General features: G+C 66.1%; 229 protein-coding genes and 1 pseudogene. 127 read left to right on the top strand and 103 right to left on the bottom strand.

What is annotated here, in order from left to right; translation table 11 throughout:
- Window positions 1-49: 49 nt before the first annotated feature.
- Entirely contained in the window at window positions 50-616 is a 567-nt protein-coding gene (locus A5724_RS16435) for a dihydrofolate reductase family protein (protein ID WP_067803787.1), read from the top strand.
- Window positions 617-663: 47 nt separating this feature from the next.
- Here A5724_RS16435 and A5724_RS16430 read toward each other — a convergent pair whose 3' ends face one another.
- Window positions 664-1,065, bottom strand: coding sequence for a MerR family transcriptional regulator (locus A5724_RS16430; RefSeq protein WP_067803784.1), 402 nt, complete (start codon window positions 1,063-1,065; stop codon window positions 664-666).
- 59 nt (window positions 1,066-1,124) lie between these two features.
- Between A5724_RS16430 and A5724_RS16425 the strand changes: the two genes are divergently transcribed.
- On the top strand, window positions 1,125-1,625 hold the full coding sequence (locus tag A5724_RS16425) for a PPOX class F420-dependent oxidoreductase (RefSeq protein WP_067803781.1): 501 nt from the start codon (window positions 1,125-1,127) through the stop codon (window positions 1,623-1,625).
- 39 nt (window positions 1,626-1,664) lie between these two features.
- Here A5724_RS16425 and A5724_RS16420 read toward each other — a convergent pair whose 3' ends face one another.
- Window positions 1,665-2,069 (bottom strand): hypothetical protein, encoded by a 405-nt coding sequence (locus A5724_RS16420; RefSeq protein ID WP_067803778.1) that lies wholly within the window; start codon window positions 2,067-2,069, stop codon window positions 1,665-1,667.
- A gap of 135 nt (window positions 2,070-2,204) precedes the next feature.
- Here A5724_RS16420 and A5724_RS16415 point away from each other — a divergent pair, with 135 nt between their 5' ends.
- From A5724_RS16415 to A5724_RS16270, 30 genes and pseudogenes are all read left to right on the top strand, one after another.
- Window positions 2,205-2,522: a hypothetical protein gene (locus tag A5724_RS16415; RefSeq protein WP_082965067.1), complete on the top strand. Its 318-nt coding sequence runs from the start codon at window positions 2,205-2,207 to the stop codon at window positions 2,520-2,522.
- Between the two features lie 1,970 nt (window positions 2,523-4,492).
- Window positions 4,493-5,185, top strand: coding sequence for a response regulator transcription factor (locus tag A5724_RS16405; protein WP_197518683.1), 693 nt, complete (start codon window positions 4,493-4,495; stop codon window positions 5,183-5,185).
- 269 nt (window positions 5,186-5,454) lie between these two features.
- Complete coding sequence (locus A5724_RS16400; protein ID WP_156752311.1) at window positions 5,455-5,823, top strand: hypothetical protein; 369 nt, start codon at window positions 5,455-5,457, stop codon at window positions 5,821-5,823.
- The gene (locus tag A5724_RS16395) at window positions 5,820-6,428 is read left to right on the top strand and encodes a DUF4255 domain-containing protein (RefSeq protein WP_067803765.1); all 609 of its coding nucleotides are present in this window, start codon (window positions 5,820-5,822) and stop codon (window positions 6,426-6,428) included. Before A5724_RS16400 ends, A5724_RS16395 begins: the two co-directional genes overlap by 4 nt.
- Window positions 6,425-7,576 carry a hypothetical protein gene (locus A5724_RS16390; RefSeq protein ID WP_067803762.1) on the top strand — a complete coding sequence of 384 codons (1,152 nt, stop codon included), beginning with the start codon at window positions 6,425-6,427 and terminating at the stop codon, window positions 7,574-7,576. The genes A5724_RS16395 and A5724_RS16390 overlap by 4 nt, the downstream gene beginning before the upstream one ends.
- 24 nt (window positions 7,577-7,600) lie before the next feature.
- Entirely contained in the window at window positions 7,601-10,945 is a 3,345-nt protein-coding gene (locus A5724_RS16385) for a phage tail sheath subtilisin-like domain-containing protein (protein ID WP_067803760.1), read from the top strand.
- Window positions 10,946-10,960: 15 nt separating this feature from the next.
- Window positions 10,961-11,401: a phage tail protein gene (locus A5724_RS16380; protein ID WP_067803756.1), complete on the top strand. Its 441-nt coding sequence runs from the start codon at window positions 10,961-10,963 to the stop codon at window positions 11,399-11,401.
- 1 nt (window position 11,402) lies between these two features.
- Window positions 11,403-13,385 (top strand): phage tail sheath subtilisin-like domain-containing protein, encoded by a 1,983-nt coding sequence (locus A5724_RS16375; protein ID WP_067803753.1) that lies wholly within the window; start codon window positions 11,403-11,405, stop codon window positions 13,383-13,385.
- A 2-nt stretch (window positions 13,386-13,387) separates the two neighbouring features.
- On the top strand, window positions 13,388-13,945 hold the full coding sequence (locus A5724_RS16370) for a phage tail protein (protein ID WP_067803750.1): 558 nt from the start codon (window positions 13,388-13,390) through the stop codon (window positions 13,943-13,945).
- The gene (locus tag A5724_RS16365) at window positions 13,945-14,160 is read left to right on the top strand and encodes a hypothetical protein (RefSeq protein ID WP_067803747.1); all 216 of its coding nucleotides are present in this window, start codon (window positions 13,945-13,947) and stop codon (window positions 14,158-14,160) included. Before A5724_RS16370 ends, A5724_RS16365 begins: the two co-directional genes overlap by 1 nt.
- On the top strand, window positions 14,148-14,843 hold the full coding sequence (locus tag A5724_RS16360; RefSeq protein ID WP_067803743.1) for a LysM peptidoglycan-binding domain-containing protein: 696 nt from the start codon (window positions 14,148-14,150) through the stop codon (window positions 14,841-14,843). Before A5724_RS16365 ends, A5724_RS16360 begins: the two co-directional genes overlap by 13 nt.
- Window positions 14,844-14,852: 9 nt before the next feature.
- A complete protein-coding gene (locus A5724_RS16355; RefSeq protein WP_067803741.1) occupies window positions 14,853-16,052 on the top strand; it encodes a phage late control D family protein in 1,200 nt (399 codons plus the stop codon).
- The gene (locus A5724_RS16350; protein ID WP_067803738.1) at window positions 16,052-16,861 is read left to right on the top strand and encodes a phage baseplate assembly protein V; all 810 of its coding nucleotides are present in this window, start codon (window positions 16,052-16,054) and stop codon (window positions 16,859-16,861) included. The genes A5724_RS16355 and A5724_RS16350 overlap by 1 nt, the downstream gene beginning before the upstream one ends.
- A 7-nt stretch (window positions 16,862-16,868) precedes the next feature.
- Window positions 16,869-17,615 carry a hypothetical protein gene (locus tag A5724_RS16345; RefSeq protein WP_067803736.1) on the top strand — a complete coding sequence of 249 codons (747 nt, stop codon included), beginning with the start codon at window positions 16,869-16,871 and terminating at the stop codon, window positions 17,613-17,615.
- Between the two features lie 11 nt (window positions 17,616-17,626).
- On the top strand, window positions 17,627-18,022 hold the full coding sequence (locus A5724_RS16340; RefSeq protein ID WP_067803733.1) for a GPW/gp25 family protein: 396 nt from the start codon (window positions 17,627-17,629) through the stop codon (window positions 18,020-18,022).
- Between the two features lie 3 nt (window positions 18,023-18,025).
- Window positions 18,026-19,996: a putative baseplate assembly protein gene (locus A5724_RS16335; protein WP_067803730.1), complete on the top strand. Its 1,971-nt coding sequence runs from the start codon at window positions 18,026-18,028 to the stop codon at window positions 19,994-19,996.
- Window positions 19,993-22,050: a phage tail protein gene (locus A5724_RS16330; protein WP_067803727.1), complete on the top strand. Its 2,058-nt coding sequence runs from the start codon at window positions 19,993-19,995 to the stop codon at window positions 22,048-22,050. The genes A5724_RS16335 and A5724_RS16330 overlap by 4 nt, the downstream gene beginning before the upstream one ends.
- Window positions 22,047-24,455, top strand: a complete 2,409-nt coding sequence (locus A5724_RS16325; RefSeq protein ID WP_067803725.1) for a hypothetical protein — start codon at window positions 22,047-22,049, stop codon at window positions 24,453-24,455. Before A5724_RS16330 ends, A5724_RS16325 begins: the two co-directional genes overlap by 4 nt.
- Window positions 24,456-24,468: 13 nt before the next feature.
- The gene (locus A5724_RS16320; protein WP_067803722.1) at window positions 24,469-26,274 is read left to right on the top strand and encodes a hypothetical protein; all 1,806 of its coding nucleotides are present in this window, start codon (window positions 24,469-24,471) and stop codon (window positions 26,272-26,274) included.
- Entirely contained in the window at window positions 26,271-28,223 is a 1,953-nt protein-coding gene (locus A5724_RS16315) for a hypothetical protein (RefSeq protein ID WP_067803719.1), read from the top strand. The genes A5724_RS16320 and A5724_RS16315 overlap by 4 nt, the downstream gene beginning before the upstream one ends.
- An 11-nt stretch (window positions 28,224-28,234) precedes the next feature.
- Complete coding sequence (locus A5724_RS16310) at window positions 28,235-28,438, top strand: hypothetical protein (protein WP_067803716.1); 204 nt, start codon at window positions 28,235-28,237, stop codon at window positions 28,436-28,438.
- Entirely contained in the window at window positions 28,435-29,919 is a 1,485-nt protein-coding gene (locus tag A5724_RS34225; protein WP_067803713.1) for a hypothetical protein, read from the top strand. The genes A5724_RS16310 and A5724_RS34225 overlap by 4 nt, the downstream gene beginning before the upstream one ends.
- The gene (locus A5724_RS16300; RefSeq protein ID WP_067803710.1) at window positions 29,895-31,910 is read left to right on the top strand and encodes an ATP-binding protein; all 2,016 of its coding nucleotides are present in this window, start codon (window positions 29,895-29,897) and stop codon (window positions 31,908-31,910) included. Before A5724_RS34225 ends, A5724_RS16300 begins: the two co-directional genes overlap by 25 nt.
- 29 nt (window positions 31,911-31,939) lie before the next feature.
- Window positions 31,940-34,489 (top strand): DUF4157 domain-containing protein, encoded by a 2,550-nt coding sequence (locus A5724_RS16295; RefSeq protein ID WP_197518682.1) that lies wholly within the window; start codon window positions 31,940-31,942, stop codon window positions 34,487-34,489.
- 1,468 nt (window positions 34,490-35,957) lie between these two features.
- Window positions 35,958-37,715 carry a DUF4157 domain-containing protein gene (locus tag A5724_RS16290; RefSeq protein ID WP_197518681.1) on the top strand — a complete coding sequence of 586 codons (1,758 nt, stop codon included), beginning with the start codon at window positions 35,958-35,960 and terminating at the stop codon, window positions 37,713-37,715.
- Window positions 37,716-38,891: 1,176 nt separating this feature from the next.
- Window positions 38,892-40,649 carry a phosphatase PAP2 family protein gene (locus tag A5724_RS16285; RefSeq protein ID WP_197518680.1) on the top strand — a complete coding sequence of 586 codons (1,758 nt, stop codon included), beginning with the start codon at window positions 38,892-38,894 and terminating at the stop codon, window positions 40,647-40,649.
- 24 nt (window positions 40,650-40,673) lie between these two features.
- Window positions 40,674-40,988 (top strand): zinc-binding dehydrogenase, encoded by a 315-nt coding sequence (locus A5724_RS16280; RefSeq protein ID WP_067803700.1) that lies wholly within the window; start codon window positions 40,674-40,676, stop codon window positions 40,986-40,988.
- A 670-nt stretch (window positions 40,989-41,658) separates the two neighbouring features.
- On the top strand, window positions 41,659-42,648 hold the full coding sequence (locus A5724_RS16275; RefSeq protein ID WP_067803697.1) for a TIGR03557 family F420-dependent LLM class oxidoreductase: 990 nt from the start codon (window positions 41,659-41,661) through the stop codon (window positions 42,646-42,648).
- A 461-nt stretch (window positions 42,649-43,109) separates the two neighbouring features.
- Window positions 43,110-43,316: pseudogene (locus tag A5724_RS33145) on the top strand (cutinase family protein); the annotation flags it as partial.
- A gap of 246 nt (window positions 43,317-43,562) precedes the next feature.
- Window positions 43,563-44,795 (top strand): copper resistance D family protein, encoded by a 1,233-nt coding sequence (locus tag A5724_RS16270; RefSeq protein ID WP_067803694.1) that lies wholly within the window; start codon window positions 43,563-43,565, stop codon window positions 44,793-44,795.
- Window positions 44,796-45,115: 320 nt separating this feature from the next.
- On the opposite strand, the gene A5724_RS16265 is transcribed toward A5724_RS16270, so the two are convergent.
- From A5724_RS16265 to A5724_RS16245, 4 genes are all read right to left on the bottom strand, one after another.
- Complete coding sequence (locus tag A5724_RS16265; protein WP_067803691.1) at window positions 45,116-45,808, bottom strand: hypothetical protein; 693 nt, start codon at window positions 45,806-45,808, stop codon at window positions 45,116-45,118.
- A 1,018-nt stretch (window positions 45,809-46,826) separates the two neighbouring features.
- Window positions 46,827-47,345 (bottom strand): DoxX family protein, encoded by a 519-nt coding sequence (locus A5724_RS16260; protein WP_197518679.1) that lies wholly within the window; start codon window positions 47,343-47,345, stop codon window positions 46,827-46,829.
- A gap of 142 nt (window positions 47,346-47,487) precedes the next feature.
- A complete protein-coding gene (locus tag A5724_RS16255) occupies window positions 47,488-47,910 on the bottom strand; it encodes a DUF417 family protein (protein WP_082965059.1) in 423 nt (140 codons plus the stop codon).
- 677 nt (window positions 47,911-48,587) lie between these two features.
- Window positions 48,588-49,052, bottom strand: a complete 465-nt coding sequence (locus A5724_RS16245; protein WP_232004860.1) for a PAS domain-containing protein — start codon at window positions 49,050-49,052, stop codon at window positions 48,588-48,590.
- Window positions 49,053-49,196: 144 nt separating this feature from the next.
- Between A5724_RS16245 and A5724_RS16240 the strand changes: the two genes are divergently transcribed.
- Both A5724_RS16240 and A5724_RS16235 read left to right on the top strand, forming a co-directional pair.
- The gene (locus A5724_RS16240; protein ID WP_067803674.1) at window positions 49,197-50,114 is read left to right on the top strand and encodes a LysR family transcriptional regulator; all 918 of its coding nucleotides are present in this window, start codon (window positions 49,197-49,199) and stop codon (window positions 50,112-50,114) included.
- Between the two features lie 150 nt (window positions 50,115-50,264).
- On the top strand, window positions 50,265-50,909 hold the full coding sequence (locus A5724_RS16235) for a LysE family translocator (RefSeq protein WP_067803896.1): 645 nt from the start codon (window positions 50,265-50,267) through the stop codon (window positions 50,907-50,909).
- 433 nt (window positions 50,910-51,342) lie between these two features.
- Here A5724_RS16235 and A5724_RS16230 read toward each other — a convergent pair whose 3' ends face one another.
- Window positions 51,343-52,182 carry an arylamine N-acetyltransferase gene (locus tag A5724_RS16230; protein ID WP_067803671.1) on the bottom strand — a complete coding sequence of 280 codons (840 nt, stop codon included), beginning with the start codon at window positions 52,180-52,182 and terminating at the stop codon, window positions 51,343-51,345.
- Between the two features lie 518 nt (window positions 52,183-52,700).
- Between A5724_RS16230 and A5724_RS16225 the strand changes: the two genes are divergently transcribed.
- Together A5724_RS16225 and A5724_RS16220 are read left to right on the top strand one after the other, a co-directional pair.
- Window positions 52,701-53,192 (top strand): pyridoxamine 5'-phosphate oxidase family protein, encoded by a 492-nt coding sequence (locus A5724_RS16225; RefSeq protein WP_067803669.1) that lies wholly within the window; start codon window positions 52,701-52,703, stop codon window positions 53,190-53,192.
- 422 nt (window positions 53,193-53,614) lie between these two features.
- Window positions 53,615-55,300 (top strand): GMC family oxidoreductase, encoded by a 1,686-nt coding sequence (locus A5724_RS16220; RefSeq protein WP_197518686.1) that lies wholly within the window; start codon window positions 53,615-53,617, stop codon window positions 55,298-55,300.
- 118 nt (window positions 55,301-55,418) lie between these two features.
- On the opposite strand, the gene A5724_RS33135 is transcribed toward A5724_RS16220, so the two are convergent.
- Entirely contained in the window at window positions 55,419-55,712 is a 294-nt protein-coding gene (locus A5724_RS33135) for a hypothetical protein (protein WP_082965058.1), read from the bottom strand.
- A gap of 202 nt (window positions 55,713-55,914) precedes the next feature.
- On the opposite strand from A5724_RS33135, the gene A5724_RS16215 reads away from it, so the two are divergent.
- From A5724_RS16215 to A5724_RS16180, 8 genes are read left to right on the top strand one after another with little or no spacing between them, the layout of a single operon-like run.
- Window positions 55,915-56,733 carry a DeoR/GlpR family DNA-binding transcription regulator gene (locus tag A5724_RS16215; RefSeq protein WP_067803663.1) on the top strand — a complete coding sequence of 273 codons (819 nt, stop codon included), beginning with the start codon at window positions 55,915-55,917 and terminating at the stop codon, window positions 56,731-56,733.
- Window positions 56,730-58,244: an FGGY-family carbohydrate kinase gene (locus A5724_RS16210; protein ID WP_067803659.1), complete on the top strand. Its 1,515-nt coding sequence runs from the start codon at window positions 56,730-56,732 to the stop codon at window positions 58,242-58,244. Before A5724_RS16215 ends, A5724_RS16210 begins: the two co-directional genes overlap by 4 nt.
- Window positions 58,241-59,560 (top strand): ABC transporter substrate-binding protein, encoded by a 1,320-nt coding sequence (locus A5724_RS16205; protein WP_067803656.1) that lies wholly within the window; start codon window positions 58,241-58,243, stop codon window positions 59,558-59,560. Before A5724_RS16210 ends, A5724_RS16205 begins: the two co-directional genes overlap by 4 nt.
- A 54-nt stretch (window positions 59,561-59,614) precedes the next feature.
- Window positions 59,615-60,466: a carbohydrate ABC transporter permease gene (locus A5724_RS16200; RefSeq protein WP_067803652.1), complete on the top strand. Its 852-nt coding sequence runs from the start codon at window positions 59,615-59,617 to the stop codon at window positions 60,464-60,466.
- Window positions 60,463-61,278 carry a carbohydrate ABC transporter permease gene (locus A5724_RS16195; RefSeq protein WP_067803648.1) on the top strand — a complete coding sequence of 272 codons (816 nt, stop codon included), beginning with the start codon at window positions 60,463-60,465 and terminating at the stop codon, window positions 61,276-61,278. The genes A5724_RS16200 and A5724_RS16195 overlap by 4 nt, the downstream gene beginning before the upstream one ends.
- Before the next feature lie 20 nt (window positions 61,279-61,298).
- Complete coding sequence (locus A5724_RS16190; RefSeq protein WP_067803645.1) at window positions 61,299-62,396, top strand: ABC transporter ATP-binding protein; 1,098 nt, start codon at window positions 61,299-61,301, stop codon at window positions 62,394-62,396.
- Window positions 62,393-63,166 carry an SDR family NAD(P)-dependent oxidoreductase gene (locus tag A5724_RS16185; RefSeq protein WP_067803642.1) on the top strand — a complete coding sequence of 258 codons (774 nt, stop codon included), beginning with the start codon at window positions 62,393-62,395 and terminating at the stop codon, window positions 63,164-63,166. The genes A5724_RS16190 and A5724_RS16185 overlap by 4 nt, the downstream gene beginning before the upstream one ends.
- 46 nt (window positions 63,167-63,212) lie before the next feature.
- Window positions 63,213-64,034 (top strand): BtpA/SgcQ family protein, encoded by an 822-nt coding sequence (locus A5724_RS16180; protein WP_082965057.1) that lies wholly within the window; start codon window positions 63,213-63,215, stop codon window positions 64,032-64,034.
- A gap of 6 nt (window positions 64,035-64,040) precedes the next feature.
- Here the strand turns inward: A5724_RS16180 and A5724_RS16175 are convergent, their stop codons facing one another.
- Window positions 64,041-64,886 carry a pyridoxamine 5'-phosphate oxidase family protein gene (locus tag A5724_RS16175; RefSeq protein ID WP_067803639.1) on the bottom strand — a complete coding sequence of 282 codons (846 nt, stop codon included), beginning with the start codon at window positions 64,884-64,886 and terminating at the stop codon, window positions 64,041-64,043.
- Complete coding sequence (locus A5724_RS16170) at window positions 64,886-65,356, bottom strand: VOC family protein (protein WP_067803635.1); 471 nt, start codon at window positions 65,354-65,356, stop codon at window positions 64,886-64,888. Before A5724_RS16170 ends, A5724_RS16175 begins: the two co-directional genes overlap by 1 nt.
- A 301-nt stretch (window positions 65,357-65,657) precedes the next feature.
- Between A5724_RS16170 and A5724_RS16165 the strand changes: the two genes are divergently transcribed.
- The gene (locus tag A5724_RS16165; protein ID WP_067803633.1) at window positions 65,658-65,864 is read left to right on the top strand and encodes a hypothetical protein; all 207 of its coding nucleotides are present in this window, start codon (window positions 65,658-65,660) and stop codon (window positions 65,862-65,864) included.
- 56 nt (window positions 65,865-65,920) lie between these two features.
- Here the strand turns inward: A5724_RS16165 and mgrA are convergent, their stop codons facing one another.
- The 7 genes from mgrA to A5724_RS16130 all read right to left on the bottom strand — a co-directional run bounded on the left by mgrA (window position 65,921) and on the right by A5724_RS16130 (window position 73,454).
- The gene (gene mgrA, locus A5724_RS16160; protein ID WP_067803630.1) at window positions 65,921-66,991 is read right to left on the bottom strand and encodes an L-glyceraldehyde 3-phosphate reductase; all 1,071 of its coding nucleotides are present in this window, start codon (window positions 66,989-66,991) and stop codon (window positions 65,921-65,923) included.
- A 60-nt stretch (window positions 66,992-67,051) separates the two neighbouring features.
- On the bottom strand, window positions 67,052-67,672 hold the full coding sequence (locus A5724_RS16155) for a DAK2 domain-containing protein (protein WP_067803627.1): 621 nt from the start codon (window positions 67,670-67,672) through the stop codon (window positions 67,052-67,054).
- A gap of 3 nt (window positions 67,673-67,675) precedes the next feature.
- The gene (locus tag A5724_RS16150) at window positions 67,676-68,677 is read right to left on the bottom strand and encodes a dihydroxyacetone kinase subunit DhaK (RefSeq protein ID WP_067803623.1); all 1,002 of its coding nucleotides are present in this window, start codon (window positions 68,675-68,677) and stop codon (window positions 67,676-67,678) included.
- A 29-nt stretch (window positions 68,678-68,706) separates the two neighbouring features.
- Window positions 68,707-69,771, bottom strand: coding sequence for an ABC transporter permease (locus A5724_RS16145; RefSeq protein ID WP_197518678.1), 1,065 nt, complete (start codon window positions 69,769-69,771; stop codon window positions 68,707-68,709).
- Complete coding sequence (locus A5724_RS16140) at window positions 69,768-70,826, bottom strand: ABC transporter permease (protein WP_197518677.1); 1,059 nt, start codon at window positions 70,824-70,826, stop codon at window positions 69,768-69,770. Before A5724_RS16140 ends, A5724_RS16145 begins: the two co-directional genes overlap by 4 nt.
- Window positions 70,823-72,337, bottom strand: a complete 1,515-nt coding sequence (locus A5724_RS16135; RefSeq protein WP_067803620.1) for a sugar ABC transporter ATP-binding protein — start codon at window positions 72,335-72,337, stop codon at window positions 70,823-70,825. The genes A5724_RS16140 and A5724_RS16135 overlap by 4 nt, the downstream gene beginning before the upstream one ends.
- Before the next feature lie 67 nt (window positions 72,338-72,404).
- Window positions 72,405-73,454: an autoinducer 2 ABC transporter substrate-binding protein gene (locus A5724_RS16130; RefSeq protein ID WP_067803617.1), complete on the bottom strand. Its 1,050-nt coding sequence runs from the start codon at window positions 73,452-73,454 to the stop codon at window positions 72,405-72,407.
- A gap of 185 nt (window positions 73,455-73,639) precedes the next feature.
- Between A5724_RS16130 and A5724_RS16125 the strand changes: the two genes are divergently transcribed.
- The 4 genes from A5724_RS16125 (at window position 73,640) to A5724_RS16115 (ending at window position 76,221) form a co-directional block, all read left to right on the top strand.
- Window positions 73,640-74,380, top strand: coding sequence for a DeoR/GlpR family DNA-binding transcription regulator (locus tag A5724_RS16125; RefSeq protein WP_082965056.1), 741 nt, complete (start codon window positions 73,640-73,642; stop codon window positions 74,378-74,380).
- A gap of 76 nt (window positions 74,381-74,456) precedes the next feature.
- The gene (locus tag A5724_RS16120) at window positions 74,457-75,023 is read left to right on the top strand and encodes an HD domain-containing protein (protein ID WP_067803612.1); all 567 of its coding nucleotides are present in this window, start codon (window positions 74,457-74,459) and stop codon (window positions 75,021-75,023) included.
- A 65-nt stretch (window positions 75,024-75,088) separates the two neighbouring features.
- Window positions 75,089-75,352: a hypothetical protein gene (locus A5724_RS35170; RefSeq protein WP_197518676.1), complete on the top strand. Its 264-nt coding sequence runs from the start codon at window positions 75,089-75,091 to the stop codon at window positions 75,350-75,352.
- Between the two features lie 2 nt (window positions 75,353-75,354).
- Window positions 75,355-76,221 carry an alpha/beta fold hydrolase gene (locus tag A5724_RS16115; protein WP_197518675.1) on the top strand — a complete coding sequence of 289 codons (867 nt, stop codon included), beginning with the start codon at window positions 75,355-75,357 and terminating at the stop codon, window positions 76,219-76,221.
- Between the two features lie 221 nt (window positions 76,222-76,442).
- On the opposite strand, the gene A5724_RS16110 is transcribed toward A5724_RS16115, so the two are convergent.
- Both A5724_RS16110 and A5724_RS16105 read right to left on the bottom strand, forming a co-directional pair.
- Complete coding sequence (locus tag A5724_RS16110; RefSeq protein WP_067803609.1) at window positions 76,443-76,751, bottom strand: hypothetical protein; 309 nt, start codon at window positions 76,749-76,751, stop codon at window positions 76,443-76,445.
- 40 nt (window positions 76,752-76,791) lie between these two features.
- On the bottom strand, window positions 76,792-77,538 hold the full coding sequence (locus A5724_RS16105) for an alpha/beta hydrolase (RefSeq protein ID WP_067803606.1): 747 nt from the start codon (window positions 77,536-77,538) through the stop codon (window positions 76,792-76,794).
- Between the two features lie 252 nt (window positions 77,539-77,790).
- Here A5724_RS16105 and A5724_RS16100 point away from each other — a divergent pair, with 252 nt between their 5' ends.
- Window positions 77,791-78,399: a class I SAM-dependent methyltransferase gene (locus A5724_RS16100; protein WP_156752310.1), complete on the top strand. Its 609-nt coding sequence runs from the start codon at window positions 77,791-77,793 to the stop codon at window positions 78,397-78,399.
- 14 nt (window positions 78,400-78,413) lie between these two features.
- Window positions 78,414-79,058, top strand: coding sequence for an FKBP-type peptidyl-prolyl cis-trans isomerase (locus A5724_RS16095; RefSeq protein ID WP_082965054.1), 645 nt, complete (start codon window positions 78,414-78,416; stop codon window positions 79,056-79,058).
- A 1-nt stretch (window position 79,059) separates the two neighbouring features.
- Here A5724_RS16095 and A5724_RS16090 read toward each other — a convergent pair whose 3' ends face one another.
- The 3 genes from A5724_RS16090 to A5724_RS16080 all read right to left on the bottom strand — a co-directional run bounded on the left by A5724_RS16090 (window position 79,060) and on the right by A5724_RS16080 (window position 81,080).
- Window positions 79,060-79,332 carry a hypothetical protein gene (locus tag A5724_RS16090; protein WP_067803598.1) on the bottom strand — a complete coding sequence of 91 codons (273 nt, stop codon included), beginning with the start codon at window positions 79,330-79,332 and terminating at the stop codon, window positions 79,060-79,062.
- Window positions 79,333-79,433: 101 nt separating this feature from the next.
- Complete coding sequence (locus A5724_RS16085; protein WP_067803595.1) at window positions 79,434-80,423, bottom strand: amidohydrolase family protein; 990 nt, start codon at window positions 80,421-80,423, stop codon at window positions 79,434-79,436.
- A gap of 54 nt (window positions 80,424-80,477) precedes the next feature.
- Complete coding sequence (locus A5724_RS16080) at window positions 80,478-81,080, bottom strand: hypothetical protein (RefSeq protein WP_067803592.1); 603 nt, start codon at window positions 81,078-81,080, stop codon at window positions 80,478-80,480.
- Window positions 81,081-81,250: 170 nt separating this feature from the next.
- Here A5724_RS16080 and A5724_RS16075 point away from each other — a divergent pair, with 170 nt between their 5' ends.
- The 3 genes from A5724_RS16075 (at window position 81,251) to A5724_RS33810 (ending at window position 82,639) form a co-directional block, all read left to right on the top strand.
- On the top strand, window positions 81,251-81,595 hold the full coding sequence (locus A5724_RS16075) for a hypothetical protein (protein WP_156752309.1): 345 nt from the start codon (window positions 81,251-81,253) through the stop codon (window positions 81,593-81,595).
- Complete coding sequence (locus A5724_RS16070) at window positions 81,592-82,248, top strand: maleylpyruvate isomerase N-terminal domain-containing protein (protein ID WP_067803878.1); 657 nt, start codon at window positions 81,592-81,594, stop codon at window positions 82,246-82,248. The genes A5724_RS16075 and A5724_RS16070 overlap by 4 nt, the downstream gene beginning before the upstream one ends.
- Window positions 82,249-82,348: 100 nt before the next feature.
- Window positions 82,349-82,639, top strand: a complete 291-nt coding sequence (locus tag A5724_RS33810) for a hypothetical protein (RefSeq protein WP_156752308.1) — start codon at window positions 82,349-82,351, stop codon at window positions 82,637-82,639.
- Window positions 82,640-82,646: 7 nt separating this feature from the next.
- On the opposite strand, the gene A5724_RS16065 is transcribed toward A5724_RS33810, so the two are convergent.
- Window positions 82,647-83,396: a CDP-diacylglycerol diphosphatase gene (locus A5724_RS16065; protein ID WP_067803585.1), complete on the bottom strand. Its 750-nt coding sequence runs from the start codon at window positions 83,394-83,396 to the stop codon at window positions 82,647-82,649.
- 67 nt (window positions 83,397-83,463) lie between these two features.
- On the opposite strand from A5724_RS16065, the gene proS reads away from it, so the two are divergent.
- The 3 genes from proS to A5724_RS16050 are packed head-to-tail and all read left to right on the top strand — an operon-like array spanning window position 83,464 to window position 86,767.
- Window positions 83,464-84,870: a proline--tRNA ligase gene (proS, locus tag A5724_RS16060; RefSeq protein WP_067803581.1), complete on the top strand. Its 1,407-nt coding sequence runs from the start codon at window positions 83,464-83,466 to the stop codon at window positions 84,868-84,870.
- A gap of 44 nt (window positions 84,871-84,914) precedes the next feature.
- Window positions 84,915-86,498 carry a methyltransferase regulatory domain-containing protein gene (locus A5724_RS16055; protein ID WP_232004864.1) on the top strand — a complete coding sequence of 528 codons (1,584 nt, stop codon included), beginning with the start codon at window positions 84,915-84,917 and terminating at the stop codon, window positions 86,496-86,498.
- 35 nt (window positions 86,499-86,533) lie between these two features.
- Complete coding sequence (locus A5724_RS16050) at window positions 86,534-86,767, top strand: DUF6480 family protein (protein ID WP_067803575.1); 234 nt, start codon at window positions 86,534-86,536, stop codon at window positions 86,765-86,767.
- Window positions 86,768-86,780: 13 nt separating this feature from the next.
- On the opposite strand, the gene ripD is transcribed toward A5724_RS16050, so the two are convergent.
- Complete coding sequence (ripD, locus tag A5724_RS16045; protein WP_067803572.1) at window positions 86,781-87,401, bottom strand: NlpC/P60 family peptidoglycan-binding protein RipD; 621 nt, start codon at window positions 87,399-87,401, stop codon at window positions 86,781-86,783.
- Between the two features lie 233 nt (window positions 87,402-87,634).
- Between ripD and A5724_RS16040 the strand changes: the two genes are divergently transcribed.
- Window positions 87,635-88,384, top strand: coding sequence for a DinB family protein (locus A5724_RS16040; RefSeq protein WP_067803569.1), 750 nt, complete (start codon window positions 87,635-87,637; stop codon window positions 88,382-88,384).
- Window positions 88,385-88,389: 5 nt separating this feature from the next.
- On the opposite strand, the gene A5724_RS16035 is transcribed toward A5724_RS16040, so the two are convergent.
- On the bottom strand, window positions 88,390-89,709 hold the full coding sequence (locus A5724_RS16035) for a sensor histidine kinase KdpD (protein ID WP_067803566.1): 1,320 nt from the start codon (window positions 89,707-89,709) through the stop codon (window positions 88,390-88,392).
- Between the two features lie 141 nt (window positions 89,710-89,850).
- On the opposite strand from A5724_RS16035, the gene aceA reads away from it, so the two are divergent.
- Window positions 89,851-92,151: an isocitrate lyase ICL2 gene (gene aceA, locus A5724_RS16030; RefSeq protein WP_067803563.1), complete on the top strand. Its 2,301-nt coding sequence runs from the start codon at window positions 89,851-89,853 to the stop codon at window positions 92,149-92,151.
- Between the two features lie 2 nt (window positions 92,152-92,153).
- Here the strand turns inward: aceA and A5724_RS16025 are convergent, their stop codons facing one another.
- The 4 genes from A5724_RS16025 to A5724_RS16010 all read right to left on the bottom strand — a co-directional run bounded on the left by A5724_RS16025 (window position 92,154) and on the right by A5724_RS16010 (window position 97,636).
- Window positions 92,154-92,501: a hypothetical protein gene (locus A5724_RS16025; protein ID WP_082965050.1), complete on the bottom strand. Its 348-nt coding sequence runs from the start codon at window positions 92,499-92,501 to the stop codon at window positions 92,154-92,156.
- Window positions 92,502-92,524: 23 nt separating this feature from the next.
- Window positions 92,525-95,125: a hypothetical protein gene (locus A5724_RS35025; RefSeq protein ID WP_067803560.1), complete on the bottom strand. Its 2,601-nt coding sequence runs from the start codon at window positions 95,123-95,125 to the stop codon at window positions 92,525-92,527.
- Between the two features lie 43 nt (window positions 95,126-95,168).
- Window positions 95,169-96,149, bottom strand: a complete 981-nt coding sequence (locus A5724_RS16015) for a peptidoglycan-binding protein (protein WP_232004858.1) — start codon at window positions 96,147-96,149, stop codon at window positions 95,169-95,171.
- Between the two features lie 128 nt (window positions 96,150-96,277).
- Entirely contained in the window at window positions 96,278-97,636 is a 1,359-nt protein-coding gene (locus A5724_RS16010) for an aldehyde dehydrogenase (RefSeq protein ID WP_197518674.1), read from the bottom strand.
- Window positions 97,637-97,698: 62 nt separating this feature from the next.
- Here A5724_RS16010 and A5724_RS16005 point away from each other — a divergent pair, with 62 nt between their 5' ends.
- Window positions 97,699-98,445: a glutamine amidotransferase gene (locus tag A5724_RS16005; RefSeq protein ID WP_067803554.1), complete on the top strand. Its 747-nt coding sequence runs from the start codon at window positions 97,699-97,701 to the stop codon at window positions 98,443-98,445.
- Here the strand turns inward: A5724_RS16005 and A5724_RS16000 are convergent.
- The gene (locus tag A5724_RS16000) at window positions 98,427-99,002 is read right to left on the bottom strand and encodes a TetR family transcriptional regulator (RefSeq protein WP_067803551.1); all 576 of its coding nucleotides are present in this window, start codon (window positions 99,000-99,002) and stop codon (window positions 98,427-98,429) included. The genes A5724_RS16005 and A5724_RS16000 overlap by 19 nt on opposite strands.
- A gap of 79 nt (window positions 99,003-99,081) precedes the next feature.
- On the opposite strand from A5724_RS16000, the gene A5724_RS15995 reads away from it, so the two are divergent.
- Window positions 99,082-99,963, top strand: coding sequence for an SDR family oxidoreductase (locus A5724_RS15995; protein ID WP_067803548.1), 882 nt, complete (start codon window positions 99,082-99,084; stop codon window positions 99,961-99,963).
- Window positions 99,964-100,004: 41 nt separating this feature from the next.
- Here A5724_RS15995 and A5724_RS15990 read toward each other — a convergent pair whose 3' ends face one another.
- Genes A5724_RS15990 through A5724_RS15965 form a run of 6 tightly spaced genes read right to left on the bottom strand, consistent with a single transcriptional unit; the run spans window position 100,005 to window position 105,871 of the window.
- On the bottom strand, window positions 100,005-100,337 hold the full coding sequence (locus tag A5724_RS15990) for a ferredoxin family protein (protein ID WP_067803545.1): 333 nt from the start codon (window positions 100,335-100,337) through the stop codon (window positions 100,005-100,007).
- The gene (locus tag A5724_RS15985; protein ID WP_067803539.1) at window positions 100,334-101,905 is read right to left on the bottom strand and encodes an FAD-binding protein; all 1,572 of its coding nucleotides are present in this window, start codon (window positions 101,903-101,905) and stop codon (window positions 100,334-100,336) included. The genes A5724_RS15990 and A5724_RS15985 overlap by 4 nt, the downstream gene beginning before the upstream one ends.
- Window positions 101,898-103,229 carry an LLM class flavin-dependent oxidoreductase gene (locus A5724_RS15980; RefSeq protein WP_067803537.1) on the bottom strand — a complete coding sequence of 444 codons (1,332 nt, stop codon included), beginning with the start codon at window positions 103,227-103,229 and terminating at the stop codon, window positions 101,898-101,900. Before A5724_RS15980 ends, A5724_RS15985 begins: the two co-directional genes overlap by 8 nt.
- Window positions 103,226-104,272 carry an ABC transporter substrate-binding protein gene (locus tag A5724_RS15975; protein WP_067803533.1) on the bottom strand — a complete coding sequence of 349 codons (1,047 nt, stop codon included), beginning with the start codon at window positions 104,270-104,272 and terminating at the stop codon, window positions 103,226-103,228. Before A5724_RS15975 ends, A5724_RS15980 begins: the two co-directional genes overlap by 4 nt.
- A gap of 19 nt (window positions 104,273-104,291) precedes the next feature.
- Window positions 104,292-105,011, bottom strand: a complete 720-nt coding sequence (locus A5724_RS15970) for an ABC transporter ATP-binding protein (protein ID WP_067803531.1) — start codon at window positions 105,009-105,011, stop codon at window positions 104,292-104,294.
- Window positions 105,008-105,871 carry an ABC transporter permease gene (locus A5724_RS15965; protein WP_067803528.1) on the bottom strand — a complete coding sequence of 288 codons (864 nt, stop codon included), beginning with the start codon at window positions 105,869-105,871 and terminating at the stop codon, window positions 105,008-105,010. The genes A5724_RS15970 and A5724_RS15965 overlap by 4 nt, the downstream gene beginning before the upstream one ends.
- A gap of 225 nt (window positions 105,872-106,096) precedes the next feature.
- Here A5724_RS15965 and A5724_RS15960 point away from each other — a divergent pair, with 225 nt between their 5' ends.
- Together A5724_RS15960 and katG are read left to right on the top strand one after the other, a co-directional pair.
- Complete coding sequence (locus A5724_RS15960) at window positions 106,097-106,552, top strand: Fur family transcriptional regulator (protein ID WP_067803525.1); 456 nt, start codon at window positions 106,097-106,099, stop codon at window positions 106,550-106,552.
- Window positions 106,553-106,588: 36 nt separating this feature from the next.
- Entirely contained in the window at window positions 106,589-108,829 is a 2,241-nt protein-coding gene (katG, locus tag A5724_RS15955; RefSeq protein ID WP_067803522.1) for a catalase/peroxidase HPI, read from the top strand.
- A 51-nt stretch (window positions 108,830-108,880) separates the two neighbouring features.
- Here the strand turns inward: katG and A5724_RS15950 are convergent, their stop codons facing one another.
- From A5724_RS15950 to A5724_RS15940, 3 genes are all read right to left on the bottom strand, one after another.
- A complete protein-coding gene (locus A5724_RS15950) occupies window positions 108,881-109,573 on the bottom strand; it encodes a GDSL lipase (protein ID WP_067803517.1) in 693 nt (230 codons plus the stop codon).
- 106 nt (window positions 109,574-109,679) lie between these two features.
- On the bottom strand, window positions 109,680-110,924 hold the full coding sequence (locus A5724_RS15945; RefSeq protein WP_082965049.1) for an acyltransferase: 1,245 nt from the start codon (window positions 110,922-110,924) through the stop codon (window positions 109,680-109,682).
- A gap of 143 nt (window positions 110,925-111,067) precedes the next feature.
- Window positions 111,068-111,622 (bottom strand): hypothetical protein, encoded by a 555-nt coding sequence (locus A5724_RS15940; RefSeq protein ID WP_156752306.1) that lies wholly within the window; start codon window positions 111,620-111,622, stop codon window positions 111,068-111,070.
- Between the two features lie 147 nt (window positions 111,623-111,769).
- Here A5724_RS15940 and A5724_RS15935 point away from each other — a divergent pair, with 147 nt between their 5' ends.
- The 5 genes from A5724_RS15935 to A5724_RS15915 all read left to right on the top strand — a co-directional run bounded on the left by A5724_RS15935 (window position 111,770) and on the right by A5724_RS15915 (window position 116,482).
- Window positions 111,770-113,056: a GTP cyclohydrolase II gene (locus tag A5724_RS15935; RefSeq protein ID WP_067803511.1), complete on the top strand. Its 1,287-nt coding sequence runs from the start codon at window positions 111,770-111,772 to the stop codon at window positions 113,054-113,056.
- Window positions 113,053-114,234, top strand: a complete 1,182-nt coding sequence (locus A5724_RS15930) for a DUF1688 family protein (protein WP_067803505.1) — start codon at window positions 113,053-113,055, stop codon at window positions 114,232-114,234. Before A5724_RS15935 ends, A5724_RS15930 begins: the two co-directional genes overlap by 4 nt.
- 4 nt (window positions 114,235-114,238) lie before the next feature.
- Window positions 114,239-114,868: a uracil phosphoribosyltransferase gene (gene upp, locus A5724_RS15925; protein WP_067803503.1), complete on the top strand. Its 630-nt coding sequence runs from the start codon at window positions 114,239-114,241 to the stop codon at window positions 114,866-114,868.
- A gap of 268 nt (window positions 114,869-115,136) precedes the next feature.
- Window positions 115,137-115,814, top strand: coding sequence for a S9 family peptidase (locus A5724_RS15920; protein WP_067803500.1), 678 nt, complete (start codon window positions 115,137-115,139; stop codon window positions 115,812-115,814).
- Window positions 115,815-115,831: 17 nt separating this feature from the next.
- Window positions 115,832-116,482, top strand: a complete 651-nt coding sequence (locus A5724_RS15915; RefSeq protein ID WP_067803497.1) for an MBL fold metallo-hydrolase — start codon at window positions 115,832-115,834, stop codon at window positions 116,480-116,482.
- Window position 116,483: 1 nt separating this feature from the next.
- Here A5724_RS15915 and A5724_RS15910 read toward each other — a convergent pair whose 3' ends face one another.
- From A5724_RS15910 to A5724_RS15885, 6 genes are all read right to left on the bottom strand, one after another.
- Window positions 116,484-117,149 carry a nitroreductase gene (locus A5724_RS15910; protein ID WP_067803870.1) on the bottom strand — a complete coding sequence of 222 codons (666 nt, stop codon included), beginning with the start codon at window positions 117,147-117,149 and terminating at the stop codon, window positions 116,484-116,486.
- Window positions 117,150-117,219: 70 nt separating this feature from the next.
- Complete coding sequence (locus A5724_RS15905; protein ID WP_197518673.1) at window positions 117,220-117,669, bottom strand: MarR family winged helix-turn-helix transcriptional regulator; 450 nt, start codon at window positions 117,667-117,669, stop codon at window positions 117,220-117,222.
- 98 nt (window positions 117,670-117,767) lie between these two features.
- Window positions 117,768-118,535 carry a DUF899 domain-containing protein gene (locus A5724_RS15900; protein ID WP_067803491.1) on the bottom strand — a complete coding sequence of 256 codons (768 nt, stop codon included), beginning with the start codon at window positions 118,533-118,535 and terminating at the stop codon, window positions 117,768-117,770.
- A 2-nt stretch (window positions 118,536-118,537) separates the two neighbouring features.
- Complete coding sequence (locus A5724_RS15895) at window positions 118,538-119,314, bottom strand: metalloregulator ArsR/SmtB family transcription factor (RefSeq protein ID WP_067803867.1); 777 nt, start codon at window positions 119,312-119,314, stop codon at window positions 118,538-118,540.
- A 69-nt stretch (window positions 119,315-119,383) separates the two neighbouring features.
- Window positions 119,384-127,693 carry a BTAD domain-containing putative transcriptional regulator gene (locus tag A5724_RS15890; protein ID WP_067803488.1) on the bottom strand — a complete coding sequence of 2,770 codons (8,310 nt, stop codon included), beginning with the start codon at window positions 127,691-127,693 and terminating at the stop codon, window positions 119,384-119,386.
- Between the two features lie 41 nt (window positions 127,694-127,734).
- On the bottom strand, window positions 127,735-127,944 hold the full coding sequence (locus tag A5724_RS15885) for a hypothetical protein (protein ID WP_067803485.1): 210 nt from the start codon (window positions 127,942-127,944) through the stop codon (window positions 127,735-127,737).
- Window positions 127,945-127,960: 16 nt separating this feature from the next.
- Here A5724_RS15885 and A5724_RS15880 point away from each other — a divergent pair, with 16 nt between their 5' ends.
- The 3 genes from A5724_RS15880 to yaaA all read left to right on the top strand — a co-directional run bounded on the left by A5724_RS15880 (window position 127,961) and on the right by yaaA (window position 131,070).
- Window positions 127,961-129,097: an alkaline phosphatase family protein gene (locus A5724_RS15880; protein ID WP_067803864.1), complete on the top strand. Its 1,137-nt coding sequence runs from the start codon at window positions 127,961-127,963 to the stop codon at window positions 129,095-129,097.
- 528 nt (window positions 129,098-129,625) lie between these two features.
- Window positions 129,626-130,297 carry a glycoside hydrolase gene (locus A5724_RS34615; RefSeq protein ID WP_067803482.1) on the top strand — a complete coding sequence of 224 codons (672 nt, stop codon included), beginning with the start codon at window positions 129,626-129,628 and terminating at the stop codon, window positions 130,295-130,297.
- Between the two features lie 26 nt (window positions 130,298-130,323).
- On the top strand, window positions 130,324-131,070 hold the full coding sequence (gene yaaA / locus A5724_RS15870) for a peroxide stress protein YaaA (protein ID WP_067803479.1): 747 nt from the start codon (window positions 130,324-130,326) through the stop codon (window positions 131,068-131,070).
- On the opposite strand, the gene A5724_RS15865 is transcribed toward yaaA, so the two are convergent.
- Window positions 131,057-131,350, bottom strand: a complete 294-nt coding sequence (locus A5724_RS15865; RefSeq protein ID WP_067803477.1) for a DUF1330 domain-containing protein — start codon at window positions 131,348-131,350, stop codon at window positions 131,057-131,059. The two genes, yaaA and A5724_RS15865, sit on opposite strands and share 14 nt — an antisense overlap.
- A 320-nt stretch (window positions 131,351-131,670) precedes the next feature.
- Here A5724_RS15865 and A5724_RS15860 point away from each other — a divergent pair, with 320 nt between their 5' ends.
- Window positions 131,671-132,063 (top strand): hypothetical protein, encoded by a 393-nt coding sequence (locus A5724_RS15860; RefSeq protein ID WP_067803474.1) that lies wholly within the window; start codon window positions 131,671-131,673, stop codon window positions 132,061-132,063.
- Here the strand turns inward: A5724_RS15860 and A5724_RS15855 are convergent.
- Entirely contained in the window at window positions 132,060-132,575 is a 516-nt protein-coding gene (locus tag A5724_RS15855; RefSeq protein WP_067803861.1) for a hypothetical protein, read from the bottom strand. The genes A5724_RS15860 and A5724_RS15855 overlap by 4 nt on opposite strands.
- A gap of 103 nt (window positions 132,576-132,678) precedes the next feature.
- Between A5724_RS15855 and A5724_RS15850 the strand changes: the two genes are divergently transcribed.
- Complete coding sequence (locus A5724_RS15850) at window positions 132,679-133,575, top strand: oxygenase MpaB family protein (protein ID WP_067803472.1); 897 nt, start codon at window positions 132,679-132,681, stop codon at window positions 133,573-133,575.
- On the opposite strand, the gene A5724_RS15845 is transcribed toward A5724_RS15850, so the two are convergent.
- Entirely contained in the window at window positions 133,533-135,164 is a 1,632-nt protein-coding gene (locus tag A5724_RS15845) for a fatty acid--CoA ligase (protein WP_067803858.1), read from the bottom strand. The two genes, A5724_RS15850 and A5724_RS15845, sit on opposite strands and share 43 nt — an antisense overlap.
- A gap of 59 nt (window positions 135,165-135,223) precedes the next feature.
- Between A5724_RS15845 and A5724_RS15840 the strand changes: the two genes are divergently transcribed.
- The 5 genes from A5724_RS15840 to A5724_RS15820 all read left to right on the top strand — a co-directional run bounded on the left by A5724_RS15840 (window position 135,224) and on the right by A5724_RS15820 (window position 139,187).
- The gene (locus A5724_RS15840) at window positions 135,224-135,592 is read left to right on the top strand and encodes a hypothetical protein (protein ID WP_067803470.1); all 369 of its coding nucleotides are present in this window, start codon (window positions 135,224-135,226) and stop codon (window positions 135,590-135,592) included.
- Window positions 135,593-135,647: 55 nt separating this feature from the next.
- Complete coding sequence (locus A5724_RS15835) at window positions 135,648-135,890, top strand: hypothetical protein (protein ID WP_369830640.1); 243 nt, start codon at window positions 135,648-135,650, stop codon at window positions 135,888-135,890.
- An 81-nt stretch (window positions 135,891-135,971) separates the two neighbouring features.
- Window positions 135,972-137,399 (top strand): amidase, encoded by a 1,428-nt coding sequence (locus A5724_RS15830; RefSeq protein ID WP_067803467.1) that lies wholly within the window; start codon window positions 135,972-135,974, stop codon window positions 137,397-137,399.
- A 9-nt stretch (window positions 137,400-137,408) separates the two neighbouring features.
- Window positions 137,409-138,257 (top strand): hypothetical protein, encoded by an 849-nt coding sequence (locus tag A5724_RS15825; protein ID WP_067803465.1) that lies wholly within the window; start codon window positions 137,409-137,411, stop codon window positions 138,255-138,257.
- 15 nt (window positions 138,258-138,272) lie between these two features.
- Complete coding sequence (locus tag A5724_RS15820; protein ID WP_067803462.1) at window positions 138,273-139,187, top strand: alpha/beta fold hydrolase; 915 nt, start codon at window positions 138,273-138,275, stop codon at window positions 139,185-139,187.
- Here A5724_RS15820 and A5724_RS15815 read toward each other — a convergent pair.
- From A5724_RS15815 to A5724_RS15780, 8 genes are all read right to left on the bottom strand, one after another.
- Window positions 139,122-140,093: an acyltransferase domain-containing protein gene (locus A5724_RS15815; RefSeq protein WP_067803459.1), complete on the bottom strand. Its 972-nt coding sequence runs from the start codon at window positions 140,091-140,093 to the stop codon at window positions 139,122-139,124. The two genes, A5724_RS15820 and A5724_RS15815, sit on opposite strands and share 66 nt — an antisense overlap.
- Window positions 140,090-140,698: a malonate decarboxylase holo-ACP synthase gene (locus tag A5724_RS15810; protein WP_067803853.1), complete on the bottom strand. Its 609-nt coding sequence runs from the start codon at window positions 140,696-140,698 to the stop codon at window positions 140,090-140,092. Before A5724_RS15810 ends, A5724_RS15815 begins: the two co-directional genes overlap by 4 nt.
- Window positions 140,695-142,392 carry a biotin-independent malonate decarboxylase subunit beta gene (gene mdcD / locus A5724_RS15805; protein ID WP_067803456.1) on the bottom strand — a complete coding sequence of 566 codons (1,698 nt, stop codon included), beginning with the start codon at window positions 142,390-142,392 and terminating at the stop codon, window positions 140,695-140,697. The genes A5724_RS15810 and mdcD overlap by 4 nt, the downstream gene beginning before the upstream one ends.
- On the bottom strand, window positions 142,389-142,682 hold the full coding sequence (gene mdcC / locus A5724_RS15800; RefSeq protein ID WP_067803453.1) for a malonate decarboxylase acyl carrier protein: 294 nt from the start codon (window positions 142,680-142,682) through the stop codon (window positions 142,389-142,391). Before mdcC ends, mdcD begins: the two co-directional genes overlap by 4 nt.
- A gap of 5 nt (window positions 142,683-142,687) precedes the next feature.
- A complete protein-coding gene (locus A5724_RS15795) occupies window positions 142,688-143,518 on the bottom strand; it encodes a triphosphoribosyl-dephospho-CoA synthase (protein ID WP_067803450.1) in 831 nt (276 codons plus the stop codon).
- A gap of 2 nt (window positions 143,519-143,520) precedes the next feature.
- The gene (gene mdcA / locus A5724_RS15790; RefSeq protein ID WP_067803447.1) at window positions 143,521-145,164 is read right to left on the bottom strand and encodes a malonate decarboxylase subunit alpha; all 1,644 of its coding nucleotides are present in this window, start codon (window positions 145,162-145,164) and stop codon (window positions 143,521-143,523) included.
- Window positions 145,161-145,940: an alpha/beta fold hydrolase gene (locus A5724_RS15785; RefSeq protein ID WP_067803444.1), complete on the bottom strand. Its 780-nt coding sequence runs from the start codon at window positions 145,938-145,940 to the stop codon at window positions 145,161-145,163. The genes mdcA and A5724_RS15785 overlap by 4 nt, the downstream gene beginning before the upstream one ends.
- Window positions 145,941-146,027: 87 nt before the next feature.
- On the bottom strand, window positions 146,028-147,212 hold the full coding sequence (locus A5724_RS15780; protein WP_067803851.1) for an enhanced intracellular survival protein Eis: 1,185 nt from the start codon (window positions 147,210-147,212) through the stop codon (window positions 146,028-146,030).
- Between the two features lie 153 nt (window positions 147,213-147,365).
- Between A5724_RS15780 and A5724_RS15775 the strand changes: the two genes are divergently transcribed.
- Window positions 147,366-147,740: an amino acid-binding protein gene (locus tag A5724_RS15775; protein WP_067803441.1), complete on the top strand. Its 375-nt coding sequence runs from the start codon at window positions 147,366-147,368 to the stop codon at window positions 147,738-147,740.
- Here the strand turns inward: A5724_RS15775 and A5724_RS15770 are convergent, their stop codons facing one another.
- Entirely contained in the window at window positions 147,741-147,965 is a 225-nt protein-coding gene (locus A5724_RS15770) for a hypothetical protein (RefSeq protein ID WP_067803438.1), read from the bottom strand.
- A gap of 18 nt (window positions 147,966-147,983) precedes the next feature.
- Here A5724_RS15770 and A5724_RS15765 point away from each other — a divergent pair, with 18 nt between their 5' ends.
- Window positions 147,984-148,478 (top strand): macro domain-containing protein, encoded by a 495-nt coding sequence (locus A5724_RS15765; RefSeq protein ID WP_067803435.1) that lies wholly within the window; start codon window positions 147,984-147,986, stop codon window positions 148,476-148,478.
- Complete coding sequence (locus tag A5724_RS15760) at window positions 148,475-149,572, top strand: glutamate--cysteine ligase (RefSeq protein WP_067803432.1); 1,098 nt, start codon at window positions 148,475-148,477, stop codon at window positions 149,570-149,572. Before A5724_RS15765 ends, A5724_RS15760 begins: the two co-directional genes overlap by 4 nt.
- Here A5724_RS15760 and A5724_RS15755 read toward each other — a convergent pair.
- Entirely contained in the window at window positions 149,550-150,260 is a 711-nt protein-coding gene (locus A5724_RS15755; protein WP_067803429.1) for a 2OG-Fe dioxygenase family protein, read from the bottom strand. The two genes, A5724_RS15760 and A5724_RS15755, sit on opposite strands and share 23 nt — an antisense overlap.
- 32 nt (window positions 150,261-150,292) lie before the next feature.
- The gene (locus A5724_RS15750; protein ID WP_067803848.1) at window positions 150,293-151,555 is read right to left on the bottom strand and encodes a competence/damage-inducible protein A; all 1,263 of its coding nucleotides are present in this window, start codon (window positions 151,553-151,555) and stop codon (window positions 150,293-150,295) included.
- A 39-nt stretch (window positions 151,556-151,594) separates the two neighbouring features.
- Between A5724_RS15750 and A5724_RS15745 the strand changes: the two genes are divergently transcribed.
- The gene (locus tag A5724_RS15745; RefSeq protein ID WP_067803426.1) at window positions 151,595-151,981 is read left to right on the top strand and encodes a PaaI family thioesterase; all 387 of its coding nucleotides are present in this window, start codon (window positions 151,595-151,597) and stop codon (window positions 151,979-151,981) included.
- A gap of 81 nt (window positions 151,982-152,062) precedes the next feature.
- Here the strand turns inward: A5724_RS15745 and A5724_RS15740 are convergent, their stop codons facing one another.
- Together A5724_RS15740 and A5724_RS15735 are read right to left on the bottom strand one after the other, a co-directional pair.
- Window positions 152,063-154,777 carry a sugar-binding domain-containing protein gene (locus A5724_RS15740; protein ID WP_067803845.1) on the bottom strand — a complete coding sequence of 905 codons (2,715 nt, stop codon included), beginning with the start codon at window positions 154,775-154,777 and terminating at the stop codon, window positions 152,063-152,065.
- A gap of 175 nt (window positions 154,778-154,952) precedes the next feature.
- Window positions 154,953-155,687, bottom strand: coding sequence for a glucose 1-dehydrogenase (locus A5724_RS15735; RefSeq protein WP_067803424.1), 735 nt, complete (start codon window positions 155,685-155,687; stop codon window positions 154,953-154,955).
- A gap of 74 nt (window positions 155,688-155,761) precedes the next feature.
- Here A5724_RS15735 and A5724_RS15730 point away from each other — a divergent pair, with 74 nt between their 5' ends.
- The 7 genes from A5724_RS15730 (at window position 155,762) to A5724_RS15700 (ending at window position 162,657) form a co-directional block, all read left to right on the top strand.
- Window positions 155,762-156,835, top strand: coding sequence for a diacylglycerol kinase (locus tag A5724_RS15730; RefSeq protein ID WP_067803421.1), 1,074 nt, complete (start codon window positions 155,762-155,764; stop codon window positions 156,833-156,835).
- A 15-nt stretch (window positions 156,836-156,850) separates the two neighbouring features.
- The gene (locus A5724_RS15725) at window positions 156,851-157,618 is read left to right on the top strand and encodes an HAD family phosphatase (RefSeq protein ID WP_067803418.1); all 768 of its coding nucleotides are present in this window, start codon (window positions 156,851-156,853) and stop codon (window positions 157,616-157,618) included.
- A gap of 165 nt (window positions 157,619-157,783) precedes the next feature.
- Window positions 157,784-158,047 carry a hypothetical protein gene (locus A5724_RS15720; RefSeq protein ID WP_067803415.1) on the top strand — a complete coding sequence of 88 codons (264 nt, stop codon included), beginning with the start codon at window positions 157,784-157,786 and terminating at the stop codon, window positions 158,045-158,047.
- Window positions 158,048-158,118: 71 nt separating this feature from the next.
- Window positions 158,119-159,252 carry a nitronate monooxygenase gene (locus A5724_RS15715; RefSeq protein WP_067803412.1) on the top strand — a complete coding sequence of 378 codons (1,134 nt, stop codon included), beginning with the start codon at window positions 158,119-158,121 and terminating at the stop codon, window positions 159,250-159,252.
- A gap of 15 nt (window positions 159,253-159,267) precedes the next feature.
- On the top strand, window positions 159,268-159,711 hold the full coding sequence (locus A5724_RS15710; protein WP_156752303.1) for a hypothetical protein: 444 nt from the start codon (window positions 159,268-159,270) through the stop codon (window positions 159,709-159,711).
- Window positions 159,712-159,827: 116 nt separating this feature from the next.
- Window positions 159,828-160,421: a TetR/AcrR family transcriptional regulator gene (locus tag A5724_RS15705; RefSeq protein ID WP_067803409.1), complete on the top strand. Its 594-nt coding sequence runs from the start codon at window positions 159,828-159,830 to the stop codon at window positions 160,419-160,421.
- The gene (locus A5724_RS15700) at window positions 160,411-162,657 is read left to right on the top strand and encodes a molybdopterin-dependent oxidoreductase (protein ID WP_067803406.1); all 2,247 of its coding nucleotides are present in this window, start codon (window positions 160,411-160,413) and stop codon (window positions 162,655-162,657) included. The genes A5724_RS15705 and A5724_RS15700 overlap by 11 nt, the downstream gene beginning before the upstream one ends.
- Here the strand turns inward: A5724_RS15700 and A5724_RS15695 are convergent.
- Window positions 162,654-163,202, bottom strand: a complete 549-nt coding sequence (locus A5724_RS15695; protein ID WP_067803403.1) for a TetR/AcrR family transcriptional regulator — start codon at window positions 163,200-163,202, stop codon at window positions 162,654-162,656. The genes A5724_RS15700 and A5724_RS15695 overlap by 4 nt on opposite strands.
- Before the next feature lie 57 nt (window positions 163,203-163,259).
- On the opposite strand from A5724_RS15695, the gene A5724_RS15690 reads away from it, so the two are divergent.
- Together A5724_RS15690 and A5724_RS15685 are read left to right on the top strand one after the other, a co-directional pair.
- Window positions 163,260-163,853: a DUF2867 domain-containing protein gene (locus tag A5724_RS15690; protein WP_067803400.1), complete on the top strand. Its 594-nt coding sequence runs from the start codon at window positions 163,260-163,262 to the stop codon at window positions 163,851-163,853.
- The gene (locus A5724_RS15685; RefSeq protein WP_067803397.1) at window positions 163,850-164,314 is read left to right on the top strand and encodes a DUF2867 domain-containing protein; all 465 of its coding nucleotides are present in this window, start codon (window positions 163,850-163,852) and stop codon (window positions 164,312-164,314) included. The genes A5724_RS15690 and A5724_RS15685 overlap by 4 nt, the downstream gene beginning before the upstream one ends.
- A 1-nt stretch (window position 164,315) precedes the next feature.
- On the opposite strand, the gene A5724_RS15680 is transcribed toward A5724_RS15685, so the two are convergent.
- Complete coding sequence (locus A5724_RS15680) at window positions 164,316-164,843, bottom strand: hypothetical protein (protein WP_369830639.1); 528 nt, start codon at window positions 164,841-164,843, stop codon at window positions 164,316-164,318.
- 223 nt (window positions 164,844-165,066) lie between these two features.
- Between A5724_RS15680 and A5724_RS15675 the strand changes: the two genes are divergently transcribed.
- Window positions 165,067-166,317 carry a cytochrome P450 gene (locus A5724_RS15675; protein ID WP_067803393.1) on the top strand — a complete coding sequence of 417 codons (1,251 nt, stop codon included), beginning with the start codon at window positions 165,067-165,069 and terminating at the stop codon, window positions 166,315-166,317.
- Here the strand turns inward: A5724_RS15675 and A5724_RS15670 are convergent.
- Window positions 166,268-166,600 (bottom strand): hypothetical protein, encoded by a 333-nt coding sequence (locus tag A5724_RS15670; RefSeq protein WP_067803390.1) that lies wholly within the window; start codon window positions 166,598-166,600, stop codon window positions 166,268-166,270. The two genes, A5724_RS15675 and A5724_RS15670, sit on opposite strands and share 50 nt — an antisense overlap.
- A 124-nt stretch (window positions 166,601-166,724) precedes the next feature.
- Here A5724_RS15670 and A5724_RS15665 point away from each other — a divergent pair, with 124 nt between their 5' ends.
- On the top strand, window positions 166,725-167,462 hold the full coding sequence (locus A5724_RS15665) for a helix-turn-helix domain-containing protein (RefSeq protein WP_156752314.1): 738 nt from the start codon (window positions 166,725-166,727) through the stop codon (window positions 167,460-167,462).
- A 14-nt stretch (window positions 167,463-167,476) separates the two neighbouring features.
- Window positions 167,477-167,893 (top strand): lipoprotein LpqH, encoded by a 417-nt coding sequence (locus A5724_RS15660; RefSeq protein WP_067803387.1) that lies wholly within the window; start codon window positions 167,477-167,479, stop codon window positions 167,891-167,893.
- Here A5724_RS15660 and A5724_RS15655 read toward each other — a convergent pair.
- Window positions 167,871-168,428: a PadR family transcriptional regulator gene (locus A5724_RS15655; RefSeq protein ID WP_067803384.1), complete on the bottom strand. Its 558-nt coding sequence runs from the start codon at window positions 168,426-168,428 to the stop codon at window positions 167,871-167,873. The two genes, A5724_RS15660 and A5724_RS15655, sit on opposite strands and share 23 nt — an antisense overlap.
- Before the next feature lie 70 nt (window positions 168,429-168,498).
- Here A5724_RS15655 and A5724_RS15650 point away from each other — a divergent pair, with 70 nt between their 5' ends.
- The 3 genes from A5724_RS15650 (at window position 168,499) to A5724_RS15640 (ending at window position 170,396) form a co-directional block, all read left to right on the top strand.
- Entirely contained in the window at window positions 168,499-168,873 is a 375-nt protein-coding gene (locus tag A5724_RS15650) for a nuclear transport factor 2 family protein (RefSeq protein WP_067803381.1), read from the top strand.
- 132 nt (window positions 168,874-169,005) lie between these two features.
- Window positions 169,006-169,728, top strand: a complete 723-nt coding sequence (locus A5724_RS15645) for a FadR/GntR family transcriptional regulator (RefSeq protein WP_067803379.1) — start codon at window positions 169,006-169,008, stop codon at window positions 169,726-169,728.
- Window positions 169,725-170,396: a sterol desaturase family protein gene (locus A5724_RS15640; protein ID WP_067803376.1), complete on the top strand. Its 672-nt coding sequence runs from the start codon at window positions 169,725-169,727 to the stop codon at window positions 170,394-170,396. The genes A5724_RS15645 and A5724_RS15640 overlap by 4 nt, the downstream gene beginning before the upstream one ends.
- A 2-nt stretch (window positions 170,397-170,398) precedes the next feature.
- Here A5724_RS15640 and A5724_RS15635 read toward each other — a convergent pair whose 3' ends face one another.
- The 3 genes from A5724_RS15635 to A5724_RS15625 form a co-directional block, all read right to left on the bottom strand.
- Window positions 170,399-171,142, bottom strand: a complete 744-nt coding sequence (locus A5724_RS15635; RefSeq protein WP_067803833.1) for a L,D-transpeptidase family protein — start codon at window positions 171,140-171,142, stop codon at window positions 170,399-170,401.
- A 103-nt stretch (window positions 171,143-171,245) separates the two neighbouring features.
- Window positions 171,246-171,830: a Pr6Pr family membrane protein gene (locus tag A5724_RS15630; protein ID WP_232004857.1), complete on the bottom strand. Its 585-nt coding sequence runs from the start codon at window positions 171,828-171,830 to the stop codon at window positions 171,246-171,248.
- A 23-nt stretch (window positions 171,831-171,853) separates the two neighbouring features.
- Window positions 171,854-173,158, bottom strand: a complete 1,305-nt coding sequence (locus tag A5724_RS15625; RefSeq protein ID WP_067803373.1) for a hypothetical protein — start codon at window positions 173,156-173,158, stop codon at window positions 171,854-171,856.
- Between the two features lie 211 nt (window positions 173,159-173,369).
- On the opposite strand from A5724_RS15625, the gene A5724_RS15620 reads away from it, so the two are divergent.
- Together A5724_RS15620 and A5724_RS15615 are read left to right on the top strand one after the other, a co-directional pair.
- Window positions 173,370-174,836: a peptide MFS transporter gene (locus A5724_RS15620; protein ID WP_067803370.1), complete on the top strand. Its 1,467-nt coding sequence runs from the start codon at window positions 173,370-173,372 to the stop codon at window positions 174,834-174,836.
- A gap of 91 nt (window positions 174,837-174,927) precedes the next feature.
- Entirely contained in the window at window positions 174,928-175,173 is a 246-nt protein-coding gene (locus tag A5724_RS15615; protein WP_067803367.1) for a hypothetical protein, read from the top strand.
- A gap of 1 nt (window position 175,174) precedes the next feature.
- Here the strand turns inward: A5724_RS15615 and A5724_RS15610 are convergent, their stop codons facing one another.
- Complete coding sequence (locus tag A5724_RS15610) at window positions 175,175-176,122, bottom strand: threonine/serine dehydratase (protein ID WP_067803364.1); 948 nt, start codon at window positions 176,120-176,122, stop codon at window positions 175,175-175,177.
- 25 nt (window positions 176,123-176,147) lie between these two features.
- Window positions 176,148-177,029, bottom strand: a complete 882-nt coding sequence (locus A5724_RS15605; RefSeq protein WP_067803361.1) for a hypothetical protein — start codon at window positions 177,027-177,029, stop codon at window positions 176,148-176,150.
- A gap of 71 nt (window positions 177,030-177,100) precedes the next feature.
- Between A5724_RS15605 and A5724_RS15600 the strand changes: the two genes are divergently transcribed.
- The 5 genes from A5724_RS15600 to A5724_RS15580 are packed head-to-tail and all read left to right on the top strand — an operon-like array spanning window position 177,101 to window position 180,511.
- Window positions 177,101-177,517 (top strand): thioesterase family protein, encoded by a 417-nt coding sequence (locus A5724_RS15600; protein ID WP_067803359.1) that lies wholly within the window; start codon window positions 177,101-177,103, stop codon window positions 177,515-177,517.
- Between the two features lie 16 nt (window positions 177,518-177,533).
- Entirely contained in the window at window positions 177,534-178,565 is a 1,032-nt protein-coding gene (gene speB, locus A5724_RS15595) for an agmatinase (protein ID WP_369830638.1), read from the top strand.
- 35 nt (window positions 178,566-178,600) lie between these two features.
- Window positions 178,601-179,584 carry a nitronate monooxygenase family protein gene (locus A5724_RS15590; protein WP_067803356.1) on the top strand — a complete coding sequence of 328 codons (984 nt, stop codon included), beginning with the start codon at window positions 178,601-178,603 and terminating at the stop codon, window positions 179,582-179,584.
- 11 nt (window positions 179,585-179,595) lie between these two features.
- Complete coding sequence (locus A5724_RS15585; protein ID WP_067803826.1) at window positions 179,596-179,973, top strand: thiol-disulfide oxidoreductase DCC family protein; 378 nt, start codon at window positions 179,596-179,598, stop codon at window positions 179,971-179,973.
- Window positions 179,963-180,511: a GNAT family N-acetyltransferase gene (locus A5724_RS15580; RefSeq protein WP_197518672.1), complete on the top strand. Its 549-nt coding sequence runs from the start codon at window positions 179,963-179,965 to the stop codon at window positions 180,509-180,511. The genes A5724_RS15585 and A5724_RS15580 overlap by 11 nt, the downstream gene beginning before the upstream one ends.
- Here A5724_RS15580 and A5724_RS15575 read toward each other — a convergent pair.
- The gene (locus A5724_RS15575; protein WP_082965047.1) at window positions 180,499-181,044 is read right to left on the bottom strand and encodes a hypothetical protein; all 546 of its coding nucleotides are present in this window, start codon (window positions 181,042-181,044) and stop codon (window positions 180,499-180,501) included. The two genes, A5724_RS15580 and A5724_RS15575, sit on opposite strands and share 13 nt — an antisense overlap.
- Window positions 181,045-181,050: 6 nt before the next feature.
- Window positions 181,051-181,674, bottom strand: a complete 624-nt coding sequence (locus tag A5724_RS15570) for a TetR/AcrR family transcriptional regulator (protein WP_067803353.1) — start codon at window positions 181,672-181,674, stop codon at window positions 181,051-181,053.
- A 60-nt stretch (window positions 181,675-181,734) separates the two neighbouring features.
- Here A5724_RS15570 and A5724_RS15565 point away from each other — a divergent pair, with 60 nt between their 5' ends.
- Complete coding sequence (locus A5724_RS15565; RefSeq protein WP_067803350.1) at window positions 181,735-182,574, top strand: alpha/beta fold hydrolase; 840 nt, start codon at window positions 181,735-181,737, stop codon at window positions 182,572-182,574.
- On the opposite strand, the gene A5724_RS15560 is transcribed toward A5724_RS15565, so the two are convergent.
- The gene (locus A5724_RS15560; protein WP_067803347.1) at window positions 182,575-183,459 is read right to left on the bottom strand and encodes a cyclopropane mycolic acid synthase family methyltransferase; all 885 of its coding nucleotides are present in this window, start codon (window positions 183,457-183,459) and stop codon (window positions 182,575-182,577) included.
- Window positions 183,460-183,623: 164 nt separating this feature from the next.
- On the opposite strand from A5724_RS15560, the gene A5724_RS15555 reads away from it, so the two are divergent.
- Complete coding sequence (locus A5724_RS15555; RefSeq protein WP_156752301.1) at window positions 183,624-184,541, top strand: helix-turn-helix domain-containing GNAT family N-acetyltransferase; 918 nt, start codon at window positions 183,624-183,626, stop codon at window positions 184,539-184,541.
- A gap of 4 nt (window positions 184,542-184,545) precedes the next feature.
- Here the strand turns inward: A5724_RS15555 and A5724_RS15550 are convergent, their stop codons facing one another.
- Entirely contained in the window at window positions 184,546-185,520 is a 975-nt protein-coding gene (locus tag A5724_RS15550) for an esterase family protein (protein ID WP_067803341.1), read from the bottom strand.
- A gap of 108 nt (window positions 185,521-185,628) precedes the next feature.
- On the opposite strand from A5724_RS15550, the gene A5724_RS15545 reads away from it, so the two are divergent.
- On the top strand, window positions 185,629-185,853 hold the full coding sequence (locus tag A5724_RS15545; protein ID WP_067803338.1) for a DUF1918 domain-containing protein: 225 nt from the start codon (window positions 185,629-185,631) through the stop codon (window positions 185,851-185,853).
- 31 nt (window positions 185,854-185,884) lie between these two features.
- Window positions 185,885-186,040, top strand: coding sequence for a hypothetical protein (locus A5724_RS34210; protein WP_197518671.1), 156 nt, complete (start codon window positions 185,885-185,887; stop codon window positions 186,038-186,040).
- 4 nt (window positions 186,041-186,044) lie between these two features.
- Here the strand turns inward: A5724_RS34210 and A5724_RS33805 are convergent, their stop codons facing one another.
- Window positions 186,045-186,242 carry a hypothetical protein gene (locus tag A5724_RS33805; protein ID WP_156752300.1) on the bottom strand — a complete coding sequence of 66 codons (198 nt, stop codon included), beginning with the start codon at window positions 186,240-186,242 and terminating at the stop codon, window positions 186,045-186,047.
- 126 nt (window positions 186,243-186,368) lie between these two features.
- On the opposite strand from A5724_RS33805, the gene A5724_RS15540 reads away from it, so the two are divergent.
- Window positions 186,369-186,947 carry a chorismate mutase gene (locus tag A5724_RS15540; protein ID WP_082965046.1) on the top strand — a complete coding sequence of 193 codons (579 nt, stop codon included), beginning with the start codon at window positions 186,369-186,371 and terminating at the stop codon, window positions 186,945-186,947.
- Between the two features lie 5 nt (window positions 186,948-186,952).
- Here the strand turns inward: A5724_RS15540 and A5724_RS15535 are convergent, their stop codons facing one another.
- Complete coding sequence (locus A5724_RS15535) at window positions 186,953-187,240, bottom strand: putative quinol monooxygenase (RefSeq protein WP_067803334.1); 288 nt, start codon at window positions 187,238-187,240, stop codon at window positions 186,953-186,955.
- A 35-nt stretch (window positions 187,241-187,275) separates the two neighbouring features.
- On the opposite strand from A5724_RS15535, the gene A5724_RS15530 reads away from it, so the two are divergent.
- The gene (locus tag A5724_RS15530) at window positions 187,276-187,590 is read left to right on the top strand and encodes a hypothetical protein (protein ID WP_067803331.1); all 315 of its coding nucleotides are present in this window, start codon (window positions 187,276-187,278) and stop codon (window positions 187,588-187,590) included.
- On the opposite strand, the gene A5724_RS15525 is transcribed toward A5724_RS15530, so the two are convergent.
- The 3 genes from A5724_RS15525 to A5724_RS15515 all read right to left on the bottom strand — a co-directional run bounded on the left by A5724_RS15525 (window position 187,532) and on the right by A5724_RS15515 (window position 189,890).
- Window positions 187,532-188,407: a cytochrome c biogenesis CcdA family protein gene (locus tag A5724_RS15525; RefSeq protein ID WP_067803328.1), complete on the bottom strand. Its 876-nt coding sequence runs from the start codon at window positions 188,405-188,407 to the stop codon at window positions 187,532-187,534. The two genes, A5724_RS15530 and A5724_RS15525, sit on opposite strands and share 59 nt — an antisense overlap.
- Window positions 188,408-188,414: 7 nt before the next feature.
- Window positions 188,415-188,915: a protein disulfide oxidoreductase gene (locus tag A5724_RS15520; protein ID WP_067803325.1), complete on the bottom strand. Its 501-nt coding sequence runs from the start codon at window positions 188,913-188,915 to the stop codon at window positions 188,415-188,417.
- A 93-nt stretch (window positions 188,916-189,008) separates the two neighbouring features.
- On the bottom strand, window positions 189,009-189,890 hold the full coding sequence (locus A5724_RS15515; protein WP_067803322.1) for a TIGR03854 family LLM class F420-dependent oxidoreductase: 882 nt from the start codon (window positions 189,888-189,890) through the stop codon (window positions 189,009-189,011).
- A 68-nt stretch (window positions 189,891-189,958) separates the two neighbouring features.
- Here A5724_RS15515 and A5724_RS15510 point away from each other — a divergent pair, with 68 nt between their 5' ends.
- From A5724_RS15510 to A5724_RS15500, 3 genes are read left to right on the top strand one after another with little or no spacing between them, the layout of a single operon-like run.
- On the top strand, window positions 189,959-190,372 hold the full coding sequence (locus A5724_RS15510; protein WP_067803319.1) for a DUF6188 family protein: 414 nt from the start codon (window positions 189,959-189,961) through the stop codon (window positions 190,370-190,372).
- Between the two features lie 26 nt (window positions 190,373-190,398).
- The gene (locus A5724_RS15505) at window positions 190,399-191,574 is read left to right on the top strand and encodes a serine hydrolase (protein ID WP_067803316.1); all 1,176 of its coding nucleotides are present in this window, start codon (window positions 190,399-190,401) and stop codon (window positions 191,572-191,574) included.
- Window positions 191,575-191,597: 23 nt separating this feature from the next.
- Window positions 191,598-192,062 (top strand): SRPBCC family protein, encoded by a 465-nt coding sequence (locus A5724_RS15500; protein ID WP_067803811.1) that lies wholly within the window; start codon window positions 191,598-191,600, stop codon window positions 192,060-192,062.
- A 6-nt stretch (window positions 192,063-192,068) separates the two neighbouring features.
- Here A5724_RS15500 and A5724_RS15495 read toward each other — a convergent pair whose 3' ends face one another.
- A complete protein-coding gene (locus tag A5724_RS15495; RefSeq protein WP_067803313.1) occupies window positions 192,069-192,533 on the bottom strand; it encodes a hypothetical protein in 465 nt (154 codons plus the stop codon).
- Window positions 192,534-192,945: 412 nt separating this feature from the next.
- Here A5724_RS15495 and A5724_RS15485 point away from each other — a divergent pair, with 412 nt between their 5' ends.
- Window positions 192,946-193,449 carry a nuclear transport factor 2 family protein gene (locus A5724_RS15485; RefSeq protein ID WP_067803307.1) on the top strand — a complete coding sequence of 168 codons (504 nt, stop codon included), beginning with the start codon at window positions 192,946-192,948 and terminating at the stop codon, window positions 193,447-193,449.
- Between the two features lie 78 nt (window positions 193,450-193,527).
- On the opposite strand, the gene A5724_RS15480 is transcribed toward A5724_RS15485, so the two are convergent.
- Entirely contained in the window at window positions 193,528-195,441 is a 1,914-nt protein-coding gene (locus tag A5724_RS15480) for an NAD(P)/FAD-dependent oxidoreductase (protein WP_067803303.1), read from the bottom strand.
- A gap of 87 nt (window positions 195,442-195,528) precedes the next feature.
- Between A5724_RS15480 and A5724_RS15475 the strand changes: the two genes are divergently transcribed.
- Entirely contained in the window at window positions 195,529-196,812 is a 1,284-nt protein-coding gene (locus A5724_RS15475) for a cytochrome P450 (RefSeq protein ID WP_067803808.1), read from the top strand.
- Here the strand turns inward: A5724_RS15475 and A5724_RS15470 are convergent.
- On the bottom strand, window positions 196,775-198,100 hold the full coding sequence (locus A5724_RS15470) for an NAD(P)/FAD-dependent oxidoreductase (protein ID WP_067803300.1): 1,326 nt from the start codon (window positions 198,098-198,100) through the stop codon (window positions 196,775-196,777). The genes A5724_RS15475 and A5724_RS15470 overlap by 38 nt on opposite strands.
- A 55-nt stretch (window positions 198,101-198,155) precedes the next feature.
- On the opposite strand from A5724_RS15470, the gene A5724_RS15465 reads away from it, so the two are divergent.
- Together A5724_RS15465 and A5724_RS15460 are read left to right on the top strand one after the other, a co-directional pair.
- Window positions 198,156-198,800: a TetR/AcrR family transcriptional regulator gene (locus A5724_RS15465; protein ID WP_067803297.1), complete on the top strand. Its 645-nt coding sequence runs from the start codon at window positions 198,156-198,158 to the stop codon at window positions 198,798-198,800.
- A gap of 10 nt (window positions 198,801-198,810) precedes the next feature.
- Complete coding sequence (locus A5724_RS15460) at window positions 198,811-199,908, top strand: hypothetical protein (protein WP_067803294.1); 1,098 nt, start codon at window positions 198,811-198,813, stop codon at window positions 199,906-199,908.
- A gap of 2 nt (window positions 199,909-199,910) precedes the next feature.
- Here A5724_RS15460 and A5724_RS15455 read toward each other — a convergent pair whose 3' ends face one another.
- Both A5724_RS15455 and A5724_RS15450 read right to left on the bottom strand, forming a co-directional pair.
- Window positions 199,911-200,588: an HAD family hydrolase gene (locus A5724_RS15455; RefSeq protein ID WP_067803291.1), complete on the bottom strand. Its 678-nt coding sequence runs from the start codon at window positions 200,586-200,588 to the stop codon at window positions 199,911-199,913.
- On the bottom strand, window positions 200,585-200,998 hold the full coding sequence (locus A5724_RS15450; protein ID WP_067803289.1) for a hypothetical protein: 414 nt from the start codon (window positions 200,996-200,998) through the stop codon (window positions 200,585-200,587). The genes A5724_RS15455 and A5724_RS15450 overlap by 4 nt, the downstream gene beginning before the upstream one ends.
- Before the next feature lie 94 nt (window positions 200,999-201,092).
- Between A5724_RS15450 and A5724_RS35165 the strand changes: the two genes are divergently transcribed.
- The gene (locus A5724_RS35165) at window positions 201,093-201,440 is read left to right on the top strand and encodes a ClpX C4-type zinc finger protein (RefSeq protein WP_067803287.1); all 348 of its coding nucleotides are present in this window, start codon (window positions 201,093-201,095) and stop codon (window positions 201,438-201,440) included.
- On the opposite strand, the gene A5724_RS15440 is transcribed toward A5724_RS35165, so the two are convergent.
- From A5724_RS15440 to A5724_RS15420, 5 genes are all read right to left on the bottom strand, one after another.
- Window positions 201,433-201,801, bottom strand: coding sequence for a cupredoxin domain-containing protein (locus tag A5724_RS15440; RefSeq protein WP_067803284.1), 369 nt, complete (start codon window positions 201,799-201,801; stop codon window positions 201,433-201,435). The genes A5724_RS35165 and A5724_RS15440 overlap by 8 nt on opposite strands.
- 80 nt (window positions 201,802-201,881) lie before the next feature.
- Window positions 201,882-203,111: an acyl-CoA dehydrogenase family protein gene (locus tag A5724_RS15435; protein ID WP_067803281.1), complete on the bottom strand. Its 1,230-nt coding sequence runs from the start codon at window positions 203,109-203,111 to the stop codon at window positions 201,882-201,884.
- Window positions 203,112-203,121: 10 nt separating this feature from the next.
- On the bottom strand, window positions 203,122-204,138 hold the full coding sequence (locus A5724_RS15430) for an LLM class flavin-dependent oxidoreductase (RefSeq protein ID WP_067803279.1): 1,017 nt from the start codon (window positions 204,136-204,138) through the stop codon (window positions 203,122-203,124).
- Window positions 204,135-205,460, bottom strand: a complete 1,326-nt coding sequence (locus A5724_RS15425) for a glutamine synthetase family protein (RefSeq protein ID WP_067803277.1) — start codon at window positions 205,458-205,460, stop codon at window positions 204,135-204,137. Before A5724_RS15425 ends, A5724_RS15430 begins: the two co-directional genes overlap by 4 nt.
- Window positions 205,457-206,890 (bottom strand): APC family permease, encoded by a 1,434-nt coding sequence (locus A5724_RS15420; protein ID WP_067803274.1) that lies wholly within the window; start codon window positions 206,888-206,890, stop codon window positions 205,457-205,459. The genes A5724_RS15425 and A5724_RS15420 overlap by 4 nt, the downstream gene beginning before the upstream one ends.
- A 132-nt stretch (window positions 206,891-207,022) precedes the next feature.
- Here A5724_RS15420 and A5724_RS15415 point away from each other — a divergent pair, with 132 nt between their 5' ends.
- Together A5724_RS15415 and A5724_RS15410 are read left to right on the top strand one after the other, a co-directional pair.
- Window positions 207,023-207,805 (top strand): MetQ/NlpA family ABC transporter substrate-binding protein, encoded by a 783-nt coding sequence (locus tag A5724_RS15415; RefSeq protein ID WP_067803272.1) that lies wholly within the window; start codon window positions 207,023-207,025, stop codon window positions 207,803-207,805.
- Between the two features lie 60 nt (window positions 207,806-207,865).
- On the top strand, window positions 207,866-208,390 hold the full coding sequence (locus A5724_RS15410) for a winged helix-turn-helix domain-containing protein (RefSeq protein WP_232004856.1): 525 nt from the start codon (window positions 207,866-207,868) through the stop codon (window positions 208,388-208,390).
- 4 nt (window positions 208,391-208,394) lie between these two features.
- On the opposite strand, the gene A5724_RS15405 is transcribed toward A5724_RS15410, so the two are convergent.
- From A5724_RS15405 to A5724_RS15390, 4 genes are all read right to left on the bottom strand, one after another.
- On the bottom strand, window positions 208,395-208,790 hold the full coding sequence (locus tag A5724_RS15405; RefSeq protein WP_067803805.1) for a hypothetical protein: 396 nt from the start codon (window positions 208,788-208,790) through the stop codon (window positions 208,395-208,397).
- A gap of 14 nt (window positions 208,791-208,804) precedes the next feature.
- Window positions 208,805-209,476, bottom strand: a complete 672-nt coding sequence (locus tag A5724_RS15400) for a YoaK family protein (protein WP_067803263.1) — start codon at window positions 209,474-209,476, stop codon at window positions 208,805-208,807.
- An 18-nt stretch (window positions 209,477-209,494) separates the two neighbouring features.
- Complete coding sequence (locus A5724_RS15395) at window positions 209,495-210,601, bottom strand: glycosyltransferase (protein ID WP_067803261.1); 1,107 nt, start codon at window positions 210,599-210,601, stop codon at window positions 209,495-209,497.
- A gap of 166 nt (window positions 210,602-210,767) precedes the next feature.
- Window positions 210,768-211,679 (bottom strand): dienelactone hydrolase family protein, encoded by a 912-nt coding sequence (locus A5724_RS15390; protein WP_067803259.1) that lies wholly within the window; start codon window positions 211,677-211,679, stop codon window positions 210,768-210,770.
- Window positions 211,680-211,697: 18 nt separating this feature from the next.
- Between A5724_RS15390 and A5724_RS15385 the strand changes: the two genes are divergently transcribed.
- From A5724_RS15385 to A5724_RS15375, 3 genes are all read left to right on the top strand, one after another.
- On the top strand, window positions 211,698-212,621 hold the full coding sequence (locus A5724_RS15385; protein WP_067803256.1) for an SDR family oxidoreductase: 924 nt from the start codon (window positions 211,698-211,700) through the stop codon (window positions 212,619-212,621).
- An 88-nt stretch (window positions 212,622-212,709) separates the two neighbouring features.
- The gene (locus A5724_RS15380) at window positions 212,710-214,494 is read left to right on the top strand and encodes an amidohydrolase family protein (RefSeq protein ID WP_082965044.1); all 1,785 of its coding nucleotides are present in this window, start codon (window positions 212,710-212,712) and stop codon (window positions 214,492-214,494) included.
- On the top strand, window positions 214,484-214,927 hold the full coding sequence (locus A5724_RS15375) for a nuclear transport factor 2 family protein (RefSeq protein WP_067803245.1): 444 nt from the start codon (window positions 214,484-214,486) through the stop codon (window positions 214,925-214,927). Before A5724_RS15380 ends, A5724_RS15375 begins: the two co-directional genes overlap by 11 nt.
- Window positions 214,928-215,030: 103 nt before the next feature.
- Here the strand turns inward: A5724_RS15375 and A5724_RS15370 are convergent, their stop codons facing one another.
- The 4 genes from A5724_RS15370 to bfr all read right to left on the bottom strand — a co-directional run bounded on the left by A5724_RS15370 (window position 215,031) and on the right by bfr (window position 218,678).
- Window positions 215,031-216,140 carry an amidohydrolase family protein gene (locus A5724_RS15370; RefSeq protein ID WP_067803242.1) on the bottom strand — a complete coding sequence of 370 codons (1,110 nt, stop codon included), beginning with the start codon at window positions 216,138-216,140 and terminating at the stop codon, window positions 215,031-215,033.
- Window position 216,141: 1 nt separating this feature from the next.
- The gene (locus A5724_RS15365) at window positions 216,142-217,503 is read right to left on the bottom strand and encodes a glutamine synthetase family protein (protein WP_067803238.1); all 1,362 of its coding nucleotides are present in this window, start codon (window positions 217,501-217,503) and stop codon (window positions 216,142-216,144) included.
- A 21-nt stretch (window positions 217,504-217,524) separates the two neighbouring features.
- Window positions 217,525-218,007 (bottom strand): carboxymuconolactone decarboxylase family protein, encoded by a 483-nt coding sequence (locus A5724_RS15360; protein WP_067803235.1) that lies wholly within the window; start codon window positions 218,005-218,007, stop codon window positions 217,525-217,527.
- Between the two features lie 185 nt (window positions 218,008-218,192).
- Window positions 218,193-218,678 (bottom strand): bacterioferritin, encoded by a 486-nt coding sequence (gene bfr, locus A5724_RS15355; RefSeq protein ID WP_067803232.1) that lies wholly within the window; start codon window positions 218,676-218,678, stop codon window positions 218,193-218,195.
- 242 nt (window positions 218,679-218,920) lie between these two features.
- Between bfr and A5724_RS15350 the strand changes: the two genes are divergently transcribed.
- Window positions 218,921-219,553: a fatty-acid--CoA ligase gene (locus tag A5724_RS15350; RefSeq protein WP_067803229.1), complete on the top strand. Its 633-nt coding sequence runs from the start codon at window positions 218,921-218,923 to the stop codon at window positions 219,551-219,553.
- 5 nt (window positions 219,554-219,558) lie between these two features.
- Window positions 219,559-219,750 carry a bacterioferritin-associated ferredoxin gene (locus tag A5724_RS15345; RefSeq protein WP_067803226.1) on the top strand — a complete coding sequence of 64 codons (192 nt, stop codon included), beginning with the start codon at window positions 219,559-219,561 and terminating at the stop codon, window positions 219,748-219,750.
- Here the strand turns inward: A5724_RS15345 and A5724_RS15340 are convergent.
- The 6 genes from A5724_RS15340 to A5724_RS15315 are packed head-to-tail and all read right to left on the bottom strand — an operon-like array spanning window position 219,747 to window position 223,590.
- Window positions 219,747-220,502 carry an enoyl-CoA hydratase/isomerase family protein gene (locus A5724_RS15340; RefSeq protein WP_067803223.1) on the bottom strand — a complete coding sequence of 252 codons (756 nt, stop codon included), beginning with the start codon at window positions 220,500-220,502 and terminating at the stop codon, window positions 219,747-219,749. The genes A5724_RS15345 and A5724_RS15340 overlap by 4 nt on opposite strands.
- 16 nt (window positions 220,503-220,518) lie before the next feature.
- Complete coding sequence (locus tag A5724_RS15335) at window positions 220,519-220,962, bottom strand: TIGR03618 family F420-dependent PPOX class oxidoreductase (RefSeq protein ID WP_067803220.1); 444 nt, start codon at window positions 220,960-220,962, stop codon at window positions 220,519-220,521.
- A complete protein-coding gene (locus tag A5724_RS15330) occupies window positions 220,949-221,671 on the bottom strand; it encodes an EthD domain-containing protein (RefSeq protein ID WP_067803217.1) in 723 nt (240 codons plus the stop codon). The genes A5724_RS15335 and A5724_RS15330 overlap by 14 nt, the downstream gene beginning before the upstream one ends.
- Before the next feature lie 9 nt (window positions 221,672-221,680).
- Window positions 221,681-222,022 carry a thiocyanate hydrolase gene (locus A5724_RS15325; RefSeq protein ID WP_067803211.1) on the bottom strand — a complete coding sequence of 114 codons (342 nt, stop codon included), beginning with the start codon at window positions 222,020-222,022 and terminating at the stop codon, window positions 221,681-221,683.
- Window positions 222,019-222,732 (bottom strand): thiocyanate hydrolase subunit gamma, encoded by a 714-nt coding sequence (gene scnC, locus A5724_RS15320; RefSeq protein WP_067803209.1) that lies wholly within the window; start codon window positions 222,730-222,732, stop codon window positions 222,019-222,021. Before scnC ends, A5724_RS15325 begins: the two co-directional genes overlap by 4 nt.
- Before the next feature lie 21 nt (window positions 222,733-222,753).
- Window positions 222,754-223,590, bottom strand: a complete 837-nt coding sequence (locus A5724_RS15315) for an SH3-like domain-containing protein (RefSeq protein ID WP_067803207.1) — start codon at window positions 223,588-223,590, stop codon at window positions 222,754-222,756.
- 318 nt (window positions 223,591-223,908) lie between these two features.
- On the opposite strand from A5724_RS15315, the gene A5724_RS15310 reads away from it, so the two are divergent.
- Together A5724_RS15310 and A5724_RS15305 are read left to right on the top strand one after the other, a co-directional pair.
- Window positions 223,909-225,906, top strand: coding sequence for an FUSC family protein (locus A5724_RS15310; RefSeq protein WP_067803203.1), 1,998 nt, complete (start codon window positions 223,909-223,911; stop codon window positions 225,904-225,906).
- 105 nt (window positions 225,907-226,011) lie between these two features.
- Window positions 226,012-226,547, top strand: a 536-nt coding sequence (locus A5724_RS15305) for a DUF222 domain-containing protein (protein WP_156752298.1), incomplete at its 3' end; no start/stop codon positions are given.

Genomic DNA, 226,547 nt, shown 5'->3' with positions numbered 1-226,547 from the left:
CGGGCGTGGCGCCGCGATGAGAATTGCCTTGCGGTGCAGTCTGAATGGCATGGGCAAGCTCATCTATGGCTTCAACGTGTCTTTGGACGGGTACATCGCCGACGCGCAGGGCAACATCGACTGGTCAGAGCCGAGCGAAGAACTGCACCAGTACTGGAACGACTTCGAGCGGGAGACCGCCCTGTCGCTCTACGGCCGGCGGCTCTACGAACTGATGTCCGCGTACTGGCCGACCGCCGACCAGGCGCAGGACGCCACCCCGTTGATCGTCGACTTCGCGCGCATCTGGCGCGACATGCCCAAGGTCGTGTTCTCGCGCACGTTGGAGTCCGTCGACTGGAACTCGCGCCTGGAACGCGGCGACCCGGTCGAGGTGGTGACGAAGCTGAAAGCCGAAACCGACGGGCAACTGGAGGTGGCCGGCGCGACGCTGGCCGCACCGATCGTGCAGGCCGGACTGGTGGACGAATACCGGATCGTCATCGCGCCCATCGCCGTAGGCGGGGGTACCCCGTTCTTTCCGACGCTGCCGTCATGGATCTCGCTGCGACTGGTGGAGAACCGCACCTTTCCGGGTGGCACGGTGCTGCTGCGCTATGAGGCGAAACATGACTGATCGGACCAGTTACGTTGCGGCGCAGGTGATTTAGTGCGCCTAAATCGTCACTGTGACATATCGAAGGGCTTGGTGGTGTGGATCCCGCAGGTGCAGTCGTCGATCGACGGGCAGGTGCATTGCATGCCCCACTCGATGATCTGCCGGGCGCGTTGCAACTCGGCGATGCGCGCGTCGATCTCGGCGAGTTTGGTCTCCGCGAGCGCGCGACTGGCGGGCCGGCCGGGGGCGTCGTCGGCGAACAACACCTGAATCTCGTCGAGGGCGAACCCGGCGGCCTTGCACAGCCTGATCACGTCGAGGCGGGCGACGATCGACTGGTCATAGCGGCGCTGACCGCCGACGCGATCGGGGGACCGGATGAGGCCGATTCGCTCGTAGTAGCGCAGCGTGGTGGCCGCCACGTCAGTCTGCCGGGCGAGTTCGCCGATCGTCAGAGTGCTGGTCAAGATTCGACCTCCGATTCCGGGCTTGACTTAGAGTCAACTCTAAGTCGTTGACTGTAACCATGCAGAAGCACAAGCAGCCAGTCGACCTTGTCCATGAGTTGAGCGGCGCCCGGTACGCCATGCTGCGGACGTACCGGCGCGACGGTGCCGCGGTCGACACCCCGATATGGTTCGACCTTCAAGGAAGCTCCTTGGTGTTCCGGACGAAGGTCGGGCCAAAAACCAAGCGGATGACCGCGCACTCGGAGGTCGAGATCACCGCGTGCGATTACCGTGGCCGGATCATCCGCGGTGCCGGCACGTTCACCGGTCGAGCGACCATACTGTCCGGCCACGAGGCCACAGAAGCTAATCGCGCGCTGCATCGGCGGTATGGGTGGCAGTGGAATACCGTGCCGCTGGTGAAGCTTCCCGGCGTCACCAATGTGCACAGCGAGTTGTCGGTGCGAGAAAAGCTGCGGCGGGCGCGCGACCGAAATGTGTGGCCCGACAGCGCAATTGTGCGAATCGACTTCGATGGACGCGCATCGGATGGTGGCGGACCCGATACGTCACAGTGACGTATTCCGTTGGGGGACAGGCGTCTTCGCGGGGGAGCGTTAGGACCTCTTGTCCGTGGATCGGGACCGCGCCGGCCGCTTCCGTGCGACCGATGTCCCGCTGCTCGCAAGCCGGCTGAGCGTGGACGCACCGGGCAGCGACGACACGGCGTTGTAGACGTCGTTGCCGGTTGCGACAAGGGCTTCGAGTTGAGGCAGCAACGCATCCATCGTCCGGATCATCGGATCGGCCAACGCGAGGTACCGTTCGGCGCGATCGATCGCCGTGTTGAGGCGCTCTGTGGCGATCGCGAGATTCTCGATCAGGTCAGGCAACTGGCTCGCAAGTTGGATCGAGGCGGGTGGGATGCGCATCGCCCCGCTGGCGACCGATTGCGCGGTGTCGGCGGCCGCCTGCGCGGCGGCCTTGATCTCTTTCGGGGTCGGAACCTTCGGGTTCGGCATTTGGTAACCATGACGCGGATGCGCGCATCTGTCCGAGGTTTGCGGTAACACGCGCGTCTTTCGGTCGTTAGAAGCGTGAACGATCTTGAAGCCGGTCTCGTTGAATGCGATATAGCGTCGCAGGAAGGACGAATTGTGCCGAGTTCACTGATTTCCACGCGTACCCGACGATGGCTTGCGGTCGGTGGCCTAGCCATTGTCGCGGCCAACGCAGGCACGCCCGTCGCCGAAGCCGATTTGGTCTTTCCGACGGCCGGTTCGGAGTCCGTCGGAGCCACGGTCGACGACCTCAAGACTCAGGGGTTCAACGTCGTGGTCAACTTCTTGGAGGGCCAGCCCAACGTTGCGTTGTCGGCATGCACCGTCATCGGGATCGACGACCCGAGCCCGCCGACAGCGGATCCGGCAACGGTCACGGTGTCGGTCGACGTCGAATGCCCGAATGCGAAGTAGTCAGCGGCCCGCCACGCTGAGTGCAATTCGTCACGGTGACGAAAGCATGGGCACCCGCGGGGAAGGACTGAGGCCGGGCCTGCCGGTCGGGCGTCGTGTTCACGCGTGATTTCGGTGTGATTAGTCGCGCTCATCGCGACCGAACGCACCGAAATCGCCGGCGGTCCGGCGTGGGGAGGACGGGGCACGCACCCGACAATTGTCCCTTCTCATTCAATCTGCGCCCGCGCACGGCCTTGACCTGCGTGGAACAAGAAGGGTGAGAATCGATTTGGTCAGATTTCTCAGTGAATCGTGAACTAGCGGTCTGGTGCGTAACGGCGGTATCTCGGGTCGATTGAGCTGAAGTTATTCAGTTCAGCCCACTCGTATCCGGCGCTTCGTCAGTCGGTGGACAGACAGGTGCTGCAGACCGGGCACCAGCGGACCTCGCCCCCGAGCAGCGCTTCGATGGATGACAGATCTTCGACGTGTAGCGTGCACGCCTCGCGGAGAGGTGCACCCGGATTATGTCGACAATGAACTTCGCCCGCTCGACCGGCGTCTTGCCGTACCCGTCGACAGCAGTGGTGCCATGGGCGATCACGTCGCCCTCGTCGAGCTCGCGCTCCTCGTAGCGTGTTTCGCCGTCACTATCCGTACCAATCAAAGCGCGGGGAAGCGATGTCAGCATTGAATGGATAGCAGAATTATTCATGAATCTCGTCCGTGTCCCGCTCATCATTTCAGGTGCGTGAATCGATCGGCCGGCCGGCAGGTGCCTAGTGCGTCGCGGCATCAGACTTCGGTATGGGCGACCTCGCTAGGACGCGGTCGGCTCAATGACGGACAAGTCCGCTGCCACCGCCACGGCATTGTTGCCTCGGATCGACGCCGTCGCCCCTCACCGCGTCGGCTGGGAACTCAGCGACTGGCTGACACCGGCCATCTGATCGCGGCGGCCTAACCCGACACTTGGAATCCCGACTGGGGTGGCCCGCGTTCGGAGCCAAGCCCAACCTGCAGTAGAAATCATTCTTTGACAGACACCTGATCAGCTCCAGCCCAATCCTCACCGCACTCGCTTGCAAGCTGTCGGAGACGACGACCCTATTCGACCAACCACATGGAGACGGGGAACGCGCAGAGTCGCGCAAGTATTGCCAAACCCCAGCGTTGGTTGTCGGAACTCCACTTGCCTCAATGCCAACCGACCCACACGCCAGCTAACGCTCCCAGCGCCAGCGTTAGCACGCGCCGGCCCCCGAAGATGGTTCGTTTGACTGAGTCGAACACACGGACTCTTCTGCTGACTTGATTTGCCAGGATCGCACGCGGAATCCAATGTGTGTCGAGCGCGCTGCCAACGTTGTACATGTTGAAGTTGCAGATGAGTCCTTGCGATCCTCACCTCGCGGATGCCAAGGCTTCGACATCGCTGGGAAAGTAGCAAATTGAGCGAACCTGTTACGCTGCCGTCGATTTGGAGGCCTTGGGCGCTTGGGCCCGCGCGTGGGTTGGCCTACGCCGCGGCTGGGGAGGTCCAATTTGGAGGCTGTGCGCAGTGCCACTCTGAGGGACGGACAACAGCAGCGCGCACAGCCTCCTGCGCTACCTCTTATCGCAAACGCGAACTGAACTCAGGTAGTCGATTACTCTTGTTCGGCCAATCCCGAGTATTGGATCATGATTGCGCGAGACAATCTTGGCATCCACGGTGGCTTGAGGGGGAATCGTGAATCGCATCGCCGCGTGCACAATTCAGCAAATCGCCAAACCTGGTACGCCAAGCGCATGCAGTGACTGACGGCCATGCAGTTATCTGGCCGCGGGGGTATCGGCCGTCCGTCGATCGGTGGTCCGGCTCGCCTCGGCTCTGACGATTACCGCCCACGCCGACGGCGACCGCCCGGGATCAGAGAGTGCAATGGCACGGGCACGGAGGTCATTCGAACGTCGCACAGCGGACCGCTCACATGAGAGTCCTCGTAGTGACAGAGATTCGCCTTTACCGCGACGGAGTCGCCGACTCGTTGCGCCGCCTTGATGAGGTTGAGTTGGTAGAGACCGCGGCCACCGGACCAGCCGCTGTGATGACTGTTCGCCGTACTAATTGCGATGTCGTTCTTCTTGATATGGCGTTGCGCGACAGCACCCAGGTAGTCGCCGCTCTGCTGACTGCCCGCCCGGCGCTGAAGGTGATGGCTCTGGGCGTTCCCGAGGACTCGACCGAGGTTGTCGAGTGCGCCGAGGCGGGCATCTGCGGCTACGTTTCCCGCGAGGCGACACTCGCCGAGGTCGGCGAAGCACTGCACTCTGCGCTGCGCGGAGAGGCGGCGGTAACACCCAAGTTGGCCGCCCGGCTCCTGCGCCACATCGCTTTTCAGGCCCGCTCCCGCCGCGGCGGCGAGGTCCCCCAACAGTTGACCCCCCGCGAGCGGCAGGTCATGCAGCTACTGGAGAACGGAATGACCAACCGCCAGATCGCCCGGGCACTTGACCTCGAGGTCAGCACGGTCAAGAACCACGTTCACAACCTGCTCGCAAAGTGTGGGGTCGCCGCACGTGGTGATGTCGTTGCCGCCTGCGGTCGGGCGCAGCTAGCCGCTGACGGCGAGCGCAGCGAGATCCAGAACCCGGGTCCACTCCCGGCCGTCACGACCCGCCTCAAACGAGCCGACTAGCGACCCGTCGAATCCCTGCCGGACGCACGGCCCGGCGTTGCGATCTGCCGCGTCCCCGGCCGAAAGGCCTTACAGGCGAGCCGAATCATCCTGCCCACAATAACTTTCGTTCGCGGCGGGGCCGCCTCGGAGCCGTCCGCAACGGATCCGGATCTGCCCGTCGGTACCGATCGACGAACCGATCCGTCGGAACAAAGATCTAGATCGCCGATCAAAACCAGATCCCCCGGCGGATAGACGAACGCAACGCAATGACGCGTACTGGCTTGGTGGCTGCGTCTGGTTCGCACGTTCGGGTGGCACTCGTCGGCTGCTCGGGCCTGCTGGGCGACATCATCGGGCAGACGGTGGCTGCGCAGCCGGACCTCGACGTCGTCGCAGAGCTGGCCTCGCCGGGCCGCGAGGGCACGTTGCCCGAGGTGGACGCCGACATCGTGGTCTGGAACAACGCCGATGAGGAGATCATCGCCCAATGGCTCGCCGGGCCATCCCGGCGTGTACCTCGAGTGCTGGCCACACTCGTCGACGGGCAGCAAGCTGCGTTGTGGGAGTTGACCCCGCACCGGACCGAGCTAGGAGCCCTGTCCCCGGACACGCTCATCCAGACGATCCATGACACCGGTGCGGCGCCGTCATGATCACCGCGATCCGGGCGACGAGCCGTACCATCGCCGACTTCCTCCAGGCCGAGCTCGAGGCCGACCCTGACCTCGGCCCGTTGTTCTCCGGCGGCGGTGCGATGCGGGTCTACCTGAACACCCCGGCGCAGATGACGGGTAACCGCTCGGGCCTGTCGGTCTGGCTGTACCGGGTCACCCGCGACGATGTGACGCTCAACCGGCCACCAGAGCGGGTCAGCCCGACACGCCTTGCGCCCGCGCCGCTCCCGGTGCGCCTGCACTATCTCATCGCCCCCATCATCAACTCGAACGCCGCGGACTCACCCGAGACGGAACAGGTCATTCTTGGCAAGGCCCTGCAGGCTCTCAACGACCACCCGCAGCTTCGCGGAGTCGACCTCAAGGACGACTTCCAAGGCACCCGCACCGTCGTGACGAGCCGGTTCGAGGGACTCAGCATCGACGAGCTGGCTCGCGTCTGGGATGCGCTCAACGCGTCGTACCGGACATCGGTGTCCTACGAGGTCACTGTCATCGACATCGAGACGCCGTTGCGCACCGAAACCGCTGCGCCGGTGCACATCCCACTCGTCGAACCGGCCGTGATCGTGGGTGGGCCATGACCCGCTCGACAGTGATCGCGAACCAGAACCAGTACACCGTCAGTCCCCTGTCGCCGCGCGCCCAAGGACATGTCTTCCAGGCCGTTGTCAGCGCGCAGCTCATTGATGGCCTCACCGGTGCTCCCGTCGAGAGCGCGCGAGTCAGCACCGGTTTTCCCGGCTTGCAGTCGCGCACAGCGCGCAGCGGCTTCGTCGGACTGGCCGGCGACCCGTCGCGGGCACTGCCGGGTCTTGCCACGACGACCTATGACGTCGACGTCCTCATCGAGGCGCCCGGATACCTGCCCCGGCAGGAGGTGGCGGCGTTCGCCACCGACCCTGCCTTCCCAGCGGCGTTCGCCCCCGCCGATTTCGGAACAGTCGTGCTGCGCAGGCTTCCCGTCGTCCTGCACGTCAGGAGCTACGAACTCGGTCCCAGCAACCGACCGGTGCCGCTGCCCGGCGCCGACGTCACTGTCGAGGGGTACTGGACCAGCGTCGCTGGGATCGGAGCCGCCGCGGCGACCACACCGCTGTTGGGCGTCGCGCCCGGGCTGAGCGCACGCCGACCGGGCGGCGCTGTGATCGACCGGCCCACGCTGACTCCGGCCGCCGAACCAGCGCGCACCCTGGACGCCGCGGCCGCCGCCGGCGCGACCCGCATCGCGGTGAGCAACACCGGCTCACTGGTGCCCGGGAACCTGGTGGGCCTCGACCTGGGCGATCCCGAGCGCGCCGAGCGCATCGAGGTCCTCGCGGTCCACGGTCCGGCCGACGCGCTGTCGCCCGCCGAGTTCGAGCTGCGGTTCCCGCTCGCAGTCGGCCACGCCGAAGGCGCCTCCGCGGTCCGCATCCCGGTGCCCGCTGGGCCCGCGCCGGCGGTCAACCTCACGGCCGAGGCACTGGCTGGCGACCGCACGTTAGCCGTCGGCTCGCTCGCGGGGCTGGCCGCCGGACAGGCCGTGCGGATCAGCGGCGGCTCCGCGGCGGCTGAGTATCGCATCGCCGAGCTCTACGAAACCACCACAGACGCCGACGGATTCGCACGACTGCCCGCCTTCACCGGACTGGCCGCACTCACGCTGTCCGCCGTGTCAGCCGGCCTCGACGCCACCGCGCGCGTCAGCCTCACCCAGCCATCACCGGCAGTGAACCTCACGCTCACCTGAGCGTCGTGAACAACGGAGGAAGCGATGCCTGAATACCTCGCCCCCGGCGTGTACGTCGAAGAGGTCGACACGGGTGCCAAGCCCATCGAAGGTGTCAGCACGAGCACCTGCGCGATGGTCGGCGTGGCCGAACGCGGTCCCGTTAATGTCCCCATCCTGGTGACCAGCGTCGGCGAGTATGTACGGCTGTACGGCGGCCAGCTGCGAGCGGGCGACGACTATTACGGCGACCACCGCTTCCTCCCGCACGCCATCGAAGGTTTCTTCACCAACGGCGGCAAACGTGTCTACGTCGTGCGCGTCGTCCACGATGCTGCGACCAACGCCGAGTCCCCCCTGTTCGACCGCGGCGACGCCGCGTCGGTGACCACCACCTTGTTGCGCGCCGCGGGCGAGGGGACCGGTTCAGCGGCCGCGCCGCCCAGCCTGATCGTCGTGTCCAGCGCGGCTCTTGGCAACGGCGATTGGGTCCGCATCGGCGACGGCAGCACCGCGGAGTACCGCCAGGCCGCCGGAGCATCCGCTGTGGCCGACGTGGTCGTGGCGACCGACCTGCCGCTAGCCCGGTCGCACCCGGCGGGAGAAAGCGCAGAGGAGTACGCCCGGGTGGCTGGTCCGGCATTCACGCTCGAAGTTGCCCCCGAGGCGCGAGACACCGCCGTCGTTGTTCAGGGAGCGAGCAACGACGTTGCCGGCCTCGCGCCGGGCACCGTGCTAGAGATCGGCGCGGCGGGTTCCGCCGAATACCGCCTGGTACGGGACACCAGCGCGATCACCGTCGTCAGCGGGACGGACTCCACCGCCCGCGTGCGGCTGGACGCCCCCCTGGTCTCGGCATACGAGGATGGCACCGCGGTGACGTCGATCGACCTGACCGCGGCAGCAGTGCAGACCTCGACCATCACCAGCGCGACAGCAGGCTCCCCGGTGTTCTACGTCGACGACACCCAGGGCAACCTCGACGACCGGACTCACCTCGTGGTGGTGGGTAATACCGCGACCCGCGAGGTGCGCCGCATCGGGCAACTCGACAGCCTCGACGTGTCGCCGGGCGCCCTCGACGACTACGAGGCTGGCAGCCTCGTAGAGGCCGTCGAGTTCGCCGCCGCCAGAACCCTGTCGGCAGGCGCCTTGGCAGGAGCCCACGAGCTTGTGCTGCAGCCAGACCAGGCCGCCGGACTCGTTGCGGGACAACAGCTCATCGTCAATCCCACTGCGCCGCAAACGGTCACCATCCAGGCGATCGGCGCGGACAATGCGACCCTTACCGTGACCGAGCTGGCTTCGGCCGCCAACGTCAACGACGAGGTGGTGCCGGCGCCGAAGCAGACCACGGCTGACGCTGCCGCCGGCGCCCGCGTGCTCGCGGTCGACGACCGAGTCGGACTGACGACAGGTGCGCTGCTGCGGGTGGGCGGCGGTGCGGGGCAGCAGGTCGTCACCGTCTTGTCGCTGCCGGCGCAGAGCGGAGTCACGCCGGACGCGGGCAACGTCGTCGTCACCCCACCGCTAGCCACCGCAATGCCCGACGGCACCGCCGTGACGATCCTCGGCGAAGCATCCCGAATCGGCGGACGCCAGTTCACCGCCCTTGTACTCGGTGTCGGCGCTGGAGCCTCGGAATTCCTCGTGAGCGACGGGGACGCGTTTGCGGGCACCGAGACTATCCGCGTCACCACCCTCGGAGGAGACGTCAGTTTCCACACGCTGAATCAGAACGCTGCGCCCGCCGCACCTGAGGAGTTGACTCTCACCACGGCGCTCGCCCGCTCGCACCCCAGCGGCTCGGCGGTCGTGCAGCGCGCCCCGCTATTCACCGTTCAGGCACTCGATGCCGGCTCATGGGGCAACCGGCTGCGCGTCAGCGTGATCGACGACAACCCGGGCCTCGTCAGCCACACGACGATCGATGCGATCGTCAACGCCACCACGATCCGGCTCGCCTCTCGCTCCGGCGTGCAACCGGGAACGGTGCTCGAGATCAGCGACCCGACTACGGGCGCGGTGCTCGGTGACCCCGTCAAGGTCCGCGAAGTGGACCGCGCGACCGGCAATATTCGGCTGGCCGGGGCGGGTCTGTCCGCGCAGCAGAATGTGAGCGGCAACGGCGTGCGGTCACGGGAATTCACCCTCGAAGTACTTCTGTTGCGCCAACCTGACCCCGCGACGCCGTCGCGCGACGCGCAGGTGATCGACCGCGAGATCTTCCGCAACCTGTCACTGGACCCCCGGCACAGCAACTACATCGAAAAGGTCATCGGCGACATCGACGGGGCGAAGCGCCGGTGGGATCACCGAGCCGAGGGTGCCTCACTCTATATCCGGGTCCGCGACGCGGCGACGACCGCGGCGGTGACCGAGACAACCCGGCTCGGCCCCGAAACCCTGGTCGACCCACAACCCGATGGCAGACGGCTACCGGCACGGCTTGCGCTCGAGACGGTCCTCGGCGGTGACGCGATCCTGTCGCTCACCGATAACAACTACCTCGGCAGCGACAACGCCGACCCCGAGAAACGCACCGGCCTGCAAGCCGTGCGCAACATCGAGGAAGTCAGCCTCGTCGCCATACCGGGCCGCGTCGAACAACGACTGCAGCAGGGTGTCATCGACCACTGCGAGCTGATGCGGTACCGGTTCGCGGTGCTCGACAGCGCCCCCGAGCCCAACGACACCATCGTCGATGCGCAAAACCAGCGCCAGCAGTTCGATACCAAGTACGCCGCGCTGTACTACCCGTGGCTGACGATCCCCGACCCCTATCCGGCCAACCTCGCCGACGTACGCGCGTACCCGATCCCACCGTCAGGCCACGTGCTCGGCGTCTACGCCCGCACCGACATCGACAGGGGAGTGCACAAAGCCCCGGCCAACGAGGTTGTGCGCGGCATCACCGGTCTGCGGCGCAAGGTCAACAAAGAGCAGCAGGACATCCTGAACCCCTACCCGGTCAACGTCAACGTGATCCGGGACTTCCGCGACAACAACCGGGGAATCCGGGTGTACGGCGGCCGCGTGATCACCTCCGACCCGGACTGGAAGTACGTCAACGTCCGACGGCTGCTGATCTTCATCGAGGCTTCCATCGACCGAGGCCTGCAGTGGGTGGTATTCGAGCCGAACTCCGAGCCGCTGTGGGCGCGGGTGCGCCGCACGATCACCAACTTCCTGCTCGTCGTGTGGCGCAACGGTGCCCTGGAAGGGACCGTGCCCGAGGAAGCCTTCTTCGTGCGTTGCGACCGCACCACCATGACCCAGACCGATATCGACAACGGGCGGCTGATCGTGCAGGTCGGCGTGGCGCCCGTCAAGCCGGCCGAATTCGTGATCGTACGGATCGGCCTGTGGACCGCCCGCTCCGACAGCTAACCCCAGGAGACGCAGATGGCAGACGACCGCAACGACCCGTTCCGGACATTCAACTTCCGGCTCGAGATCGACAACGTCCCGGTCGCGGCGTTCAGCGACGTCACCGGGCTGCAGTCCGACGGCGACGTCGCCGACTACCGGACCGGGATGGACCTCCCGCTGACCACCCGAAAGCTCCCGGGGCTGCGCAAATTCGGCCCCATCGGGCTCAAACGCGGAATGGTCAAGGACACCACACTGTGGGACTGGTACCGCAACATCGCCAACGGCAAGCCCGACCGGCGCAACGGCACCGTGGTCCTGATGGACGAGGAGCGCAACGACGTGCTGCGCTGGCACTTCGAAAGCGCCTGGCCGAACAAGATGTCCGCGTCGGACCTGAAAGCCTCCGGCAACGAGGTTCTCATCGAATCCATCGAACTGATCGTCGAAAACATCACGTTCGAAGCCGCGTGACATGTTCGCCACCGACCAGGCGCCGGGCGTCTACTACCAGACCGTCGACGCGGGCAGCCCGCCCGTCGAACCGCTGCGCACTGACATCACCGCCATCATCGGCATCGCCGAGCGTGGCCCGATGGACATGCCGGTGCCGGTCGAGTCGTGGCAGCAGTTCGTGTCCTGGTTCGGGGGCTGCACACCTTCCGGCTACCTGGCCTATGCCGTGCGCGGGTTCCTGGAAAACGGCGGACGTCGCTGCTGGGTGGTCCGCGTCGCCTCCAACGACCCGCTGACCGGATCAGCTGCGGCCTCGGCCCTGCTGCGCGACGCCGCCGGTCCGGTGTGGCGGGTCAGCGCGAGCAGCCACGGCGTGTGGGGCAACCAGCTGTCCGTCGTGATGCGCGAGGTGAACCGCGCCCAGCTGTACACGGTCGCCCAGGACCCCGCCGGGCGCTGGAGCGAAGTACCGAGCGTGGCCGGGCTCGCGCGCTCAACGCTGGTGCGAGCCACGCAATCCGGCACGGGGTTCCTCGCGTACCGCACCGTGGCCACCACCGACGCCGTGACGAGCCGCGTCTACTGGACCCACCCCGACCCCGGCGCGGGCCTGCCGTACGACGCACCGCTGACAGGGGTGGACCCAGATCAGCCCGTGCTGCTGGAAACCGTCGACTATCGCATGCTCGCCTACGAACGCGGTCGGCTACTGCGGATGTATGACCGGCTGTCGCTGGTCCCCGAGCACCCGCGCTACGGCCCGACCGTGCTGGCCCCGACGGCTGCGGCGTTCGCGTCACCGGAGCCCGTCGTGCTCGAGGAACTGCGTTCCGGCGTGCCCGCACTCACCGTTCTCGACGTCGTCGCCGGCGTGCAGCCGCTATCCGGGGCGCGCGACGGTCTGGCGAGCCTCACCGTCGGCGACTTCGTCGGTGAACCGTTCGCCGACGACGACTCCGACGAGGCGCGGGCCCGTAAACGCCGCGGCCTACGCGCTGTCGCGGACATCGACGAAGTGGGCCTGCTCGCCGTACCCGACATCCACATCCACCCCGCCGTTCTCAACGAGTTCGCGCCGCCACCGCCGTGCGTGCCCGACCCATGCCTCGACGACCCCCCCGTCGAGCCTGCGCCGCCGGTCATGGCGCCCCCAGAACTGCCGCCGGTCTTCACCACAGCAGACGTCTACCGCGTGCAGGCCGAGATGGTGCTGCAGTGCGAGCAGAAGCGCGACCGGTTCGCGCTGCTCGACGTGCCGCACGAGGTGGCGCTGGACGCGGTGTCGGGGATCCGCGGCGTGCTCGACTGGCGCGCCCGATTCGACACCGACTACGCGGCGCTGAACTACCCGTGGCTGAAGGTCAGCGATCCCATCCGCGCCGCCGGGGCCATCCGCCTGCTTCCCGCCAGCGGCCACGTCGCGGGGATCGTCGCGGCCACCGACCTCGAGCATGGCGTGCACCGCGCCCCGGCCAACCGGCGCATCGACTGGGCGCTGGGTCCCAGCGCGGCCGTATCCGAGGAACGCCACGCCGTGCTCAACCAAGCCGGCGTCAACGTCGCCCGCAGCGCAGACGGCCGCGGGCTGCGGCTGCTCGGTGCGCGGACGATGTCCTCAGACCCCGATTGGGTGTTCATCAACGTGCGCCGACTCGTCTCCATGATCGAAAAGGCGCTTGGCAACGCGCTGCAGTGGGCGGTCTTCGAGCCCAACGGCTTTTTGACCCGCGCCCGCGCCACCATGACCGCCACCTTCTTCCTCGACACCCTCCACGAAGCCGGGATGCTGGCCGGCGCCAGCGCAGAGGAGTCGTTCTTCGTGCACTGCGACCTCAACAACAACCCGCCCGAACAGCGCGACGTCGGACAGCTGCTAATGGAGATCGGCATCGCCCCCGCGCAACCGTTCGAGTTCGTGGTGCTGCGGGTGGGCCGGGTCCACGACTCCATACAGGTCCGCGGTGCCAGCACCGCCCTCGGAGCGACCGGGACGGGGTTCTGACCATGTCGCTGCTAGCGGGCCTCGAAACGACGACGGGCATCCGGCTCGACCCACCGCTGAACCACAACTTCATGGTCCTGATGGCCGACACCAGCAGCGCCGGGTCGTTCATCAAATCAGGCGTCGCCTCGCTGCTCGGCGACGCCCTCTTCGGCGGGTTTTCGGAGTGTGAGGGCCTCAAGATGCTGCAGGAGGACGAGAAGCGCCACGAGGGCGGGCTCAACAACACCGAGCATCGCTTCCCGACCCGGTTGACGTGGCCCAATCTCGTACTCACCCGCGGTGTTTCGCGGATCAGTCAGAGCGGATGGGACTGGCTGTACGGGTTCGGCGACGGCAAGGTCAAGCGGATGGACGGCATCGTCCTGCTCATGGACGAACGGCGCATCCCGCACAACATCTGGAAGTTCCGCAGGGGGTTCCCCGTCCGCTTCGAGGGCCCGAAGCTCAACGGCTCGGCCAACGAGGTTGCCGTCGAAGCGCTCGAGATCGCCCACGAGGGACTGTGGCAGCTGTCGATCCTCAAACTCGGCGCCGAAGCCGTCGGGGTGAACCTCTGATGGCCGGCGAGATTCAAGAACTGCACACCTCCGTCGATGTCGTGGACTCGGCGGCGCTGCTGGCACCGGAGGTGCTCAACCAGATCGTCGAGGCGGTCATACAACGGATCGACGCCCGGGATCGGGATAACGCATCGCGCGGCAGCGAGCGTGATCTGCGCTCAGTCGTCCAGCAGCAGCGCGCACCCCAAGGACGGTCCGCATGGCCGAGCTGAGCAAGGCGAAGTTCAAGGTGTTCAAGCTCGACGGGTCGTCCGACGAGATCACCGTCCAGTACAACCCGAACAGCCTGTCATTCGAAAAGCCCGTGCAGACCGTCGAGATCGCCATCCCAGGCCTCGACAGCCCCCTCAAGCAGTTCATCCGCGGCGGTACCGAGACCGCCAGCGTCGAACTCTTCTTCGACACCACCGACCGGGGGATGGGCATCGGTGCCACCAGCGTCACGACGCTGACCGACGCGTTCTACGGCCTGGTCAAGATCGACCCGCAGACACACGCCGCGCCAGTCTGCTCGTTCATCTGGGGAGAGAAGTTCCCCGGCGACAAACTGCCCGAACGCTACGGCAACCAGCGGCGCAGCGAGTTCTCCTGCGTGGTCACCAACGTCAAGCAGGACTTCAAGCTGTTCAGTCCCGACGGCACCCCGCTGCGCGCCGTGCTCACGTTGAAGCTCGACGAGTACGTGCCGCTGCACCGGCAGCTGCAGCAGCTCAACCTGCAGTCGGCCGATCACACCCGCAGTCATCTGCTCAAACAAGGGGAGTCCTTGGCGCTGGTGTCCTGGCAGTACCTGCACAACGCCCGGGACTGGCGACATGTCGCCAACGCCAACGCCATCGACGATCCACGCCGGGTCACACCCGGGCAGACCCTGACCATTCCGCCGCTGACCTAGGACGCGCCCGTGACGACCACCACCATGCAGCAGGAAGCCGACCGCCTCGGCGGCTTCTACGTGCCGCGGTACGAGGTCAAGATCGAAGGCGCAAACCTGCCCCGCGACGTGGTCTTCGACGTGCGCAGCGTCACCTATCGCGATGACGTGGACGGCCTCGACAGCTTCGACCTCGTCGTCAACAACTGGGACGAACCGAACCACCGATTCAAATACATCGGCTCCGAAACCGCGAGCATGCTCAAGCCGGGCCACGCCGACTACCCGCGCGTCACGCTGTTCGAGCCGTGCGGCAAAGAGGTCGAGCTGCGGATGGGCTACGGCAACGACTTCATCACCATGCTGCGGGGCAGCTTCACCACCATGCAGCCATCCTTTGCCGGGGGCGCCGCCGAACTCACCGTCAGCGGCATGAACGTGCTGCATCAGCTGCGCCGCAAGCAGTACACGACCACCTGGACCGACAAGAAGGACAGCGAAATCGCGCGCGACATCGCCGCGCGCACCGACAACGGCCACAAACGCTTCCCGCTGCCGATCAAGATCGACGACGAGGCGCTCGGCAAGGAAAAGTCGATCCCACTGGTCACGCAACAAAACACCTACGACATCGACTTCCTGTTCCAGCGGGCCCGCAAGCGCGGCTATGTGATGTTCGTCCAGGAGGCAGACGAGACACGGCCACGGCAGCTTTATTTCGGGCCGTCACGCCCCGGCATGATCCCCGGCATCCGCGACGTGGTCTACGAACTCGCGTGGGGCCGGTCGTTGCTGGAGTTCAAACCGACCATCAAAACGGCCAACCAGATCGGCAAGGTCACCGTGCGGGGCTGGCACCGGACCCGCAAGGAGCCCATCAGCCGCACCGTGGATCTGGACGACGAACGCATCACCGCCAATAAGGACCTGCACCGGGTCATCAACGCGTGCGCGGCCCGCGAGGAGATGGTGGTCGACGAGCCCGTCTTCACCAATTGCGAGGCCCGCGAGCGCGCGATCGCGATCCTGCTCGACCAGACCAAGGAGCTGGTCACCGCCGACGTGAAGATCGTCGGATTGCCGGAACTTCGGGCCGGTCAGATCGTCGTCATCAAGGAGCTGGGCGCACGGTTGTCCGGGAAGTACTTCGTCACCAAAACCCAGCACAGCATGGACGAGTCGGGCTACCTGACGACATTCAGCTGCCGACGCGAGGCCGGTGTCGACTGATGGACCAGCGTTTCTACGGCGTCACCATCGGCCTGGTCACGTCACTGGACGACCCCGAGGAGCAGGGCAGGATAAAGCTGCGTTTCCCGTGGCTGGCCGACCAGGCCGACAGCGGCTGGGCGCCGATCGCCTCGCCCATGGCCGGTAAGGACCGCGGGTTCTACTACATGCCCGAGATCGACGACGAAGCGTTGGTGGCGTTCGAGTTCGGCGACTTCAACCATCCGATCGTTCTCGGCTTCCTGCACAACGGGCTCGACACGCCGCCGTACGACGGCATCGACCGCCACGTCCGCCGCGTCAAGAGCGTCGCCGGACACGTCCTGGAGTTCGACGACCGAAGCGGGCAGGAAAGCGTTCGCCTGCGCAGCGACAGCGGCCACCAACTGGAGCTGCACGACCCCGGCGGGTACGTCGAAGTCACCACCGCCGGCGGTCAGAAGATCCGGATGCAGGACACCCCCGGCCAGATCGAACTGTCCACCACCACGGGCACCACCGTCACGATCGACGACGCCCCAAGCCAGATTCAGCTGCGCACCGTCACCGGGGTGTCGCTGACGATCTCTGACGTGGGAGGCGTATCGATATCCGCCCCCGCCGGTGCGGTTTCGGTGAACAGCCTGATGTCCCAAGTGATCTCGGCCGGTGCAGTGTCGGTGATAGCGCCGTCGGTCAACGTCGACACCGCGATGCTGCGCGTCAACGCGGCAATGGCGATGTTCAGCGGCGTCGTGCAGTGCCAAACCTTGCTGTCCAGCGCGGTCGTCAGCGCTATGTACACCCCCGGCGTCGGGAACCTGTTGTGAGGCAACCATGCTGACCGTCCCGGCCCCCCAGCTGACCTACGAGGCGCTCAGCAGCTCGGTGGCCGCGCTGGAGTTGCCGCTGACAGTGACCGTCGGACCGGTACTGCTGGACAGCGCCCCGCAAACTCCCGTCGAACTGAGCACCTTCTCCCTGGTGGGATACCGCCAGCCGTCAGCGCTTTCGGCCCCCGAAGTATGGGATCCGGCCGCCAGGCAGTGGCTGGCAGAAGGTTCCGCGGTCGCCGACACGCCCCTGGCGTACCTGCCCGCACAGCCGGCTCCCTGGCAAGGCACCATCGTCGCCGCCGTCGGCCAGGACGCATCCGGGCAGCCGCAATTCGTCAAGGCCATCGCAGGTTATCCGTCGTACTGGTTCCGAGCCCTGTTCGCTGACGGCGAGGAGGTGGCACTCAGCGGGCCCAGCGACTCGGTGACCTTCGGCGGGATCAACGACCGCAACCTGCTGGTGCTCGGCCCAGGGGAAGGCGAGGAGCCCAAGGACGCCACCGAGGCCAGGCTGCTGCTGAAGAACCCCGGCCGCCAGGTCATCGGCAGTCTGGTGATCCGCCGGGACAGCCCTGGCGCGGAGATGACGCTCAGCAACGCCGCGGGTGCCTCGGCGGTGCTCAAACCCGACGGTTCGATCGAGCTGCACCCCGCCGTGGGCCGGCGGGTCGTGGTCGCGGGGGACCTCGAGACCGAACGCGTGATATACCGTCCCGCGGCCGGCGGCACGAAGAAGACGCTGGTGTAGGGGGCCGAGGCATGGATCGCGCGTTTCTCGGAGTCGGCTGGAAATTCCCGCCGCAGGTGACACCCAGCGGTGCCATCGCCACCTCACGCGCCGAGCAGAAGATCGAAGAGTCGATCTACCTCATCCTGAGCACCGCCCAACGGGAACGGCCCATGCTGCCGGCCTACGGCTGCGGCATTCACGACCTCGTCTTCGCCCCGGACAACCCCAGCACCATCGCCGAGGTATCGGCGTCGGCGCGGGAGGCCCTGATCACCTACGAGCCGCGCATCGACGTGCTCGCCGTCGACGTCGCGGCTGCCCCCGGCCAGCCCAATGTGCTGCTCATCCGGATCGACTACCGCGTGCGAGCCAACAACGCACGCGGCAACCTCGTCTACCCCTTCTTCATCACCGAAGGGATGTGACCGATGCCCCTCGAGGACCACCTGCCCGTGCTCGACGACCACAGCTACGACGCGATCGTGGCCGAGATGCGGTCGCGGATCTCGCGCTACACCCCCGAGTGGCAGCCGATCTGGTCCGACCTGAACGACAGCGACCCGGGCATCACGATGCTGCAGGTCTTCGCGTGGCTCGGCGAGATGCTGGCCTACCGGATGAACCAGGTGCCCGCGCTGAACTACCTGAAGTTCCTCCAGCTGCTCGGCGAGGAGCTGCGCCCCGCCGAACCGGCGCAGGTACAGATCACGTTCCCGATGAAACCCGGCTTCGCCAAACCGACCACGATTGTGCCGCTAGGCACCCAAGTCATCGCCGAGACCGAGGGCGGTGGGCCACCGCTGGTGTTCGAGGCGACCAAGGCGCTGACCGTGCTTCGGCCCAGTCTCAAAGCGGTCCTCGCCTACGACGGCACACTGACCTACGAAGCGGTCACCGAGGCCAACGGGAACGCCGCCCCGTTCCGGCCCTTCGGGCCGACCGCCTCCGCTGGCGCAGCCCTGCTGCTGGGCTTCGACGCAGCCGCCGCCTTCCCCGCGACCGAGTTCACCGTCTACGCCTGGGCAGCCGAGGCTGGTCGGCGCGGCGCGGTCACCTGCGGGCTCGGCGCCACCCCCTCGTATCCCTCGGCAACGGTGCGCTGGTCGGGGTGGAACGGCTTCGACTGGACCCCACTGACATTGCTCAAAGACGACACCCTGGCCTTCACCCGCAGCGGTGAGATCGTGCTGCGCACACCTGACGGGCTGGCCACCACCACCGTTCCCCCCGAACCGGCGCCGCTGTACTGGCTACGCGCCGAGCTGATCACCAGCCAATACGAACGCCCACCGATGCTGCGTGCCCTGCGCACCAACACGATGACGCTGACCCAGATGGAGACGGTCAAAGACGAGGTGCTCGGCGGCAGCACCGGCCGGCCCGACCAGAGGTTCCGCGTCAATAACACTCCCGTGCTGGCCGGCAGCCTGAACCTCGAGGTCGACCAGGGATCGGGCCCAGAGATCTGGACCGAGGTCACCGACTTCTTCGCCTCCTCGGCACGCGACCCGCACTACGTGCTGAACCGCACGACCGGGGAAGTGCGGTTCGGCGACGGACGACGCGGGGCCATCCCCATCGCGAACGTGAACAACCCCGGCGCCAACGTCGTGGCCCGCCGCTACCGGTACGGCGGCGGCACCAAAGGCAATGTCGCTGCCGGCGCGCTGCACGCGTTGCGCAACAGCGTGGCGGGCATCGACGACAACGGCGTCGTCAATCTGCTCGACAGCTACGGCGGGCGCGACGAAGAAAACCTGGACCAGGCCAAGCAACGCGCCCCGGCGGCGATCCGCGCCCGCTGCCGCGCAGTCACGTCAGAGGACTTCGAATTCTTCGCCACCCAAGCCGCCGACATCGCGCGCGCCAAGGCGCTTCCCTTGCGCCACCCCGACTTCCCGGACGTCGCGGTGCCGGGCGTGGTGACGGTCGTCGTGGTACCCGACTCATTCGATCCGCAACCGAGGCCGAGCGAAGGCACCCTGCGCACCGTCTGCGCCTACCTCGACCAACGCCGGCTGCTCACCACCGAGGTCTACGTCGCACCCCCGACCTACCAGGACGTCAGCGTCCAGGTCGACGTAGTGGCCGACGAGGCGGCCGACCTGGCTGCGGTCCAGCGAGAGGTCGAGCGCACACTGCTCACCTATTTCCATCCGCTGCGCGGCGGCGAAGATGGGCTGGGCTGGCCGTTCGGCGGGACCATCTCGTTTTCGAGGACCTTCCACCGGGTCTTCTCGGTCGCCGGCGTCTCCTCGGTCGACCGCTTGGTGATCACCGTGGACGGTGTCGAGGCACCCGAATGCCGCGACGTCGCCCTGCATCCCGACGCCCTGGCCTCTTCACGGACCCACCGGATCACGGTCAGCTACGCCCGCACACCCCTGGGGGCACAATGACCATCAACACGGTGCCCGAGCTGCGTCAGCCGCCCCATGACCCATTCACCCTGCTGCTGGGCGGCAGACTCGGATGGCCCATCCTCGAACCGACCCTGCAGTCGGCCGCGGGAAGTTTGCGGCTTCCCCGGTTCCCGGGTTCGCTGCGTCTGCTCACCGAGGCCTCCGGCAGCTTCGGGGGCCTGCGCACACCGGCGAACGTCGCCGTCACCGAGGGCGGCGAGGTCTGGCTGCTGCCGCACGGGCGCGCGCGGCTGCACCGATTCGACCCGTGCGAATGCTCCTTCAACGAGGCGCCGTGCTCGCCGCACATCGCATCGGCGGCCGGGATCGCCGCCGCCGCCGGGCACCTGTTCGTCTGTGACCCAGCGCAGCAGCGAGTGCTGGTCATGGTGGTGCCCGAGCTGGTGCTATCCGGGATCTGGCAGGCACCGATGGCGTGGGAGCCGACCGGCGTCGCCGTCGACGACAGCTTGCGTGTGCACATCATCGACCCCCGCAACGGGATGGTGCACCACTTCGGCTGGTCGGGCCGCTACCACGGCAACACCCCCGGCGTCGGAGCGTCACGTTTCATCGCGATCGGCACAGACGGCACGCTCTACGCCGCCGGGCCGATGCAGGCCTACCGGATCGACGACGGGGTCGCGACAGCCGCAACCGAGCCGGCCGATGACCTGGGCTCGGCATTTCCCCCAGCCCCGTTCGACGTAGCAGGCGACGGCCGAATGCACCTCGGTGGCCGGTGTGTCCCGCCGACCGCCGCCTGGTACGACCTGGACGGTCACCCGGTCGCCGCGCCGACGCCGCCGCCGCAGCACTACGAGAAATCCGCCACTGCCATCCTCGGGCCCCTGGACAGCCTCATCGACGAATGCACCTGGCACCGCGTCGTTCTCATCGGCGATCTGCCCGACGGCGCCACCATCGCACTGGACACCCACACCGCGCAGGTGCCGCTGTCGGCCGCGGAGGTGATCGCGCTACCGGAACGGGCCTGGGCGACCCGCCTGACCTGCACGGCCTTCGCCGACGGCCAATGGGATCCGCTGGTGCGCAGCCCCGGCGGGCGCTACCTGTGGATCCGGCTACGACTGACCGGCAACGGCTCAAGCGCCCCGCGCCTGGACGAAGCACTGATCGAGTTCCCCAGAATCAGCCTGCGCCGATTCCTGCCCGCGGTCTACGGCGCGGAGCCCACCAGCGCCGACTTCACCGACCGGCTGCTGGCCATCTTCGATCGCAGCCTGCGCGACAGCGAAGCCGCGATCGACGACCTGCCAGCGTTGCTGGACCCTCACGCCACTTCGCACCTGGACTGGCTGGCCTCCTGGATCGGGCTGCGTCCCGACCACTGTCTGCCCGAGTCGCTGCAACGCGACATCGTCGCCAACGCCGGGAACATCCTCGACCTGCGCGGAACCGTCGCGGGGCTGCACAAACTGTTGCTCATCGCGCTCGGACTGGACCGGATCTCATGCGGGGCGACGTGCGGGTGCACCAGTTGCCGGGAACCGCGCCAGACCTGCCCGCCCACGCCCGCCGAGCCGCACCGCTACGTGCCGCCACCGCTGATCCTCGAACACTTCCGCCTTCGCCGCTGGTTCGAGGCGGGCGCAAGCACGCTCGGCGACCGCACCGTGCTATGGGGCCAGTCGATCGTGCAACGCAGCCAGCTGGGAACCAACGCTCAAATAGGCCGTACCGCACTGAAATCAACCCAAGACCCGCTGCGCGACCCGTTCCACGTCTACGCCCACAAATTCACGGTGTTCATCCCGGCGCGCGCCGGACGCACCGAGCAGCGGCGCCGCGCGCTTGAGCGGCTCGTCGCCTGGGGCAGCCCCGCGCACACGGTGGGCCAAGTGGAGTACGTCGACGCGCGGTTTCAGATCGGCGTTCAGTCCTGCATCGGTCTGGACACCGTCATCGCCCGGATGCCGGCCGGCGTGACCCTCGGTCAGACCACCCTGGGCCCGGCCTCAGTCCTCGACGGTGACGACCGTCAGCCCATCAGCGGCGCCGCCGTCGGCGCGACCACAGTTCTCGGGTGAAGGAGTTCCAGATCATGACCCACACGGTCGAAACAGTCGGACACGCCAACGGCTGCTGCTGCGAGTCCTGCACCATCGCGCCGTTCACGCGCAACAACTTCTTCACCTGCAAGCTGCTGCTCGAACGGGACTTCACCGACGAGCAGCAGTACTTCCGCGACAAGATCCGCCACCACCACCAGCGGCTGCACGGCACCGGCGTGGTCTGCGGGCTGCGGATCATCCAGCACCCAAATCCCGACTGCCGCACCAGGTTCGTGCGGCTGACGCCGGGCACGGCCATCGACTGCTGCGGCAACGAGATCCTCGTGGTGGCCGAGGAGGACATCGAGCTGGCCTCGCTGCCCGGCATCGCTGCGCTGGCCCCAGACGACGACAAGTTCCACGAACTGCAGATCTGCCTGCGCTTCCGGGAGTGCGGCATCGAACCGGTGCCGGTGCTCTACGACAAGTGCGGCTGCGACGACGACCGCTGCCTACCCAACCGGATCCTCGAGTCCTTCGAAGTCAGCGTCATCGTCGATCCGCCCGCGACCGGGCCGACGTGGACCGGCCCGACCCTGGTGCGCGGAACCGACCTGGCATTTCCCGATGCCTCGCTGGTGACCGCCCTGTCCGATGGACGGCTGCTGGTCGGCGAGGGCACCAAGGTTCACCTCGTCGACCCCGGCGGTGCCGCAACCAAAACAACCGACCTCGGCTCCGAGGTCTACGGCCTCGACGCGGCACCCGGCGGGCACTTCTACGCAACCCGCGATGACGCCGGCGCGCTGACCGTCACCGTCCTGGACGCAACGACGCTGGCCACCACCCACGACGAATCGGTGACAGGCAGCCAGTCCCCGGCGACCACCGCGGTCACCAAAGACGGCCGGCTGCTGCTGCTGCAGAGCACGCCGGGCACGCTCACCGTCTACGGCAGCGACCTCGAAGGCGGCTCCCCGGTGGCCCCGACCACCATCCCCGTCGACAAGGACCGGTCACTGCTCGCCGTGCATCCGGACAAGCCGCTGGCCTACGTCGCCGCGGACGCCGCCGCCGCCGACCCCAACCCGACGCGCGTGGATCTCGTGGACCTCGCCGCCGGCACCGTCACCGACTTCGTGACCGTCCCGGCGGGCAAGGTGACCACGCTGCTGGCGGGACCCGACGTGCTTGTCGTCGCCACCGACGACAAGGCCGTCACCGTCTACGACTACGACGACGCCGCCACCACCGGCGCCGCCACGTTGACCGGCGCCGCGGTCGACGCCGCAGGCGAGGACTGGGCATACACCGTCGCCGCCTCCGGCGGGCAGAGCCTGATCCAGCCAGTCGGCGTGAGCCGCCTTGCTGCCGGGCGGCCCGATGCCGCCGGCCCCGCACTGGGATTCGGCGGAGACGCGAAAGCCGTCGCGCTGTCCGGCACCGGCACCGCGGTCTACGTCGCCTACACCGGAACCGGCGGTGACCCGGGCGGGGTGGCGGTCTTCGACGTGCTCACCAAGTCCTGCCGCGCCGAATGGGAGCAGTTGTCGGACTGCCCGGGCGGCGACAAACCGGACTGCGTCGTCCTGGGCACCATTCACCGCTACCGCCCCGGGTTCGCCGTCCTCGACGCCGACCCCAGCGCCGACCCGCAAGCCGACGCGGCTGCCAAGGTGGCGCGCATCGACAACGTGGCCGGCCGTACGCGGCTGCGCAGCACCGCGGCACTCGAGACTGCCATCGACTGCCTGATGGACGGCGGCACGACAGGAGGCGGCGTCGGTCCGCCCGGGCCGCCGGGCCTCAACGGCGAGAACGGCAAACCCGGCAAGGACGGTGACCCCGGCGCTCCGGGCGCGAAAGGCGACCCCGGTGAGGGACTCGAAAAGGACCTCACGCAGATCGTCATGCTCAGCTGGCGCCACGCCGACAAGCTCATTATGAATCCGCTGATCGACGACGACGGCAACGGACGGCCCGGCCTCGTCGTGGCGTTCAGCCGACCCGTCGACGCGTTGCGCATCGACGGCGAGCACGTGTTCATCGTCGACGCGCACGACCCGCTCGCGCGGGAGGCCGAGGAGGCGTTTGGCATGCGCTGCCGTTGCCCGATGCGCGGTGAGGTCAAACCGGTGAAGGTGCTGGCGACCAATAACGACCTGATCGAGAAGGCCCAAGTCATGCCCGGCGCACAGTTCTCCGAGGCGATCGCGTTCCTCTTCGACGAGGAAACGGTGCGGCGACTGATCGAAAGACTCAGTGACCGGGCCGACTTCGGTGTCCGAATCAACGGCGAGTTCGTCGTCGACATCGACGGTCGGGCCGTTGACGCGGAGTTCACCCGCGCCGAACTCCCGACCGGAGACCGGCCCAAAGGCGGCGAGTTCGGCGTCCAAGGCGGGTTGTTCCAGAGCTGGCTGCTGCCGGTTCTCGGCTAGAGGCGAGGTAAAGATGAACCGACACAACAAGAGCGGCTGCGGATGCGGAGGCAGCTCGACATCGCTGGTGCGTCGCGGCACCCGCCGGCCGGCGCTGGGCAGAATCGACAGCCACGGCCAATGCGTCTGCGACGAATGCGAGCCGTGCGACGGGCTGACCTGCCGGTGTCGCCCGCGGTTCTTCGACGGCCAGCTGATCACCGCCGCCGATTTCCGCAAGCTCGATGACTACATCGTCGGCAAGAGCCGGCTGCACAACCGCTACCTGCACGGCGTCGGCGTGGTCTGCGGCCTGGAGGTGGTGTGCAACCTGTGCGACGACACCGTCACCGTGCGCACCGGCTACGCGCTGGGGCCCTGCGGTGAGGACATCGTGGTGTGCTGCGACGCCCACGTCGACGTCGGCGCCCTCATCAAGGAGCAGCGAGCCCTCGGCGCGCGGGCCGACTGCCCGCCGTATTCGGAACCCAGGAAGGACTCCGAGGCCGCGCGCCAGCAGTGGATTCTCGGTATTTGTTACGAGGAGCGCCCCGCTCGACCGGTCAGCAGCCTCAAACATTCCAGTAGCGGCTGCGGCTGCGGAGGTTCGTGCGGCGGTTCGGGAGGCTGCGGGGGTTCCGGTGGCGGTTCAGGTGGTTGCGGCTGCGGCGGTTCCTGCTCGTCGGGGTCAACGACACCGGCCAGCTGCGAACCCACCGAAATCTGCGAAGGCTACCGGTTCGCGCTGACCAAACTGCAGCCCGAACGTGTGCAGCGCCCCGGCGTGGGCGGAGTCCTGCAGCGAGCACCGTCGAATTGGGCACAGGGTCCGCAGCACCAGCTGCCGGAATTGGTCAAGGACTGTTTGGAGCGGCTGAGCGCCAGCATCACCCGGCTACCCACCAGCCCAGGGCTTGGCCAGCTCATCGACTACGCACGCGAGCTCAAAGAAGATCTTCGCGAGCTCATCGAGACGGGCAACGTGCACGACTGCACGCTCGGCCAGCGGCTGTTCGACATCGTGATCCCAGGATCCGACGACGAGGACGCGCCCGTGCGCACCCGAGCGGCGATCACCGCCATGGTGCAGATCGCGATCGAGCTCTTCCGCGACTGTGTCTGCTCGGCATTGCTCCCGGCTTGTGGTGAGGACTGCGCCGATGACTGCGTGCCGCTCGCCGTGCTCACCGTGCGGTCCTCGGACTTGCGGGTGCTCGAGATCTGCAACTGGAGCGCGCGCAAGTTCGCGATCACGGCACCAACGCTGCAGTACTGGCTGGGCTGGATCCCGATCTTCGGCGCGCTTCGCGCGGCCGTTGTCCGGCTGTGCTGCGGCGACATCCGCCAGCCACGATTCGACTTCGATGCGCAGTTGAACGTCCGCACGCAACCCGGGGCTGGGCCGGCACACCCGGGCCCCGCACACCCGCCGCAGGAGGAGGCGGTGGCGCAGCCGCCGGAGGCGGGCGCCGAGACCGTCAGCGAAGCCACGTCGTTCCTCGCGTTGGCGTCGCAGTACCGCGAGACGTGGTCGACGCTGTCCGGTCTGGAAGCCACCGTGCTCGGTGCTCTGGGTGCGCGCACCGAAGCGGGTGCGCCGCTGGCGACGCAACTGGAACTCGACAACCCGCTCGCGGCATTGGCTCTAGGCAAGGTCGGGGTCAGCGCGGGCGCCGACGTGCTTCCGCAGCAACTGGCGCAGCGGTTCACCGACGGCACCGAGACGCCGACAGAGGACCGCATCGCCGACTTGGAGACGGCGATGGCCAAACTCAAGCGAACCGTCGACTCGCAGGCCCGCACCATCCGCAACCTCAAGGTGAAGGGGCCGGAGCAGTGACCGAGCTGCAGGACCGCCCGCGGTTCTACGAGGGCCAGTACCTATCGGCGGCAGACCTCACCGCGGCGGTCGACTACACCCGCACACAGCGGGCCCGGCTGCTGCTCGGCGCGCACAGATGGGGCATCGCCCTCGGGCTGGATCTGGTGGAAGTGCCCGGCCCCAACGCGTCGCTGGATGTGGTGATCCAGCCCGGCTATGCGTGGGACGGCTTCGGGCGGCCCATCGTTGTCGCCGAACCCGCCAAGTTGTCCACGGGGCTTTTCGCCTCCTTCGATGCGACGGTCGTTCCGGACAACCCGCCGCCCGCGGCGTTGCCGGTGGAAGTCTGGATCCGCTACGACGAAACCCTCGGCCAAGGGCCGCGACGCGGCTTTGAGACGTGCGATGCCACGTCAGCGTACTCGCGGGTCACGGAGCGCTTCGCGATCGAGGTCGGCCCGCGCACCGAGGTCAGCGCCCGCCGCGATCCCATCGAAATCGCCGGGCGCACAATGGATGCGGCGCAAGCGCTGCGCGTTTTCGACCCGGCCGCGCCGGAGTTCCCCGACGCAGACGTGCCGCACCAGAACCTGCCGGGCGAGGGCGATTTCGCGCTGTGGCTGCTGCCGCTCGGCGTGGTGATGTATCAGCCCGGCAACCCGGGCCGATTCGTCAAGCGCGACGAGCCGGCCAAACGCCGCCACGCTCGCAGCCGGCAGTACGTCGGTGTCGTCGCGGGGTCGGTCGAGGCGACGGGCGGCGTGGTGCGTATCCACGACCGTGCCCGCCCCTACTCGCCGTTCTCGACCACTGAACTGTTGTGCGTCGAAGGCGACATTCGCGCCGACGGCGACGTGCGGCTGTTCGGTCACAAGGTCGAGTTCGTCGCGTCGCACGCGGAAGATCCGCGGGCGCCGTTCCAGGTGCTGCGCGAAGACGACCCGGCCGCGCGCAGGGCCGCGCTGACCCTGGTGATCGGCGAGAAGCAGGCCGGCGACAACCGGTTCGTGGTCGCGCGACGCTCGGGCACCGACCCGAGCGGCCAAGACCAGCACGAAGCGAAGTTCGTCGTCACCGACAAGGGTGAGGTCGGTATCGGGACCGACAACCCCAAGGCGCTGCTGCACCTGGCCGAGCAGGGCCTGCAAATCGGCGCGAGCAGCACCGCCACCGACAACTTCCGAATCCAGTCCAACACCGACGGGCCCCGGGCGTTGCGGTTCTACAACCTCGGATCCGGTGCACCCCTGACGTCACTGACCGCCAGCGGACGGCTCGGGATCGGCGAGAAGGCCCCGACCAACCCCCTGCACGTGGCCGGCGCCGACGGGATCCGGCAGAACGCCATGTACGTCAGCGGTGATTCCCGTTGGAGCAGCTTGTCTTTCAACGCCCATCACGACCGGGCGAACGCGACCTGGGTATTTCCCGACCCCAGCAAGCCCGCGGTGACTGTGGAGATGGACGCCCTCGACGGTGGCCCCCGCTTCGAGGTGTATTCGACCGTGCCGGGCGACAACCAGCAGTGGGCGTCCCGGCTGATGGTCGACGGGCACTCCGGCAGGGTCGGCGTCGGGACGCGGACCCCCTCCGTGTCGCTCGATGTGGTCGGCGATCTGCGTTTCGCGAACCTCTACGGGGTCGGCAGCACCGCGGGAATCCGCGTGGTGTGGGGAGCCGTCGACGCCAGCGGCGCCGCGCTCGCCGGCGACGGGTTCACTGCGGCCAACGCGGCCGGCAACGGCCGCTACGAGCTGACATTCACCCCGCCCTTCACCGGACAACCCACGCTGGTCGTGACCCGCGTGCATCAGTCGCTGACTGCGAACAACGGGAACGCCGTCACCGCATCCGAGACCGCCGTCGTCGACCAGGTCCTCGCCGACAGCGCCGTCATCGCGACCGCCGATACGGACGGCGCCCGCGCGGACGGCGGGTTCACCTTCGTAGCAATCGGACCGCGCTGAGAGGAGCAACCATGGACTGGACCATTGAGCGGCTGGCGCAGCTGCGCGTCGAATACGCCTCGGGGGAAGATCAGCTGGCCGAGATCCACCGTCATGAAGCACAGGTCCAAACGCAACTGCTGCGCATCGAGGGCGCGATCCGGGTGCTGGAGGAGCAGCTGGCGTCCGCTCCAGAGTTTGCGCGCGAGCAGGGTGAGCCGGCCGGAGCGCGATGACCCTTTCCCTCGTTCGCGTCACGCGTCACCTGGTGGTCTGCCGGGTCCTGGGCTCAAGCGCTGAGGGTCAACGAGCGCTGGTTGCCGCCGTTGAGCGCGACCTGGCGCAGGAGCTTCAGCGCGCGCTCGGCGCGAGGGGGCCGAGCGGCTACTGGGTGCTCCGCCGTCTCGACGTGGCGACCAGCGTCGGCGCAGCCTGGCCGGCCGCGCGCATGGCCGCCAGCATCGCCCGCCAAGTCGCCGAAGCTGTCGAAGACTGCGCCCGCCGTGGCGTCGATCCGGCCAACGCACTGTGGTTTCCGGACCGGGCGAGCTTCCTCGCCCGATACCTACTCGACCTTGCCGAGGGCCGGGCCCGCGGCAGATGGGAGTACGCACAGTTCGCCGGTCAACTCGCCGACCCGTACGCGGCGCCGGCGGTCTTGGCCGCCGACGAGCCCGACGCGGTGGCCGACGCCTTGCTGCTGCTCAGTCCGGCCGAACTCGAGGCCCTCGCCGGATCGTGTGATGTCGAGGTCCTGCTGCGGGCACTGGACGGCACGGCCGAACCGGTGTCTGTCGATCCGGTGCTAGGTGCGCTGCAGCGGCTCGCATCAGCCGGCAGACTCGACATCCCCGGCGTAGCACTTGTTCTCGCCGCAGCGGCGGCGAGGGGATCGGGGCTACCCCTGACCATGCTGACGAGGGTCGCCACCGAGGTCGCCGATGCGCTGGCCCTGCTCCGAGCCAGCGGGAACCGACGTCCGCAGGCGGTCGCGGCGATCCGCGACGGCCGGTGGCGCGACCTGCAGGCCATCACCGGGGCGACCGACGGTTTCCTTCCGCTGGTGTCGTGGTCACCTGCTGACCGTGAGGGGCTCGCCGCGGCCCTCGACGACTCCGCGGTCACGCGATCCACGACAGAACGTGCGTACACGCCGTTCGGTGGCGGCCTTCTGCTGCTGCCTCTGCTCGACGACTTGGGGGACTGGCCCCCTGCAGTGGCCGGCGTAGCGAAGCTCGGCACCCTGACCGCGGCTCTCGGGCGTGGGCGCACCCTGGCGCCCGCGACGGACCCAGTACTGCGAGCGGCGCTCAGTGTAGCCGACGACATCGACGTCGCCGGGTGGGCGCGGGCCCTGACCGACCACGACGTGCGCGAATTCGACTCGCGCTTACGGCTTTTCGAGGTCGCTGACGAATTCCTATGCTTGCCTGCGAGTCTCGGAGCCACGCCTGGGGGACGGCTGCTCAGCCGGATCGCCCGCGCCGCCTACAGCGAGCTCGGACGACGGCTACCCGGCATGGCCTCCGCATCGCCGGAATACCTGTGGCGCAACGTGACCGACATCGATGCCTGGGTGGTCTTCGGCGACACCGAAGTGACGGTCGAGCTCGGCCATGCGCCGTTCGCGGTGCTGTTGTCGATGACCGGCCTGGACCGTGGCAGCTTCGTCGAGACGGCGGGATCGAGGCGATGGATTCTGACCACGCGCTGCTGAGCGACGCCGACCGGACGACGGGGCCAACCTGGCTGGCGCCGTGGCTGGCTTGGCTCGACGCCGCCCTGCATCGGGAGATCCTGCGGCTGCGGGCGCGCTACGAACTCAGCCTCGACGAACTGCGCGGGCTCTACGTCAGCGACGAGCAGGTCGACCGGATCGTGATGCGACAGGCCGCGGAAGCGGCCGACGCCGACCGCATCGCCGCTGCGGACGAGACGCTGCGGACGTTGCTCGCCGCCGCGCAGCTGCCCAGCTCACCATTGCACGACCTCGCCCGCCGGTTCGAACTTCCCGAGATTGATCTGCTGGCGGTGGTGGTGTGCCTGGCACCCGAAGTCGATCTGGCCTACCAGCCGGTGTTCGCCTACCTCAATGACGACGTCGCCCGGCGGATGCCCAGTGTCGACCTCTGCCATCGCCTGGGAGGCGGTGCGCTGCAACCCGCTTCGCCTGCCATCGCCACGGGGCTTCTCGAGGTGCACCGGCAGGAGTCTGCACCCCTGTGGCGATCGGCCGGTTTGGCCCTGGCCGAGCCCGTGCGCCGCCACTTGATCGCCGCCCGCCGCGAGCGGCTGAATTCTCCGGCCCCGGACTGGCCGGCGCTCACAGTGCTCAGCACACGGATGCACCAGGACGCTGAAGCCGACGCTCGCACGTGGGCATCCCAGCTGGGACGAGAGCTTGTCGCAATAGATACCGCAGTGGCCGACCCCGAACAAGGGCTGCGGCTCGCGGTTCTGGCCGCTCGACTAGCCGACGGCGCAGTGCACGTCGCGGGGGAGGACGCCGGGATCGGCGAGGAGCCGGCCGCACCATCGGTGCGTCGATGGTGCCGGCTTCTCGCACAAGCACCCGTCCCGGTGCTGCTCAGCGTCGCGCCGGACGTCGCCGAACGACTGCCGCTTGACGGAATCGACTACGAACGATTGCAGCCCCGCGACCTCGACGTCAACGAACGCGCCGCGGCATGGTCAGACGAACTGCTCCAACTCGGGATTCCCGCTGCCCCAGGCGACGTCAAGGAGGTCGCCGCGGTATTCCGGCTGTCCGCCGCCCAGATCCACACCGCCGCCATGACCGTCGCCCGGACCCGCGCAGGTGACCTCACCGGCCTGCGGCGCGCTGCTCGGCAGATCAGCACTTCGCGGCTAATCGGCGTCGCTCAGCCGGTGCGCGCGGACTACGACTGGGACGACCTCGTTCTGCCGCGGGGCACAACGCAGCGGCTCAAAGAGCTCGCCGGCGCGATCCGACATCGCGACCAAGTGTTCGGTCAGTGGCGCTTCGGCCGGCTGGTTGGCGGCCATACATCTGTGCGCGCACTATTCACCGGGCCATCGGGCACCGGCAAGACGATGGCGACCGCCGTCCTGGGCCGCGAACTGGGCCTCGAGGTTTTTCGCGTCGACCTGTCGGCGGTGGTCAGTAAATACATCGGGGAGACCGAGAAGAACATCGAGAGAATCCTCGCGTTCGCCGAGCACAGCAACGCCATCGTGTTTTTCGACGAGGCGGACGCTCTGTTCGGTAAACGTTCGGAGGTGCACGATTCGCACGATCGCTACGCCAACATCGAGACAGCGTTCCTCTTGCAACGACTCGAGGCGTTCGACGGGATCGCAATCCTGGCCAGTAACCTACCCGGCAATCTCGACGACGCGTTCAGCCGGCGACTGCACTTCCACATCGAATTTCCGCCGCCCGACGACACGGCACGACTTCTGCTGTGGGAGCGGACATTCCCGCCCGATGCGCCGCTGGCCGACGATATCGCCCCGGACTTCCTGGCCGCAATGCTCCCGCTCACCGGCGGCGAGGTGCGCACGGCGTCGCTGCAGGCAGCGTTCCTCGCCGCCGATGAGGGCGGCCCGATAACGATGGGGCACATCGTCCGGTCGATAGCCCGATTGCGCCGCCAGCAGGGAAAGCTTCCGTCGAGGGCGGAATTTAAGGAATACCTCCGGCTGGTGCTTGACGAGGACCGCTGATGGCACCCGTCAATACGCAAGGACCACAGGTGGCGAGCTCAGCGCCAGCGCAGCCCGAAGTGCGCACCGAACCTGCCTCGAGTGTGCGGCCGGCTCATGTGAGTAATCAGATGGTGCAGTGGTTGGCGACGCGGGGGAGCGAGAGAGGTGTCGGTGAGTCGCTGGTTGGTCAGCCCAACCTGCTGATCGCCCGGGCACTTGCACCGTCAGCGCCGCCCTTGCCGGCGTCGCTGCAAGCGCAGTTGAGGATTAGTCAGCCTGCGGACCCGTCGGAGCGGGAGGCTGATTGGGTCGCCGAGTCGGTCATGCGGATGTCCGATCCGGTGCCCGAGCATACGTGCACGTGTGGTGAATCCTCAACGGGCACAACTCAGAACGGCAGCTGCTGCGCCAGCACCGCGGCGCGCACGGTGTCGCGTTCGGCGACGACCGGCAACGAGTTGGGCGGCGCGCCGGGCATCGTTACCGACGTTCTCAACTCGCCGGGTCAGCCGCTGGACACCGCGACCAGAAGCTATATGGAGTCGCGGTTCGGCCAGGACTTCGGCGATGTTCGGGTGCACACCGACTCCACGGCCGCGCGTTCGGCGGCGGCTATCGACGCCCACGCCTACACCGTCGGCTGCGACATCGTCTTCGGCGCCGGTCAATACGCCCCCGGCACCTCCCAGGGAGGCAAGCTGCTCGCCCACGAACTCACCCACACCGTCCAACAAACAGCCGGCGGCATACAGCGCTGCGGTGACCACACTTCTCCAGGGTGCATCTGCGCAGAGGAAAAACGTGACGCACTGATTCAGCGCGACTTTTTCGACGACGCTGCCGAAGCCGCGACAGGTTTGGCCCAGGGGATCGCAGACACCGCTTCGGATACGGCTTCAGCTGTAGGTGACGCGGCGAGTGCGGCTGCCGGCGCGGTGAGCGACGCGGCGAGTGCGGCTGCCGACGCGGTGAGCGACGCGGCGAGTGCGGCTGCGGGTGCGGTCAGCGATGCGGCTAGTGCAGCTGCAGGTGCCGTCGAGGAAACCGTCGACTGGCTGGCTACGACCGCGGGACAGGCTGCGCTCGACGGTGCCAACGCCCTAGCGGGTCTGTTCGGCGGAGCCGTTGTTATTAGGGGTGGCTGTCTGATCATCACGATCCCTGAGATTCCGCTGTTCCCGTCGTTCCAGAAAACGCTCGGCGAAACGCCGGAGTACGGCTTCTTCATTCCGATCATGGCAGGCGCCACCATGGTCGGACCCATACCGCTCGCCGGAACATTCGGGATTCTCGGGTACGCGCAGGGCTCGATCGAAGGTGCCGTCGGACCAGGAGCGATTCGCGGTATTCGCGTAGAGATATGTCCGTTCTCCGGTCGCGTGTTGGCAACAGGTCAGTTGTACGCGGCCGCCGCGATCGCACCGCGGTTGACGCTCTTCGGCGGTCTCACGGCCGCTGCAGGAACCACTCTTCCTTTGGCGTCGATTCCGGTAATCGTGATCCTCCAGGCAGGGCTGCGCGGCACGGGCACAGGATGGTTCATCGGTGCGGTCCAGGACACGGTGACGTTGGCCTACAGCGCCGGAACACTCAGTTTCGACAACGTGACCGATCTGATGGGCGGTGTCCTGCTGCAAGGCGACGTCGACTTTTTCGCCGCCCTGCGGCTCTACACGAAGATAATCTGCCAGTACGTGTACCCGTTAGGGCACTGGGAGACGGGCGCGGCATGGAAGCTGACAATTCCGATTCATGCGGGATTGAGCGAAAGCGGCGGTACTGGCGGCGTCGGTCCGATCAGGTTCGGGCCGATGCCGATTCAGGACATCGTCACAGCCATCCATCCGCTGGCAACCGGTTTTAATTGCATGTCGTGGGAGGAGATCAAACAGTTCCTGTGCGACAACGGAATGCTCCCACCGCAGTTCTGCGCTACCGAGGGACAAGATCGGGGCCGCGAGTCTGGCCCGCCGTTCGGACCCGTTCCGTTCGGACCTTCGGGAGGCGGTGGTCCTGTCCCGCCTAGCCCGGTGCCTTCCACGGCGAAAGTACCAAGCGGCCGTACTAAGTCGGATGCCATTCCTGTTGACTGGTTCAAGCCGCTCTTTCTTTACCCGGATCCGATTGTTTTGAATGCCAGTACAGGCGGCACCCACGAGTACGAGATGCAGGTACCAGATCAGTTCGTGGAGCCGGGCCACAGCATCGGTGTTCAGCCCGCATGGATACCCAAGCGGGGCAAGAAGATGCGCCTCGAGAAGGTCCTCCAAGACGACGACCGCGGGCCAGCGGTGAACCGGTTCCGTTCACTGCTACAGCGGCATGGGTACTCAATGAAAGGCGAGGACGCCGATCACGTACAGGATCTGGGCTGGGGAGGACCAGACGGCCCTGACAATTTGTGGCCTCTGAATTCAAATGACAATCAGGCGGCTGGCCGAGCATTCCAGAACTTCAGGATCACATACGCCGTGAACCCCGGCGAACCTGCGCGGCCGGAAACAACTAATGTCCGGCTCGGAGACGCCGCCGTGGCACCGGGACCAGAAAATGTTATCGGCCGCTTCTTCGTCATACGCAATTTCCAGCGCCCTTGATTGCGCCGACCGCGGATATGCACCGATCGCCGTGCACCCGACGTGCAGAGCAACGGCGTGCTCGCAAGAGCTGCCGTTTTGGATAGCCAGCTGGTTCTGTACCTCAAGAGCCGTCCCAATCGATGCCTACCGCCGGTGCTTCACGAGGGTCTCTGATGGCGCCGGTCAAGGAAGAAGCCGCCAGAACGGTGGAACAGGCGACCTCCGTAGAACTACTGGCACCGCAACCACTTTCGGTGCGCGCGGCGCACATCAGTAACTTGGTGGCTCAACAGTTAGCGCTGTCCGGCGGCCGCAAGGCCGTCATAGAATCGCGGACCACCCATCCGAATCTGCTGATCGCACGGGCCCTCGCGTCATCGACGCAAATAGCGCATCGACAGACTGACGCCGGTGCTCAGACCATTCCCGGGATCCGAGCCGGGCGATTCATCGACGCAGGAAGCAGTCGACTCGGTCGAACCCTCGGGTTAATCGCGCTTGGGCCCTACCTGGCAATGGCGTCGAAATCGTCTTCGACCTCGAACCCACAGCAGCGGCATACTTCGTCGATTTGCAGCCTCGGCAATGGTCGGGACCCGAAGGCGTTTTTTGAAAGACCGGCCTACCGCTGGCCTCGCCATGGACGACGATGTCGCGGGACCGGGCGCGTGATCCGACGACCCCCTCCCAGGGAGTCGTCGGATCACCGACAGTGCAGTCGTCTTCGACGACAGCCCCGGCTTCTCGGTGCTGGGCCATCCCGGACACACATGGGTCCATGTCGTGCAGAACTTCACGTGTTGGGTCGAAGGTCGACCCAAATCGGGCGGCGCGACCCGTCGCCCAACCGAGGTCCTCGCATGGCACAGCGTTATCAGTGTTATGAAAGTTGGTGACGATACACATCATCCAACGCCGCTGACGCGAACCGGCACAGGTGGGTCGCGACCGATCCACCAAACGTGTGAGCGCGCGTGACCTTCCGGCGTATCGGTGAGCAGGTCCGCCAAAGCGGCAGAACATCGACCAACTCCTCCAAGGCTCGGACCGCTGCTACTAGGACGTGCTCGCGCGCATTTCGCGATGCACAACGGATGAGAAAGCACCCAGACGTGACACACTAGGACCGAGGGCACCGGCCGTTTGGACCGGAACTGTCCTGCAGGACCTACTGATGGCGACGGTCGAGAAGGAAACCCCGCGGTGGGCGAAGCGGTCGGCTTCGCGCTCTGAGGCTCGCCCCGAATCTGACCGCGGTGTGCCGCCGGCTCATGTGAGTAATCAGATGGTGCAGTGGTTGGCGACGCGGGGGAGCGAGAGAGGTGTCGGTGAGTCGCTGGTTGGTCAGCCTAACCTGCTGATCGCCCGGGCACTTGCACCGTCAGCGCCGCCCTTGCCGGCGTCGCTGCAAGCGCAGTTGAGGATTAGTCAGCCTGCGGACCCGTCGGAGCGGGAGGCTGATTGGGTCGCCGAGTCGGTCATGCGGATGTCCGATCCGGTGCCCGAGCATACGTGCACGTGTGGTGAATCCTCAACGGGCACAACTCAGAACGGCAGCTGCTGCGCCAGCACCGCGGCGCGCACGGTGTCGCGTTCGGCGACGACCGGCAACGAGTTGGGCGGCGCGCCGGGCATCGTTACCGACGTTCTCAACTCGCCGGGTCAGCCGCTGGACACCGCGACCAGAAGCTATATGGAGTCGCGGTTCGGCCAGGACTTCGGCGATGTTCGGGTGCACACCGACTCCACGGCCGCGCGTTCGGCGGCGGCTATCGACGCCCACGCCTACACCGTCGGCCGCGACATCGTCTTCGGCAAAGGGCGGTTTACACCGGGCTCGCATGACGGACGGCAGCTAATTGCCCATGAGCTAACGCATGTCTTGCAGCAGAAGGCCGATTCAAGTGCGAATCTAGGTCACCGAAACCATGAGGATCGTGGCCTATCCGCGCAACGCAGCCCGATTCAGCTCTCGCGATCCAACGGCAAGCCGCCGCGATTCCGCATCACCCCCAACGATATGGACGTGCTGCGTGGCAAGATGCTGCAGCTGTACGACACCATTTCGCCGAGTACGCGCGCGACACTTTACAGCTACCGCACGGTCGCGATCGCGCTCGTAACCGATCCTGACGGATTCCCAACGTTGGTGTACACGACCGCCCAAAATCGCACCGCGGGCGCGGCTGGCAACGCCCGCGGTCTTTCGGCCGCGGCGAGCAGCCTTGGCATCACGTCCTGGGATGCGCGAGGACGCACGGAGGGGCGCGGCAGCGTCGGGTCACCGCAGGACGCCGAACAGCTGCTGCTCTACGCCGCGGACCAGAACGATTTCAAGGTCCACGGCATGGTGGTGTCGCGGCGCTTCTGCGCCGATTGTCCGCACGAGATCGCCGCGCATGGCGGCGGCCGGATCAGCGTGCTCGAAGTACCCGATCCGAATCCGCCGCGGCCGACGTGGAAGCCGCACGGCGGCGCCGGCAGCGGCGGCGCGCCGCCCACGCCGTCGGCGACGTCCGTACCACTTATGCCGTCTCCGCGCCTCCGCTCGACGACGATTTCGTCGGCGGATCATGCGGAGATGGCTGAAGCGATCACACGCGCGCAAGGCCAAGTGCAGCGTGGCGTCGCATTCAACCAGCGGCTCCAGATCTATTTGCGCGGCTTGCACGCGCTGATGACGGCGACGAGCTACATCGAGGCGATCGCTACTGGGCTGACGGTCCTCGCGCACGGCACCGCGCTCCCGGAGGAGCAGCGCAAAGTCGACGACGCGTTCAAGCAGTCGCAAGCCGCACTCGACGAGACCGTGAGGCTCGGCAGCGGCGAGCTGCAGATCATCAATGTGCTGCGATCGGATCTAGATCACGCGACGCTCAAGAGTCTCGGTTGCGCGTACGGCTACCTCGCCGACACGTTCCGCGAGGCGGAAGAGCGCAACGCCGAGCTCGCGGGAAGCCTGAGATCGTCGGCGAGCGAGTACCGCTCTAAAGCGATCGAGCTCGGCATCGATGCGTTAGCGGCGACGGGCCGCTACGAGACGGCGACGAGTGCGACTGAGTTCCTGACCGCCGATTCGATGAGCAAGATCGCGAATGAGATGGACAACGCCGCGAACAACTACCGGGACGCGTCTCGGAATTTCAAGTATTACCGTCAGGTCACGGAACGCGCGTCGGAGGATGCGCTGCGGCGCTCGCTCGGCTTCGAGCCGCTCGGAGTCGACGTCCCGCTGAATCCGTAGCGCCTCGTCGGGTCGGCGGTGTGAAGCTGCCACTGCAGCCCCCATCACCACCAAGTAGCGGGGACCGCAAATAGGTGGACCCCGCTGTTTCATGGATAATGACTATTATCCACCAAACGTCCATAAACGGTTGCAGGACAAGCGCTGTCGTCACCCCTCGAACTGGTGGGAGCGTCACTGTGACGAATTGACTAGGCGCGGTACTCGCGCAGACGAAGACCATCGTCGTCGGGCGATCGGAGAATTGGAACCCATGTGCGATCGCTTGCCGTCGAAGAACCGCCGCGACCTAGCGGCAAGAAGTACCACAACGGCCTCGAAGTGTGCCTGCCCGTCGTTAACGGCTGACTGTCGACGATTTTCGCCGGCTGGCTAAAGCTTGTCGCGATCTCGACGATCCGGTGGTGATGGCGAAAGCCTGGGACAGACACGCATGACACCCGTGAAGGCGTGCGTGTGGCCGACTCGATGCACGAGACGGCGACGACGATGAAGCGTCCACGAAGGTTCGGCCAACTTCCGAAGCTCGCCGTGCCCGACGCCATCGATGATCCACTCCCTGACACGGAAATGGGTATATGGGAAGGCAATTCACCTTCCGAGGCTCCGATGGGCCGTCCAAACCCGCCAGGGGTCATTACGTCACTGTGATGTAATGACCCGTCGCAGACGTTTCCGAGACTCGGAAACCAAAGGCCATGGCGGCGTAATCGACGCGCCGAAGTCGTCATTGCGAGCAAGACTCGGCGCGGCGACGAGAAGACCGCTTTGGCGCAGATTCCGTGAGAAGAATGATCGGCCGGCGCAGAAAGAGTGAGAAAAGCGAAGATACGTTGAGAAGGGACAGCAGCCCTGAGGATTTTCGCGTCATCGCACTCCAGGCCTAGGTAGACCAAATGCCGATAAGCCACATTATGTCAAGTTAAAAAGCACTGCGTATTGCATCAGATGAATTAGCATCCGCCTCCTTGTCGACCGCCGCTCTCCCGCTGGTTTCGGTTGGCGCGCAGGGCTTTCCGTGGTCAGGCCGTAGTTTCATCGGCTCGTCATGTGCGGTTCGCCAGGACGCCACTCCCGTCGGTGATGGTGAAACATGTGAATGATGAGACTCCTGTGAATGTTGGTAACGGTGTATCTGACTGGCGGCTGAATCGCCGCGCGTTGCTGCGTGCGACCGTGGCCGCGGCGGCGGGTCTTGCCGCCGCGCCGGTGTTCTCGAAGCTGCCCGCGTATGCCGCGACGGCCAAGCCTTTTGTCACCGACTACAAATCGAACGTCACGGGCAACCAAACGGTCGATACCAACGCTGCCGTGCGCATTCTTTCCGGCATGCAGACCCTCTGGCGCACTGGCAGTGCCTGGAACACCGGCACGGTGCTCGATACTGCTGTGCTGCGCGCCAGCATGCGCTACGTCACCCAGGCTACGAAAACGCGTACGCAAGCCGAGGCTGACCGAGCGTTCATCCAGGACCGGCAGAACCAGAGCTATGCGGCCATCTCCGGGCTCGGCCAGCTCGCTGACTCGTACAAGCAGATCGCGAAGGCGGTCACCAGTATCACCTCCGCCCCCGCGACCACGCCCCCGACCACGATCGACGATACGATCCCGGCCGGTGCTCCCGCGGGCTCGGCGCTCGGGGCCGGTGCGGCCGACTCGCCGCTGGGCCAGGTCGTAACGCTGGTCAACACCCTCCGCGGCCCGTTCGCGTCGGGCAACCCCAGCAAGCTCACATACCAATACCCGCGCCCGTGGCGGATGACCGCCGACAGCAGAGTGGTCGACACCGGCAAGCTCGACGCGTTCGGCTACCCTGTCTATGACTCGGACGTCGAGGTGGTTCCCGCGCTGCTGCGCCAGCGCAGCATGGACCCCCCCGACGACGGGGGTTTCCCCAGCGGGCACACGAACGCTTTCCACTTGTCCGCGTTGGCTTTTGCGTACGCGGTCCCGGAGCGCTTTCAGCAGTTGGTGACCGCCGCGTTCGATCTCAGCGAGACGCGCATCGTCGCCGGCATGCACTCGCCGGTCGATGTCGTGGGCGGCCGGATCCTCGCAACCGCGCTGGCCGCCGCGACCCTCGCCGACCCGGCCAATGCCACCCTCAAGGCAGCCGCCCGTAAGCAGGCGATCGACGTCCTGCTGAAGGCCCCGAAGTCGGGGACCGACCCGTACGCCGACCGGGAAGCGAACCGGCGCCTCGTCCAGCCGAAGCTCACCTACGGGCTCCCGCGCACCGACCGCGCGAACACCCCGATGGTCGTCCCGCAGGGCGCCGAGGTGCTGCTGGAGACGCTGTTCCCAGACCTGACCGCAGAACAGCGCCGGGAGGTGCTGCGCACGACCGCCGTCGCCGCCGGCTACCCGCTGCTGGACGGCCCCGAGATGTGGGGCCGCCTCGACCTGTTCACCGCGGCCGACGGCTACGGCGCCTTCGACAGCAACACCACCGTAAAGATCAACGGCACCGCCGTCTGGCGCAACGACATCAGCGGCGACGGCGGGCTCGTCAAGCGCGGCACCGGGTCTCTGACACTGACCGGCGCCACCACGTACCGCGGCGGCACGATCCTGCAGGAAGGCACCCTAGTCGCAGGGTCCCTCGGCACCGGCGACGTCACCGTGACCGGGGGCACCCTGCAGACCACGGGGGGCCTGCACGTCGGCGGCGACTACAAGCAGAGCGGCGGCACGCTGATCGGGGCTCTCGACGTGGACGGCCGCGCCGAGCTGGGCGGCACGTTGGCCCTGACGCACACCTCGCCGGCGACCGTCCTAACCGCCCGGGAGATCACCGGCCGCTTCGACCGCGTGACAGCTCCGGCCGGTTTCCGCGCAGACGTCACCTACGACCGCAACAAGGTCACCGCCCGCCTCGCTGTCGGTCCGCGCGTCCGCGCGCAACCACCGACGAGTGTCAGCTACTTAGCGTAGCTATAGAAATTATTCGCTGCCAACATGCTTGAGGCGATAGCCGTTCGGCCCGGTGGTGCCGCAGCAATTACCGGCGCTGCCGGGGCCTTGGGCGGCTACGCCGTTCAACTTGCCAAGCATTACGGGCTGTACGTCGTGGCTGATGCTGCATCGGCCGACGAAGAGCTCGTCAAAGAGCTGGGGGCCGACCTGATCGTCGCGCGTGGGGATCAAGTGGCCGCGCGCATTCGCGACGCACTACCAACTGGCGTCGACGGTGTCATCGACGCGGCGTTATACAACGCGATCGCTGCGGCCGGACGCGATGGCGGATCAATCACTCGGGACGCCAGCACGTAGGGGCTAACAGCAGATCCATTGTCTGGCACAGAGTTTCGATGATGGACCACCTCACCAAAACCGATGTTCTCCAAACTCGACGCGACCTAGCCGATTCGCAGACATTAACGCCGCGCGTAGCCGAAATCCTGCCCGCCGCGCAGGGCGTCGACGCCCCGCCAGCGCTGAGGAATACGGCGGAATCGAATATGCAGGGTTACCAGTAGTGCTTGGGAGGCCAGTGGGGTCGATTCGCAGACGGTCCGACACTCCCGGTTTGTTGGGTGCCAGATCAATTGAGACTTTGCCACTATGTGCGGGAGTGGAAGTCAATGATATGAGACTTCCTTACCCGTACCGCACTTCAATCGACTGCTGTGGATCGTGCCACCGCTCTTTCCATTATTTTTCGTTGGCGCGCAGCGCTTTCCACCCGCTGGCCCTGTTCCACTCGATGACCATCGACGGTCTCAGTGATCTCGACCTGTCCACTAACCCGCCACTGGGATCACCCTAAGGCGCAACACAAATCGCCACGCAGACTTGGAGCCGCCAACACCATCTCACCAACGCAGCGCAACAACGGCGCTAGATTCGCCGCCCCCTGAACCTACGAGCGCCGACACGCGTTGATACGGGTTGGCGGAAGACGCACCGCTTCCTGGGAACCGAACCGAGCAAGGAGTCAACGATGCAGGTAGGACTTAAACTTTTCGCCGAGCTGTACTCTCCGCTCGAGCTGGTGCGACAGGCGGTGGTCGCGGAACAGGCGGGATTCGACTTCGTCGAGATGAGCGACCACTTTCACCCGTGGCTGGATCAGTCGGACGACTTGCCGCTGGCCGGGCATTCCGGCTTCGCGTGGTCGGTGCTGGCGATGGTTGCCGCTCGTACCAGCTCGATTCGGTTTGGCACCGGCGTCACCTGCCCGACCGTGCGCTATCACCCGGCGATCATCGCCCAGGCGGCCGCCACCATGAGCATTCTGTCCGAGGGCCGGTTCTTCCTCGGTATCGGCTCCGGTGAGCGACTCAACGAACACATCGTCGGCCGCGGCTGGCACAGCGTGGCGGTACGCCAGGAAATGCTTCGTGAGGCTCTGCACATCATCACGATGTTGTGGAGCGGCGGGTTCCACTCCTTCCACGGCAAGTACCTGCAACTGGAGGACGCCAGGGTCTATGACCTGCCCGACGAACTTCCGGAGATACTCGTCGCGGCGGGCGGCCCCAATGCCGCCCGGATCGCCGCGGACTACGGCGGCATGTTCACCAGCTCCACGACGCCAGATCCGGCGTTGGTAAAAGTTCACCGTGAACAAGGTGGGTCAGGAACCATTTTCGGCGAGATGTTCATCGCCTACGACCCGGACTCGAAGGAAGCCGGACTGCGGGCGGGAGCTCGCTCCGCGCGCTGGGCGGCACTCGGGGTGCAGGCTCTTCCCGAACTCCCGCGCGCCTCCGCCTTCGAATCCGCCACGCAGTTCATCCAGACCAGCGACCTGGCGAACGCGGTTGTGGCCGGTCCGCAGGCCTCCGACTATGTGGCTCAGGCCGAGAAGTTCGCCGCTGCCGGCATCGACGGACTCGCGTTCGTCAACTGCTCACCCGATATCGACAAGTTCATCGACTTCGCCGCCGAGCATCTGATTGAGACGATCCACGCTATGAAAACGGCGTGAGTCCAGATGAGTGATGGCGGGTGCGACTGTTTCACATGTCGTCTATCTCGGTCCTGGTCCATTTCTCCTCGGGCCTGCTCGATTTGGTCATAGGCGTACGCGACCATGGCAGCAGTGGTCATCGCCTCGCCAGTGCGGGCGAACGATTCGTAGGGCTGATTGCCGAGCGCCTCGCGGAGGTGCATGATGGTGACGCCCGGGCCAGGCCTGGTACGCCCAGGCGCTGGAACCACTTGCAGCGCAATCACACTGGCCTGAACCTCACAGCAATTAAGCCACCGCTCGGAAGTTTCAGCGATTCGTTGTGAGGTGAGCGCGCTTCTTAAGTTGCCTCCATCCGTACCTGCAATCCGGCGGACACTCCATCTCGGGCCACCGGTACCCCGCTGAGCGCCGCGCATGGGCGGCACCACATGATCAGTTCATAGCCGCCCTGCTGCGACAGTTCATCCTGGACTCGATCATCGGTCGCCTCACACGTTGCTGCCCAAGTTCTCTTCGGGACCCCTGACGACTGGTTCCTCGGCCTGGCTGACCATAACGCGCCGCCGATCGCCGTGGGGGATCTCTACGCCGACAAGACGATGCAGTTCTGCGCGACCGGCGATCCGATCTGCTACCCCGATGGGCTGGACCGCTCCGCGCACAGCTCCTACAAGGCTGCGGGTTTTCACCCCGTGGAAACGGCCAAGCCTGATGCTGCACGATTGCGCTGGTGTGTCACCCGCGGTGAGGCAGGGCAGGTAACGGGTAGTCCGCTACGCGTGCCGCCGCAGCGGTCATCGCGTACCACTGCCGCCGCGCGCCTGTGTCGTATGTCTCTTCGGAGCAACTTTCTGAACCAGTCGGCGGCAATCACACGTCTCCCAGATAGAAGGGTTCGAACGAGATCTCGAAGGTGATCGAGGTGTTTAATGGTTTTTCTGCTGGCGGAAGCCGTGCCCGCCGCAATGGCCAATCCGACACCGCCGATGTGGCGTGTGTTCTCCAAGGCCGGCTACTTCGTCGGGTGGATTGCAGTGATCGGGGGCTGTTCCCTACACCTGTTGGTGTTGCGGCCGGTGCTCGATCGACATGCCGCGGACGCGACTGACCGGGCGGTCCTGGAGCGGCGACACGCGTTGCTGCTGTCCTTCACCGGCGCGTTCTTCATCGCGGCACTTTACTTTCAGCTTGCCGGTGTGATCACCCGAAGTTCATCGGCAAATCAACACGCCCCGTACAGCGATTCACTGAAGCCTGCCGCGATCTGGCGCTATGTCACTGCCACCAACATCTCGTCCCAATGGATCTCGCCCGGTGCACTTGCGGGGATCCAATACGGGCTGTGGGCCCTCGCCGCGGTCATTCTTATGCTGTTGTGGGCCCCACGCATCCGTGCGCAACTGACTCGGGTGACAGCCTTGGTTTTGGTGATCGCCTTAGCGTCCCAACAACTGAGCTTCCTGCCGAGTACGTCATCGTCACTCGGTGATGCGGTCGGCATGCTCGCCAACCACGTACACGTCGTCGCCGTCAGCGTGTGGATCGGCGGCATCGCATGCCTCGCAGTGTTGGCGCGAACACGCGATCACCTCAGTGTCAGCGCCGGCGTGCCATGGGCTCAGTTGTGGAGCCGCTTCGGCACTGTGGCGCTGCTCGCTGTGGGCTGCATCGTGATCAGCGGCCTATACATGGCGTGGGAGCTCGTCGGCACTCCGGTCGAGTTGCTGACGACGAAGTTCGGCAACATACTGCTGCTGAAGGTGGCGCTTGTCGGCGCTGCGGTACTGGTTGGCGCGTGCCATGAGTTCGTCGTCCTGCCACGAATGGCGCATGCACGCGCCGCGGGTGATCGCGTGTCACTGTTCGCGCTGGCGCTGAGAACGGCTCCCCTGCTGGCTGCCGCAGAGACGGTACTCGGGGCAGGAGCGCTTCTAGCGATGACCTTTCTCAACGGTTCGGCTCGCGCGCAGGCCGGTGATCGCGAGGCGATGCTGAGCCACAACGTCATTGGATTAGGCGTGCTGTTAATCGCAGTGTTGGCAGGGTCGTTCGCCATGACCGCCAAGCTCTCTGAGCGCCTGGCTGCCTCACCGACTCAGCCCACCTCAGCCTCGCGGACCACCGTCTTCGTAAGCGATGCTCCGCGCAGTGACCTCGACTAATCGTTGTTCACCTGCTCCAACCGATCTGACACCGATTGGCCGCTTACCGGCATATGTCCTGCTCCGCCTGTCCGACAGAGCATCTCCGCGTTTCGGCGTCGAATGCAGGTGAATGGCGTCCCCGCCGTACCGAGGGCAATAGCGCGCAGGCTATCCCGCCACACTGATCGCCAACGTCAAGTACACGGTCAACCCGGCGCTACTGCGCGAGTAGCTTCTTGCGCGGCGGCCACGCGGATATCAACCTGACAGCAAAGGCCGCCGCGACCGCGCCTTACCGCGACTCCCCCCGCCAACGCTTTCGCCCGCTGCCGCTGACATCACATCGCGTCAGCGCGTGGCCCGGCGGCCTGGCCGTACAACGCCGCGGCCGCGGCCATCGCGGCCCGGACAGTGTTGTAGTAGTGGGTGCCGACGCCGCCGCTACGGTATTTGCGCAATTGCGGGTTCTGCGCAAGTGTGGCCGCGAGCACACTGTCGCTGATGCCGTACTTCCTGAACGCATCGCTGAATCGGACGATGAACCGCGCAATCGCCTTGTCGGGGTCTTGGCGCTCTTCGACCGTGCCGAAACTGGCTTTCTCCTGGAACAGGCCGATGACCTCGTCAGCCCTGGTACCCCGGCTCCCGTAGGCCTGCACACCGCCGGACACAGCCGGGCGGAAATCGGACTCGATCTTTGCAGTGGCGATGATCGTCTTGATCTGATCTTCACTCAGCCCGGCCGCCTGCCCCTGGCTCACGATGGCCCTGACGATCGCCAGCGCGTCGGAGTCCTTGGTCACCGCCGCCACCGGTGCGGGCGCGGCTGCTGGTGCAGGGGCGGGTGCGACCGCGCGGACGACTGCGACTTCGCGCGCCGGCTGTTGCTCAATCGCGACCGATGTCGCGCGGTTCGTCGGAGTAAACAGCAGCGCCGCTCCACCGATGCCCGTCACCACGAAAACGCCCGCGAGAATCGTCTTCGCGGGTTTCTGTGCTCCGGATGTGGCGGGCATTCGGTGTTTGGCCATGGTTGTGCTCTCTTCTCGGGGGTCTGAACTTGTGGATCCGTGTGCCGGACCTCGGACTCCCCCTCGAACCCCGCAGCTCGGGAGCCGAGCAGCGGAGTCTGACCGCGCACTGGTCGCGATCCGGTGACTTGTCACCGAAATCATCGGTGCGCGCCAGCATTTGCTGAGCGCGTTACAGCCGCAGTGACGCACAAGCTGGCTCGCCACGGACACACCACACCCGTCGCTATGGATGCCCTTGGTTTGCCATTTTGTGATCGGCGTCACTCAAAGTGGTGCTACTGCACTGTCGCCGTTGTCCGTGAACTGTATTAGAACGATCGCGATCTGGCAAAATCACCCAGGAACTTCACAACTTGAGCAACGCAGTCTGCACACTATCCGCGACCGGCTGAATTTTTTGCTGGGAGGTTCAGCAGAGATGCCTGTGCGGGTACTGCTGACGCCGAGGCGCCTACGGGTCACCTCATGCGACCGCCAAGCCGTCAAAGGGGCTTAGCGTATTCGACGTTGCAGGGTACCAATAGTCGTTTTGAAACCTGATGTCGCCCAGGCAGTTTCAACGTAGTTTCTCTCGAGCCCAGTTAGCATCAGATCTACGGTGTGCCCGGCGGCGGCGCGCAGGTGGATCTCAGGGGTGCGGTGGCGTGTTCGCTCATGATCTGGCCGCGCTTGAGGCACAGGGCTATTCGGGCGATCTGAGTCCGGGTGTCTCGGTGCACAGCTGCATCGTGGCATACCGACGGCAACCACTGCGCCTTCTGCCCCTCAGTGCCCTACTCCAGGATGTGCATCCCACTTGTAGTTGTGGGCGACCACTTCGCCCTCGAAGAACTCTGCGGCAACATCGAAAACCGCCCCCGGCTGCATGACCTGCGTCGTCCCGCATTCTCGCGGCCCGTGCAGTCGTCACTCAGGTCCGTAGTCGAATATGCAGGAATCGAGTATGCAGGGTTGCCAGTAAGCATTGGGAGGCCAGTGCGGTCGATTCGCGGACGGCCGCACATTCCCCCGCCTATCAGTCCCGTTTCTTTGAGCCACGCTCCTTCGTTCGGGATTCGTACAGATGGTCGAGACTGGCGGCGTAGCTTCCCGGCGGTGCCAACGCAAGAAGCAGCGCAGCTGCAGCAGCGCTGAAAACCGACGCACTCAGCGGCGTCTCGAAGCCGGCAAAGAAGAACATCGATAGGGCGAACACAACAAGTGTCGCGGCGCTGCCGAGCGCAGCCCAACGGAGCTTTACTCCCAAAAGCAAAGCACTGCTGAGCAGGATTTCGACGGCGGTGGCACCGCATGCGACGGCAGTAACTAATCTGGCGGGTAGGTATGGAGCAAGAGTGTGCACATACTGCGTGAATGTCTCGAAGTCTCCCCAAAAAACCTGGTTGGTCCCGGGCTGCCCCCATAACCCGAATCGGTCGGCCAGGGCCGACAGGAACGCCGCCGCGAGTGCCGCTCTCGCAAAAATCGTTGCTGCTGACCAGATTCTGGTGTCTTTTGACATCCATGTCAGATCTCTGCGCGTTACATCCGCCATGGTCTTTCCTCTTCGTTGTTTTGGCAGCGCGGCCCAGGTTGGACGGTACGCCTAGAGGTCCGAAAGCTTCCTGCGTCCTGGACTCATTTCTCAGGCTCGGCGTGTAATAGGTTTCACGAGTAAGCGATCCGCTTACTCTGATTTACGCGTGCAGACACCGCTGAGTTCGAGGTGTAATCACGAACAACAGCGCGCCCAGCGCGCCGCCAACCGCACCGAGGGGCGGCCACACCGCGCTCACGGCGATCAGCACGGCCGCGATTATCTCGATCACCCCGATGACGTCGGACTGAGCGCGAATTGACAGGAAGCTGTTGAGCCAGCTCATGAAGAGGCTATGGGAGGTGAACTCGCTTATCTGCATGGCCTCCGAGGCGGTGAATTTCATCAATCCGATCCAGGTGATGACAACGACCAGGCCGTAACGCACGATCGCGGTAGCGACAGCTGCGATGTGGTCCGCAGACTGCACAATGCCTCTCACGCTGTTGTTCAAGGATTTTCCATTCTTCACTTCAAATGCGTCTTGGGGACTAAGCCACGTCGAGGCGCGTGCCCCGGCCATCTCAGGCCGATCCGCCCACTGCCATCCGGCATTACCTCTAGCGTGAACCCCGGCAGCCGTGCGCACAATGAGTGATTTCGTGAGTCAGTCTTTGTCAAATCGAAGGCTGATGTTCGTGTGTATCGGTCTGATGTCCGCGGCGTGAATCCATGCGTATTTCCCTGCAGAACAGCCTTTTTCGTGGCATGCCGCCGCACTGCACGCGGCGGAGATTGCGACGTGTCACGTCGCTTCTCCTGCAAAACGGAACTATCCTCCTCGGCACGATATGTCGACGTATATGGTGTCGAACTTCGTTGGGTCGATCCGGTTTCCATTGGCATCGATGTTGGAATTGTTCAATCCCTCGACCTGAATGACTGTGCAGTCCGACAGTGGAAAGACCTCGGCTCCATTGATCTGGACGTTATAGCCTGCGGTAGCCGCAGTGGCCACCGCCGAGGAACCCCGTACCGTGACCGCCAAAGCACACGCAGCACCAGCCGCCGTCGTTAACCGTCGCATTATCAACACCTTTCATTCGGCGAGCGCATCTACCGCGGTCGTCACCCCGCATAGAAGCCTCCCCGACTCAGCTCTTCCGTCTTCATCGCCGCGGCGGTCTTGACGTCCGCCTCGTCAAATCTAGAGGGGCCGAAGCGTGTCCAGGGCCCTTGCGACATCTTGGTCATTTCGCTTCACATGCCGGGGTAGCCGTCGGGCAGCATCTCCCGCTCGAGCGACTCGCGGCCCGTGGCGTCGAAACGTGCGAACAGTTCCTGCACTTCATCTTTGAGCAACACGAGCTGTGATAGGCCGATGAGCTCGCCGGTAATCCGGATCGGCGAAACGATCACCAGAATGGTGGTCTTGCCGTACGGCCGTGCGACGTAACACACCGGCTTGATGCGGCCGTCAACGAACAGTTTGAGCATGGCGTCGAACCGCGGATTAGTGACCTTGCGGCGATGCCGTTCGTGCACCGAGTGACCGAGGTAGCTGGGGTCGCGGTCCAAATGCTCGGATGCCCACTTGTTGTAGTACATCACCGTGCCGTGCCGGTCGACGATGGTGACTCCGAGGCCGGCCTGTTCGAGGAGCCGATCCGCCCACTCGCTCAGCGCAAAGCCTGCGACGATCCTGTGATCAGAGACCTCGGTCATTTCAGCGTGCGATGTCATTCAGTACCTTCCCGGTAGCTGTCGTGCACGGCGGCCGGTATCCGGCCCAACCCAAGCGTGGCTGTGCGCCGCCGTGCGCACAATGCGTGATATTGCGAGTCAGCGTTCGGTTGAGGCGAAGGCTGATTGTTCTCGTATCGGTTTGAGTACCGTGGCGTCACGGCCTACGACCTCACCGACTTGGAGTTGTTCTTGCAGGTAGTCGACCGCGGCAGCATCACGCAAGGCGCCGAGAGCGCGCATCTGTCGTTGGCATCGGCCAGCGCAAGGATCTCGGCCATGGAGAAGGCTCTCGGGGCCAAGTTGCTGGACCGCCATCGGCGCGGCGTGGTGCCGTCGCCGACCGGTTGGTTGTTGGTCGCCCACGCCCGAGCGATCGTCGGTCAGCTGGCGCGCATGCGCACCGAGCTGGCCCGCTGCTCCGACGGCCTGCAATCCACGTTGGTGGTTCTGGCGAACACATCGGCTATCCAGACACTGGTGCCGACCGGGTTGGCCGACTTTTTGGCCACCCACACCGACATCGACGTCGAGTTGCAGGAGCGCCCGAGCCACGAGATCGTTACGGCCGTCACTGACGGGGCCGCCGAGCTCGGAATCATCTCCGACACCGTGGACTCGGCTCAGCTGGAGTGCACGACGCTGCGCCCAGACCACCTGGTCGTCATCGTGCCCGCCGACCATCCACTTGCCGACCGTGGCCAAGTCGCGTTCAGTGCCTGTCTGGATTACCAGTTCCTGGGATTCACCCAGGGAAATCCGTTGCAGGAACACCTGAGTGGACAGACCCAGCCCCTCGGGCTTCGTCCCCGCTACCGAGCGTATCTACCCACCACCGAGGCGATCTGCGCCGCGGTCGCAGCGGGTGTCGGAATAGCGGTCATCCCGGCCTTAGCCGCCGCCCGGTGTTCGCATCAGAACGTGCGCACCGTCGACCTGACAAACGCATGGGCGCACCGCAATCTTCTGCTTTGCTGCCGCGACGAATCTCAGTTATCGGTTCCCGCAGCTAAATTCAGCGCACATTTGGCGTCAGTCGCCTGAGTGGCCACCCGGGTGCTACCGGCAGCGCTGGCGCGCATCGAAGCCGCATCTGCAGCTAAGGATGGGGGCATGAGCCGCACAGGTCGGTGAAACGATCCGCGGTCAGTATGGACTATATAGTCCACTTCCTGTGGTATCCTCGGAAGTGTGCTGATTTCGACGGCCGCGGCAGCGGGTATGACAGTGACCGCGCTGGCGATGGTGGTCACTCCCGGACCCAACATGATGTATCTTGTGTCGCGCAGCATCAGCCAGGGCCGGATTGCCGGCCTGATCTCACTGGTTGGTACCGGGATCGGATTCGTGGTCTACATGACGATGGCCAACCTTGGATTGACGGTCGTGTTCATTGCGGTCCCCTGGTTGTTCATCGGGTTCAAGGCCGCGGGTGCGGCGTATTTGGCGTATCTGGCGTGGCAGGCATTGAAACCTGGCGGTCGTGGTTTGTTCGAGACTCACGAGTTGAAGCGGGACTCGTCTGTGCGGTTGTTCCGGATGGGTTTGCTCACCAACTTGTTGAATCCAAAAGCGGCGATCATGTATCTGGCGCTGATCCCGCAGTTCATCGACCCGCATCGTGGTCACACTGCCATCCAGCGGTTCGTACTCGGTGGGATACAGATCACGGTGAGCATGGCGGTGAACGCGTTGATTGTTGTGGCAGCCGGTGCGATCGCGGGTTTCATCATGCGTCGGCCGACGTGGGCGGTCTGGCAGCGGCGGGTCACCGGCACCCTACTGGGCATGGTTGCGGTGCTGCTGGCGCGTGAAGTGCCGGCGAGCGCTCGGGTATAGACCCGGCTTGGGCTGCCTCTGCTTCGCCGTGCAGCACTCGACTCCAGCTGCGGTCCTCGGCAGGGTGGGCCGCATACCACCATCCCAACCGTGAGATGTTTGCGGCTGAACCGGAGTTGGCGGCTTTGCTCGAGCGGATCGCACGTGAATACCTCGCCGAGATTCTATCGCCCCGTTGGTGATTCACGCCAATGCGCGATCACGGGGACTAGGGGTTCGCACTGCAAGCCACGACAGAGTTACGCGGTGGGGGCGCGCCCGCAGCCCGGCGCGTGCGCACCGCTGGCGGCCCCAACCCTCGAGAGCATTTGCGGTGACGCCGACAAGGACACAGGACGGTCTGCAACGTCCTTTGTGGGAGCGGGTCCGCCGAGCTGCGCCAAGTGTTACGAGCGCCGGATTGCGTCGGTGAAGACGACGCGGTGTCGGCGAATCACGCGTCGAGCACCTCGCTAACCCGGGCCTGGAGCAAGGACCGGTCGCCGAAATCGTCTAGGCTGACGCCGAACCGGCTACTCAGCAAGTCGAGAACCTCTGCCACGCCCTCGAGTCTCAACCGTTGGGTCGCATCGCTTCTATGAACGGTCAAATTTCGGCCGCGCAAGTTATAGCGTTCGTCGTCCGTGACGATCGATGCGGTCAGAGCGGTAACGAACAACGACGTAGGATGTGTTGACATGTACCAACTCCCGACTTCCATATCAATACGCGGCCTCGGATGAGTGGTGAATGTGTAAAGCGGTTTCCACTCTTCTCCTACCTGGACCTGCAACAGGTATCCCCCACGGTGATCGAGCAGTTTGTACGCCCCATGAGGGGTTTGTTGCACGATGCCAGCGGTAATTCGTAACGGCGCAGTCGGTGTTGGTCCACCGAAGCCGACATCTACGAGAAATCGCCCTTCAACGCTCGGTACCGTTACGAGAAGGGCGTCGTGATTTTCCGCGGCTAGCGGACCAACCGTCCCATTCAACATCACCCGAGCGCTAAGGTGTTTCACACTGAAACCGAGTTCGTCAAGCACATACGCCATCAAGCCGTTCTGTTCGTAGCAAAAGCCTCCCCGGCGTCGGCGCACTAACTTGTCAACCAACGCCTCTGGGCCGAGGTCAGCAACAGGTCGGCCGAGCAGGGAGTCCAAGTTCTCGAATGCGATGCAGCGAGTATGGGCGGAAACAAGGCCGCGCAGAGTCGTTAGCGTCGCATCGGTCGGCCCCGCGTAGTTCACCCGACTGAGGTAATCCGCGGCCACTCGGCTGGGAGCGGCGGACATTAGGCGCCTATCCTCGAGCTCGCAGGGACATGATGAATGGTGACCTTCGGTGCAGGGGACGACTTCTCCACGGGTGAGTATCTCGGGGTTCTCCCAGACACAGCAGACGTCTGATATGTCACCGTCCGGACCGACCCCGGAGCATGTTGCAGGTCTTCGGCAGACACCGTGTATTCCTTCCGTTTCCGAAGGGATGCTCGATCGTGCATATAACCAATTATGTTGAAAGAGCGCGTTTTTATTCCATAGTCGATCGCTGAGATCGCTCTCGATCACTCGACTCAACTGCGGGTTATCGGGCGCGGCCACCAGGCTATCCGACATGGGAACGTAAAGGACTATATAGTCCTTGAAGTTAACGTGTCACTGTCTCGCGGGATGACGCCACGGAGTGCCAAATTCTTTGAGCTACTACTCGAATAACGTTGATAGACAGAGGTTCTCAAATCCATCCTCCTTCAGGGCCGGACGACTCAAGGTCTGGTTGTTCGCGCCGCCCCACAACAGAAAGTAGTGCAATGATCCTCATCGACAACGACATGCGCGGCATCGTCGACAGCGCCAAACTCGGGTTCGTCGCCACCGTCAACCCCGACGGGTCGCCGAACCTCTCCCCCAAGGCATCTCTGCGCGTATACGACGACAACCACATCGCATTCATGGACATCGCCTCGCCGGGCACCGTCGCGAACCTGTCGCTGAACCCACGCATCGAGATCGCTGTTGTGGACTTCTTGCGCAGACGCGGCTACCGCTTCAGCGGCAGTGCGGAACTGCACCAGCCCGGCAGCGCCGTGCACACCTGGTTACACGAATGGCTGCTTGAGCTCAACGGACCGGGTTACCCCGCCAAACAGGCGGTCTTGGTGAACGTTGAAATTGTACGGCCGATCCTGTCGCCGGCCTACACCTACGGCAATGCTGACGAGCAAAGCCTTGTCACGCAGTATGCGGCCACCTACCTCCGCGGCACGCACACCACCGATCAGGCCGCAGCCGACCGAGAGTGACTTCGCTGCCGGATCGCCGCGCGCAGTACAGACAGTGCTGGCGTGGGGCGACACCCGCAGATGAGCGAACCGCGCCAATACCGTGGGTGGCCTCCGGCCCGCGAACACCCGGCTCGAGCTCTTTGATCCGGTCCCAATCTCGCAATGGTCACGGGGGCAGATGGCGGCTGGCGTGTTCGGTTGCCCGCTGACACGTCCAACCGCTGTTTTGTTCCATCGCCGGACGATCACGGCGGAGCACCTGTATGGCGTCAGCGCGAATCGCCTCGTTGGCCTTCCGGCGTGCGGCATCGATGAGCGCAGATCGAGCGGCCATACGTGCTCGGTGAAATGCGAGAGCACACGCGAATACAGTTGTGGCGATCCGTCGTCGCGCACACTGGTGACGCTCATCCAACGGCAATGGAGGAACGGTGCCGGAATTGAACCCTGTGGCCGAATTCGACTTCATCATCGTGGGCGCGGGCAGCGCGGGCTGTTTGCTCGCCAACCGGCTCAGCGTCAATCCTGACCACCGTGTGCTCTTGATCGAGGCCGGCGGCAAGGACAATTGGTTCTGGATCAAGGTGCCAGTCGGCTATCTCTTCACCATCGCCAACCCACGCACCGACTGGTGCTTCACGACTGAGCCTGACCCGGGTCTGGCGGGGCGCAGCATCATCTACGCGCGGGGCCGCGTGATCGGCGGATGCTCATCGATCAATGCCATGATCCACATGCGCGGGCAGGCAAGCGATTACGAACTATGGACGCAAGCGACCGGTGACGAGCGATGGCTCTGGGGTGGCCCAGACCGCCCCGGCGAGACGTTGGCGATCTACAAGAAGTTGGAGAATTACTTCGGCGGAGCAGACGACTGGCACGGCACCGATGGTGAGATCCGGGTGGAGCGGCCGCGGGTGCGCTGGAAGATTCTGGACGCCTGGCAGGCCGCCGCAGCCGAATTCGGCATCGCCCCGATCGAGGAGTTCAACCGCGGTGACAACTCCGGCAGTGCGTACTTTCATGTCAATCAACGCCGTGGCCGACGCTGGTCGATGGCCGACGCGTTCCTCCATCCAATCTCCAATCGCCCCAATCTCACCATCTACACACAAACGCAGGCGCTACAGCTGCTGATGGACGATCACGTCCGCGACGATCAGCGCCGCGGCGCCTGGACCACGGCGCAGCACCGCGCCACCGGCGTGCGCCTGCTCAAAGACGACCAAATCGTCGACGTCCGAGCCCGCCGGGAGGTGATCCTGAGCGCCGGAGCGATCGGCTCACCTCATCTGATGCAGGTCTCGGGTTTGGGTCCGGCCGGGCTGCTCGCCCAGCATCAGGTGCCGGTGGCCGTTGATCTTCCAGGCGTGGGTAACAACCTCCAGGACCATCTACAGCTTCGAACGGTCTTCCGCGTCCGCGGCGCGCGCACCGTCAACACTCTGTACCGGAATTGGATCACCCGTGCGGGCATGGGAATTCAGTACCTGCTGCTGCGATCGGGCCCCATGACCATGCCGCCGTCCACACTGGGAGCATTCGCCAAGAGCGACCCCGGACTAGCCAGCCCTGATCTGGAGTGGCACGTACAGCCGTTGTCGCTGCCGAAGTTCGGCGAACCGCTACACCCCTTCGCAGCCATCACACCATCGGTTTGCAATCTGCGACCGACGTCGCGTGGCCACGTGCGTATCGCCGATGCGGATCCGCTCACCAGCCCGAAGATCCTCTGTAATTACCTCTCCACTGACGCCGATCGTGACATCGCGGTGCGCGGCCTGCGGATGACCCGGCAGATCATGGCGTCCCCGACGATGGCCCATTACTGCCCGGAAGAGATGCTGCCCGGCTCGCAACTGGTCAGCGACGATGACCTGCAGCAGGCAGCCCGTGAACTGGGCACCACCATCTTCCACCCGGTGGGCACCTGTGCGATGGGTGCCTTTGACGTACACGGCTTGCCGCGGTCGCCCTCCACAGTGCTCGACACCGACTTCCGCGTCTACCGCGTTGCCGGCCTGCGAGTGGCCGATGCTTCGGCGATGCCCACCATCACTTCTGGGAACACCAACGCGCCGGTCATGCTCATCGCCGAGCGCGCGACGCGGGCGATCCTGGAATGAGTACGAGCTGAAGAGGTGGCGGCGACGGGCGGTGCGACGGTCAGCGCCAAGTCTCGAGAACGAACGTCGTGATAGTCCGAGCTGCTCGCAAGGTCCAACCCCCGCGTCGGTGGTGCCGCTAGCTCGGCACCGGCACCCGAGCCTGCCATCGCGCGCGACGTTGGGTGTCAGTCTGCTCCCACCACGGCGGCGTACCACGCTCCCCTAGCGCGGCTTTCACTGCGTTCACGCCCGCCCTGGCCGTCGATTCCTCCGGAGTTCCCTTGGTGCGGCGCACTTCTCGGCGCCAGGCCATGAGGATCCTGACAAGTTCTGCCCGACGCTCCTCGGGTATCGCGGGGTCGGTCGCGCGCCACCGCCGACCGCCAATGACGGTGTAGTGCCCGTCATCGGTGGTCGCGGGTTCGCCCATCCGCCGATCGTATGCGGCCGCATCCCGGTCAGTCGCACTTCGGCGAGCGATGCGCCGATATGTTTCCGCTGTGAAAAATCCTCACATAGATCTAGGCAAGGCCCGCCTTTTTGTTGTAAATTAACACTGCTTGCCCGGCGAAGCAGCGGCTTTAGTCGTCTGAAGGAGTTCTGCCTGTGAAATTCACACAAGGCTGGCGACTATGACCATGGATGCGAAGACACGTCGAGACCGCCTCGCGCACCGAGTGACCGTCGCGCGTGAAGTGACGTACGCGGAACTGGCCGCCGAGTTCGACGTCTCCGAGATGACCATCCGGCGCGATGTCGAGGCGCTCGAGACACTCGGCGTGGTCAGGCGAGTGGTCGGAGGTGCGATCGCGCTCGAAGGCAAGGACAACGAACCGGCCTTCGCCGCGCGACTCGCCGACGCAGCTGAAGAAAAGCGGCATATCGCCGACGCGGTTGCAGGCCTCATCGCACACAACGAGACGCTGATCCTCGACTCCGGCAGCACCGCGCTCGCGGTGGCGAAGTCGTTGAAGGGCCGCGGATTAGGACTGACCGTCCTGACGCCAAGCCTGTTGGTAGCGCTCGAATTGATCGACGAGCCCGAGACCACAGTCGTAATGACCGGCGGCGAATTGCGGCCGGGTGAATTGAGCCTGATCGGTCCGGTGGCCGAGGACACGTTGGCCAACTACAACTGCGACACCTTCGTGATGGGCGTGGCGGGCATCGACGCCGACCGCGGCATCTCCGACTACCACCAAGGTGAGAGTCGCGTGAAACGCGCGGCGAGCAGACGCGCGGACCGGGTGATCGTCGCTGCCGACCAAAGCAAGCTCGGGCGCGTCACCTTCACCAGCATCGCCGCCCTCGCCGACGTCGACGTGATCATCACCGACGGCGATCCCGGCCATCCCGCACTCGTGGCCGCGCGCGCCGCGGGTGTCGACGTTTTCTGCGTCGACAACCGCGCCCACGGCGGCCCGACAGAGCGGCGGGCGGAGCAGCCGTGAGTTCGTACACCATCGGGATCGACATCGGGACCACCGGCACCAAGACCGTGCTGTTCGATACGTCGCGCGGGATCATCGGGCAAGCGTCCCGGGAGACCGCGCTGCACTCACCGCAACCCGGATTCGCCGAGGCCGACACCGATCAATGGCACCGCAACGTCGTCGAATCCATCCGAGAAGTGGTGGCCGGCAGCGACATCCGCGCCGACGAGGTGCAGGCGATCGCCGTCTCAGGCATGGTTCCCGCCGTCGTGGCACTCGACAGCGACGGAAATCCGTTGCGCCGGGCGATCTTGCAGAACGATGCCAGGGCCTCCCTCGAGATACAGCACCTGGCACGGGCGCTGACCGACGTCGACCTGGTGACGATGACCGGTTCGGCGCTGACCCAACAGTCGGTCGCCCCCACCACGACGTGGCTGCGCGAACACGAGCCCGAGGTCTACGAACGCACCGCGCACTATGTCGGTTCCTACGACTGGGTGTTGACGGCGTTGGGTGCCGAGATTCACGTCGAGCAGAACTGGGCACTCGAGTCGGGCCTGTTCACCATCGACGGTGAGATCGCTCAATCCGTGCTCACCGCCGCCGGCCTCGATGCCGCTGTGTTGCCGCCGGTTCACCGGCCGGGGTCCCAGGTCGGGAATCTCAGCGAGGACGCGGCCCGTGAGACCGGTTTGTCGACAGGCGCCGCGCTGGTGGTCGGCGGCGCCGATCACGTGCTTTCGGCGTTCGCGGCCGGAGTCAACGCGCCGGGCGATGCACTCGTGAAACTTGGTGGCGCCGGCGACATTCTGGTCGCCAGCGACACCAGAATCGTCGACGAACGGCTCTATCTCGACGCTCACCCCGTGCCCGGCCACTGGCTGCCGAACGGTTGTATGGCCACCAGCGGCAGCCTGATTCGCTGGTTTCAGGCTCTCGTCGGCGGCATAGACCTCACGGTGCTCGACGAACAAGCAGCGTCATGCCAGCCGGCCGAAGTGCTGTGCCTGCCGTACTTCCTCGGGGAGAAAAGCCCGATCCACGATCCCGATCTGCGCGGCGTGTTCGCCGGGATGCATCTTGGTCACAGCCGTGCCGATCTCTACCGATCAGTGTTGGAGGCCATCGCTTTCGGCTTTCGGCACCACTTCGACGTGTTCACAGACATCGGTATCGGCCCGAGCAGGGTAATGGTCACCAACGGTGGGTCCAAGTCGACGCTGTGGAAGCAGATCCACGCCGACGTGCTCGGCGTTGAGATGCTGCCCGTCCGAGGCCACCCCGGCGCGTCGCTTGGCGCTGCGGTGATCGCGGCCATCGGCGTTGGTGCGCTCGACGACTGGTCGGACGCCGCGCGGTTCGTCGCGCTCGATCCGCCGGTCGTTCCGGAACCGTCCAGACGGGCGGCCTACCACGACGCCTATCAGACGTGGCGGGAACTCGGTGCCGCGGTGGCGCCGATCTCGCACACCATGGCACGACGTATCGGAGATCCAACAACAGTGAAAGGAACAGTGCCGCAATGATATCCACCACGACACATCGGCGGAGGCGGCCGTTCGTCGCCGTCCCCATAATTGCACTACTGGCGGTGCTCACGTTGTTGATCAGCTCCTGCGCGGGCAGCGGAGGACCCGAGCAGCCGCAGGCGAGCGGATCCGGCGAGATCCCCAAGGACGTCTCGGGCACGGTGCGCATACTGATGGAGAACGTCCCCGACACCGACATCGTGAAATCGATGGTTCCGGAGTTCAACAAGGACTATCCGAACGTCAAGATCGACATCGAGACCCTGACCTATGACCAGATGCGCGACAAGTTGGTGTCGTCCTTCCAGTCGCCGTCGCCCGCATACGACCTGATCATCGTCGACAACCCGTGGATGGTCGACTTCGCGAACGCGAAGTTCCTGCAGCCGCTGGATTCCCGCATCGACAGCACACCTGACTACGACGCGGCCGACTTCTTTCCGTCGCTGACGGCGATCACCACCGTCGACAAGGTGCGCTACGGCGTGCCGTTCTACAACTACGCGCTCGGATACCTCTACAACACAGACGATCTCGCTCAAGCCAAACTGCAGGTGCCCACCACCCTTGACGAGCTGGTCAGCACGTCCAAGGCGCTCAAGGTCGGCGATCGTGCGGGTATCGCGATGCAGCCGCAGCGCGGCTACAAGATCTTCGAGGAATGGGGCAACTGGCTGTTCGCTGCGGGCGGATCGATCTACGACGCAAACGGCAAGCCCAGCCTGAACACCCCGGAGGCCAAGCGGGCGCTGAACGCCTACATCGACACCTACCACACCGCCGCACCGCCGGACAGCTTGAACTGGGCCTTCGACGAGGCGTTCCGGTCCGTGTCCGGCGGCCAGGCCGCATCGATGATCAGCTACAACTGGAATCTGCCCGCGCTCAACGAGCCCGGATCCGGGCCGTCGGCCGGTAAATACAAGCTGGCCCCGATTCCCGGTGGAAAGCAGGTGCTCGGTTCGTGGAGTTGGGCCCTTCCGGCCAATTCCGGTGCTTCGGATGCGGGTTGGGCGTTCGCGTCATGGCTCACCTCCAAGGCGCATGACGTCGAACGAACCGAGAAGGGCGGCGCCGCGATCCGCCAGAGCACACTGAAGAATCCGGCAGTACTCAACGGCAAGTTCGGCGCGGACTATTACAAGACCGTCGAGCAGATTCTCGCGAACGCCTCACCGTTGAGCCAGGGCCCCAGCGGCGAGGAGATGATCCAAGCCGTCGGTACCGAACTCAACGAAGCCGTGGCCGGCACCAAGAGCGTCGACGACGCGCTCGCCGCAGCGCAGGCGGCCGCCGAGAAGATCCAGGGCTAATCGCTCTGTGAAGACCCGGAAACCGATCACGTCGACGGAAAGGACACGGCCGCTGTGGCATTCAAATACCGCATGATCGCACCGCTGATCGCCCTTTTCGTGGGCGTGGTCGGTTTCCCCCTGGTGTATGCGTTCTACCTGAGCATCACCGATTACAAACTCACCAGCCGCGGCACGCCGAACCTGGTCGGCATCGGCAATTATGCTGCCACCCTGCAGGACCCGGCGTTCTGGCAGGCGTTCGGCACCACCGCGACGTTCGTGTGCGTGGCGGTCGCGCTGGAACTGACCATCGGCCTTTCTCTGGCGTTGGCCCTACAAAAGCAGCGCTGGGCACGAGATCTCACCAGGTCGATGCTGCTTGCTCCGATGTTCATCACCCCCATCGCTGTCGGTCTCACGTTCCGATTCCTGCTCAACGACCAGATCGGCGCGATCCCACGGATGTTGCAGGCGATCGGCATCGACTACGACTTCTTCGGGCCCGGCCGGGCCCTCTACACGCTCGCGTTCATCGACGTCTGGCAGTGGACGCCGTTCATGGTGCTGCTCCTGCTCGCCGGGCTGCAGTCGATACCCCGGGAACCGATTGAAGCCGCCAAGGTCGACGGTGCCGGCGGGTGGTACGTGTTGCGTCGCGTCACGCTGCCGCTACTCGCACCGGTTCTGGTGGTCGCGGTGCTGCTGCGCTCGCTCGACGCCTTGAAGGTATTCGAGTACGTGTTCGCTACCACCCGCGGTGGGCCGGGCACCGAGACGCAGACATTGCAGTATTTCGTCTACCAGACGGGAATTCAGTTCTTCCGCATCGGATCGGCGTCGTCGATGGCGTTTGTGGTGCTGCTGCTTGTGCTGACGATCATCATCGTGGCGTTCCGCCGCATGGAGAAGGCCAAGCAGTCATGAGGTCATCGCGCACCCTCGCCATCTGCCGTATCGCACTGCTGTGGGCCGCGGCCATCACGGTGCTCTTCCCGATGGTGTGGATCGCCCTGGCCAGCCTGAAAACACCTCAGCAGCTCAGCAATCCGTTCCTGGTCGCGTTCACACCCGACTTCGCCAGCTGGCGCAACGTGCTGTCTTCCGAGATCCTGACCGCGGCGGGCCGAAGTGCCATCGTCGCGCTGAGCACCGTCGGTATCAGCCTGGTCGCGGGCAGCATGGGCGCCTATGCCATCGCCCGGTTCCGGGCCGGAGGCACCGCAACTCGGTTCGGAATGCTTGCCGCGCAGGTACTTCCGCCCGCTGTGCTGGTCTTCCCGTTCCTCACGATGGCCTATGCCCTGCGGCTGACCGACACGCTGGTACCCGTGATCTTCGCGCACCTGAGTTTCGTGCTGCCGGTGGTGACCTGGTTCCTGATCGGCTTCTTCGAAGCGGTACCCCGCTCTCTGGAGGAACAGGCCCAGGTCGATGGGTTCACCCGGTTCCAGGCTTTCCGGCTGGTCGTGCTTCCCCAGGTGTATCCGGGTATCGGCGCTGCGGCGATCTTCGGGTTCACCCTGTCGTGGAACGACTTGTTCTACGGTTTGATTCTTGCCCCAGGGAAGGCGGCGATCCTGCCGGTCGCCATCGCTGGGTTCAACACGTTCCGCGGTGTGCAGATCGGGTCGATGAGCGCCGCGATCCTGATCGCCGTCGTCCCCGTCGTCATCGCGAGCTTTTTCATTCAGCGTCAGCTGGTGCAAGGCATCAGCGGTGGCGCGGTGAAGTTCTAGAAGGTTGGTGACTGCCGCACATGGCAACTATCCGATTCTCCGGTGTCAACAAGTCCTACGGGTCGAGTTCTGTGGTCAGCGATCTGAACCTGGAGCTGCCCGACGGCTCATTCACCGTCCTCGTCGGCCCGTCCGGATGCGGCAAGTCGACATCGCTGCGGATGCTGGCCGGACTGGAATCGGTCACCTCCGGCACCATCATGATCGGTGACCGTGACGTCACCAACCTGCAGCCACGCGACCGCGACGTCGCGATGGTGTTCCAGAACTATGCGCTCTACCCGCATCTCAGCGTCAGAGAGAACATCGCGTTCCCACTGCGTGCGACCAAGACGCCGCGCTCGGAGGCCCTCGAACGCGCCGACAAGGTAGCCGAGTCTCTCGGACTGAGCGCCATGGTGGGTCGAAAACCGAAGGATCTGAGCGGCGGCCAGCAGCAGCGGGTCGCCATCGGCAGAGCGATCATCCGGGAACCGTCGGTGTTCCTGTTCGACGAACCGCTGAGCAATCTCGATGCCAAGCTGCGCGTCGAGACGCGTACCGAATTGCTGCAGATCCAACGCAGACTGGGGATCACGAGTCTGTACGTCACCCACGACCAGGAAGAGGCGATGACGCTGTCGGATCGCATGGTGGTGATGCGAGACGGGCGAACAGCGCAAGTTGGCACACCGCTCGACGTGTACAACACTCCGGTCGACACGTTCGTCGCAGCGTTTGTCGGCAGCCCTAAGATGAACCTCATCGACGGCGACCTTCGCGGTGAAACCTTCACTTTCACCAACGGTTTCACCCTGGCCGTCGCGTCAGGCGGCGCAAGCGGCCGCCTGACGGTGGGCATTCGTCCCGACGACCTCGTGCTGACGGCGGACGACACCGCCGAAGCCAGGGTCCGGCTCATCGAGCTCCTGGGACCACGCGCCATCGTCACGGTGGATGCTCGCGACACCGAACTCACCAGCGTCGTCGAGGTGTCGCGGTTGACCGGAATCGGCGAGGGCGCGCACGTCGCGCTGTCGGCTCGACCGGGCGGGGTGCATGCGTTCGACGCACAAACCGGCCAACGTGTCGTTGGCTTCGACGCACAACAACGGCAGATGGGAACGAACATCTCATGACCAAGACAGTCGTGGTCACCGGCGCCGGCTCCGGCATCGGCAGAGCCATCGCGACGACCCTGGCACAACGGGACTGGCAGGTGATCGTCACCGACATCGACGGCGACGCAGCGCAACAAGTCGCCGCGTCGCTGCCGCCCATCGACGGCGGCGAGCACGAAGCCGCCGTGCTGGACGTCAGTTCGCCGTCGGGCGCTGCCGCCGTCGCCGATGGCGTCGCCGGTCGACTCGGTCTGGAGGCGTGGGTCAGCAACGCCGGCATCTCCTTCATGCATTCCTTCCTGGAGGCACCGATCGAGCGCTACGACAAGACCCTGGAGGTCAATCTCAAAGGGGTCTTCGTCTGCGGCCAGGCCGCCGCCCGAGCCATGGTGCGTAACGGAACATCCGGCGCCATCGTCAACACCGCGTCGATGGCAGGCAAGCAAGGCCGAGTGCCGTTCCTCTCCGACTACGTGGCGTCGAAGTTCGGCGTGATCGGGTTGACCCAGGCGATGGCCTATGAACTCGGGCAATACGGCATCACCGTCAACTGCGTCTGTCCCGGCTACGTCGAAACGCCGATGCAATCACGAGAACTCGTGTGGGAGGCGGAGTTACGCGGCACCACCCCCGAGGAGGTGCGCGACATGATGATCGACGACACCCCGCTGCGACGCCTCGAGCAACCCGAGGACGTCGCCCGGTCGGTCGCGTTCCTGCTTTCCCCCGACGCGCGGTTCATCACCGGCGAAGCCCTGGCCGTGAACGGCGGCGCCTACATGGACTAGGCCGCCCTGCCAACTTGCGATACACCACAAATGAGAGAGGTACAACGTGACCACCACCTGGCTGGACGAGGTCTTCAACGTCAGAAAGCCCGTCATCGGCATGCTCCATCTCGCCGCGCTTCCCGGCGATCCCGGCTTCGACACCGCGGGCGGCGTAGCGGCCGTCGTCGCGCGGGCCCGCACCGAACTGGACGCCCTGCAGTCCGGCGGCGTCGACGGCGTGATGTTCTCCAACGAGTTCAGCCTGCCGTATCTGACCAAGACCGAACCGATCACCGCCATCACCATGGCCAGGGTCATCGGCGAGCTGCTGCCGCAGATTGCGATCCCCTACGGCGTCAACGTTCTGTGGGACGGACAAGCGTCGATCGATCTGGCGGTCGCCACCGGCGCCCAGTTCGTCCGCGAGATCTTCACCGGGGTGTACGCCAGTGACTTCGGATTGTGGGACACCAACGTGGGTGCGGTTGCTCGCCACCGCTCCCGGGTCGGCGGCGCCGACGTCAAGCTGTTCTTCAACATCGTCCCGGAGTCGGCCGCCTACCTGGCCAGCCGTGACCTCGAATCAATTACGCGGACAACAGTGTTCGCGACAGCACCGGACGCCATCTGCGTGTCGGGCGCGACCGCCGGATCACCCACTGACACGGACGCGCTGCGGCTGGTGAAGTCGGCCGCGGGTGCTACCCCGGTTTTCGTGAACACCGGGGTGCGCGCGGAGAACGTCGCCGACCAGCTCGACATCGCCGACGGTGCGATTGTCGGCACCTATTTCAAGCACGACGGTGTCTTCGAGAACCGTGCCGATCGTGCCCGAGTGGATGAGTTGATGACGGCGGCACGCAAGTTCCGCAAGCAATTGGCCTGACAAGCCCTATGGACGCCGACGCGTCAAGTTCGCACACCAAATGGCCTCTACCACATTGAATTCGACGGTACGGTTGCGCGTCGGCTTCGAGCTGGCATATCCGGTGAGTTGAAGGAGTTCACCGGTCTCGAAACCGAAAAACGTCAGGCCCGACCTGGCGTCGCAGTGCAAGTTGCCGAGGGTGTTGAACACACCGTTGCCCGGATAGTCGGCAAACCGCAGAGCGGTCCCGTCCGCGGAACACTCAACGAACCCGGACGGACCGCCTCTATGCGAAACGTCGGCGCTGAGGTCTGGTCCAACACTTGCGATGAACATCGTGTCGGCACCTCGAACGAGTGCCCGCCCCTTGGCAGACATCCGGTCCGATCGGACGCGGGTCGGTTGTGCAGAGACGTCCTCGACGTCGAGCTGATGGTCTTGAATGTATTTGGGGCAGTTGGCGTAACACTCATCCACCGTGATTGTCATTCCGCCCTCATCGGCGCGTATCGTCCCGTTGATCCTCGCGCGCATCCGCCACCGCAGATCGATGGCGAGCATCCCGGCCGGCCAACCGGTCCCTCGGGCTCCCGCCCCGTGGAGCGGGTCCCCCATGAGGATGTGCGCCGCAATTCTCACTTCGGCGTCGGTAGGCGTGCCGACGAAGCCCGGTTTGCCGAAAATTGGTGATGCCCATACGTGTTCGAGAGCATCGATACCACCGATGAGCACCCAGGGCAACGCGCTCAAGAACATCGACAGGGCAGCGGGCACATTCGTCCGGACTGTGTGCGCCATCTTGGCGGCCTGCGCGACCGTATCCGCCTGAGCCTGGACCGCCAACTCGCCAGCGTGGTAGGTCCGTGGCATCAGAAGAATCCGCAGCTCGGCGCGCCATCCTCACGTGCAGGGTGAGCTTCCAGGCGGTCGCTCGTGCAGATTTCGACGCGAATTCCGTCGGGATCGGTGAAGAAGATGCCCCCCGACGTGGCACCCGGCTGATGGGCGATGATGTCGTCGTAGATCAACGGAACGTCGAGTCGCCGCAGTCGATCCTGCACGGCCTCCACATCTTCGAGGGTCGGCACGGAGAACGCGATGTGATGAAGTCCAGGCTGTGCAGTCTGAAAGACGCCGTCGCTCTGCTGCCAGAGCGTGAGGGTGATGGTGTCGCCGTGCCCGAGAAACGCGTATCGACGTCCGTCGTCAGTCCCTTCGGCAAGCAGATCGAAGCCGCACACCGCCCGGTAAAAGTTCAGCGACCGAGTGAGACTCGTGACATTCAGACCGACATGGCCGATGAGGGGGGCGACCGGTGTAGGTCCCGCCTGCGTTCCCATTGAAGACTCCTTCGAAATCGACATTCTAACTGCCTAAGGCACTGTAAAGGGTTAGAACTGTGCATCGCAACTTCACTGCGAAGCCGCCTTCCGAGCACAATGCGCAAAAGGCGGCTATCGACTGGTGTACGGGTTGTGCGCACAAGCGCGACTTCGTTGCCGCTCCTTCGTAACTTCAGATGCGAACCCAACCGGGCGAGTTACGAAGAACGGATCAGAGATTGCATATCTCATTGCGTGCCATGCGGATTCGCGGAGCGACGCCGAAGGATGCACTCACTGCCCGACGACCTGAGCGGCTGTGAGAGATCGGCTCGACACGCTGCTGTCCGCACTGATGGGCGGTGCCACCTGTGGCAACATCCTTGCCGGCGTGGGGCCGTTGGCCATTGCCAACGAGTTGCAGTCCGGACCGATCGTGGTGACGCTGCAAGTGCTCAGGCTGATCATGACGGTGTTCGCCGCCGGACTCGTTCCGAGGCTAATCGGATGGCTCGACGGCACATAACCGCGGCCGCACCTGACCCCGATGTCGCCGCAACCGGCGCGGTCGCCGCGTAACTCTCAGACGTCAGAGCTTTCGCGCCACAGGTCGATACCGGATTCCCTGGCGTGTTCGTCGATTTCGCTCAGCTCGTCCTGGGTGAACTCGAGGTTGTCGAGCGCCGCGAGATTCTCCTGCAGTTGTTCGACACTGGATGCGCCGACCAGTGTCGAGGCTACCGCCGGATTGCGCAGCACCCACGCCAGCGCCATCTGGGCCAGGCTCTGGCCACGCCGCTTGGCGACGGCGGCCAGACCCTGCAGTCGTTCGCGAACATTGTCGGTGACCAGCTCGTCGTCGAATGTCGGACGTGTTGTCGCCCGCGCGATTTCGGTGGCGGGCTGGTCTAGGTAACGGTCGGTCAGCAAGCCCTGCGCCAGGGCGGTGAACGCGATGGCGCCCATCCCGGCGTCGGCGAGTGTGGAGAGCAGATCGCCCTCGACCCACCGGTTGAGCAGCGAATACGACGGCTGGTGGATGACCAGCGGTGTTCCCAAGCGCTTTGCGATGGCCGCCGTTTCTGCGGTCTTGGTGGCCGAGTACGACGAAATGCCGACATAGCGGGCCTTGCCCGCGCGCACCGCGGTGTCCAGCGCGCCGATGGTCTCCTCGAGCGGGGTTACCGGATCGATGCGGTGTGAGTAGAAGATGTCGACGTAGTCGAGTCCAAGGCGGTCCAGCGAATCATCCAGGCTGGCAAGCAGATACGTGCGACCACCAAGCTGACCGTAGGGGCCTGGCCACATATCCCACCCGGCTTTGGTGGAGACGATCAGTTCGTTTCGGTACGGCTTGAAGTCGCGGCGCAACATGCGGCCGAAGTTCTCTTCGGCCGACCCGTACGGAGGACCGTAGTTGTTGGCGAGGTCGAAATGCGTGACCCCGTGCTCGAACGCATACCGCAGAACTCGACGTTGATCGTCGAACGCGCGGTTGTCGCCGAAGTTGTACCACAGGCCCAGCGAGATCGCAGGCAGCAACAGCCCCGAGGTACCCACTCGCCGATAGGGCATCGAGTCATAGCGCTGCTGCGAAGCCACCCACGGATCGTTCGTGAATGGGACACCGGAGATGGGGAGGTCACTAGTCATGAGGTGTGTCGTCTTTCAGTTGTAGTTGCGCGTATTCGCGTGTGGGCGTTGATGGTTTGGTCAGCACGCCTTGGCGGCATCACGCCACGACTCCAGGAAGCGGAGGAAGGCGGTCGCACCCGGATCTTGCAGCCCGATGCTGCGTTCCTGCAACCAGGATGCCCGGCCGCGGCGCGACTGCAGGGCGGTGGTGTCGATGACCGCGCGTTCGGCGCCCGCGATGGCGTCCTGCAATCCCGACATGGCGTCGGTCGCGTCGTCCAAAGCGTCCGCGGCGGGCATGATCGCGTCGAGAATGGTCTTGTCGCCGAGTTGGGTCTTACCGCGCAACGCGATGTTGTCACCGGCCGCACGGATGAACCTGGCCGCGTCGCTGACCGAGATCTCGGTGACGTCGGTCCAGATCTTCGAGCCGGCAAGCAGCCCGCCCGCGACCAGCGCAGCCATGGTCGATGGATTGGCGTTCGCGAACGCCTTGGCACATTCACGCGCGATCTGCGCAGGCGTGACGGAGTCCGGCAGCGCGCTCACCGCCTCGATCACCGCCTCCGCCCCCAGCGTGACCGTGATGCCCAGATCACCGTCGCCAAGCGCCTGATCGAGGTCCCGCAATTCGTCGGCGCTCTTCACCAGTTCGGTGAGGCTGCCGCGGATGTGCTCCTTGAGTTCGTCTGCGTTCACGGCTCAGGCCTGCTCGAAGAACGGAGAGGACGCGGGCGCGTTGAGCAGGGCCAACCGCTCGTCGTTGAGTGCCAGCAGGGAGATCGAAGCTCCCGCCATCTCCAGGCTGGTCGCGAACTCCCCCACGTAACTCTTGGCGATCGTGATCCCGAGGTCGCTGAGCACCTGGTGGGTGCGGCGGTACAGGATGTAGAGCTCCTCCAGCGGCGTCGCCCCGAGCCCGTTGACGAGGACTGCCACCCGGTCGCCCGACGTCAACCCCAGATCGTCGACCAACGCCGCGACGATCCGGTCCGCGATGGCGTCGGCGGTGTCGAGTTGACCACGGTGAATCCCTGGCTCGCCGTGGATTCCGATGCCTATCTCCATTTCGCCGTCCGGCAGTTCGAAGCTCGGCGCGCCGGTGGTCGGCAGGATCGTCGGAGACAGGCCTATCCCCATGGTGGCGGTGTGTTCCACCACATCCTCGGCGACCGCGGCGACGCTGTCCAAGTCGTCGCCGCGATCGGCGGCGGCGCCGGCAGCCTTGTAGGCGAAGAAGATTCCCGCCACGCCGCGGCGGTCGGCCTTGCGTTCCTTGGGCTGACTGGCGACGTCGTCACGGCCCAGCACGGTGCGCGTCGGAATGTCCTCGAGTTCGGCGAGGTCGGCGGCCAGGTCGAAGTTGAAGACGTCGCCGCCGTAGTTGCCGTACAGGTACAGCACCCCGGCACCGCCGTTCACCGCGGCGGTCGCCTCGAAGCACTGTTGCGAACTCGGCGAGCTGAATACGTTGCCGATCGCAACGCCGTCGCACAAACCCTTGCCCACATAGCCTTTGAAGAGCGGCAGATGTCCGGAGCCACCGCCGGTGACGATGCCTACCTTCCCGTCGACGGGAGCGTCGGCGCGCACCATGATCCGGCGGTCCTCGCCGGGCGTCTTGACCTTGTCGGGGTGCGCGAGCAGGATGCCTTCGACCATCTCGTCGACGAAATGCTCGGGTTGGTTCAGGATCTTCTTCATCTGTTCCTCTGTCCGGATCTGCGGTGCGATCAGCGGTCGGCGCCGACCGTGGCTGGCTGCTGTGGCGGTCTTCGTCTGCGGCGGCGCAAGGTGACCTGATCGGCGATCATCACCAGGATCAGGATCACCCCTTGGGCGATCGCGTACTGGTATGCCGACAGCCGTAGCGCGGTGAAACCGCTGGCGACGATTTGCAATGTGAGCGTGGCCAATACAACGCCGAACACGGTGGCGAAACCGCCAGTCGGGTTGGTTCCGCCGAGCACCGCGATGACGATGACGAGCAGAACATAGGACGCCCCATAGTCGGCCGACGCCGAAGGGTTCCGCGCGATGAACAGCACCCCGGCCAACCCGCCCAGCAGACCTGTGACCAGGTAGGTGCTGGTCAGCACCGACCGGCTGCGGATGCCCGAGTAACCGGCCGCCATCGGGTTGGAGCCTTCGAGCTGGATCTTCAGGCCGATCGGTGTGCGGTTGATCAACAACGCGACCAGCGCCGCGGCCACCACGAAAATCAGGAAGAGGATGGGGATTCCGGCGACCGTCGCCTGGCCGAGGTTGGTCAGCGCCGCAGGCGAACCGTAAAGGGTGCGGCCTCCTGTCCAGACCACCGCTATGCCGTTGTAGACCTGCATCGTGCCCAGCGTCGCCAGAATCGGCGTGATACCGACGTAGGCGACCAGCACGGCGTTGATCGCGCCGCCCAGCAATCCCATTGCCAGTCCTGCCAATACGAGCAGCGGCGCCAGCTGCTCGGCCAGTGCGGGGTTGCTGCCGTGGATGGTCGTGTACAGCGTCGACATGGTGATAGCCGACAGGTTGGCGATGTTCACCAGCGACAGATCGATGCCCCCGGTCAGCATCGCCAGCATCATGGCGATCGCGAGCACGCCAACTTCCGGCGCGGCCAACGCCAGGTTCTGCAGGTTCAGTGTGCTGAGGAAGACGTTGGGGCGCAGCGCGGCGAAGAACGCGAACGCGATCACCAGCAGCAGCAACATGCGCCCGGTGCCACGGCTGACGTGCAACCGGTCGATGAGTTCGGTTGTGCGGGTACCCAGATCGTCGTTGAGTTGGCGGAGGCCGGTCATACGGTCATCGCCTCCTGCGTCAGATCGGGCCCCTCTGCGCTCGGCTGGCGTTTGCGGCGGCGCTTGGCCGATACGGCTTGGACACCGACGCCGATGATGAGCAGGGTGCCGACGGCGGCACGCTGCCACGCGCTGGGAACGCCGGCCAGGATCAAACTGTTGCCGATCACCTGCACCAGCAGCACACCCAGGATGGTGCCGACGACCGATCCGCGGCCGCCGAAGATCGACGCACCGCCCAGCACCACGGCGGCGATGATGTCGAGCTCGGTGCCGACGAGATCCTGCGGACTGGCGCTGCGGCCCATGATGATGTAGATCAGTCCGCCCAGCGCTGCCGTCATCCCGACCAGCACATAGAGCAGGATCTGCGTCCTGACCACCCGGAAGCCGGCGCGTCGAGCCGCCTCGACGTCGCCGCCGATCGCATAGATTGAGCGCCCGAACATGGTGCGCCGCAACATGAACGCGACTACACAGCACAGCAGTACCGCTGGGATCACCATCACGTGCAGGTATGCGCGGCCGCTTTCGGTCGCGACCGACAGCAGGTTGGTGGTCGACAGGCTGGCGATGGCGGGCGGGAGGTCGGCGATGTAGCGCGAACCGACGAAGGTCAGCAACGCGCCCTTGAAGATGCCCTGGGTGCCCAGCGTGACGATCAGCGTCGGCAACCGGAAGCGCGCTATCACGACGCCGTTGATCAGGCCGAGCGCAGCGCCGATCGCCAGGGCGAGCAGTACAGCGCCGACGAGCCCTGTGCCGAAGGCGCCGGAGCCGAACGCCGTCACGGTCGTATAGGCGGCGAAGATTGCTATCGCGGCGAAGGACACATCGATTCCGCCACTGATGATGACCAGCAGCACGCCGAGCGCGAAGATCAGCGGCACGATCGAGCTGCGCACGATCGCGAACAGCGTCGACACCGAGAAGAACACCGGATTGAGCATCGACATCACGATGATCAGCCCGAGCAGGATCAGCGCAAGGATGCCTTCGTTGTTGCGTCCCCGAAGATCAGATATCGAGAAGCGTTGCGGCCGTGTATCGGTCACGCCGCGATCCTCTCCAGGATGAGGTCGGAGTTGACGTCGGCGTCTTCCAGGGTGTGGGTGATCCGGCCCTGCCGGACCACGAGGACCCGGTGGCACGCGGCGACGAGTTCGGGAACGTCGTCGGAGATGACGATGATGGCGCGGCCCTCGGCCGCCTCGCTGCGCAGAATTTCGAGGATGTCCGCCTTGGAGCCGACGTCGACTCCGACGGTGGGGCCGTTGAGGATCAGCACGCGGGGTTTGATGGCCAGCCATTTGGCCAGCACCACCCGTTGGGCGTTCCCGCCGGACAGCGAACGAACCGGCGCTGCGACGCGCGGCGCCTTGATACGCAGCCGGTCGAACAGTTCGCGGATGGTCGCGCGAGTTTTCGCGTTGTCCAGTGTGCGCCAGCGGGTTCGGTACCGGTCGAGCGATCCGGCGATGATGTTGTCACCGATGGCGCGGTCCATGAACAGACCCTGCGTCAGCCGGTCTTCGGGGACGTAGCCGATGCCTGCGGCGATGGCGTCCTGGATCGAACGCAAAGTGACCGGCTTTCCGTCGAGTTTCACCGTGCCGCTCGACGCGGGACGCACCCCGAACAGGGCTTCGGCGATCTCGGTCCTACCGGAACCGAGAAGCCCTGTCACACCGAGGATCTCGCCGGCGCGAACGGTGAAACTCACGTCGGTGAAGGCGCCGGGGCGGGTCAGTCCCTCGACGTCGAGGACCACCGATGCGGTGGCGGGCAGCGCACTGACGACACGTTCTTCGCTGAGTTCCCGTCCGGTCATCCACTCGCTGATCGACTGCCGGGTGAACTCACTGGTCGGCCCGGTGACCACCTGCCTGCCGGAGCGCAGGATCGTGACGCGTTGTGCCACGCGCAGCACTTCGTCGAGCTTGTGGGAGACGAAGACCAGGCCCACGCCGCGTGAGCGCAGCGTGTCGACGAGCGCGAAGAGACGGTCCACTTCGCTGTGCGTGAGCGCGGTGGTGGGCTCGTCCATGATGATGACGCGGGCCTCGTGTACGACGGCGCGGCAGATCGCGGTGAGTTGGCGATCGGCGACCGTCAGCGCGGCGACGTCGGCGTCGAGGTCGAGGTTCAACCGCAGTTCGTCGACGATGCGCCGGGCCGTCTGCCTCGCCTCCGACGGCGAATAGAGTCGACGACGCTCGGCCACGGCGCTGGTGAGTGCGATGTTCTCGGCGACGGTGAGATTCCCGAACAATGAGAAGTCCTGGTAGATCACCTGGATACCGCTGGTGATCGCCGCGGTCGCGTTCATGAAGCGGTGTGCGACGTCGTCGATGACGATCTCGCCGGCGTCCGGCCGTTCGGCGCCGGAGATGATCTTGATCAGCGTGGACTTGCCGCATCCGTTTTCGCCTGCCAGGCAGTGCACTTCGCCGGGATAGAGGTCGAAGGAAACGCCGTCAAGGGCGGTGACGCCGCCGTACGTCTTGACGATGTCACGCACCTGGAGCACCGGCTTGGCCGTGTCGGTGGCGCTTGGTGCTGTCATAGGTGGAACTTTCCGGCACGGCCGCGAGGGATCGGCGCGACCGTGCCTTCAGCTGCGGTGCTGATCGTCAGAAGTTGTACTGGGACATGGTCTTTGCGTCGGCCTCGAGTGCGGCGTTGCCGACGTAGACGTTGTCGTACCCGTCGAGTTTGGTCAGCGACTCGTATCCGGGGATGTTGAGGTTGGTGCCTGCCTCGATCTTCTTGCCCTGGGCGAGCATCATGGCGATCTGAAGTTGTGCCTCACCGGCCAGTGCGGGGTCCCAGAAGAAGATCTTGTCGATAGATCCGTCGGCGAGGTACTTCGATGCCGCGGACGGGATCGACGTGCCCATCACGCAGATCTTGTTCTGCAGTCCAGCTTCCTGAACGGCACGCGCGATTCCGGGCACGTCGTTGCCCGCCGAGCCCTGGAAGCCCTTGATGTCCGGGTACTTGGCCAGCACTTCCTTGGCCTTCTCGTAGGCCGCCTGCTCGTTGTCGGTGCTCTCGATCGGGTCTTCGACGCGCGTCATGTTCGGGTACTGGCTGGTTTGCAGGTCATGCGCTGCGCCGACCCACTGCATGTGCGTCTTCGCGGTCAACCCGCCGACGAACTGCACGTACTTACCCTGCTGGCCCATGCACTGCGCGAGGTTCTGCATGATCTGCTTGCCGTAGGCCGCGTTGTCGAATGCCTCGATGTCGATGTCGGCGTTCTGGATTCCGGTGGCCTCGTGCGTCACCACCTTGATGCCCTGCGCGCGGGCCTGGCCGAGGACGTTCTGCAAGGCCTCAGGCGAGTTGGGCACGACGGTGATGGCGGTGGGGTGCTGCGGGATCAAGTCCTGGATGATCTGGATCTGCTTCTCCGGACTCGTGTCGTCCGCGCCCTCCTGCCGGGTGTCGACGCCGGTGCGTTTCGCAAAGTTCTGATCGCCGACGGCCATCCGGTCGAACCACGCGATGCCCTTGACCTTGACGACGTTGACCATCGTCATGTCTTTGGGGTCCTGCGTGCCGCCGCCGGCTGGGGCACTGCTGTTACCTGCGGCTCCCCCGCCGACTGAGCCGCAGCCGGCGATCAGGGTCATGGTCAAGCCCACGGCCCCCAGAAGGGCCGCCCGCCTTTGCTGCATTCGTCACTCCCTTGTGAGCTCCAGGATTTCGGGCCGACCGCAGCCCGACCTGCGTGACAGTAGACGTGACCCTGCGCACAGTCAAGCATCGGCTGGCACGAAATCGTGCAATACGGTGTGGCAAATGCGCGAAATCGTGCATCATGTGGCTAACACTGCGCTTACTCGAGAGAAGGCTGTCCGGAATGTCACGTCGCGCGGATATCGTCAATCGCCTGCGGGATCAGGGGTTTCAGAGCGTCAACGCGCTGGCTGGGGCATTCGACGTCGATGCGTCGACCATCCGGCGCGACCTCGACAAGCTCGCCGCGGATGGCATCATCGAGCGCACCCACGGCGGCGCCGTGCCTGTCGACCGTGGACCCGCTGCACCCGGTAAAAGCAGCAGGCACCACGCGGAAAAAGCGGCGATCGGTGCGGCGATGGCCGAACGCGTGCACGAAGGTCAGACGATCCTGCTGGACACCGGGGAAACCACCCTCGAGGTGGCCCGACACCTGCACCATTCCCGGCTGACAGTGGTCACCCACGATCTTCGTGTCGGCCTGGAGATCGCGTCCAAGCCGTCGATCAACCTGGTGTTCGTCGGCGGGGAACTCCTGCCGTCCGGGTTCGGCATGTGGGGTCCCACATCTGTGCAGCAGGTCGAGAATCTGCGCGTCAACGTGGCCATCTTCGGGGCAGGCACCATCATGGACGACGGCATCTACTCCGCCTCCAGCTATGAGATCGAATTGAAGCGCAAGATGCGGTCGATCGCGAGCGAGGCATTCTTTGTCGCCGACAGCTCCAAGTTCGGCCGCGAAGCCCTCTTCAAGGTCTTCGGATTCGAGGAGTTCACCGCTGGCATAACGGATTCGATGCTCGACCCCATTCGCGCCGCCGCGCTCCCACTCCCTGTCATCCGCGTCGCGGTCGACCGCTGACGTGACAGGCGCGCGATACGTCGCCGAAACACGCGGCGGCTAGGTTGGTTCGAGACTGTGTCGAGAGGAGTCGGCGATGAGCACCCCAACACGAGCGACGTATCGCACCATGGTCGAGGGCACCGCGGAAGACTATGCGCTCATCGCTCGCGCGGAAGCGGCGAACAACGCCGGACTTGTCCCCCGCGTCATCGCACTGGTTGAAGCCCTCGCAGAAGGTGAGCAGGCATACCCGGTCAGCCGGCTGGACCATTCCCTGCAGTCGGCGACCCGCGCTTTCGACGACGGCCGCCCCGTCGAGTACGTCGTCGCCGCGCTGCTGCATGACATCGGAGACACCTACGCGCCGCACGCCCACGGTGCGTTCGCCTCGGCGGTGATCGCGCCGTACGTATCCGAGCGGATGGCCTGGATTGTCAAGGCGCACCCGGAATTTCAGCAGTACTACTACGCACCCCACATGGGTGGTGTCCGCGACGCCAGGGAGAAGTATCGCGGTCATCCGTGGTTCGACGACTGCGTGGAATTCTGCGAGAAGTACGACCAGAACTGCTTCGATGTCGAATTCGAGCACCGGGCGCTCGACTTCTTCCGCCCGATGGTCGAAGAGATCTTCGCCCGCGAACCATGGACCGCGCGATAACGCAGCCGCGTCAGTAATGCCCGATCGCGCAGCGGATTCTCGAGGCCGCGCTGAGCGAATTCTCGGTGTTTGCAGCTGAATTGCCTCGGCTTTATGAGGAATTGAGCTTCGATGCCGCAAGGCTGCGCGGCTTCACCGGGCGGTTGTTCGACTACGCCCAGAGCCACCCGGAACTCATGCGCCTGCTGGCGAGGAGCGCTCTGGGAATGCCGGCCGGTGCGGTGCCCGCACGCGCTAAGGCGCGACCCGGGAAACTCGCCGCCATCAGACCAGCACAGCAAGTTGGGAGCCTGAGCGACAGCTATCCCCAGCCTTCCCGATCACAATGATCATGAGCTTGGGCACGGCGTGGAGCGCGCTGAGTCCGTTCGGCCCCAACCTGTCGCCATCCTCGAAAAAGGAACTGGTCGCGATGCGGGACTGCGTCGTGCGACTGGTCGGGCAAGTCACCACCGAGAACTGGCCCATTGACGTTGGTCACAACCTGAACGGAGTTGCCGCCATGGGCAATTCACGCCCGTCGATCCTGCTTGTCCACGGCGCCTGGATGCAGTCGTGGACATGGGCGACAGTGACCACCATGCTGACGGAATCGGGGTGGGACGTGCGAACCGTCGACCTTCCGACGACGGCGGCCGAAGGTGCGTCGAACTTCGCGCTCTACGACGACGCTGCCGTCGTGCGTCGCGCCATCGGCGATATCGACCGCCCAGTGGTCGTCGTCGGGCACTCGTACGGGGGTGCGGTGGTGTCCGAGGGCGCCGCCGGGCAAGCCAATGTCGCGCGACTGGTCTACGTGTGTGCGTTCCAACTCGACACGGGTGAGTCGCTTTTGGATGTCACCGGTGACCAGCCACCCCCGTGGTGGCTCATCGACGGTGACGTGATGACGGTCGACAATCCCCAACACCTGTTCTTCAACGACCTCAATGCCGACGAGGCCGACCGGGCGGCGGCCCGGCTCCTGCCCTTCAGCCTCAAGGCGGTCACCCAACCGCTGACCGATGCGGCATGGCGAGACGTGCCGTCGACTTACATCGTGTGCGACAACGATGTCGCCTTCGGCGACGGCCAGGATGTTTTCGCGCAGCGCGCCACCGATGTCCGGCGGTTGCCCTCAGGACATTCGCCGTTTTTGTCGGTACCGGCCGAACTCACCACCCTGATCGTCGAAGCCGCATCCGCCGAATCCGGCTAGCACGACACCCGCGCCAACGACGCCGTTGACCAACTGGTTGACCTCTGCATCAGATCGGTTGACCAGAACACACAGGAACCCGGATGGCCGAAGCGCGTGAAACCTTCGATGTGGTGGCGTTTTTGGCCTCCGGTCTAGCCAGCTTCGTGAGCGGCGCGGCGTGAGACGTCGGCGGCGGACTCAGTGCGCAGTTCTCCGCCGCCGAGAATTGACCACCACCGCTACACCTGGCCGAGTGGACGGCACGCGTTGGAAACCGGATTCCAGTACTGCCCGTCCCCGCAGTTCGGCGGGAACGGCACCAATGGCGGCCGGCACACGTTGCCGACCGGGTCCCACCAATCGCCGTTCTGGCAGCCGACCGGGGCCGGTGGCGGCGGTTGACAGACGTTGGCGACCGGATCCCACCACTGGCCGTTCTGGCAATCGAGCGGTTCCGCCGAACCCGCTGCCGGGATGACCAACGACAGGGCGGCGATCGGCGCAACAGTGGACGTGACGAATGTCGCGCGACGAACGAACTTTCCCATGGCGTCAGCCTGCCCCATCCAGTGCGTGCTCAAACCGGCTTCAACTCCTCGCCCCGAGGTGGTGGGCGAAGAACCGGGCCGTGCAGTCGCGCTCGTATTCGGGTGCCTGATAGCGGCCACCCGAGTGGGCGCGCAGTGTCTTCTGCTGTGAGGCGAACGCATCGAACAACGCCAGATCGGACTCCCGGCTGGAATTCTCGTCATCCCACGGCATCCAGTACTCGACCGGGACGGTGATGCTTCGTGCCAATTCGATCAGAGCGGGCGTCACGACGGCCGCGCCGAAGCTGACGGCACCGATCCTGCGATCCACCGTCGTCAGCTTCAAGCCGGTGGCCACGCCAAGGGCCACCCCGCCGTAGCCGACCGGCGCCTCGGCGCCGATCTCGGGCAGCGTTTGGAGAGCATCCAAGGTGGCCTGCCACTCCGGCACGGCGCGCTGCGTCAACTCCGCGTTGTAACCGGCGACGATCGGTGCGATCGGCTCGCCGGCAGCGCGGGCCTGATGAATGGCCTCGGCCCATCGCCGATCCTCGGAGCTACGTGGCCGGTCGCCGTGGCCGGGCGCGTCGATTGCGGCGACGGTGAACCCGTTGGCGGTCACGTGGTGGAGCGCATGGGCGACGAGCCCCGGCGCCTTCTTGTGCATGCCGCCGGAGTGTCCGGTCAGCAGCAGGGGCCGGCCCGCGGTTACGGATGCCGGTGACCAGAGCACGCCGGTGATCTCACCCAGGATGAAGGTTCGTTCGACGACACCGTTCGACGATGTCCGCGAAGTGAAATGCATGGTGTTGCCTTTCGAGATTGCCTTGTTCAGGCGCTCCCGGCGACACCTACGGCTATCGCTGCTCGACCGTGAACACGAGTGGGAGCACCCACGTGGTCACTTGGTTCATGGGTCTCACCTCCTCGCGTGATGTCACGGCCGTCCGCACACTAACAAGCGGTTCGCCACCGGTCCAACACTTTTCGCGGTCGGAGTATCGGCCTTGGCGATTCGGCCGCTGTCACGCATCCTTAAGCGCTATCGTCTGTTCCGGTGCGGCTCACATCAGTGAAAGCGATCTATTCACACCTCGCGAAGACCTACGAACGCGATCTGCGCGATGACATGAAGTACACCGCGTACGTGGATGTGCCGCAGCTGATCGTCGATGCGCTGGGGCCGATCCGGGCGAACATCCTCGACCTCGGCTGTGGCACGGGGCTCTCGTCGCTGCTGTTCTTCGAACATGGCCACGACGTCACCGGTATCGACGGCGTCGGCGCCATGGTCCGTCGCGCGCGAAAATTGCCGTACAAGAAGGTGATAGAACAAGACCTCGAATCGCAATGGCGGGTCAAGGACTCCTCGTTCCATGCGGCGGTGATGCTCGGCGTGATGGAGTACATCATCTATCCCACCCGACTGCTGCGACAGGTACACCGAAAGCTACTCCCCGGCGGCGTCTTCGGACTGACCGTGCCCGACAAGAGCGACCTGTATGCGCAGTCCGGACTCAAATCGTATACGGCGGACGAAATTCTGCCCGTCATCACCGAATCAGGCTTTGAGGTCGTGACGTCAGAGAAGACTCTGGGCTATGAGGACGAGGGCCGGGAAGTCCTGTACTGGAACTACCTCTTGCGCAAGATCGCGGTCGATTAGTCGACCTGTGTAGCGTGTCGAGCGTGAACTTCTCTCGTTGGCCTTCATTCGTTGCGCTCGCCACCGGTGCCGCGACGCTCGCCGTCACCCTTTCCGCATGTGGTTCGGATTCAACGCCGTCTGCGGCGACCTCATCTTCGGCTTCCGGCACCGACGTGGTCACCGCGCCCTCCATCGCGGAAACCGCAACCGACGCCAGCACCTGCCCGACGGCGCCTCCGGCTGGCGACGGCGCACCCGAGTGGACGCAGTCCGGTGCCACCGGCAGCGTCGCGGTCACCGGATCCACCGATACGGCCGCACCGCTGATCAAGGTGAGCGGCCCGTTCAGCGTGACCGACACGCTGGTTTACACGTTGAAGCCCGGCGACGGGCCGGTCGTGCCGCCCACGGCGACGGTGTCGGTCTGCTACATGGGGGTCAACGGACGCGACGGTTCTGTGTTCGACAGCAGCTACGAACGCGGACAATCCGCCGAGTTTCCGCTCACCGGCGTCGTGCCGGGATTCCAGAAGGCCATCGCCGGACAGAAGGTCGGATCCACCGTGGCGGTCGCGATGACCCCTGCCGACGGATATCCGGAAGGTCAGCCGAGCGCCGGCATCCAGAAAGGCGACTCGCTCATCTTCGCGATCAAAGTCCTCGGCATTTCGGACTGAACTACCCGCCGCCGGTAACCGGGTTCGACGACAGCGGAATGAAGCCTCCGTTGATCCATACGCCCCAGCGTCCGCCCCAACCCGAGTACCACACGACGGGTTGCCCGTCCCACACCTCGGCCGGCTTGCGGGGCGCCCAGTCCGGCGGCACTTCACCCTGCACGGGCGCGGGCGGCGGCGGTGCGGGGTCAGCGTTCGCGACGGCAGCACCCAGGCCTGCCGAGAGCCCGCCCGCAACTGCGATGGCAGCCAGCGTGGTCTTGATCGAGGTCATGACATGACTCCAGTGGTGAGACGAAACCGGATCCTTAGCTGACGTAAGCATCCTAGCCCACGCCCGGCGCGGCCGGCCGCTCCCCTCCAGCGTCGGTCAGGTCACCGACGGATCCCGGCGCACAGCTTCTCCCAATTGCCCGCGCCGATGCTTTCCCGTTCGGTGTCGCTGAGGTCGGCCTCCTCGAGGAAGCGGCGGCTGCCGCCGTCTGCTGCCAGCACGTAGGGATAGTCGGAGGCGAACAGAATGCGGTCGGCGCCGAGCACCTCGCGAGACCACTGCAGGTAACGCTGGCTGAACACGCCGCCCGGCGTGACGTAGACGTTGGTGCGCACGTACTCGGAGATCGGCCGGGCAAGGCCGGTGATGCGCGTCATCCTGTCGATGCGGTCGAGGTAGAACAGCATCACCTCGCCCCAGTGCCCGAGAATCAGTTGCACATCCGGGAACCGGTCAAGCACGCCAGCAAGGATCAGCCGGAGCAGTTGCAGGCCCGCGTCGTAGTGCCACCCGAATCCGTGGGTGGCCAATGCGGCGTCGACCGCATCGCCCAGTCCGCTGTAGTAAGCGGCCCGCACGTTCGGTGGCGGCGGTTGTGGGTGCAGGTACAGCGGCGCGTTGAGTGCCTCTGCCGCCTCGAAGATCGGCCAGAAGTCACGATGGTCGAGATTGCGGTCGCGGGTGCGCCCGTAGAGCATGGCGCCGTTGAACCCGAGTTTCCTGACGGCCCTTTCGAGTTCGGCCGCTGCCGCATCGGGGGCAGGGGTCGCGAGTGCGGCGAAGCCCTGCAGCCGATCGGGATGGCGGCGGACCGCGTCGGCGAGCGTGTCGTTGGACACCGCCTGCAGCGCCACCGCATCCTGCGGGCTGAGGTTCTGCAGCCCCGGGGTGGTCATCGACAGAACGGAGACGTCGAGACCGGTGGCGTCCATCGCGGCGATCCGCTCGCCGTCGAGATCGGTCAGCCGGAGGCCGATTTCGTCGTCGGCCGAACCGGCGATGCCGATATCCCGCCACTGCGGCTCCAGGGCCTGCCATGCGCCGATCAACTCGGGCGTCGCGAAATGTTCTTCCAAACCGACCAACTTCATTTCCGCGAGCCTAGGAGCGGAATCTGGGTTGGTCCTGTACGTCAGCTCCTCAGATCAAGGAGCCGGCGGCGCCGGCGGAATGATCGGTGGTGCTGCCGGGTCGGCCGGAGGAGCAGCCGGGTCGGCCGGCGGCGTGTCGAAGTACCCGGGCGGCGGCGGGCCGTTCAGCGGGTAGTACCCGGGCGGCAACGGCGGTCCGCCCGTCGCCGGTCCCTTGGGCGGGGGCCCGTTGGACTCGGGGGCGTTGATGGAGATGTACCCGGGCGGTAGTTGCGGCGGCGGGCCCGCACCAGGCGGCGGCCCTGGCGCCCCCTCGATCGGCGCGGTCAGGTTCTCCAGCGGGTTGCCGCTGTGGAAGGTGTGCCACAGATCCCGCAGGTACCCGAAATTGCCCGGCGTCTGCCCGGCGCCGTAGACGGGGTTCTGGATCTCGGGCACCGTCGGCGGCCCCGCAGGCGGCGGCGGAGGTGCCGCCAGCGCCCCGGCGTTCGGGTCCAGCACCGGCTGACCGGGTGGAGGCGGCACGCCAGGGGTCGGCGTCGGTAGCGGCGCCGCGGGTTCCGCGACGGCCTGCCCGGCCGCGGCCAGTGCGCCACCAGCGATGAAAGCACCCGCGACTGCCACCCGCACCAACGCGGCGCGTGTTCGTTCGGTCATAAACCCGGTTGTCCTCTCTGGTGGCGCCCCAGAGCGCCGGACCCGACTTCCGAGCAAGGCTAGCGCCTCGCCACGGTCAGCGATACCTGGTTCGTCGTGTGGCTTATCGTCCGATGACGGCGGTTGGTTACCGGTGCGCCGCACAACCAGTGCCCTGGCTGGAGTGTTTGATGGGGCTCGTGGCCAACATCATCACCGCCGACCACGACACCGGTGCCACGGACGTGATGATCAGTAAGGGTCTGACGTCCGTGTTCCTCGACGCCGGGGCCGCCGGTCAGCGTTGGCACGTGCTCGGCTACGCCCCGAATCGCGAACACCTGCTCCCCTCGCTGGCCGAATTTCGTGCCCCGCTCGAGACATTCCCCGTCGCGGCTTGCCCTGAGCAGCCGTTCGCCGATTGCTGGTCGACGCTGGGACTGCGAACCGACGGCGCGAAATGCCCGAATCATGCGGTGTTCCTGCACAACTTGACCGACGACGACAAGCAGTGCTGCCACCTGTGCAACAACTGACCCAGTTCTCACGCTCGTGGACGGCCCTGCGCTCGGCGGTGGCCGAACTCGACGAGGCGGATTTTGCCGAGCCGTCCGGGTGCGCGGGCTGGCTGGTGCGAGATCTGGTGTGCCACTTGATCATCGATGCGCAGGATGTGTTGATCACGCTCGTCACGCCCTCGGACGCCGAACCGACGCGCAACGACACCACCTACTGGGAGATCGCCGATGCCCCGCCGACCGGTGACGACCCGCTCGACGCCCTCACCGTCCGACTGGCCGCCGCCTACGAAGATTCTGGCCTGCTGAAGTTCCACCTCGATGACATCGGTGCGGCGGCGGGCCGCGCCGCCGAACTCGTCGACCCCGACATGCGGGTGGGCACGCGTGGGCAAGTCCTCACCGCGGCCGACTATCTGTCCGCTTACGTGCTCGAATGGACGCTGCACCATCTCGACCTGATCGCCCCTGTTCCGACCGCGTCGGGTCCACCCGCGGCCGGACTGCGTCATTCCCGCGCCATGCTCGAGAACATCGCAGGCGCAGCGCTTCCCGCGTCGCTGTCCGATGAGGACGCCCTGCTGATCGGCACCGGAAGACGCTCGCCCACCCAGCATCAGCGCGCCCAGCTGGGTGCGCTGGCCGAGAGGCTGCCGCTGTTTCTCGGCTGATGAATAGCTGATGCTGAAGCGGCGCACAGTGCGTGCTTACGTTCGCCGACGAACATGAGTGGTGTTGTCCTGATCGACGAACCACTAGGAGTGATCAACGATGAAACCCGTCAAGTTCGTTGCCGCCCTTGCCATCGCGGGTGGGCTCGCCGCCGGCGCCGTTGGGATCGGCGCCGGAGCCGCCAATGCCGACCCCGGGCCTGCGCCTGCCCCCGTCGACTGGCACCCGGGGCCACCCGCTCCATGGCATGGCGGTCCCGGCTGGGGCGGACCCGGTCCGGTGGGATGGGCGCCCCCGCCGCCATGGCAGGGTGATGGTCCGATTCCCGGCGGATGGAACGGCGGCTGGGAGCCTCCCGGGGGAGTCTGCCTGTTCAACCTGTGTGTGTAGCAGCGGGTCACTTTCCCGGTGGGCACCTGGCGTGATCCTGCAATTCCTCAGCCGCACCCGGGTTTCCGAGCGCCGGGTCGGCGCGGCTGGCGAGCACCACAAAGCCGGGCCGACCGTCAGCCAGAAACGTGCCCACCACCGCGAGCGTTTCGGCACCCATGTCGTCGGCCCGCTTCGCAAGCAACTGAACAGGATTGGTCGCCTCCAGCGTCTCAGCCGCAACCGCCAATGCCTGATACTGGTGACCCGCCAACGGTTCGGGGAACGGCGCCCACTGCGGGCCGACCTCGGCGATGCGTCGGCTCAGCGTGTCCCCCACATCGGCGCGAACACAATCGATGTGGATGTGCAGTTGACTCTGCGTTCGCGCGGCGGCGGAGTTGACGGCGAGACTCATCCAGTCGCGTGGAATGTCGACACCTGCCCGGTCGTCGACGAATTTCCTTGCCTCCCAGGCTGCCTCGAAGTAGTTAGGCGCGTTCGGGTTGAGCAGCACGGGGCTTTCGATACCGGAGATCCGCTCGGTGGGGATCAGCAGAAACTGCGTCGCGCCGACGAGATCCTTCAAAACGGCGTATCCGCCGTCGAGGTTCACCTGCGAGCACGGTGCTGGGTCGGCGCGCGCCTGCTGATCCGGCACGCACTGGTCGTGCACGACGGTCCACAGCGCATCCGGGTCGGCACTTGCAGGCGCCGCCGACACCGCGGCGGCGGCGACGAGCGCCAGAGCGAACGGGAACCATCGGCCTCGACTCACGCCACGGAGGTTACGGCAGCCTCGGCAACGAAAAATTCGCTTCCCCCGCACCTTTAGCCTTGGTCATATGGCGGTGCTGACCTCTCAGCAAGACGACTTCCCGCGTTGGTACCAAGACGTGCTGACCAAGGCGAAGCTGGCCGACAACGGGCCAGCGCGCGGAACGATGGTCGTCAGGCCCACCGGCTACGCGATCTGGGAGCGAATGCAGGCCGAAGTGGACGCCCGCATCAAAGCGGCAGGCGCCCAGAATGCCTACTTCCCGTTGTTGATACCGATGGGCTTCCTCGATCGTGAGGCCGAGCACGTCGAGGGTTTCAGTCCCGAACTCGCGGTCGTCACGCATGGCGGCGGTAAGGAACTGGCCGAACCGCTCGCCATCCGCCCGACCAGTGAGGCGGTGGTCGGTGAGTACATGGCGAAGTGGATCGACAGCCATCGCAATCTTCCGCTGCTTCTCAACCAGTGGGCCAACGTCGTTCGGTGGGAGCTGAGGCCGCGAATCTTTCTGCGTACCACGGAGTTTCTCTGGCAGGAGGGCCACACCGCGCACGCGGACCAGGCCGAAGCGGGCCAGTACGCCCGTCGCATCCTGTACGACGTCTACCGGGATTTCTTGGTCAACGTGCTGGCGATGCCCGTCGTCGTCGGCCGCAAAACCGCAACGGAGCGCTTCGCCGGTGCCGAGAACACCATGACCTGTGAGGGGGTCATGCGCGACGGCAAGGCGCTGCAGATGGCCACCTCACATGAACTCGGCCAGCGGTTCAGTCGCGCGTTCGGTATCAGCTATTCCAACGTCGACGGCGGAAGCGAGTTGTGCTGGACGACGTCGTGGGGCGCGTCCACACGGATGCTGGGTGGGCTGATCATGTGCCACGGCGACGACCACGGGTTGGTTTTGCCGCCCGCGCTGGCGCCCGTGCAGGCCGTTGTCGTCGTGGTCAAGGATGACGACGGCGCGGTGTGTGAGGCCGCTTCGGCGTTGGTCGACGACCTCGCGGCCCACAACATACGGGTGATCCTCGACGACAACGTCGACCACTCCTTCGGCAGGCGCGCCACCGATTGGGACCTGCAAGGGGTGCCGATCCGGGTGGAGATCGGGCCACGCGACCTGGGCAACAACGCCGCGCTGCTGTACCGGCGCGACACCCGCGAGAAGTCCACAGTGGGCGTCGACCAGGTCGCCGACCGGGTCGCCCACCTCGTCATGCAGATGCAGGGCGACATGCTCGCGGCCGCGACGGCGCGCCGCGACGCGGCCATCACCGACTGCACCACCGTCGACCAGGCTCGCGAGGCCGCGCAAACAGGCGTGGCGCGGCTGCCGTGGAAAACCGTCGGCCTGGCGGGCGAACAGGATCTCGCGACCAGCGGATTGACAGTGCGGTGCCTGCATGGCTCCGACGGCTCGCTGCCCGACACCGATCATGATGACGACGCGCTCGCCTACGTCGCCAGGGCGTACTGAATCGACACCTTCCGTTAAGAAAATTGTGGTCCGATGCCGCGGTGATGCATCCAGTTGACGATTTGGCCGACGCGATGGACCAGCTTCGCGCCGACTACGACGCGACGCCGTACACCTCGAATTCATTTCCGCAGTCCGCACCGGGGTTACTGGCCGCGGTCGCGTGCCTGTTCGGGTTGGAGACGCCCGATCTGGCGACGGCACGCGTGCTCGAGATCGGCTGCGCCAGCGGGGGTAACCTGCTCCCGTTCGCGGCGGCGCATCCGCACGCCCGCGTCGTTGGCATCGACTTGTCGCAAGTGCAGATCGACCAGGGCAGGATGCGTGTGCAGGCGTTGGGCATGTCCAACCTGGAGTTGTTGCCCGGCGATATCGCCGAGTTGGATCTGGATGCGTTGGGCCAATACGATTTCGTCATCGCACACGGCGTCTATAGCTGGGTGCCGCCTGAGGTGCAAGACGCGCTACTGGCCGCCTTCCGCAGGTTGCTCGCACCACAGGGCGTCGCCTACCTGAGCTACAACGTGTACCCGGGCTGGAAGTCCAAGGAGGTGTTGCGCGACGCGATGCTGCTGGCCAGCGGCGGCAGCACCTCACCGGAAGACAAGGTGCGCGAGGCCAGGCGCATGGTCGACTTCCTGGAGGAAGCGCAGTCCGCGGACAGTGCACTGGCGCGGATCATCGCCGATTCCAAGACCCACGCTATGGGTTTCGCCGATTCGTTCCTCCTGCACGACGAACTCGAGACGTTCAACGCGCCGTGCTACTTCTACGAGATGCTCGGCCGCGCAGGCGCACACGGCCTGGTGTATCTGTCAGAAGCACGCCCCGAGGCGATGGTGCCTGCCAACTACGGACCGAAGGTCGCGGAGTATCTGCTCGAAAAGTGCGGCGGTGTGCAGGTTTTGGTGGAGCAATACCTCGACTTCGTCGCCGATCGCACGTTCCGCGAAACGCTGTTCGTACACGCCGACCGCGCACAACGGATTCGCTACAACCCCGACCCGTCGCGATTCCGTCGTTTCCACATCGCCGTGTCGGCGCCGCCGGTCGACGGTGAAACCCGTCTGGACCACTCGCGTCAGGAATTCGACCAGGGTGACGGGGCGACGCTGTTCACCAACGATCCGGGGGTCAAGGCCGCACTCGCCGCGCTCACCGCCCGCTGGCCGTGGACGCTGTCACGCCAGGATCTGGTGGATGCGGTGCACGAGCGGTTGGTCTGCGCCGGGCTGAATCCCAGCGACGGCATCCCGGACCTCGTCGACAACCTGATGGGCGTGCTGATCCTGCAGGGCCAGGGGCGTTGTCGACTCCACCCGGTATCCCCGGAACCGGTGACAGGCAATCTGCGGCTCGACGAAACCGCAAGGCGCATGGCGGAGTTGACGCGCAACGACAGTGAAGCGTCGACTTTCAACCTCTGGCACGAGACACAGGTGTTGTCGCCGCTGGACCGTCTGGCGCTGCCGCTGCTGGACGGCAGCCGCGATCGCGACGCGTTGCTCGCTGCGCTACAGGCAGGCACGGCTGAGCGCGCGATGTCCACGGACGGCCAAGCGCTGGCCGCCTACGTCGACGGGTTGCCGCAGCGTCTTGCGGAGATGAAGTTGCTGCGGCTTGGTTAGTGTGAGGTCCGCGCGATCGGGTATGCGCCCGTCGTATGACTGCTCAACCACCGGATCCAGATCCGGCACGAACTCCCGGCCTCGAGCCCGGCGGTGGCGTCGCACCGGGCGCGACTCCGCCCGACTCGGCGCAAACCTCCGGACTCGGCGAACCTGAACCCCGGCCGAGGCGACGGCTGACGCCCGCGACCGTGATCGGGTTGATCGCCGTCGCGGTGCTGGTGCTGTTGTTCGCCGCCGTCGCCGTCGGACTGCTCGTCGAGATGTAGCCGTCGGCGAGCGTCAGGCGATGATGCGGACCAGATACGGCGCCATGTTGGTGGTCCTCACCGCCGACACCGCGACCCCGCTGTCGGTGGTCTCGACCATCTGACCGTTGCCGATGAACAGCGCGACGCTCTGGGTGCCGTCGGGACCGTAGAACAACAGATCGCCGGGCAGCGCCTGCGAGGGCAGCACCTTCTGGCCCACCTTGTACTGCTCGCCCGAGGACCGCGGCATCTTTATGCCGACGCCCGCGAATGCGTAGACGATCAGACCGGACGCGTCGAACCCGACCCTACTGACGCGTTGTTCGGCGGTCGGGGCGGCGACAGGGGTGAGGCCCACGGTCGCCGGGCTGGTGACCGGGGCGAGGCTGAGGCCGGCCGCGCCTGCGCTCGGAACAAGCGGTGCGGCAGGCAAACCCGGCTCGGCGGCGACCGCTGGTGTCTCCACCGCGACCGTGCCGAGGCTGGGGCCCGACGCATCGCCGCCGCCATACGCGAACGGAACGCCGCGCTGCGAAAGTGCCCGTTGGATCACAAGGTTGATCGCCTGCTGGCGGGTGGCGTCGGCGGTCGCGATACCGGGCGTCGCGATCAGCAGAGCCAACCCGAGCATCACGGCGCAGATGCGTTTCATTCGTGCTTCCTTCGTTCCCGTGGCGGGGTTGCCACACCTGTTTCGATGCGGTTTCCGGGCACCCATGACCGCGTTGCCGAGCTAATTAACACCAGTCACTATATTCACTTCAGCAACACAGCGAAGCCGCTGCACGCGCTTTTCCCCAGGTCAGCGCCGGATTCTTTGTCGTACCGTGACCATGCCGGTGAAGATCTGTGACCGATCCCCGAGAACCAACTAGCGTGGCTTCCGTGCCGCCGACGAGGTCGTTTCGCGATCGGGATCTGTCTGGAGCCCGGTTCGAACGAGTCGATCTCAGCGGCGCCCAGTTCCGCGGTGTCGAGTTCACCGGCAGCCGGATGCGCGGGGTCGAACTCGTCGACGTCGAGATCAGCGGCGAGTTACACAACGTCGTTGTGAACGGTGTCGACATCGCACCGCTCGTGGAGGCCGAACTGGACCGCCGCATGCCCGAGCGGGCCATGATGCGGCCCGAGGACAGCGACGGTTTCCGCCACGCGTGGGCGATCCTCGAGCAGCTGTGGAAAGCCACGGTGGCACGGGCGATGGCGTTGACTCCGGCGGCACTGCACGAAAGCGTCGACGGCGAATGGTCGTTCATCCAGACCCTCCGCCACCTCAACTTCGCGACCGCCGCCTGGGTGGGCCGGATGGCACTCGGCGATCCGTCGCCGTGGCATCCGTTGGATCTGCCGTGGGATGAGGCGCCCGGGTGGGACGGCATCCCCTGGGACCGCGACGTGCAACCGTCGCTCGACGAGGTGCTCACCGTCCGGCGTGAGCGCCAGGCAATGGTCCGGAGTTTCCTGGAGTCGCTGACCGACGCTGCCCTTGCTGCGGCGGTGACCCGCTCCGAGCCGGGCTGGCCCAGATTGGCCGATTTCCCACTGCGGCAATGCCTGCTGATCGTTCTGAACGAGGAGTGGCAGCACCGCTTGTATGCCGAGCGCGATCTGGACGCGCTCACGCAACGAACCTGACGCGCCTACTTCGGTCCCGGAAGCCGCAACACCAGTCGCGCGCCGCCCATCGGGCTCCCCTCCAGCGCGGCGGTGCCGCCGTGCAACTCGGCCTGCTGGGCCACCAGCGCCAAGCCCAGGCCCGACCCGGACCGCGCCGCTGTCGAGCCCCTGGAGAATCGCTCGAACACCCTGGCGCGCTCCTCTTCCGGCACACCGGCGCCGTTGTCGTCGACGATTATCTCGACGCCGTGGCTGGAACTCTCTGCGCTGAGCCGGATTTCGGTGGCACCGCCGTGTTTGATCGCGTTGGTGATCGCGTTGTCGATCACCAGCCGCAGCCCTGCGGGCAGCCCCACCATCAACACCGTCGTCGAACTCGCCAGCGACACATAAAGATTCGGGTAGTTGCGCATCGCGTCGTGTGCTGCGCGGTCCAGCAGCTCGGTGATGTCGACGGGGACGAAGTCGTCGACGGTGGTCAATTCGCCTTGGGCCAACCTCTCGAGCGCGGTCAGCGTCGCCTCGATCCGGCTCTGCGTTCTGATGATGTCGCCGACCACTTCCTTGCGTTGCTCGTCGCGCAGGTCCAGCGTGGACAGCACCTCGAGATTGGTCCGCATCGCCGTCAGCGGGGTCCGCAGTTCGTGCGAGGCGACCGCCGCGAAATCACGGGCGGATTCCAGCGCCGCCCTGGTGCGACGTTGTTCGTCACCAATGCGGGCGAGCATGCCCTCGACCGCCTCGGCGATCTCGACGGCCTCCTGCACGCCGCGCACTTGCACCTCTTCGGGTTTGGATTGCGCGTTGATCGCGCGGGCCTGCTGGGCCAGCACCCGGAACGGGTTGATCATGATCAGCCACATCACCCAGCCGACCAGAACGGTGCCGATGATCACCCCGCCGCAGATCAGCAGGACGCGGCGGTGGAGTTCGTCGATGCGGTGCTCGGTCTCCGACGTCGGCGCCCCGACGGCGACCGAAGCCATTCCTGCGGAGAAGGTCCGGACCCGGTACTCGACACCGTTGATCGTTGTGTTGGCGTAGCCGTTCTCGAACTGCGGCAAGACGATGTCGCGGGGGACCGAGACGGTGCCGCGGCCGATGCGGACGGTGCGCACCAGGCCGCCGTTCGCCTGGGGCTGCTCGTCGGTGTTGTTCTGGACACTTCTCAGCAGCGTGTTGATGTCACCGAGGCTGCTCACGGAGTCCAGTCGGCGGTCGAGTTGGCTGTACTGATCGTTGGTCACCCCGAACCAGACCCAGGCGCCCAGCGTGATGACCAGGGCAACCACGGAAAGCGCCGCGACGATGACGATGATGCGCAGCGAGAGCACGCGCTGCATCAGCAGCGTCGTAGCGCAGGACCGGACATGCCTGACATCTTGCCGGATGTCAGGCGTTGCTGATTACGCCACCACCAGCGAAAGTCGCGCCGTATGGTCGGGGTTGTCGTTGGAAGCTGGCTCGAAGAGGAGCATTGACCCATGGCCATCATCGAAACGGATGCGGCGCCCCAGACTCCGTTCGACCGGGAAGTCGCCGCCACCCAGCAGTACTTCGACAGTCCGCGCTTCGACGGGATCATCCGCCTGTATTCGGCGCGGCAGGTGGTCGAGCAGCGCGGCACCATCGTCACCGACTACACCGTCGCCCGCGAGGCGGCCGAGGCGTTCTACCCGCGACTGCGCGAGTTGTTCGCCCAGAAGAAGAGCATCACCACCTTCGGCCCGTACTCCCCCGGGCAGGCCGTCGCCATGAAGCGGATGGGCATCGAGGGCATCTACCTCGGCGGCTGGGCGACGTCGGCCAAGGGCTCCACCACCGAGGACCCCGGGCCCGACCTGGCCAGCTATCCGCTCAGCCAGGTGCCCGAAGAGGCCGCGGGCCTGGTTCGGGCGCTGCTGACGGCCGACCGCAACCAGCAGTATCTGCGCGTGCAGATGACCGAAGGACAGCGCGCCGCGACGCCCGCCACCGATTTCCGGCCGTTCATCATCGCCGACGCCGATACCGGCCATGGTGGAGATCCCCACGTGCGCAACTTGATTCGTCGCTTCGTGGAAGCCGGTGTGCCGGGCTACCACATCGAGGATCAGCGGCCGGGCACGAAGAAGTGCGGCCACCAGGGCGGCAAGGTGCTGGTTCCGTCGGATGAACAAATCAAGCGACTCAACACCGCGCGGTTCCAGTTGGACGTGATGCGGGTGCCCGGCATCATCGTCGCCCGCACCGACGCCGAGGCCGCAAACCTGATCGACAGCCGCGCCGACGAACGCGATCAGCCTTTCCTGCTCGGCGTCACCAACCTGAAGATCCCGTCGTACAAGGCCTGCTACCTGGCGATGATGCGACGCTTCTACGATTCCGGCGTCACCGAACTCAACGGTCATCTGCTCTACGCGTTGCCCGACGGCGAATACGCCGCCGCCGATGCCTGGCTGGAACGGCACGGCATCGCGGCGTCGGTCGCCGAGGCCGCATCCGCGTACCAGGACGGCGCGGATCATTCGATCGACGCGATCTTCGACAAGGTCGAATCGGAGTTCGTGGATGCGTGGCAGGTCGACGCCGGCCTGATGACTTACGGCGAAGCGGTCGCGGAGTTGCTCGAGTTCCGGGAGAGCGAGGGCGAGCCCCCCGAGCTGAGTGTCGCCGAGTGGCGCGAATTCGCCCAGCGCGCACCGTTGTACACCGCCCGCGAGAAGGCGCGGGAACTCGGCGCCGCAGTCGGCTGGGACTGCGAACTCGCGAAGACGCCGGAAGGCTACTACCAGGTGCGCGGCGGCATCCCGTACGCGATCGCCAAATCACTGGCCGCCGCGCCGTTCGCGGACATCCTCTGGATGGAGACCAAGACCGCCGATCTGGCCGATGCGCGGGAGTTCGCGGACGCGATCCACGCCGTGTACCCGGACCAGATGCTGGCCTACAACCTGTCACCGTCGTTCAACTGGGACACCACCGGGATGACCGACGACGAAATGCGGGCTTTCCCCGAGGAACTCGGCAAGATGGGCTTTGTCTTCAACTTCATCACCTACGGCGGCCATCAGGTCGACGGCGTGGCCTCCGAGGAGTTCGCCACCGCGCTTCGGCAGGACGGCATGCTTGCGCTGGCGCGGTTGCAGCGCAAGATGCGCTTGGTCGAATCTCCGTACCGGACACCGCAAACACTGGTCGGCGGGCCGCGTAGCGACGCCGCGCTGACGGCGTCGTCGGGCCGCACGGCCACCACCAAGGCGATGGGGAAGGGTTCCACCCAGCACCAGCACCTGGTACAGACCGAGGTGCCGAAGAAGCTGCTCGAGGAGTGGCTGGCGATGTGGGGTGAGCACAACCAGATCGGCGAGAAACTGCGTGTGCAGTTGCGGCCGACGCGCCCGGGCTCAGATGTGCTGGAATTGGGCATCTTCGGGGAACGTGCGGGCGGCGAGGACGAGAAGCTCGCGAACGTGATCGTCGACCCGATCAAGGACAGGCACGGTCGCAGCATCCTGACCGTGCGAGACCAGAACACATTCGCCGAGAAGCTGCGTAAGAAGCGACTGATGGACGTCATTCACTTGTGGCTGATCCACCGCTTCAAGCCCGAGATCGTCTACTACGTCACGCCGACCGAGGACAACATCTACCAAACCGACAAGATGAAGTCGCACGGCATCTTCAGCGACGTCTATCAGGAGGTCGGCGAGATCATCGTCGCCGACGTGAACCAGGCCCGCATCGACGAACTTCTCGCACCCGACCGCGAGGCGCTGGGCAGGCTGATCCGCAAGGAGGACTGAACTCAGTACGGGTAGCTGTGCAGGGCGAGGGTGAAGAACAGGTATGCCACGCACAGCAGCGAGTTGAGCAGCAGCAGCACCAGGCCCGCCACGATCAGCCCCCGCGCGAGTCGACGCTGACGACGCTTGAGCCTCGTGTGGCGTTCCTCGCGCTGGAACTCGGTCGCGGCGATCGCGAAACTGACATCGGTCAATTCGGCTTCACATGCAGGCGCGCCTGCGGAGATCTGCCTCAGTCGCGCGGCGGGAATGGTGACGCCGACACCCTCGAACCGTCGACACATTCGTCGCGCCTGGCCGCGAGTCAGCGCTTGGTCGTGCATCAGGATGCGATGCGACGGGCGTGTCACGAGTCACGATTTTAGGTCGGCGACTACGGCGACGTTGCCGTTCCGCCCGAAGTCGTTCCGTCCGAAGTGGAGTCATTGGATGTAGAGCCGGTGGATCCTGTAGAGCCGGTGGATCCGTCAGACGTGGTGCCGGTCGACGTCGATCCGTCCGGGGTGCTGCCGGTCGATGTGGTGCCAGCGGACGTGGTCGTGCCGCCGGACGTGGAAGGCTCACCGGTCGTGGCCGTCGGGGCGCTCGACGAACTAGTCGGTGACGAGCTTGATGTCGGAGTCGGCGACGCTGTCGACTCCGCTGTCGCAGACGGAGAAGGCGTCGCGGTCGGCGACACGACCGGCGTTGATGACACCGTTTGCGACGCTGTCGGGGACGTTGCAGTGGACGGTGCCCCCGGCGTGGCCGTCGCCGACGCCGTTGACGAGGAGACCGTGCCTGTTTGGTCGGCTAGGACTTCTTTGATCTGAGTGCTGAATTCCGCCAGGTCATCGTCGATCTGCTCGATCTCTTCGGGCGTCAACCCACCAGCATCTACCTTCGCGTTGAGCTCGTCTTCGTAGTCTTGGATCCGCCCCCAGATTTCCTCGAGTTCGGTCCTGTTCGCGTCGGTCAGAGGGCCTTCGACTGTGATGAAGAGTTGCTCGGCGAGAGCATAGGTCATGCAGTTCACGCAGTCGTAGTTGAGTGCGCCTGCGAGATTCTGTGGGGCTGCGACGTTGTCGTCGGTGTTGTCGGTGTCGATGACGAGAACCACTTGATAGGCGACGGCGACTGCTGAGCATGAGTCGCAGGATGCGTAAGCCTGCGCCTCGTTCACACTCATCGCATCGCGGCCATCCTCCACCCACACCATCGCGAACGCGACTTCGTAATCCGTCGTGTTGTCGGTGGTATTGAAGACCAGGGCTTGGTTGTCGTCCGGGGATTCCCGCACCAATGGTTTACTGACTGGAAAGACCCAGCCTTGGTCGGCGGTCGTTGTCGGAGCGGCGAATCCGCCACCGCCTCCGCCGACCATTGCTCCGGAAACCTTGGTGGGCACCAGGATCACCGCAAGTTGCGGATGGGTGAAAGTCGGCGGCCTGGTGGCATCCCACACGGCGGTCATGACCCCGCGCTGGCCTTTGACCAGCGTGCGGGATGCCGCGGCGGGTTGCGGCGATGCGATGGTTCGCGAGGGTTGCTCCATACGCTCGACTCCCAGCGCATAGGCGATGTCGCCGACGGTGCCGCGCTCCCATGGCTGAATAGGCCGGTATTTGCCGTCCCCCGGCCACCACGCGTACGCGATTCCGGCCATCACCACTGCGCCGACCAGTATGGCCAGCGTGCGCAGGACCGGTTTGCCGGCCGTAGTCTGCATGGCACCGACGATGCTTTGCCGCACGATCCGAACCAACATGTATGCCACGCCCGCGACCGGGATGAGAATCGCGATGATCGCCAACACGCGCGCCGTTGCCTGGATGACGTCGCCGTCAGCCCAGGCTGTCATGAAGACAGCCTGCTGCTTACCCAGGGCCGCCCACGCCGTACCGATCAGGCGCGGAAGCGCGAGAATGGCACCGGCGAGGGTACACAGCAACAGCGGCACGACCACCATCACCCAGACACTCACCAGCACGCGGGCCCACGGCTTGAGCATCCGTGCGTGTGGGTCGCCCCACCGCCACGGAAGCAGGCCGAGCAGCGTCGGTTTGATGCGTGAGTACAGATCCGGCACTCCGGTGATGTCGGCCAACACGTGGTAACCGTCGAACCTCACCATCGGGCCGAGTTGGCGGATCATCTGCAGTATCTGGGTGGCGACGACCAACAGCAGCGCGTCGTATCTCAACCACCACCACAATCCGGTGATGCCAACCGCCACAATCGCGTTGAAGTACAACCCACCGAGGTCGGTGCGTACCCGTCCGGCGCGGCCGAGTCGGTACGAGTCAGTGACGTCGGTGTAGAACGCCGGCCAGACCAGGTAGACACCGAAGCCCATCACGCCCGGCGTCGCCCCTCCGTACCTCGCCGCCGCCGCATGGCCGAACTCATGGAAGCCGGCCGAGAAGATGGTGACCGCGAAAACGAGGATCAGCAGTCCCGGACGCTCGAAGGCGTCATACGCGGCGTGCGCCAACCCTTTCCGGAAGAACACCCACCAACACACGACCGCGAAGGCCGCGAGGAGCGGAACGACCATCCACGGTCGAAACAGAAACCGGAACGGGTCGGTGAGCCGTTTCGTACGCTCGGGCTCGGTCACCGCACAACGGAACCGCAAACCCAGCAACGGATTCCGTTTCTTGGTCTGCGGTTGGCTGCCGTCTGGAAGCACCAAGAGCCCGAGCGGGCGCAGCTGCTTGTCGACGAGGTGGCGGATGTTGTCTTCGCTGACGTCCCGGCCGGTCGAGTCGGACACGGCCGTGGCCACTTCCTCCGCGGTACGACGACCATCGATCTCTTGCAGTGTCGCGTACAACAGCGGGGTCAATTGGACGGTCTGGCCGTCGGCGCGGCGGACCAGGGAGGGCGGGATCTTGTAACCGGATCCCGCCATCTCCCCGATCAGTTCGACGCCATCGGCTCGCTGCAGCACCGCCGGTGACGGCGGTGCTGCGTGCTCGGTGGTCGCAGTCACCCTGTGCTCCCTGAAGAGACGGCGGCTTCAGCAGGCGCCGGCGTCAGTTGGTAGAGGTGCTGCCGGTGCCACCGCTGCTGGTACCGGTGCCGCTGCTGCCGGTGCCGCTGCCGCTCGTGCCGCCGCTGGTGTCACCGCTCGCGGTGCCGCCCGAGGAATCACCCGTGCTGGCGCTGGCTGTCGAAGCGCCTGCGGTGTCACCCGTCGTGTCGCCGCTGCCCTGATCGATGCTGGAAGTTTGATCGGAGTAGGCGGTGGCATGAACGTCGGACATGCTCTGGTTGATGACCGCGTCCTGGATCGTGACCGCGTTCGCCGTCGAATCGATCGAGCCGATGTTCGCCGCCACGCCGGCGTTGATCGGCGCGGCCACGTTGGCATTGGCGGCAACGGCGCCGGCGATGGGCGCGGCGAGATCGGCGTTGAGATCGACATTGACGTCGACGTTCAGCAGAGCGCCCTCTGTCAGCCCCACGGCACTGGTGTCAACAGTGGTGCCGGTGTCAGTTCCGCCCGTATCAGTTCCGCCCGTGTCGGTACCGCCCGTGCTGGTGTCACCGCTCTGATCAATGCCGCTGTCCTGCAGCGAGGTCGCGGTCGCGTCCACGTCTGCCATGCCCTGGTTGATGATCACGCCGCCGTCGGTTGAATGCGTGGCGGTCGAGCTGGCGTCGGATCCGTACGTCAGCACGTTGGCGCCCGCGGCTGCCTGGATCGGCGCGGCCACGTTGAGGTTGGCCGCCGCCGACAGGTCGATCGGCGAGGCGGCATCGATTCCGACATTGATGTCGGCGTTCACGTCGATGATCGATACCACCTCCTTGGCGGGAAGTGCGATGCCGATCTCGGCGCCCAGCTCCTCGGGGCTCAGTCCCTTGCCGCTCATGACTGCGTCTCCTGTTCCATGTCGTTCCCGGCTTGGCTGTTTGCCGGTACCGGGGACTCTCGCCAGCACTTGTGCTTCCGCGAGTACCCAGTCGTCGCCATGATCAATAGAAAATTTGCAGAAAAATCTTCGACGCACATCTTCGATGCTGGTAGAAGCGAGACGCCGAATTAACTAAGACGTTGATAAGACGTGGTCACTCAGCAGGTCGCTGCGTGATTCAGGCCACTGACAGCTGGTCACAACATTTGCTGATTCGAATAGGGTCAGCCGGGCGAGGACCAGTGCACCACCTTCATCGCCGTCATCTCGTCGAGCAGTTCGGGGCCGAACCCGAACCCGCTACCGCTGGCGCCGCGCGGTTCGGACGCGCCGCCGGGCGCTCCGCCGAACACCGCGTTGATCTTCACGGTGCCGACCGGGAGCCTGCGCCAGGCCTGCTGGGCGCGCGCCATGTCCGCCGTCAGGACCGTCGCCGCGAGTCCGTAGTCGTCTGCGGCCGCTTCGCCCAACGCCGTGTCGAAATCGGGCACCACCCGCACCGGGGCGACGGGCCCGAACGTCTCCTGACGCATCACCAGCATGTCCGGCGTGCAGTCGACGATCACCGTCGGCGGATAGAACGACCCGTCGCCCTCGCGCGGCTCACCACCGACCAGGACCCTGGCACCGTCTTTCACCGCATCGGTGACATGCCGATGCACTACCTCACGCTGCCGATCGTCGACGAGTGGGCCGATCCGTTCGGCCCATTGCCGAGCCTGGTCGACCAACGCATCGATGAACGCATCGGCGGTCGCCTCGACCACGTAGATCCGTTCGACGGAGACGCAGATCTGGCCTGCATTGGCGAACGCACCCTGCGCCGCCTGTTCGGCGGCCCACCGCGGATCGACGCCGTCGTCGACGATCAACGCGTCGTTGCCGCCGTTCTCCAGCAGCGCCTTGGCTCCTCGCTCTGCGCATGCCCTGGCGATCGCGCGGCCCGTGACGCTACTGCCGACGTGAGCGACCACATCAACATGTTCGGCTGCGGCCAACCGGGCCCCGACCGTCGCGTCGCCGTCGACGATTTGCAACACACCGGCGGGCAGCCTGCCTGCCAGCAGTTCGGCGAACCGCCGCCCGGTGCCGGGACAGCGCTCACTTGGCTTGTGCACGACGGTGTTTCCCGCGACGAGCGCGGCGCCTAGCAGTCCGGCGGCGACGGCCACCGGATCATTCCACGGTGTCAGGACCGCGACCACGCCCCGCGGCTGCGGAATCATCAAATCCGTTGCGGACCAACCACCTTGCAGGCTGCGACCGCCGTGAAGCGGGCCGAGCTCGGCGTACTGCACCAGCGTGGCGGCACCGGCCTCCACGCCGCCGAGCGAATCGTCGCGCAGCTTGCCGGTCTCCCGCTCGTTGAGGTCGGCGAGTTCCTCGGCAGCCCGCCGGACATCCTCGGCCGCGGCGCTGATTGCCGCGGCCCGCTCGGAGGGTGGCGTGGCGGCCCATTCGCCGCAGGTTGCGCGGGCCAGGGCCACCGCCGCGTCGCATGCTGCGGCGTCGGCGATGGGCACCCGGGTGACGGGATGTCCGGTGCGTGGGTTGTTGACAGTGATTAGCGTGGCCTGCGACATGACGTGGTGTTACCCGCGACAGCACCGTCGACACCGTCGACAGCCGTTAGATTGAGCCCACCATGTCAACCGTTGCCCCGTTTCTGCTGCTCTCCATACGTGCCGAGGATGCCGCGGCCGACGACGAGTACAGGGCGATGATGCGCTTCGCCGGTCTGGATTCCGAGGGGATGCACCGCATTCGGCTCACTCACCAGTCGCTGGGCGATATCGACCTCGCCGACTGGTCCGGCATCATCCTCGGCGGCGGGCCGTACAACGTCAGCGATCCGGCGGAGTCGAAATCGCCGACGCAGCGACGCGTTGAAGCAGAACTGCTGCCGCTGATCGCGCAGATCGTCGACGCCGACTTCCCATTCCTCGGCTGCTGTTACGGCGTCGGCACGCTCGGTTCCGTCGTCGGTGCGTCCGTCGACCGCACGTATCCCGAACCCGTCGGCGCCATGACCGTCACCCTGACCGACGACGGCCGCCGAGATCCGCTGTTCGTCGACATGCCGGGGGTGTTCGACGCCTACGGCGGCCACAAAGAAGGCGTCAGTGCACTGGCGCCGCATGTGGTCCGCTTGGCCTACTCCGCGGACTGTCCGATTCAGGCGTTCCGCGTCGGCGCCAACGTATACGCCACACAGTTTCACCCCGAACTCGACGCCGACGGCATTTGCACCCGCATCGACGTCTACAAGGACTACGGCTACTTCGCGCCGGAGACCGCGGAGTCGTTGAAGTCGGACGCACTGCAGCACAGCGTTGAGCATCCGCCCGCGATCCTGCGCAGCTTCGCGCAGCGCTACGCCCGCGAAGCGTGACCGGTCAAGCCCTTCAACTCGTCGAGTGAGTCGCCGAGGAGGCGGGGCAGATCCTTGCGTCTCGCTGCGGTCAGCCACCGGTTGTAGGCGACCTTGAACACCGCGATCGCCGTCTCGGCGGTGAGCGCGGCGGCGGACTCGGCGACCCCGCGACGCCGCAGTGCTGCAGCGATCGCCTCCGCGAGCGATGCCAGCTTGATCAGCTCGCGCTCCTGCAGGCCGGGGTTGGCGTCGATGACGGTCTGGCGCCGCCGAGCCTGTTCGCGACGGCCCTCGAGCATTTCGCCGACAGCCCGCAAGGCGTCACCCGCCGCATCGATCGGCGACGCGGATTTCGACGCCTGCGCGATGGTCGCGTCGATCAGTTCGACCAGCGCATCCTGTCCCCCGAACAGCACTTCGCGCTTGTCGGTGAAGTGCCGAAAGAAGGTCCGCTCCGTCAGGCCTGCCCGCTCGGCGATCTCGGCGACGGTCGTCTCGTCGAACCCGCGCTCGGCGTATAGCTCCAGCGCCGCCTCTTCCAGGCGGCCGCGCGCATTGGGCTGCCACCGGCTCACGCATCGATCCTAGGGGAATGACAGCGACTGTCATCGGCGTTACCGTGATGACAGCAGCTGACATCAGTGGGAGGTTTCAATGCGAGTGTTCGTCACCGGTGCGTCCGGATTCGTCGGATCGGCCGTCGTAGCAGAACTCATCGGCGCGGGGGATCAGGTGCTTGGCCTGGCGCGGTCCGAGTCCTCCGCGCAGACGATCGAGAGGGCGGGCGCGCAGGCACATCGAGGGGACATCGAAGATCTGGAAAGTCTGCGCGCGGGCGCCGAATCCGCCGACGCCGTGATCCACTTGGCGTTCACGCACGACTTCGCGAACTTCGCCAGGGCGGCCGAGAGCGACCGTGTCGCCATCGACGCCATCGGCGGCGTGCTCACCGGATCGGATCGGCCGTTCGTCGTGACCTCCGGGTTGGCGGGCTTCTCCCTCGGCCGCGAGTTGACCGAGGACGACGCCGCGTCGCCCGCGTCACCGCGGTTCTCCGAGCAGGCGGCGCTGAAATTCGCCGACAGCGGCGTGCGCGTCTCGGTGCTGCGACTGCCGCCGTCAGTGCACGGCGAGGGTGACCACGGCTTCGTCCCGCGGCTGATCGAAATCGCCAGGGAGACAGGTGTTTCGGGATTCCCCGGCGACGGGTCGAACAGGTGGCCGGCCGTGCACCGGTTCGACGCCGCCAGGATGTACCGGTTGGCGCTCGAGTCTGCGCCGTCGGGCGCGCGGCTTCACGCAATCGGCGACAAGGGAATCCCCAGTCGCGACATCGCCGACGTGATCGGCCGTCAACTCGGTCTGCCCGTCAGCTCCGTCGCACCGGAGCACTTCGGTTGGCTGGGCGCCTTCTTCTCGCTCGACGTCCCGGCGTCCGACGACCGCACCCGCGCACTGCTGGGTTGGCACCCCACCCGACCCGGATTGTTGGCGGATCTCGAGGAGGGCCACTACTTCGGCGCGCGAGCGGCGTAGCGCGGTGACACTGCGCTGGGGGCGTGCGGTCGTCGTGCGAGTCAGTCCGGGTACACCGGGCCAACGGCCGTCCTGGCGCCTATAGCGCGTCCGCTGCCCCAGCCGAGTTCGCGGCGGTAGCCGCCGAGTAACCCCGATGTGGCGAGGCCAGCGGCGTCGCGGAACGGTGAATCGACAGGTGCTCTGGTGGCCAGCGGCGAGACGAATAACGCGTCGGTGGGGCAATACGCCTCGCACTGAAAGCAGGTCTGGCAACTGTCGTGTCGCGCCAGCACTGGGATGCCGTCGGGGCCGCGGTCGAACACCCGGGTCGGGCACACGTCGATACACCGGTCGCAGGCAATGCACCGCTCGGCGGCAACGACCTCGATCATGCGGCGACGCGGACCGGTTCGGGCCGGGTCCAGACGTCGTCGAGGCCGCCGGTGAGCAGTCGATGCCCGTGCGCCGGATTCGACGCCGGATAGTCCAGCCGCTTGTGCATGCCTCGGCTCTCCGGCCGGCTCAGTGCCGCGTGGTACATCCACCGGCTGTGGGCGAGCATCGCGGCCGCCTCACGGGCCCGGAACAGCTCCTCGCCGCACCCGCCGAGGCCGGTCCGCACCTCAGACCAGATGCCGTGCAACGACTTCAAGGCAGGCGCGAGCCGCTCGCCGTGCCGCAGATAGTTGAGGTCGTACGGCAGTACTTGGCGCTGCACTTCGGTGACGATGTCGCGGTAGCTCAGATTCGCTGCGGCGCTCGGACGCAGACCGGCGCCACCGACGGGACGCGATCCGGCCGCCGGCCTCCCCCGGCCCGTCGCGAACGCCGCCGCGCCCAGCCCGGCCCAGCTGCCCGAGGACGCCGCCCATGCCGCGTTGTGGCTGCCGCCGCCGGTGAACCCCCCGCATATCAATTCCCGTGTTGCGGTGTCACCGGCGGCATACAGGCCGGGTACGTCGGTGGAGCAGTCGAAGTCGGCGACCCGCACACCCCCGGTGCCGCGGACGGTTCCCTCGGCCAGCAGGGTGATCTCGAAGAAATCGGTGAATGGGTCGATGCCGAGCCGGTCGAAGACCAGGAAGAAGTTGGGTTGACCTTTGCGCATCGCGCGTTGCTCGTCCTCGGTGGCGCGGTCGATTCTGGCGAAAACGGGCTCGGACAGCAGCGTTTCGGCGATAACGGACCTGCCCTTGGCGCTGCCCGCGCCCTCAAGCACCGACCGGTCGGCGCGGTAGAACGTCGCCCACGAGTAATACGCGGTCTTGGTCAGCGAGGTGCCCTTGACCGCGATCGCGTATGCGTTGGAGAACTCCATCCCCGACAGCACCGCGCCCGCCTCCACCGCCATCAGCGCACCGTCTCCGGTGTTGACGTCGCACCCGAGCGTCTTGGACTGAAACGCACACCCGCCCGCGGCGAGCACGACAGCCGACGCCTCGATGCGCAGCGTCTGCCCTGTCGCGCGATCGAGCACCACCGCTCCGCAGACCACACCGTCGTCGTCGACGAGCAATTCCAGCGCCGGGGTGTGGTCGAGGATGCGGACCCCGAGCCGCTGCACCCGAAGCCGTTGCCGGCGCATGTATTCCGGGCCCTGTAGGTCGTCACGGAGGGAGCGGCCCGCTTCGTCGACCGGGAACGGATAGCGCTGAACCTCGGCGAGTTCGTCCATCCTGCTGTGGGTTTCGTCGAGCACCCGCGTCATCCACTCGCGGTCGGCGAGGTGACCGCCGAGGGCCTCCCGGCTCGCCATCGCGGCCTCTCGAAGTTCGGGGACATCGTCGACGTACCAGACCCCGGTGCCCACCGAGGCCGTCGCGCCGCTGGCGCCGGTGTAGCCCTTGTCCGCCAGGATCACCTCGACTCCGCCTTCCGCCGCTTTGATCGCCGCCCAGGTGCCCGCAGGCCCGCCCCCGATCACCAAGACGCCCGTCGAGAGCGGCGCTGCGCTACTCATGACCGTGAAACTGGTTGGCAGGCAACGGCAGTCCGTAGTGCTCGCGCAGCGTGGTGCCGGTGTACTCCTCGCGGAACAACCCCTTGCGTCGCAGGATCGGCAACACCTGATCGATGAACGTCTCCAGCCCCGACGGCAATGCCGCGGCCATGATGTTGAACCCGTCGGCCGCTCCCCCTTCGAACCATGCGACGATCGTGTCCACGACCTGGTCCGGCGTGCCGACGAAGGTGAAGTGGCCCCGACCGCTGCCGAGCCTCGACAGGATCTCGCGGACAGTGAGACCCTCGCGTTGCGCCAGCTCGACGATGAGGTCGGCGCGGCTCTGTGCACCTTCGAGTTTCGGGCGCGCCAAAACAGTTGTAGGCAACGGCTTGTCGAGCTCCAATGCCGACACGTCGACTTCGATGATGTTCGACAGCTGCCACAACCCGTAATCCGGCACCCGAAGCTCGTCGAGTTCTCTGGCCAGTTCCTGGGCCTCGTGCTCGGTCGATCCGATGATCGGCACGATCCCAGGGAGCACGAGCACGCCGTCGGGATCGCGGCCGGCGGCCTTGGTGCGCGCCTTGATGTCGGCATAGAAGTCGGCGGCCCGCTCGTAGGTCTGGTGCGCGGTGAAGATGGCCTCCGCGTGGCGGGCGGCGAACCCCTTGCCGTCCTCCGAGGACCCGGCCTGCACCAACAGCGGATGGCCCTGCGGCGGACGTTCGACGTTCAGCGGACCCGCGACCTTGAAGTACGCGCCAGTGTGGGCGATCGTGTGCAGGCGGGCCACGTCGGCGTACCGGCCCGACGCCTTGTCGCCCTGGATTGCCTCGTGTTCCCAGCTGTCCCACAACGCCTTTGCGACGGTCAGGAACTCATCGGCCCTCGCGTACCGCTCCGCATGGTCGAGGCGGTCGTCGAGGCCGAAGTTCGCGGCCTCCTGCGGGGTCGCCGAGGTGACGATGTTCCACCCGGCCCGGCCACCGCTGACGTGGTCGACCGACGCCAGCCGCCGCGCCAGGTTGTACGGCTCGTTGTACGTCGACGACACGGTCGCGATCAGCCCGATCCTGCTGGTGTGCTGCGACAGCGCGGTCAGCAGGGTCAGCGGCTCGAGTTGGCCGGGTGGGCGGAATGCCCCGCTGCCCGTCAGCGCCGGCCCGTCGGCGAGGAACAGCGAGTCGAACTTCGCGCTCTCCGCCAATTGCGCCAATGCGATCCAATGCGCCAGGTCGAAGTCCGCGCGCGGATTGCTCTGCGGCAACCGCCACGCGGCCTCATGGTGTCCCGCCTCCATCAAAAAGGCGTTGAGGTGGAGTTCCCGACGGCCGCTCATGCCAGCTTGGTGCTGTCGAAGCCGTAAGGCAGCAAGTTGTCGGTGATCTCGGCGACATCGACCTTTTTGGTGATCTCACCGGCTTCGAAGAAAGCGTCGCTGAGATCCTGTTCGGCCTTGATGTCCTCCGGCAGCACCTGCGTGACCTTGAACTGGTAAGCGTCCACCGTCGTGCGCGCATCCTCCTTCGAGATACCGGTCTCCTTGGCGATCGCCTTGGCGTACTCGTCGGGATGCAGTTGAGCCCAGTTGAAGATCCGCGCGATGCGCGTCAACACATCGGCCAGCGCGGCTCGTTTGGTGGGATCGCCAAGTGACTTGTCGTTGGCCACGTAGTAGTTGTTGACCTGGTCGATCGGCGGAAGCCCCTTGGCCAGAATGCGGGCACCGTCCTTGACCGCGATCGCCGACGGCGGATTCCAGATCGACCAGGCGTCGACCTTTCCGGTGTTGAACGCCGTCGCGCCCGCCGCCGGGCTGAGGTACACCAGTTGCACGTCCTTCGGCGTCAGACCGACGCTCTTGAGCGCCAGCAGCGCCAGGCCGTGCGCCGAACTGCCCTGCGGGACAGCGATCTTCTTACCCCTCAGGTCGGCGAGCGACTCGATCCGCGAGTCCTTCCCCACGATGATGTTCTCGGCGGCCTTGGTGAGGTCCGAACCGTGCTGGGTGGCGACGATCTTGAAGCCGAACTGCTTGGCGGCACCGGTGATCGGCGGCACCGTGCCCACGTAACCGAGGTCGATTTCGCCGGTGGCGGCGGCCTGCACCAACGGCGGTCCGTAGTCGAAGCGCGCGAACTTGACCTTGTACGGCGCATCGTCGAACGCGCCCGTCACCTTCGCCAGCTCCTCGCTGCCGTCGCCGCCGTTGTCGCCGATGGTGAACGTGTACTGGCTCCACTCGGGGTGGCTGGCCGCGGGTGAACCGCCGGAACTACTCAGCGGGGCTTCCGGCCCCTTCGAGGACGAGCACGCCGCGAGCACGCTTGCGACGGTGAGCAGCACCGCCACGAAACCGACGCGGAAAGGCTTGTGAGACATGATTTCTCCTGAAATGGAATTAATGCTGGCTGGCAAGTCCGAGATCGACGAGAAGAGCGGCGCGCAGTTCCTCGCGGGCAACGCTGGCCTCCCGCTCGGCGGCGGACAGCCGGACCGTGTGCGCGTCGCCGATCCTGCCGTTGTTCATCACGACGATCCGGTCGGCCAACGCGATCGCTTCGTCGACGTCGTGGGTGACCAGCAGCATGGACGCGTGGTGCTTGCCGCGCAGCGCACGCACCAGGTCGTGCATGCGCAACCGGGTGATCGCGTCCAGCGCGGCGAACGGCTCGTCGAGCAGCACCAACTCGGGCTCCGAGACCAACGCCCTTGCCAGCGCCACCCGTTGCGCCTCACCGCCGGAAAGTTGCTTGGGCCAGGCTTTTTCGCGACTTGCGAGGTTCACTTCGGCCAACGCCTTGCGGGCGCGGTCGTCGGCGTCGGCGCCGCGCAGGCCCAGGGTGACGTTGCGCAGCACCCGTTGCCACGGCAGCAGTCGGTCGCCCTGGAACACGATCGCGCGCTTGGCGGGCACCTCGATCCGACCGCCGTCCGGCTTGTCCAGCCCCGCGAGCAGACGCAGCAGGGTGCTCTTGCCGCAGCCCGACGGGCCGAGCAGGACCACGAGTTCGTCGTCGTCGATCATCAGGTCGAGGTGATCCAGTACCACGCGATCTCCGAACCTGCGCACCACCTGCTCGGCGAAAACCCCTGTCTGAGTGCGCGATGCCGCGGTCACAGCGCCTCATAACTAGGGCGCCACCGCAGCAGCACCCGCTCGAGGATCCGGACGAACTGGTCGGCCAGCAGACCGAGGACCGAGTAGATCACCAGGCCGACGAAGACCTTGTTGGTCTGCAGATAGGTCTGGGCCTGGGTGATCATGAAGCCGAGGCCTTCGTCGGCATTGACCGTCTCCGCGGCGACCAGGCCCAGGATGCTGTAGGCCAGCGAAAACCGAAGACCTACAAGGAAACCTGGTAGCGCCCCGGGAACGAGCACCCGGGTGACGATCCGCCAGGAGCCCGCGCCCGTGGTGCGGGCCATCTCGATCAGCCGCTGGTCGACCCCGCGGATCGCCGCGAACAGGTTGAGGTACATCGGCACCCCGGCGCCGAACGCGATCAACAAGACCTTGGTCAGTTCGTCGATGCCGAACCAGACGACAAACAGCGGAAGCACGGCGAGCAGCGGGATGGTGTTCAAGATCTGCGTGACCCCGTTGAAGACGTACTCGCCAGTGCGCAGAAAACCGCCGAGCACTCCGGTCACGATGCCGAGGGCCAACCCGATGGCCAACCCAATTCCCGCCCGCTGCAAGGATATCGACAGATCGGGGCCGAGCACTCCGTCCCGCCACAACTCCACCGTCGTGCTCAGGATGTCCGACGGCGCAGGCGCATACGACGGCTTGAGGAAACCCGCCCGGGCCAGGAACTCCCAGACCACCAAGATCAGCACGGGCGTGGTGTAGATCCCGAGCGGCCAGCGCAACCTGCGACGCAGCGTGGGAAGCCGGGACTGGTGACGGGCATCGCCCGGCAGGAACACATCACGCGACGTGGTGCGCGCGGGCGCTGGGGGTGCGAGTAGGGCCATTGCTTGCCTTCCGGAGGCGACATCGACGAACGTGCGCGCTGTTGCGTTGCGCGCTCGGAGAATTCGCGGATAAGTGGTGTGGTGAGCACCATGCCGCAATGGCAACGTGTGCGGGAGCCATGAAATCGACGCGATTCTTTCTCGACCGAACACGCCCCCGACTCGGCCCAAAATGGCCTGCGGAAATACTTGACCCATTCCAGAAAAGGGACGATATTAGGTGCCGTGACGTCCGCACCCGACTACGCAGATCGGCTGCGCGCCGCTGATCTGCGCGTGACGCGGCCCCGGTTGGCGGTGCTGCAGGCGGTGCACGCGCTTCCGCACGCCGACACCGAGTCGATCTTCGGTGCCGTGCGGTCTGACCTGCCCGATGTGTCGCGGCAGGCGGTTTACGACGTACTCGCCGCCCTGACGACCGCAGGCTTGGTCCGACGGATCCAGCCCTCAGGTTCGGTCGCCCGCTACGAGTCGCGCGTCGGTGACAACCACCACCATGTGGTCTGCCGGTCCTGCGGCGTCATCGCAGACGTCGACTGCGCGGTCGGCGAGGCGCCGTGCCTGACTCCGTCGGACCCCGACGGCGCGCTCGACGGCTTCGTGCTCGACGAGGCCGAGGTCATCTACTGGGGTCTGTGCCCCGACTGCTCGGCATCACAAGCGACGCGATCACACCCGTGATCACAGCCCGTAACACCCACCCTCGGAAGGAATGTTGTGTCATCTGATACATCTGACGCTCGCCCACCGCATGACGACGCCAAGACGGCCAGTCATAGCGAGAGCGAGAACCCGGTTATCGATTCACCGAAGCCGAAGACGCACGCTCCGTTGACCAACAGGGATTGGTGGCCGGAGCAGGTCGACGTTTCGGTGCTGCACAAGCAGAACGAAAAAGGCAACCCGCTCGGTGAAGACTTCAACTACGCCGACGAGTTCGCCAAGCTCGACGTCGAAGCATTCAAGCGCGACGTCATCGACCTGATCAACACCTCGCAGGACTGGTGGCCCGCCGACTACGGCAGCTACGCAGGCCTGTTCATCCGGATGAGTTGGCACGCCGCGGGCACGTACCGCATCTTCGACGGTCGCGGCGGTGCCGGGCAGGGCGCGCAGCGCTTCGCCCCGCTCAACAGCTGGCCCGACAACGCCAACCTGGACAAGGCGCGCCGGCTGCTGTGGCCGATCAAGCAAAAGTACGGCAACAAGATTTCGTGGGCCGACCTGATTGCCTACGCCGGGAACGCCGCGCTGGAGTCGGCAGGCTTCAAGACGTTCGGCTTCGCGTTCGGTCGCGAGGACATCTGGGAGCCCGAAGAGATGCTGTGGGGCCAGGAGGACACCTGGCTCGGCACCGATCAGCGTTACGGCGGCACCAACGACACCGACCGCAAGCTCGCCGAGCCGTTCGGTGCCACCACTATGGGCCTGATCTACGTCAATCCCGAAGGCCCAGAAGGCAAGCCCGATCCCCTGGCGGCCGCGCACGACATCCGCGAGACGTTCGGCCGGATGGCGATGAACGACGAGGAGACCGCTGCGCTGATCGTCGGCGGCCACACCCTCGGCAAGACCCACGGTGCGGGCCCGGACGAGGGTATGGGACCGGAGCCCGAGGGCGCGCCGATCGAGCAGCAGGGCCTGGGCTGGAAGTGCCCGTTCGGCTCCGGTAAGGCCGGCGACACGGTCACCAGCGGCCTGGAGGTGGTGTGGACCAACACGCCGACCAAGTGGAGCAACGCCTTCCTGGAGATGCTGTACGGCAACGAGTGGGAGCTGACCAAGAGCCCGGCGGGCGCGTGGCAGTTCGAGGCGAAGGACGCCGAGGCGACGATCCCCGATCCGTTCGGCGGGCCGCCGCGTAAGCCCACGATGCTGGTCACCGACATCTCGATGCGGGTCGACCCGATTTACGGCGAGATCACCCGGCGGTGGCTCGACCATCCGGAGGAGCTCAACGAGGCGTTCGCCAAAGCGTGGTACAAGCTGATGCACCGCGACATGGGCCCGATCGAGCGATACCTCGGGCCGTGGGTGGCCGAGCCGCAGCTGTGGCAGGACCCGGTTCCCGCTCAAGAGGGTGAGCTGATCGACGAGGCCGACATCGCGTCGCTGAAGAGCAAGCTGCTCGATTCCGGCCTGACCGTGCAGCAGCTGGTCAAGACGGCATGGTCGTCGGCGGCGAGCTTCCGCGGCACCGACAAGCGCGGCGGCGCCAACGGCGCGCGCATCCGCCTCGAGCCGCAGAAGAATTGGGAGGCCAACGAGCCTGCCGAGTTGGCCAAGGTGCTGCCGGTGCTGGAGAAGATCCAGCAGGAGTTCAATGCCGCCGGCGGTAAGCAGGTCTCGCTGGCCGACCTGATCGTGCTGGGCGGTTCGGCGGCGGTCGAGAAGGCGGCGCGCGACGCTGGCTACGAGATCGAGGTCTACTTCGCGCCTGGGCGCACAGACGCGTCGCAGGAGCAGACCGACGTCGACTCGTTTGCGGTGCTCGAACCGCGGGCCGACGGGTTCCGCAACTTCGTGCGTCCCGGTGAGAAGGCTCCGTTGGAGCAGCTGCTCATCGAGAAGGCATACATGTTGAATCTGACGGCGCCCGAGCTGGCGGTGACGGTCGCCGGTCTGCGGGCGCTGAACGTCAACCACGGCGGCAGCAAGCACGGCGTTCTCACCGACAAGCCGGGCACGCTGAGTAACGACTTCTTCCTCAACCTGCTCGACATGAGCACCGAGTGGAAGCCGTCGGAGACCGTGGAGAACGTCTACGAGGGACGGGACCGCTCCTCGGGGGCGGTCAAGTGGACGGCGACGGCGAACGACCTTGTGTTCGGCTCCAACTCGGTGCTTCGCGGCATCGCCGAGGTCTACGCCCAGGACGACAGCAAGGGCAAGTTCGTCGAGGACTTCGTCGCCGCCTGGGTCAAGGTGATGAACAACGACAGGTTCGATCTGGCCTGATCGAACCAACGGCGACGCCCCGCAAGTCATCCGGCTTGCGGGGCGTTGTCGTCAGATCTGCCGACTGAGTTGTGCGCTGATGAGTGGCGCGATCTTTTCAGCCATGTAGGCGTGCCCGGCGTCGGTGGGATGCACGCCGTCCTTGCCGATCAACTCCGGGTGTCCGACGAACCAACCCTGGGCGATCGGATCGATGAACGTCGCCCCCGCGACCCCTGACTGATACTTCAGCGCGTCCCGGATGCCGAGCACCCATGCGGGCGGGTCGGCGGTCGGCCAAGGCGGACCGATCACCAGGAACTTCGCCGATGGTGCTGTGCGACGGGCTAATTGGAAGGTGCCCCAAACCAGGACCGACAATTGAGTCGGGTCGACGTTCTGGTCGTTTCGGGAGCCGTAGAACACCACCAGCGCGTCGTCTGGCTTGACCGCATCGGCCGTCAGGTCCTCGAACACGCTGCCGTGGTTTCCGCGGGTGCCGTAGCCGGCGCCGCCCTCAGCGGCCACGTCGGGCGCCACCCGGACACCGTCGCGCGCCAGCAACTGCCAGGCGCGCGTCGTCCATCCCTTGGCGCCCAGGCCGCCGAGATCCGTGCCGGTGGTGTACGAGTCCCCTATCACTGCGATGCGATTGAGCGAGGCGTCCAGCGTCTTTATCTCGTTGTGCCGCACCGGTGTTGGGGCCGAAATCGACAGGCCGATCAGCAGGGCGATCGCAACGACGAACGTGAACAGACGACTCACCGGAACAGCCTACGATCCGATCCTGGGAATCGCCGAGCGGGTCGCAATTGTAGGCAACACGTTGTGAAAACGCTGCTTGCGGTCGCGCGCAGGGCAATTCGCTACGTCAGCCGGCGCGCGCGGAGACGGTGTTCGCGGGCACCTGTCGGGAGCCGCGGATGGTTTGCAACTTGTTCTGCGTCGGGTCGGGTTCCTCGGAATGCGGGTCGGCTACGGGAAGTCGTCGCTCCTTGACCATCCTGCGCATCCAGATCCGCGCCGGTTCTTCGACGAATTCGTACAGCAGCACCGCGCAGACAAGGGCGACCGCGAACACGCCGACCATGATCAACTTCGCCGACCAACTCGGGGTGAGCACGATCTCGAACTGAGCGGTGAACCAGTTCCACGCGGTGTGCACGATCTCGTGGACCATGTACAGGCTGAACGAGATGTAGCCGCCGTACGCCATCACCCGGGTACCCAACAGTCGCGGCAGGCTGCCGACTCCGATGGCCAGGGTCACCACCAACGGGACGAACAAGACGTCGACCAGCCCGCTGGAATCCGACACCTTGGGCACCGGGTGTGCGTCGAGGAAGTACAGGATGCCGATGATGCCGAGGCCGATCGCCAGCGACAGATATCCGGCGCGTCGGCGGGTCTGGTCGGACGGTCGCATCTTGCGGACCGCCGCGCACGCCAGCGCCCCCGCGGTGAACTGCATGACGATGCGCGGGAGCCAACTCCACGGGGTGTAGAAGTGGCCGGTCGCAAGCAGCAGCAGCGTCGGCGGCAGGCACGCCAGGGCCGCCATTACCAGCAAGCCCCTGACCCGGGTGGCCCTGGCGATCCGGAAGATCGCCAGAACCAAGACGCCGAACATCAGGTACGCGAGCCACTCAGCGCTGATCGACCAGGCGGGGCCGTCCCAGCTGGAGCCGTCGAAGAACGGCTGGAACCACAACTGCACCAACAGCAGCTGCCGGGCGTAGCTGACGGCGCTGAACTGATCGGCCACTGGTGACGGCAGGTGGCCGACATAGAGCGTGAAGATGATCCATCCCAGCGCGAGGTGCAGCGTGACCACGTAGACCGGCCACACCCTGGCCAACCGCAGCCACAGGAAATGCAGGGTTTCCGGCATCGAAAACGACTCGCCCATGCGGTCGAGGTAATTCCACGTCAACACGAATCCGCTGAGGATGAAGAACAGGTCGACGCCCTGGGCACCGCAATTGATCACCGGTGCCAGCGCCGATCTGAAGCCCGGCGCCGACACCTCAAGCCACGGCCGGAAGTGAAACAGCACCACCCACACCGCGGCAACGATGCGCAAGCCGGATAGGGCTTTGATCTCTCCGGTGCGCACAAAACTCTTTTCGTGAGGGACTCTGCTGTTTCGGATCACGACGCCGGCGGCGCAACCCCCGGCGTTGGCAGAATAACAGCGCCATCGACCGATTGCCGTGCACCAAATGCTGTGTGCTTGCTGTAAAACCCGCGTGTCGCGGATTACAGAAGCCCGCCGAGTCCGCCGAGCAGTCCGCCGCCGTCGTCGTTCTTCCGTGGCGGACTGTGGTTCGGGAACGGCGCACGTGTCTGGGGGCTGACGCTGATCGGCGCGCGGGTGGCCGGTGGCGCGCTGGGAGCGGGGCTTGGCGGCGCGGCGGGCGGTGCGGGCGTGGCGACACTCGGCGGTGGAGCCGGTGGGCGGGCCGCAGACGTGCTGACGGTCGCTGGCAGTACGGGTACGGGCGATCCCGTCGGGGTCGGCATCGCCGCAGGTGGTGCGGTCGACGTCGCCATCGGCAGCAGCGTGGTGTCGGTAGGTGTGACGAGGGGCTGGGTCGGCCGGGCCGGTTGGAGCAGGACGACGACCGTTGCCGCCGTGGCAGCCAGGGTTGCTAGAACCATGCCGGACAGGACGATCCGGCGTGACCAGCGGCCGTCCTCCTGAGGTCGCGCAACGACGGACTTCGCCGCGTCGCCGCCGTCACCGGCCGACTCGTCGGCTTCCAGCGGCTCGAACAGGTAGTCGAACCGGTCGGAGACGTCCTCCCCCAGCATGTCGTGATGGTACGCGCGACGTTTGCCGACGGTACGCGGTGTCGCCAAATTGGTGTTTGCTGTGGCGTGTCGCGGTCAATGGTTCTGCACGACCGGCGCCGACAGGGCAGAGTGGATATGCTTGCGCCTTCTCGACTGAGGACGACCATGTCTGCTGATACCGGTGCCGACGCGCCATCGCCTGCTGCGTCGAACGGCGGCTCGCGGCACATCAGGCTGACCTCACACAGCGGCGGCCTCGACGCGCCGACGATTGGCTGGGGTGCGCCGACCGCGGCCGAACGCGGACCGCTGATCGGCACCACCACCAAGCGGGCCCACCGCAATGTGATCGGCACGCACAGCGGTTCGTACAGCGTCTACCGCGCCCTGGCAGTGGCGTCCGGCGCGCTCTCGCGTGAGCACCGCGCCGATCTGACCGACACCGCGCCCACCGACGACATCGGCCCCTATCCGAGATGGGGCGAACCCGGCAGGATCGTCAGCCTGGACCCGTGGGGCGCGATGGTGGCCGATGTCTATGCCGCCGATCTCGCCGCCGGCTACGACATCAGGCCGACGATCGCCATCACCAAAGCGCACGTGATCGTGCCGGAGGTCACCGAAGCCGTTCAAAAGGGTCGGCTGGTGCCCGACGGTCGGATCCTGCTGCCGACCGGCGCCGCGCTGGTGACCAAGGCGGCCATCGAACCGGTCTGGCACCTGCCGGGCGTGGCGCAGCGGTTCGGCTGCAGCGAGACGAGCCTGCGCCGTGTGCTGTTCGAGGAAACCGGCGGCATGTATCCCGAACTCGTGACGCGGTCGGACCTGGAGGTCTTCCTGCCGCCCATCGGCGGGCAGACCGTCTACATCTTCGGCAATGCCCGCGACCTGAGCGATCCCAGCGTCGAACTGACCGCAAGGGTGCACGACGAATGCAACGGTTCCGACGTCTTCGGGTCGGACATCTGCACCTGCCGCCCCTATCTGACGCACGCGATCGAGGAGTGCATCCTCGGCGCCCAGCGCGGCGGGGTCGGCCTGGTCGCCTACTCACGCAAGGAGGGGCGTGCGCTGGGCGAGGTGACCAAATTCCTGGTCTACAACGCGCGTAAGCGCCAAGTCGGCGGCGACACCGCCGAGGCGTACTTCACCCGCACAGAATGTGTGGCGGGCGTGCAGGACATGCGTTTCCAGGAGTTGATGCCCGATGTGCTGCATTGGTTGGGCATCAGCAAAATCCACCGATTGGTCTCGATGAGCAATATGAAGTACGACGCCATCACCTCGTCGGGGATCGAGGTCGGCGAGCGGGTGAACATCCCCGACGCGCTGATCCCGGCGGACGCGCGGGTGGAGATCGATGCGAAGACGGCGGCGGGCTACTTCACCCCCGGACCGGTGCCCGACGCCGAGGAGTTACGCAAGGCGAAGGGCCGGGGGCTCGACGGATGAGCCTGGTCGGCGTGCGGGCCGAGCACGACGTCAACCGCCCCGCGGGCGCGGCGGCGGCGTTGCGCAGCACCACCGCGATCCGGCAGCGCGCACAGTTTCTGCTGAACCGGGCCCGGGCGGGCGACTCCCCCTGGTTCGTCGTCGACGACGACTCGCTTTCCGCGGCCGCCGACGAGGTCGTCGACGTCACCCGCGCTCGCTATCCCGATCTGCGGGTTCCGTTGCACAGTCGCTGGCGGCACTTCGAAGCGGGCGGCGTGGACCGGAAGGCCGACCTCGATCTCGCGGCGATGATCGATCTCACCGTGGTCAGCGTGTTGCTCGACGCGGGCGCCGGACCGCGCTGGCAGTATCTGGAAGCGGCGACCGGCCAGCGGTTCGCCCGGTCCGAGGGGCTCGGCGTGGCCAGTTGGCACGCGTTCTGCAGCGGACTGTTCTCCGGCGATGCCCTGCCACAGGTCGATACCGTGGGTCTGCGCGCGCTCACCGTCGACAAATTGGCCGAGGCGTTCCAGTGCGGACCCGCAAACCCGCTGGTGGGTTTGGAGGGCCGGGTGGCGGTGCTGCACCGACTGGCCGACGCGCTGGGAGCGCACACCCGACCGGCGGACCTCTTCGACGTCGGATCGCGAATCGCCGCACACGACATCCTCGCTCGAGTGCTGGTTTCGTTGTCGCGAGTCTGGTTGGCGCCCAACAACATCGGTGACGAAGCGCTCGGCGACTGCTGGCGCCACGACGGCGTGCCCGGCGCAGGGCTGACCGACGGCTGGATGCCGTTTCACAAGCTGTCGCAGTGGCTGACGTACTCGCTGTCAGAACCGTTTCAATCCGCGGGCGTGCAGGTGGACGGCCTCGACGAACTGACCGGGCTCCCCGAGTATCGCAACGGCGGCCTGCTGTTGGACACCGGTGTGCTGCGGCTGCGCGATCCGGATTGGGCGGCGCGCAGCTGGGACGTCGGCGACGAGCTCGTGGTCGACTGGCGGGCGCTGACCGTGGCCCTGCTCGACGAGCTGGCCCCGCTGGTGCGCACCCGTCTGGGTGTGGACGCCGATCGGATGCCGCTGGCGTGCGTGCTCGAGGGCGGCACGTGGGCCGCGGGCAGAGCGCTCGCCGCGCGCCTGCGCGATGGGCGTCCCCCGCTGTCCATCGTCAGCGACGGGACGGTGTTCTAGCGCCGTGGCCGCCGTGCAACTGATCGACCATCCGCTGGTGCAGCACAAACTCACGCTGATGCGGCGGAAAGACGCGTCCACCAAGAGTTTCCGCCAACTGTTGCAGGAAATCTCGGCGTTGATGGCCTACGAGGTGCTGCGCGACATGCCGCTGCACGACGTCGCGATCGACACACCGTTGGAAAGCACCACCGGCAAGGTGATCGACGGCAAGAAGCTGGTCTTCGTGTCGATCCTGCGTGCGGGCACCGGGATCCTGGACGGCATGCTCAACGTGGTGCCCGGTGCCCGCGTTGGGCATATCGGCCTCTACCGCGATCCCAAAACACTTGTCGCCGTTGAGTATTACTTCAAATTGCCCGGCGAACTGTCCGAACGCGACGTGGTGGTGGTCGACCCGATGCTCGCAACCGGCAACTCGGCGGTGGCTGCGGTGGACCGGCTGAAGGAATGCGGTCCCAAATCGATCAAATTCGTCTGCCTGCTGACCTGTCCGGAAGGCATCGCCGCGATGCAGGCCGCACACCCCGAGGTGCCGATCTACACCGCGGCCATCGACCGTCAGCTCGACGAGCACGGCTACATCCTGCCTGGCCTCGGCGACGCCGGGGACCGCATCTTCGGCACCAAGTAAAACCCCTAATCCCCCACCGTCACACCCGCGCGGATGCCCAGGAGGCGCTTTCGGCCAGGGGGCGCGCGACCCGTTTCGGCACTCGCCGCGACTCCATAACGTCGAAGCCATGGCGCACTGTCGGTACTGCCGGCCCCGGTGCCTGGCTGTTGGACTGCGGCCACACCTATCTCCCGTTACCCAGCGAGGCGCAGACCTGGGCGGCGTATATGCGGGACGCCCGTCGCCCACGCGGTTAGCAGCGGTGTCGGATGGGCAGACTGCCCACATGCATACGCTGCAGTACGCCCCGGGCAGAGCCGTCGACGTGATCGGTGAGGCAGGTGCTGTGGTGCTGATGTGGCACGGCGCGCAGACCGACGCGCGTACGACCATGCGACCACTGGCCGAATTGGTGGCCGGTCACGGCCTCACGGTGGTGGTGCCGGATTGGGACTCCCACGCCCCCGACGGCGGTCGTGCTGATCTGGTCGGATCGCTCGAGTTCGTCCGCGAGCGCGCCGATGTCGACCGGCTTCTCTTGGTCGGCTGGTCGCTGGGCGGTGCTGCCGCGGCCGGAGTGGCCATCAACGCCGGGCAGTTCGATGTGGCTGTGGCCCACACTGTCTGTCTGGCGGGCGCGTTCATCGCACGCAGCCCGATAACCGGCGCACCCCTGCCCACCCAATTACCCAACAACCCTTCACCTTTCACGCTGTTGCACGGTGCGGCCGATGATGTGGTGCCGGTCGAGGTGAGCCGGTCGTTCGCGGCGAAGCTGCGCGACAGCGGTTGGCCCGTCGAGTACGTCGAGTTGGCCGCCGACCACGGCGCGATCGCCGGCGCCACCTACGACCGCGCCGGGGATCGCTACCTCCCGTCGGACGACCCTGCGGTGTTGGCGGTCGCCGCCGACGTGGCCGGGCGCATCGCATCTGCGACGGGGGTTGACCTCAACAATGGTTGAGGGCGCACGGTGGACCCATGAGTTCCGAAATGACCCAGATCCGAGACGATCTCTGGCAGACCCGCACCGAATCCCCCTTCCCGGGCCTGACGACACACGCGTATCTGTGGCGGCGGCCAACCGGAAACATCCTGTTTTACAGCCCGGCCTCTGACGCGGACTTCGACGCCATCGAGGACCTGGGCGGCGTGAGCGCGCAGTACCTTTCCCACCTCGACGAGGCGGGCCCGATGCTGGCGCGTGTCGCCGAGAGATTCGGATCCCGGTTGCACGCGCCGGCCGCCGAACTGGACGCGATCACCCGCCACGCCAGGGTCGACGTGCCCGTTGCGGCTCGCCGTCATGTCGACGAGAACGGCGTCGATGTGGTTCCCACGCCAGGACATTCGGACGGCAGCACCTGTTATCTGGCCGAAGGCGTCGGCGGCGAAACGTACTTGTTCACCGGCGACACCATGTTCCCGACGGCCGCCGGCACGTGGGCGACATTTCTGGCACCTGGGCGCGGCAGCGCCGCGGACCTGCGGTCGAGCCTCGAGGTGCTTGCGACGGTGCAACCGAGCGTGGTGATCTCAAGCGCGTTCGGCGGCGACACGGCGATCGAGTCGGTCGACAACGGCCGCTGGAGCGAATGCGTCGCCGAGGCGCTGAAGACCGTGCCGGCCTGAGTTACCCGTCGACGAAGGTGACTGTCTCGTCGAGCGGCGCCCGACCTGTTCGAGGAAGACTCACGGTGGTGTCCTCATAGCCGATCGACATGCCGCAGAACAGGATCAGCCCTTCGGGGGGCGAGACGACGTCGGCGACGGTTTCGCGCACCTGAGACCAGGCCATCTGCGGACAGCTGTGCAGCCCCTCGGCGCGTAGGAGCAGCATGACGCTCTGCAGATACATGCCGACGTCGGCCCATTGCGCCACGCCCAGGTCCCGGTCGATATAGACGAACAGCGCTGCGGGCGCGCCGAAGCAATCCCAGTTGGCGATTGCCGCACGTTGGCGGGCTTCCCAATCCTCGCGGGCGATGCCGAGTGCGCTGTAGCGCTCCTTGCCGAAGGCGGCCCGGCGCTCCTGATAGACCGGCTTCATCGGCTGCGGATACATCTCGTATTCGCGGTCGTCCCACGGGACTCCGGTGGCGACACGCTCGGTGGCGCGCTTCTTCAGCTCCGCCAGCGGCGCGCCGGTCACCACGAAGGTGTTCCACGGCTGAATATTCGATCCCGATGGTGACCAGGCCGCGGCGGTCAGCACACGGTCGATCACTTCGCGCGATACCGGCCGGTCGGTGAAGGCGCGCACAGCCCGCCTGCTCTCGACGGCCTCATAGACATCCATCATCTCATTGCCTGCTTCGTTTCGATCCTTACAGTATCATTCAACACCGTATTGATCGATACTATTTCCGTCAGGGCGTAGCCGAGATCCGGTCGAGGAGTGCAGTGAGCTGTTTGGCTTCTACCGGTTTGAGCGGGGCGACGAGCTGTTCGGCCAGTGGCTCTGCGGCCACATGGGCGGCGTCGAAGACCTTGAGTCCCTTCTTGGTGATCTCCACCGCGCGGATGCGTCGGTCCCCCGGCACCGTCTTGCGCACGGCGAGGCCCTGACGTTCGAGGTCGTCGACGACTCGCATGATTCCCGCCTTGTCCGAGCCGGTCGCGGCAGCGAGGTCGCGTTGGGGCGTGGGCCCGCGGTTGACGAGCACCAGCAGCACCGCGAAGTGTCGCAACTCGATACCGAGCGGCCGGAAGGCCTCCGACATCACCGCGGCCGCGTGCCAGTGGGCGCGACGCAGCGCCAATCCGAGTGCGAAAGGCGACGTGTCGCCGGCCCGGTCTGTCGCGCGCGCATTGCCCATGGCGCGACGATACCGTCGCATCCGCGAAACGTACGTTTTGCACCGAAAGTGCGAGAAGGACCGAACAAAAGGTGCATTTCGCGAAACCGCGTTCGCGACTAGGCGTCCTTGCGCGGTGGCCGCTGGTCGTTAGGGTCGGTCGGGTCGGGGTCGCCGAACCACCGCCACGGCGTGTGCTCTGCGTAGGTGTCGTGCCAGCTCCACCACTCATACGGTGGCGTTTGCGGGTAGCCCTCTGGCGAGTCCTCCCAATCCTCCTGCCGCCCAAGAGCGGTCATGTCGAGCAGGTTCCAGGTGTTGACGAAGACTTCGTCGCCGCGGCCGTTGATGAGATAGGTGCGGAACACGTGGCCGTCGTCGTCGCGGATGAACGCGTTGGTGGCGTGCCACATATCGCAGCCGAAGTCCTTGTCGAAATCGTCGGTGATGGTGTACCACGGATGCCGCCAACCCATCTTTGCCTTCATCCGCTCAAGGTCGGGTTGCGTCGCGCGCGAGGCATAGACGAACGTGGTGTCTCGCGCGTTGAGATGGGCGAGGTTGGGCACATGATCGGCCATCAAAGAGCAACCGACGCAACCGTGTTCGGGCCAGCCCGGGTGCCCGGGAACATCGTCGCCGCCGGTGCCGGGTTCGATGAAGGCGCGGTAGACGATCAGTTGGCGCCTGCCGTCGAACAGATCGAGCAGACTAACCTTGCCGTTCGGCCCGTCGAACACGTACTCCTTCTCGACTGCAAGCCACGGCATCCGACGCCGCTGTGCAGCCAGGGCGTCACGAGCGCGTTGAACGTCCTTCTCCTTTACCAGCATCGCCTGCCAGGCGGCATCCCACTCCTGCGCAGAAACGACCGGTGGAGTCTTCATGGTCATGACTGCTCCAGTGCGGTCTTCAGGTTGGACAGCTTCCACGGCCAGCCACCGGAGATCAGACCCAGCACAGTACTGTCCGGACCGAAGTCGTCATGGATGACAGTCAACTTCACCATCTCGCCCTCGGGTTCCAGGTCGAACGAGACCTTCGACCGACGTTCGGCGGCGCACGTGGCGACCGTCTGCTCGTCGAGACCTTCGACGGCTGTGGCCAGTTCGGGAACGAAGGTGTGGAAGGTGAATGCGAGTCTGCGGTACGGGTCGGATTCCAGGATCACCTGGTCGGGGTGTTCGATCTTCAGCCCGTGGTCCTCCCAGGCGTAGGTGGAGCCCTTCTTCCAGTCGGACACCATCGCGTGTCCCATGTATCGGTGCGAGAACGCGGGGTCGGTGATTGCCTGCCAGAGTCTCTCCGGCGTGGTGCGGATGTAGGTGGTGTAGACGAATTCCCTGCTGTCGCTCATTGATTCGCTCTCCAATGCTGTCTTCAAGTCCGCGAGCGTCTGAACCCGCGCGCGGTCGTATTGGTTGATCCAACGGTCGGCGATGGCGTTGATCGGCTCCGCGTTGAGGTAATGCAGCTTCTCCCGCCCCCGCCACACCGTGGTGACCAGGTTGGCCGCTTCGAGCACCGCGAGATGCTTGCTGACCGATTGCCGCGCCATTGACAGCCGCGCGCACAACTCCTGCAAGTTCTGCCCGTTGCGGGCGTTGAGGCTGTCGAGCAGTAGGCGTCGACTTGGGTCTGCCAGCGCCTTGAATACCTCGTCCATCTCTGCCATATCCGTGATATGCAGCTGGTCGGCTGCATGTCCGACTATATGCAGCCCTTCGGCTGCATGTCAACGGGTCGACTGGTCGAGTTCCCAGAACCGGGCGACCGCGAAGTCACGTTGGTTGGAGTCGAACATCTCGAAGTGACTGAGTCGACCACCGTCGAACAACCCGAGCATCACCATCGGAATCTCGACGTCGGTACCGTCGGCCGATGTTCCCCTCGCCAGTAGGTCGCTGAGAACACCCGACGCCGAGTAGTCGATGATTTCGGTGGGCTCCACCCAGACGTTCGGAATGAGCGAGGCGATCGCGGCGACTGATGTGCTGAAGTCATCGACCGTCTCGCCTGCTCCTAGTTGACGGTGGTTGAGGTACGTGGCGCCGGCGATGCTTGCCCGCCACGCCGGCCAGTCGTGACGGTTCAGCTGCTGAAGTATTTTCAGGTGCGCCTCGATGACTTCCGGATACGTCACCTCGCGTGATGCGAGCCAGCGAGCGGTAAGTTCAGCGAGCGCCCCGTTCATGTCCTCCGGATCGAAAATCACCGTGTTGTGCGCCAATTCGTCTTCCGCGACTTCGGTCAGCGTAAGGGATTCGACGGTGACCGGGCGGTCCGTTTCACCCATGTCCCGCCATCTCTCCCGGGTAAGCCCAAGGTGCTTCCCTCGGATGGCAACGGGTTCTACCTCGAGACGCCAAGAATCCGGCGCTCGGCACATCGCCTCAGCGGCTCTGCGTCGTTCTAGCCCCACATGCGACGCGTGCAAACCCTTTCGCCGGTCCTCCAATTGTCCGTCAGCCGACGAGAGGGCGCGGAAAGCCTCTACATCGCGGCGATTGATCGTGTCGACTATTCGTGTCCAGGTCCTGATCGCAGCGTTCGCGGGTCCTTGCGCGCGGGAACTGAGTTCGGCGAAGCGGCCAAGTGCGGTATCGCGCTGGGACAGGTCGAACGCCTCCATCCGAGCAACACGGCTTGCGTCGAAGACGATGAGAATGATGGCCGGAAGCTCGATCGCGGTGCCCCCGACGGTGGTGCCTCTGACGATGACATGACTGACGACGCAGGTCGCTGAGTGCGCGAGTATCTCAGCAGGGTCCACCCACATGTCGGGGATCAGTGAAGTCAGCGCACGGATCGATCGCCAGTGGTCAGCGATCGTCTCGGGATGTTCACTAGTCAGTTGCCGATGATTGACGTAGGCAGCATCGGCTTCCATGGCAGCGATCGCATCCCAATCGTGACGGTTGTACGCCTCGTTGCCTTGGCTGGCTGCCTCAATGACCGCCGGATGCGCGACCTCACCTGACGCAAGCCAGCGCGCCGTGAGTTCAGCGATCGCGCCGTTGTTGTCATCCGGATCGAAAAGTACTGTGCGGCGGATCAAACCGTCGTCGCCAAGCTCTGTGAGCATCAACGTCTCGGCGGTGATCGGCTGGTCGTCCTCGCTGGTGTCACGCCACCTCTCGCGCGTGAGCCCGATGCCAGAACCTCTGATGGCGACTGGTTCCACTTCCATCCGCCAGCCTTTGGGGGCGTCGAGCACCGCCTGCACCACCCTTGGCGCGGCTTTTCCACTGTCCCCCAGGCCTTTTCGTCGATCGTCGTAGCGCCCGTTTTGATCATGAAGGGAAAGAAAACGATCCATGTCGCGGCGGTTGAAGGCCTCCGCTAGCTGCGTCCTGGCTTGTGTCGCCGCGTTACCGAGGAGGTGTGGTGCGGCAGTGAGCTCGTCGAACGTCGCAAGCGCGGCATCAATGTCGGCCTCATCGAAGTCCTCGCCCCGGCTGATCTTGTCGCCTTCGAACGTGATGAGGCTGACCTCGCGCCATTCGACTTCGAAGCCCTCCTTGGAGATCGCCCGCGCCACATTGGTGACGACGGCTCCGCAGTCGGTCAGCCGATGAACCGTTTCGACGTAGGTCGTGGATTCTGGTGTGAGATCCCATGTGGCGCCCAGGTATGTAGGCAAATCGCTGACCTCATACATCGGGATCGGTCGATGATCGATGTGTACCCAGTCAGGGGTCGTCGCCGGAACCTCGTGCTTGTTGAGCGCCGTGAACGTGCGTGCCACGAGCGACCATGTGTGCGAGTGCGCGGCCGCTTCGCCGGCGAGGTATCGAGCGTCGAGTTCTTCGAAAGCCGCGTCGAGGTCCTGGAGGTCGAAATTGATACCCGCTGTGATATGGGCGTTGGCGTCGATCTCGATGAGGGTGAGCATCTCGAGGTTGAAGGCATCCGAGCGCGTCGCGCTGCCCGATACCCTGCTACGCGTGAGTGCGAGGCGCTCACCGCGCGTGGCGATGACAGTCGATTCGAGATTCGTGACGCCGACTTCGACAACGGCCCGCAGGTTCGCGATCTGGGCGTCCCTACCGCGATGAAGTCCGCCGCTGACCACGCGACGCCGGTCGTCATGACATATGTCATCGGTGATCATCTGCGCCATCGCGGTCCAGTCGCGCACCGCAAGGTAGGCGTTGAAGCGCTCGAACGTCCGGCTTGCCGCGTTTTCCAGCCGCGAGGTGGTTGAGCTCAATTCCCGGAGACGCGCGAGCGCGGACTCGAGGTCTGTTTCATCGAAGATCTCGCAGCGGTTGACCGCGTCACCGTCGACGGTCAGCAGGGTGACTCCCCGCCACTCCGCGTGGAAATCATCGGGTGAAGTCCCCCGTGCCGCATGTGTGACGACAACCCCGGCATTACTCAGGTGGTGCACGGCCTCGATGTGGATGGCGATCTCCGGCGCTAGCTCAAACGCGGAATGGATGTACGGGATGAGGTCACCGGCGGTGAACGTGATACCGCTCCGGTGGTCGACGCTGACAAAATCGACAGTCGTCGCGGGCGCCTCATGCCGGTTGAGTGCCGCGCAGCCATCGCGAATGACCGACCATGTGTGCGCATGCGCGGCCGCTTCGCCGGCTACGAATCGGGCGTCGAGTTCTTCGAAAGCCGCTTCGACATCATCGGGGTCGAACACGACCAGAGCCACGATCTTCTTCTCTGCGTTGATCTCGACAACGTCGAGCGCATCACCGACAACTGGAGCGGAGCGGTCGTGGACGACGAAAGCGTGGTGCTCCAGCACCAGGTGTTCCCCACGCGTCGCAATGATGGTCGAGAGAACTTCTGTGCACCCGAGTTCGGCGCTGACTCGCTCGTTGGCGATTTCGGCATCCCTCCCGTGCCGGACTCCGTTGACGATGCGTCGGCGATCATCGGCCACGAAGTCCTCGGACAGCACGCCTCGTATCGCATCCCAGTCGCGGGATGCAAAGTGCGCCAGGTAGCGTTCCACCACTCTGCCGGCCGCGTTGTCGATCCGCCGCTGCTGCGGGCGCAGTTCTTCGAAACGCGCGAGCGCGGCGTCGAGGTCGTCCTCATCGAACACCTCCAACCGTGTTCGCCCGGCCTCGAACGTGACGACATCTGTGGCGGACCAGAGCATCTGGTTGCCCTGTGCGCCGTTGCCCTCGATGACGAGGTTGATGACGGCACCGTGCGCATCGAGCGCGTGCACCGCCGCGATCCGATAACGCGCGTCGGGCAGGAGCGCCCAGAGTTTGTCGGTGACATGCCCGATGTCGTCCGGTGCGAACGGGATTCGTCGATGGTCGACGAACTCAGATATTTTCTCCGCCATCACCCCGGGCTGGTGGCGGTTCAGGACGCGGCCCACAGCAACGAATTCTTGCCAGACGTCTGCGTACGGTGCGGCCTCGCCAGCGAGGAAGCGAGCATTGAGTTCCTCTAAGGCAGTGTCGATCTCATCAAGGTCGAAGGCGATGAATGCGGCGATCCGGTCATCGGCGTCGATTTCAGTGATGCGCAGCAGTTCGCCGTAGAACGCATCGGGTCGTGTGTCTCGGCCTCGGTAGACGGTGCGAACCAGGGCGAGTCGCTCGCCGCGGACGGCAATGACCTCAGAGGTCATCGTTGCCGCCCCGACGTCAGCGGTCGCCCGCACCTCCGCCATCATCTTGGCTCGGCCCGTGCCGACTCGCCGAACTCCTCGACGCCGGTCTTCGACGCAGATGTCGTCGGTGAACAATTCTCCGATCTCATCCCACTGCCTGTCGGCGAAGAGCGCGTTCAACCGCGCGTCGGCCCGGCTGGCGGGATTCGCGAGCGAATTCCGCCGTTCGGACCGGGCGTGTGCGGCGTCCAGCTCCGCGACCGCCGCATCCATGTCCTCGACGTCGAACCACACCTGCATCGCGATTCGGCCGTTCCCGTCCAGGCCTGCTACATGGAGCATCTCATCCTGCGGTGCACCAGAACTCAGATCCGCAGTGCTTATCCCCAGCCGCGTGAGCGCTAGGCGTTCGCCGCGCATAGCGACGGTGGTGTGGTGGTAGTGCACCATACCGGTGTCGAGGAAACCTCGCATATCTTGCGGCCACCGGCTGGACGGAACATCGGTCTGCGGGAATCCTACGATCCTGCGGCGGCTTTCGACAGATACCCGTGGGGCAAGCAATTCCTCGACCTCATCCCACGCCTGGCGATTGACGGCATCGATCAGCCGATTGCCTGCTCGTACGCACGCATTGACGGCTTGGACGTCGCACGGTTCATCCGGCGCCAGGTCAGGTGCGCCGGCACGTGCACCCAGGAGCGTTCGCGCCTTTTCCAGCAGCGCCGCAGCACCTTTGCGCTCGTACAACCCCGACGCCTGCTCGGCGGCGGCCCGCGCGCCTGCCGAATCCCCGGCGGCATGCAGCACCGTCGCCAGCGCGAGGCATGCATCACCGTGGTCGACCAACGCATCCGTCCGCCCCGCGATCGCGACAGCCTCCTGCGCCACCCGCTTCGCTTCGTCGTGTGCGCCGCTGCGCGCCAACAGCTGTGCTCGAACAGTGCGCCATGCGATCGAAGCCCGCAACGCGTGACCCGCGAGACGCTCACTCTCCGCGCACAATTCGTCGGCTTCGACGTTCCTGTCCATGGCCAGACAAGCGCGGGCCAGCAATGCGGCCGTCTCGGCCGTATCGGTGTCGATGCCCATCCGCCGGAAACCGAGACAGGCCCGCCGCAGATACGGCTCGGCGGCGGCAGGATCGTCGGCGACCAACTCGACGATGCCTGCGAAATGATCCACTTCCAGGAGGGCATGCCGCAAGCCCAGCTCGGTGAGCGTACGTCTGGCGCTCTCGATCAGGCTGCGCCCCGCCGCGGCGCGTCCGCGAAAAGCGTCCAGCACACCTTGACACCTCGTCGATGTCGCCTCCACCACGGGGGATCCTGTCGTGATACGCAGCAGGCGCACCACATCGAGGCACCGTCCGCCCGCACGGGGCACCGGATTGGGACCCCATAGCGCGGCCAGTGGCGCATTCGCCAGCACCGCGTTGACTCGCCGATGTTCACGTGCACGGCGCGCGGCGGTGAGCGCGTGGTCCAGCGCCATTTCACAGTCGGCGATTCGTCCGAGGCGGGCCAGGCATCCGGCCCGCACGGTATGGGCCGTGGCCTCCCCCGCAGCGTCCTCTAGTGCCGCGAACTCTTCAGCCGCCACAGCGAGTGCTGATTCGATCTCGTCCAGGCGTTCGGGACGGGTCAGCATCGACAGCTGACCGTCGAAGCATGCACCCCATGCGGCGAGGCGCGGCGAATCTCTTGTGGTGCTTTGCAATTGCGACACCGCACCGACGGCCGACGTGACGTCACCGGCGGCCAGCAACGCTTCACAGCGCGCGACCAACAGTTCGGCTTGCACATCGTCACGGTCGGGCAACTCGTCGTCGAGTTCCTCGAGCGCATGCAGCGCACGGTCGTAGAGTTCGGCCGCGCCCTCGTATGCCAACCGGGCCATCGCCTGGTCGGCTGCGCGCCTGCAGTATTCGACGGCCTTGGCCGCGTTACCGGCCCATGCGCATTCGAAGTAGTGGTAGGCAAGCTCGGCCAGCAGTTCGTGTTCTTCGCCTGCGGTCGCCTCCAGCGTCGCGGCGATGCGTTGATGCAACCGCATCCGGCGCACCGAAGCGAGCTCGGCCAACAGTGACTGGCGGACTATCGCGTGGTTGAACCGGTAGCAACCGCCGGGCTCTTCGACGACTATGCCCGCCTTGTACGCCTCGTCGAACGCGTCGACGAGGTCGTCACCGATTACCTGCTCCACCAAATCCAGCGCGAACCGGCTGCCCACCACCGCCGCCGCGGCAAGGGCCTTGTTGGTCTCCGCGGAGAGCCGAGAAAGCCTGCGGCTCACCGCTTCTCGAACCCCCTGCGGCAGCGTGTCCGGGTCCCAGCGGCCGCCGCTTTCAGCTACGTGACGCAGTGCTTCAATCAGGAAGAACGGATTGCCGCCGGTGACCGACGCCAAGGCCCTGGCCAGTTCCTCGTCGTCGTAGCCCGCCTCGGCGACGTAGGCACTGACATCTTCTTCGTCGAGCCCACGCAGGTGGAGGCGGTCGTCTGAACCGTCGCGGTGAAGATCGGCCAGCATCGCCGCCAGCGGGTGTGACCGGTCGAGGTCCGTGCTGCGATATGTGCCGACGATCTGCACGCGGGCCTGTTCACCGAACCGCAGGAGGTGACGCAGCAGCAGCAGGGTGGGCTTGGCCGCCCAGTGCAGGTCGTCGAGGATCAGGACGACGGGCGCGCACGTCGACGCGACACCGAGCAGCGCGACGACAGCATCGAACAATGCGTAGCGTTCGGTATCCGGGTCCGCGCGCGGCCGCGCAGCGAGATCCGGTAGCACGTCGGTCAATCCGGGCACCAGCGGAAGAAGTGCTTCGACACCGCGCAGTTGCCTAAGCCGGTCGGCGCCGACGCACGGCACGAGGGAACGTAGCGCTTCGGCGAACGGTTGGTACGGCGCACCGAGATCCTCGTCGCAGCGCCCGTACAGCACCACGGCGTTTTGGTTGTAGGCCAATCGGGACCATTCGCCGGCCAGGCGTGTCTTTCCGACGCCCGGTTCGCCGGCGATCAACACGGCGTGCGCGCCCGCGGCCAACGTGGTTTGCCATGTCGACAGCAGGAGTTCGAGTTCCCGGCCACGGCCGACAAACGGACCCGGTGCGGCGAGCACGGCGGGCAGCGGTGGGCGCGCCATCGGAGTATCGGTTGCGACAGCGCGGGATTCGTCGTCGATCGCCAACCGGAGTTCGAAGACATGTTCCGGTCGCGAGAGATTGCGTAATTGGCGCGTACCGAGATCGGCCAATACGACATCGTCGGCAAGCGAGTCGATGACGAGTTCGGCTGTCGCGCCCGAGCACAAAATCTGACCGCCGGCCGCCAGTGACCGAAGCCGGGCCGCGCGGTTGACCGCCCGACCGAAGTAGTCACCGTCGCGCAACTCGACCTCGCCGGTGTGCAGCGCGGCGCGAATGCGCATGGGGTCGGCCAGCGCCCACGGTTCGTTGTGGATCGCGTTCTGCAGTTCGATGGCCGCCGCGGCGGCTGCTGACGGCCGATCGAACACCGAGAACGTCGCGTCTCCTTCACCGCGGGTCTTGACCAGTCGCCCACCGCGCGCGGTGACGACCTGCCCCACGATCTCGTCGTGTCTGGCCAGTGCCACCGCCATCGCGTCGGCGTCTGCCTCCCACGCTGCCGTCGACCCCTCGATGTCGGTGAGGAGGAAGGTCACTGCGCGCGTCACCACAGAGAGCTGCTGAGACACAGGTGTTTCCAATGCATCGTCCTGAGCGACGATGGCGGCTTCCAGCCGGCGCAACTCCGGTCCGGGGTCGACGCCGAGCTCGTCGGCCAGTAGCGCCCGCGCCCGCTGGTATGCGCCGAGCGCTTCACCCTGTCTACCGGCGCGGTAGAGCGCGAGCATCAGCTGGCCCCAACGCCTTTCGCGCAGCGGGGCGTCGGCGACCGCGGCCTCCAATTCGCCGATGATCTCTGCGGCGCGGCCGGTCGCCAGTAGCGCGTCGGCTCGATCCTCGACCAGCGCGGCATGGCCTTCGATCCACCTCGTCTTCTCGGACCCGCCGCGCGGCCCGTCCGGCAGTTCGGGGACTCCCCGCCATAGCGCCAGCGCTTGGTCGAATCGTTCAACGGCACGGCTGATATCGCCGGCGGCGACCGCTTCGCGGCCTGATTTGACCGCCGACTTGTAGCGTGATGCATCGATCTCGGTGGTGCTCAAGGTCCAGCCGGCGCCCTCCGTCAGCACGAAGCCGTCACCCAACGTGCGCCGCAGCGCCGAGATATGTGTCTGCAACGCCTTCGCTGCGGTGCGGGGCGGATCGGTCCCCCACAGAAGCTCCACCAGGGTGCCGGCGGGAACTACAGAGCCGCCGTGCAACCCAAGCATCGTGAGGATGGCCCGGGGTTTGGCGCCAGGAATGCCGACCGGCAGGCCGTACTGCCGGACTTGTAGAGGCCCTAAAACCCCCAGCTCCACCGTTTGAAGGTTACTCACCTCGGCATCGTCAAAGACCCGATTCAACGGCCGGTCAAGGCCGAGTAAAGGTTCGGTGGGCCGCTGCCGCGCGCATCGTCACCTTCGCCAGGGGCACGGTCGCGCGGGCGAGCGGCCAGCAGTTTCACCACTACAACGGTGCTGCGCCCCGGCGGCACCCGTTTCGTCTGGACCACCGACCTACTGCCCGACGAGTTGGCCCCGAATGTGGACACGATGATGTAGCCACCCATGTGGCAGGCTCGCGCTGTGGACCTGCCGACGCCCGATCACGACCTTCCGCACCTCGCCGACGTGGTGCCCTCCGTGCTGTCGGCGATGGGCGCCGCCGGCTTCGATGGGCCGATCCCGCTGTCCGACCAGATCACCAGCGCGTGCGTGTTGTTGGTGGACGGACTCGGCGCGGAGCTTCTCGACGCTCACGCCGACGAGGCGCCGGTGTTGGCCGCACTGCGCACCGGCACCTTGCAGGTTGGCTTCCCGTCGACCACGGTGGCAGGTCTGGCCGCGGTCGGCACCGGCTGCCGCTCAGGCGAACACGGCATGGTCGGCCTGTCGTTCCGGCTTCCCGGCGCCGAGGTGGTCAACGCGCTCGGATGGCGGCCGCACCCGTGGGGCGGCGACTTGCGCGACACCATGGTGCCGGAACAGGTGCAACCTTCGCCCACCACTTTCGAGAGGGCAGCAGCGACCGGTATGGCGGTCAGCGTTGTCTCCGGTGCGCAGTTCAGCGACTCCGGATTGACGCGCGCGGTATTGCGCGGCGCGCGCTACGTCGGCGTTCACGCGATGGGCGACCTGGCGGCCGGTGTGCAATCGGCGCTTGCCGACGGCGGGTTCTGCTACGGGTATCACGCCGACCTCGACATGGTTGGGCACATCTACGGGCCCGGTTCGCCCGCGTGGCGGATGCAGTTGCGGCAGGTGGACCGGTTGGTGGAGTCGATCGTCGATGGCCTGCCGCCAGGCAGCTTGCTCGCGGTGGTGGCCGATCACGGCATGGTCGCAGTCGACGCGGCGCAGACGGTGGATATTGATGCCTCCGAGTCGTTGCTGGACGGGGTCGAGGCCATCGGCGGCGAGCCGCGCGCCAGACACGTCTATGTCGCCGACGGCGCCCTCGACTCGGTGCTGGCCACGTGGCGGGAATCCTTGTCGCAGCACGCCTGGGTGGCGTCCCGGGACGAAGCGATCGCGGCGGGCTGGTTCGGCGAGCGGGTCAGCGACGATGCCCGGTTTCGCATCGGGGATGTGGTCACCGCGGCCCGTGGCACAACGGGTTTGATGCGACGCACGGTTGAACCGCTGTTGTCGGCCCTGATCGGTCAACACGGCTCGCTGACGTCCGCCGAGCAGCAGATCCCTCTGCTCCTTGCGTATGGATGACAGCGGAAAGCCTTGAAACACAGTACATTCGGATACACTTACCACGAATTATGTTGCTGTAAAGCAATATTGACGAACCAGTGCCGCCACAACTGAGTAAACACCTGAATTTTCAGCCATTTTCCGGTCACTACTCAGGAAGTACCAAGGTGAGGGCCGGTACCCGCGGTACCGAAGAGGCCACCCAGCGCGGATCTTCACCACCAGTCCGGTGTGGCGCACGACACGTTTCCGGCACGCAAACTGTGATACCCGCCACTTGTCGGTGGCCTTTTCGTGGACGTCAAAAGTCCTGTATGAGCTCCGAACTCGCCACGCTTCCATATCTAATCGCCATCGCGCGTCTGTGATTGCGCACGAAATTACCCATAACTACCAGCGGGTATCCGCGAAATCTGAAGCAGCAGTGCCGTATTGAATTATTCGGCAGCTCATAACATTTCGTGAACTGAGCCGTCGAAGCCACGAGTTGTGAAGGGTGTCACAGATTTTGGCCCGTTACAAAACCCTCTAGTAGCGTCCGGCCGCATGTTTGCTACCGTAACGCTTTTGACGCTCGTGAATTCGGTTGCGGGCACGCCGTACATCTCGGGCGGCGACTCGCCCCGTGGCACGGACTGCTCGGGCCTGGTTTCGTGGGTCACTAACGCAGCAACCGGCCGGCCGATCTACGGCGATCGGTTCAACACCGGCAACATCGAACGGGCGCTACTCGCCCGTGGCTTCCAGTACGGGACGCAGCCAGGCGCCCTGAACGTCGGTTGGAACGGTGGTCACACCGCCGCGACGCTGCCCGACGGCACCCCGGTCTCTTCCGGTGAGGGCGGCGGCGTGCGGGTCGGTGGCGGCGGCGCGTTCCAGCGGCAGTTCACCCACCACATGTTCTTGCCGATCGCGGTCGACCAGGGGCCTGCCCCCGATGCGATGCCCGCGCCGGACCCGATGATGCCGTTCGCGCCGCCGCCGCCGGAGATGGCGCCACCGCCCGCACCGGAGGCGCCGGTGGTGATGATGGCGGGCGAGGCCGCGCCGCCGGAGGTGGCTCCACCTGCCCCAGCCCCTGAGGTGGCTCCACCACCGTTGCCCGCCGACCCGTTCGCGCCCCCGCCTGCCCCGGCGCCTGAGGCGGCTCCGCCACCGCTGCCCGCGGATCCGTTCGCGCCGCCCCCACCGCCCGGGGACGTCCCTCCGTCTGCCTGATCCGCGGCTCGGCTAGCGTCTCGATCGTGATCGTGCTGCTGCCGCCGTCGGAAACCAAGCGCGCCGGGGGTGAGGGTCCGCCCCTGAGGTTGGATGCGCTCAGCTACCCGAAGCTCGAGCCGTTGCGTGCGTCGCTGATCGACGAACTCGTCGCGCTCGCCGACGACCACGACGCCTCCCGCAAGGCGCTTTCCATCTCCGCGTCCCAAAGTGCCGAGATCGAGCGCAACGCAAATCTGCGCACTGCGGCGACGTTGCCTGCGATCGACCGCTACACCGGGGTGCTCTACGACGTCCTGGACATCGGCTCGCTGCGCGGCGCATCCGCCGCGCGCGCCCGCGGCCGACTCGCGGTCGGCTCCGCACTGTTCGGCATGCTGCGGGCCGATGATCCGGTGCCCGCCTACCGGCTTTCCGCGACCTCGAAGCTGCCCGGCCAGTCGACGCTGGCGTCGCGATGGCGGCCGCTGCTGGAACCCGTGCTGAAGGAGATCGCGTCGCAGGAGTTGGTCGTCGATCTCCGTTCTGGTTCCTACGCCGCGCTGGGACGGTTGCCAGACGCCGTCAAGGTGGACGTGGTGGCCGAGCGCTCCGATGGTCAGCGCACCGTGGTGAGTCACTTCAACAAGGCGCACAAGGGTCGGCTGGCCAGGGTGCTGGCTACCACTCGCACGGAGCCGGGCGATGCGGCGCAGGTGGCAAGTGTGGCGCGGCGGGCAGGCATGCAGGTCGAGCGTCAAGGCAACGAGCTCACCGTGGTCATCCCCGGATAGCTTGCACCAGCAGCACCACCGTCTCGGCGCCTGCCCGTCTGTCTTCTGAAATGCGTTGATAGTCAGGCGATTGGGCCCAATCCCGAAACGCTTGTTCGTCAGGAAAGCTCATCAACACCACCTTGTCGCGGTCCCACTCGCCTTCGATCACCTGCGGCGCCTCGTCGGCGGCCAAGAGCGTGCCCGAGTACCGGGAGAACACATCCATGAACGCCGCCTGGTAGCGGTTGTAGGAGTCGCGGTCGGTGAACTTCAGTTGTGCGATGGCGAAGACGGTCACCCGGCCACCTTATTGTTACTGTCGCGAGCGTCAATGCGTAGCTAGCAAATTGTCCGTGTTGCAACAAGATTCGCGTCACCAGCCGCCGATTTTCCACAGCGGCGGTGTCGTGCAGAATGTCCGCACACACAGTGCACGATGTTGCATGACGGGAGCGACCTTGGTCACCAGCTCGGGGTATCTGACGCGATCTTCGTAACCCGCGGCCGGCACCGGAAACCGCCTTCGCCCCGACAACTGGTGTTGCGCAAACGGCTGGCGCTGGGTGGGTCGGCGGCACTGCTTGCGGCACTGATCGTTTCGGTGGGCACGGTGGTCAAGTGGGCCACTCACGAATCTGTTCCCCGTTCGATCGCCAGGCCGTCGACGCCGCCCGCGGTCGTCCGGCGCCGCCCGTGCCATTCGCGACTGACGCGAGAGGATTCCTCAACTCCCCCGCTCGGTGCGACGGCGCCCAGACCGCCGTCGCGATCGGCAGGACGTCCGGGTCACTGGTGGTGATCTGCGGCGACGAAAGTGGTCGATACGGGTGCCGCGGCGTTCGGCTCAGTGACGACGCGGTGCTCACCACGGCGGCCCGCAATACCGAACCGCACCGGTTCGTCGCGCGGCACGCCAGCGTGACCTACTCCGTGTCGCCGACCGAACTGCGCGTCACCGCGGGTGGCGCACTGCTCAAAGAGGAACCGATGCTCGAATACCGGTGGCCCTAGAGTTTCGCCACGAAGTCGGAGGTGTAGAACTCGTCCGGGGTCTGGGACAGATAACCCGGCCGACTGAGGTACATCCACGCACCCGTGGTGTCGGACGCGACCGGTCCCCTGATGGTCACGCTGCCGCTGCCCAATCCGTCGGCGGTGAGCACACCGGAGATCACGCCGGGATCGCCGGGGTTGCAGCCGACGGCCGACGAGTGAGGCATCTGCACCAAGCCCACGACGTAGACGGTGCCCGGGATCGCCCTGACCACCTGCACGTCGGCGACCACTTCGCCACCCACCCGCCGCACGGTTGCGGTTGGTCCCGCATACCCGGTCGGCCCGACGTGGGTGTTGCCGCTGAAGTCGCACCGCCGCAAGATCTGCGTGAACGCCAGGAAGGTTCCGCCGCCGCCCGTCGCGCCCCCGGTGGGTCCGTCGGCATTCGCGGCCGGGCTACCCACCGCAAGGATCGCGGGCATCGCCACGACCATCGCTGCCACGGTGTTCAGAACGCGCTGCCGCATCGTTGCTACCTGCCGTTCGTCGGTGCCTGCGTGCCTCGACACTAATAATTGACGCCCCGTTCGAAGGCCGAAACGGCAGATCCGTTCGCGTACCGTCGATGCCATGACGGTGTTGCCAGATCTCGGCGCGGTGCGCCAGTCTCTGGGGCGCAGCCTGTTCGGCATGGTGGCGGGACCCGACGGTCCCGCTAACCGCGCGCGCATTCACGAGACACCGGGCCCACGCTGGTTCGGAGAGGACCGCCCGATCCGCAGAGTGCACGCCGACGCGTCGATGTTCGTCGGCGGCCTTCGCGCTCTGCTGCTGCAGTCGCTGCATCCCCTGGCGATGGCGGGCGTTGCCGAGCACTCCGATTACCGCGGCGACCCGTGGGGCCGGCTGCAGCGCACCAGCACCTTCCTCGCGGTCACCACCTTCGGGCCCGCAGACGATGCGCAACGCGCCGTCGACAAGGTGCGCGGCATCCACCAACGCGTGCGCGGCACTGCCCCGGACGGCAGGCGGTACCGGGCGTCGGATCCGCACCTACTCGAATGGGTCCACATCGCCGAGGTCGACAGCTTCCTGCTCGCCCACCGGCTCTACGGTGCGCAACCGCTCGACCAGGACGGCCGCGACGGGTACGTCGCCGACACCGCCTGTGTGGCAAGGGCGCTCGGCGTGCCCGATCCGCCGCTGACGGAATCCGACTTACATGACCGGATCGAGGCGTACCGCCCAGAACTCGAAGGCACGCCCGCGGCGCGCGACGCGGCCCGTTTTTTGCTGCTGACTCCCCCGCTGCCGCTGGCGGCGCGCGCGCCCTACGGTCTGCTGGCCGCCACGTCGGTGTCGACGCTGCCGAGTTGGGCCAGGATGCCGTTGCTGCTGCCGTACTTCCCACCGATCGAGGCCACAGTCATCCGGACGGCCGGGCGTCTCGTGGTCGGCGGTATCCGATGGGCGATGACTACCGTTCAGTCCCGACACTCGACAACGTCGAAACCGCCGTCGGCGTAGCGGGCCCTGATCACCTTCTTGTCGAACTTGCCGACGCTGGTCTTCGGCACTTCGTCGATGAACGTCCAGCGCTCGGGCAGCCAGAACCGAGCCACCCTGTCGCACAGATGCTTTCGCAATTCAGGCGCGGTGATCACAGCATCCTGTTTGACCACCACCGCCGCCAACGGTCGTTCCTGCCACCGGTCGTCGGGCACCGCCACCACCGCCGCCTCCAGCACCGCGGGATGGTCCATCAGCAGCAGTTCCAATTCGACCGACGAAATCCACTCGCCGCCCGACTTGATGACGTCCTTGGCGCGATCGGTCAGCGTGATGAAACCCTGCGGATCGATGCGGCCGACGTCCCCGGTGCGAAGCCAGCCGTCGTCGAACTTGGCGGGATCGGCATTCTGATAGTACGAACCGGTGATCCACGGTCCGCGAATCTCGATCTCGCCCACGGCCTTACCGTCGTTGGGTAGCACGCATCCGGCATCGTCGACGAGTCGGACGTCGACTCCGCTGATCACCCGGCCCGCGGTGGCGCGCAGGGCCCAGTGGTCCGCCTCGTCGGCCTCCGGCGGCGGTGTCGCGATCGCCGCCAGCGGCGAGGTCTCCGTCATGCCCCAGGCCTGCCGGATGTGGACGCCGTAGGACTGCTCGTATTCCTTCATCAACCCAACGGGGACAGCCGAACCGCCGCAGGCCACGATCCGCAGCGACGAGATGTCGCGGCCGGGATTGGCTTGCAGGTATTGCAGCACATCGTTCCAGATGGTCGGCACCGCGGCGGCTACGGTCGGGCGCCGCTGTTCGATCATGTCGACCAACGGTTCGGCCTGCAGGAAGCGGTCCGGTAGCAGCAGGTCGGCCCCGGCCATCACCGCCGCATACGGCTGACCCCACGCATTCGCGTGGAACATCGGCACGACCGGAAGGACGCGGTCGCCGTCGCTCAGGCCGAGGCCGTTGGCGGTGCACACCGACATCGAATGCAGGTAACTGGAGCGGTGGCTGTACACCACACCCTTCGGATTTCCGGTCGTGCCGCTCGTGTAACACATTGCGGCGGCGCATCTTTCGTCGAGATCGGGCCAGTCGAACTCCAGTGGCTGGCCGTCGAGCAGATCGTCGTAGCGGATCACGTCCTTCCCCGACGCAATGAGCGACGCCAGGTCGCCTTCGCCGACCGCGATCACGGTCTGAACCGAGGTCAGCTGTGGCAGCACATCGGCAAGTAGCGGCGCCAGCGACATGTTCACCACCACGACGCGGTCTTCTGCCTGGTTGGCGATGAAGGCGATCTGCTCGCCTGCCAACCGGATGTTCAGTGTGTGCAGCACCGCGCCCATGCACGGTGCCGCGAAGTAGGTTTCGAGGTGTTCCTGGTTGTTCCACATGAACGTCGCGACGCGATCCCCGTCAGCGACGCCGAGTTGCCGCAGGCCGTGTGCGAGTTGCGCCACCCGCGTTCCGAACTCGCCGTAGCTGGCGTCGCGGTACCCGTCACCGGTGGCGGTGATGACGCGTCGGTTCGAGTGCCAGCCCGTGCCGTGCCGAAGAATGCCGGTCACTGTCAGCGGGAAATCCTGCATCGTGCTCTGCATGTCCACCCCAATGGTCGTCTGCCCCATCATGGCAGGCAGTACCCATTAGCATCCGTGACATGGCGTATCCCGGTCATCCGCCGCCACCGGCGTCGAAGCCGCCGATTTCCGCCGCCGACTTGTCCATTTCGATCGTCGTCGGAGTTCTCACGGTCGTGTTCGGGGCGACCGCGGCGGTCATGGGGTTGTTGCTGCTCGCATTCCTGGACCACTGCCCGCCGGAAACCTGCAGCATCGACGGTGCTGTCACCGCCGTAGGCACGGCGTTGCTGGCGGCCTTCGGCATCGGCGTGGCCGGGTTGGTGGTCACCGTGATCCAGTTGTATCGGCGCAAACCCGGCTGGCCCGTCGCGATTGCAACACTGCTGTTGTGCGGGGTGGCGGTGGCGCTGGGTGGCGTCGGCTACTCGATCGCGGTCGGCGGCTGAGCCGGTCGGGCGAATTCCGCCCACCGTCGTCGTCCACTCGCCTACGGTGGCCAAGGTGGAACCACACCATTTGCAAGCCCCCGAGCTTGTGCCCGTCGAGGCGCTGCGGTCGGGGGAACATGTCACCGACGTCAACGGTGGCGGTGCGCACTACATCGTTTTGGAATCCAAGGTACTCGGTGGCGGCTGCGTCGTGCTTGAGCTGGAATCCAAAGCCAACGACCAGCTCCGGGTCATCGAGATGTCCTTCCCCGCAGGCTACGAAATGGGTAGATCACCCCGCCGCCCTGTGCTCTGACCCCACCCCGAGGAGGTGGTTCGGCCTGGCGGCGCCGCCTCGAGTTGCCGTGCGAAGCACTGCGTTGAATGATCCGTGCCAATGGACACCGCAGATGCTTTCGCGCTCGCCGACCTCGATGCCGTCGGCCAAGCCGAACTGGTGGCCTCCGGCGAATCGACGGCCACGGAACTGCTCGAGGCGGCCATCCTCCGCGTCGAGGCCACCCGCTCCCTGAACGCCGTCATCGCCGACCTTTTCGATCGCGGCCGTCAGCAGGCCGCGACGTTGACCGCCACGGGTCCACTCGCGGGAGTTCCGTTTCTGCTCAAGGACCTTGGCGCCTCGCTCGCGGGCGCGCCGGAGGCGATGGGCTCCCGTGCCCTGCGGACACACGTCGCGGCCGAGTCGGCCTGGATCGTCGATCGGTACCTGGCGGCGGGTCTCGTGGTGTTCGGCAAAACCAATACCCCGGAATGGGGTAACCACTGCACGACCGAGCCCTCACTGTTCGGCCCGACGGTGAACCCGTGGTCGCCGTCGATCACGCCCGGCGGATCCAGTGGCGGTTCGGCCGCGGCGGTGGCGGCGGGTGTGGTGCCAGCGGCATCGGGAGGCGACGGCACCGGGTCGATCCGGGTGCCCGCATCGTGTTGCGGCCTGGTCGGCCTCAAACCCCGCCGCGCCCGCACCTCGTTCGCACCGGGCGCGGGCCACGGCCTGGAGGGTCTGGTCAACGAGCATGCGTTGACCAGGACCGTGCGTGACAGTGCCGCACTCCTCGATGCTGTCACCGGCTCTGCCCCCGGCGACCCGTACAACGCCCCGACTCCGAATGTGCCTTTCCTGCAAGCGATCACGCAGCAACCGCCGGTGACGCGCATCCTGCTGGCGACCTCGTCACCGTTTCCGGGACCCGCCACCGACCCGCAGGTCGTCGCCGCCGTCGAGCGGGCGGGCGCCGCCCTCGAGGACCTCGGCCACGTCGTGGAACCGGGGGCGCCCACTATCGACGCGGACGCCGTCGCCGACGCGATCGCCGTCCTGCACAACGTCAGCAACGCGCAATTGCACGCGCTGGCGACGGCGCACCTCGGACGGGAACCACACGAGGACGAATTCGAGCCGAGCACCTGGGTCATGGTGCGCGAAGGGTTCACGACGACCGGCCTGGCCTACGCGGAGGCGATCGGTGCGGTGCACACGCAGACGCGCCGGTTCGTGGCGGGAATGACCGGATACGACGTGCTGCTGGTGCCCACGCTGCTGACACCGCCGCCGCCGTACAAGCTGCTGGATCAACCGCGCGGTACGACGCGGGCGTTCTTCGACGTCGAGTTCGCCGCCACCGGTTGGACGTCGCTGGCCAATGTCACTGGCTGGGCGGCGATCTCGCTGCCGTTGGGCGTCACCGCCGACGGCCTACCGATCGGCGTCCAGCTGATGGCGCCCGACGAGACCATCCTGCTGCAACTCGCCGCGCAACTCGAGACCGCGATGCCATGGTTACAACGGCGGCCCAGTATGTAATGTCGCGGCATGGTGCGCGACATCCGTGAGCTGACCGATTCCCCCGAGGCCTACGCGGAGGAACTGCACAGGCGCTGGGGCGGGCTGCTGAGCTACCGCTACATCGGCCGCAGCTACGCGCAGATGGACCTCGGCCCGGAGGACAACACCGTCACCGTCCGCCGCGACATGCGCAACGGTGCGGGTGGTCTTCTGCTGGCGGTGTTGGGCATCGCCTCGCCCGAAGGCGGCCACATGTCCGATCTCGAGGCGGTGCCCAATCCGGTCATCCATTCCTGTCAGATCCTCGATCCCGGCCGCGACGTCAGACGCATCGAGATGGTGTCCGAGGAACTCAAACGCGGTCGGCAGATGGGCTACAGCCGATCGAAGATCGTCGACGCCGACCACCCCGACCGGGTGCTGGCCCTGACCCAGGGCCAGGGCATCAGCATCGGCATCCCGCCCGAGGGGCTCCAGCGGATGGAGGCCAACCCGCTGGAGGTCGTCGACTCCCCCGATCTGCCGCCACTGTGGCAGGTGTTCGGCGGGCATCGCAGGCCCGACGGCCGCTGGGCGCTGCCAGAACTGGCCGTCGAGGTCGCCTCCCCCGACGCCGCCCTGCACATCGGCCCGCAGTTCGTCATCCTGGAAACCGCTGCGACCGACGCCGCGGCCGCCCTCGCGGGCACCGACCGGGTTCAGGGCGTCTCGTCGCACGTGATGTTCATGGCCCGGGGCAAGGCCGGCCCGTTCCGCGTCGAAAGCGAGCCGATGAGCGGCGCCGACGGCACCGTCGCCGTCCGCACTGTGTTGTACGACGAGGGGCTGGGCGATCGGGTCACGACAGTGGGCTCGTATCTGTTCCGATCGGTGTGATGAGACACTCATGCCATGGTTGTCGCAATCGCCCGTCCGAAGCTGGAAGGCAACATCGCCGTCGGCGATGATCGCCAGATCGGGTTCGCCGAGTTCGGCGCCCCCCGCGGCCGCGCGGTGTTCTGGCTGCACGGCACGCCAGGCGCCCGCAGGCAGATCCCGATGGAGGCCCGCGTCTTCGCCGAACAGCGGCAGATCCGGCTGATCGGCGTCGACCGGCCGGGCATCGGCTCGTCGACTCCGTTCCAGTACGACACGGTGTTCGCGTTCGCCGAGGACCTTCGGACCATCGCCGACACGCTGGGCATCGACAAGTTCGAGGTCATCGGCCTGTCCGGCGGCGGGCCGTACACGCTGGCCTGCGCCGCCGCGATGCCCGAGCGCGTGGTGGCCGCCGGTGTGCTCGGCGGGGTGGCCCCTGTGCGGGGGCCGGACGCGATCAGCGGTGGCATCTCGACGCTGATTTCGGCGGCCGCACCGGTGGTCCAGATCGCCGGGGCCCCGCTGCGGTTGGCCGCCAGCACGTTGATCCGGTTGATCCGGCCGGTCGCCGAACCTGCGCTGTACGCGTATGCCAGCGTCTCGCCCGAGGCGGACCGTCAGCTGTTGGTCCGGCCCGAGTTCAAGGCAATGTTCCTCGACGACCTGCTCAACGGCAGCCGCAAGCAACTCGCGGCGCCCTTCGCCGACGTCGTGGTGTTCGCCCGCGACTGGGGCTTCCGGCTCGACGAGGTCAAGGTGCCGGTTCGCTGGTGGCACGGCGACCGTGACCACATCGTCCCGTTCGAGCACGGCCGGCATGTGGTGTCCCGGCTGCCAGATGTGCAGCTGACTCACCTGCCCGGCGAAAGCCACCTGGCCGGCTTAGGTCGGGCCGAGGAGATCCTCGACACCATGCTGGGGTTGTGGGACCGCACCGAACAGCGGTGACCGCAACCTGGCGCTGATCGGGCCGACGCCGTTCTCGGTCACGTTGAAGACGCGCAACGCCGACGTGGTCGCGGTGACAAGGCGGCTCAACACGTCGCCCGGCGGCATCTCGACGGTGGCGACGACACCGAGTTCCGGCAGCATGCGCACGATGTCGAACCAGCGCACCGGATGCATCACAGCTGTGGCGAGGTCGTCGAGCACGGCGGTCGCATCGTCGCGAATCCTGCGCGCGCCGACGTTCGTCATGTACACCGCGCACAGCTGTCTGCGTGGCGTCGTCGAAAGTTCTTGTGCCACCGCGTGTGCGGTGTCGGATTGAATCGGGCCGTGCGATGCGACGGCGACGTCGAGCATCTCGAAGCGGCGGGCGCCGGCGCGTTGGGCGGCCTGCCTGGCGCTGTCCAACGCGGCGATGGTGCCGCCGAGCACCACTTGGTCGACGGCGTTGATGTTGGCGATCCACATCGCGTCGGTTTGCGAGTCGACCAGGTCGCGGACCGCCCGTAACCGCAAGCCGGTGAGCGCGGCCATCCCCCACTGCCCGGTTTCGCAGGCCTGCGCCATTGCGTCACCCCGAACACGCACGGCGGCAACCGCTTCGGCGAAAGTGAGCACCCCGGCCCCGACCGCGGCGGCGAACGCCCCGGCCGAGTGCCCCGCCACCAGGTCGGGTCGCAAGCCGTGGTCTTCGGTCAGTGTCCGTGCTGTCGCCACCCCGCAGATCAACAGCGCCAGTTGCGCGTTCGTGGTGGACGCCAACGCCTCGGCGGTGTCCAGATCGTGGATCGATCCGACGAGCGCTGTCGCTTCGTCGAGCGTGCTTCGGGTCGCGGGGCTGTCCGGCAGCGCGGCCAACATGCCCGCCTGCTGGGCGCCCTGGCCCGGATACAGGAACGCGATCACGATGCCTCCCGGCAGAGGTTTTGCAGTACCGGTCCGTCGGCAGTGCGCACCAGCACCATGTCGGCCGGGCCGAGCAGGTCGTCGAGCGCGATTCCGCCGATCGGCAGATCCAGTTGGCAGTCGACCCGCGCGGGCAGCCTGCGAAAGGACTGCCTCAGTTCGGCTAGCAGCGCGAGGGGCGGCACCTCGTCCACGGTCAGGACCACGTCGAGGTCGCTGCTGGGCTTCACCGCGCAAACCCCTGTCGCCAACGTGTATCCGACGCTGCCGCCAGGTCCCCAGCACATTCCGGTCGGCGTGAGCAGCGCGGTGACCTCGGCGAGGGTGTCCTTGGCGGCGATGTCGGGCAGTTGGTCGATGCGGCGGACGAGGTCAGTAGGGCGGAGCACCTCTGCTATGCACGACGATTCGATGTCCGTCGCGTGGCGGCGTGAGCGGCCCCGGCCGCGGATCCCCACCGGCAGATAGCCCGGAGCGCATCGGGCCCGGCGCACCACCACCCACGGCGCGGCGTGCAGTGCGGCTCTCACCCAGTGCGGACCCGTCCGACCCAACTGCGCCGCCGATGTGATGCGCAACAGGTCGTGGGGCCGCGGAGCAGTCATGGCCGTGTGCCCTGGTGCCATTGCGTAGACATCGCGTCGCGGATCGCCCTCGACGCCTTGCGGTTGGTCAGCGCACCCGGCGAGTCCAGACGATTCGACAGGTCACGCGGGCCGCTGCGGGCGGCGTCGATCGCGGCGTCAACGGCCCGACGGACCGCCTCGATGTCGGCCGCGATCGGATCGTCGGCGTCGGATACCGTCAGCAGGCCGTCGCACAGCCCGAGCTGAGCCCAGTCGCTGACGTTGTAGCTCAGCGGAACAATGGTTTGCGCCAACTTTTCGAGTTCGTCGATGGTGCGCAACGTGATCCTCGCGGCAGCGGACTTGTGCATCGCGTGGATCTCGACGCCAGGATCGTCGAGCGCGAGAATCTGCTGCGCCTGCAGACCGTGGGCGAGGAACCCGCCCGACAGTGCGTGTCCGACCACGATCGCGACAATCGGGTGCCCGGCATTGCGGGCGCGGTGATAGGCGTCGACGGCGGTGGCGATGGCGTGGTGCAGGCCCACCATCTCCTCGATGCGGCCGTACGCTTGGCTGGGCAGGTCGACGACGGCGACGATGGCGCGTTGCGGGTCCGCGGCGATGACGCTTTCGACGGCTTTTGCCAGTGCCAAGGATTCGGTCAGCCCGACCTCACCGTTGCGCGCGCGGTGGAACGGGTTCTGCGGATCGGGCACCACCGCCAGGTAGGTGGCGGTTGGGGTGTCGGCCCTGACCACCGACGGGATGACCGCGACGGGTTCGGTGCCGGCCAGCGCGGCCAGCCAGCGACCACCGCGGCTGGTGGCGGCGGCCGCCGTGCGGGGTGCTGCGGGCTCTGGAGACTCGGTGACCTCAAGGGTCGAGCCCCACAACTGCCGAAGATTCTGCGGCGCAGGCGGATTGCGGGGATCGATGCGGGCCAGCCGCGACCCGAGGATGTCCAGGCGCTCGCTGCGATGGTTGCCTGCCGGAAGCGGGCCCGCCGCAATCGCGTCCAGCACCGCGGCGCGGATCAGGTCGCGGTCGTCGGCGACCAGCGTGTCGGCCAACCCGGTCGCCGCGCGTTGTTCGCCGCCGTCGATGCTCCAAATCAGGGCACGGTCGCCCGAATCGAATTCGTCGATGCCCGCCTCCTGCTCGATGACGGCGGGGCCGTTGAGCCCGATCCTGCCCTGCGGGGTTATCACCAGTCGGGTGCACAACCCGGCGGCGATGCTCATGCCGCCGAACGAGCCGACCTCTCCGGCGACCAATCCGACGACCGGCGCCAGCGGCCGCAGATCCAAGACCGCCGAGCAGATTTCGGCGACCGCGTTCAAGCCGAGGTTGGCCTCTTGCAGCCGCACCCCACCGGTTTCGAACAGCAGCACAGCCGCCGTCGGGGTGCCCGCCCGACTGTCGTCGGCCGCCAGTCGCAGCGCCTGGCTGATCTTCGCGCCCGACACCTCGCCCGTGCCGCCACCTTGGAAGCGCTGCTCGATGGAGGCGATCACCGCAGGCTGCCCGCCGAGGGTTCCCAGCGCGACGACCACACCGTCGTCGGCCTGCGGCACGATGCCCTGCGGTTCCAGCCATGGTGATTCGAGACGGTCGAACGGGCCGCACAGCACCCGGGCGCTGCCCGGATCCAGTAGCGCAGTAGCGCGTTCGAGGGCGTCGCCTTCCAGAAAGCTGTGCCGCTCGAGGATCTGCTGCCAGTCGGTCGTCACGTCGCCGCCTCCGCGGCCTGCCGCAGTCGCAGGGTGACGACGGCCGGTGTGGCGCCGAAGTCGTTGAGTTCCCAACGTCCGGCCAGCGGTGTGTGGGTGAAGAACCGCTCGAGCGTGGCGTGCCACACCGTGTCGAAACCGTTGACACTGGTGCGGACCCGGACCTCGGCAACGTCGACGTCGGAGGCATTGTCGAGCAACACCTCGAGGTCGCCGGACGCCACCACGCCGATGTGCGTGCGCTGGCGGGGGGTTCTGTTGGCGGGGAACCGGTATGACAAGGTCTGCATGGCGATCAGCTTCCTTGCGGCAGCACCGCGTCGAGGAACAATGTCGCGGCGAGCAGGTCGGCGCTGCCGCCCGTCGAAAGACCGAGCCTGGCCGCCTGCCTGCAGAACACCGCCAACCGACGCCGGCCCGCCGCGGTGGTGCAGCCTCCGCTGCGCAGCACATCGGCGGCCGAGGTTTGCGCGAACGCCAGCCCGCGGGCGCCGCCCCGGTGCAGCGCACAGGTGTCGTCGAGCACCGCCATGATGGCCAGCAGCGCGTTGAGCGCTGCGGCGTCGGCGGACTCGCCGCGCATCCGGCATGCCCGCAGCATCGGCAGGCCGTGGCCGACCACGTGTGGAAACCCGTCCTGCGCCTCGCCCACCGCGCCGCGGGCCCCGTAGCGCACCCGCGCGCGTTCGCCGTGCGAGGGCGACCGGCCTGAAGCGGGATCCGCCAACCGGGCCAGCTGAGCGGCGAACGCGACTGCGTCGGCGACGGTTTCGCCGCCCGCGACGCCTGCCGACAACAGCCCGAGCGCCCACAACGCGCCCCGGTGCGTGTTGACTCCCCCGGTTGCGTCGAGCATCCGCCGCTCACCGTCGCGGCCGATGACGCCGATACGCATCCGCAGATCAGGTCCCAACAGCATCGCCCGTGCCGCATCGGCGCACTGCCGCAACGGTTCCCGCAGTGACAGCGCGGAGTCGGTCAACATCGCCAGGCTCATGTCCGGGTGGCTGTGCCGTCCCGAAGCGTCCACCAATCCGGGCTTCGGGGTCAGCACCGCCTCCGCGATCAGGGCGTCGACGGCGGCGGCGGCGATCTGTTCGCTCGACGGTCTGACAATCGTGGTCATGCTCACCAATCCCGGAACTGTGCGGGCGGATCGTAGAGACCGCCGGACCATGCGACCAGGTCCTCGATGCTGCGGGCGGCGAGCAGCGACCGATCCGCTTGCCGCGCACCGATTCCGAGGTCTTCCGGGAAGGCGACCAGCCCGTCGCGGCGCAACTGCTCGGTGCTGGCGGCATCCGCTCCGAGTCCGATGGGTGTCACACCCGCGATCGCGGCCAACGCCGCCCTGCGGTCGGCGAGCGACGGCGTCTTGTACAGGTACGCCACACCTTCCTCGGTCACGACGTGGCTGACGTCGTCACCGTAGATCATCACCGGCGGGATCGGCATCCCGGCGTGCTTGCCGACCTCGACGGCGTCGAGAGTTTCGACAAACGTTGGGATGCCGCCCTTCTGGAACGTCTGGGCGATCTGCACCACCAGCTTGCGCCCGCGCAGCGCGTACGACTCCCCGTGCGCGAGGCTCAGCCAGGCCGGTGACGAGTGGCGGCGGCCGTGCGGGTCGTGACCCATGTTCGGCGCGCCGCCGAAGCCAGGGAGCCTGCCGTCGGTGACGGTCGACGAGTTGGCGTCGCGGTCGATCTGCAGGGACGAACCGATGAACATGTCGACCGCGTACTGCCCCGCGAGTTGACACAGCACGCGGTTGGACCGCAGCGACCCGTCCCGCCCGGTGAAGAAGATGTCCGGTCTGGCCGCAGTGTAGCGCTCCATACCGGCCTCACCGCCGAAGCAGTGGATCGACTCCACCCATCCCGACTCGATCGCCGGTATCAGCGTCGGATGCGGATTGAGCGTCCAGTGCCTGGCGATCCGGCCCTTCAGGCCCAGTTGCGCCCCAAAGGTCGGTAGCAGCAATTCAATTGCCGCCGTGTCGAATCCGATCCCGTGGTTGAGCGACGTCACCTGGTGTCGTTCGTAGACACCGCGGATCGCGATCATCGCCTTGAGGATCTCCACCGGCCCGATCAGCCGGGGATCGCGGGTGAACAGCGGCTCCAACGCGAACGGCCGGTCAGCCTCGACGACGAGATCCACCCAGTCGGCCGGGATGTCGACACGCGGCAACGCTCCGACATCGACGATCTCGTCGGCCTGCACCACGACGATCCCGTCGCGAAACGCGGTGGCCTCGGCGATCGTCGGGGTGTCCTCGGTGTTCGGCCCGGTGTACAAGTTGCCATCGCGATCCGCCTTCGTCGCGCACAACAACGCGATGTGGGGCGTCAGGTCGGTGAACATCCGCGCGTACAACTCCACGTAGGTGTGGATGGCGCCGATGCGCACCTGGCCGTCTTCCACCATCTGGGCGATGCGCACACTCTGCGGGCCTGCATACGCGAGATCCAATGTCGCGGCGATCTTTTGCTCGAACAGGTCGAGGTGCTCGGCGCGTGACACCGACGAGATCAGCATGTGCAGGCCGTTGACCTTGCCGGGGTCGCACTGCGCCAGTGTGCGGGACAAGAAGTCGGCCTGCTTCTGGTTGTCGCCCTCGAGCGCGACCCGGTCGCCGGGCCGCAGCAATCCCTCCAACACCTCGCGCAACCGCGCTTGGTCGATCACCTTGCCGACGACGTAGCGATCGACCGCCGCGAGCCTGACCTGTTTGTCGGCTCGGCGGCGGTCCCACGTCGGCGCGGTCACCCTCCGGTGGCCTCGATGATCAGGTTGGCGACCTCGCGGGCCTTCGACACGATCGACAGATGGCTGGCGTCGAGTTCGATTGTCTTGGCGCCCATCCGCTGTGCCATGAACCGTTCGAGATCAGGGTTGATGGTGCGGTCGTTCTTCGACACCGCGTAGAACGTCGGCTTGTCGCGCCACGCCGCGTTGGTGGTGCGGCCGCTGAACAACTCGTTCGAGATCCTGCCCTGCACCGCGTAGAGCACCTTGGCCCTGGCCGCCGGGACGTCCTGGGCGAAGTCGTTGAGGAAGGCCGCTTCGGACAGTTGCGCGTATCCGTCCGGGCCCTTCACCAGACCGGCGCTGGCGGGCGGTGTCGGGTACTGGGCGGCCAGCGCGGTGTAGTCCTCGCCAGCGTCGGGGGCTCGTGCGGCGATGTACACCAACGCGGTCACCTTCGGGTCGACACCTACCTCGGTGGCTATCATGCCCGAATACGAGTGTGCGACAAGGACGGTCGGGCCGTCCATCAATGCCAGTGTGCGGCGGGCGAATTCACAGTCTTCCTCCAGCGTCTGCAACGGATTCTGCACGGAGGCGACGTTCAGTCCGCGCGCCTGGAGGTACGGGATCACATCGGCCCAGCATGATCCGTCGGCGTAGGCGCCGTGCACCAGAACCACGTTGCGCGCCTGCGGCATTGGATTCGGCGGAGGTGCCGCCGAGACGCGTTGCGCCCCGATCAGCGCCGCGGCGCCACCAAGTGTCACCGCTGCGGCGAACGTCCGACGGTCCATACACGCTCCGATTCGACAAAGTCCGGTCCCCCGCCCGGCAGATCATGTATGCAATCGTGGATCGCGTCAATTCGACCGGGATGGTGTCTAGAAACCGTAGCCCAAGGCAGCTGGTACATCACTGATAAATGCGGCATCCAGTTGCGCGATGAGGCCGGGTTCACCTGCGTGTAACCGGTTCGCACTGGCAAACGAGGATGCCTTGTGCGCGCCCAGGTAGAGACTGCCGAGGACGTCGAGGCCCATGCGGACGTCAGGCTCCGCTGCGATCGGCAGACAGCTTGCCCTGCCCTCGCGCACCTCGAGCGCGAAACGTCCACCGTCGCTTCGGAATTCGTCGGATATCTCGATGACGACAGAGAGATCCGCGTGATATGTCCGCGCTTCCAACGTCGTCGGGATGTCCATGATCCGCATCCACAGGTCGTCCTCGTAGTGCGTGACCCTGGCCGTCCGGTGGTCGGTCAGCAGGTACGGCAGCGGGTCGGCGGGGTGTGTGCCGAAGGCGACCGTCTCCATCAGGTCGAGGCCCAGCAACGCCCTGGCCAACGCGATGCCCGCGGCGGTGGTCGCCGGTATGAGCTCGCCGACGCGGACGAACATCGGGTCGTCGCCGAACACCCGGTACAGGGCGTACCCGTCGGGATGCAGCATCGCGTACCACTCGGTGCCGCCTCGCCGCACCGACTCCCGGTCGGTCAGCAGTTCGTCCCACAACGCCTTCGGGCGGACCAGGCCGCCGGGTGTGCGCCGCCGCCAGCGGTCGTAGATGTCCTCGAACTCGGCGCGGTGGTCGGCGGGTTTGACGAGGCGGACGCCGCCGGGGTCGGGCGCGTCGTCGCGGAATCGTGCGAAGCGCCGGTCGACGGTGAGTTCCTGCTCGATGGTCGCCGGCCCGTACCCGAACCGCCCGTAGATTCCGCCCTCGCTGGCGGTCAGGCCCGCGATCGGATATCGCGCATCGGCGATGCGGTTGTGTAGTTCGGAGTACATGGCGCGCAGGATGCCGCGGCGGCGGTGCGTCGGCGCCACACCGACGATCGTGACGCCGGCCATCGGCAGCACCGCGCCGCCCGGCACGGTCAGCCGGAGATCGAGATAGTGCGCCATGCCGACGACGTCGGATCCGGCGCAGGCAAGAACCGTGCCGTCGGCTGCCATCAGCGACCGCCACGCGGCGAGTGATTCGGGATGGCCGAACCTGCCGAAGCAGGTGGCGTCCAGCAGCGCGATCGCCGGCCAATCGGCGTCGGTGGCCGATCGGATGGTCATGGTCCCGGTCTCGGAGGCGAGCACAGGGTTCGACGGTGCCACACGGCGACGTCCGAGCGCATCCGAATTACCGAGCGCATCCGAATTAGGTGCTCAGCCGATACCTTGGAAGAGCCTGGAAGTGCCCGGCTTTGCACGGAAGGAGCGATCGTCATGGCGACCGATCTGACGCTCTATCTCGACGACCAGCCCGGCGAACTGGCCAGGGTCGGCGACGTGCTCGGCAAGGCGGGCACCAACATTGCGGGCTTGTGCGCGCTGACCACCGGTGGCGGTCAGGCCGAGGTGCACATCCTGGTTCAGGACGCCACGCCGGTGTTCGAGGCGCTGCAGGGGGCAGGCATCAAGATCGCAGCCGAGCAGGAGGTGATCGTGCTGGAGGTGGAGGACCGGCCGGGAGCGCTCGGCGAGGTGGCGCACCGGCTCGGGAGGGCGAAGGTCAACCTGACCACGGTCTACCTGGCGACCAACACCCGGCTGGTGCTGGCGGCCGACAATCTCGCCGAGGCCAAGGCCGCGCTGAGCTGATCAGCGCTTGAGCCAGCTCTGCACGGTGCTCAGGTCGCGGGTGTAGGCGGTCATGATGTCGTCGTGGTAGAGGGAACTGCCGCTGATCGCCTCGTCGCCCTGCCAGATCACCTGCACCCGGACGATGCCCTTGGCGTAGTAGTCGGTGCGGTCGACATCCCGACGGTGCCAGCCGCCCAATTCGGCCAATTCGGCAATCGCATGCCGCTCGTCGGTGGAACTCATCGGTGAGACGATACAGCGATGCTCGAGCTACAGGTTCGGCAGGCCGATGTGACCCGACTCGAGGTCGACGCGATCGCCAACGCCGCCAACACACAGCTCAAGCACGGCGGTGGGGTGACGGCCGCGATCGCCCGCGCAGGCGGACCTGCTGTGCAGCGGGAGTCGAGGGCCAAGGCGCCGATCGGCTTGGGCGAGGCCGTCGAGACCACGGCGGGCGATATGCCCGCGCGCTACGTCATCCACGCCGCGACGATGGAACTCGGCGGGCCGACGTCGGCGCAGATCATCGCCGACGCAACGCGGGCGACACTGGTCAAGGCCGACGAGCTCGGTTGCCGGTCGCTGGCGCTGGTCGCGTTCGGGACCGGTGTGGGCGGCTTCGGGCTCGACGACGCGGCCCGGTTGATGGTCGACGTCGCACGCGCACACCGGCCGCGTTCGCTCGAGCGGGTGATGTTCGCGGTGCACGGCGACGAAGCCGAACGCGCGTTCCGCGAAGCGGTGGCGCAGTGACCGACGTCGCGACGATCGGTGTCGAAGAGGAGTTCTTCCTTGTCGACCGCGAGGGCGCGCCCCAACCGGCCGCGGCCGCGGTGATCGCCAGGGCCGCGACCGAACTCGGCGATCAGATCTCCGGCGAGTTCACCCGATATCAGGTCGAGATCAAGACGCGTGCGTGCGAGGACGCCAAGCAACTGCGCGCCGAACTCGCAGGCGCACGGGCCGCGGCGGTACATGCGGCCGCAGCAGAAGGCTTGCGGCTGTGCGCTTCCGGGACGCCGGTCCTCGATCACCGTGCGTCCACGGCCGTCGGCGACCATCCGCGGTACCGCGCCGGGGTCGCCCAGTACCGAACCATGCTCGACGACTTCATGGTCTGCTCACTGCACGTCCACGTCCACGTGGTGGACCGTGAGCACGCCGTGTTGATCGGCAATCACCTGCGCCCCTGGCTGCCTCTTCTGCTGGCGGTGAGCGCCAATTCCCCGTTCCACCGCGGCGTCGACACGGGATACGTCGATTGGCGCGCGATCATTCGCAGCCGCTTCCCCTGCCTCGGACCGCCGCCGTACGCCGAATCACTGCGCCACCACGAAGACCTCGCAGCGGCGATGGCCGACTCCGGTGCCATGCTCGACGCCGCGACACCGTTCTGGGACATCCGGCCGAACCCGCACGTGCCGACGTTGGAACTCCGGTCGATGGACGTGACCGCCGACATCGACGACACCGTGGCGCTCGCGGTGTTGACCAGGTCGCTGGTGGCGACCGCCTCCGCCAGCGTTCGCGCGGGCGACCGGGGCCCGAGGACGGGCAGCGAGTTGTTGCGTGCCGCGTATTGGCGCGCGGCCAGGGATGGCTGGTCCGGATGCGGCGTCGACGCGTTGAGTGGACAGGTCCTTCCCGCGCCGGTGCAAATGGAACGACTGCTCGATCATGTGGGCGATGCGTTGCATTACGCCGGTGACCATCAGGTGGTGCGGGAGTTCGTGGCGAGGCTCGCTGCGCAGGGCACGGGGGCCGAACGGCAACGCGCGTCGCTGGCGGAATCGGGCACGTTCGCGGGTGTGGTCGACGACGTGGTCACGCTGACGGCGCGAACGTGATGACCAGTACGTCGCGTCGGGCGGGCCGCGAAGGGTCGCGCGGCCGAATCGGTGAGACGCCATGCAGCGTGCGTCGGTCGTCACCGAGAAGCAGCGTGCCGGGGTCGGCCAGCGTGGTCGCGAGAATGTGCTCACCAGCCATGTCGGTGACGACGCTCTCTCCGCCGAGGGCGTTGTCCCTGCCGATCAACAGCGAGGTGACCAGCGTGACGCCGTCTCGGTGCATCCCCTCCGGTGTCGGTTGACCGGCGTCGTCTGTCGACGCCAACACCCGAAACGGCGTGACTTTGGCATCCCATGTCGACGCGTCGTCGAGTGCTGTGGCCACATCGCCGAGTAGCGTCAGGATCCGTTGCAGCAGTTGATCTTTCGCGAATTCCTCGGTCAGCGGTTCGAAGTAGCGGTCGGTGGCGATGTAGAGCGGGTTGGAGTTCTCGGGCTGAACGAACGCACTGGGCGCCGCGGGATCGAATGCGTGCTCGGTCGGGCTGAACACGAAGTGGCCGTATCGGCGTAGCCGCTGGGTGCCGAGTTCCGCGGCGTATCGGTCGGCCGCGAGGTGCTCCCAGTGCGCGGCGAACGACGCCCATTCGGAGTCGTCGATCCCCAGCTGACCATTGACGTCGGCCGGCGTCAGCAGAACGGCACCGACGTCTGCGAGCTGCTGTGCAATGTGGTTTGGCGGCATGACGCGAATGGGATACCCAAAACGCCGCCGGATCAGCCGGTCAGCGCCCGCCGCAGCATGTGCATCGCGACGGTCGTCGACCGTTCCCGGATGTCCGACCGGTCGCCGGGTAACCGCAGCGTGCGGGTGGACGCCCGGCCGTCGGCGAGTTTGACGGTGAAGCACACCGTGCCGACCGGCTTGTCCTCGGTGCCGCCGCCCGGCCCAGCGATACCAGTGATGGCGATGGCGGTGTCGGCGCCGAAGCGGCGCAGCGCACCGTCGGCCATCGCTTCTGCGACCGGCTCCGACACCGCGCCGTGGGTGGCGATCAGGTCAGCGGGCACGCCGAGCAGGTCGGTCTTCGCGTCGTTGGCATACGCCACAACCGCACCGGCGACGTACGCCGACGAACCCGGCAGATCGGTCAGCCGCGCGGAAAGTAGCCCGCCCGTGCAGGATTCGGCCGTCGCGATGCGGCGCCCGGTGAGCAGCTGGGCGATCTGGTTGTCGACCAGTGAGCCGTCCTCGGAGAAGATCTCGCGGCCGTGATACTCGCGCAGCAGCTGCACCAGATCCGCGTAAACCGTTGCGGCGTCGGGTTCGTAACGCGTGACGATCTCCAGTTCGCCGCGGCGCAGACAGGTGGTGATCTCCAGCCGGTCGAAACCGTCGATGCGGTCCTCGGCTTCCCGCAGCGTCTCGGCCAGGCCGGATTCCGGTAGCCCGAACATCCGGATCATGTCCTGGCGGTACGTGGTGCGTCCGGCGATCGCCCGTTGCACCGCCTCGGTCTCGACCGCCTGCGGCCACATCGGCTGCAGTTCGCGGGGCGGACCCGGCAACACCACGATGGTCGGCTTGCCGGGTACGACGACGCCGGGCGCGGTGCCCACCGGGCTGATCACTTGCGCGCCGGCCGGGATCATCGCCTGCTTGCGGTTGGCCGCCCGGACCGCGTCGATGTCGACGTTGTCGAAGCGGGCCATCAATCGTTTGAGGATGTCGGTGATGCGGTCCTCGAGTGCCTGGTCGAGCACCAGGTCCAGACCGGCGAATTCGGCGACGGTCGCGACCGTCATGTCGTCGGCTGTCGGGCCGAGGCCACCGCTGGTGACGATCAGGTCCACGCCCTCGTCGGCGAGGAAGCGAAGCTGCGCCGCGATGTCGGCCTGCCGGTCGCCGCAGATCGTGATGTGGGCAAGTTCGACGCCCAATTCCAGCAACCGGTCAGCGATCCATGGGCCGTTGCGGTCCTGAACCCGTCCCGTCAGCACCTCGGTCCCGGTGACGACGATGCCCGCGCGTGCGCTCACGTCCATCGACATTACGGCAGGCCGGTAACCTCGTTCTCCGTGACGGCGCCCAAGTCCCTTCGAGAGCTGTTCGATCAGCTCGGCCTGCGGGAGGTCGCGTCGTCCGAGGGCACCGTGGTGATGGAGATGCCGGTCGATGAGCGCACGGTCAACACCGCAGGCGGTCTGCAGGGCGGTCTGATCGCGACCATGGCCGATGTGACCGCAGGGCACCTGGCGTCTAGGTACACCTCGTTCGGGATGGGCATCGCGACCACCGATCTGTTCATCCGCTACCTACGCCCGATCAAGGTCGGTCCCGCGCGGGCGGTCGCCAAGATCCTGCGCACCGGTAAGCGCTCGGTGGTGGTGCAGGTCGACATCTACCGCGCCGACGACGACGAGGTCGGCGCGACGGCGACAGTCAACTTCGCTGCGGTGGACTGACTTCTAGCGCGCGAACGTTCCTTACCGCTCGAAATTTCGCGAAATTTTCGAGCGGTAAGGAACGTTCGTCGTGGGGCTGGCTCAGTTGATCGGCACCAATTGCGGCGGGGTGTTGTAGCCCGTCACCCGCACCCAGTTCGGCGTCACTCCGGTCCACGCCTGGCCGTGCAGTTCGACTGTCTCCCCGGGGAACACGGTGACATAGTTGTCGCTGTATTCGACCGGCAGGATCTCGTCGCCGTCGGGCGTCGAGACGAGTTCGGCCCGTTCGAAGAACGCCACGTTCGGCGACGGGTTGTGCAGGCGGATGGTCACCCGGTTGTCACTCGGGTCGGCGGCCCTGGACGCCGACACGTCCAGCGGCACCTTCGGCATGTAGTTCAGCCCGGTCATGTCGGCCCAACTGGTCTGCTTCAGTTCGAACGCGAAATCGTTGCTCGGATCGCCGATGTCGTCGAGTTGTTGGGACTGCCAATACACGTTCTCGGCCACCGCTTTTCCGGCCTTGTCGAGCAATTGGGCGCGCACGAACACCACGCTGGAATCGCGTGCGAGGCGCGGAAGCGTCAGTGCGTGTGTCGCTCCCCCGGCGATCACGTTGATGTCGCCCGCGCTGCGGTCGTCACGGATACGGCCCCGCAGATCGTAGGTGCGCACCCGAACCGTCAAATTCGTTTGCTCTCTTGGTGTTTGATTTACCACCGTGACGTTGGCGTGGTCGTGGTCGCCGGTGGCATACGAGTCGAAGACGACCGAAAGCGGGCGCAGCCCCTTCTTCGCGCCGTAATACGCGCCGCCCGGTCGTAGGTAGTAGTCGAAGATGTGCCCGAAGAACGACGGCCAGTGGTTGTTGAGCATCCAGTAGATGGTCATCTTGTGGTTGTCCCACCCGCCCGCGGCGAACGCCTCGAACTGGGCCCTGGTCGACTCGTAACCCGCCAGTTGTGCCTTGCGTGCGAAGTCCTCGGCGCCGGTGGCCGTACCATACCTGCGGTCGACGGCGCGCCGAATGCTCGTCAGCGTGGAGTTGCGGACGTCTGAGCCTGCGTGGAAGTACCAGGTGTCGTTGATCGGCCAGAGCTTGTCGGGCGGGATGAACTTCTTCAGGCTGGCGAACGGCGGAATCTGTTCGTTGTCGCCCTGTTCTGCGGTCGCCCCTCTGGTGGCCGGATAGCGGCCGGAGAACCAGTAACTCGGCGGACGCCAACTGTAGGGCCCCAGCATCTGGATGCCGTCCCAATCGCGGTCGCCGCCGCGTGGGTCGACCGCCAACGACGAGACGGTGTCGACAATCGCGTTGGGCCAGTGCAGATCCGACAGGATGCCATGGTATTCGGCGAGAACGTCCTGCGGCGGCTTGCCGTCGCTGCCGTTGGCCCAGACGAACGCCGACGGGTGGCTGCGCAGATCCTCGATCTGCGACCGCAGGCTGTCCGGTGCGACGCGCTTGTCTTCGTCGTCCCACTGGTTCCATTTCTCCCACTGGTTGCAGCACATCCACCCGTACATCAACGGGATGCCCATCTCGTCGGCCATCTCGGTGATGCGGTCGCCGGGAAACTTGCCCTCGAGGCGAATCATGTTGAGCCCGAGATCTTTCACATAGCCCAGGATTGCCGCGTCGCGATTGGGGTCACTGGCGTACAGCAGGTCCGGGGTGTAGGCCGCACCGCGGACCAGGAAGTCCTTGCCGTTCACCTTGAGGTAGAAGTTCCCGCCCTTGCCGAGGTCGGGGAACTGCTCGTCGTTGTCGCGGAACTGCTGAACGGAGCGGATGCCGAACCGCAGACTCTTGATGTCGACCGGCCGATTGAATTGGCGAAACTCCAACCGCAGATCGTAGAGATCAGGCCTGCCCATCGTGTACGGCCACCACAGGTCGGGTTTGCGCACAGTCAGTTGAGCGAACTTGTCGGGAGACAGGCTGACGTCCCGATATTCGCCTGCGGCAAGGGTTTCCGGCTGTTCGACCACCACATCGGGCTTACCCGGGCGGCTGATGGTCGCCCGCAACACACCCCGCACCTGCTGGTCCGACGTGTTGCGCAGGCTGCTGTAGATGGTGAGCTTCGCGGAATCCGTTCGCGGAAGCGGAAGTTCTGAATTGACCGTCGACGGACCGAGCGCCACCGCACCGGAGGTCCTGAGGTACACCGGTTTCCAGATGCCCGCATTACGGTCGGGAACGAACGAATTGCCGTTCGCGGGATTCTTTCCCGGACCCTGGTAGCCGATGTATTTCCAGTTGATCCAGTCGTACCAACTGTCGGCGAGTTCCACGCCGTCAATGTCCTGCAATGCGCGCTCGGGGGTGATCTTCACCGCCAATGCGTTGCCCTGCCCCTGGTTCACCCACCGCGACACGTCGACCTCGTGGCTGACGTGCATGCCGACAATCTGATCGCTGCCGGCGACGAGGTGCCCGTTCAACCAGATTTCGGCGCGGTAGTTGATGCCGGGGAACTCCAGCAGATAGGTGGTGTGACCCGCGGGCGCGGCGAAGGTGGTGCGATACCACCAGTCCTGTTTGTAGAGGTCCTGCGGGACGCTCGCCATGTTGGTGCCGTAGTACAGATCGGGGTAGGTGCCGTCTTGCTGCAGGGTCTGCAGGACGGTCGCAGGCATCCGAGGAATCGCATGCCAACCCGTCGCCTTGTAGTCGGGCCGGGACAATGCGGCCCCGTCGACGTGCACGTCGCGGGCTGAGACGAGGCTCCAGCCACCTGCCAATTCGATCTGTCCCGGCGGGGGTCCCGGCTTGGCGAAATCCGGGAAGTCGGCCGCGCAGAGCAACAGCAGCAATGCGACGGACAGCAGAATTCGAAGGACGATGTGCCGACGGCGTCGAACCGACCTCTGCTCGTCCACCGCATCACCGTACCTGCCGCCCGTCGCGCAGGCTCAGCCAAGCAGCGCAACGGAATTGGTCGCCGAAGCTGAGTACCCGGATGACGGGACAGGAACCGGCCTGCTACTTGTGCGGCACGTCGTTCGTCAGGCCGCCGTCCATGACGTATTCGGCGCCGGTGGAGTAGCGGGACTCGTCGCTGGCGAGGAACACCACGAACGTTGCGACCTCTTCCGGCTGCCCAGGGCGACCCAGCGGAATCCGCAGCATGTTGTCAGGGAAATGCTTCGTCATCGGAGTGCGGATGAACCCGGGGTGCACCGAGTTCACCCGGATGTTGAACTGGCCGAGTTCCAGCGCCGCCGATTTGGTCAGCCCACGCACCGCCCACTTGGAGGCCACGTAGGGGTGCACCATGACGGCGCCGCGCAGCCCCTCGATCGAGGAGATGTTGATGATTGAGCCGCCGCCGTCGGCTTTCATCGCCTCGACCGAGGCCTGCATGCCGAGGAATGTTCCGGTCAGGTTGACATCGATGACCTTCTGCCACTTGGCCATGTCGAACGAGCCGATCTGGCCCAGCGCCACGGTGCCGGCGTTGTTCACCAGCACGTTGAGCTTGCCGAAATCGTTGACCGCGGTGGCGACGGCGGCCTCCCAGTCGTCGGCCTGCGTGACGTCGAGGTGGACGTAGCGCGCGGAATCGCCGATCTCGTCGGCCAACGCCTTGCCCTTGTCGTCGAGGATGTCGCCGATCACCACCTTGGCGCCCTCCGCGACCAGCGCCTTGGCGTCTGCGGCTCCCATGCCCTGGGCCCCACCGCTGATGAGTGCAACTTTTCCGTCCACGCGTCCCATGAGGGGTCAGGCTACCGTGCCGACGTGCTACAAGTAGAACCTGTTCCAGTTCGTGGGCGAGAGGAGCCCTCAGGATGGCGATCCGTGTCGCGCTCATCGGCACCGGCAATTGCGGCAGCCTCGCACTGAAGCAACTCGTGGCCGACGCGCGCTTCGAGTTGACCGGCGTCTGGGTGTCCTCTGACGCCAAGGTGGGCCGCGACGCCGGCGATTTGGCCGGCCTCGGGGTGACGACCGGTGTGGCGGCGACCAACGACCTGGACGCTGTGCTCGCCGCCCAGCCGCACTGCATTGTGTACTGCGCGATGGGCGACACCCGACTGCCCGACGCGATGGCCGACGTGCGCAAGATCCTCGCGGCGGGCATCGACGTCGTCGGGTCCGGCCTCGGCGTGCTGCAGTACCCGTGGCAGGTGATCCCCGACAAGTACATCCAGCGCGTGGAAGACGCTGCGCGAGAGGGCGATTCGACGGTGTTCTTCACCGGCGTGGACCCCGGGTTCGCCACCGACCTGCTGCCGTTCGCGCTGGCCGGAACCTGTCAGAGCATCGAGCAGGTGCGCACGATGGAGATCGCCGACTACGCGACCTACGACGGCGCGACGGTGATGTTCGAGGTGATGGGCTTCGGTAATGAGGTCGGCGATCTGCCGATGCTGTATCAGCCCGGTGTGCTCAGCATCGCGTGGGGCACGGCCATCCGACAGCTGGCCGCGGGCCTCGGCATCGACGTCGACGAGATCAGGGACTCCGTCGAACAGGAGCCGGCGCCTGAGGACTTCGACGTGGCCGTCGGCACCATCAAGAAGGGCACCGTGGCCGCGGTCCGCTTCCAGATCGAGGGCATGGTGCGGGGCAAACCGGCGATCGTCGTCGAGCACGTCACCAGGTTGCGTCCGGATCTGCGGCCGGACTGGGCGCAGCCCGCGCAGCCCGGCGGGTCGTACCGCGTCGAGATCACCGGCGAGCCGTCGTACGTGATGGACATCTGCCCTACCAGTCGCAACGGCGACCACAACTACGCGGCCATCCTCGCCGCGGCCGGGCGGATCGTGAACGCCATCCCCGACGTAGTGGCCGCTGCACCGGGCATCCGGACCACCCTCGATATGCCGCTGGTGACCGGCAAGGGTGTATACACCGGCTAAGTAGGCTGGTGCGCGATGACCGTCGAGCCCCCGGTAACAGATCCGATCGCGGAGATCGGTGCGGCCCAGGCCGGGCCGCAGATCGGCGCGTTCTTCGACCTCGACGGCACGTTGGTGGACGGGTTCACCGCCACCGCGCACGCCAGCGACCGGATCAGACGCAGGCAAGCCCGGATCGGCGAAGTGCTCGGCGTCATCGAGGCGTCGATGCGCTACCGACTGGGCAGGATGCGCTTCGAGCATCTGTTGACGCGGGCGGCCGGTTACCTGCGGGGCGAATCGCTGGCCGAACTCGACGAGTTGGGCCAACGACTGTTCGTCGAACGCGTCGCGGCTCGGGTGTTCCCGACGATGCACGAGATCGTGCAGGCACATCAGGCGCGCGGGCACACGGTGGTGCTGAGCTCGTCAGCGTTGACCATCCACGCCGAACCGGTGGCCCGTTACCTCGAGATCGGCCACGTGTTGTGCAACCACTTCGAGGTCGACGACGACGGCAGGCTGACCGGGCGGATCGCCAAACCTGTTGTCTGGGGCCGCAACAAGGCGACCGCGGTCTCGCAGTTCTGTGACGCCAACGACGTCGAGATGCAACGCAGTTACTTCTATGCCGACGGCGACGAGGATGCGGCCCTGATGAAACTGGTCGGTCAGCCCCGTCCGGTGAACCCGCGCCCCGGTTTGGCCGCGGCCGCCGCCGAACACGGATGGCCGGTGCTGCAGGTGACGGGGACAGGTGGGCGCAGGCGCCGCTCCTTGCGTCGACTGGTCGGCTACGACTAGACCGCCCCTATCCCCCTATCCCCCTATCCGCGCACGGTTCCCGATCCCCAATGCGGGGTTGGCGAATGCCGGTGCGCGCCCCATCCCCGCAGCATGCGCCTGGTTTCCAGAATGGCTTGCACCAGGCGACCCGCCCGGGTCGCCACCGCCGCAAGGAGACACATCATGAACATTTCCCGTGTTGGGGCATGGACGGGCGCCGCCGCGATCGCGGTCGGGGCACTGCTCTCGGTGACCGCGCCGATCGCCAACGCCGAGAAGATTTCAGAGAAGACCATCAAGAGCGAATGCAAGTCCGCCGGTGGGACGTACACCTCGGTCGTGAAACAGGGCATGCGGTTTTCGACCTGTGACTACAAGGACAACGAGGGCAACGGCTTCCGCGACTACTACGCCGACGGTTCGTACTACTCGACGCGGCCCTTGTGATCTCGGAGAGGGCGGCTACGCTAAACTAGAACACGTTTCAGTTTAGCGACCGCCCCACCCGAGGAGCAGGCATGCACACCCCCATCTGCGACGAGCTCGGCATCGAGTTCCCGATCTTCGCGTTCACTCATTGCCGTGACGTGGTCGTGGCCGTCAGCAAGGCGGGCGGCTTCGGGGTGCTCGGCGCGGTCGGCTTCACTCCAGAACAGCTGGAGATCGAGCTGAAGTGGATCGACGAGAACATCGGCGATCACCCGTACGGCGTGGACATCGTGATCCCGAACAAGTACGAGGGCATGGACTCCGCCGACATGGATCCCGAGGTGCTCAAGAAGACGCTGAACGATCTGGTTCCGCAGGAGCACATCGACTTCGCCAAGAAGATCCTCGCCGACCACGGGGTGCCCGTCGAACACAGCGACGACGACGCATTGCAACTGCTGGGCTGGACGGAAGCGACCGCGACCCCGCAGGTCGAGGTTGCGCTGGGCCATCCCAAGTGCACGCTGATCGCCAACGCGCTCGGCACACCGCCGGCCGACATGATCGAGCACATTCACGACACCGGCCGTAAAGTCGCTGCGCTCTGCGGTTCGCCGTCGCAGGCCCGCAAGCACGCCGACGCCGGTGTCGACATCATCATCGCGCAGGGCGGCGAGGCGGGCGGCCACTGCGGCGACATCGGCTCCATCGTGTTGTGGCCGCAGGTCGTCAAGGAGGTAGCGCCGAAACCCGTGCTCGCCGCGGGCGGCATCGGCAGCGGCCAGCAGATCGCTGCGGCGCTGGCCCTCGGCGCACAGGGCGCCTGGACCGGATCGCAGTGGGTGATGGTCGAAGAATCCGAGCACACCGACGTGCAACATGCCGCCTACGCGAAGGCCACCAGTAAGGACACTGTCCGCAGCCGGTCGTTCACCGGCAAGCCGGCGCGCATGCTGCGCAACGACTGGACCGAGGCGTGGGAGGACCCGAACAACCCGAAGCCGCTCGGGATGCCGCTGCAGTACATGGTGTCCGGGATGGCCGTCGCGGCCACGCACAAGTACCCCAACGAGAGCGTCGATGTCGCATTCAACCCGATCGGCCAGGTTGTCGGTCAGTTCACCAAGGTGGAGAAGTCCGCGGCGGTGATCGAGCGCTGGGTGCAGGAGTACCTGGAGGCGACGAACACACTCAACGAACTCAACGAGGCTGCTTCTGTTTGATTCGCGGCTCGCCGCGTGCGTCTGATCGCAACCGGCTGCGCCGGCTTCCTGTTGGCCGTGCTGTGGATGGACCTGATCTTCGACAGCCAGGTCCTTGGCCACCGCCGCGCGGACGTGCTCCCGGAACCCGTGATCGCGTCGATCGCCGGCTACTACCGTCGCGCGACGACGCGCCCGCTGAGCCTTTTCATCGCGTTGGTGATGCTGATCCTGTTGGGCGCGTTGACCTATCGCTGGTTCGCCGGCGACGACCCGGTGTGGCTGCTTGTCACGCTCACGGTCTTGGCCGGGGCGCCGATTCTGCTGGCGCTGACCCGAACCGTGCCGAATGCGGTACGACTCGGAGTGGGCGCCGCGAGCCAACGTGAGCTCTCCCGATTGGCTCGCGCAATCTGCCGAGATCACCTCATCTGCCTGCCTCTGATGGCTGCATTCGTGGTGTTCTGGGTGACCGCCTGACTGCGGGGTACCCGGCACCGACGGGGCACCGAAACCGCCCGAAAGCAGGTCTGGTCACACGCCGACTCATTATGTAAGGTGCCATACATAGCCGGGTCGGACGAAGGGATCCAGGTATGCCCAGCCCTCGCGAGCGGATGGTCATCTCGGCCGCGCTGCTGATCCGGGAACGCGGCGCGCAAGCCACTGCCATCGCCGACGTGCTTGAGCACAGTGGCGCGCCGCGTGGCTCGGCGTATCACTATTTCCCCGGCGGACGCACGCAATTGCTCTGCGAGGCAATCGATTACGCTGCCGACTACATCGCCGACAAGATCGCCGATGCCGAATCCGGGCTACAGGCGCTCGACGTCCTCGTCGGGTACTACCGCAAGCAACTGCTTCGCTCCGACTACCGCGCCGGTTGCCCCGTCGTCGCCGTGACGGTGGAGGCGGGCGACCCGGCGAAACCGGACCAGGCGACAGCGGTGATCGACCGCGCGGCGGCGGCCTTCACCCGGTGGGCCGGCCTGATCGCACAGCGACTCTCGTCGGAGGGCGCCTCAGCCGAACAGGCCGACGAACTGGCGATGCTGATCACCGCCTCGATCGAGGGCGCGATCATCGTCGCCCGTGCGTCCCGCGACGTCAAACCCCTCGACCTCGCCCACAACCAGTTGCGCGACCTGATTTCGGCCGCGACGTCGGAAAGGAAATCCCGTGAGCGCTGAGTGGCGGGCCACCGCGTGCATCCTCTGTGAGTGCAACTGCGGAATCGTCGTGCAACTGGAGGACCGGAAGTTCGCCAAGATCCGTGGCGACAAGAGCCATCCCGCGTCGCAGGGCTACACCTGCAACAAGGCACTGCGGTTGGACCACTACCAGAACAACGCCAACCGGTTGACGTCCCCGCTGCGCAGGCGGCCCGACGGCAGCTATGAGGAAATCGATTGGGATACAGCGATTTCTGAGATCACAGCGGGATTCAAACGCATTGCCGACACCTACGGCGGCGACAAGATCTTCTACTACGGCGGCGGCGGGCAGGGTAATCATCTCGGCGGCGCATACAGCGGCGCCTTCCTCGCCGCGCTCGGTTCGCATTACCGTTCCAACGCGCTGGCGCAGGAGAAGACCGGAGAAGCGTGGGTCGACGCACACCTCTACGGCGGTCACACCCGTGGCGAGTTCGAACATGCCGAGGTTTCGGTGTTCGTCGGCAAGAACCCGTGGATGTCGCAGAGCTTCCCGCGGGCGCGCACCGTGCTCAACGAAATCGCCAGGGATCCCGGTCGCGCGATGATCGTCATCGACCCGGTGATCACCGACACCGCGAAGATGGCCGACATCCACCTGCGGGTGCGACCGGGAACCGACGCGTGGTGCCTCGCCGCACTGGCCGCCGTGCTGGAGCAGGAAAGCCTCTGCGACGAAACCTTCCTCGCCGAACACGTCAACGGCGTCCAGCCCGTGCGTGCCGCGCTGCGCGAGGTACCGGTGGCGGAGTACGCCGCGCGGTGCGGCGTCGACGAGGAACTGATCCGCACCGCGGCGCGGTGCATTGCCTGCGCCGAAAGCGTCTCCGTATTCGAGGATCTCGGCATCCAGCAGGCGCCCAACAGCACGCTGTGTTCGTATCTGAACAAGCTGCTGTGGATTTTGACCGGCAACTTCGCCAAACGCGGTGGGCAGCATCTGCATTCGTGGTTCGGACCGCTGTTCCGTCACACCCGTGGCGTCGGCCGCACTCCGGTGACCGGGGCGCCGATCGTCGGCGGCCTGATCCCCAGCAATTCGGTGCCGCAGGAGATCCTCACCGACCACCCGGACCGCTTCCGCGCGATGGTCGTGGAGAGCAGCAATCCGGCTCATTCCCTTGCTGATTCGGCCGCATGCCGCAAGGCGTTCGAATCACTCGAGCTGATGGTGGTCATCGACGTCACGATGACTGAGACCGCGCGGTTGGCCAGCTATGTGCTGCCCGCGGCCAGTCAGTACGAGAAGTGTGAGGCGACGTTCTTCAACCTGGAGTTCCCGCACAACACATTCCACCTTCGGCACCGACTGCTCGAACCACTCGAGGGCACGCTGCCCGAACCCGAGATCTGGGCGCGACTGACGCGTGCGCTCGGCGTCGTCGACGACGCGGAACTACAGCCGCTGCGTGAGGCGGCCGAACAGGGGTTGGCCGCCTACGCGCAGGCGTTCGTTGCCGCCGTCGCCGCCAATCCGGCGTTCGCCAAGGTGCTTCCGTTTGTCTTGTACGAAACGCTCGGGCCGACATTGCCCGACGGGCTCGCAGGCGCCGCGGCGCTGTGGGGTCTGGCGCAGAAGGCCGCGATGAAGTACCCCGAGGCGGTCCAGCGTGCGGGCCATGCGGACGGCAATGCGCTGTTCGAGGCGATCCTGGCCGGCTCCTCCGGTGTGACGTTCACCGCGCACGAATACGAAGACGACTGGCGGTTGGTGGCACATGACGACCACAAGATCGCGCTGGACATGCCGGCGATGCTCGATGAGATGCGCCGACTGGCCGATGCGCCGACGGCGTTCACCTCCCCCGATTTCCCCATCGTGCTGTCCGCAGGCGAGCGGCGGGCCTACACGGCCAACGACATCCTGCGGGACCCGGCCTGGCGCAAGCGCGACGCCGACGGCGCGCTGCGGGTCAGCGTGGAGGACGCGCAGATGCTCGGCCTGACCGACGGGGGTCGCGCGCGAATCACCACGACCGCGGGCAGCGCCGAGGCCAGTGTCGAGATCAGCGAGGCGATGCTGCCAGGCCACGCGTCGCTACCGAACGGGTTCGGCGTGGATTACATCGACGCCGACGGTCGCGCGACGGTCCCTGGGGTGGCGCCGAATTCGCTCACCTCATCGGAGTGGCGCGACGCGTTCGCGGGCACGCCCTGGCACAAGCACGTCCCTGCGCGCATCGAGGCGGTGGCCGCCGCGGCGATCGGCTAGCCCAGCAGTCGCCGTGTCGCCTGCTTCAGCACCTGCCCCCGGCTGCGGCCTGCGTGGTCGGCGGCGATGAAGTGGCTGCCGATGGCCAGTGAGAAAGCCAGCAGGCTGCGAGCTTCCACGTCGTCGGGATCGTCGCTGAAGGTGCCGATCATCGTTCGCAGGTACGCCATTCGGCTGTTGTCGACGCGGCGCAGGCGTTTGGCCACCGAGCGGTCACGTCTGGCCCAGTCACGCACCGCGAGATCGATCGGCAGCAGGTCGGCCGAGAAAGTCAGCATGCCCGCCCTGCGCACCTTCGTTCGGGCGTCGCCTCCCTCGGCCTCCACACGCGTGAGCACTTCGTCGGTGCTGGCGTGCTCCCAAGCGTCGAGCAGCGCGTCCAGGAACATCTGACGGCTGGCGAAATGCCAGTAGAAGCCACCTCTGGTGACGCCGAGGGATTTCGCAAGCAGGTCCACCCGCACCGCGTCCGGTCCGCCGGAGGCGAGCGCCTGGAGTCCGGCGTCGATCCACGCACTGCGCGGTGTGCGGGTCTGGGCGACCATCACGTCTCACTTTCGACAGGGCTTGACGCCGATCCGCCGTCAAGCATACAGTACTGTATGTTTGGTTCACCGCACCTCGATACGACCGAACACACCACGCGGCCGTGGCGAATTCACGCCATTGCCAGAGATTTCCGCGTTCTCGACGTGTGGGCGCTGCCCACACCTGGCGGTCAGGTCGACTTCCCTCGCCTGGTGCAATTGATGGCCACTTTCGACCCCGCACGCACCTCGACGGTGGTGCGCGGATTGTTCGCCGCTCGATGGATGCTCGGCCGACTGTTCGGTCTCGACGGTCAGGATTCGGGTCTCGGGACCAGGGTGCCCAGCCTGCGCGACCGGGTACCCGCCGAAATAGCCCACACCCCAGTGCATTTCCATACAGACGTGTTCACGCCGCTATACGTCGCCGACGACGAGTTCGCCCTCGAGATCGCGAACCGGACCGTGCACGGCGTCCTGCACGTCGGTTGGGTGCCCGACGAAGCGGTCGGCCACCGCGGCCAGATGGCGGTCCTGGTGAAACCGAACGGGGTGCTGGGCGCGGCCTACCTCGCGGCGATCGCGCCGTTTCGGCACCTCATCGTCTACCCGCTGATGCTGCGCGACATCGGGCGCGCGTGGCACATGGCAATGGAGGCCAATCGATGACCACTGATGTGCGTCAAATCGACGTTCCCGCAACAGTCCTGGCGTTGAGCACGCTACCCCGCATCGACTACAGCGATGCGTTCGTCTTCGACCACCGCGGTGACGAGACCCCGGAGGACCTGATGCGCGGCATCCTTGAGGGCGCGCCCCCTGCCGTCCGCGCCCAGCTGTTCTCCGGCTGGTCGGCCATCGGGTTGAAGGTGACAGGCGGGTCGGAGGGTTCGGTGCTCGGCTGGGAGGTTCGGCGTTCGACGCCGGAGCATGTGCTTCTCGGCGCCGACTCACGCATCGGAATGCCCGGCGAACTGCTCCTGAAAAAAGACGACGGCGCACTGACCTTCTCGACGTTGGTGGCGCAGCGGAACCTGCTCGCGCGTGCGGTGTGGGCCGTCACGGAACCCCTGCACGTGCGCGTGGTCCGCGACCTCCTCGCTCAGGCAGCCCAGCGGCTGCGAGCCTGAATCAGGGCGCGGGCGGCGACGGTGCCAACCACGGCAACAGCGGCGGTGGCGGTGGCGCCGGTTCGGGCTCGGGCGCAGGCGGTGGCGCGGCGCCCGGCGCCAGCGGCGGGGTCGGATTCACTGGCATTCCGGCGGGCGGGACGGGAGTGGCGTTCATCGGCCGCTGCGTCAGCAGCAGCAGGGCGTCGCGCCCGGTGATCTCCTGGGTTTGATAGGCGTGCCACAGGTCGCGCAGGTACGACCCGCGGCCCTGGTTCGGGTCGGGCGTATCGGTGGTGCCCGGCGGCAGGTTCTCCGGGCTCGACAAATGCTGCGTGCCGTCGGGAGGTGTCGGCAGGGCGCCCGCCGCGGCCTGGACGGTGCCGTCGGGCGCAGGCCCGGGCGCGGGGCTGGGAATCGCCGGGTCGACGGGCGTTGGCGGAGGGATTGGAACGGGGTCGGCAAACGCCTGCGGCGTGCCGAGTGTCAATGCCATCCCCAGCGCTCCCGACGCAATGGTGAGCGCCATCGTCTCGCTGCTGATCCTCACCCGAGGCCCCCTTCCCGTAAGCGCGTTGAGCCGGTGCTACAGGGTGCTTCCGTTTGGTAGACAAAATTGTTACACCTGGGATAGCTGTGACCAAGCAGTTAATAGATTTTTTAGCCTCGGGAACACGTTTCACTCGGAGTTTGACGTAACCGGCCGCACCGGCCCCCAACTGTGGTGTAGCAATGCGATAGAGCACTAGACAACGTCATCGAGGAGTGCATCTATGCCGTCCCCGGACCTCCCCCCCGGCTTCGACTTCACCGACCCCGACATCTACGCCGAGCGGCTGCCCATCGAGGAATTGGCGCACATGCGCAAGGTGGCGCCGATCTGGTGGCAGAAGCAGGAAAGAGGCAACCTCGCGTTCGGCGACGAGGGCTACTGGGTGGTGACCAAGCACAAGGACGTCAAGGAGATCTCCCGTCGCAGCGACGTCTTCTCCAGCAACAAGAAGACCGCGCTGCCGCGGTATCGCGACGAGGCCGATCCGGCGTCGCTGGAGGCGGGCAAGGTGGTGCTGCTCAATCAGGACGCCCCGCATCACACCCACCTGCGCAAGATCGTCTCACGGGCGTTCACTCCGCGGGCCATCGAATCACTGCGCGAAGAGCTGCGCGCCCGGGCGCACGACATCGTCGAGCGGGCAGCGGCCGAGGGGTCGGGTGATTTCGTCGAACAAGTGTCGTGCGAACTGCCGCTGCAGGCGATCGCCGGTCTGATGGGCGTCCCCCAGGAGGACCGCATGAAGCTGTTCGACTGGTCGAATCAGATGGTCGGCGACCAGGATCCCGAGTACGCCAGAAACGATCCGACGGCCGCCTCCGTCGAACTGATCATGTACGGCATGCAGATGGCCGCGGAACGCGGCAAGAATCCCGGCGACGACCTGGTGACCAAATTGGTCCAGGCCGACGTCGAAGGGCACAAGCTCACCGACGACGAGTTCGGCTTCTTCGTGATCCTGCTCGCGGTGGCGGGGAACGAGACCACGCGCAACTCCATCACCCAGGGCATGATGGCGTTCACCGAATTCCCGGACCAGTGGGAGCTTTTCAAGGCCCAGCGCCCAGCGACCGCGGCCGACGAGATCGTCCGGTGGGCGACGCCGGTGACCTCATTCCAACGCACCGCACTGGAGGACACCGAGCTGTCCGGAGTGAAGATCAAGAAGGGCGACCGAGTGGTGATGTTCTACCGCTCGGCGAATTTCGACGAGGACGTGTTCGACGATCCGTACAAGTTCGACATTCTGCGAGACCCCAACCCGCATGTGGGTTTTGGCGGTACCGGCGCGCACTACTGCATCGGCGCCAACCTCGCGCGAATGACGATCGACCTGATCTTCAACGCGATCGCCGACGAAATGCCCAACCTGACGCCGATCTCCCCGCCGGAGCGGCTGCGTTCGGGCTGGCTCAACGGGATCAAGCACTGGCAGGTTGACTACACCGGGAAAAGTCGGGCCGCGAGCTAGCCGTTGGGTAGTCGATGATCGAACGCCAGTAGTCCTCGGGTATTTCGGCGCCCGACCGCAACACGATCGCCAGGCCGGTGGCCATCGCGATACCGAGCAGGCCGAGCCACAGCCCGGTCAGACCGATGAGCACCCAGCACACCGTGGTCAGCATCGGCCACGGGGACAGCACCGCGAGCACAGGCGCGAAGAAGAACCCGGCGCCGATGTACCACGACGACCCCGCACGGTCCGAGATCAGCACGAAACGCAGCCAACGGGGAATGTTCTGCTCGGTCCTCATGCTCACACCGTCCCGCGGGTAGGTAAGCGGTGCAATTACCTGACAGGTAGTGGCCGCGGTCCGCGCGGTGCGCGACACTTGGCGCGTGACCACCCTCGTCCAGAGCCCGCCCTTCGGCTCGCTGATGCGTCAATGGCGGCAGCGTCGCCGGCTGTCCCAACTCGACCTCGCCATCGAGGCCGATGTCTCGGCTCGGCACGTCAGCTTCATCGAGACGGGCCGCTCGGCGCCCAGCCGAGAGATGGTGCTACGGCTGGCCGACGTGCTCGACGTGCCGCCGCGCGAGCAGAACCAGCTGCTGATGGCCGCGGGTCTGGCACCGGTCTACCGGGAACGATCGTTGGACGATCCCGACATGGCTGCGGTGCGAGCCGGTGTCGAGCGGGTCCTCAACGCCTACAACCCTTTTCCGTGTGTGGTGGTGGACAGGGGTTGGCAGATCGTGCACGCCAACGCCGGTGCGGCGGTGCTGCTCGAGGGGGTGGCGCCGCACCTGTTGGAGCGGCCGAACGCACTGCGCATCGCCGTGCATCCCGAAGGTCTGGCGCAGCGTATCCGCAACCTCGGGCAGTGGCGTCATCACCTGATCGACCGGTTGCGGCATGAGGCGGCGGTCAGCGGCTCGGGCGAGTTGGCCGCCCTGCTCGCCGAGATCGAGTCCTACCCAGGCGGTTTGGAGGAAACGCGCGACCTCGGCGGTGTCGCGGTGCCGCTGGAGTTGTACGCCAAGGACGGGCAGGTGCTGACGTTTTTGAGCACCGTGACGACGTTCGGCACCGCGCTGGATCTGACCGCCGCCGAACTGAGCATCGAGGCGTTCCTTCCCGCGGACGAAACGACCGCCGCGGTGCTGCGCGGGTAATAGAGTCAGGCGGCATGCAGACCCGACACATGATGGTGACCGCGGCGGTGCTCGTGGTGGGGCTCGCCGGCTGCGGTGGCCAGCCGCCCGCGCTTGGCGGTACCACCGCGAAGGTGACTATTGACGGCAGGGACACCGGAAACCCGCACGCGGTGACGTGTTCACAGACGGGGTGGGCATGGACCATCGAGACTCCGGAGAAAAACAGGAGTTTCACCGCGGTCATCGGCACCGGCGACGAGGTCACCGTCAAATCGGTCGATTTCAATGACTTTGGCGGATTCTCCGGCATCTCTTGGGGCGACATCGGTAAGGCCGAGGTGACGAGCGTCGGTGGCAAGTACACGATCACCGGATCTGCGGACGGCAGCTTCAGCGACAAGCCGGGCAAGGAAGTGACCGCGACTTTCAGGATCGAAGCCTCCTGCTGAGCACGTCGAGCGCGGCCGTGCACCAGCCGATGTTGGCCTGCTCGTACATGCGCCCGCCCATCAGCGTCAGGTAGGGCCCGATGCGTTCGGCGTCGGGTTCGAAATCGTCGGCGTCGCAGCCGTCGAGCATGTCGGCGAGCAGTCGGTCGTAGCGGGCCAGCTTCACGCGTGCCCGGTCCAGGCGGGCCGTCAGATCCGTGGTGACTGCGTGCGCATCGCCGACATCGACGGCTTGGAGCTTGACCAACAATTCGTCGCGCATCGCCACCGGCTTGGCGGGCGTGGAGGTGAAGTTGTTCAACTCCGCGCGGCCCGCCTCCGTGAGGGTGAACACCCGCTTGTCGGGTCTGCGCTGCTGGCGCACCAGGCGCGCCTCGACGAGCCCGGCTTCTTCGAGTCGGTCGAGTTCGCGATACAGCTGCTGGGGTGTCGCCGACCAGAAGTTGGCGACCGACACGTCGAACCGCTTGGCGAGCTGATAGCCCGACGCCTCACCTTCCAACAACGCGGCCAGCACCGCGTGGCCCAATGCCATCTAGACACCCTCCCAAGCACGCACTAGTGTCTGTTGCACCTATTCAACTAATTGCCTATGAGGTGGTCAAGTGGTGCACCCATTCCGACGCGCCATCGAAGCGCGTGATCTCGACGCGGCCGTCGCCTTGATGCGTGATGACGTGGTGTTTCGCAGTCCGGCTGTGTACAAGCCGTATCACGGGGCCGAGGCGGTGCGCCGGATCCTGGAGGCCGTCATCGCGGTGTTCGAGGACTTCCGCTACGTCCGCGAGATCGGTGCGGAGGACGCACGCGACCACGCGCTCGTCTTCGAGGCCAGGGTCGGCGACAGGCAGATCGAGGGCTGTGACTTCATCTATCTCGACGAGCACGGCGCGATCAGCGAGTTCACGGTGATGGTCCGGCCGATGTCGGGGTTGCTCGCGCTGGCCGAGGCGATGAAGGTGCAGCTCTCGCGGGTGTAGCAATTCCCGGGCCGAACGTTCCTTACCGCTCGAAAAATCGACCAATTTTCGAGCGGTAAGGAACGTTCGCGCACGCGGATGTAACTGGTAAGACCACTTGACCTCTGGCCTGTGGCCTGGCATGCTGCCGGCATGGCCCTGCAACCGGTGAACCGCCGCTCGGTGCCCGAGGACGTCTTCGAGCAGATCGTCACCGAGGTGCTCAGCGGCGAGATGCAACCCGGCGAGGCGCTGCCGAGCGAGCGCAGGCTGGCCGAGGTGCTCGGGGTGTCGCGCCCCGCCGTGCGCGAGGCATTGAAGCGACTGACCGCCGCCGGCCTGGTGGAGGTGCGGCAGGGCGACGCCACCACCGTGCGGGACTTCCGCAGGCACGCCGGACTAGACCTGCTCCCCCGGCTGCTGATCCGCGCCGGTGAACTCGACCTGTCCGTCGTGCGCAGCATCCTGGAAACCCGACTTCACAACGGGCCCAAGGTCGCTGAGTTGGCGGCGGCGCGTCGCCCCCCGGAACTCGCGGCGTTACTCGACGACGTGCTGGGCAAGTTGGCGCACGAGAAGGATCCCATCGGGCAACAGCGTCTGGCGCTGACGTTCTGGGACCACATCGTCGACGGCGCAGACTCGATCGCGTTCCGGTTGATGTACAACACACTGCGCGCGACGTACGAACCCGCGCTCGCCGCGCTGGCCGCCGTGATGGCCGATGAGGTCGGAAGACCCGACGCCTACCGCGAACTCGCCGAGGCGATCGCCGCGGGCGATCCGCCGCGCGCACGCACGGCCGCACAGGACGTGCTCGAACCCGCGACCACCGCGCTGCTCAGCGTTATCGACAACCTGGAGGAGCAACGATGACCATCTCGACCGACCGGCCAACCCGCCGAGGTTTCACCCTGGCCGATGCCGGCCGGGAGTTCTGGAAACACCCGTCCCCCTGGATGATCGGCGTTGTCTTCGTCGCGGCGCTGACCGCGCGCATCGTCGTCGGCGACTGGCACATCACCGACGCGGTGGTGCCCCTGGTGATGGTGGCGCTTTTCCCGTTCTTCGAGTGGATCATCCACGTGTTCATCCTGCACTGGCGGCCGAAGCGAGTCGGCAGGCTGACCTTCGATCCGCTGCTCGCCCGCGAACACCGGGCCCACCACATGGAACCACGCAACGTTCCGCTGATCTTCATCCCGTGGAAATCGCTTGTGTCGTGGGTGCTTCCGCTCACCGTCGCCGTAGCACTGCTGGCGTTCCCGCGCCTCGGCATGGGCCTGACCTACCTGGTGTTCATCGCCGCGATGGGGCTGGTCTACGAATGGACCCATTACCTCATCCACAGCGATTACAAGCCGAAAACCGCTGTGTATCGGGCGATTTGGCGTAATCACCGCAATCACCACTTCAAGAACGAGCACTACTGGTTCACGGTGACCAGTTCCGGCACCGCCGACCGGGTGCTCGGCACCTACCCTGACATCGCCACCGTCGCGACATCACCGACAGCGAAGAATCTGCACGCCGACGTCGCGTAACGCTACTGGACGATGATCGGGTCGCCGATGCTCACCGTGTTGTAGTACCACGCGGCATTGTCGGGGCTGAGGTTGATGCAACCGTGGCTGACGTTCGAATTGCCCTGTGACGCCACCGACCACGGTGCGGAATGGACATAGACTCCGCCCCACGTGACGCGAACGGCGTTGTTGACGGTCAGCTTGTAACCCTCGGGATCGGACAACGGAATGCCGATGGTGCGCGAGTCCATGATGACGACCGATTGCTTCTCCAGCGCCGAGAAGGTGCCCTTAGGCGTCGGGAACTTCGGCTTGCCCATGGATGCGGGCATCTGCCGTGCCACCTGTCCGTCGATGCTGACGGTGAACGTGTGCGCGCTCACGTCGGCGACACCGACTGTCGTGGCGCCGGTCTCGAAGGATGTCTTCGCGCCGCCCGCCGTCACCATGATGTTCGAATGAGCCGGCCAGAACCCCGACGGAGTCCATTGCACGACACGGTCATTGAGCCAACTGAAGGAACCGGCGGGAGTCGCGGGAGAGCTGAACGAGATGGTGCGTTCTGCGCCTGGGCGGTCCGCGATCGACTGAGCGAACGTCACTGTCACCGGCATCGCCACGCCGACCTTCTGCCCGGGCGACGGGGTGATGCTGACGACATCGGTCGGTGTGGTGACGCTTGCCGCACTGGTGGTGACGGATTCGGCGAGGGCGATTGTGGCAATCCCCACCACGACAAGCAGATTACGAACGGCTCTACGCACTTTCACATTTCCTCCGTGGTGGACACCTCAGCAAGCTTCCATCCTAGTTGGCACCCGTCGAATCCTCGGGAAGCTGCAAGTCAGGGCCGGTTCGCATGTCGCGTCAACGCACGACGGCTACGGCGCGGTTGATGCCCAGCAGCGTGTAACCGAGGGCGAGCGCACCGCACGCGAGCACACAGATGTTCACGACCACCGACGCCGTGCCGATGCTTCCCGGGTCCAGGAAGTAGTACGGCGCACGCCTGCCCACGTGGTTCAGCACGAGCAGCGCCAACGCCAGATATGCCGCCGGATAGACCAACCATGCCACCGGCTGCCACCACCGGACCTTCGCCCGATCCCGACCGACCAACAGCCAATCAGTCAGTGCCAGCACGGGAACGACGACATGCAACAGCAAGTTGGCCGGCGTGTAACCCATGCTGCGCTCGGTCAGGAACAGATTCCAGATGACGCCTGCGATCAACACGTAGAGCACCACCGCACCGCGCAAGCCCACTCTGGCGTCCGCGCGGGGCAACGCAAGCGACCACACGTAGTACCCGGCGGCAAGGACGTTGGCTTGATACGTGAACGTGCTGAGTCGCCACAGCAGACCCGACCGCGCCGACGTCGCCACCACGATCAGGGCCAGGACCACCGCCACCACAATGCCGACGCGCAGCGTCACTCGAAGCACCTGCACGCCTGCGAGCGTATCCGCGCGGATCAGGCAGGCGGGGTGAGCGGCGCCGGGGGCGGCGCCGCCGCGGGATCGGCGGGCGGTGCGACATCGGACGGCGGCACGTCGTCATTAACCCCGTGCAGCCGGTCCCTGATCCGGCTGAGGAGGCCAGGCCGCTCCTCCGGAGGGGGCGGCACCGGCGGCGACTGCTCCGGCGGCAGCGGCGCGTCGGCAGGCGGCGCAGGCGCAGCCGCGGGATCGGGCGGCAGGCCGTCGGCCGGGGGCGTGTCCGGCGCTGGCGCGGGTGCCTCCGGGAGGCTGACGGGTGTCTCGCTGTAGACGGGCGGCGGGTCCTCCGCGGCGGGTGCCTCCGGCGGCTCAGGCTGCGGGGGCACCGCCTCGACGACCGGCGCGGGCGGTGCGACGGCGATCGGTGCCTGGTACCGCGTGACGGCCGCCGGTGTCTCCTCGGTGACCTTGGCTGCGGGCCGCGGTTCCGCCGTCGCGTTGTCTCTCTTGGGAACCAGCTGCAGGCTGACCGCGACCGACGCCGAGACGGTGAACGTCAGCACCCCGGCCACGAGTAGGGCCAGCGGGCCCGCCTGACTGAGCTGCCGACGACGGGGCTCCGCAGTGGGCTGCTCGCCGAAGTGGTGGGCATCGTCGAGGTGGCTGAAGTCGACGTTCTGCGCGGAGGCCAGCGCCGCGCCCCGCGCGAGAGCGAGTTGCGCCTCGGCGGGCGCGAACACGGGTACAGCCAGCGCTTCCTCGAGGACGGGCAGCAACTCGTCATCGCCGCCGGAGCCGACCATGACCAGGGCCTCGGGCTGCCAGTCAGCCCGGGCGAACAGGCTGCTCAACCAGCGGATGAGGTCGTCCTCGCTGACGATCCTGCGATTGACCGACGTCTGCACCGCGCCGTCGCGAAGGTGCACGATCAACGTGATCACGGTTTCGGGCTCGAGCACGCACACCGCCGTGGTGCCGAAACCGATGACCTCGGCGATGCCGCGCGCCAACGCCTCGGTGGCCTCGGGCAGCCGAACCGGCACCACGTTGTCGAACCCCGAGTCGGTCAACGACTTCAGCAACAGCGAGGCCTCGGCATTGGCGTCGTCGCTCCAGGTCACCCCGATCGAGTGCAGGCGATGACCGGACGTGAGCGCGATCGCCTCACTGCGCCGCACCGCGGCCGCCGCCTGTCGGGAGGTCTGGACCGCGTCGCACCGACCCCGGAATCCCACCTCGAACGCATTGCGGTCCATCGTGGCGCCGTCGGCGTCCTGCCCTTCGACGAGGACGAGGCCGACGGCGGACGGCGTTACCGATAAGCCGAGTACGGCGTCCACTCACACCCCTTCGGACGTCCACCTGTCGGGGTGACACTACCTGCACCCGGCGCTACCGGCTCATCGGGCGTTGGGCGCCTGCCGGTTGTTCGAAAATCGAAATGTGCTGTGCCCCAGGAAAGTCCTGCCCATCCCATCGTGTTCTATTTGCCCACGAAACGATTGAAGCGATCCGCCACGTGCCGTCCGCGGGCGTGGCATCCTGCCCCGCATGGCAACAGTAGGACAGACGGAGGGCCGGCCCGCCGAACGCACGCTGTTCGGGCATCCCGTCGGCCTGGCCAACCTATTCGGCGTCGAGTTGTGGGAGCGCTTCTCCTTCTACGGGATGCTCACCATCCTCGGCTACTACCTCTATTACTCGGTCACCGACGGCGGCCTGGAACTGCCGAAGGCCACGGCGACCGGCATCGTGGGCGCCTACGGCGGGCTGGTGTATCTGTCCACCGTGCTGGGCGGCTGGATCGCCGACCGATTGCTCGGCATGGAACGCACCGTGTTCTACGGCGGCGTGGTCGTGATGTGCGGCCACATCGCGCTGGCGATCGTGCCGGGCCTGGCGGGGGTCGCGGTCGGCCTTGTGCTCGTGGCGCTCGGTTCGGGTGCGTTGAAGGCCAACGCGTCGTCGTTGCTCGGCACCCTCTACGACAAAGGCGATGCCCGCTGCGACGGCGGCTTCACGCTGTTCTATCTGGGCATCAACCTCGGTGCGTTCATCGGCCCGCTGATCACCGGCCTGCTGCAGACGCGTGCCGGGTTCCATTACGGCTTCGGTGCTGCCGCGGTCGGGATGGCGCTCGGACTGGCACAGTACGTAGCGTTTCGCCGTAACCTCGGTACCCACGGCCAGACCGTGCCGAACCCGTTGCCGCGCAGTGGAATCGGCTGGGCGGTGGGTGCCGCGCTCGCCGTCATCGTCATCGTCGCGGTGTCGTTCATGACCGGCCTTGTCGAGCTGGCCAACCTGTCACAGGTCACCACGGGGGTGATCGTCGTGGCATCGGTGGCGTACTTCGTCGTGATGTTGACCAGTTCGAAGGTCGAGGCGATCGAACGGACGCGGGTGCGCGCCTTCATCCCGTTGTTCATCGCCAATGCGGTGTTCTGGTCGCTGTTCCAGCAGATCTTCACGGTGCTCGCGGTGTACTCCGATGAACGGATGAACTGGTCGATCTTCGGATGGACCGCACCGTCGAACTGGATCGGATCCATCGAACCCGTCTGGATCATCGCGCTGTCACCGCTTTTCGCGATCATGTGGACACGACTGGGCAACCGGGCGCCGACCACGCCTCGTAAGTTCGCCTACGGCGTGATCGGGATGGGTTTGGCCTTCCTGATGTTCCTGCCGATGGCGGGCACGACGGGCAAGGCGGTGCCCGCCCTGCTCGTGGTCGGCATCATGGCGGTCTTCGCCATCTCCGAACTGCTGCTGTCGCCCATCGGCCTTTCGGTGACCACAAAGCTTGCGCCCGAGGCGTTTCGGGCTCAGATGATGGCGCTGTACTTCTTCTCGGTCGGCCTCGGCACCTCGATGTCAGGCGTGCTGGCCCGGTATTACGATCCCGCGCACGAATTCGCCTACTTCGGAATCATCGGCGCCGTCGCAATTCTGGTCGGTGTGGTGGCATTCGCCATCGCGCCGTGGATCAGCCGACTGATGGAGGGCGTGCACTAGCGGCGGCGTGGCCAAAGCGTGACCCGACCGAAACCGCAATCGCCCTTCGCCGGGATCAGCATGGGAATCGGATCGCGGAGGAGGTTGACCGATGTCGATAGCTGCACCGATCGACGCGATAGACATCGGCGACCCACCGCGGGCCGACGCCGTCGAACACGGCGTGGTGGCCGTGCGCAACTACGGATTCGGCCGTTCGGAGGCCGCCTGCTCCTGCGGGTGGGCGGGTCGTCGCCGTTACCTGAAGGCCGCCGCCGAACAGGACGCGTGGATGCACTCCGTGCACCAGAAGTGCGATATCGCCGTGCCCCTGGTGATTCCGTTCCCGGCAGCCTGAGTCAGCCCGCCAGGATCTCCTTCAGCATCTGCGGCCCGATGTTGCCGCCGGACAGCACAATCACGGAGCGACCAGGCGGCGTCGCGCCCTTGCGGTAGGCCGCCAACGCCACCGCACCGCTGGGTTCGGCGACCAGATGTGCGCGATGCGCGAGTTCACGCACGGCATCTCGAATCTCGCTCTCCGACACCGTGATCAGATCGTCAAGCACCTTCTGCAGGTGTGCGAACGTCAACTCGGACGGTTGTGACCGAAGGCCGTCGGCTATCGTCCGGTTCCTGTCCTCGATCGTCCAGTCCACCCGGTGGCCTGCGCGAAGGGACTCGGCGGTGTCGGCCGCCAACTCCGGTTCGACGCCGAACACGCGGGCATCGGGGCAGAGCGCCTTGATCGCGGTGCCGATGCCCGACGCCAGTCCCCCGCCACTGACCGGAACGATCACGTTGTCAACGGCGGGCAGATCCTCGGCGATCTCGAGGCCGATGGTGCCCTGCCCGGCGATGACGTCCGGGTGGTCGAACGGCGGCACCAGCACCCCGCCGGTGCGCTCGACGACTTCGTCGGCCACTTTTTCGCGCTGGCCCGCACCGCACAGCACCACCTCGGCGCCGTGGCTGCGGGTGGCCGCCACCTTGATGTCGGGTGTTTCCTCCGGCATCACGATGTGCGCGGGCACGCCGTAGACCGCCGCCGCGTACGCCACCGCCTGCGCGTGGTTGCCGCTCGAATACGCGACCACGCCGCGGGTCCGCACGGACTCGTCGAGGTGCCCGATCGCGTTGAACGCGCCGCGGACCTTGAACGCGCCGATCGACTGCAGGTTCTCGGGTTTGATCCACAGCGGGCGGTCGTCATCCGCCCAGCCCGCGGGAACCAACGGCGTGCGAAGGATGTAAGGACGGACCAGTTCGGCGGCGGCGCGAATGTCGTCGATGGTTACCAGCTGCACCGGACCAGTCTGCCCGATCGGCTGATCATGGCCTGGTCGCGGTGAAGCTGCTGCTGGTTGCCGACTCGGAGTCGACGTTGAAACCCCTGCCCGCCAGCAGCCGACGGAAGAACTCGGCGCTGACCTTCGCCTGCAGCCGCACACCGTATTGCCGGGAGAAGACCCGGTCCTGCGGCAGCACCACCGTCGGCGGGCCGCCGGGTGGCGGCGTGAAGGTGATGGTGGTGCCGTCGGCTGCCACCGTCGCATACTCATACTCCAACAGCGGTGCCCAGTCCTCGCCGCTTCGTACCGACACCAAACCGTCGGGATGAACCTGAAACTCCATGCCCCCCTTGAAGAATGGCACCAGGTTGATGAACAGCAGCAGCAGGCCGGGAATCAACAGGATGAACAACGCATAAGCGTGCGTGTTCTCCAGTTCGGCGTCATAGGTCGGAGCGATCATCTCGGCGAGCCAACCCTCGATGAAAACGCCGATGTCGGTGAACACCTCACTGACCGTCGCCCGTCCGGTCGATACGTCGTAGATCGCGGCCATCGAACCGGCGATCCCGCCAAGGGTGAGCAGCCCGCCGAACAACACCAGCCCCCAACTGGTTCGGGAGACGAACGCGCCGAGCAGATGAGTCGGTTCACGCAGTTCGTACTTCGGCCCGCCAAGGGGTTTCGCCATACACCAGATGCTGATCGCGATCGCGGCGATCAGCGCCAGCCACTCCAGGGGCGAGAAGTACACGCTCTGCGAGTGGTAGACCGCGAGGCCGAGAAACGCCAACCACGCGATCCACCGCAAGGCCCGCTGCCACCACGTGATCCGCCGCTCGACGGTGTCTTCCGGGTGTCGCCGCGGCTGGCGCCCATCGGTGGTCGGGGTCGGCGCCTGCCAACGTTCGCTGCCGGTCACGCGAAGATGGTAGCGTCGCCAACCACAACGGATGGGCGCTACAGCAAACCTTCTAACGTGAGGCCGCGACGGTGTATTCGTACCCGGTGGTGCCGCGCTACGCGGAAATCGACCAGCAGGGCGTGGTGTTCAACGGCCACTACCTCACCTGGTTCGACGAGGCATGCGCCGGATTTCTCGAACACCTGGGTGTCACCTACCCGGGGCTGATCCACTCCGGACACGACATTCAGGTCGTGCACAGCGACATCGATTATCTGGCCGGGGTTCGCTGGGGCGATTCGGTGCGCGTTGCAGTGCACTGTGAGCGGATCGGGACCACCAGTTTCACGCTCGGATTCACCGTGTTGCGGCGCACCGGCGAGGCGGCCGAACACACCGCTGTCCGTGGTCGCAACACCTACGTGGTGGTGTCGACGGACGACTGGGCCAAGCGGCCGATCCCCGACAGGCTGCGCGCCGTGTTGGCCAAACCCGTGCAGGTGTGAGCGGTACGGTCTTGGCATGGGCCACGATCACGATCACCAACGCGAGCTGCCGCCCGGCATGGCCGAGCAACTCGAGTTGGCCTACGCCGGGATGGTGTCCTTCGGGCACCGCCCGTTCCTCACCGAGGTCGGCCAGTTGGAGTCGTGGCGACCCGACGTTGCGATCGTCGGCGCACCGTTCGACATCTCCACCACGAACCGGCCCGGCGCCCGGTTCGGTCCGCGCGCGATCCGCGCCACCGCCTACGAACCAGGCACCTACCACCTCGACCTCGGGTTGGAGATCTTCGACTGGCTCGAGGTCGTCGACTTCGGTGACGCGTATTGCCCACACGGCCAAACCGAGGTGTCGCACAACAACATTCGCGAACGCGTGCATGCGGTCGCGTCACGGGGCATCGTTCCCGTGATCCTCGGCGGCGACCACTCGATCACATGGCCGGCCGCCACCGCGGTCGCCGACGTGCACGGGTACGGCAACGTCGGGATCGTGCACTTCGACGCGCACGCCGACACCGCCGACGAGATCGAAGGCAACTTGGCCAGCCACGGCACCCCGATGCGGAGGCTGATCGAGTCAGGCGCGGTGCCGGGCACCCACTTCGTCCAGGTCGGCCTGCGCGGATACTGGCCGCCGCAGGACACCTTCGAGTGGATGCTCGAACAAGGCATGACGTGGCACACCATGCAGGAGATCTGGGACCGCGGATTCAAGGCGGTGATGCGCGACGCGGTGAGCGAGGCGCTCGCCAAAGCCGACAAGCTCTACGTGTCCGTAGACATCGACGTCCTCGACCCGGCGCACGCCCCCGGCACCGGCACGCCCGAACCGGGCGGCATCACCAGCGCCGACCTGTTGCGGATGGTGCGCCAACTCTGCTACGAGCATGATGTCGCGGGCGTCGACGTGGTCGAGGTGGCACCCGCCTACGACCACGCGGAACTGACGGTCAACGCCGCGCACCGGGTGGTGTTCGAAGCGCTCGCAGGCATGGCCGCACGCCGCCGTGACGCCGCGTCGGCGAAACCCGGGCCGCCGGCAAGATAGATCCTCCTTCGCATGTATCAAGTCTGCGTGCACCTGTGGACCTGCTAGATCGACTCCGCGTCGACGTTCCGGTCGCGCAGGCGGGAATGGGCGGTGGGCTCGCGGGCCCCGAGTTGGCCGCGGCGGTGGCTGCCGCCGGAGGCCTTGGAACGCTCGGCCTGTTGCCACCCTCGCAGTTGTGTACCGCCATCAGCGACGTGCGCGACGTCGTCCCCGACCGCGCTGTGGCGGTCAACCTGTTGATGCCGTTCGTCCGCCGCAAGCACGTCGAGGTGTGCATCCAATCGCGAATCGACGTGGCCGTCATCGCGTTTGGGATGGACCGCAATCTGGTCCAGCGGCTCTCCGAACAAGGCGTGTTTGTATTCGTCATGGTCGGCACCGAGGAGGAAGCGCAGCGGGCGTGCGGTTGCGGCGCGAACGGTCTGATCGCCCAGGGCGGCGAGGCGGGCGGGCATCTCTCCGGGACAACTCCGGCGCTGAAATTCCTCCCCCGGGCGCTTGCGGTGGCTCGCGGAAGGCCGGTGCTGCTGGCGGGCGGTGTGGCCACCGCCGAGGACACCCGCGCGGCGATGGCCGCCGGGGCCGCAGGGGTGGTGGCGGGCACCAGGTTCCTGCTGACCGACGAGTCCCGCGCGCATCCGGCATATCAACGCCGAATCCTGAATGCGGACAAGACGATTCGGACGACGCTATTCGGGATGGGCTGGCCGCTGGCGCATCGCGTGGTGGCCAATGCGGCGACCGAGCGGTGGTGCCGCGGCGACGGGCGGGCCCGGTTGCTGCCGCGGATGATCAACGCGGGCAGCGGCAGTCTCGCCAGACTCCCCGACCGGGCGGTCGGATCGGTGCTGCGCATGCAGACGCGGGTGCTGCCGTTCTTCTCCCCCATCACTCCGACGGTCGACATGCCGGAATCGGTGGTCGACCACACGGCCCTGTACGCCGGTGACAGCGCGCTGAGGATGACATCCGTCATATCCGCGCAGAAGGCGGTGACGGAGTTGGCGCCCAAGTGAACAATGAAGGTATGAACGGAGTCCTGTTCTTCGACGGGGCCTGCGGCATGTGTACGCGGTCGGTCTACTTTCTCGTCAGGCACGACCGGACCGGCAACGTCGCGACAGAACCGTTGCAGAGTACCGGCGTGGCCGAGCGGCTGGGAATACCGGAAGACGAGTTGCTGCAGGCGATGCGGTGGCTGGACGACTCCGGCGCCGTCTACACCGGCGCCGAGGCGTGGGCCGCCGCCTGGTCGGTCGCGCTTGGCATCCGCCTGCCGCTGCTGATCTACCGCACCCCCGGTATCCGCTTCGTCCAGGACGCGGTGTACCGCTGGGTGGCCAGCCATCGCTACCGCTTCCGTGGCACGACGCCGTACTGCCAGTCGCATCCCGTTGCCTGCTGACAGCCCGGAAACGGTTGTCCGCCAGTCGGATCCGCTGATCAGACCGACCGGTGCCGACGATCTGGACGTCGTCGGCGCGATCTACGCCCACTACGTAGAGGCCGGGGTCGCGACGTTCGAACTCGTCGCACCGGACGCGGCGGAATGGCGACGTCGGTTCGTCGCCGTGCGGGATGCGGGTCTGCCGTTCCTCACCGCGATGCTGGACGGCAGGGTGGTCGGCTACGCCTACTGCGGGCCGTGGAAGACCCGGCCCGCCTACCGGCACACCGTCGAGGACTCCATCTACGTCGCGCCGGACGCGGCGGGCCGCGGGATCGGTGGCCAACTGCTCGACGCGCTGCTCGAGCATTGTGCGGCAGCGGGTGTCCGCGAGGTCATCGCGGTGATCGTCGACAGCGGCGACGTGGCGTCGCTGGCGCTGCACCGCGATCGCGGATTCGTCGACGCGGGCAGGCTGACCCGAGTTGGGTTCAAGCACGGCCGATGGCTGGACACTGTGCTGCTGCAGCGCAGCCTTGCCGCTCAGCCGAGTTGATCGGTCACCTCGCGCCAGACGGGGTTGTCGTTGCGATGATCGGCGGTGTTGCGACATTCGCCGTACAGCTTCATGGTGGCGAAGCCGTGATCATCGATGTTGCGGTAGAAGATCGCCGTGACCCCATCCCTGGTCAGCTTCTGACCGAAGTGCTCGGCCGTCGAAGCGGCGGGTGTCCAGCCGTGCGCCGTCAGCGAAGCAGCCACGTCGCGCAGGTACTTCACCGAATTGTTCTGCGGCAGCACAAAGTTGAGATACATCACGGCCTGGTACGGCGGCTCCGTCTCGTTCTGGCACGAAACGAACGCATAGCCGCCGGTTACGTCCTGTAAATCCGCAATGCCGCGGATCTGCCTGGCCGACGTCAGCACCTGCCCGACGGACTGCGCATCGGTCATCGGCTCGCCCTGAATCGGCACCTCGTCGTCGTCGCGGCCGGTGAGCCAGAGCGCGCCCGCTGTCACCGCCAGCACCGCCGTGAATGCCGACAACGCCAGCACCGCGGTTCGCGACGAGGTCAGCCGGCCGATCATCGCGACCTACCGACCCGCGATCCCGCTGATCAACCGGTCGCAGAGAGCCTCCATCTCCGCGCGCGCTTGATCCGGATCGGCCGCGCGGGAGACGAACAGCGCCGCCTCGTCCAGCGCTCCGAGCAGCACGTGCGCGGCCGGCCGCAGCGGCTGTTCGGGGATGGCCCCTTCGGCGACCGCATGCGCCAACATGCCCTCGAGCACGCCGAGGCCGTACTTCACCCCGACCGCACGCCACCGCTCCCAGCCAAGCACCGCGGGCGCGTCGATGAGCACGATGCGTGCGACGTCAGGCGCCGAGCACCGTTCGAGGAAGAGCCGAGCCCCCAGCCGCATGCCCGCCAGTGCGTCAACCGGTTGGCGCTCCGCGATTTGCCGGGCGATGTCGGTGACCAGATCGCGTTCGACCTCCTCATAGACCGCCGCAAACAACGCCGCCTTGTCGTCGAACTGGTGGTACAGCGCGCCGCGTGTCACGCCGGCCGTGGCCACGATCGCCTGCGTCGACACGTCCGCAAAGCCCTTGTCGGCGAACAACTTTCGGGCAGCCTGGAGCAGGACCGCCCGCGTCGCGGCGGTGCGTTCGGCCTGGGTGCGCCGGATCGACACCACGTCCTCGTTGACTTTCATACAGCCTGCACGTAACTTTCATGCCAAGTGTTTGTAAGTGTGATCGAAAGGATAGCGAAAATGCCACAGGTCGCGCTGGACCAGGCAACTATCGACTACCGCGTGTTGGGCCCACAGGACTCACCGCACCCGCCGGTGGTGTTCGTGCACGGCATTCTTGTCGACAGCCGACTGTGGGACCGGGTGGCGGAGGGACTGGCGCGTCAGGGGTTCCGTTGCTACCTGCCGGACTGGCCACTGGGTTCCCACGTCACTCCGGTCACGGATGCCAAGGTGCTGTCGCCGCCCGGGGTCGCGACGCTGATTCGCGACTTCATCGAGGCGCTCGGCCTCTCGAACGTGACGCTCGTGGGCAACGACACCGGTGGTGGCCTGTGCCAACTGGTCGTCGACGCCTATCCGGACCGGATCGGCAGGCTGGTGCTGACCAACTGCGATGCGTTCGACAAGTTCCCACCGTTCCCGTTCACTGCCGTCTTCGCGTTGTTGCGGGGACCCATCTCGATCAAGCTGCTGTTCGAGCAGATGCGGATCAAGGCTCTACGGCACTCGCCGCTCGGATACGGCCTGCTGGTCCGCCCCGACCCACAGCTCACCGCTGCCTGGGTGGAGCCGGCGCGCACCGATGTCCGCATCCGCCGCGACCTCGCCATGCTGCTGCGCCATGTCGCCAAGACCGACCTCGTCGACGTCTCGACTCGGCTCGGGCAGTTCACCAAACCCGTGACCATCGTGTGGGGTCAGCGGGACCGCGCGTTCACGCCGGCCCTCGGTCGACGGCTGGCCGCCCTGTTCCCGAACTGCGAGCTGATCGAGGTGCCCGAGGCCAGGACATTCGTGTCACTCGACGCACCCGATGCGGTCATCGCCGCCATCGAGAAAGTGGGCGCTACCGCCTGATCAGTGTTTGACCAGTGTGTACTGGCAGATGTCGGTGTAGCCGTCGCGGAACAACTCGGCGCAGCCGGTCAGGTACTTCATGTACCGGTCGTAGACCTCCTGGGACTGAAGCTTGATGGCTTCGTCCTTGCGGGCCTCCAACTTGTCCGCCCAGATCTCCAGCGTGCGCGCGTAGTGCTCGCGCAGGCGCTGCGCCCTGGTCAGTTCGAAACCCGCCTTCTCCGCGCGCTCCACGACGACGTTGAACTTGGGCAGGTCCCCGCCGGGGAAGATCTCGTCCATGATGAACTTCGAGAAGCGAAGCAGCTTCATGGTCAGTGGCAGTCCGCTCGCGACGAACTCGTCATCGGTGGGCTTGATGATCGTGTGCAGCAGCATCACGCCGTCGTTCGGCAGCAGCTGGAAGGCCTTCTTGAAGAAGTCGTCGTAGCGGTCGCGGCCGAAGTGTTCGAACGCGCCGATCGACACGATCCGGTCGACGGGCTCGTCGAACTGCTCCCAGCCTTCCAGCAGCACCTTCTTGCTGCGCGTGCTCTTCGACGCGGCGAATGTCTGCTCGACATGGGCCTTCTGGTTCTCGCTGAGGGTCAGGCCGATGACGTTGACGTCGTAGCGTTCCAGCGCGCGGTTCAGCGTCGCACCCCACCCGCAGCCGATGTCCAGCAAAGTCATACCGGGTTGCAGGCCCAGCTTGCCAAGCGACAGGTCGATCTTGGCGATCTGAGCTTCCTCGAGCGTCATGTCGTCGCGCTCGAAATACGCACAACTGTAGGTCTGCGTCGGATCCAGGAAGAGCCGGAAGAACTCATCCGACAGGTCGTAATGCGCCTGCACATCCTCGAAGTGCGGCCTCAAGTTCTGTGTGTCACTCGTGGTATCTGGCAAGGTCAGCCTTTGGCTTTTGTTATTGAAGTGGTCCGGGCTCCGCGCGTTTCGAGAGCCACCCCCGTCGTGAGGGCAGTGTACGCACAATCGATGGGAAGAGCTTTCAGCGACCTGTACTCATCATATAGTTGACAAAGTCAATGAATCGTTTGACGATGTCAATTATGTCTCAGGTGGTCGACGATGTCCGCGGCTTCAACCGCTTCTACACCCGGGTTCTGGGTCTGCTGCAGCCCGACCTGGTCGGGTCGGCGTTCGGGTTGACCGAGGCCAGAGTGTTGTTCGAACTGGCGAATCGCGACCATGCCGCGGTTGCCGACCTGCGCGGCGATCTGGGGCTCGACGCCGGTTACCTCAGCCGCATCCTGTCGAATTTCACCGCGTCGGGCTTGGTGACGCGGGAGAAGTCGTCGGTTGATGCACGGCGACAGGTGGTGCGGTTGACCGAGGACGGCCGGCGCGCCTTCGAGAAGCTGGACCGGTTGCAGGCGGACGCGATCGCAACGATGTTGGCACCGCTCGACGAGGGCCTGCGTGCGGATCTCGTTTCCGCGATGGCGCGCATCCGCCGCGCGCTGGGCGATGCGCCGCCCCGGACTGGGCTGGTGCTGCGCGCGCCCGCGCCGGGAGACCTCGGCTGGGTGATCGAGCGGCACGGTCACCGGTACGCCGCCGAGTACGGCTGGGATGCGACGTTCGAGGCGCTGGTGGCCCGCATCGTTGCCGACTTCGCCGACCGCGACGACGCCAGACGCGAAGCGGCGTGGATCGCCGAGTTGGACGGTGAGCGGGTCGGCTGTGTGTTCTGCACCAACCACCCCGACGAGGAAGCCACCGCACAGCTGCGACTGCTGCTCGTCGAGCCCTCAGCGCGCGGCAGCGGGGTGGGCACCCGACTGGTGGACGAATGCCTGCGATTCGCCCGGCGGGCCGGCTACCACCGAATCACGTTGTGGACCAACGACGTCCTGCTCGCCGCCCGCCGGATCTACCAGCGGGCGGGCTTCCGATGCGACCGCCGCGAGCCGCATCACAGCTTCGGACACGACCTCGTCGGCGAATTCTGGTCGCGTGACCTGTGACCGGTCAGGCCGCAGGCGTCGCGCCGAGCACCCGCTGGATGTCTGGCTTCATAGCCTGCAATTGACCGCCCCAGTAGCCCCAGCTGTGCGTGCCGTTGGGCGGGAAATCGAAGACGCCGTTGCTTCCGCCTGCCCGCGTGTACGCCGCCTGGAAGTCCCTGTTGGTGCGGATGGTCAGGCCCTCGAGGAACTGCGCGGGAATTTGCGCATTGCCGAGCCCGGCATCGAGATCCGTCGGATTGCCGTTGCCGCTGTACACCCAGATGCGGGTGCCGTTGGACACCAGTCGGCCGATCTGCAGCATAGGGTCGTTGCGCTGCCAGGCCGGCCCGCCGTACGGGCCCCACATGTCGAGCGCGTTGAACCCGCCGGCGTCGCCCATCGCGATGCCGACGAGCACCGGCCACAGCCCCTTGGACAGGTTCAGGAAGCCCGACAGCGCACCGGCGTAGACGAACTGGCCGGGGTGATAGGCGGCCAGGATCAGCGCCGCGCTCCCGGACATCGACAGGCCGACGACGGCGTTGCCTGTGGCACTGACACCCTTGTTCGCGGCCAGCCACCCGGGCAGTTCCGAGGTCAGAAACGTCTCCCACTTGTAGGTCTGCGTGGTGCCGTTGCCGACCGCGGGCCGGTACCAGTCGGTGTAAAAGCTCGACATGCCGCCGACGGGCGCCACGACCGAAAGGCCTGAGCCGTCGAACCAACTGAATGCGCCGGTCTCGATGTCCCAGCCGTTGCGGTCGTCGCGGGCACGCAGGCCGTCGAGCAGGTAGACGGCCTTGGGGCCGCCGCCCTGGAACTGGACGGTGATGTCGCGTCCCATCGAGGGCGAAGGAACGCGCAGGACCTCGACCGCCGCGTTCGCGGTCGGAGTGCCTCCGGTGATGCCGATCAGTGCGGGCAGCAACGCCGCCGCGAAGATTGCCGCCGAAAGTCGGCGGAGCCATTTGTTCGTTGCCTGGTGAGAAATGTTCATGGTCCTACTTCGGTCGTCCCGACAACGGGTTAATCGCGGGCCAACTCCACTCAGTTACACCGCGATGGGGGGACAATCGAAAACGACCGGAGCCGAAAGGAGTGAACGATGAAAGCCAAAGTCGGCGATTACTTGGTGGTCAAGGGGACCACTGTCGAGCAACACGATCGGCGCGGCGTCATCACCGAGGTCCGTTCGGACGACGGGTCACCGCCGTATGTGGTCCGGTGGCTGAGCACCGATCACACCGCTACGGTGTATCCGGGCCCGGACGCAGTCGTCGTCACACCGGCCGAGCAGGAAGCGGCGGACGCGCGGCATCGATCTGGATAGTCGAGAACCGGGGACGGGACGGAGGCTGGTCATGACCACCCCTGACGACATCGCATTCGCCGACGACGACAACACGTGGCTCGAGGCGGATCGCGTCGCGAGCGGCAGGGGGTGGGAAGCCAACGAAGCCGATCTGATCGAGCAGGCCATCGCCGTCCCGGACGACGAATCGGAGTTCGACCGCTGAGAACTCAGTTGTGGATGGCCGACGACTCCTTGAGTAGCAGCCCATAGCCGTTGCAGCACATGCTGATTCGGAGAGGTCGGCTCGGAGCGTGGGTGGCGAGCCAGGCGCGCAGCGCTGGCAGTTGCTTGTCCACGGATAAGTGTTTGACTCCGAGTTCGTCCAGCAGCATGTGCAGGCACCTGGGCTCTGTTCTGACGGTCATGGCTGTCCCCCTTCTACGCCCCGTCGGCCAATGTTATGTCGATGGGATGCGACGCGAGGCGGTTTGCTCAAATGCTGCCTCGGCCGCTTCAGCAACCGCGAAACCATTAGCTACAGAAGGAGAATCATGAAATTCGGTGACGCCGTCCTGCCCGGTGCGACCGCACTGTGTGCCGCGGCGGCCTTCGCGATGCTGCCGATGGCGCCCGCGCGGGGCGACGACGCCAATCCTCTGGTGGCACTGGTGGATGCGGCCGCTCAACGGCTGCAGACGGCGGACCCGGTGGCGGCGACCAAGTGGATCAAGGGCGGTTCGATCGAAGATCCGCCACGTGTCGAACAGGTGTTGTCCACGGTGGCGGCCGACGCCAACCGCAGAGGAGTGGACAGCGGGTACGTCAGGCGGATTTTCACCGATCAGATAGACGCCACCACGGGCATCGAGTACACCCGCTTCGGCCAGTGGAAGCTCGACCCCTCATTGGCGCCCGCCCAAGCGCCCGACCTGACCGCGTCACGAGACGTCATCGATCGGTTGAACGCTCAGATGGTCGAGCAGATCGCTGCCCAGTCCCCGGTGCTGCACTCCCCCGACTGCCTCCGCACCCTCGACGATGCCAAAGCCACCGTAGCCGCCGCCCGCACGCTCGACCCGCTGTACCGGCAAGGGCTCGACTATTCGACGCATTCCTATTGCGGTGCATGAGGTTTTCAGAACAGACTGCGCTCACCTTCGACGTCGTACTCGGCGACCGAACCCGCTTCGATCGCGGCGCCCTGTTCGTCGCTGGGGCCACTGCCGCGGAAGGCTTCGACCGCAGCCTGCGATTCCCACCGTTCGAAGATGTTTACCCGGCCTGGCTCGAGCAGGTCCGCCGTGATCGAGAAATCAAGGCAGCCCGCAGTGCGGCGCGCCTGACGAACCACCTTTACGCAGCCGGCGAGATAGTCGTCACGTTGCGTCGGGTCGACCACGACGTGTCCTGCGACAATCACCATCGCGAGCCTCCTTCCTGTGTAGTAAGCAGGAGACCATGAATCTTCGCCAGCCACGAGAACCCATCGGTTCGGTCGAGGCCACCGCCGACGCCGCCCGCGCGTTCGGGGAGGCGTACCAGACCGCTGACGGCTCAACGGTCATCCCGGTCACGCGCGGAGCCGATTCCCGTCCCGCGGGGATCTACGTGATCAAGGACGGCAACGCGACGTGGGTGCCCGCCGCGGACACCGGCCGGATCGCGCTGATGGGCATCCTGGTCGGACTGGTCGCCACGGCGCTGGCGGGCATGGCTATGATTCGTCGCCCGCCGTGGCCCGATCTGCACGGCGATATCTCGCACGCACACTAGCCGCCCCGACCACCACCACTACCATCAACGCGGCCAACCACGGCCACGCGCCGTGCTGATGCACCCAGCTGGCGATCGCACCCTGCACCCGGCCCGCCGCCCCGATCACCGGGTCTTCTGCGTTGCCGTTGCCACCGAACAGCCGGATCTCGTAGAACCCGTAGTAGCCGACGTAGCCGCCGACAACGACGAGCAGTGCGCCGCTGATGCGGTTGACGTACGGCATGATTCGGCGGATCCGCGCTGTGACGGTCGACGCGGTCACCGCGGCGGCCACGGCCAGCACGCCGACCACGAGGGTGAAACCACCCGCGTAGGCGAGGTACACCGCTACCGCGCCGACGGCAGAACCGCTGCGCAGCCCCGCGGCGGTGACCGCCAGAAACGGCCCGACCGTGCACGATACAGACGCGATCGCGTAGCCGACGCCGTAGCCGAACATCGATCCGAGTCGGGCCGTCGGCGCCCTGCGCGCGCCCCGCGCCAGCGGGCGCAGTGGGGTGATCTCACGCCCGGCGAGCAACCAAACCCCAAGGGCGACAAGGCCGACACCGATCACCGTGGTGACGTACGGAAGGTAGCGCTGCACGGTCGAGGCAACCGACACCGTGAGCAAACCGAAACCGGTGAAGACCGCGATGAAGCCTAGTGCCATGGCCGCTGTGGCGGTCACCGCACGCGCCATCGCCGCTCGCCTGCTGGTGTCCTCGCTTCGGACCACAAGAGCGAGATAGGCGGGCAACATGGCGAATCCGCACGGGTTCAGTGCCGCCACCAGGCCCGCGGCGAAGGCCAAGCCCAGCAGGTCTTGGTCCATGCCGCCGCTAGGCCAGCGCCGCGACCCGGTCGGACAATTCCTGAGCGGGCATGGCCGAGGTGGGGTTGTTCACGAATGTCGACGATCCGTCGGACCGGTAGAAGACGTAGGCCGGTTGCCACGGAACGTTGTAGCGGGCCCAGATCGATCCGTCGGCGTCGTTGAGGTTGGTGAAGTTCAGGTTGTACTTCGAGACGAAGGCCTGCATCGCCGCCACGTCGGAGCGTGCCGCCACCCCTACGAAGGTGACTCTCGGATTGGCAGCCGCTACCTGGCTGACGTTCGGCGCCTCGGCGTTGCAGAACGGACACCACGGCGTCCAGAACCACAAAACGGCGGGTTTACCCGCCAGGCTCGATCCGGAGAACGGGGCGCCCGACAACGTCGACCCGGTGAACTGCAACCGGTCGTCGGCAACCGCGGCGGGTGCACTGATCAAGCCGAACGTCAGCGCGGCGACCCCACTCAGCACGAGCGATCGGATCAAACGCGAAAATCGGGAGCTCATCGGGCATCTCCTTCGCTCAAGCGGAAGCATGCGGCGGACCTGCGTCGCACACTTCTAGACACGAAGGCATCGTCGTCGCGGTTCACCGACCGCTCAGTTCTGCCGCGGACCCAGTTCGGCCACGAATCGGTCGATGAACGCGGCCATGTCCGCATGCAGTGCGGGCCGGATCACGAATTTGGTCAGCCCCGCCGCTAGATAACCATCCAGTTGACGGTGTAACTGTGGCCAACCGCTCGCGATCAACTCGGTGGGATCGACGTCCGGCCGACGCCGCCTGACCGCTGCCGCCAAGGCGTCAGGCACGTCGCCGTCGCTGACAGCGAGGTTGATCCCGAAGTGGTCAGGTTCGATTTCGCGGCCTGCTGCGGCGGCGGCGCGCTGAATCTGCTCCCGGCCGCGGCGCGCCTCGTCGGGGGTGAGGAAACTGCCGAGCCATCCGTCGCCGAGTTCCCCGATACGGCGAAACGCCGCAGGCGCCGAACCGCCGAGCCACAGGTCCAGCGGCTTGACCGGGCGCGGTTCGACGTCGGCGGCGCTGACAGCGAAATACTCGCCCTCGAACGCGACATCGTCTTGTTCCAGAACCGATCTCAACAGTCGCAGCGATTCGTCGAAGACGGCCGCGCGTTCGCCGTCGGGCACCACGAAGATCTCCCGCTCCGCGGGTATCGCCGAGCGCAGCCCGAACACCGGCAGCACCCGCTTGGGCGCCAGCGCCGCCAACGACGCCAGCTGTTTGGCCACCAGAACCGGGTGCCGGCCGGGCAGCACCGCGACCGATGTACCGACCTTCAGCTTCGTCGTCCTGGCCAACGCGAAAGCCATCCCGACGAACGGGTCGACGGCCTTGGAATACACCAACTCCGAGAACCACAGCGAGTCGACGCGGGTCGCCTCGAGATGGTCGACGATGCCGGCCAGTTGTTCCGGACCCGTGTCCGCGCCCAGTCCGATGCCGAACCGAATCTTCACGACCCGATGCTACGGAAAGGCGGCCACAACCCTTGTGCGCAGTCGCCTGCAGGGACGAAGGTGAAGAAATGAGCGATCCGTGGATCCGGGGCTGTGTGGTTACGCGGATCAAGTTCCGTGGCGGACTGGTGCTCAAGCTCGACGACAATGAACTCGTCATCGCGGTGCCGTTCTATCTCACGCTGCCCAAGACCGCCCGCGACGACGAGGAGGCGGTGTTGATCGATCCGACCGCCGCCAGGCCTGTCGAACGCGCACTGTTCGACTTCGCGGGCTCCGTCTGCACCCATGCCAGCTGGGACGAGGACGGCAGCCTGCACCTCGGGTTCTCCGACGGCCACGAGATCCACGCGCACAGCGACCAGCACCGCACCGCGTGGGAGCTCTACGGTAAACACCATGGTTACGCCGCCTGCCTGGCGCGCGGTCAGGTCCGCGTCGTACGACACGACCTGCCGGAGGACGAATCAGCTGAGCGCTAGCACTACAGCGCATAATCTGGCGGGCGATGACTGCTCGGCTCTTTGCGCTCGCGATCGTGGCTGCGTTGCTGCTGACGACCTGTAGCTGCGGCCAATCGCCGCCGCAGCAGCCGACTGGCAGCAGTCCCGCCCGCTTGAAGCCGATCGCCGACGCGCTCGCCAAGCGCCTCGACGCTGCTGTCGATCAAGCCATGGTGGCCGCGGCGGTGCCCGGCGCCATCGTCGGCATCTGGGGGCCCGACGGTGATTATGTCCGCGCGTTCGGGGTGGCCGACAAGGTGACAAAGGCGCCGATGAAGGCCGACTTCTACAGTCGGATCGGCAGTGTCACAAAGACGTTCACGGTCACCGCGCTCCTGCAACTCGCCGATCAAGGGAGGCTGAATCTCGACGACTCGATTGCAGAGTTCGTCGACGGCGTACCGCTTGGCGACCGGATCACGTTGCGGCAGTTGGCTCGGATGCAGAGCGGGCTGTTCAACTACAGCGGGTCACCGGAGTTCCAGCAGGCGATATTCGCCGATCCGCACCGTGCCTTCACCCCGCGCGAACTGCTGTCCTACGCCTTCGCGCAACCGAATCAGTTCCCTGCCGGGCAGAAGTTCGAATACAGCAACACCAACACGGTCCTGCTCGGCCTGGCGGTGCAAAAGGTCAGTAAAGAGCCGCTGGCCGACTACATCCGCAACCACATCCTGACGCCATTGGGGTTGAACCACACCAGCTTTCCGGCGGGCAACGACTTGCCAGATCCGCACGCACAGGGCTACACCGAGGGCGCGGACGGTAAGGAGGCCGTCGCCACCGATTGGAACCCGTCGTGGGCGTGGGCCGCAGGGGCGATGATCTCCACGCTCGACGATATGCGCGCCTGGTCGGTGGCGTTGGCGACCGGCAAGCTGTTGACCCCGCAGATGCAGGCGCAGCGGTTGCAGACGGTCGGCTCCCCCGGGATGCCCCCGCAGGACGGATACGGCTTGGGCATCTTCGATCTCGGCGGGTGGATCGGTCACAACGGCAGCCTGCCCGGATATCAGACCGTCGTGGTCTACCTGCCGGAGAAGCAGACGTCGCTGGTCATCATGACGAACACCGACATCGAGTACCGCGGCGGTGAAGCAAGCACCGCTCTGGCGACCGCGATCACCAAAGAGCTGACACCGGACCACGTTTATTCGCTCGGCCCACAGCTGCCGCGCTGAAGAAGGAGATGACCGAGATGACCATGCAAGGATCGGCAACCGTGACCATGGCTGCGCCTGCAGACAAGGTATGGCACCTCATCGCCGACGTCCGCAATACCGGCAAGTTCTCGCCCGAAGTGATGGAGGCCGAATGGCTCGACGGTGCAACAGGTCCCGCACTCGGCGCACGCTTCCGCGGACACGTCAAACGCAACGAGATCGGACCGGTGTACTGGACCACCTGCCGGGTGACCGCGTGTGAGCCGGGCCGCGAATTCGGCTTCGACGTGCTTGTCGGTGACAAGGCGGCCAACACCTGGCACTACCGGCTCACTCCCGTCGAGGGCGGCACCGAGGTGACCGAGTCGTTCAAGATGCCCGAGAGCCTGTTCACGACGCTGTTCGGGATCTTGGGCGGTCAGCTACGTCAGCGCCGCAACATCCGCGACATGCGAACCACCCTCGAGCGCATCAAAGCCGTTGTCGAAGCGCCCGAGGGTGGATGACGCAGGTTACTGAACCCCGATACCGAAGACCGGGACCCAGAGGCCGAACAGCCAGAAGCCCCACTGGTGGAAGCCGTCATCCCAGACCGGGTTGACGTCATAGCCCCAGTAGTTGAACGGGCGTGGCGGGCCGCCTGCCCACTGGAACGCCGGCGGTGGGCCCCAGCCCCACGGTGGCGCACCCTTGCTGTCGTCCCACCAGTCGTGCCTGTTGTTGGCCCACCACGGGCCTTTGTCCCAGTCGGCGTGACGATTGCCGTCGCCGCACCACGGCGGGCAGTAGTCATCGTGCCCGTGACCGTTGCCCCGGCCGTTGTTGTCGCCACAGAATGGCGGGCAGAAATCGTCATGTGGCTTCAGCGGTGCAGGCGCAACCGGGTCGGCGGACGCGACGGCCCCGCCAGGCCCAATGGCTCCGAATCCGAGCGCACCGACGATCATGGCTGCTGAGACGAACTTAGCCAGCCCCATCGTTATCGACTCCCAACTTGCAACTTCGACGCCGAATCCGGCGCCAAGCCGTCACTATTCTTTCCGAAACCGGAGAAACGCAAACCGTTAGCTCCTCTGTGCATATCGGGACTCAAAGCTGTGGCGTTACCGATTGACGGTCAATGGATATCGTTGGCAGATCAGCGTTTTGCGGTAATCGCAAGGCGCGCAGGCGACGCAGTTGATCGCCGATTGCTCGCCGTGAAACGACTCGTGCGACGGCGCTGTGTCGTTGCTCACACTTTCTTCATTGACGTCGGCGTCGACATGCACGCGTGTGTGCTGACGGCTGGCCGCGGACCACATGAGTTGGCGGTGTCTTGAAAGAGCTCCGCCGCCCGTACGCGGCTGGTAGAACGAATGCTGCTTCCGCGAGCCGAAGGAGTCACCGATGGGCAGATGGTCACGCGAGGAACTCGAAGAGGCGTTCGCGGCTTATCAGCGCGACGTGGTGGAGGTCGGCAAGACATGGGATTGGGCAGGCTATGCCGACCATTTCACCGAGGATGCGAAGTACGTCGAGCACGCGATGGGAAACATGCAAGGCCGCGACAACATTCGCGAGTGGATCGTCTCGACCATGAACCAGTTTCCCGGCAACGAGATGCCGTCCTATCCGGTGGAGTGGTACTCGATCGACACCGACAAGGGCTGGGTCATCTTCAAGAACATCAACACGATGAAGGACCCTGGCGACGGCAGTGTGCACGGTGCGGCAGTGATCACCGTGCTCGAGTACGCGGGCGACGGCAAGTGGAGCTACGAGGAAGACGCCTACAACCCGATGAACTTCCTGATGATGATCCAGGGCTACGTCAAGCGTTGCCACGAACTGGGCACGCTGTCCGAAGACGCCCGCGCGTTCGCCAAGAATATGAATTGGGAGCTGGCGTAATTTTTTCCGCGAGCAGACGCAAAACTGCCCATTTTTCGCGATTTTTGGTCAGTTTTGCGTCTGCTCGCGCGGAGGTGATTACCGGATGACGAAGTCGCTTGGATCGGGTTCGCGGGTCCAGGCCCAGTAGTCTACGAGCCGCCACGGGCTCAGGCCGTAGACCTCGCCGAAGCGGTTCTTGTAGAACGAGTGCTTGATCGACGGCTGTGACCACACCAGTTTGCGCATCTCGGCCTGCGTGGCCTCGACCCAGCCAGCGGTCCTCTCTTCGGTAGGCTCCATCCAGCGGTGGCCGCCGTCGATCAGTAGTTCCAAACACTTGGTGATGTAACGCATTTGGCATTCGGAGTGAAAAATCAGGCTGCCGCCGCTGGCCAGGTTGGTGCCCGGGCCGTACATGCAGAAGAAGTTCGGGAAACCCGGCACGGTGATGCCGAGGTACGCCGACGGTCGCTCTCCCCACCGCTTCGCCAGCACCTCGCCGCCGCGGCCGCGGATCGTCATCGGCCACAGCATCTTCGTCGCCTGAAATCCGGTGGCGTACACGATGACATCGGCCTCGTGGCGAGTGCCGTCGGCGTCCACCACCGCGTCGGATTCGATGTGATCGATTGCCGTCCTGACCAGTTCGACGTTGTCGCGGGTCAGCGTCCGCAGCCAGCTTCCGTTGTCCTGCAGCGTGCGTTTGCCCGTCGCCGGGTAGTCGGGCAGCACCTTCGCCAGCAACTCGGCGTCGTCACCGACCTGACTGCGGATCCACTCGGTGAACATGATCCGGATGAGTTCGTTGATCTCGCTGACCGCCTTCTGCTGATCCGGATAGTCCGGGTCGACGTACGCGGCGGTCAAACCCTTGTCGCAGCCCGGCCAGAACAGCAGGAACCGGTACCACCGGCCGTAGAACGGCAGATGCCGCAACGCCCACTGCACTCCCGGCCCGACCGGTTCGTGATAGTTCGGATTGGGGAACATCCACTGCGCGGTGCGCTGGAACACCGTCAGGCGGCCCACTGTGTCGGCGATCGCCGGAGCGATCTGGAAACCGCTTGCGCCCGCGCCGATCATCGCGACGCGCTTACCGCGCAGATCCACCGAGTGGTCCCACTGCGACGAGTGAAACGCCGGGCCCGCGAACGTCTGCTGTCCCGCGATGTCCGGCACGTTCGGCCGGTCGAGTTGTCCGACGGCGCTGATCACCGCGCGCGCTGTCAGCGTCGTCGTCGCGCCGCGGCGGTCGCGGGTCCACACCGTCCAGGTGGCCCTGTCATCGGCCCACACCGCCCCGGTCACCTCGGTCTCCCACCGCACATGCCTGCCGATTTCGTGCTTGTCCATCACCGCCTGGAAATAGGCCTGCAGTTCGGGCTGCTCGGCGAAGAAGTGCGTCCACTGGTCGGTGGGCTCAAAGCTATAGCAGTAGAAATGGTTTCCGACGTCGACCCGGGCGCCCGGATAGGTGTTCTGCCACCACGTTCCGCCGACGCCCGCGTTCTTCTCCACGATTGTGAACGGAATGCCCGCCTCCTTGAGCCGGATGCCTGCCAGCAGACCGGATTCCCCGCAGCCGATGACCACCACCGGGCAATCGGCCGGCGTGCCCGGCACCGCTCGACTGTCCCTGCCGTCGAGTTCCATCTCCTCGAGCAGCATCGGCACGTACTCAGGCGGCACCGGCTCGCAGACCAACCACTGCATCATCTCCTGCAGCAGTTCCGGTCCGATCGGCTCCGGCTCCGGGCAGCCGCGGTCGCGGTAGTCGGCGATGACCTCGAGCGCGATCTTGCGGGCCGCGGCCTTGTCCTCCTCGGACATATAGCCCTGCACTTCGTTGAGGAACAGTCCCGCGGGCTTGAGCTCACCGCGGATCAGGCCCGGGTCCCCCGACATGTGCACCAACGACAACATCAGGGTCGGAATGCTGACGTCCAGCAATGCCGCGGCGATCTGCTCGTCGGACGTCGTAAACGGTTGCCCTGCATGTGGGTTACGCACGGTTCGGTGCTACCACGGCGAACGTTGAAATGGAACATGTTCCAGAAATTCGTGACGGCGGCCCTGCCGGTCCCTACTCTCGGGGACATGGGTATCGCCGCGCGCGTGAATGGGACGGCTCCCCCTTACGTGCCGCTGTCCGACATCAACCTGGGCTCATGGGATTTCTGGGCGCTCGACGACGACATCCGCGACGGCGCGTTCGCCACGCTCCGCCGAGAGGCGCCGATCTCGTTTCACCCCGCCTTCGTGGTGGACCCGACCCTCGAAGTCGCCGGTCACTGGGCGGTTACCCGCTACGACGACGTCTTCTATGCCAGTCGTCACCCGGAGATTTTCAGCTCCGCCAAGGGCATCGTGATCGGCGATCAGAATCCCGACCTTGCCGAGTACTTCGGATCGATGATTGCGATGGACGACCCGCGGCACACCCGCCTGCGCAACATCGTCCGCAGCGCGTTCACGCCGCGGGTGCTGGCGGTGATCGAGGACTCGGTGCGCGACCGTGCGCGAAGACTTGTCGAGGCCATGGTTCGCGAACATCCCGACGGCAAGGGTGAGGTGGTCGCCGAGCTCGCCGGCCCGCTGCCCCTGCAGATCATCTGCGACATGATGGGCATCGCCGAAGAGGACCACGAACGGGTCTTCCACTGGACGAACGTGATCCTGGGCTTCGGCGACCCCGACATCGCGACGGACCCCGACGAGTTCTTCAACGTCGCCGTGGAGATCGGTGCGTTCGCGTCGGCGCTTGCCGACGAGCGCCGCGCCCACCCCGGCGAGGACCTGACCACCAGCCTGGTGCAAGCCGAGGTCGACGGCGAACGGCTGACGTCCGCGGAGGTCGCGTCGTTCTTCATCCTGCTTGTCGTCGCGGGCAACGAGACCACCCGCAACGCGATCAGCCACGGCGTCCTTGCGCTGAGCCGGTATCCCGAACAGCGCGACGACTGGTGGTCGGACTATCCCGAGGTGGCGCCGACGGCCGTCGAGGAGATCGTGCGGTGGGCGTCGCCGGTGGCTTACATGCGCCGCACCACCACCTGTGACACCGAGCTGGGCGGCGTCGAACTGCGTGCCGGCGACAAGGTCACCCTGTGGTACGGCTCGGCCAACCGCGACGAGTCGAAGTTCGCCGACCCGTGGCGGTTTGACGTGCGCCGCCACCCCAACCCGCATGTCGGATTCGGCGGCGGCGGTGCGCATTTCTGCCTGGGCGCCAACCTGGCTCGCCGCGAGATCACGTTGGCGTTCGAGGAACTGCACCGGCAGATACCCGACATCACCGCCACCGAGGAACCGGACCGGCTGCAGTCGGCGTTCATTCACGGCATCAAGCGGCTGCCGGTGTCCTGGACACCACCTCGCTGAGTTCGGCCCTGCTCGGTCCTTCGGCGACAGGCGGGCGCCAGCCGCTTGTGTAGATCTCGCGTGCGCGGTCGTGGGCGCCAGTCAGGCTGTCGGGCAGTGCATCCATCGTGGCGTAGTCGCCGACGACGTCGGCCAGTCGGTGGTCGACCGCGGCGGTAGCCACGATCAAATCGGATGGCAGACGGCGGCCGAGGTCGACGTCGCCGCCCGCCCATCTACGCATCCGGTCAGCGTCGGTGTACCGGTGGTCGTCGAACCACGGGCGGATGTGGTCCACACACCAGCTGTCGAATTGCGTTGTGGCCGAGATGATGTCGGTGCCTTGGCTGTCGAGGATCCCGAGCAGCTCGCGCGCCTGCATCAACGCCAGCGCGATCCCACGGCCTGCCAGCGGCGTGGTGGTGCAGACCGCGTCGCCGACGGAGATCAGCCCGGGCAGCGCGGGTCGGCCCGCCGCATCGAGCTGTCCGCGGTAGCTGTTGTACAGCCGTCCGCCCGGAAGCGCGCGCGAAACCGCCTGTGCGCGAGCTGGATCGATCCATTCCGACAGTTGCGGGATGGTCCGCACCGCGTCGTCGAACACGTCAGCGTGACGCATCATCCGCAGCGCCTTGTCGGTCCCGTCATGGGTGAACGTGATGGAGAACGCGCCGTTGTCGTGCAGGAACGCTATGGCCAGATAGCCGGACAGGCTCAGTGACAAGCCGATCGGCGAGTTCATCGGCCCGACGTCGGCGGGGTTGTGCAGCCGATACTGCCGCGTGACGTAGACCGCGCCGCAGTCCTCGCCCTCGGCCCGCGGCCGGATGCCATCGGTGAACCGGCTGGACCGCCCGGACGCGTCGATCACCAAGTCGCTCGGCACCGTCACGCCGTCCACCGAGATGCCGACGACTCTGCCGCGGTCCTGTTCGACACGGTCGATGTGCCCGTATTGCAGCGTGACGCCGGGTTGCGTGGCCGCGTGCGCACGCAATACCCGCTCGAAGATGGCCCTGCGGCACAACATCGCCAGCGGCCTGCCGTCGCCGCCGCCGGCCAGTTGCGCGCCGGCTGCCCCGAGGCTGTCGAGCACATCGGGCATCTCGACGCTGAGCACGTCGACGACTTGGCGCCGGAACGTGTGCGCGTGCTGAAACTGCATCACGCCCTTGCGATGCCACACGTCGTCACGGCCGGGCGGCGGGCCGGGATCGCGGTCGATCACGATCACCTGACGGCCCCGCCGGGCCAGCCCGAGCGCCATGACCAACCCGGTCGGCCCCGCCCCCGCCACAACTGTTCGCACGTCCGCTCCAATTGAGGTAACATAGCGTGTAATGAATACACCAAGAGTTACCTAGATGGCTGCCGCTGTCAAGCGTGAATACCGATCCGACCTGCGGGCCGCCCAGGCGGTCGAGACACGACGCCGGATCGTGGCGACCGCGGCGCGACTGTTCGTCGAGAACGGCTACGGCGCGACGACCGTCGACGCGGTCGCCGAAGCCGCCGGCGTCAGCCGTAAGACGGTCTTCACCGCGGTCGGAAGCAAGCTCGAACTGCTCACCACCGCAGTCGACTGGGCAGTGGCCGGCGACGACGAGCCCCTTCCGGTGGCCGATCGCGCCGAGATGCGCGACCTGCTGCAACAGCGCGACCCGACGGTGCTGCTGACCGGACTGGCGCATTCGATCACCGCGGTCGGCGGTCGCGTCGCGCCGCTGTACGGCGCTGTGGAGGTGGCCGCGGGTATGGACCCGGCGGCCCGCGCAGTGATCGAGAACGCCCACCGCAGCCGCCTCGTCGACGCCCGCAAGGTGGTCGACAGACTGCGCGATCTCGACGCGCTGACCGGCGACCTCACCTTCGAGGAGGCGGTCGACCTGGTGTGGTTGGCCACCGATCCGACACTGTTCGACCGGCTGGTCCGGATGCGGGGCTGGACCGCGGCGAGGTTCGAGGAATGGTTGGCCGACGACCTGTGTCGTCAGCTGCTCGGCGGGTAACCCGGGGGGCATGCGTTCCGAACGATTCCACTCACTGCTGACCTCACACGGCCCCTATGGCTCCGTGTACTTCGACGATTCGCACGACACCGCGGACGCGAGCGCGCAACTCGAATTGAAATGGCGGGCGCTGCGTGAACAACTCGAACAGCAGGGCGCCGATCCGGCGCTCACCGAGAGCATCGGAGCGGCCATCGCCGAGGGCCGTCCCGCAGTCGGGCGCAGCGGGCGCGCGGTGATCGCCACTGCCGACGGCGTATTGGTCGACGAGCACCTGATGAGGCCTGCGGGCCCACTGGTGCGAGTGTCGCCGCTGCCCTACATCGTGCCGGTGATCGAGCACGGCCACGAGCACCGGACCTACGTCGTGGTCGCCGTCGACCACGAGGGCGGCGACTTCACCGTGCATCGTGGCGACGCTGTCACCGGCACCACCGTCGAAGGCGACGGCTATCCGGTGCACAAGGCGTCCTCCGCGGAGTCGCCCGGCTACGGAGATCCGCAGCGGGCGGCCGAAGGCGCGCGCCACAAGAACATCCGCGAGGTGGCCGAGCAGTTGACGTCACTGGTCGACGAGATCAACCCCGAGGTCGTCTTCGTCGTCGGCGAAGTGCAGTCGCGCAGCGATTTCGTCAAGGACCTCCCCGATCGGGTGGCATCGCGTGCCGTGGAACTGTCGGTCGGCGCGCGCCACAGCGGGTTCGATGACGAGCAGTTGCAGCACGAGATCGGCCAGGAGTTCCAGCGTCGCCGCATCGCCGTGATAGACGAAGCGGCGCAACAGTTTCGAACCGGCATCGGCAGTGGCTCCGGGCTGGCCACGGAAGGGCTGGACGGAGTGACGGCGGCGTTGCGGGCAGGAGCGGTCGAGACGCTGATCATCGGCGACATCGGCGACGCCACCGTGGTCGCAGGAGACGACATCGCCACTGTCGCACCGAACGAGAACGTGCTCAGCGAGTTGGGAACGGCGCCAACCCAGGTACTGCGAGCCGACGAGGCGCTGCCGATGCTCGCCGTGTCCACCGGCGCGGCGCTGGTCCGGACCGACGAGCGCATCGACCCGAAGGACGGAATCGCGGCGGTGCTGAGGTACGCGCTGCGCTGACGCTAACCGGCGAGCTTGGCGATCAGCGTGTCGTCCAGCTGCCGGTGCAGCTCGGCGGCGTTCTCGAAAACGGCCTGCGCACCGGCGTTTTCGAGCTCCCCGCGGGATACGCCGCCGCTGAGGACGGCGATCGTCGGCACGCCCGCCCGGTTACAGGCCTCGACGTCCCAAACGGCGTCGCCGACGAACACGGCATTAGAAGCCTCGACGCCTGCACGGTCGAGTGCGACGCCGACGATATCGGGTTGCGGTTTGGCGGTGTCGACGTCTTTCGACGACGTCACCGCCGATACCAGGTCGTCGCTCGCCAGCACCTCGCGCAAGACTTCCAACTCGTCATCGGGCGCCGAAGTCGCCAGCACCACCTGCAGGCCCAGCCCCTGCACGGCTTCGAGCAGGTCGCGCGCTCCCGGGAGTCGCCGCAACATCGGCGCCGTCTGCTTGTAGTAGCGGGAATGCAGGTCCTTCAAGCGTGAACGGGTGTCCTCGGCGGAGTCTTCGGCGAGAGTCTTGACCAGCGTCGAACCGTCCATGCCGATGCACCGGTGGATCCGGCAGTCCTCGACGTCGACGCCGGCTTCGTGGAAGGCCCGGTGCCATGCGTAAACGTGTAGGTAATTCGAATCCACCAGGGTGCCGTCGACGTCGAACAGCACCGCGGCGGCTTTTCCAGACGTCACCTGCGCGGCTGGTGGGGTTGCTGCTGCTGCGGCGTATCGGGCTGCATCTGCTCGGCGTCGGTGCGCCGGGGATCGATCTTGTCGGCGTGCTGTCGTCGCGCCTCGAGTTCCTCACGCGACGTCGTCGCCGCGTCCCGGTGTTGCGCTGCGGCGCTCTGCAGCCTGGCCGCCTCGGCCGCCTTCGCGTCGGCCTCGGCCTGCGCGGCACGTGCCTTAGCCTGCGTTTCCTCGGCGATGGCCTCGCGTTTCTCGACGTGCCGGGAGTCGCGGTGGACTTCCTCGCGGATCTGTTCGGCGTGCGCCTGCCTGCGCCGATTGCGCGCGTTACGCGCCAGATAGACAACCAGCGCGATGATGGCGATGGCGACGACCACCGCAACGATGATCCCGATCACGGTGTTGGTAGCCATGACGGCTCCTTCCGTTTTGTTGACGAACCCGCTAATTGCGCCGGATGCCCTGCGGATGGTCGGCTTAAACCGTTGTCAGGGCTAGCCTGACAACATGGCGTCGGTCGAACTACGCTGCAACTTCTGCGGTAAGCCGCACACTGAAGTCGCCAAGCTCGTCGCAGGGCCGGGTGTCTACATCTGCGATGAATGCGTACACCTGTGCGTGGACGTGATCGCGAACGCCACCCAGACCTCACTGCCGGAATGGGCCGGCTTGTCCGATGACGACCTGCTGCAGCGTCTACCGCTCATCGCGGCGTCGGCAGCCAACATCGACGCCGGGCTGCGCGAGCGCGTCTGCGAACTGCGGAATCGTGGCGTGTCATGGGCACGGATCGGCGCGGCGTTGAACGTGACGCGCCAGTCGGCCTGGGAGCGCTTCTCCCCCAGGGCTACTTGACGATCAGTGTGCCGTGCATCGACGGGTGATACTTGCAGTGAAATGCAAACTCGCCCGGTTCGGTGGGTGCGGTCAGCACACCCTGCTCGTTGCCGTCGACGTCCATGCCGAACTTGTCCGCAGCATCCGAGGTCACCGAATGCTCGACCGAGTCGTTGTTCTTGACGGTGATCTTGGCGCCCGGGGGCACCGTGACCGGCTGGCCGTAGTTCATATCGGCGATCGTGATCGTGGCGGCGCTCGCTTCGGCGGGCGTGGTGGCTGTCGGTGACGCCGTGGCGGAATCCGTTGACCCACCGCAGGCGGTTATCAATGCACCGATCAGACAGACCGCCGCCAGAAAGAATCCGAATCTCTTCATCGTGCCCCTCTCGATTGCCCTTCGGCAGGGACACGGTTCACGAATCGGGTTGGTTCACTTCGGCTGGAACGGCGAACAGGTCAGAAGTAGCCGTTGGCCGGCGGCCAGACGCCGTTGACCGCGTAGTTACCGGCGGCATATGCCTTGTACACCAACGGATTATGGCTCGCCAGTGTCCGCGTGTTGCGCCAGTGCCGGTCCAGGTTGAGGTTGCGGGCCGTCGCCGACGCTCCCCCGGTGTCGAACAACCGCTCCGCCGCGGCCAGGGTCAGCCGTTCCGCCACCAACTGCGCCTTGGCGATCGTGACGGACAACTGGGCCAGCGCGTCGGGATCGGCCTGCGCGCCTGCGTCCACCACGGCATCGATCGCGCCGGCGGCGGACAGCACCAGTGCTTCGGCCGCAGCGGCGTTGGCGGCGATGTCGCCCACCGCGGCGAGGATGAACGGATCCCCCGACGCCGTGTCGGCCAGCGAATGCGACGCCGGACGCGCCTTCGTCCGCACGTACGCCACCGCGTCGTCGAACACGCCGTGCGCGATACCGGCCGCCACCGCCGCCAGGTACAACTGCAGGAACGCGGTGGAATGCCCCAGATGCTTGCCGTCGGACACCGTCGTCACCTCGGCCGGTTCGACGGCGACGTCGGTGAACCGCGTGCCTCCGCTGGCGGTGAGGCGTTGGCCGAATCCGTCCCAATCGTCGAAGAGTTCGACGCCGGCGCGGTCGGTCGGCACGATGGCCTGCAGGTCCCTGCCGTCGGCGTCGACGGCGGACACCGCGATCAGATCGGCGAACAGTGTTCCGGTGGAATAGAACTTGTAACCGTTGAGCCGCAGCACACCGTCGGCGTCGGTCAGCAGTGTGGTGTCGGAGCTTCCCGGTGCCTTGCCGTTGGCGTCGGTGATCGCGTTGCCGAACACCACCCCCGCGTTGACAACGGGAAACCATTGCAGGCGTTCCGCCTCGTTGGCCCGATTGCTCAGCAGCCGCTCGGAGAATCCGAAATGCGCCCGAAGTGACTGCGCCACATTCGAACTGCCGCGGGCGATCTGCACGACGGCGGCAATGACGTCGCGTGCCCCACCGCCTGGCCCGCCGTAGCGTGTCGGTACCCGCAGGCTGAGCACTCCGGCGTGGCGCAAGCGTTCGACCGCACCGTACTGCAGGACGCGGTCCCGCTCGGCAGCGGCATCGTCGCGGCGCAGGTCCCCGACGATGTCCGCCAGCCGGGCCAACCGGTCTGATACCGAACTGCCGAGCGGCTCTTCGGAGACCGCCGAGCGTGCCCCGGTTGCTTCGAGGGTCATTTGTCTTCTCCTAGCGAAAGTGCGGAATGATTTTCTCGGCGAACCGGTCCAGTTCCGCGTTCAGCGGCTGGAACTGCAGCATGAACAGTTCGACGCCCGCGGAGTGGAATGCCTCGATCCGCTCTATCACCTGCCGGTAGCTGCCGACCAGGCCTGCCAATGTGCCACCGTTGGAGCCGACCCGGCTGGTACCCGAAAGCACTTTGTACATCTGGGTCTTCGGGTCAGTGCCAGACGAGATCTCGGGTCTGCTCTCGGCGTCGACGAGCGACTGCAGATGCTGCAGTTCGGCCGTCGCCTCGGCCTCCGTCTCGCGGGCGATCACGAAGGCGGACAACCCGAATCGCAACGGGGCACGGTCGCGGGGCCTGGCCCGCAGATCCTCGATCACCTCGATGGTGTCGGCCAGCGGCCGACCGTTGATGAAGAACACGTCGGCGTGTTGCGCGGCCAGCGCACGGGCCGGTTCGGACTCGCCGCCGAAGTACACCGCCGGCGGCTGATCGGGGACCGGACGGATGAGCGCACTCTGGCCGCCGCGGCCTGCGATGTCGACCTGCTTACCCGCCCACAGGTCCAGCACGGTCTGCAGCCACGCCCGGGTGAACGCGTAACGGTCGTCGTGGTCGGCGGCGTCGAGCCCGAGCGCTTCGAGTTCAGGCAGAAACCATCCGCTGACCACGTTGATCGCGATCCTGCCCGCCGAGATCTCGCCGATGTTCGTCGCCAATTTGGCGAACACCAGCGGATTGACGAGCAGCGGCTTGATGGCGCCGATCAGTTCGATGCGGCTGGTGGCCTCGGCCAGAGCGGCCATCGTCGACCACGTCTCGAGCACGTCATCCTCCACATTGCTGGGGTGAATGACGTGTTGAGCCAACAGAGTTGAGTCGAAACCGGCCTGCTCCGCGCGGATCAGCAAGTCGCGATTGCGGCGGTAGCAGGGATCCGGCGCATCGTCCGGGTGGTTGCGGGCGCCGTGGTTGCCGTACACCGGCGCCCACACACCGAACCGTGGGCGCGTCATGAACTGGTCAGGTAGCGCTGGCGCTCCCAGTCGCTGACGTGGTTCGAATACTGCTGCCACTCACTGCGCGCGATGGCTGCGAAATCACGCACCGACTCGGCGCCGAGGATCTCCAGGATGGTGTCGTCCTGGGTGGCGAGCGCCAGCGCGACACCGAGCGATTCGGGCAGCGGGGTGCCGCTGAAGTACAGGTTGCCGCCATCGGATTCCGGCGGCCTGCGCCGCGCCTGCAGACCTGCGACCACTGCCGCCAGCGCCGAGGCGACCAACCAGTACGGGTTGGCATCCGATGCGCCGCTGCGCAGTTCGATCCGCGTGGCCGCGCCCTCGATCAGCGAACGCACCGCCGCGCTTCGGTTGTCGCGGCTCCATGTCACCGTTGCCGGGGCGAACGAATCGGGTACGAACCGGCGATACGCGTTGACCGAGTGTGCACCGAACAACGTGATCGACGGCAGATGTTCGAGCAGGCCTGCGATCGAGTGCAATGCGGTCTCGTTCTCGGCGCCGTTGTCCGGTGCGAAAGCCGCTGCGCCGTCGCGCCACAACGAGATGTGCAGATGTTGCGAGCTGCCGGAGTGTTCGGAGAACGGCTTGGCCATGAAGCTGGCGACCTTACCGTGTCTGCGCGCTACCTCCTTGGCGGCGTACTTGAGCCGCGCCGCATCGTCGGCGGCTGCCAGCGCGTCGGTGTAGACCAGGTTGGTCTCCACTTGGCCGGGCCCGTACTCGGTCTGGATGCCCTCCAACCGGGTGAAGGCGCCGAGTGTTTCGTTCAGGTCGGTGATCAGCGGGTCGAGCGCGTTGGCGTTCTCCAGCGAGTACGCGTGGATGTCGTGTTGAAAAGGCGTCCCGTCGGCGTTGAGCAGATAGAACTCGAGTTCCACGCCGACTTTCGCGGTGTAGCCCAGTTCGGCCAGTCGGGCCAGCACCCGCTTCAGCACCGCACGCGGGTCCAACAACGACGGATTACGTTCGTGCGCAACGATATCGGAGATGACATGGCCGACGCCGCGTCGCCATGGCAGTGGCCTGAAGGTGGCGAAGTCGGGCACCGCATAAACGTCGGGATAGCCGCCCGCCCAGTTGGTCAGGCCGAGGCCGTCGATGACGGTCCCATCGGTGTTCCAGCCCAACGACGCCTCGCAGAACGCGAACCCGTGGCCTTTGGCGCGGTCGAGGAATTGCGCGGCGGGTATCCGCTTGCCCTGCGCGTGGCCGAACGGATCGCTCCACGCCACCTCGATCTCGGTCAGCGAACCGTCCGCGATGCCCTGCAGCAGATCGCGTTCGGGGGCCGGGGTGTCTACCGTCTGCGTCATGACGCCGGCGCCTTGGCGACCCGGGTGCCTACCGTGGCGCCGACCGCGAACGAGCCCACCAGCAGGCCGACGATCACCCACGCCAGCACGCTCGACCCACCCACCAGATCCCTCAGGTTGGCCAATATCAGGATCAGCGCCCCCGCCAACCCGACCAGGCCCAGCAGCGGCGCGATGCGCACCCGCCACTGCGAGTGGCCACGGCGGTCGCGGGCGAAGTAGACCAGTACCGCGACGCTGGTGGCGATCAGCAACACGACGAATCCGACGGTGGTGGCGCCCGCGAACCAGGTGTAGAACTGCGCGGCCGGGTCGAGTTCGAAGACCACGGCAAGCACGACGCTGATCGCGACGACACCGGAGATCCACAACGAAGCCTGATGCGGTGAACCGTGTTTGGCGTGCGGATAGCTCAGCGACGCGGGCAGCACATCGCGCTGCGACAACGCGAACACATAGCGAGACGCGACGTTGTGGAACGACAGGATGCAGGCATACAGGCTGGTGAAGTACAGCACCGTGATGATGTCGTTGCCCACCACGCCGATGTAGCGCTGCGCGGTGTCGGACAGGAAGGTGCTGCCCGACTCGGTGGCCCTGCTGACCGCTTCCGCGTCGCCCCATCCGGACACCAGCGCCCAACTGGTCACCGCGTAGAACACGCCGATGAGGATCAGGGCGGCGTAGGTGGCGCGCGGGATGGTGCGCTCGGGAGTGCGGGCCTCATCGCGGAAGATCGCGGTGGCTTCGAAACCGACGAAGCTGATGAGTGCGAAAAGCAGACCGATACCGACGGATCCGGAGAAGATGACGCCGGGGTTGACGATGCCGGTCGACAGGCCGTGGTCACCGCCGCGAGCCACGATCACCGCGTCGAGCACCAACACGATGGCGATCTCGGCGGTCAACAGCACTGCCAGCACCTGGCTGGACAACTGGATGCTGCGGTAGCCCAGGAATGCGGTGACGACGAACGCCGCCGCCGCGAACAGCCACCACGGCAGCGCAGACCCGCCGAACAATTCGACAACGGCGCTGCCCGCCGGTCCGAGGAGGCCGTACACGCCTGCCTCGATCGCCACGTAACTCACCAACGCGACGAATGCGATGCCGATGCCTGCGGGAAAGCCCAATGCCGTACGCACGTAGGAGAAAAACGCGCCGGCGTCTTCGACGTACGGCGTCAACGCCGTAAACCCGACGGCGAAGAACAGCAGTATCACCGTCGAGGCAATGAACGTGGCTGGGAATCCCGCACCGTTGCCCGAGGCGAGGCCCAGCGGCACCACGCCGCCGATCACGCCCAACGGCGCCGCCGCGGCGACGACCATGAACACGATTGCGGGCACGCCGAGGTTGCCCGTCAGTTGACGCAGCGGCGGGGATGGACGCTCCCCCAAAACCTCTGGTGTGGTTGTGGTTTCGGACATCGTTGACCGTCCTATCGGTGGAAGTTGGCTCGACGGTAGGAAAACGCGATGGGCGACACCAGATCTGGAGTCACCGTGAGTCATACGGCGTCACAATTGGACACATTCGCGTGCGCCGGTAGTGTTCGCGGCGTGAGCAGCTCGGTGCGCGCGGTGGGCGGCAGAGGCAAACGCCCGCTGCGGGTCGGGGCCACGCCTGTGCCGCACGCCGAGATCCTCGACTTCGTCAGGGAGCCGCTGGCCGGCCAGGGAATCGACCTACAGATCGAGATCTTCGAGAGCTTCGACAAGCCCAACGATCTGCTGGCAGCCGGCCGGCTGCATGCGAACTTCTTCCAGTACCTGCCGTTCCTCCACGATTTCAACCGCCGCACCGGCAATCGGTTGGTGCCGCTGGCGCCGGTGCACATCGAACCGTTCGGGTTGTACTCGACGTGGATTCCGGAGGTAGACGCGATCCCCGAGTATGCCGAGGTGGCGCTGCCGTCGGATCCGGTCAACATCGACCGGTCACTGGTAATGCTCGAGCGGCTGGGACTGATCGAATGCGCGCCGTCGCGGCGAGGCCTGACGAGCGTCGGTGACGTGCGGTCGAATCCGCGCCGGCTGGTGCTCAAAGAGCTGACCAGCTGGCTGCTCGGCGATCTGCGCGAAGATTTCGACACGGGCGGGCGCAGCGGGGCGGGCGCAGATGTGGTGTTCCTGTTCGGCAATCAGGCGATGGAGTGGGGTGTGGACACCGGGACCGCGCTGCACTGCGATCGGGGCAATCCGGTGTACGCGGAGTATCTGGTGGCCAGGCCGGACAACTGTCGAAGCCCGGTCGTCACCGCGCTGACAGACGCGCTCAACGCTGAAGCCACCCGAGAATTCATCACCACCACCTATGCCGGGCAGGTGCTGCCCGCGTTCTGAATTGCGCTCACCGCGAAGGAAACCCTGTGCCGGACAAATCTCTACCGCCACAGTGTTGGTGTGTACCAAGGGGCACAGCGGCCCCCGATGCCGCGCGCGGACACCGTACGGGTGGTGCTCGTGCTCGATGTGCCCGCCGCGCCCGCGGACTTGCCAAGCCGCACAGCACAATTGGCTGACGACTATGCCCAGGTGATCGTCCGATCGGTGCCGGGTGTGCACGCACACAGGGCCGCGGTCGACGTCGCGACGGCGAACCCCACCGTCCCGCCCGCCGGGCTGACCATCGACCGGATCCTGCGCGAGGTGCGCATCGACGGTAACCGGGTGCGGCTGACCTACCGCGAATTCGAATTGTTGTGCTACCTCGCCGCTGTCCCGGGACGACCGGTGTCGCGCGCCGAACTGGTGAACCAGGTGTGGCGCGACCGTGCCCCGGGAACCGAGGTGTCCTTGCGCACCGTCGACACCCATGTCCGGCGGCTGCGCACCAAGCTCGGCCCATACGCAGGGGTGCTGACCACGATTCGGGGGCGCGGCTACCGCTTCGACCCAGGGCCCAAGGTGCGTTTCGTCGCCGCGTGAGCAGCTACAGCGTCGCGGTCAACGGGCCCATCGGCTTGCAGACGGGCCGCGGTGGATTGCCGGTGTTGGCGCATCCCCTGCCGGTCGCGGTGTACGTCGCACCGGGCCGGTACGGCTGGTAGAACACCTGCGCGGTGAGAATGCCGACCTGCTGCGCGCACTGGCCGGGACCGTCGCTGCCCTGCAACTGCACACAGGCGACGGTCTGGTAGGCCACGGATTGATCGCAGGCCGCAAGGGACAGCGTGGACGTCACGACGTTCGTCCCCGACAGCTGGACCACTTGCGGCGGCGACAAGGTGTACTGGCACGGCGGCGGGCTCGGTTCGGCGGTGGCCACCGGCGTGGTGCCTGCGAGCGCCAGCGCCGCGGCGGCGAGGATCGTCGGCAACCTGAGCATCTTCGGATGGTAGATCACCGAAGGTGGCGTTCATCGATGATGAACAAACACAGCGTCACCGCGAGGAAACCGGCGGGCAACCAGATCGCGTGAACTCCCAACGCCCTGCTGGCGTACGCCCCGCCGAGCGCGCCCGTGGCGAACGTCAGGATCAGCGTGCCGTACACCCGGAACGCCCGACGTGATTCGGCGTGGCGGTCGACGAACCCGGCGTAGCCGGCCTCGACGAATCGCATCAGGTTGCCGGTGGTGGCCACCGGCAGGTATGCGAGTTCGCCTATGTTGCGGAACAGGCCGATCTGCATTGCGGCCAGAAACGAGATCGGCACGGTGACATAGCTATGCGGGACCGCCGCGGGGACGAAGCCGATGACGGCGAGGGCGACGGCCTGGACCGCCATCGTCAAAACCAGCGGCCTGGCGACGAACCGTTCCGCACGGCCGGATTTGATATGCGACGCCAACCCGACGCCAGCGATGAACGCGAGCAGTGGCCACAGGTGAGCCAGCGCCATCGCCCACTCCCGCTTCGACGTGTCGATGGCGCCGAAGATCACGTTGGCGGTCTGCACATTGGCGAACACCCCGCCCCGGGAGATGTAGGTGTGAGCGTCGAGGAACCCGTTGGCCAGGGTCAGCAGCAGCGCGAACCACAGGCTTCTGCTGCGTTCGGTGTCCTCGACCACCCGGCCAAACTAGCGCGGTCAGTGCGCCCGCAGTGCGCTGAGCATGCCCGTCGCCGATCGACGCCAGGTGAACCCTTCGGCGCGTCTGCGCGCGCGGTTGCGGCGCAGCGGTTCCGGCGTGCTGATGATCGAGGCGACCGCCCCAGCGATGGCGTCGGGGTCGTTGTCGGTGGTGGCGCCGCTGTCGGTGGTCAGCATCTCGGCGAGCGCGGACGTGCGGGACACCACGGCGGGGGTGCCCGACGCCAGTGCTTCCAGCGCCGCCAGCCCGAAGGTTTCGTGTGGGCCGGGTGCGAGCGCGACGTCGGCGGTCGCCAGGATGGTCGCCAGAGTGTCGCGGCAGCCGATGAAACCGGTGAAGTCGACGGGCATGCCCGCGGCTTGACGTTCCAGCCGCGCGCGCATCGGTCCTTCGCCGACGACGACCAGCCGGGCATCGATGCCCCAATTGCACAGCGCGGCAATGGTATCGATGCTGCGGTGGGCGTGCTTTTCGACCGAAAGTCGCCCGCAGTGCACCAGCAAGATCTGCTCGGGGCGTGCCCAGCGTCGCCTTGTCGTCGCCGAATAACGGCGGGGGTGGAACTGGTCGAGGTCGACGCCCAATGGCACCGTGACGACGTTAGTCGCGTGGATCCGGTCGAACTCTTCGCGGGCGAACGCCGTCGTGCACACCACCGTGTCGTAACTGTCGGCGGTGCGGCGGTTGGCGACGTCGGCGATAGACCGCGCGAGGCGGGCCGGAAGCATCTGTCCGACAAGGCGATCCAGCCGCTCGTGAGAGATCATCACCGTCGCCACGTCGCGCTGCCTACCCCATGCCCCCAGCGAGCGAAGCGTCAACCGATCAGATACCTCAAGCGCATCCGGTGACAGTCGGGTCAGCAGTGAAGTGACCGGGCCGGGCAACACGGCGCGATAGCCACCGGTGAACGGGATCAGCCTGGCTGGCAACGAAATACGGACCACGCCAGACGGTAATTCACGCCGTTGGGAGTATCGCGCGGGCACGATGAGGAAAACTTCGTGGCCTGCCGCGCAGTATTCCGCGCCGAGGCGATCCACCGCCGTGCGGAGACCCCCCGAAAGCGGACCGTAGAAGTTCGCAACCTGCACAACCCGCATGGGGGAATCAGAACCGGTACGCGTGTTCGGTCAACAACGCGACATCAACCGGCAGGAGAACACGCCGTGAATTACCGCGTGGGCCCACACGTGAGTAGGGGACGACCGGGTCTGCACGCCGACACGCCCAGAAACGTTGTACAAAAGCGGTCGCTCGCCTGAGGAACTAGCCCACGTACTTCGTCATCCAGTCCTGCACGCGGCGCCACGCGTCGTCGGCCGCCGCGGCGTTGTAGCGGTCGCCGGTGTCGTTGAAGAACGCGTGGTTGGCGTTCGGCTCGGTGACGAGCTGGTGCACCATCCCGGCTTTCTCCAGCGCTGCCCTGGCGACTGGTTCGGTGGCGTTGACGCGCTGATCCTGCTCACCGTAAAAGGCAAGCACCGCAACATTTTTCGAGTTGGAAAAGTCGGGGTTGTCGGGAGCGGGCCCGTAGAACGGCATGGCCGCGGCCAGATCGCCTGCACCCGCGGCGAGCAACTGCCACGTCAGGCCGCCGCCCATGCAGAACCCGACGACCGCGAGCTTCTTGCCGGGCACGCGACGGGCCAACTCCCCCGCCCCGGATTGGAGGTTGGCGACGAACTCTTGCGGCGGGATCTTGCCCAACGCCGCAGTGGCCTGTGCCGGGTCGGTGAACTTCGCGGTGCCGCCCTGTCCTGACAACAGGTCGATGGCCAACGCCGAGTAGCCGATGCCCGCGAACCGGCCCGCCACCGAACGGACCCAGTCGGTGAGGCCCTTGTTCTCGTGGATGACGAGAATCCCGCCCTTCGCGTTCGGCGCCTCTGCCCACGCCGCCTGCAGCTGACCCTGCGGCCCGGCCCACGTGATCGGCGCGGTCGGCAACGCCTTGGCCGATCCCGGCGGCGTCGTCGGCGCACTCACCGGGGCGCTCGACGTCACCGGCGGGCTGGACGTGGCGGTCTTGTTCTCGCTACACGCCGCGATCAGCGCACTGGCCGCGGCAGTACTGACTCCTAGTAGCGCGAGCCTGCGCAGGGCTTCGCGCCGGGACAACAACCCGTCGACATGATCCGTGGCAATTTCTTCGGCGATATAGCGCTGTAGCGGGGTCACATTCGCGAGTATGCCCTCATGAACTGGACGCCGGATGGAGAAGCGCTGCGCGGGCGCACAGCTGTTGTCGCCGGTGCGACCCGGGGAGCGGGACGCGGTATCGCCGCTGCGCTCGGTGAGGCGGGGGCCACCGTGATCTGCACTGGTCGCAGCAGCGTGACGGGCAACGGACAGTCCGACTACGACCGTCCGGAAACCATCGAGGAGACAGCCGAACTGGTCACCGCACTCGGCGGGGTCGGCATTGCGATTCAGGTGGATCACCTCGATGTCGCGCAGGTGCAGGCGCTGGCCGATCGCGTCCGCGACGAGCATGGCGGCATCGACATCCTGGTCAACGACATCTGGGGCGCCGAGGTGCTCAAGGGTGGCCCGCCGACGTGGAACCGCCCGATTTGGGAACACGACCTCCACGACGGCCTTCGGATTCTCGACCTCGGCGTCGGCACTCACCTGATCACCGCTCACTGCCTGCTGCCGTTGCTCGTCACGCGACCAGGCGGCCTGCACGTCGAAGTCACCGACGGGACAAAGGACTACAACGACCACACCTACCGGATCTCGGTCTTCTATGACCTGTCCAAGGTCGCGGTCAACAGGCTCGGCTACAGCCTTGGCCACGAACTGGCGCGCTTCGGCGCCACCGCGGTGGCCGTCACACCCGGTTGGCTGCGCTCGGAGATGATGCTCGACAACTGGGGTGTCACCGAGGAGAACTGGCACACGGCGCTGGACCCGCAGCGCACCGACGGCCCGACCGCTCCCCCCGGCTTCGCAGTCTCGGAGTCGCCGCGATTCGTCGGCCGGGGCATCGCGGCATTGGCTGCCGACGAGGACAGGGCGCGCTGGAATCAGCGCTCGGTCACCTCCGCCGAATTGGCCCGCGAATACGGCGTCACCGACATCGACGGCCATCAGCCGGACGGGTGGGCGGAGCTATGAGCGCAGCTCAGCCGCCAAAGTAGACATTTTTTGAGATCTGTTCACCGATTTCGTTGACACCCACCGGCACGCGCTGTTCGATGACTTGGTGACCTACGACACCATCATCGCGAACGGCCGCTGGTTCGACGGCACCGGCGCGCCCTCTGCGGTGCGCAACATCGGCATCCGCGACGGCCACGTGGTGGCGATCTCGCCGAACGAGTTGGACGACACCGCCTGTCCGCGCGTGCTGGACGCGACCGGCAAGTGGGTGTTGCCGGGCATGCTCGACATCCACACCCACTACGACGTCGAGGTGCTGAACGGTCCGTCGCTCTCGGAATCGCTGCGCCACGGCGTGACGACCGTGATGCTCGGATCCTGCTCGTTGTCGACCATCTACGTTGACGGTGAGGACGCGGGCGACATCTTCGGACGTGTCGAGGCGATCCCCCGCGAACACGTCATCGCCGCGGTGAACACCCACAAGACATGGGCCAACGCCGACGAATACATCCGGGCGCTCCAGGCGCGTCCACTGGGTCCCAACCTGGCCGCGTTCATCGGCCATTCCGACATGCGGGCGGCCACCATGGGACTCGACCGCGCAACGCGAAAAGACGAACGTCCCACCAGAGTCGAGCAGGCGCGAATGGAGCAGATGCTCGACGACGCGCTGCGCGCGGGTTTCGTCGGCATGTCCTCGCAACAACTGCTTTTCGACAAGCTTGACGGCGAGGTGTGCCGATCGCGCACGCTGCCTTCGACGTACGCGAAACCGCGTGAACTGCGCAGGCTGAAATCCATCCTGCGGCGCGCGGGCCGAGTCCTGCAGTCCGGCCCCGACATTCAGAATCCGCTGAACCTGGTATCGCAGCTCGCGCAGTCGCTCGGTATCTTCCGCAATCCACTCAAGACCAGCCTGCTCTCGGCCGCTGATGTGAAGTCGAATCCCTACAGCATCCACGCGCTGGGGCCCGCCGCCCGCGTGGTCAACAGGCTCGGCGGCAACTTCCGCTGGCAGCACCTGCCGGTGCCGTTCGAGGTGTACGCCGACGGCATCGACCTCGTGGTTTTCGAGGAGTTCGGTGCGGGCGCGGCCGCGCTGCACCTGCGCGACGAAGTCGAACGCAACGGTCTGATGCGTGACGAAGCGTATCGCCGCCGGTTCCGCAAGGACTACGAGAACAAGTTCGGGATACGGGTATGGCAGCGCGACTTCTTCGACACCGAGATCGTCGAGTGCCCGGATGCATCGGTGATCGGCAAATCGTTCGGTGAAGTGGGCAGGGATCGGGGCGGCCTGCACCCCGTCGACGCGTTCCTCGACCTGGTGCTCGAACACGGTAGGGCATTGCGTTGGCGGACAACGATTTCCAACCACCGCCCCGAGGTCCTCAAGAAGCTGGCCCGCGACTCCGGCATCCAGATGGGGTTCTCCGACGCCGGAGCCCACTTGCGCAACATGGCCTTCTACAACATGGGTCTGCGACTGCTGCGGCACGTCAACGACGCGCAGACGGCGGGCACGCCGTTCATGACGGTCGAGCAGGCCGTGCACCGGCTGACCGGTGAACTGGCCGACTGGTACCGGATCGACGCAGGCCATCTACGCCTGGGCGACCGCGCCGACCTCGTGGTGGTCGACCCCGAGCGGCTCGACGAGATGCTCGACGGCTACGCCGAAGCCGAAGTCGAGCAGTACGGCGGACTCTCGCGCATGGTCAACCGCAACGACGACACGGTCAAAGCGGTGTTCGTCGGCGGCCGCCCGGTGTTCCTCGACGGTGCGCCGACGGACCTCCTCGGCACGCGGCGCACGGGCCGCTTCCTACGTGCCGCGCACAAGGCTCCCGCACTCGCCGAAAGCGAGTTGACCAGTGTCGGTTGAGAACACGGTTCGCGATTTGTGGAAAGCGCTGTCATCTCGCGACTTCGAGGTGGCGAAGACGTACCTTGCCGACGATTGCATCTATTTCGACGTGCCGGTAGGGCCTGCGGTGGCCGCACGTGGCCCCGACGACATCGAGAAGCGCATCCGTATTGCGTGGGACGGGTTGTCGCACTACGAGAACCACGACGGCCTGCTGCTGACCAACGGCGTCGACGCGATGTACGAGCACTCCGAGACGTGGGTCTGGCCCACCGGTGAGACCGCCACCCTTCCGTTCGTCACGGTGCACAAGGTCGAAAACGGCAAGATCACGCTGTGGAAGGACTACTGGGACATGGGCGGTCTGACGAACTTCGCACCGCCATCCTGGCTGGAAAACTTCGCCACGGCCGATATGTCGTGGATGTTCGACGCCACCGGCCTGGTCTGACATCGCAGTAACCCCTTTGCTCGACGCGCCGGCAGACGTCGGCACAGCGCTGGGCCGGGTCGCCACCTCGGCCGTCAGTTGGTCGATCCGACAGCGCACCGGATCAGGCCAGCGCATAGACGCGGTTCGCGTTGCCATGCGCGATCAGGTCGATCACCCGGATCGCGTCGGCTTCGCTCCACTGCCGCGCGGCGACGAAACCCTCCAGCACGCACCGTAGTCCGTCGCGCCACAACCGCGCCCCGAGATAGTGCAGTTCGGCAGGTCCGAACGCGTCCGACGAATACAGGATCTTGCGGAAGGGCGCCATCTCGAGCAGGCGGCCGATGAGCGGCGCCGAGCGCGCACCCAGGTAGTTGATCGCCAACCCGCCGTCGAGGTAGACGTTGTTGAACGCCTGCGCCAGATACCCGGCCTCACGTTCGTACGGGTAACAGTGCAGCAGCATGATCGGGGTGTCTCCGCTGGTGCGCAGAAAGTCCAGCAGATACAGCGGATTCGCCTTGTGCAGATCGCAGTCGCGGTCGCCGAAGCCGACGTGGAACTGCAGCGGCTTGCCCAGGCGCAGCGCCTGATACAGGCCGAACCGCAACAGCACCCGGTCGGTCAACCGGGGCGCACCGCTGTCGCGCCATCGACTGGCCGCCTGTGCCACCTCCGCGGCGGTGGGCTCGGTCAGGTCACCGTCGAAACCGCCGCGGTAGGCGAGGATCGTCTTGGTGGCGATTGCCGTCGCGGCCCGCTCCTCCAGGATCCGTGTGAACGCCGACGCATAGTCTTCGTCTGCGGCCGCGGCGGCCTCGGCCACCGATTCCAGCCTGACGATCTCGTGCACGTACCCTTCGGACAGGTCGGCGACGACGTCGAGATCGGCTACGCCGTCGCCGAATCCGGTGTCCACCAGCCAATCCGACACCTTGGCATGTGACAGGAACAGCCGGGCAAGCGCGTCTTCGGAGTGTCGGCTGCGGCGGCTCCAATACGTGTCGGCGTCGACGTGCCGCGGCAGCCCCAGCAGCGGTGCGCAGTGCGCGCGGACCGCGAACCCGAGTTGACTGTCGAACGCCGAATCGAAGTCGGCGAGCGGTTCGGTATTGGCTTCGTTCAGCCCGTTCTCGAACCGGGCGCGGTCAGGTGCGGCCAGCCAGCAGCCGTGCACGTGATGGTCGACCAGCGGCACGTTTTCGATGTGCTCAGCCAAGAGCGTCGGCACATTACACACTCCACGCCAGGCGGAACTTCTCGGTGAGTTCCTCGTCCGCCAGGTTGCCGTACGTGTCCTGCTCGTAGCGCCGCACTGCGAGCACGGCGTCCACCACCTCGTCGCCGAGAAGGCCTCGCATCAAGGCGGATTGGTCGAGCGTGTCGAGGGCGTCGGCCTGTTTGGCGGCCAGCAGCCTGGTGCCCGCCTGGCCGCGCTGCTCATCGGTCAGCCTGGCCGGATCGACGGTGGTTTCCGGCGGTAGGGTCAGCTTGCGTTCGATGCCGTCGAGCGCGAGGCCGAGTATCGCGGCGGTCGCGAGATACGGATTGGCAGACGGGTCGATCACCTTCACCTCGACGTTCGCGCCCTGCGGATTGCTCGGCCCGCCAATCAGGTATCGCACCGCGGCTTCTCGGTTTTCGGTGCCCCAGCAGACGTATGCACCCGACCACAGACCGGGTTGCATGCGCAAACCCGACACCACCGAACCCGATAGCACACCCTGGGCCTCGCTGAGCCCGGCGAGTAGACCGGCGACGGCGGACTCCCCTTCTGCGGTCATCCCGCCGGCCCCTGCACCGCCGGAGAACAACGGCGTCTGACCGCGCTTCATCGAAAAGTGTTGATGTGCACCGGATCCGACGCTGCCTGCGAAAGGCACCGGAGACAGGCTGACCCGCAGGCCGTAGCGCCGGGCCGCCCTGCCGATGATGATGCGCATCAGCACCAACTGGTCCGCGGCGGCGACGGGTGACAGTGGCGCCAACGAGATCTCGAACTGGTTGCGGCCGTACTCCGGGTGGAACTGTTCGACGGCGGCACCTGAAGCCGCCGCGGCGTTGGTCACGTCCCGGACGAAGCCCTCGAACTCGAGCACTCCGGCCAGCCCGTACTGCGCCCACAGATGCGACGGCAGTTGACTGCCGTCGGGCCCGACGAGAACGAATTCCATCTCGTGGCCGACCACCGCGTCGATGCCCGCTTCGGCCAGCCGGGCCTCGATCCGGCTCAACGCGCCGCGTGTGCAGTACGGATCAGGGGTGCCGTCCTGATCGAAGAAAGCACCTGGTGCCCAAGCCAATCCGTCGCCGAGGATGCGGAGCGCGCCCAGGTCGATCCGTATCCGCTGATCCCCCACCACTCCGGTTCGCTCGCCGAAGACGGTGCCGACCTGATCGATGGCAAACACATGCCAGACCGGGCTGGCGCCGAGGCCTGGATCGGCGAATGTGCCCATCCGCCGAAGCGGCACGGTCTTGGCGTGGATGAGACCCGCCGGGTTGACGACCGTCCCGATCAGCGTGGCGACCCCGTCGGCTTCCAATTGGGCGATCGCAGCGGCGGCTAGCGGTTTGGCTGCCATGACAGCCATTGTCCAATGAGGCGCGGCGAATTACAGCGTGATCTTGCAGCTTTGGCCGATGTCCAGTGTGCGCAGCATCCTGCCCATGCCGAGCCACATTGCGCACGACAGCGCGAGATCCGTCAGCAGTTCGTCGCTGAAGTGCTCGCTGCAGCGGGCCCAGAAATCTTCGTCGTCCCGCAGACCGGTGTGGTCACTGGCGAAGCGTTCGGCGAATTCCGCCGCGATGCGCTCTTGGGCGCTGTATCCCGGCCATGTTCGCCACTCGGCGGCGTGGTCGTAGAGGTCTTCGTCGACACCGGCGACGATGCCCTCGGAGTCGCGGGTGTTCTGGCACACCACGCATTCGTTGTCGAGCGCGATGACCATCCGGGCCAACTCGCGGACCCGCATCGGCAGTCGATTCTTGGTGTACACCGCGTTGGTGAATCCGGCCATGGCGACACCGATGTCCGGGGACTTCGTCACCCAGGCGGCCGCGTCGTCGTCAGCGAAAGATCCAATTCGGCTCATGGCCGAATCGTACGCGCGAGACGGCAGAATTGAAACACGTTCTAATTTTGTAGCACGAGTCAAAAGAGCCGCACCCGTCTGGGGTCGCTGCCCGGCACGTCGACGGGTTCGTCATCACCTGCCTCTCCGCAACGACCGTTCCGCCGGCCATATCGTTAGTCAGGCTATAAAAGTTACTGAACAGGTTACAACGACGACGGCGGCCGCGACACGCACTGCGCGAGGTACAGCTGTTCGCCCAGCTTGTCCATCAGCTGCAGCTGGGTTTCGAGGTAATCGATGTGTTCCTCTTCGTCGGCGAGGATCTTTTCGAAGAGGTTGGCCGTGGTGGCATCTTCCTTCTCGCGGCACATCACGATGCCGGGTTTCAGGCGCGCCATCACTTCATACTCGATGGCCAGATCGGCCTCGAACTGCTCGCGCAGGGTCTGGCCTACCCGCAGCGAGAACAGCCGCTGATAATTCGGCAGCCCGTCCAAAATGAGAATGCGGTCGGTGATCGATTCCGCATGCTGCATTTCTTCGAAAGATTCTTTGCGGGTGTGCTCGGCAATTTCTGTGAATCCCCAATTCGCCTGCATTTTGGAGTGCAGGAAATATTGGTTGATCGCCGTGAGTTCGCTTGTCAACTGCTCGTTGAGCAGTTTCAGAACGTCGGCATCGCCTTGCATGGTCGCTCCTAAGCAACGTGTGGGCTGAATCTAGCTTCGCGGTCCGTAGTGCTTTCCCAATCTAGTGCAGACGTGACCAGGAAGCCCGCCATATTGGCTGGAACGGGCGTGTTTTCGGCTCCGTCACAGTCGACCGGCAGCAACGGACAGGTGGATCGCGAGACGGCTCTGGACTGCCTACGCTAAGTAAGGTTAGACTGCGCTAACACCTACGAGCGGCCTCGAGCGGACAGGGAAACCCGATGAGTGAGTACGAATTACACTCACTCATTCTCGCCTGCGATTTCCGTGTCGACGACGTCGACCGGATGTGGAAGTGGCTCAACAAACACGAAGAACCGTTGGCCTCTATCGGCGCGCATCACGTGGTGCTGTACACGTCGATATGGGAACCCGGTCGGGTGTTGGTGACAATCGGTATCCGACGGGCCGGCTCGATTCGAGAGGTGCTGCGGTCCCCCGCGATATTCGAATGGTTCAACGTCTCGGGTGCCGACGACATACCGCCCATCTTCGGCGGTGAAGTGGTCGAGAAGATCGACCTCGACGGCCCGTCGCCCGAAGGTCACATCGGCCGCGTGGTGGTCGGCGTGATGGCGTCCGTCGACGACGTGCCGACTCTGTTGGCGAAAGTGCACGACGGCCTGGACCGGTTCAAAAGCGGGGGTGTTCGCAAGATTTGGGTATACCAGGCACTCGACGATGGGCGCGAAGTGATGATCCTCCAGGAGATTGCCGACGAGCTCAGCGCGCGGGCCTGGATCGACCATCCAGACGCCGCCGCGGAGTGGATGTCCAGCGCCGGCTTCGGCGCCTACCCCACCCAGTTCGTCGGCAGGTTCGCCCATCTGATGAGCATCGGCGAGCGGGTCTGATCGCGATGTTCGTCTGCCTTTGCACCGGAACCACCAGCCACGTGGTCAGCGAGGTCGTGGCGAACGGTGCGAAGACGTCGAAACAGATCGCCGAGGCCTGCGGTGCGGGCGGCGACTGCGGGCGCTGCCGTCGCACCTTGCGCGCGATGATCGAAGCGCATTACGCCAACCGGCCATCCGAAGCCGTCAGCCACTAGCTTTTCTTCTGCGTGAACTCGGCCAGCGCGTCGGCGTTGGCCGCGGCGCCCATCAGTTCCGCGAAGTGTGCGATCTCGCGTGCGGTCGCCGCGGCGATCTCCGCGCGAGTCGGTTCGACGATCGTCTGCTTGACCGCCATCAGACTCGAAATCGGCCGGGAGGCAAGGATTTCGGCGTGTCGACGCGCTTGCGCAAGCAGGTCGTCGGGTTCGCACACCTTCCATGCCAGTCCCATCTGCTGGGCCTCGGCGGCATCGACCCACTCCGACGACATCAGCAGCCATGCCGCGTTCTGCCTGCCGATCAGCTGGGGCAACAGATACGACGACGCGGCCTCGGGCGCAACGCCCAGGCTGGTGAACGGTGTCTTCAGCCGCGCCGTCGAGGACATGAAGACGAGATCGGCGTAGCCGAGAACCGTTGCGCCGATACCGACTCCGACGCCGTTGACCGCGCAGATCAGCGGCTTGGGTAGGTCGGCGAGAGCCTCGATCATCGTAGTGAAGTGGCTGCCCTGCGCGTTGAACTCGGGGTCGGTGATGCGACGTTGCATCTCCTTGAGGTCGTTGCCTGCCGAGAACGCGCGTCCTGCCCCGGTCAGCAGCACCACCGCGACGTCGGGATCGGCGGCCGCCTCGCGCAGCGCCACCGCGGTCGCCCGGTACAGCTCTTCGTTGAACGCGTTGAGAGCTGCTGGTCGGTTCAGGGTGAGCGTTCGCACCCGGTTCTCGTCGGAGATCTGCAGGACCACGCCTGCAGCGTATGTGTCAGCCGTTGCTGTAGACGCGGGTGGGTGCGATCAGCACCACGGTGCGACGCTGGTCTGCCATCACCCGGTCGTATTCATCCCAGTCGTCGTGCGTTCCGCCTGCGGCGGTGAACACCTCGCGAAGCAGCAACCGCAGTTGTTCGGCGTCGGCGAGCCACGGTGCAGGATCGTCAGGGCCTGCGAGCTCGGCGCGGCCCTCCACCGTCGCCCACATCCAACCCTTGCGGTACGTGACCGTCAGTTGAGGACGGGCCCGCAGATTCGCCAACTTGACCTTGCCGTACGTGACGAATCCGAGCACCTCCTCGCCGGTGGCAGGATGCGGCAGCTTCCCGACGTTGACCAGCGAGGCCTGGATGGTGCTGTCGGCGCGCAGCGTCGAGACGATCGCGAGCCCGCTCTCGTCGGCGGCCAATGCGACCGCGTCGTCAAGCGTCGTCATTGAATCCCTCTCTCGCAAAAGGTGACCGGAACACGTACCGGCTCGTCGGCACCGTGTCGACATCGCGGTTGGCGCCGAAGGCGGTGGTGCTGGCGACCATTCGCTCCATCCGGTCGCGCAGATCCTCGTCGTCGGCGGCACCGAAGAACGCGTGCAGATTGGAGACGGCCTCGATCGGGAAAAGCTCCTCGACGATCGCGTCGATCGTGGGGGCGTCGGCCGTCACCGGATGCACCACCTTGTTCTGCGTGTAGCCGAACGTCGACTGGGTGGCGATGGCGACCGGGGTGTGGTCGAGATGCCACCGGTGCCGCCAGGTCGGCTCGTCGAGATCGCCGGGCCGCCGCAACAGGGCGACGTTGGCGAGGCCGGGGGTGCGGTCGCCGCCGGCGGTGTGCGGTGGCGGCAGCGGCACCGATTCGGTGACCAGGTAGCCGGCCACCTGGTCGCACTCCTTCTCCAGCCTGGCGATCGCGGTGCGCACCTGGTCGCCGTAGGACTGCTGCGTCCACAACGTCACGAAGGCGACCACCGGCGGGTCCAGCGTCGTCAGCGTCATCAACGAGCCTCGCACCGTGTCGTCGCGCACGTTGACGGCCAGCCCAGGCACGCCGAGGTCGAGCAATTCAGCGGCGACGTCCCCGCGCAAACGGCTGCACCACGCCTCGTCCGGATCGGCCCCACGGAGGGTGATGACCACTTTCTCCACGGGACGAAGCTACGCCTCCAGCCGTTCGCGGATGCTGACGAGTCGCTGTTTCAGTTCGGCCTCGTCGATGATGCCGCGCTCCAACAATGAGTGCGCCAGCGCGACGAGTTGGTTCTCCGGATAGGGCAGGTTCGCATAGAGGGTGGCCGACAGCTGGTCCTCTTCGTCGCGACGTTCTTTGAAATTGGGCACGTTCTGCTCACACGATGCGCGGTCCAGCGCATCGCACATCCCGTCGAGGCTGGTTTTCCACGGCGGCACCGGATTCTCGACGCCCCATTTGGCCGCCATCACCGGCCAGATCTGGTTGCGTTCGACGAGCTCCTGCAGAAGCTCAGGACGCTCGGTCATCCGGCGTTCCCCGGGTGGACCGCAGGCCTGGTGGCGGTGATGACGTTGGTGGTGACGCCCGGCTTGGGTAACGCCACACCGATCAGGCAGTCGCGCGTGATGATTTCGACCAGTTGGTCCTCGGTCCAATCTTCGGTGCCCTTCGGTTGCAAGGGCATCACCATGAACCGGTGCTTCTGGTTGGAATCCTGTACGTGCACTGTGATTTCGTCGGGAAGGTACAGGCCGAACTCCGCCAGAACCTGTCGCGGCCAACGCACCAGGCGCCTGCGGTAGTTCGGAGTGCGGTACCACTCCGGTGAGTTGCCGAGGATCGGCCTGGGATAGCACGAACACAGCGCGCACACGATCACGTTGTGCAGCGTCGGGGTGTCGGCGAGGATCTGGAACGCGGTGAAGTCACTCGGTGTCCCCCACCCTGTCGGATGCAGCCAGTCGACACCGACCTCCTTACTGGCCGTCATCGGTTCGGCGAGGGCCAGTTTCTTGAACTCGGGATCCCGCCACGCCTTGGCCACCAGACGCGCCGCCGGCGTCGGGCCGATCTGCTCGGCGAACTCGGTCATGACGCGGTGCTCTTCGGCGGTGAAGATGCCTTTCTCGATGCACAGTTCGCGCAGCGCGATCTCGAGGACCTCGAAGTCGGTGATCTCATCGACCATCGGCGCGACGGTGCGCTCATGGTCGTGGTCATGATCATGCTCTGTCATGCAAAATCCCTCCTGCGCGGCTTATTTCGCGGCTTCGAGCCAGTGTTCGGGAATTTCGGTTGAGATGACGTCGTCGGAGGTTCCGGTGTAGCCGTAGAACAGGTCGGCCATGTTGAACTTCACGATGTAGAACCATTCCGGTTTCGCGGGGCGGTCCCAGGTCTCGTCCTCGGCGGCGGGGCTTTCGTATGCGACCGCCTCGATCTCCCCCTTCGCGCCGCGGACATACTCCGGGGTGCGGGTATAGAAGATCACCGGAAGTTCGCGCACCATCACCGGGTCGCCAACCTTGAACTTGGCCGGATCCGCCTGACCCGCATAGCACTGCGGATCGCCTTTCCCCTCGGCTTCCTCGGCGTGGTTGTTGCGCTTGACGTTCGCCCCGTCACCTTCTGACTTCGGCGTGGCCTCCAGGGCTTTCCCGTCGAGTCCGCCGGCGTAGCGCTGCTTGACCTCGGCCATCCGCTCGCTCAACTCGGTGAGGCCGATGTGGTGCTTTTCCACCAACACACGCGCAACGGCGATCAGCCAGCGACCGTAGTACGGCAATCCGAGATACTCGGCCCGACCGACGTCGACGTTGCCAATGCGGCGCCGCTCCTCCGACAGCCAGATGCCGCGCCACCCCAGCACCTCACACATGACGTAGGTCATGTGCTCCCACAGCTCGTACTGCTTGTTCTCGTACTTCATCGGCGCGTCCGGCTCACCGCCCACGTCGTGAACGGGCTTCAGATACGCGGTGATGCGTCCGTGGTCCAGCATGTCGGGCGTCGGCGCGTCGGGAAGCTCGGGATACGCGGACTTGAGCCGGGCGACGAGGTCCAGCTGGGCGGCACGCTCGGCGGCCGTACTCATGTGTGTTCCCTTCCTTCGTCGGACAGACGGCGCCGTCGCGCGCAAAGGACGAACGAGACGTGACGGCGTAAAAACCGCGTGGTCCGGGATATCGATCGACAACCAGCAACACCATCGGCGTTGTCGGCCATCGGCACCTCCGGCGGGAAATGTGATGCGGTGACCAGACCGTACCTCGAATGACCCTTTTACGTGGGCAAATTCGTGCGAAGTTCAGCATGTCCTGTGCCGCAAAGGATTTGACGGCCCGGTAATTTCGGCTGAATTTCGATGCGTGTGTTGACCGGTTGTGATGCTCATTGGGGTCAAAATGGTCGGATGACCACCGGCGGCGGCGTGATCACCCCGGGGGGCCGGGGGTGGGCCCGGGCGCTGCGGTTGACCACACCGGACTTCGGCGCTGTGGCGCGCAGCCTGCTCGGCCTGCTCGCGGTGGCAGCGGTCGGGCTGGCGTCCGGTTCACCGATGGCGGCGGTCTGGGCCTGCGGCGCGGCGGCGATCGCGGGTGCGATCGCGATGCAGGACAGCCCCGCCGGCCGGGTGCCGCTGGTGATCGTGGTGGCCCTGCAACTGGGCTTCGTCGTGTTCCTCGGCGCGATGACCGCGGCCTACGACCCGGTGTTCATCGCCGTCGTCGCGGTCTGGTGCTTCGCGGCTGCCATGCAGTGGGCCCTCGGCAGTAAACCGGCTTTGGTCGCGGCGGCGGGCGCGGCTCTGTTGGTGATCTCGCCACCCGTGACGCCGTCGCCGGGCGGGGTACTGCTGGCGACGTTGTTGACCATCGCCGCGGGCTGCATCCAGGCCGCGCTGATCGCGGTCTGGCCGCCGCAGCGGTGGCGGGGGCAACGCGAAGCGCTGACTCGGGCCTATCAAGATCTGGCGGCCGATGGGCGGCGGATCGCCGCCGACCCCGAGGCATCGGTGGGCAGCGCGCCGCTGACGTGGCTGCGGGAGGCGTTTGTCGACAGCGACGCGATTCGGCGTCCACTGGCCTACCACGGCGGTTACCGGTTGCCAGAGCGGATCACCGCAACGCTGAGCGCCTTACGCGGTGGTGACGGAGCGGTGGCCGCGGTGCTGACACCTGCAGCAGAGTTTCTCGACGCCATCGCGAGCCACAACCGCAGCGCACAGCGCAACGCCGAGTACGCGCTGGCCCGAGTCGACGCCGCTGCGGAGTCGGTTTCCCAGCCGTATTCGACTGTGGTGCATCGTTTTTCGCAGCAGCTTCACGAGGCTTTCGCGTCGCGGTTCGGCGAATTTCGCAGGCCGGACCTGATCGGCTCGATGCGGGCGGCCGCCGCAGTGGTTCGTGAGCACCTGATAGGGACGTCGCCGGTGTTGCGACACGCGGTTCGGCTGTCCGTGGCGACCGCGTTGGCTGTGGCTGCGGGCCGATACGGTCTTGTCGGACACGGTCATTGGATCGCGCTGACCGTGTTGATGGTGCTGCGCCCGGAGACCGCGCACACCTATACGCGCTGCGTCGGCCGAGTGGCGGGCATCGCGATGGGTGTCGTTGTCGCGTCGGTGTTCACGATGTTGTGGCAACCGGTCGGATTGTCGGCCGCCGTGGTGGCGGCGCTCTTCCTGGCGTTGACGTATGCGATGACGCGGTACGGGTATCTCGCGGTGAGTGCGGCGCTGGCCGCCGCGGTTTCGTTCCTGCTCGACATCAACCCGGGGGCGCACGGCGAGGCGGTCGAGGACCTGTTGTTCGCGGTCATCATCGGTGGCGGGCTGGCGGTGGTCGCTCATGTCATGTGGCCGGACCATGGCCTGGTCCGGTTGCATCAGCGCGCCGGCGAGTTGTTGAAGTCGGAAATCGACTATGCGGCAATGGTGATCAAGGCCTTCGTGCATGAGCTCGATCATCCCGCCGAAGCGCTGTCGTCGGCGTGGCAGCGGACGTTCCGGGCGCGTGCGGCGTTCGAGGCGGCATCCGGTGCGGCCAGGACGGATTCACGTGAGCTGCGTCGGTGGCTACGCTCGTATCGCGCGGCGCTGAATGCCGTCACCAGTGCCTGCACTGCGCTGGAGGCCAGCTTGACCGGAGAGCCGTCGACGGCGTTGACCCCGGAATTCATTGCCGCCGTGGATGATTACGTCGACGCGCTGCGCGGCGGGCCGCCGACTGCCGCCACGCCGTGGACTGTCGACATCGACGAGTTGACCGTGGCGAATCAGCAGGTGCGCCAGCAGGGCGCGGGGTTGGCGGCCGACAACGCGGCGGCCCGGGTGCTGGTTGCCGAGATCGCGGCGATCACCAGAAGCCTGGCCGACATCGCGGCCAGCCGCGAACCCACAGCCTCCTAGCAGTGGGGTGTGACATTTTGGGGTGGTTATCCCCAGGCCTTGTTTTATCCACAGATGGTGGGTTGGGGGCTGTGGCTGGTCGGCGGGGGTGGATAGCGTTGGGTCATGGGCGAATTCATCAGCGGGGAGGCGGCGCGGCAGCGGTTTCGGCTGTTGGCTGCCCAAGTTGATGCCGCTCATGCCGAGATGCGCCAGTTGTCTTCTGCTGAGGTGGGCAACGAGTTCCGCGTCGAGATGGTCGAACAGTTCGAGACCCAGCAGCGGGTTAATCGGGGGTTGATGTATCGGTTCTTCGGTCAGATCGCCGACCCGCCCGATGAACCGAGGATGGCCCCGAGGATGGTCAACAGTCTGGCCGCCCGGTTGCGGATCACCCCCGGTCAGGTCAAAGCCCGGATGAAAACCGCCGCCAAACTAGCCCCGCGGCGCCAACTGTGCGGCCCACCGCTGCCGCCGGTATTGCCCTATGTGGCTGCTGCACTGGCGGGCGGGCAGATCGGCGAAGACCACGTCACGGCCATCGCCAACGCCATCAAGACGCTGCCGTCCAACGTGTCGGTCACCGATCGTGACGAGGTGGAAGCCTCGCTGGTGGGTGAGGCGCTCAAAACCGACGCCGAGATCGTCAAGAAACTGGCCAA

The sequence above is a fragment of the Mycobacterium sp. ACS1612 genome (assembly GCF_001667505.1).
Taxonomy (GTDB): domain Bacteria; phylum Actinomycetota; class Actinomycetes; order Mycobacteriales; family Mycobacteriaceae; genus Mycobacterium.
Note: the sequence above shows the minus strand (reverse complement) of the source record. Positions and strands in the feature narration are given on the sequence as shown.

What these genes read in the sequence shown, in the direction of transcription:
- A5724_RS16435 (WP_067803787.1), top strand. Translation starts at nt 50, where the DNA reads ATGGGCAAGCTCATCTATGGCTTCAACGTGTCTTTGGACGGGTACATC.
- A5724_RS16425 (WP_067803781.1), top strand. Translation starts at nt 1,125, where the DNA reads ATGCAGAAGCACAAGCAGCCAGTCGACCTTGTCCATGAGTTGAGCGGC.
- A5724_RS16420 (WP_067803778.1), bottom strand. Translation starts at nt 2,069, where the DNA reads ATGCCGAACCCGAAGGTTCCGACCCCGAAAGAGATCAAGGCCGCCGCG.
- A5724_RS16395 (WP_067803765.1), top strand. Translation starts at nt 5,820, where the DNA reads ATGATCACCGCGATCCGGGCGACGAGCCGTACCATCGCCGACTTCCTC.
- A5724_RS16390 (WP_067803762.1), top strand. Translation starts at nt 6,425, where the DNA reads ATGACCCGCTCGACAGTGATCGCGAACCAGAACCAGTACACCGTCAGT.
- A5724_RS16385 (WP_067803760.1), top strand. Translation starts at nt 7,601, where the DNA reads ATGCCTGAATACCTCGCCCCCGGCGTGTACGTCGAAGAGGTCGACACG.
- A5724_RS16380 (WP_067803756.1), top strand. Translation starts at nt 10,961, where the DNA reads ATGGCAGACGACCGCAACGACCCGTTCCGGACATTCAACTTCCGGCTC.
- A5724_RS16375 (WP_067803753.1), top strand. Translation starts at nt 11,403, where the DNA reads ATGTTCGCCACCGACCAGGCGCCGGGCGTCTACTACCAGACCGTCGAC.
- A5724_RS16370 (WP_067803750.1), top strand. Translation starts at nt 13,388, where the DNA reads ATGTCGCTGCTAGCGGGCCTCGAAACGACGACGGGCATCCGGCTCGAC.
- A5724_RS16365 (WP_067803747.1), top strand. Translation starts at nt 13,945, where the DNA reads ATGGCCGGCGAGATTCAAGAACTGCACACCTCCGTCGATGTCGTGGAC.
- A5724_RS16360 (WP_067803743.1), top strand. Translation starts at nt 14,148, where the DNA reads ATGGCCGAGCTGAGCAAGGCGAAGTTCAAGGTGTTCAAGCTCGACGGG.
- A5724_RS16350 (WP_067803738.1), top strand. Translation starts at nt 16,052, where the DNA reads ATGGACCAGCGTTTCTACGGCGTCACCATCGGCCTGGTCACGTCACTG.
- A5724_RS16345 (WP_067803736.1), top strand. Translation starts at nt 16,869, where the DNA reads ATGCTGACCGTCCCGGCCCCCCAGCTGACCTACGAGGCGCTCAGCAGC.
- A5724_RS16340 (WP_067803733.1), top strand. Translation starts at nt 17,627, where the DNA reads ATGGATCGCGCGTTTCTCGGAGTCGGCTGGAAATTCCCGCCGCAGGTG.
- A5724_RS16335 (WP_067803730.1), top strand. Translation starts at nt 18,026, where the DNA reads ATGCCCCTCGAGGACCACCTGCCCGTGCTCGACGACCACAGCTACGAC.
- A5724_RS16330 (WP_067803727.1), top strand. Translation starts at nt 19,993, where the DNA reads ATGACCATCAACACGGTGCCCGAGCTGCGTCAGCCGCCCCATGACCCA.
- A5724_RS16320 (WP_067803722.1), top strand. Translation starts at nt 24,469, where the DNA reads ATGAACCGACACAACAAGAGCGGCTGCGGATGCGGAGGCAGCTCGACA.
- A5724_RS16310 (WP_067803716.1), top strand. Translation starts at nt 28,235, where the DNA reads ATGGACTGGACCATTGAGCGGCTGGCGCAGCTGCGCGTCGAATACGCC.
- A5724_RS34225 (WP_067803713.1), top strand. Translation starts at nt 28,435, where the DNA reads ATGACCCTTTCCCTCGTTCGCGTCACGCGTCACCTGGTGGTCTGCCGG.
- A5724_RS16300 (WP_067803710.1), top strand. Translation starts at nt 29,895, where the DNA reads ATGGATTCTGACCACGCGCTGCTGAGCGACGCCGACCGGACGACGGGG.
- A5724_RS16290 (WP_197518681.1), top strand. Translation starts at nt 35,958, where the DNA reads ATGTCCGATCCGGTGCCCGAGCATACGTGCACGTGTGGTGAATCCTCA.
- A5724_RS16280 (WP_067803700.1), top strand. Translation starts at nt 40,674, where the DNA reads ATGCTTGAGGCGATAGCCGTTCGGCCCGGTGGTGCCGCAGCAATTACC.
- A5724_RS16275 (WP_067803697.1), top strand. Translation starts at nt 41,659, where the DNA reads ATGCAGGTAGGACTTAAACTTTTCGCCGAGCTGTACTCTCCGCTCGAG.
- A5724_RS16270 (WP_067803694.1), top strand. Translation starts at nt 43,563, where the DNA reads ATGGTTTTTCTGCTGGCGGAAGCCGTGCCCGCCGCAATGGCCAATCCG.
- A5724_RS16265 (WP_067803691.1), bottom strand. Translation starts at nt 45,808, where the DNA reads ATGGCCAAACACCGAATGCCCGCCACATCCGGAGCACAGAAACCCGCG.
- A5724_RS16260 (WP_197518679.1), bottom strand. Translation starts at nt 47,345, where the DNA reads ATGGCGGATGTAACGCGCAGAGATCTGACATGGATGTCAAAAGACACC.
- A5724_RS16255 (WP_082965059.1), bottom strand. Translation starts at nt 47,910, where the DNA reads ATGGCCGGGGCACGCGCCTCGACGTGGCTTAGTCCCCAAGACGCATTT.
- A5724_RS16245 (WP_232004860.1), bottom strand. Translation starts at nt 49,052, where the DNA reads ATGACCGAGGTCTCTGATCACAGGATCGTCGCAGGCTTTGCGCTGAGC.
- A5724_RS16230 (WP_067803671.1), bottom strand. Translation starts at nt 52,182, where the DNA reads ATGTCCGCCGCTCCCAGCCGAGTGGCCGCGGATTACCTCAGTCGGGTG.
- A5724_RS16225 (WP_067803669.1), top strand. Translation starts at nt 52,701, where the DNA reads ATGATCCTCATCGACAACGACATGCGCGGCATCGTCGACAGCGCCAAA.
- A5724_RS33135 (WP_082965058.1), bottom strand. Translation starts at nt 55,712, where the DNA reads ATGGGCGAACCCGCGACCACCGATGACGGGCACTACACCGTCATTGGC.
- A5724_RS16215 (WP_067803663.1), top strand. Translation starts at nt 55,915, where the DNA reads ATGACCATGGATGCGAAGACACGTCGAGACCGCCTCGCGCACCGAGTG.
- A5724_RS16205 (WP_067803656.1), top strand. Translation starts at nt 58,241, where the DNA reads ATGATATCCACCACGACACATCGGCGGAGGCGGCCGTTCGTCGCCGTC.
- A5724_RS16195 (WP_067803648.1), top strand. Translation starts at nt 60,463, where the DNA reads ATGAGGTCATCGCGCACCCTCGCCATCTGCCGTATCGCACTGCTGTGG.
- A5724_RS16190 (WP_067803645.1), top strand. Translation starts at nt 61,299, where the DNA reads ATGGCAACTATCCGATTCTCCGGTGTCAACAAGTCCTACGGGTCGAGT.
- A5724_RS16185 (WP_067803642.1), top strand. Translation starts at nt 62,393, where the DNA reads ATGACCAAGACAGTCGTGGTCACCGGCGCCGGCTCCGGCATCGGCAGA.
- A5724_RS16175 (WP_067803639.1), bottom strand. Translation starts at nt 64,886, where the DNA reads ATGCCACGGACCTACCACGCTGGCGAGTTGGCGGTCCAGGCTCAGGCG.
- A5724_RS16170 (WP_067803635.1), bottom strand. Translation starts at nt 65,356, where the DNA reads ATGGGAACGCAGGCGGGACCTACACCGGTCGCCCCCCTCATCGGCCAT.
- mgrA (WP_067803630.1), bottom strand. Translation starts at nt 66,991, where the DNA reads ATGACTAGTGACCTCCCCATCTCCGGTGTCCCATTCACGAACGATCCG.
- A5724_RS16150 (WP_067803623.1), bottom strand. Translation starts at nt 68,677, where the DNA reads ATGAAGAAGATCCTGAACCAACCCGAGCATTTCGTCGACGAGATGGTC.
- A5724_RS16145 (WP_197518678.1), bottom strand. Translation starts at nt 69,771, where the DNA reads ATGACCGGCCTCCGCCAACTCAACGACGATCTGGGTACCCGCACAACC.
- A5724_RS16135 (WP_067803620.1), bottom strand. Translation starts at nt 72,337, where the DNA reads ATGACAGCACCAAGCGCCACCGACACGGCCAAGCCGGTGCTCCAGGTG.
- A5724_RS16130 (WP_067803617.1), bottom strand. Translation starts at nt 73,454, where the DNA reads ATGCAGCAAAGGCGGGCGGCCCTTCTGGGGGCCGTGGGCTTGACCATG.
- A5724_RS16125 (WP_082965056.1), top strand. Translation starts at nt 73,640, where the DNA reads ATGTCACGTCGCGCGGATATCGTCAATCGCCTGCGGGATCAGGGGTTT.
- A5724_RS16120 (WP_067803612.1), top strand. Translation starts at nt 74,457, where the DNA reads ATGAGCACCCCAACACGAGCGACGTATCGCACCATGGTCGAGGGCACC.
- A5724_RS16115 (WP_197518675.1), top strand. Translation starts at nt 75,355, where the DNA reads ATGAGCTTGGGCACGGCGTGGAGCGCGCTGAGTCCGTTCGGCCCCAAC.
- A5724_RS16110 (WP_067803609.1), bottom strand. Translation starts at nt 76,751, where the DNA reads ATGGGAAAGTTCGTTCGTCGCGCGACATTCGTCACGTCCACTGTTGCG.
- A5724_RS16105 (WP_067803606.1), bottom strand. Translation starts at nt 77,538, where the DNA reads ATGCATTTCACTTCGCGGACATCGTCGAACGGTGTCGTCGAACGAACC.
- A5724_RS16090 (WP_067803598.1), bottom strand. Translation starts at nt 79,332, where the DNA reads ATGACCTCGATCAAGACCACGCTGGCTGCCATCGCAGTTGCGGGCGGG.
- A5724_RS16085 (WP_067803595.1), bottom strand. Translation starts at nt 80,423, where the DNA reads ATGAAGTTGGTCGGTTTGGAAGAACATTTCGCGACGCCCGAGTTGATC.
- A5724_RS16080 (WP_067803592.1), bottom strand. Translation starts at nt 81,080, where the DNA reads ATGACCGAACGAACACGCGCCGCGTTGGTGCGGGTGGCAGTCGCGGGT.
- A5724_RS16075 (WP_156752309.1), top strand. Translation starts at nt 81,251, where the DNA reads ATGGGGCTCGTGGCCAACATCATCACCGCCGACCACGACACCGGTGCC.
- A5724_RS33810 (WP_156752308.1), top strand. Translation starts at nt 82,349, where the DNA reads ATGAAACCCGTCAAGTTCGTTGCCGCCCTTGCCATCGCGGGTGGGCTC.
- proS (WP_067803581.1), top strand. Translation starts at nt 83,464, where the DNA reads ATGGCGGTGCTGACCTCTCAGCAAGACGACTTCCCGCGTTGGTACCAA.
- A5724_RS16055 (WP_232004864.1), top strand. Translation starts at nt 84,915, where the DNA reads ATGCATCCAGTTGACGATTTGGCCGACGCGATGGACCAGCTTCGCGCC.
- A5724_RS16050 (WP_067803575.1), top strand. Translation starts at nt 86,534, where the DNA reads ATGACTGCTCAACCACCGGATCCAGATCCGGCACGAACTCCCGGCCTC.
- ripD (WP_067803572.1), bottom strand. Translation starts at nt 87,401, where the DNA reads ATGAAACGCATCTGCGCCGTGATGCTCGGGTTGGCTCTGCTGATCGCG.
- A5724_RS16035 (WP_067803566.1), bottom strand. Translation starts at nt 89,709, where the DNA reads ATGCAGCGCGTGCTCTCGCTGCGCATCATCGTCATCGTCGCGGCGCTT.
- aceA (WP_067803563.1), top strand. Translation starts at nt 89,851, where the DNA reads ATGGCCATCATCGAAACGGATGCGGCGCCCCAGACTCCGTTCGACCGG.
- A5724_RS16010 (WP_197518674.1), bottom strand. Translation starts at nt 97,636, where the DNA reads ATGTCGCAGGCCACGCTAATCACTGTCAACAACCCACGCACCGGACAT.
- A5724_RS16005 (WP_067803554.1), top strand. Translation starts at nt 97,699, where the DNA reads ATGTCAACCGTTGCCCCGTTTCTGCTGCTCTCCATACGTGCCGAGGAT.
- A5724_RS15995 (WP_067803548.1), top strand. Translation starts at nt 99,082, where the DNA reads ATGCGAGTGTTCGTCACCGGTGCGTCCGGATTCGTCGGATCGGCCGTC.
- A5724_RS15990 (WP_067803545.1), bottom strand. Translation starts at nt 100,337, where the DNA reads ATGATCGAGGTCGTTGCCGCCGAGCGGTGCATTGCCTGCGACCGGTGT.
- A5724_RS15985 (WP_067803539.1), bottom strand. Translation starts at nt 101,905, where the DNA reads ATGAGTAGCGCAGCGCCGCTCTCGACGGGCGTCTTGGTGATCGGGGGC.
- A5724_RS15980 (WP_067803537.1), bottom strand. Translation starts at nt 103,229, where the DNA reads ATGAGCGGCCGTCGGGAACTCCACCTCAACGCCTTTTTGATGGAGGCG.
- A5724_RS15975 (WP_067803533.1), bottom strand. Translation starts at nt 104,272, where the DNA reads ATGTCTCACAAGCCTTTCCGCGTCGGTTTCGTGGCGGTGCTGCTCACC.
- A5724_RS15965 (WP_067803528.1), bottom strand. Translation starts at nt 105,871, where the DNA reads ATGGCCCTACTCGCACCCCCAGCGCCCGCGCGCACCACGTCGCGTGAT.
- A5724_RS15940 (WP_156752306.1), bottom strand. Translation starts at nt 111,622, where the DNA reads ATGCTGGGGGAGGACGTCTCCGACCGGTTCGACTACCTGTTCGAGCCG.
- A5724_RS15935 (WP_067803511.1), top strand. Translation starts at nt 111,770, where the DNA reads ATGTCTGCTGATACCGGTGCCGACGCGCCATCGCCTGCTGCGTCGAAC.
- A5724_RS15930 (WP_067803505.1), top strand. Translation starts at nt 113,053, where the DNA reads ATGAGCCTGGTCGGCGTGCGGGCCGAGCACGACGTCAACCGCCCCGCG.
- A5724_RS15920 (WP_067803500.1), top strand. Translation starts at nt 115,137, where the DNA reads ATGCATACGCTGCAGTACGCCCCGGGCAGAGCCGTCGACGTGATCGGT.
- A5724_RS15915 (WP_067803497.1), top strand. Translation starts at nt 115,832, where the DNA reads ATGAGTTCCGAAATGACCCAGATCCGAGACGATCTCTGGCAGACCCGC.
- A5724_RS15910 (WP_067803870.1), bottom strand. Translation starts at nt 117,149, where the DNA reads ATGGATGTCTATGAGGCCGTCGAGAGCAGGCGGGCTGTGCGCGCCTTC.
- A5724_RS15905 (WP_197518673.1), bottom strand. Translation starts at nt 117,669, where the DNA reads ATGGGCAATGCGCGCGCGACAGACCGGGCCGGCGACACGTCGCCTTTC.
- A5724_RS15900 (WP_067803491.1), bottom strand. Translation starts at nt 118,535, where the DNA reads ATGAAGACTCCACCGGTCGTTTCTGCGCAGGAGTGGGATGCCGCCTGG.
- A5724_RS15895 (WP_067803867.1), bottom strand. Translation starts at nt 119,314, where the DNA reads ATGGACGAGGTATTCAAGGCGCTGGCAGACCCAAGTCGACGCCTACTG.
- A5724_RS15885 (WP_067803485.1), bottom strand. Translation starts at nt 127,944, where the DNA reads ATGGGTGGCTACATCATCGTGTCCACATTCGGGGCCAACTCGTCGGGC.
- A5724_RS34615 (WP_067803482.1), top strand. Translation starts at nt 129,626, where the DNA reads ATGTTTGCTACCGTAACGCTTTTGACGCTCGTGAATTCGGTTGCGGGC.
- A5724_RS15855 (WP_067803861.1), bottom strand. Translation starts at nt 132,575, where the DNA reads ATGCGGCAGCGCGTTCTGAACACCGTGGCAGCGATGGTCGTGGCGATG.
- A5724_RS15850 (WP_067803472.1), top strand. Translation starts at nt 132,679, where the DNA reads ATGACGGTGTTGCCAGATCTCGGCGCGGTGCGCCAGTCTCTGGGGCGC.
- A5724_RS15845 (WP_067803858.1), bottom strand. Translation starts at nt 135,164, where the DNA reads ATGCAGAGCACGATGCAGGATTTCCCGCTGACAGTGACCGGCATTCTT.
- A5724_RS15840 (WP_067803470.1), top strand. Translation starts at nt 135,224, where the DNA reads ATGGCGTATCCCGGTCATCCGCCGCCACCGGCGTCGAAGCCGCCGATT.
- A5724_RS15830 (WP_067803467.1), top strand. Translation starts at nt 135,972, where the DNA reads ATGGACACCGCAGATGCTTTCGCGCTCGCCGACCTCGATGCCGTCGGC.
- A5724_RS15825 (WP_067803465.1), top strand. Translation starts at nt 137,409, where the DNA reads ATGGTGCGCGACATCCGTGAGCTGACCGATTCCCCCGAGGCCTACGCG.
- A5724_RS15820 (WP_067803462.1), top strand. Translation starts at nt 138,273, where the DNA reads ATGGTTGTCGCAATCGCCCGTCCGAAGCTGGAAGGCAACATCGCCGTC.
- A5724_RS15810 (WP_067803853.1), bottom strand. Translation starts at nt 140,698, where the DNA reads ATGACTGCTCCGCGGCCCCACGACCTGTTGCGCATCACATCGGCGGCG.
- mdcC (WP_067803453.1), bottom strand. Translation starts at nt 142,682, where the DNA reads ATGCAGACCTTGTCATACCGGTTCCCCGCCAACAGAACCCCCCGCCAG.
- A5724_RS15795 (WP_067803450.1), bottom strand. Translation starts at nt 143,518, where the DNA reads ATGACCACGATTGTCAGACCGTCGAGCGAACAGATCGCCGCCGCCGCC.
- A5724_RS15785 (WP_067803444.1), bottom strand. Translation starts at nt 145,940, where the DNA reads ATGGACCGTCGGACGTTCGCCGCAGCGGTGACACTTGGTGGCGCCGCG.
- A5724_RS15780 (WP_067803851.1), bottom strand. Translation starts at nt 147,212, where the DNA reads ATGACCATCCGATCGGCCACCGACGCCGATTGGCCGGCGATCGCGCTG.
- A5724_RS15775 (WP_067803441.1), top strand. Translation starts at nt 147,366, where the DNA reads ATGGCGACCGATCTGACGCTCTATCTCGACGACCAGCCCGGCGAACTG.
- A5724_RS15770 (WP_067803438.1), bottom strand. Translation starts at nt 147,965, where the DNA reads ATGAGTTCCACCGACGAGCGGCATGCGATTGCCGAATTGGCCGAATTG.
- A5724_RS15765 (WP_067803435.1), top strand. Translation starts at nt 147,984, where the DNA reads ATGCTCGAGCTACAGGTTCGGCAGGCCGATGTGACCCGACTCGAGGTC.
- A5724_RS15755 (WP_067803429.1), bottom strand. Translation starts at nt 150,260, where the DNA reads ATGCCGCCAAACCACATTGCACAGCAGCTCGCAGACGTCGGTGCCGTT.
- A5724_RS15735 (WP_067803424.1), bottom strand. Translation starts at nt 155,687, where the DNA reads ATGGGACGCGTGGACGGAAAAGTTGCACTCATCAGCGGTGGGGCCCAG.
- A5724_RS15730 (WP_067803421.1), top strand. Translation starts at nt 155,762, where the DNA reads ATGGCGATCCGTGTCGCGCTCATCGGCACCGGCAATTGCGGCAGCCTC.
- A5724_RS15725 (WP_067803418.1), top strand. Translation starts at nt 156,851, where the DNA reads ATGACCGTCGAGCCCCCGGTAACAGATCCGATCGCGGAGATCGGTGCG.
- A5724_RS15720 (WP_067803415.1), top strand. Translation starts at nt 157,784, where the DNA reads ATGAACATTTCCCGTGTTGGGGCATGGACGGGCGCCGCCGCGATCGCG.
- A5724_RS15715 (WP_067803412.1), top strand. Translation starts at nt 158,119, where the DNA reads ATGCACACCCCCATCTGCGACGAGCTCGGCATCGAGTTCCCGATCTTC.
- A5724_RS15705 (WP_067803409.1), top strand. Translation starts at nt 159,828, where the DNA reads ATGCCCAGCCCTCGCGAGCGGATGGTCATCTCGGCCGCGCTGCTGATC.
- A5724_RS15695 (WP_067803403.1), bottom strand. Translation starts at nt 163,202, where the DNA reads ATGGTCGCCCAGACCCGCACACCGCGCAGTGCGTGGATCGACGCCGGA.
- A5724_RS15690 (WP_067803400.1), top strand. Translation starts at nt 163,260, where the DNA reads ATGTTTGGTTCACCGCACCTCGATACGACCGAACACACCACGCGGCCG.
- A5724_RS15685 (WP_067803397.1), top strand. Translation starts at nt 163,850, where the DNA reads ATGACCACTGATGTGCGTCAAATCGACGTTCCCGCAACAGTCCTGGCG.
- A5724_RS15675 (WP_067803393.1), top strand. Translation starts at nt 165,067, where the DNA reads ATGCCGTCCCCGGACCTCCCCCCCGGCTTCGACTTCACCGACCCCGAC.
- A5724_RS15670 (WP_067803390.1), bottom strand. Translation starts at nt 166,600, where the DNA reads ATGAGGACCGAGCAGAACATTCCCCGTTGGCTGCGTTTCGTGCTGATC.
- A5724_RS15665 (WP_156752314.1), top strand. Translation starts at nt 166,725, where the DNA reads ATGCGTCAATGGCGGCAGCGTCGCCGGCTGTCCCAACTCGACCTCGCC.
- A5724_RS15660 (WP_067803387.1), top strand. Translation starts at nt 167,477, where the DNA reads ATGCAGACCCGACACATGATGGTGACCGCGGCGGTGCTCGTGGTGGGG.
- A5724_RS15655 (WP_067803384.1), bottom strand. Translation starts at nt 168,428, where the DNA reads ATGGCATTGGGCCACGCGGTGCTGGCCGCGTTGTTGGAAGGTGAGGCG.
- A5724_RS15645 (WP_067803379.1), top strand. Translation starts at nt 169,006, where the DNA reads ATGGCCCTGCAACCGGTGAACCGCCGCTCGGTGCCCGAGGACGTCTTC.
- A5724_RS15640 (WP_067803376.1), top strand. Translation starts at nt 169,725, where the DNA reads ATGACCATCTCGACCGACCGGCCAACCCGCCGAGGTTTCACCCTGGCC.
- A5724_RS15620 (WP_067803370.1), top strand. Translation starts at nt 173,370, where the DNA reads ATGGCAACAGTAGGACAGACGGAGGGCCGGCCCGCCGAACGCACGCTG.
- A5724_RS15615 (WP_067803367.1), top strand. Translation starts at nt 174,928, where the DNA reads ATGTCGATAGCTGCACCGATCGACGCGATAGACATCGGCGACCCACCG.
- speB (WP_369830638.1), top strand. Translation starts at nt 177,534, where the DNA reads ATGGGCCACGATCACGATCACCAACGCGAGCTGCCGCCCGGCATGGCC.
- A5724_RS15585 (WP_067803826.1), top strand. Translation starts at nt 179,596, where the DNA reads ATGAACGGAGTCCTGTTCTTCGACGGGGCCTGCGGCATGTGTACGCGG.
- A5724_RS15575 (WP_082965047.1), bottom strand. Translation starts at nt 181,044, where the DNA reads ATGATCGGCCGGCTGACCTCGTCGCGAACCGCGGTGCTGGCGTTGTCG.
- A5724_RS15570 (WP_067803353.1), bottom strand. Translation starts at nt 181,674, where the DNA reads ATGAAAGTCAACGAGGACGTGGTGTCGATCCGGCGCACCCAGGCCGAA.
- A5724_RS15565 (WP_067803350.1), top strand. Translation starts at nt 181,735, where the DNA reads ATGCCACAGGTCGCGCTGGACCAGGCAACTATCGACTACCGCGTGTTG.
- A5724_RS15555 (WP_156752301.1), top strand. Translation starts at nt 183,624, where the DNA reads ATGTCTCAGGTGGTCGACGATGTCCGCGGCTTCAACCGCTTCTACACC.
- A5724_RS15550 (WP_067803341.1), bottom strand. Translation starts at nt 185,520, where the DNA reads ATGAACATTTCTCACCAGGCAACGAACAAATGGCTCCGCCGACTTTCG.
- A5724_RS15545 (WP_067803338.1), top strand. Translation starts at nt 185,629, where the DNA reads ATGAAAGCCAAAGTCGGCGATTACTTGGTGGTCAAGGGGACCACTGTC.
- A5724_RS34210 (WP_197518671.1), top strand. Translation starts at nt 185,885, where the DNA reads ATGACCACCCCTGACGACATCGCATTCGCCGACGACGACAACACGTGG.
- A5724_RS33805 (WP_156752300.1), bottom strand. Translation starts at nt 186,242, where the DNA reads ATGACCGTCAGAACAGAGCCCAGGTGCCTGCACATGCTGCTGGACGAA.
- A5724_RS15540 (WP_082965046.1), top strand. Translation starts at nt 186,369, where the DNA reads ATGAAATTCGGTGACGCCGTCCTGCCCGGTGCGACCGCACTGTGTGCC.
- A5724_RS15535 (WP_067803334.1), bottom strand. Translation starts at nt 187,240, where the DNA reads ATGGTGATTGTCGCAGGACACGTCGTGGTCGACCCGACGCAACGTGAC.
- A5724_RS15530 (WP_067803331.1), top strand. Translation starts at nt 187,276, where the DNA reads ATGAATCTTCGCCAGCCACGAGAACCCATCGGTTCGGTCGAGGCCACC.
- A5724_RS15525 (WP_067803328.1), bottom strand. Translation starts at nt 188,407, where the DNA reads ATGGACCAAGACCTGCTGGGCTTGGCCTTCGCCGCGGGCCTGGTGGCG.
- A5724_RS15520 (WP_067803325.1), bottom strand. Translation starts at nt 188,915, where the DNA reads ATGAGCTCCCGATTTTCGCGTTTGATCCGATCGCTCGTGCTGAGTGGG.
- A5724_RS15510 (WP_067803319.1), top strand. Translation starts at nt 189,959, where the DNA reads ATGAGCGATCCGTGGATCCGGGGCTGTGTGGTTACGCGGATCAAGTTC.
- A5724_RS15505 (WP_067803316.1), top strand. Translation starts at nt 190,399, where the DNA reads ATGACTGCTCGGCTCTTTGCGCTCGCGATCGTGGCTGCGTTGCTGCTG.
- A5724_RS15500 (WP_067803811.1), top strand. Translation starts at nt 191,598, where the DNA reads ATGCAAGGATCGGCAACCGTGACCATGGCTGCGCCTGCAGACAAGGTA.
- A5724_RS15495 (WP_067803313.1), bottom strand. Translation starts at nt 192,533, where the DNA reads ATGGGGCTGGCTAAGTTCGTCTCAGCAGCCATGATCGTCGGTGCGCTC.
- A5724_RS15485 (WP_067803307.1), top strand. Translation starts at nt 192,946, where the DNA reads ATGGGCAGATGGTCACGCGAGGAACTCGAAGAGGCGTTCGCGGCTTAT.
- A5724_RS15475 (WP_067803808.1), top strand. Translation starts at nt 195,529, where the DNA reads ATGGGTATCGCCGCGCGCGTGAATGGGACGGCTCCCCCTTACGTGCCG.
- A5724_RS15465 (WP_067803297.1), top strand. Translation starts at nt 198,156, where the DNA reads ATGGCTGCCGCTGTCAAGCGTGAATACCGATCCGACCTGCGGGCCGCC.
- A5724_RS15460 (WP_067803294.1), top strand. Translation starts at nt 198,811, where the DNA reads ATGCGTTCCGAACGATTCCACTCACTGCTGACCTCACACGGCCCCTAT.
- A5724_RS15450 (WP_067803289.1), bottom strand. Translation starts at nt 200,998, where the DNA reads ATGGCTACCAACACCGTGATCGGGATCATCGTTGCGGTGGTCGTCGCC.
- A5724_RS35165 (WP_067803287.1), top strand. Translation starts at nt 201,093, where the DNA reads ATGGCGTCGGTCGAACTACGCTGCAACTTCTGCGGTAAGCCGCACACT.
- A5724_RS15440 (WP_067803284.1), bottom strand. Translation starts at nt 201,801, where the DNA reads ATGAAGAGATTCGGATTCTTTCTGGCGGCGGTCTGTCTGATCGGTGCA.
- A5724_RS15435 (WP_067803281.1), bottom strand. Translation starts at nt 203,111, where the DNA reads ATGACCCTCGAAGCAACCGGGGCACGCTCGGCGGTCTCCGAAGAGCCG.
- A5724_RS15430 (WP_067803279.1), bottom strand. Translation starts at nt 204,138, where the DNA reads ATGACGCGCCCACGGTTCGGTGTGTGGGCGCCGGTGTACGGCAACCAC.
- A5724_RS15425 (WP_067803277.1), bottom strand. Translation starts at nt 205,460, where the DNA reads ATGACGCAGACGGTAGACACCCCGGCCCCCGAACGCGATCTGCTGCAG.
- A5724_RS15420 (WP_067803274.1), bottom strand. Translation starts at nt 206,890, where the DNA reads ATGTCCGAAACCACAACCACACCAGAGGTTTTGGGGGAGCGTCCATCC.
- A5724_RS15405 (WP_067803805.1), bottom strand. Translation starts at nt 208,790, where the DNA reads ATGCTCAGGTTGCCGACGATCCTCGCCGCCGCGGCGCTGGCGCTCGCA.
- A5724_RS15395 (WP_067803261.1), bottom strand. Translation starts at nt 210,601, where the DNA reads ATGCGGGTTGTGCAGGTTGCGAACTTCTACGGTCCGCTTTCGGGGGGT.
- A5724_RS15385 (WP_067803256.1), top strand. Translation starts at nt 211,698, where the DNA reads ATGAACTGGACGCCGGATGGAGAAGCGCTGCGCGGGCGCACAGCTGTT.
- A5724_RS15365 (WP_067803238.1), bottom strand. Translation starts at nt 217,503, where the DNA reads ATGGCTGTCATGGCAGCCAAACCGCTAGCCGCCGCTGCGATCGCCCAA.
- A5724_RS15360 (WP_067803235.1), bottom strand. Translation starts at nt 218,007, where the DNA reads ATGAGCCGAATTGGATCTTTCGCTGACGACGACGCGGCCGCCTGGGTG.
- bfr (WP_067803232.1), bottom strand. Translation starts at nt 218,678, where the DNA reads ATGCAAGGCGATGCCGACGTTCTGAAACTGCTCAACGAGCAGTTGACA.
- A5724_RS15350 (WP_067803229.1), top strand. Translation starts at nt 218,921, where the DNA reads ATGAGTGAGTACGAATTACACTCACTCATTCTCGCCTGCGATTTCCGT.
- A5724_RS15345 (WP_067803226.1), top strand. Translation starts at nt 219,559, where the DNA reads ATGTTCGTCTGCCTTTGCACCGGAACCACCAGCCACGTGGTCAGCGAG.
- A5724_RS15335 (WP_067803220.1), bottom strand. Translation starts at nt 220,962, where the DNA reads ATGACGACGCTTGACGACGCGGTCGCATTGGCCGCCGACGAGAGCGGG.
- A5724_RS15325 (WP_067803211.1), bottom strand. Translation starts at nt 222,022, where the DNA reads ATGACCGAGCGTCCTGAGCTTCTGCAGGAGCTCGTCGAACGCAACCAG.
- scnC (WP_067803209.1), bottom strand. Translation starts at nt 222,732, where the DNA reads ATGACAGAGCATGATCATGACCACGACCATGAGCGCACCGTCGCGCCG.
- A5724_RS15315 (WP_067803207.1), bottom strand. Translation starts at nt 223,590, where the DNA reads ATGAGTACGGCCGCCGAGCGTGCCGCCCAGCTGGACCTCGTCGCCCGG.
- A5724_RS15310 (WP_067803203.1), top strand. Translation starts at nt 223,909, where the DNA reads ATGACCACCGGCGGCGGCGTGATCACCCCGGGGGGCCGGGGGTGGGCC.